The sequence below is a fragment of the Paenibacillus gallinarum genome, assembly GCF_014836635.1.
GTDB lineage: Bacteria > Bacillota > Bacilli > Paenibacillales > Paenibacillaceae > Paenibacillus > Paenibacillus gallinarum.
Genome location: NZ_JACSQL010000005.1, coordinates 57,672 through 285,083 on the forward strand (window position 1 = coordinate 57,672; position 227,412 = coordinate 285,083).

General features: G+C 43.3%; 197 protein-coding genes, 2 pseudogenes and 1 riboswitch (1 of these 200 cut by a window edge). Of the genes and pseudogenes, 49 read left to right on the forward strand and 150 right to left on the reverse strand.

What is annotated here, in order from left to right:
* Positions 1–124: the 5' portion of an N-acetyl-gamma-glutamyl-phosphate reductase gene (argC, locus tag H9647_RS12730; RefSeq protein ID WP_191800464.1), read on the reverse strand. The gene continues 926 nt to the left of window position 1, outside the view; 124 of the gene's 1,050 nt are visible here — the first part of the coding sequence; its start codon is at positions 122–124; its stop codon lies beyond the left edge, outside the window.
* Positions 125–417: 293 nt separating this feature from the next.
* Here argC and cls point away from each other — a divergent pair, with 293 nt between their 5' ends.
* A complete protein-coding gene (cls, locus tag H9647_RS12735) occupies positions 418–1,866 on the forward strand; it encodes a cardiolipin synthase (RefSeq protein WP_225229268.1) in 1,449 nt (482 codons plus the stop codon).
* Between the two features lie 121 nt (positions 1,867–1,987).
* Here the strand turns inward: cls and H9647_RS12740 are convergent, their stop codons facing one another.
* The 81 genes from H9647_RS12740 to H9647_RS13140 all read right to left on the reverse strand — a co-directional run bounded on the left by H9647_RS12740 (position 1,988) and on the right by H9647_RS13140 (position 92,963).
* Entirely contained in the window at positions 1,988–2,878 is an 891-nt protein-coding gene (locus H9647_RS12740; protein WP_191800466.1) for a YitT family protein, read from the reverse strand.
* A 167-nt stretch (positions 2,879–3,045) separates the two neighbouring features.
* Positions 3,046–4,159 (reverse strand): peptide chain release factor 2 gene (gene prfB / locus H9647_RS12745; RefSeq protein WP_191800468.1). Its coding sequence is split into 2 segments (ribosomal slippage): positions 3,046–4,086 and positions 4,088–4,159, totalling 1,113 coding nucleotides; the frame shifts between segments, so codons are not numbered across the junction.
* Positions 4,160–4,278: 119 nt separating this feature from the next.
* Positions 4,279–6,783 (reverse strand): preprotein translocase subunit SecA, encoded by a 2,505-nt coding sequence (secA, locus tag H9647_RS12750; protein WP_191800471.1) that lies wholly within the window; start codon positions 6,781–6,783, stop codon positions 4,279–4,281.
* 491 nt (positions 6,784–7,274) lie between these two features.
* A complete protein-coding gene (hpf, locus tag H9647_RS12755) occupies positions 7,275–7,841 on the reverse strand; it encodes a ribosome hibernation-promoting factor, HPF/YfiA family (protein ID WP_191800473.1) in 567 nt (188 codons plus the stop codon).
* A 270-nt stretch (positions 7,842–8,111) separates the two neighbouring features.
* Positions 8,112–8,309, reverse strand: a complete 198-nt coding sequence (locus tag H9647_RS12760; protein WP_191800476.1) for a cold shock domain-containing protein — start codon at positions 8,307–8,309, stop codon at positions 8,112–8,114.
* 278 nt (positions 8,310–8,587) lie between these two features.
* Positions 8,588–8,923 carry a hypothetical protein gene (locus H9647_RS12765; RefSeq protein WP_191800478.1) on the reverse strand — a complete coding sequence of 112 codons (336 nt, stop codon included), beginning with the start codon at positions 8,921–8,923 and terminating at the stop codon, positions 8,588–8,590.
* A complete protein-coding gene (gene fliS / locus H9647_RS12770) occupies positions 8,916–9,302 on the reverse strand; it encodes a flagellar export chaperone FliS (RefSeq protein ID WP_191800480.1) in 387 nt (128 codons plus the stop codon). Before fliS ends, H9647_RS12765 begins: the two co-directional genes overlap by 8 nt.
* Before the next feature lie 18 nt (positions 9,303–9,320).
* On the reverse strand, positions 9,321–10,781 hold the full coding sequence (fliD, locus tag H9647_RS12775; protein WP_191800482.1) for a flagellar filament capping protein FliD: 1,461 nt from the start codon (positions 10,779–10,781) through the stop codon (positions 9,321–9,323).
* Between the two features lie 11 nt (positions 10,782–10,792).
* The gene (locus tag H9647_RS12780) at positions 10,793–11,188 is read right to left on the reverse strand and encodes a flagellar protein FlaG (RefSeq protein ID WP_191800484.1); all 396 of its coding nucleotides are present in this window, start codon (positions 11,186–11,188) and stop codon (positions 10,793–10,795) included.
* 197 nt (positions 11,189–11,385) lie between these two features.
* The gene (locus H9647_RS12785; protein WP_191800486.1) at positions 11,386–13,032 is read right to left on the reverse strand and encodes a glycosyltransferase; all 1,647 of its coding nucleotides are present in this window, start codon (positions 13,030–13,032) and stop codon (positions 11,386–11,388) included.
* Positions 13,033–13,057: 25 nt separating this feature from the next.
* Complete coding sequence (locus tag H9647_RS12790; protein WP_191800488.1) at positions 13,058–13,888, reverse strand: glycosyltransferase family 2 protein; 831 nt, start codon at positions 13,886–13,888, stop codon at positions 13,058–13,060.
* Between the two features lie 29 nt (positions 13,889–13,917).
* Positions 13,918–15,774 (reverse strand): glycosyltransferase, encoded by a 1,857-nt coding sequence (locus tag H9647_RS12795; protein WP_191800490.1) that lies wholly within the window; start codon positions 15,772–15,774, stop codon positions 13,918–13,920.
* 152 nt (positions 15,775–15,926) lie between these two features.
* Positions 15,927–16,823 (reverse strand): flagellin Hag, encoded by an 897-nt coding sequence (gene hag, locus H9647_RS12800; protein WP_191800492.1) that lies wholly within the window; start codon positions 16,821–16,823, stop codon positions 15,927–15,929.
* Positions 16,824–16,971: 148 nt separating this feature from the next.
* Positions 16,972–17,217 carry a carbon storage regulator CsrA gene (gene csrA / locus H9647_RS12805; protein ID WP_191800494.1) on the reverse strand — a complete coding sequence of 82 codons (246 nt, stop codon included), beginning with the start codon at positions 17,215–17,217 and terminating at the stop codon, positions 16,972–16,974.
* A gap of 2 nt (positions 17,218–17,219) precedes the next feature.
* The gene (locus H9647_RS12810; protein WP_191800496.1) at positions 17,220–17,672 is read right to left on the reverse strand and encodes a flagellar assembly protein FliW; all 453 of its coding nucleotides are present in this window, start codon (positions 17,670–17,672) and stop codon (positions 17,220–17,222) included.
* 86 nt (positions 17,673–17,758) lie between these two features.
* Positions 17,759–18,328, reverse strand: a complete 570-nt coding sequence (locus H9647_RS12815; RefSeq protein WP_191800498.1) for a DUF6470 family protein — start codon at positions 18,326–18,328, stop codon at positions 17,759–17,761.
* Between the two features lie 24 nt (positions 18,329–18,352).
* On the reverse strand, positions 18,353–19,276 hold the full coding sequence (flgL, locus tag H9647_RS12820; RefSeq protein WP_191800500.1) for a flagellar hook-associated protein FlgL: 924 nt from the start codon (positions 19,274–19,276) through the stop codon (positions 18,353–18,355).
* A 21-nt stretch (positions 19,277–19,297) separates the two neighbouring features.
* Positions 19,298–20,881, reverse strand: a complete 1,584-nt coding sequence (gene flgK, locus H9647_RS12825; RefSeq protein ID WP_191800502.1) for a flagellar hook-associated protein FlgK — start codon at positions 20,879–20,881, stop codon at positions 19,298–19,300.
* A gap of 18 nt (positions 20,882–20,899) precedes the next feature.
* On the reverse strand, positions 20,900–21,400 hold the full coding sequence (locus H9647_RS12830) for a flagellar protein FlgN (RefSeq protein ID WP_191800504.1): 501 nt from the start codon (positions 21,398–21,400) through the stop codon (positions 20,900–20,902).
* A 9-nt stretch (positions 21,401–21,409) separates the two neighbouring features.
* Positions 21,410–21,694 carry a flagellar biosynthesis anti-sigma factor FlgM gene (gene flgM, locus H9647_RS12835; protein WP_191800506.1) on the reverse strand — a complete coding sequence of 95 codons (285 nt, stop codon included), beginning with the start codon at positions 21,692–21,694 and terminating at the stop codon, positions 21,410–21,412.
* A gap of 148 nt (positions 21,695–21,842) precedes the next feature.
* Positions 21,843–22,250, reverse strand: coding sequence for a flagellar protein (locus tag H9647_RS12840; protein ID WP_191800508.1), 408 nt, complete (start codon positions 22,248–22,250; stop codon positions 21,843–21,845).
* Positions 22,251–22,457: 207 nt separating this feature from the next.
* Positions 22,458–23,261 (reverse strand): ComF family protein, encoded by an 804-nt coding sequence (locus tag H9647_RS12845; protein ID WP_191800510.1) that lies wholly within the window; start codon positions 23,259–23,261, stop codon positions 22,458–22,460.
* A complete protein-coding gene (locus H9647_RS12850; RefSeq protein ID WP_404822624.1) occupies positions 23,248–25,167 on the reverse strand; it encodes a DEAD/DEAH box helicase in 1,920 nt (639 codons plus the stop codon). The genes H9647_RS12845 and H9647_RS12850 overlap by 14 nt, the downstream gene beginning before the upstream one ends.
* 167 nt (positions 25,168–25,334) lie before the next feature.
* Positions 25,335–25,751, reverse strand: a complete 417-nt coding sequence (locus tag H9647_RS12855; protein ID WP_191800514.1) for a hypothetical protein — start codon at positions 25,749–25,751, stop codon at positions 25,335–25,337.
* A 288-nt stretch (positions 25,752–26,039) separates the two neighbouring features.
* Entirely contained in the window at positions 26,040–26,762 is a 723-nt protein-coding gene (locus tag H9647_RS12860) for a response regulator transcription factor (RefSeq protein WP_191800516.1), read from the reverse strand.
* 4 nt (positions 26,763–26,766) lie between these two features.
* Positions 26,767–27,927 (reverse strand): sensor histidine kinase, encoded by a 1,161-nt coding sequence (locus tag H9647_RS12865; RefSeq protein WP_191800518.1) that lies wholly within the window; start codon positions 27,925–27,927, stop codon positions 26,767–26,769.
* A 47-nt stretch (positions 27,928–27,974) separates the two neighbouring features.
* A complete protein-coding gene (locus H9647_RS12870; RefSeq protein ID WP_191800520.1) occupies positions 27,975–30,686 on the reverse strand; it encodes a stalk domain-containing protein in 2,712 nt (903 codons plus the stop codon).
* Between the two features lie 306 nt (positions 30,687–30,992).
* Complete coding sequence (gene metK / locus H9647_RS12875; RefSeq protein ID WP_191800522.1) at positions 30,993–32,195, reverse strand: methionine adenosyltransferase; 1,203 nt, start codon at positions 32,193–32,195, stop codon at positions 30,993–30,995.
* A gap of 237 nt (positions 32,196–32,432) precedes the next feature.
* Entirely contained in the window at positions 32,433–32,708 is a 276-nt protein-coding gene (locus H9647_RS12880) for an alpha/beta-type small acid-soluble spore protein (protein WP_191800525.1), read from the reverse strand.
* A gap of 323 nt (positions 32,709–33,031) precedes the next feature.
* Entirely contained in the window at positions 33,032–33,559 is a 528-nt protein-coding gene (locus tag H9647_RS12885; RefSeq protein ID WP_191800527.1) for a hypothetical protein, read from the reverse strand.
* 144 nt (positions 33,560–33,703) lie between these two features.
* Positions 33,704–36,538, reverse strand: a complete 2,835-nt coding sequence (locus H9647_RS12890; protein ID WP_191800529.1) for a hypothetical protein — start codon at positions 36,536–36,538, stop codon at positions 33,704–33,706.
* A gap of 132 nt (positions 36,539–36,670) precedes the next feature.
* Positions 36,671–39,700, reverse strand: coding sequence for an S-layer homology domain-containing protein (locus tag H9647_RS12895; RefSeq protein ID WP_191800531.1), 3,030 nt, complete (start codon positions 39,698–39,700; stop codon positions 36,671–36,673).
* A gap of 493 nt (positions 39,701–40,193) precedes the next feature.
* Complete coding sequence (locus H9647_RS12900) at positions 40,194–40,535, reverse strand: hypothetical protein (protein ID WP_160032731.1); 342 nt, start codon at positions 40,533–40,535, stop codon at positions 40,194–40,196.
* Positions 40,536–40,681: 146 nt separating this feature from the next.
* The gene (locus H9647_RS12905; protein ID WP_191800533.1) at positions 40,682–44,656 is read right to left on the reverse strand and encodes an S-layer homology domain-containing protein; all 3,975 of its coding nucleotides are present in this window, start codon (positions 44,654–44,656) and stop codon (positions 40,682–40,684) included.
* A 161-nt stretch (positions 44,657–44,817) separates the two neighbouring features.
* A complete protein-coding gene (locus H9647_RS12910) occupies positions 44,818–45,942 on the reverse strand; it encodes a glycosyltransferase family 4 protein (protein WP_160032807.1) in 1,125 nt (374 codons plus the stop codon).
* Between the two features lie 118 nt (positions 45,943–46,060).
* On the reverse strand, positions 46,061–46,837 hold the full coding sequence (locus H9647_RS12915) for a WecB/TagA/CpsF family glycosyltransferase (RefSeq protein ID WP_404822625.1): 777 nt from the start codon (positions 46,835–46,837) through the stop codon (positions 46,061–46,063).
* A 7-nt stretch (positions 46,838–46,844) separates the two neighbouring features.
* Positions 46,845–48,014 (reverse strand): polysaccharide pyruvyl transferase CsaB, encoded by a 1,170-nt coding sequence (gene csaB / locus H9647_RS12920; protein WP_191800535.1) that lies wholly within the window; start codon positions 48,012–48,014, stop codon positions 46,845–46,847.
* Positions 47,990–50,005, reverse strand: a complete 2,016-nt coding sequence (locus H9647_RS12925; protein WP_191800537.1) for a DUF5693 family protein — start codon at positions 50,003–50,005, stop codon at positions 47,990–47,992. The genes csaB and H9647_RS12925 overlap by 25 nt, the downstream gene beginning before the upstream one ends.
* A 213-nt stretch (positions 50,006–50,218) precedes the next feature.
* On the reverse strand, positions 50,219–51,928 hold the full coding sequence (locus tag H9647_RS12930) for a phospho-sugar mutase (protein ID WP_191800539.1): 1,710 nt from the start codon (positions 51,926–51,928) through the stop codon (positions 50,219–50,221).
* A gap of 101 nt (positions 51,929–52,029) precedes the next feature.
* Positions 52,030–52,461: a 3-hydroxyacyl-ACP dehydratase FabZ gene (fabZ, locus tag H9647_RS12935; RefSeq protein WP_160032726.1), complete on the reverse strand. Its 432-nt coding sequence runs from the start codon at positions 52,459–52,461 to the stop codon at positions 52,030–52,032.
* A gap of 283 nt (positions 52,462–52,744) precedes the next feature.
* Positions 52,745–52,945 (reverse strand): DNA-directed RNA polymerase subunit beta, encoded by a 201-nt coding sequence (locus tag H9647_RS12940; RefSeq protein ID WP_191800819.1) that lies wholly within the window; start codon positions 52,943–52,945, stop codon positions 52,745–52,747.
* Between the two features lie 9 nt (positions 52,946–52,954).
* Positions 52,955–53,791, reverse strand: a complete 837-nt coding sequence (locus H9647_RS12945; protein ID WP_191800541.1) for a flagellar hook-basal body protein — start codon at positions 53,789–53,791, stop codon at positions 52,955–52,957.
* Between the two features lie 34 nt (positions 53,792–53,825).
* The gene (locus H9647_RS12950) at positions 53,826–54,707 is read right to left on the reverse strand and encodes a flagellar hook-basal body protein (protein ID WP_191800543.1); all 882 of its coding nucleotides are present in this window, start codon (positions 54,705–54,707) and stop codon (positions 53,826–53,828) included.
* Between the two features lie 45 nt (positions 54,708–54,752).
* Positions 54,753–55,751, reverse strand: a complete 999-nt coding sequence (gene mreB / locus H9647_RS12955) for a rod shape-determining protein (protein WP_191800545.1) — start codon at positions 55,749–55,751, stop codon at positions 54,753–54,755.
* Positions 55,752–55,967: 216 nt separating this feature from the next.
* Positions 55,968–56,255, reverse strand: a complete 288-nt coding sequence (spoIIID, locus tag H9647_RS12960) for a sporulation transcriptional regulator SpoIIID (RefSeq protein WP_160032722.1) — start codon at positions 56,253–56,255, stop codon at positions 55,968–55,970.
* A 205-nt stretch (positions 56,256–56,460) separates the two neighbouring features.
* The gene (locus H9647_RS12965; protein WP_191800547.1) at positions 56,461–57,195 is read right to left on the reverse strand and encodes a M23 family metallopeptidase; all 735 of its coding nucleotides are present in this window, start codon (positions 57,193–57,195) and stop codon (positions 56,461–56,463) included.
* An 87-nt stretch (positions 57,196–57,282) separates the two neighbouring features.
* On the reverse strand, positions 57,283–58,797 hold the full coding sequence (gene spoIID / locus H9647_RS12970; RefSeq protein ID WP_225229270.1) for a stage II sporulation protein D: 1,515 nt from the start codon (positions 58,795–58,797) through the stop codon (positions 57,283–57,285).
* 380 nt (positions 58,798–59,177) lie between these two features.
* The gene (murA, locus tag H9647_RS12975; protein ID WP_191800549.1) at positions 59,178–60,524 is read right to left on the reverse strand and encodes a UDP-N-acetylglucosamine 1-carboxyvinyltransferase; all 1,347 of its coding nucleotides are present in this window, start codon (positions 60,522–60,524) and stop codon (positions 59,178–59,180) included.
* 500 nt (positions 60,525–61,024) lie between these two features.
* Complete coding sequence (locus H9647_RS12980) at positions 61,025–61,282, reverse strand: DUF1146 family protein (RefSeq protein WP_318245303.1); 258 nt, start codon at positions 61,280–61,282, stop codon at positions 61,025–61,027.
* Positions 61,283–61,512: 230 nt separating this feature from the next.
* Positions 61,513–61,920 carry a F0F1 ATP synthase subunit epsilon gene (locus tag H9647_RS12985; protein WP_191800551.1) on the reverse strand — a complete coding sequence of 136 codons (408 nt, stop codon included), beginning with the start codon at positions 61,918–61,920 and terminating at the stop codon, positions 61,513–61,515.
* Between the two features lie 74 nt (positions 61,921–61,994).
* Positions 61,995–63,398, reverse strand: coding sequence for a F0F1 ATP synthase subunit beta (gene atpD, locus H9647_RS12990; RefSeq protein WP_191800553.1), 1,404 nt, complete (start codon positions 63,396–63,398; stop codon positions 61,995–61,997).
* 111 nt (positions 63,399–63,509) lie between these two features.
* Positions 63,510–64,376, reverse strand: a complete 867-nt coding sequence (atpG, locus tag H9647_RS12995; RefSeq protein WP_191800555.1) for an ATP synthase F1 subunit gamma — start codon at positions 64,374–64,376, stop codon at positions 63,510–63,512.
* Between the two features lie 263 nt (positions 64,377–64,639).
* A complete protein-coding gene (gene atpA / locus H9647_RS13000) occupies positions 64,640–66,157 on the reverse strand; it encodes a F0F1 ATP synthase subunit alpha (RefSeq protein ID WP_191800557.1) in 1,518 nt (505 codons plus the stop codon).
* Between the two features lie 16 nt (positions 66,158–66,173).
* Complete coding sequence (locus H9647_RS13005; RefSeq protein WP_191800559.1) at positions 66,174–66,722, reverse strand: F0F1 ATP synthase subunit delta; 549 nt, start codon at positions 66,720–66,722, stop codon at positions 66,174–66,176.
* Positions 66,719–67,207: a F0F1 ATP synthase subunit B gene (atpF, locus tag H9647_RS13010; RefSeq protein WP_191800561.1), complete on the reverse strand. Its 489-nt coding sequence runs from the start codon at positions 67,205–67,207 to the stop codon at positions 66,719–66,721. Before atpF ends, H9647_RS13005 begins: the two co-directional genes overlap by 4 nt.
* A gap of 91 nt (positions 67,208–67,298) precedes the next feature.
* Positions 67,299–67,511 carry a F0F1 ATP synthase subunit C gene (gene atpE / locus H9647_RS13015; RefSeq protein WP_091160819.1) on the reverse strand — a complete coding sequence of 71 codons (213 nt, stop codon included), beginning with the start codon at positions 67,509–67,511 and terminating at the stop codon, positions 67,299–67,301.
* A gap of 113 nt (positions 67,512–67,624) precedes the next feature.
* Positions 67,625–68,386: a F0F1 ATP synthase subunit A gene (gene atpB / locus H9647_RS13020; RefSeq protein WP_191800563.1), complete on the reverse strand. Its 762-nt coding sequence runs from the start codon at positions 68,384–68,386 to the stop codon at positions 67,625–67,627.
* Between the two features lie 33 nt (positions 68,387–68,419).
* The gene (locus H9647_RS13025) at positions 68,420–68,797 is read right to left on the reverse strand and encodes an ATP synthase subunit I (protein WP_160032712.1); all 378 of its coding nucleotides are present in this window, start codon (positions 68,795–68,797) and stop codon (positions 68,420–68,422) included.
* Complete coding sequence (locus H9647_RS13030) at positions 68,790–69,011, reverse strand: ATPase F0F1 (protein ID WP_160032711.1); 222 nt, start codon at positions 69,009–69,011, stop codon at positions 68,790–68,792. The genes H9647_RS13025 and H9647_RS13030 overlap by 8 nt, the downstream gene beginning before the upstream one ends.
* A 283-nt stretch (positions 69,012–69,294) precedes the next feature.
* Entirely contained in the window at positions 69,295–70,449 is a 1,155-nt protein-coding gene (wecB, locus tag H9647_RS13035; RefSeq protein WP_191800565.1) for a non-hydrolyzing UDP-N-acetylglucosamine 2-epimerase, read from the reverse strand.
* 32 nt (positions 70,450–70,481) lie between these two features.
* Positions 70,482–71,111 (reverse strand): uracil phosphoribosyltransferase, encoded by a 630-nt coding sequence (gene upp, locus H9647_RS13040; RefSeq protein ID WP_160032709.1) that lies wholly within the window; start codon positions 71,109–71,111, stop codon positions 70,482–70,484.
* A 242-nt stretch (positions 71,112–71,353) separates the two neighbouring features.
* Entirely contained in the window at positions 71,354–72,604 is a 1,251-nt protein-coding gene (locus H9647_RS13045; RefSeq protein ID WP_318245308.1) for a serine hydroxymethyltransferase, read from the reverse strand.
* A 39-nt stretch (positions 72,605–72,643) separates the two neighbouring features.
* Positions 72,644–73,240 (reverse strand): TIGR01440 family protein, encoded by a 597-nt coding sequence (locus H9647_RS13050; protein WP_191800569.1) that lies wholly within the window; start codon positions 73,238–73,240, stop codon positions 72,644–72,646.
* 170 nt (positions 73,241–73,410) lie between these two features.
* Positions 73,411–73,493: riboswitch (ZMP/ZTP riboswitch) on the reverse strand.
* Between the two features lie 88 nt (positions 73,494–73,581).
* Positions 73,582–74,151 carry a low molecular weight protein arginine phosphatase gene (locus H9647_RS13055; protein WP_191800571.1) on the reverse strand — a complete coding sequence of 190 codons (570 nt, stop codon included), beginning with the start codon at positions 74,149–74,151 and terminating at the stop codon, positions 73,582–73,584.
* A gap of 121 nt (positions 74,152–74,272) precedes the next feature.
* The gene (locus H9647_RS13060) at positions 74,273–74,833 is read right to left on the reverse strand and encodes a manganese efflux pump MntP (RefSeq protein ID WP_191800574.1); all 561 of its coding nucleotides are present in this window, start codon (positions 74,831–74,833) and stop codon (positions 74,273–74,275) included.
* Between the two features lie 72 nt (positions 74,834–74,905).
* The gene (locus tag H9647_RS13065) at positions 74,906–76,075 is read right to left on the reverse strand and encodes an L-threonylcarbamoyladenylate synthase (protein ID WP_404822626.1); all 1,170 of its coding nucleotides are present in this window, start codon (positions 76,073–76,075) and stop codon (positions 74,906–74,908) included.
* 64 nt (positions 76,076–76,139) lie between these two features.
* On the reverse strand, positions 76,140–76,790 hold the full coding sequence (gene spoIIR / locus H9647_RS13070) for a stage II sporulation protein R (RefSeq protein ID WP_191800577.1): 651 nt from the start codon (positions 76,788–76,790) through the stop codon (positions 76,140–76,142).
* 237 nt (positions 76,791–77,027) lie between these two features.
* The gene (locus H9647_RS13075) at positions 77,028–78,236 is read right to left on the reverse strand and encodes an FtsW/RodA/SpoVE family cell cycle protein (RefSeq protein WP_191800579.1); all 1,209 of its coding nucleotides are present in this window, start codon (positions 78,234–78,236) and stop codon (positions 77,028–77,030) included.
* Between the two features lie 178 nt (positions 78,237–78,414).
* Positions 78,415–79,311 carry a peptide chain release factor N(5)-glutamine methyltransferase gene (prmC, locus tag H9647_RS13080; RefSeq protein WP_191800827.1) on the reverse strand — a complete coding sequence of 299 codons (897 nt, stop codon included), beginning with the start codon at positions 79,309–79,311 and terminating at the stop codon, positions 78,415–78,417.
* A gap of 6 nt (positions 79,312–79,317) precedes the next feature.
* Entirely contained in the window at positions 79,318–80,385 is a 1,068-nt protein-coding gene (prfA, locus tag H9647_RS13085) for a peptide chain release factor 1 (RefSeq protein ID WP_191800581.1), read from the reverse strand.
* A 310-nt stretch (positions 80,386–80,695) separates the two neighbouring features.
* Positions 80,696–81,796: a redox-regulated ATPase YchF gene (ychF, locus tag H9647_RS13090; protein WP_191800583.1), complete on the reverse strand. Its 1,101-nt coding sequence runs from the start codon at positions 81,794–81,796 to the stop codon at positions 80,696–80,698.
* Positions 81,797–81,993: 197 nt separating this feature from the next.
* Positions 81,994–82,476: a GNAT family N-acetyltransferase gene (locus tag H9647_RS13095; protein ID WP_191800585.1), complete on the reverse strand. Its 483-nt coding sequence runs from the start codon at positions 82,474–82,476 to the stop codon at positions 81,994–81,996.
* Positions 82,477–82,489: 13 nt separating this feature from the next.
* Positions 82,490–83,596, reverse strand: coding sequence for a type 2 isopentenyl-diphosphate Delta-isomerase (gene fni, locus H9647_RS13100; protein ID WP_191800587.1), 1,107 nt, complete (start codon positions 83,594–83,596; stop codon positions 82,490–82,492).
* Between the two features lie 124 nt (positions 83,597–83,720).
* Positions 83,721–85,205 carry a phytoene desaturase family protein gene (locus H9647_RS13105; RefSeq protein ID WP_225229271.1) on the reverse strand — a complete coding sequence of 495 codons (1,485 nt, stop codon included), beginning with the start codon at positions 85,203–85,205 and terminating at the stop codon, positions 83,721–83,723.
* A complete protein-coding gene (locus H9647_RS13110; RefSeq protein ID WP_191800591.1) occupies positions 85,202–86,386 on the reverse strand; it encodes a glycosyltransferase in 1,185 nt (394 codons plus the stop codon). The genes H9647_RS13105 and H9647_RS13110 overlap by 4 nt, the downstream gene beginning before the upstream one ends.
* A gap of 3 nt (positions 86,387–86,389) precedes the next feature.
* Positions 86,390–87,127, reverse strand: coding sequence for a lysophospholipid acyltransferase family protein (locus H9647_RS13115; RefSeq protein WP_191800593.1), 738 nt, complete (start codon positions 87,125–87,127; stop codon positions 86,390–86,392).
* Positions 87,096–87,866 (reverse strand): carotenoid biosynthesis protein, encoded by a 771-nt coding sequence (locus H9647_RS13120; RefSeq protein WP_191800595.1) that lies wholly within the window; start codon positions 87,864–87,866, stop codon positions 87,096–87,098. The genes H9647_RS13115 and H9647_RS13120 overlap by 32 nt, the downstream gene beginning before the upstream one ends.
* On the reverse strand, positions 87,866–88,738 hold the full coding sequence (locus H9647_RS13125; protein WP_191800597.1) for a phytoene/squalene synthase family protein: 873 nt from the start codon (positions 88,736–88,738) through the stop codon (positions 87,866–87,868). The genes H9647_RS13120 and H9647_RS13125 overlap by 1 nt, the downstream gene beginning before the upstream one ends.
* A complete protein-coding gene (locus tag H9647_RS13130; protein ID WP_225229272.1) occupies positions 88,735–90,204 on the reverse strand; it encodes a phytoene desaturase family protein in 1,470 nt (489 codons plus the stop codon). The genes H9647_RS13125 and H9647_RS13130 overlap by 4 nt, the downstream gene beginning before the upstream one ends.
* Positions 90,195–91,745, reverse strand: a complete 1,551-nt coding sequence (locus H9647_RS13135; RefSeq protein ID WP_191800599.1) for a phytoene desaturase family protein — start codon at positions 91,743–91,745, stop codon at positions 90,195–90,197. Before H9647_RS13135 ends, H9647_RS13130 begins: the two co-directional genes overlap by 10 nt.
* A gap of 276 nt (positions 91,746–92,021) precedes the next feature.
* Positions 92,022–92,963: a MerR family transcriptional regulator gene (locus H9647_RS13140; protein WP_191800601.1), complete on the reverse strand. Its 942-nt coding sequence runs from the start codon at positions 92,961–92,963 to the stop codon at positions 92,022–92,024.
* 264 nt (positions 92,964–93,227) lie between these two features.
* Here H9647_RS13140 and H9647_RS13145 point away from each other — a divergent pair, with 264 nt between their 5' ends.
* From H9647_RS13145 to H9647_RS13185, 9 genes are all read left to right on the forward strand, one after another.
* On the forward strand, positions 93,228–94,739 hold the full coding sequence (locus H9647_RS13145; protein ID WP_191800603.1) for a phospholipase D family protein: 1,512 nt from the start codon (positions 93,228–93,230) through the stop codon (positions 94,737–94,739).
* Positions 94,740–94,882: 143 nt separating this feature from the next.
* On the forward strand, positions 94,883–95,497 hold the full coding sequence (locus H9647_RS13150; RefSeq protein WP_191800606.1) for a TetR/AcrR family transcriptional regulator: 615 nt from the start codon (positions 94,883–94,885) through the stop codon (positions 95,495–95,497).
* Positions 95,494–95,853 (forward strand): DMT family transporter, encoded by a 360-nt coding sequence (locus tag H9647_RS13155; protein ID WP_191800607.1) that lies wholly within the window; start codon positions 95,494–95,496, stop codon positions 95,851–95,853. The genes H9647_RS13150 and H9647_RS13155 overlap by 4 nt, the downstream gene beginning before the upstream one ends.
* Entirely contained in the window at positions 95,854–96,168 is a 315-nt protein-coding gene (locus tag H9647_RS13160; RefSeq protein ID WP_191800609.1) for a DMT family transporter, read from the forward strand. It abuts the gene before it with no gap.
* Positions 96,169–96,388: 220 nt separating this feature from the next.
* Positions 96,389–97,306 (forward strand): TetR/AcrR family transcriptional regulator, encoded by a 918-nt coding sequence (locus tag H9647_RS13165; protein WP_191800611.1) that lies wholly within the window; start codon positions 96,389–96,391, stop codon positions 97,304–97,306.
* A gap of 60 nt (positions 97,307–97,366) precedes the next feature.
* On the forward strand, positions 97,367–100,546 hold the full coding sequence (locus H9647_RS13170; protein ID WP_191800613.1) for an efflux RND transporter permease subunit: 3,180 nt from the start codon (positions 97,367–97,369) through the stop codon (positions 100,544–100,546).
* 171 nt (positions 100,547–100,717) lie between these two features.
* Positions 100,718–101,653 carry a 1-phosphofructokinase family hexose kinase gene (locus H9647_RS13175; RefSeq protein ID WP_191800831.1) on the forward strand — a complete coding sequence of 312 codons (936 nt, stop codon included), beginning with the start codon at positions 100,718–100,720 and terminating at the stop codon, positions 101,651–101,653.
* Between the two features lie 106 nt (positions 101,654–101,759).
* Positions 101,760–102,857: a stalk domain-containing protein gene (locus tag H9647_RS13180; RefSeq protein ID WP_191800615.1), complete on the forward strand. Its 1,098-nt coding sequence runs from the start codon at positions 101,760–101,762 to the stop codon at positions 102,855–102,857.
* A 261-nt stretch (positions 102,858–103,118) separates the two neighbouring features.
* Positions 103,119–103,952, forward strand: a complete 834-nt coding sequence (locus tag H9647_RS13185; RefSeq protein WP_191800617.1) for an aldo/keto reductase — start codon at positions 103,119–103,121, stop codon at positions 103,950–103,952.
* Positions 103,953–104,098: 146 nt separating this feature from the next.
* On the opposite strand, the gene H9647_RS13190 is transcribed toward H9647_RS13185, so the two are convergent.
* Positions 104,099–104,713, reverse strand: a complete 615-nt coding sequence (locus H9647_RS13190; RefSeq protein WP_191800619.1) for a LysE/ArgO family amino acid transporter — start codon at positions 104,711–104,713, stop codon at positions 104,099–104,101.
* Positions 104,714–104,877: 164 nt separating this feature from the next.
* Between H9647_RS13190 and H9647_RS13195 the strand changes: the two genes are divergently transcribed.
* Positions 104,878–106,326, forward strand: coding sequence for an aminotransferase-like domain-containing protein (locus H9647_RS13195; RefSeq protein ID WP_191800621.1), 1,449 nt, complete (start codon positions 104,878–104,880; stop codon positions 106,324–106,326).
* Positions 106,327–106,429: 103 nt separating this feature from the next.
* Here H9647_RS13195 and mobA read toward each other — a convergent pair whose 3' ends face one another.
* Entirely contained in the window at positions 106,430–107,065 is a 636-nt protein-coding gene (mobA, locus tag H9647_RS13200; RefSeq protein WP_191800624.1) for a molybdenum cofactor guanylyltransferase, read from the reverse strand.
* Positions 107,066–107,284: 219 nt separating this feature from the next.
* Between mobA and H9647_RS13205 the strand changes: the two genes are divergently transcribed.
* Positions 107,285–108,487, forward strand: a complete 1,203-nt coding sequence (locus tag H9647_RS13205; protein WP_191800626.1) for an MFS transporter — start codon at positions 107,285–107,287, stop codon at positions 108,485–108,487.
* Between the two features lie 87 nt (positions 108,488–108,574).
* Here H9647_RS13205 and H9647_RS13210 read toward each other — a convergent pair whose 3' ends face one another.
* Entirely contained in the window at positions 108,575–109,396 is an 822-nt protein-coding gene (locus tag H9647_RS13210; protein ID WP_191800627.1) for an alpha/beta fold hydrolase, read from the reverse strand.
* A 102-nt stretch (positions 109,397–109,498) separates the two neighbouring features.
* On the opposite strand from H9647_RS13210, the gene H9647_RS13215 reads away from it, so the two are divergent.
* A complete protein-coding gene (locus H9647_RS13215) occupies positions 109,499–110,464 on the forward strand; it encodes a helix-turn-helix transcriptional regulator (RefSeq protein WP_191800629.1) in 966 nt (321 codons plus the stop codon).
* 53 nt (positions 110,465–110,517) lie between these two features.
* Here H9647_RS13215 and H9647_RS13220 read toward each other — a convergent pair whose 3' ends face one another.
* On the reverse strand, positions 110,518–112,221 hold the full coding sequence (locus H9647_RS13220) for a glutamine--tRNA ligase/YqeY domain fusion protein (protein ID WP_191800631.1): 1,704 nt from the start codon (positions 112,219–112,221) through the stop codon (positions 110,518–110,520).
* 340 nt (positions 112,222–112,561) lie between these two features.
* Here H9647_RS13220 and H9647_RS13225 point away from each other — a divergent pair, with 340 nt between their 5' ends.
* The 3 genes from H9647_RS13225 (at position 112,562) to H9647_RS13235 (ending at position 113,874) form a co-directional block, all read left to right on the forward strand.
* Positions 112,562–112,816 carry a DUF2164 domain-containing protein gene (locus tag H9647_RS13225; RefSeq protein ID WP_191800633.1) on the forward strand — a complete coding sequence of 85 codons (255 nt, stop codon included), beginning with the start codon at positions 112,562–112,564 and terminating at the stop codon, positions 112,814–112,816.
* A gap of 84 nt (positions 112,817–112,900) precedes the next feature.
* Positions 112,901–113,449 carry a GNAT family N-acetyltransferase gene (locus H9647_RS13230; protein WP_191800635.1) on the forward strand — a complete coding sequence of 183 codons (549 nt, stop codon included), beginning with the start codon at positions 112,901–112,903 and terminating at the stop codon, positions 113,447–113,449.
* Positions 113,450–113,637: 188 nt separating this feature from the next.
* Positions 113,638–113,874 carry a hypothetical protein gene (locus H9647_RS13235; RefSeq protein ID WP_191800637.1) on the forward strand — a complete coding sequence of 79 codons (237 nt, stop codon included), beginning with the start codon at positions 113,638–113,640 and terminating at the stop codon, positions 113,872–113,874.
* A gap of 96 nt (positions 113,875–113,970) precedes the next feature.
* On the opposite strand, the gene H9647_RS13240 is transcribed toward H9647_RS13235, so the two are convergent.
* The 5 genes from H9647_RS13240 to H9647_RS13260 form a co-directional block, all read right to left on the reverse strand.
* Positions 113,971–114,465, reverse strand: coding sequence for a GNAT family N-acetyltransferase (locus H9647_RS13240; protein ID WP_191800639.1), 495 nt, complete (start codon positions 114,463–114,465; stop codon positions 113,971–113,973).
* A gap of 133 nt (positions 114,466–114,598) precedes the next feature.
* Complete coding sequence (locus tag H9647_RS13245; RefSeq protein ID WP_191800641.1) at positions 114,599–115,840, reverse strand: MFS transporter; 1,242 nt, start codon at positions 115,838–115,840, stop codon at positions 114,599–114,601.
* Positions 115,841–115,877: 37 nt separating this feature from the next.
* Positions 115,878–117,959: a molybdopterin-containing oxidoreductase family protein gene (locus tag H9647_RS13250; RefSeq protein ID WP_191800643.1), complete on the reverse strand. Its 2,082-nt coding sequence runs from the start codon at positions 117,957–117,959 to the stop codon at positions 115,878–115,880.
* A 434-nt stretch (positions 117,960–118,393) separates the two neighbouring features.
* Positions 118,394–119,242 carry a formate/nitrite transporter family protein gene (locus H9647_RS13255; RefSeq protein ID WP_191800645.1) on the reverse strand — a complete coding sequence of 283 codons (849 nt, stop codon included), beginning with the start codon at positions 119,240–119,242 and terminating at the stop codon, positions 118,394–118,396.
* A gap of 169 nt (positions 119,243–119,411) precedes the next feature.
* The gene (locus tag H9647_RS13260) at positions 119,412–120,773 is read right to left on the reverse strand and encodes an FAD-dependent oxidoreductase (RefSeq protein WP_191800647.1); all 1,362 of its coding nucleotides are present in this window, start codon (positions 120,771–120,773) and stop codon (positions 119,412–119,414) included.
* A 402-nt stretch (positions 120,774–121,175) separates the two neighbouring features.
* Between H9647_RS13260 and H9647_RS13265 the strand changes: the two genes are divergently transcribed.
* Positions 121,176–122,426: an MFS transporter gene (locus tag H9647_RS13265; RefSeq protein WP_191800833.1), complete on the forward strand. Its 1,251-nt coding sequence runs from the start codon at positions 121,176–121,178 to the stop codon at positions 122,424–122,426.
* 89 nt (positions 122,427–122,515) lie between these two features.
* Here the strand turns inward: H9647_RS13265 and H9647_RS13270 are convergent, their stop codons facing one another.
* Both H9647_RS13270 and H9647_RS13275 read right to left on the reverse strand, forming a co-directional pair.
* The gene (locus tag H9647_RS13270) at positions 122,516–122,992 is read right to left on the reverse strand and encodes a glutathione peroxidase (protein WP_191800649.1); all 477 of its coding nucleotides are present in this window, start codon (positions 122,990–122,992) and stop codon (positions 122,516–122,518) included.
* A 162-nt stretch (positions 122,993–123,154) separates the two neighbouring features.
* Positions 123,155–124,825, reverse strand: coding sequence for an amidohydrolase (locus H9647_RS13275; protein ID WP_191800835.1), 1,671 nt, complete (start codon positions 124,823–124,825; stop codon positions 123,155–123,157).
* A gap of 208 nt (positions 124,826–125,033) precedes the next feature.
* Here H9647_RS13275 and H9647_RS13280 point away from each other — a divergent pair, with 208 nt between their 5' ends.
* Positions 125,034–125,582 (forward strand): GNAT family N-acetyltransferase, encoded by a 549-nt coding sequence (locus tag H9647_RS13280; RefSeq protein WP_191800651.1) that lies wholly within the window; start codon positions 125,034–125,036, stop codon positions 125,580–125,582.
* 87 nt (positions 125,583–125,669) lie between these two features.
* Here H9647_RS13280 and H9647_RS13285 read toward each other — a convergent pair whose 3' ends face one another.
* The 19 genes from H9647_RS13285 to H9647_RS13375 all read right to left on the reverse strand — a co-directional run bounded on the left by H9647_RS13285 (position 125,670) and on the right by H9647_RS13375 (position 146,703).
* The gene (locus H9647_RS13285; protein ID WP_191800653.1) at positions 125,670–126,479 is read right to left on the reverse strand and encodes a hypothetical protein; all 810 of its coding nucleotides are present in this window, start codon (positions 126,477–126,479) and stop codon (positions 125,670–125,672) included.
* 49 nt (positions 126,480–126,528) lie between these two features.
* Entirely contained in the window at positions 126,529–127,383 is an 855-nt protein-coding gene (locus H9647_RS13290; protein WP_191800655.1) for an ABC transporter ATP-binding protein, read from the reverse strand.
* Between the two features lie 261 nt (positions 127,384–127,644).
* The gene (locus tag H9647_RS13295) at positions 127,645–129,282 is read right to left on the reverse strand and encodes a DEAD/DEAH box helicase (RefSeq protein ID WP_191800837.1); all 1,638 of its coding nucleotides are present in this window, start codon (positions 129,280–129,282) and stop codon (positions 127,645–127,647) included.
* A gap of 75 nt (positions 129,283–129,357) precedes the next feature.
* Positions 129,358–130,722, reverse strand: a complete 1,365-nt coding sequence (locus H9647_RS13300; protein WP_191800657.1) for an aldehyde dehydrogenase — start codon at positions 130,720–130,722, stop codon at positions 129,358–129,360.
* A gap of 151 nt (positions 130,723–130,873) precedes the next feature.
* The gene (locus H9647_RS13305) at positions 130,874–132,538 is read right to left on the reverse strand and encodes an ABC1 kinase family protein (protein ID WP_191800659.1); all 1,665 of its coding nucleotides are present in this window, start codon (positions 132,536–132,538) and stop codon (positions 130,874–130,876) included.
* Positions 132,539–132,928: a phasin family protein gene (locus tag H9647_RS13310; protein WP_191800661.1), complete on the reverse strand. Its 390-nt coding sequence runs from the start codon at positions 132,926–132,928 to the stop codon at positions 132,539–132,541.
* Positions 132,929–133,012: 84 nt separating this feature from the next.
* Positions 133,013–133,663 carry a ThuA domain-containing protein gene (locus H9647_RS13315; RefSeq protein ID WP_191800663.1) on the reverse strand — a complete coding sequence of 217 codons (651 nt, stop codon included), beginning with the start codon at positions 133,661–133,663 and terminating at the stop codon, positions 133,013–133,015.
* Between the two features lie 367 nt (positions 133,664–134,030).
* On the reverse strand, positions 134,031–135,380 hold the full coding sequence (locus tag H9647_RS13320; protein ID WP_191800665.1) for a hemolysin family protein: 1,350 nt from the start codon (positions 135,378–135,380) through the stop codon (positions 134,031–134,033).
* A gap of 216 nt (positions 135,381–135,596) precedes the next feature.
* Positions 135,597–136,418, reverse strand: coding sequence for a uroporphyrinogen-III synthase (locus H9647_RS13325; RefSeq protein ID WP_191800667.1), 822 nt, complete (start codon positions 136,416–136,418; stop codon positions 135,597–135,599).
* Positions 136,419–136,473: 55 nt separating this feature from the next.
* Positions 136,474–136,884 carry a DoxX family protein gene (locus H9647_RS13330; RefSeq protein ID WP_191800669.1) on the reverse strand — a complete coding sequence of 137 codons (411 nt, stop codon included), beginning with the start codon at positions 136,882–136,884 and terminating at the stop codon, positions 136,474–136,476.
* A gap of 57 nt (positions 136,885–136,941) precedes the next feature.
* Positions 136,942–137,805, reverse strand: coding sequence for a M56 family metallopeptidase (locus H9647_RS13335; RefSeq protein ID WP_191800671.1), 864 nt, complete (start codon positions 137,803–137,805; stop codon positions 136,942–136,944).
* A complete protein-coding gene (locus H9647_RS13340) occupies positions 137,802–138,218 on the reverse strand; it encodes a BlaI/MecI/CopY family transcriptional regulator (protein WP_191800673.1) in 417 nt (138 codons plus the stop codon). Before H9647_RS13340 ends, H9647_RS13335 begins: the two co-directional genes overlap by 4 nt.
* Before the next feature lie 145 nt (positions 138,219–138,363).
* Complete coding sequence (locus H9647_RS13345) at positions 138,364–139,824, reverse strand: catalase (protein ID WP_191800675.1); 1,461 nt, start codon at positions 139,822–139,824, stop codon at positions 138,364–138,366.
* 220 nt (positions 139,825–140,044) lie between these two features.
* Entirely contained in the window at positions 140,045–140,860 is an 816-nt protein-coding gene (locus H9647_RS13350) for a winged helix-turn-helix transcriptional regulator (RefSeq protein ID WP_191800677.1), read from the reverse strand.
* On the reverse strand, positions 140,836–141,234 hold the full coding sequence (locus H9647_RS13355) for a Fur family transcriptional regulator (RefSeq protein ID WP_191800679.1): 399 nt from the start codon (positions 141,232–141,234) through the stop codon (positions 140,836–140,838). Before H9647_RS13355 ends, H9647_RS13350 begins: the two co-directional genes overlap by 25 nt.
* A gap of 391 nt (positions 141,235–141,625) precedes the next feature.
* Positions 141,626–142,726, reverse strand: coding sequence for a GerAB/ArcD/ProY family transporter (locus H9647_RS13360; protein WP_191800681.1), 1,101 nt, complete (start codon positions 142,724–142,726; stop codon positions 141,626–141,628).
* Position 142,727: 1 nt separating this feature from the next.
* Positions 142,728–144,008: a Ger(x)C family spore germination protein gene (locus H9647_RS13365; protein WP_191800683.1), complete on the reverse strand. Its 1,281-nt coding sequence runs from the start codon at positions 144,006–144,008 to the stop codon at positions 142,728–142,730.
* Positions 143,983–145,620, reverse strand: a complete 1,638-nt coding sequence (locus tag H9647_RS13370; protein WP_191800685.1) for a spore germination protein — start codon at positions 145,618–145,620, stop codon at positions 143,983–143,985. Before H9647_RS13370 ends, H9647_RS13365 begins: the two co-directional genes overlap by 26 nt.
* Positions 145,621–145,761: 141 nt before the next feature.
* Entirely contained in the window at positions 145,762–146,703 is a 942-nt protein-coding gene (locus H9647_RS13375) for an aldo/keto reductase family protein (protein WP_191800687.1), read from the reverse strand.
* A gap of 193 nt (positions 146,704–146,896) precedes the next feature.
* On the opposite strand from H9647_RS13375, the gene H9647_RS13380 reads away from it, so the two are divergent.
* Entirely contained in the window at positions 146,897–147,400 is a 504-nt protein-coding gene (locus tag H9647_RS13380; protein ID WP_191800689.1) for a helix-turn-helix transcriptional regulator, read from the forward strand.
* On the forward strand, positions 147,397–147,732 hold the full coding sequence (locus H9647_RS13385) for a hypothetical protein (protein ID WP_191800691.1): 336 nt from the start codon (positions 147,397–147,399) through the stop codon (positions 147,730–147,732). Before H9647_RS13380 ends, H9647_RS13385 begins: the two co-directional genes overlap by 4 nt.
* A 70-nt stretch (positions 147,733–147,802) precedes the next feature.
* On the opposite strand, the gene H9647_RS13390 is transcribed toward H9647_RS13385, so the two are convergent.
* Positions 147,803–149,095, reverse strand: a complete 1,293-nt coding sequence (locus H9647_RS13390; RefSeq protein WP_191800693.1) for an amidohydrolase — start codon at positions 149,093–149,095, stop codon at positions 147,803–147,805.
* Positions 149,096–149,160: 65 nt separating this feature from the next.
* Complete coding sequence (locus H9647_RS13395; RefSeq protein WP_191800695.1) at positions 149,161–150,234, reverse strand: MerR family transcriptional regulator; 1,074 nt, start codon at positions 150,232–150,234, stop codon at positions 149,161–149,163.
* Between the two features lie 346 nt (positions 150,235–150,580).
* Here H9647_RS13395 and H9647_RS13400 point away from each other — a divergent pair, with 346 nt between their 5' ends.
* On the forward strand, positions 150,581–151,837 hold the full coding sequence (locus H9647_RS13400) for a DUF438 domain-containing protein (RefSeq protein WP_191800696.1): 1,257 nt from the start codon (positions 150,581–150,583) through the stop codon (positions 151,835–151,837).
* 97 nt (positions 151,838–151,934) lie between these two features.
* On the opposite strand, the pseudogene H9647_RS26320 reads toward H9647_RS13400, so the two are convergent.
* The 3 genes and pseudogenes from H9647_RS26320 to H9647_RS13410 form a co-directional block, all read right to left on the reverse strand.
* Positions 151,935–152,036 (reverse strand): annotated as a pseudogene (locus H9647_RS26320) (DUF350 domain-containing protein); the annotation flags it as partial.
* A 42-nt stretch (positions 152,037–152,078) separates the two neighbouring features.
* Positions 152,079–154,511, reverse strand: coding sequence for a bifunctional diguanylate cyclase/phosphodiesterase (locus H9647_RS13405; RefSeq protein WP_225229273.1), 2,433 nt, complete (start codon positions 154,509–154,511; stop codon positions 152,079–152,081).
* A 216-nt stretch (positions 154,512–154,727) separates the two neighbouring features.
* Positions 154,728–157,547, reverse strand: coding sequence for a glycoside hydrolase family 3 protein (locus H9647_RS13410; protein ID WP_191800698.1), 2,820 nt, complete (start codon positions 157,545–157,547; stop codon positions 154,728–154,730).
* A gap of 279 nt (positions 157,548–157,826) precedes the next feature.
* Here H9647_RS13410 and H9647_RS13415 point away from each other — a divergent pair, with 279 nt between their 5' ends.
* Positions 157,827–159,380: an FAD-dependent oxidoreductase gene (locus H9647_RS13415; RefSeq protein WP_318245305.1), complete on the forward strand. Its 1,554-nt coding sequence runs from the start codon at positions 157,827–157,829 to the stop codon at positions 159,378–159,380.
* A gap of 125 nt (positions 159,381–159,505) precedes the next feature.
* Here the strand turns inward: H9647_RS13415 and H9647_RS13420 are convergent, their stop codons facing one another.
* Complete coding sequence (locus H9647_RS13420; RefSeq protein ID WP_191800700.1) at positions 159,506–159,904, reverse strand: YrhK family protein; 399 nt, start codon at positions 159,902–159,904, stop codon at positions 159,506–159,508.
* Between the two features lie 211 nt (positions 159,905–160,115).
* Here H9647_RS13420 and H9647_RS13425 point away from each other — a divergent pair, with 211 nt between their 5' ends.
* The 6 genes from H9647_RS13425 (at position 160,116) to H9647_RS13450 (ending at position 164,865) form a co-directional block, all read left to right on the forward strand.
* Positions 160,116–160,445 carry a PadR family transcriptional regulator gene (locus tag H9647_RS13425; protein WP_191800702.1) on the forward strand — a complete coding sequence of 110 codons (330 nt, stop codon included), beginning with the start codon at positions 160,116–160,118 and terminating at the stop codon, positions 160,443–160,445.
* Positions 160,446–160,455: 10 nt separating this feature from the next.
* Positions 160,456–161,070, forward strand: coding sequence for a DUF1700 domain-containing protein (locus H9647_RS13430; RefSeq protein WP_191800704.1), 615 nt, complete (start codon positions 160,456–160,458; stop codon positions 161,068–161,070).
* Between the two features lies 1 nt (position 161,071).
* Positions 161,072–162,031 carry a DUF4097 family beta strand repeat-containing protein gene (locus tag H9647_RS13435; RefSeq protein WP_191800706.1) on the forward strand — a complete coding sequence of 320 codons (960 nt, stop codon included), beginning with the start codon at positions 161,072–161,074 and terminating at the stop codon, positions 162,029–162,031.
* A gap of 91 nt (positions 162,032–162,122) precedes the next feature.
* Positions 162,123–163,343 (forward strand): NAD(P)/FAD-dependent oxidoreductase, encoded by a 1,221-nt coding sequence (locus H9647_RS13440; RefSeq protein WP_191800709.1) that lies wholly within the window; start codon positions 162,123–162,125, stop codon positions 163,341–163,343.
* Between the two features lie 108 nt (positions 163,344–163,451).
* On the forward strand, positions 163,452–164,381 hold the full coding sequence (locus H9647_RS13445) for an aldo/keto reductase (RefSeq protein WP_191800711.1): 930 nt from the start codon (positions 163,452–163,454) through the stop codon (positions 164,379–164,381).
* A gap of 205 nt (positions 164,382–164,586) precedes the next feature.
* A complete protein-coding gene (locus tag H9647_RS13450) occupies positions 164,587–164,865 on the forward strand; it encodes a hypothetical protein (protein ID WP_191800713.1) in 279 nt (92 codons plus the stop codon).
* A 151-nt stretch (positions 164,866–165,016) separates the two neighbouring features.
* Here H9647_RS13450 and H9647_RS13455 read toward each other — a convergent pair whose 3' ends face one another.
* The 10 genes from H9647_RS13455 to H9647_RS13500 form a co-directional block, all read right to left on the reverse strand.
* A complete protein-coding gene (locus H9647_RS13455; RefSeq protein WP_191800715.1) occupies positions 165,017–166,087 on the reverse strand; it encodes an ABC transporter substrate-binding protein in 1,071 nt (356 codons plus the stop codon).
* Entirely contained in the window at positions 166,084–166,887 is an 804-nt protein-coding gene (locus tag H9647_RS13460) for an ABC transporter permease (RefSeq protein ID WP_191800717.1), read from the reverse strand. Before H9647_RS13460 ends, H9647_RS13455 begins: the two co-directional genes overlap by 4 nt.
* Positions 166,874–167,695: an ABC transporter permease gene (locus H9647_RS13465; RefSeq protein WP_160032636.1), complete on the reverse strand. Its 822-nt coding sequence runs from the start codon at positions 167,693–167,695 to the stop codon at positions 166,874–166,876. Before H9647_RS13465 ends, H9647_RS13460 begins: the two co-directional genes overlap by 14 nt.
* The gene (locus tag H9647_RS13470; protein ID WP_225229276.1) at positions 167,685–168,839 is read right to left on the reverse strand and encodes an ABC transporter ATP-binding protein; all 1,155 of its coding nucleotides are present in this window, start codon (positions 168,837–168,839) and stop codon (positions 167,685–167,687) included. The genes H9647_RS13465 and H9647_RS13470 overlap by 11 nt, the downstream gene beginning before the upstream one ends.
* Before the next feature lie 390 nt (positions 168,840–169,229).
* Positions 169,230–170,411, reverse strand: coding sequence for a nitric oxide synthase oxygenase (locus tag H9647_RS13475; RefSeq protein ID WP_191800719.1), 1,182 nt, complete (start codon positions 170,409–170,411; stop codon positions 169,230–169,232).
* A gap of 156 nt (positions 170,412–170,567) precedes the next feature.
* On the reverse strand, positions 170,568–171,044 hold the full coding sequence (locus H9647_RS13480) for a Dps family protein (RefSeq protein WP_191800721.1): 477 nt from the start codon (positions 171,042–171,044) through the stop codon (positions 170,568–170,570).
* Between the two features lie 280 nt (positions 171,045–171,324).
* Complete coding sequence (locus tag H9647_RS13485) at positions 171,325–172,065, reverse strand: HAD family hydrolase (RefSeq protein ID WP_191800723.1); 741 nt, start codon at positions 172,063–172,065, stop codon at positions 171,325–171,327.
* 17 nt (positions 172,066–172,082) lie between these two features.
* Positions 172,083–172,802 (reverse strand): hypothetical protein, encoded by a 720-nt coding sequence (locus H9647_RS13490; protein WP_191800725.1) that lies wholly within the window; start codon positions 172,800–172,802, stop codon positions 172,083–172,085.
* Between the two features lie 146 nt (positions 172,803–172,948).
* The gene (locus H9647_RS13495) at positions 172,949–173,899 is read right to left on the reverse strand and encodes a nucleoside hydrolase (RefSeq protein ID WP_191800727.1); all 951 of its coding nucleotides are present in this window, start codon (positions 173,897–173,899) and stop codon (positions 172,949–172,951) included.
* Positions 173,900–174,090: 191 nt separating this feature from the next.
* Positions 174,091–176,322 (reverse strand): MMPL family transporter, encoded by a 2,232-nt coding sequence (locus H9647_RS13500; protein ID WP_191800729.1) that lies wholly within the window; start codon positions 176,320–176,322, stop codon positions 174,091–174,093.
* Positions 176,323–176,484: 162 nt separating this feature from the next.
* On the opposite strand from H9647_RS13500, the gene H9647_RS13505 reads away from it, so the two are divergent.
* Positions 176,485–177,096, forward strand: a complete 612-nt coding sequence (locus tag H9647_RS13505; RefSeq protein ID WP_191800731.1) for a TetR/AcrR family transcriptional regulator — start codon at positions 176,485–176,487, stop codon at positions 177,094–177,096.
* Positions 177,097–177,173: 77 nt separating this feature from the next.
* On the opposite strand, the gene H9647_RS13510 is transcribed toward H9647_RS13505, so the two are convergent.
* Complete coding sequence (locus tag H9647_RS13510) at positions 177,174–178,073, reverse strand: diacylglycerol/lipid kinase family protein (protein ID WP_191800733.1); 900 nt, start codon at positions 178,071–178,073, stop codon at positions 177,174–177,176.
* A 190-nt stretch (positions 178,074–178,263) separates the two neighbouring features.
* On the opposite strand from H9647_RS13510, the gene H9647_RS13515 reads away from it, so the two are divergent.
* Positions 178,264–178,851, forward strand: a complete 588-nt coding sequence (locus tag H9647_RS13515; protein WP_191800734.1) for a hypothetical protein — start codon at positions 178,264–178,266, stop codon at positions 178,849–178,851.
* A 92-nt stretch (positions 178,852–178,943) separates the two neighbouring features.
* Here the strand turns inward: H9647_RS13515 and H9647_RS13520 are convergent, their stop codons facing one another.
* From H9647_RS13520 to uxaC, 4 genes are all read right to left on the reverse strand, one after another.
* On the reverse strand, positions 178,944–180,797 hold the full coding sequence (locus tag H9647_RS13520; RefSeq protein WP_191800736.1) for an ABC transporter ATP-binding protein: 1,854 nt from the start codon (positions 180,795–180,797) through the stop codon (positions 178,944–178,946).
* On the reverse strand, positions 180,794–182,521 hold the full coding sequence (locus H9647_RS13525) for an ABC transporter ATP-binding protein (RefSeq protein ID WP_191800738.1): 1,728 nt from the start codon (positions 182,519–182,521) through the stop codon (positions 180,794–180,796). Before H9647_RS13525 ends, H9647_RS13520 begins: the two co-directional genes overlap by 4 nt.
* A complete protein-coding gene (locus H9647_RS13530; RefSeq protein ID WP_191800740.1) occupies positions 182,515–183,072 on the reverse strand; it encodes a MarR family winged helix-turn-helix transcriptional regulator in 558 nt (185 codons plus the stop codon). Before H9647_RS13530 ends, H9647_RS13525 begins: the two co-directional genes overlap by 7 nt.
* A 248-nt stretch (positions 183,073–183,320) precedes the next feature.
* A complete protein-coding gene (uxaC, locus tag H9647_RS13535; protein ID WP_191800742.1) occupies positions 183,321–184,754 on the reverse strand; it encodes a glucuronate isomerase in 1,434 nt (477 codons plus the stop codon).
* A gap of 247 nt (positions 184,755–185,001) precedes the next feature.
* Here uxaC and H9647_RS13540 point away from each other — a divergent pair, with 247 nt between their 5' ends.
* From H9647_RS13540 to H9647_RS13555, 4 genes are all read left to right on the forward strand, one after another.
* Positions 185,002–185,694, forward strand: a complete 693-nt coding sequence (locus H9647_RS13540; RefSeq protein WP_191800744.1) for a dihydroorotate dehydrogenase electron transfer subunit — start codon at positions 185,002–185,004, stop codon at positions 185,692–185,694.
* Complete coding sequence (locus tag H9647_RS13545) at positions 185,691–186,629, forward strand: dihydroorotate dehydrogenase (protein WP_191800746.1); 939 nt, start codon at positions 185,691–185,693, stop codon at positions 186,627–186,629. The genes H9647_RS13540 and H9647_RS13545 overlap by 4 nt, the downstream gene beginning before the upstream one ends.
* Before the next feature lie 123 nt (positions 186,630–186,752).
* Positions 186,753–187,493, forward strand: a complete 741-nt coding sequence (locus tag H9647_RS13550; RefSeq protein WP_191800748.1) for an MBL fold metallo-hydrolase — start codon at positions 186,753–186,755, stop codon at positions 187,491–187,493.
* Positions 187,490–187,819, forward strand: coding sequence for a hypothetical protein (locus tag H9647_RS13555; protein WP_191800750.1), 330 nt, complete (start codon positions 187,490–187,492; stop codon positions 187,817–187,819). Before H9647_RS13550 ends, H9647_RS13555 begins: the two co-directional genes overlap by 4 nt.
* Here the strand turns inward: H9647_RS13555 and H9647_RS13560 are convergent.
* A complete protein-coding gene (locus tag H9647_RS13560; RefSeq protein WP_191800752.1) occupies positions 187,800–190,121 on the reverse strand; it encodes an ATP-dependent DNA helicase in 2,322 nt (773 codons plus the stop codon). The two genes, H9647_RS13555 and H9647_RS13560, sit on opposite strands and share 20 nt — an antisense overlap.
* A 427-nt stretch (positions 190,122–190,548) precedes the next feature.
* On the opposite strand from H9647_RS13560, the gene H9647_RS13565 reads away from it, so the two are divergent.
* Entirely contained in the window at positions 190,549–191,037 is a 489-nt protein-coding gene (locus H9647_RS13565) for an antibiotic biosynthesis monooxygenase family protein (protein WP_191800754.1), read from the forward strand.
* Positions 191,038–191,797: 760 nt separating this feature from the next.
* On the forward strand, positions 191,798–193,678 hold the full coding sequence (locus H9647_RS13570; RefSeq protein ID WP_191800846.1) for an LTA synthase family protein: 1,881 nt from the start codon (positions 191,798–191,800) through the stop codon (positions 193,676–193,678).
* Between the two features lie 116 nt (positions 193,679–193,794).
* Here H9647_RS13570 and cidR read toward each other — a convergent pair whose 3' ends face one another.
* Positions 193,795–194,682, reverse strand: coding sequence for a cidABC operon transcriptional activator CidR (gene cidR / locus H9647_RS13575; RefSeq protein ID WP_191800755.1), 888 nt, complete (start codon positions 194,680–194,682; stop codon positions 193,795–193,797).
* 161 nt (positions 194,683–194,843) lie between these two features.
* On the opposite strand from cidR, the pseudogene H9647_RS13580 reads away from it, so the two are divergent.
* From H9647_RS13580 to H9647_RS13590, 3 genes and pseudogenes are all read left to right on the forward strand, one after another.
* Positions 194,844–195,212, forward strand: a pseudogene (locus H9647_RS13580) (CidA/LrgA family protein); the annotation flags it as partial.
* The gene (locus H9647_RS13585; protein ID WP_191800760.1) at positions 195,211–195,891 is read left to right on the forward strand and encodes a CidB/LrgB family autolysis modulator; all 681 of its coding nucleotides are present in this window, start codon (positions 195,211–195,213) and stop codon (positions 195,889–195,891) included. The pseudogene H9647_RS13580 and the gene H9647_RS13585, both read left to right, overlap by 2 nt.
* Before the next feature lie 105 nt (positions 195,892–195,996).
* The gene (locus H9647_RS13590) at positions 195,997–196,533 is read left to right on the forward strand and encodes an AbrB/MazE/SpoVT family DNA-binding domain-containing protein (RefSeq protein WP_191800762.1); all 537 of its coding nucleotides are present in this window, start codon (positions 195,997–195,999) and stop codon (positions 196,531–196,533) included.
* Between the two features lie 138 nt (positions 196,534–196,671).
* On the opposite strand, the gene H9647_RS13595 is transcribed toward H9647_RS13590, so the two are convergent.
* From H9647_RS13595 to glpK, 3 genes are all read right to left on the reverse strand, one after another.
* A complete protein-coding gene (locus H9647_RS13595) occupies positions 196,672–197,667 on the reverse strand; it encodes a Gfo/Idh/MocA family protein (RefSeq protein WP_191800764.1) in 996 nt (331 codons plus the stop codon).
* 24 nt (positions 197,668–197,691) lie between these two features.
* Complete coding sequence (locus tag H9647_RS13600; protein ID WP_191800766.1) at positions 197,692–199,353, reverse strand: glycerol-3-phosphate dehydrogenase/oxidase; 1,662 nt, start codon at positions 199,351–199,353, stop codon at positions 197,692–197,694.
* A 173-nt stretch (positions 199,354–199,526) separates the two neighbouring features.
* Positions 199,527–201,020, reverse strand: a complete 1,494-nt coding sequence (gene glpK / locus H9647_RS13605; protein ID WP_191800769.1) for a glycerol kinase GlpK — start codon at positions 201,018–201,020, stop codon at positions 199,527–199,529.
* A 295-nt stretch (positions 201,021–201,315) separates the two neighbouring features.
* Between glpK and nagE the strand changes: the two genes are divergently transcribed.
* The 5 genes from nagE to gntK all read left to right on the forward strand — a co-directional run bounded on the left by nagE (position 201,316) and on the right by gntK (position 207,790).
* Positions 201,316–202,785: an N-acetylglucosamine-specific PTS transporter subunit IIBC gene (gene nagE / locus H9647_RS13610; protein WP_191800772.1), complete on the forward strand. Its 1,470-nt coding sequence runs from the start codon at positions 201,316–201,318 to the stop codon at positions 202,783–202,785.
* A gap of 190 nt (positions 202,786–202,975) precedes the next feature.
* Positions 202,976–204,235 (forward strand): ABC transporter substrate-binding protein, encoded by a 1,260-nt coding sequence (locus H9647_RS13615; RefSeq protein ID WP_191800774.1) that lies wholly within the window; start codon positions 202,976–202,978, stop codon positions 204,233–204,235.
* 88 nt (positions 204,236–204,323) lie between these two features.
* Entirely contained in the window at positions 204,324–205,205 is an 882-nt protein-coding gene (locus H9647_RS13620) for a carbohydrate ABC transporter permease (RefSeq protein ID WP_318245309.1), read from the forward strand.
* Positions 205,206–205,220: 15 nt separating this feature from the next.
* Complete coding sequence (locus H9647_RS13625) at positions 205,221–206,048, forward strand: carbohydrate ABC transporter permease (protein WP_191800777.1); 828 nt, start codon at positions 205,221–205,223, stop codon at positions 206,046–206,048.
* A 170-nt stretch (positions 206,049–206,218) separates the two neighbouring features.
* Entirely contained in the window at positions 206,219–207,790 is a 1,572-nt protein-coding gene (gntK, locus tag H9647_RS13630) for a gluconokinase (RefSeq protein ID WP_191800778.1), read from the forward strand.
* Positions 207,791–207,850: 60 nt separating this feature from the next.
* Here the strand turns inward: gntK and H9647_RS13635 are convergent, their stop codons facing one another.
* The 7 genes from H9647_RS13635 to H9647_RS13665 all read right to left on the reverse strand — a co-directional run bounded on the left by H9647_RS13635 (position 207,851) and on the right by H9647_RS13665 (position 216,106).
* Complete coding sequence (locus H9647_RS13635) at positions 207,851–209,440, reverse strand: FAD-dependent oxidoreductase (RefSeq protein ID WP_191800781.1); 1,590 nt, start codon at positions 209,438–209,440, stop codon at positions 207,851–207,853.
* Between the two features lie 52 nt (positions 209,441–209,492).
* Complete coding sequence (locus tag H9647_RS13640; RefSeq protein ID WP_191800783.1) at positions 209,493–210,323, reverse strand: MurR/RpiR family transcriptional regulator; 831 nt, start codon at positions 210,321–210,323, stop codon at positions 209,493–209,495.
* Complete coding sequence (locus H9647_RS13645) at positions 210,310–211,041, reverse strand: N-acetylmannosamine-6-phosphate 2-epimerase (RefSeq protein ID WP_225229277.1); 732 nt, start codon at positions 211,039–211,041, stop codon at positions 210,310–210,312. Before H9647_RS13645 ends, H9647_RS13640 begins: the two co-directional genes overlap by 14 nt.
* Before the next feature lie 41 nt (positions 211,042–211,082).
* Positions 211,083–212,675 carry a DUF4127 family protein gene (locus H9647_RS13650; protein WP_191800785.1) on the reverse strand — a complete coding sequence of 531 codons (1,593 nt, stop codon included), beginning with the start codon at positions 212,673–212,675 and terminating at the stop codon, positions 211,083–211,085.
* 266 nt (positions 212,676–212,941) lie between these two features.
* On the reverse strand, positions 212,942–213,787 hold the full coding sequence (locus H9647_RS13655; RefSeq protein WP_191800787.1) for a carbohydrate ABC transporter permease: 846 nt from the start codon (positions 213,785–213,787) through the stop codon (positions 212,942–212,944).
* Positions 213,787–214,665: a carbohydrate ABC transporter permease gene (locus H9647_RS13660; RefSeq protein ID WP_318245306.1), complete on the reverse strand. Its 879-nt coding sequence runs from the start codon at positions 214,663–214,665 to the stop codon at positions 213,787–213,789. The genes H9647_RS13655 and H9647_RS13660 overlap by 1 nt, the downstream gene beginning before the upstream one ends.
* Before the next feature lie 130 nt (positions 214,666–214,795).
* Positions 214,796–216,106 carry an ABC transporter substrate-binding protein gene (locus tag H9647_RS13665; protein ID WP_191800789.1) on the reverse strand — a complete coding sequence of 437 codons (1,311 nt, stop codon included), beginning with the start codon at positions 216,104–216,106 and terminating at the stop codon, positions 214,796–214,798.
* 311 nt (positions 216,107–216,417) lie between these two features.
* Here H9647_RS13665 and H9647_RS13670 point away from each other — a divergent pair, with 311 nt between their 5' ends.
* From H9647_RS13670 to H9647_RS13680, 3 genes are all read left to right on the forward strand, one after another.
* Positions 216,418–218,610 carry a YhgE/Pip domain-containing protein gene (locus H9647_RS13670; protein WP_191800791.1) on the forward strand — a complete coding sequence of 731 codons (2,193 nt, stop codon included), beginning with the start codon at positions 216,418–216,420 and terminating at the stop codon, positions 218,608–218,610.
* Positions 218,611–218,696: 86 nt separating this feature from the next.
* Positions 218,697–219,128 carry a hypothetical protein gene (locus H9647_RS13675; protein ID WP_191800793.1) on the forward strand — a complete coding sequence of 144 codons (432 nt, stop codon included), beginning with the start codon at positions 218,697–218,699 and terminating at the stop codon, positions 219,126–219,128.
* A 158-nt stretch (positions 219,129–219,286) separates the two neighbouring features.
* Positions 219,287–220,246 (forward strand): MraY family glycosyltransferase, encoded by a 960-nt coding sequence (locus H9647_RS13680; protein WP_191800852.1) that lies wholly within the window; start codon positions 219,287–219,289, stop codon positions 220,244–220,246.
* 97 nt (positions 220,247–220,343) lie between these two features.
* On the opposite strand, the gene H9647_RS13685 is transcribed toward H9647_RS13680, so the two are convergent.
* A complete protein-coding gene (locus H9647_RS13685) occupies positions 220,344–220,760 on the reverse strand; it encodes a hypothetical protein (RefSeq protein WP_191800795.1) in 417 nt (138 codons plus the stop codon).
* 80 nt (positions 220,761–220,840) lie between these two features.
* On the opposite strand from H9647_RS13685, the gene H9647_RS13690 reads away from it, so the two are divergent.
* The gene (locus tag H9647_RS13690; protein WP_191800797.1) at positions 220,841–221,482 is read left to right on the forward strand and encodes a hypothetical protein; all 642 of its coding nucleotides are present in this window, start codon (positions 220,841–220,843) and stop codon (positions 221,480–221,482) included.
* Between the two features lie 62 nt (positions 221,483–221,544).
* On the opposite strand, the gene H9647_RS13695 is transcribed toward H9647_RS13690, so the two are convergent.
* The 4 genes from H9647_RS13695 to H9647_RS13710 form a co-directional block, all read right to left on the reverse strand.
* Complete coding sequence (locus tag H9647_RS13695) at positions 221,545–225,201, reverse strand: multicopper oxidase domain-containing protein (RefSeq protein WP_191800799.1); 3,657 nt, start codon at positions 225,199–225,201, stop codon at positions 221,545–221,547.
* A gap of 10 nt (positions 225,202–225,211) precedes the next feature.
* Positions 225,212–225,493 carry a hypothetical protein gene (locus tag H9647_RS13700; RefSeq protein ID WP_191800801.1) on the reverse strand — a complete coding sequence of 94 codons (282 nt, stop codon included), beginning with the start codon at positions 225,491–225,493 and terminating at the stop codon, positions 225,212–225,214.
* Positions 225,494–225,505: 12 nt separating this feature from the next.
* Positions 225,506–225,817, reverse strand: coding sequence for a hypothetical protein (locus tag H9647_RS13705; RefSeq protein WP_225229279.1), 312 nt, complete (start codon positions 225,815–225,817; stop codon positions 225,506–225,508).
* Positions 225,818–225,909: 92 nt separating this feature from the next.
* A complete protein-coding gene (locus H9647_RS13710) occupies positions 225,910–226,569 on the reverse strand; it encodes a hypothetical protein (RefSeq protein ID WP_191800803.1) in 660 nt (219 codons plus the stop codon).
* Between the two features lie 169 nt (positions 226,570–226,738).
* On the opposite strand from H9647_RS13710, the gene H9647_RS13715 reads away from it, so the two are divergent.
* Positions 226,739–227,296 carry a hypothetical protein gene (locus H9647_RS13715; RefSeq protein WP_191800805.1) on the forward strand — a complete coding sequence of 186 codons (558 nt, stop codon included), beginning with the start codon at positions 226,739–226,741 and terminating at the stop codon, positions 227,294–227,296.
* Positions 227,297–227,412: the final 116 nt, after the last annotated feature.

The following is a 227,412-nucleotide window of genomic DNA, read 5'->3' on the forward strand; positions in this document are numbered from 1 at the left end:
CGCTTGTCGAAGACGAAATTACAGAAGTAATCTCTACATGCGGATGAAGATATAAAAATCGAATGAGCTCCACACCGCCATATCCAGTGGAACCTACGATTGCGACTTTGCATTTCTGAGTCATTTGGGTTGCCTCCATCTCATGAATAGTCTAGTTTACTGTGTATGTAATCCATTTTATAGGATGATAACACTAAATTATACTTTTTTATTCATTGATGTGCATTATTATACATTGAAGTTTATATAAATACAACACTTTATACATTATTCTATACAAATGAAATCATTCATTATTATTTAGCACCCAGGGATTCGGCGAAAAATGAAATATCTATTTCCGATGTTTCCAACAGAGTGTTATGATGCATAATAGGGTAAATAAATCTCTATATCATATTTAAAGGAGCTATCGCTTTGGATATTAATCACATCAGCTCTATTATCATCCTGGTGATCAATATGCTGCTGGCGGCAGCTGTTGTTTTCCTGGAACGAAAGGACGCTACCTCGACGTGGGCTTGGCTGCTTGTGCTCACCTTCATTCCGATTCTCGGATTTGTTTTATACCTGCTACTTGGTCAGAACCTCACTCGCTATCGCCTCTTTCAATGGAAGGAACGCGCTAAACTTAATATCGACCAGATGGTCATTGATCAAATTCATCTTTTGCAGGAAAAAGATTTCCCGTTTCGTAAACCAGACACTTTAGAGTACAAAGACTTCATCTATATGCATCTTATACAAAATGGAGCTCTATTCACCGAAGATAACAAGGTTGATATCTTTGTAGACGGTCATCAGAAGTTTGATAAACTGCTTCAAGATATTAATAACGCGAAAGATCATATTCACATTCAGTACTACATCTATCGTTCTGATGGACTTGGGAAACAAATTCGGGATGCACTGATTAAGAAGGCTAAGGAAGGCGTTTATGTACGAGTTCTTTATGATGCGCTTGGTTCTAGAACGCTAAGAAAACGTTTCTTTAAGGAACTGACTGCGGCTGGAGGAAAAGTAGAAGTATTCTTCCCATCCAAACTAAGTCCCATTAACCTTCGACTGAACTACCGAAATCACCGAAAACTCGTCATTATTGATGGACAGATTGGATATACGGGTGGATTTAATGTAGGGGATGAATATCTCGGACTCGACAAAAAATTTGGTTACTGGCGCGACACGCATCTGAGAATTCAAGGAACCGCGGTTGCGACACTTCAAGCTCGCTTTATCATGGACTGGAACGAAGCATCTCGGTATCATGACATCACGTTTGTACCTGCACATTTTCCTGAACCAGAGAAAACAGGCCATGTAGGGATGCAGATCGTCACCAGCGGACCAGATGCAGAAATAGAACATATCAAGAACGGGTACATAAAAATGATTTCGGGTGCCAAAAAATCAATCCTGATTCAGACCCCGTATTTTATCCCGGATGCTAGTATGCTCGATGCTGTCCGTATCGCTTGTTTGTCGGGAATTGATGTGCGCATCATGATACCGAATAAGCCGGACCATATGTTTGTATACTGGGCAACCACTTCCTATGTTGGCGAACTGATTAAAGTGGGCGCAAAAATCTTTGTTTATGACAATGGCTTCCTTCATACTAAAATGATTGTCGTCGATAATAAAATAGCAACCATCGGTTCTGCTAATTTCGATGTGCGCAGCTCCCGTCTGAACTTTGAAATCAATGCTTTTATCTATGATGCCGATATTGCACAGCAGCTGACCGATGCTTTCGAAAAAGATTTACAGCTCTCAGCCGAGCTGACAGAGGAACATTACAAGCAGCGTTCCCTCTGGATTCGATTTAAGGAATCCATCTCCAGATTGCTTTCACCTATCTTGTAAGCTACTATTTAAAGATACAAATACAAAAATGGACAGACCGATGAAGGTCTGTCCATTTTTTATTTATTCTGAATATCTAGTTAGCCGTTTTCTACTGCTGATCTACAATATGCTCAGCAGTTTAAGCTCTAGTAAATCCTTCACCCAATACTTCATGTGCATTCGTAATCGTCACAAAGGCATTCGGGTCAACCGAACGCACGAGTGCTTTTAAACGGGTGATTTCATTTTGTGCAACCACGACCATGAGTACCGTCCGATCATCATCCGTATAACCGCCCTGTGCAGAGAGTTTCGTTAGACCGCGGTCCAGATCATCGAGAATTGCCTTAGATATTGATTCAGTTTGCTCAGAGATAATATAAGCAACTTTGGAGGTACCAAAGCCCATTTCAACCGAATCGATTACTTTTCCGGTGACATACAAGCTGATTAGAGCGAACAAAGAGTTCTCCAGTGACAGTACCCATCCCGCAAGAATAATGACGGTTCCATCAAGCAACATGACACACAAAGAAAGACGCAAACCGCTAAATTTCTGAATGATCTGAGCGAGAATTGTAAGACCACCCGTTGAACCGCGGCCCCGATATACAATCCCAATCCCTAGACCTACTCCAATCCCGCCGAAAATAGACGCCAAAAGCGGATTGCTTGTCGGGACTGCCCATGTATCCGTCAGATAAACAAAGAAGGGAAGCATAAAACTTCCGAGCAGCGAACGAACTCCATATTGTCTGCCTAGAATGAGATAGCCGGCAATAAATAGAGGGATATTCAGCGCCCACTGGGTATACGCAGGTTCAACGCCCCACGCTTCCTGCACAAGGATCGATATTCCCGATACACCACCTGAGGCAATCTGATTGGGAACAAGAAATAAATTAAAGGCAATCGCCATGACAAACGATCCAAATATAATCAGAAATGTATCTAGTGCAATCCTTTTTGGTCCATCGATCGGAATGATGGAGTTCCATCTTTTGTTTTTGGGTTGTTGTGCTTGCTGCATTACGTTCTAATCTCCCCTTAAAATAATATCGCTATATATTTATTTCATAATTCACACTACAAGGATGAAAATGATCTAAGCATGAAAGATGTATCAAATATTTCAACCAGCAAAAAAATTCCTACATGGTTATACTTCCCCTTTACCATGTAGGAATTCCCTATAAATTATTCAGACTCCACCTTAATTTGCTTGCGGAGATACCCGTCAATAAACGGATCAAGGTCGCCATCCATTACAGCACCTACGTTCCCTGACTCTACACTTGTACGGTGATCCTTTACCATACTATAGGGATGGAACACGTAGGAGCGAATCTGGCTGCCCCATGCAATTTCCGACTGTTCTCCTCGGATTTCATCCAGATGTTTTCTTTGTTCTTCTAATTTACGTTCATAGAGCTTAGAACGAAGCATCGTCATCGCACGCTCACGGTTCTTGATCTGAGAACGTTCATTCTGACACGTTACTACTACACCTGACGGTAGATGGGTAATACGAACAGCGGAATCCGTCGTATTGATATGTTGACCACCGGCGCCACTTGCCCGGTACGTATCAATCTTCAAATCTTCCGTCCTGATATCGACTTCTACATCATCCGTAATTTCCGGTACCACATCGCAAGATACAAAAGAAGTGTGTCTGCGACCAGAAGAGTCAAAAGGTGAGATCCGAACAAGTCGGTGTACTCCTTTTTCCGCTTTTAGATAACCGTAGGCATTATATCCTTTGATAGAGAGGGTTACACTTTTTATGCCCGCCTCATCTCCTGCTAGATAGTCGAGCACTTCGACTTTAAAGCCATGTTTCTCGGCCCAGCGTGTATACATACGAAGCAGCATCTCGCCCCAATCCTGGGATTCCGTTCCGCCTGCCCCTGGGTGAAGTTCAAGAATCGCATTCATTTTGTCATAAGGCTGATCCAAAAGTAACTGCAATTCGAACTCATCCAGCTTCTTCACAAGCAATTTGATGGTCTCTCCCACTTCAGCAGCGATATCTTCATCGCCCTCTTCATCTGCAAGTTCAATCATCATCGTGGCATCATCATATTCTCGTTGTAACTTCAAATAATCGTCCACGGAACCTTTTACCGCGTTCATCTCGGCAATAAGGGCCTGTGCTTTATCACTATCGTCCCAAAAATCAGGAGCTGACATTTTTTCTTCAAAGTTAGCGATCATTTCATTCTTCAGGTCTAAGTCAAAGAGACCCCCTAAGGTTCGTTAGTTTCTTGCTAATCTCACGTAAATCTTGTTTTATGGACGGATCAATCATACTGCAAATTCCTCTCTTTACTGTAGATAAAGCCCCATCAGAGCCTGCCATCTTTTCTTGGCAAGCTCCAAGGAGCTGTATAGGTTGTTACATGTTTATATTATTGTATGGCTGGATGATTAATTTTGTCCATGGCATTGTTTATACTTCTTACCACTGCCGCATGGACAAGGATCGTTACGTCCGATCTGGTCATCCACTTTCACAGGACGTTTCTCTGCAGGTTCACCGCTTGTGGATATTTGGTTCTCGTCCACAACAGCTTGACGTTCTTGGTTGCTCTCGATTTGAGCTCTCATCACATAGGTCGCAACTTCTTCCTGAATGGTGGAGATCATCTCATGGAACATCGCAAAACCTTCAAACTGATATTCGCGAAGCGGATCGGTACCGCCATATGCTCTAAGGTGAATCCCTTGACGGAGTTGATCCATCGCGTCGATGTGATCCATCCATTTACTGTCCACAGAACGAAGTACGATAACTTTCTCGAATTCACGAACCATATCTTCCCCGATTCGCTCTTCTCGCTCGTCATATTTCTTCTGAACTTTAGCGAAAATAAATTCGATAATCTCTCCGACTTCTTTGCCCCATAGATCATCACGAGTAATGGCGCCTTCTTCAAGCATTTTACTGTTGATATAGTCTGCCACTTCTTGCAGTTCCCAGTTCTCAGGAATGTCATCTACACAGTGCGCTTCCACATTACGCTGAATAGTTCCGCGAATCATTTCCATAACAATGGTTTTGATATTCTCGGATTCCAGCACTTCACGGCGCTGTTTATAAATAACTTCACGCTGCTGATTCATAACATCATCGTATTGGAGCACGACTTTACGCATATCAAAGTTATTGCCCTCTACCCGTTTTTGGGCAGATTCTACAGCGCGAGTAATCATTTTACTCTCAATTGGTTGATCTTCTTCAAATCCAAGGCGCTCCATCATGTTCAGTACATTATCTGCACCAAAACGCTTCATCAGCTCATCTCCAAGAGAGAGATAGAACTGTGTTGAACCTGGGTCACCTTGACGCCCTGCACGACCGCGCAGCTGGTTATCAATCCGGCGGGATTCGTGACGTTCCGTACCAATGATATGAAGGCCGCCTAGATCAGCTACACCATCACCCAAAATAATATCTGTACCCCGTCCAGCCATGTTCGTTGCAATCGTAACTGCACCCGCTTGGCCAGCGCCGGAGATAATCTGTGCTTCTTCTGCATGATACTTCGCATTCAGTACCTGGTGCTTCACGCCTTTGCGTTTGAGCATTTCGGAGAGAAGTTCAGAGTTCTCAATTGAAATCGTACCTACGAGTACAGGCTGGTTCTTCGCATGTCGCTCTACGATCTCATTCACAACTGCTTTAAACTTACCTTCCACACTCTTATACACAATATCCGCCATATCATCACGCTGATTTGGACGGTTGGTTGGTACTTGGAGTACTTCAAGTCCATAAATTTTCTTGAACTCTTCTTCCTCTGTCTTCGCCGTACCTGTCATACCTGCCAGCTTCTTGTACATCCGGAAATAGTTCTGGAATGTAATTGTAGCAAGCGTCATGCTCTCGTTCTGAACCTCAATTGCCTCTTTTGCTTCGATCGCTTGGTGAAGACCATCACTATAACGACGTCCGGCCATAAGGCGTCCGGTAAATTCATCAACGATAACAACTTCATCATCCGTTACTACATAATCCACGTCACGACGCATGATAACATTCGCTTTGAGGGCCTGTACGACATGGTGATTCAGTGTAACGTTCGCTTGGTCATACAAGTTCTCAATGCCAAAAGCACGTTCTGCTTTAGCAACCCCTGCTTCGGTAAGAGCCACGGATTTCACTTTAATATCTACGGTGTAATCTTCTTCTGCGACTAGTCGTTTTACAAAACGATCTGCTGCAAAATAAAGTTCTGTAGATTTTTGAGCCTGTCCTGAGATGATTAGCGGTGTACGAGCTTCATCGACCAAGATCGAATCGACTTCATCAATAATACAGTAGTAAAGCGGACGCTGTACCATTTGCTCTTTATAAAGGACCATGTTATCGCGAAGATAATCAAATCCGAATTCATTGTTCGTACCGTACGTAATATCGCAAGCATAAGCTGCCTGTTTTGCCGCATGATCCATACCGTTCATGTTAATTCCAACGCTCATGCCGAGGAATTCATAAATCTGTCCCATCTCCTGGCTGTCCCGCTGAGCAAGATAGTCGTTGACGGTAACCACATGGACCCCTTTACCTAATAGAGCATTCAGATAAACAGGAAGGGTTCCTACAAGGGTCTTACCTTCACCCGTCTTCATCTCTGCAATACGGCCTTCATGAAGGGCAATACCACCGATCAGCTGTACATCATAATGACGTTTGTTCAGGACACGTTTAGATGCTTCACGCACCGTAGCAAAAGCTTCAGGCAATAGATCGTCGAGCGTAGCTCCTTTTTCAATACGAGAACGGAATTCCTCCGTTTTACCTTGCAGCTGAGCGTCGGAAAGCGCGGTAAATTCCGGCTCCATTTTATTAATTACATCGACCGTCTTCATCAGACGTTTGACATCACGCTCATTGGTGTCGCCGAAGATCTTCTTCACTAGTCCTAGCATGGTTAACCCCTTTCGTGCAAACAGATAATATAATCAAGCTCGGCATCTAAGGGTAGTGTTAGAAAACTCCAATGTGAAATACATTAACAGTTCTTACATGCACAAGCTGACGTTTTTAATTTCATATATATATAGAAACATATCCATTATGAATTAAGCCCAAACTCGGGCTACAATTGAAAAATGGTTTTGCCTAAATTGTAACAGTTTGTAAAGACTGTCGCAACACGGAGAACCCTTTATTTTACTGGATTTGCCATCGATCTTATGGGATTTATAGCAAAAAGCTGGCTTAAACCCCGTGTATATATTAGACGCAGGTCCTACCTAATAAGTTTCGTTATATCTGTATGCAATTAATGGAAATCAAAAAGGACCTCCTTTCCGCAGAATGGAGGCCCCTCACTATCATCATATAATAATATTCTCAATCAACATATAAGTGATTCATAAGGAAAATATCAGATATCCTTCGTCCCAATGGAAGGGTCCTATTCTTTCTCAATTAATCCATATTTGCCATCTTTACGTTTGTAAACGACGTTCACTTCATTATTCTCAATGTTGGAGAATACGAAGAAATTATGGCCGATCATGTTCATTTGCAGGATCGCTTCTTCAACATCCATCGGTTTGAGTAAGAAACGTTTCGTACGCACAACTTCAAAATCATCATTTTCCATATCCAGTTCATCATCGGTTGTAGGAGATGCGCTAGCAGGCACATTTTCTACAAAGAAAGTCTTCAGATTGCCTTCTTGGCGGAATTTACGATTGATCTTTGTTTTGTGCTTGCGAATCTGACGTTCAAGCTTGTCTACTACTGCATCGATGGAGCCATACATATCATTGCTTTCATCTTCTGCGCGAAGTACAAGACCTTTCATTGGTATCGTTACCTCTACCGTGTGCAGGCCTCGATTGACGCTTAGTGTAACATTGCCATCAGAGGTAAGAGGTTCGTCGAAATACTTTTCCAGTTTATTCAGCTTCTTATCTACGTAATCTTTCAAAGCATCAGTAACCTCGATTTGTTGTCCTCGAATACTCAAATTCATAGGGCAGTCCTCCTTTTCCTTTACACCTCGATTATAACATGAATGATATGGTAAAGTAAAAAAATAAAGCGGTTTCTTTGTTCATATAAAAAGAGATGTGACAATTTTATTAAGTCCGTTTGAAAAGGATTACATTGGGTTAATACTAGAGTTAATTCTTCATAATAAAACATAAAAAAACCTCGAGACCGAAGTCTCAAGGTTTGACGCTAACTACTATACAATTGTTAACCATCTAACCGTATATGTAGGTCGGACTATGCCGGATGATTATAATTTGGTTACGTTAGCTGCTTGTGGTCCACGCGCGCCTTCAACGATCTCGAATTCTACGGATTGACCTTCTTCCAAAGTTTTGAATCCTTCGGATTGAATTGCGGAAAAGTGAACGAATACATCGCCGCCATCCTCAGTTTCGATAAAACCATAACCTTTTTCTGCGTTAAACCATTTAACTTTACCTTGCATGCACGAACATTCCCTTCGTCTTCAAATGAAGTGAGCCTAGCTCACAATTCAGACTATAACATCCAAACTTATCCATTGTCAATTGGAAAAGAAAATGATTACCTGCAAATATATAACATATGAATGTTAATAATTTAACTATGAATTAGTCCTTCTTTCACTTGTGTAAAGAAGGACTATAAGTATTATATGAAATTCAGTTATTAAGTCGAATATTATCGAGCTACCATTATGACTTAAGTATTATTGAATAACATTTCGTTATCTTTCCACGTCTTTTATTTTCTACGATCCATCAACAAGCTATCCGCACTATAAGGATTTTCATAAGCACTGCGCTGTGCTTTAATCTTATTACGTTGCTGAAGCCAATCCCATGCTTCATTTTTTAAATTTTCTAGCTTTTTCAAGATTTCTTCATCATAACTCAATAAGAGACTAAGCCTTTTTTTATTAATCTCTGTTAATTTGTTATGCTCTAATTGAGCTAATATAGAATCAATAATAGTATAACGTCTCTCTACAAAAACCATAGATTTTTCATAGTCTATTTCTTTAATATGACTAATGAAATTTAAGGTGATCAACTCTAATTCTTCTATTAAATTATCCATTAGAGTTATCACTTACAACAATTCTGCTTGCCTGTAACCATGATGCACGGAGATCAGTTAACATTTCCAAAACATCATGAGCAGGTTCTGGTTTTTTCTTAATGTTAGCCTGAATTAATGTGTAATTCATATATTCATAAAGTTGATATAAACCTTTAGAAATTTCATAATCATGATTCAAAGTAGACATTAATTCGCTTATTATTGTCTGAGCTTTGCCGAAATTAGTATTTACCTGTTCAAAGTTGTTAATCTCTAATCCCTGCATTGCAGATTTGATAAAACGAATTGCCCCATCATAGAGCATGATGACTAATTGTGCAGGGTTGGACGTTTGAACAGAAGTCTGTCGATACTTGTCATATACATTAGCAATCATTTGGCATCCTCCTTTTTATTACGACAAATAACCTGCTAAACTCGAAGATTGCGATTCATATTTACTCATTGCTGTTTCCATGGCAGTAAATTGCTTGTAATATCTCGCCTCTAAGTTACCAAGTTTAGTCTGCATGGCTGAAATTCTACTATTATAATCTTTTAAACGTCTTCCCATTGCGCTTTCTTCTTTAAAAATACTATTTACATCTGAAGAAAACTTAGAAGTACCAGCTTTTTCAAGCAATTTATTAAGTGCACTGTCAAAAGAGTTACCTAGCTTAGAAAAGATTCCTGCATTCGTCCCATCAGAAACTCCCTGAAATGCATTCATCACTTTCTCTGGGTCACTTTCTAAAGCAGCTTTTAGTTTACCTTCATCGATATACATCTTTCCGCCTTCATAGTACTGTCCGGTAGTAATTCCAATTGAACTAAGCGTCCCAAGATGTCCGCTAATTACGGAACGCATCGAGGTAACTAAACTTCTTAGGATATCATCATTTTTAAGAAGTCCACTCTTTGCCTTTTCTTCCCATTGTGTAATTTCATTTTCTTTCATTGCACTTTTCTGTTCATCGGAAAGAGGAGCATAGTCTCGATATCTCTCTTCCCCCATCTTTGTATTGGATAGACTTAGTAATTCATTATAACTTTCCACAAAACTTTTTATGGTATCCATAGCTTTCGTCGGATCGTTTTGAATTGTAATCGTTGATGTTGCATTACCTTCGCTAACAGCTAGTAAAGTTAGCTGAACACCATTTACAGTTAATGAGTTACTAGTTGGATAATAGGTTTTAGCGACTCCACTAGAAGTAATTTCTACTTCCCCAGTCTTACTTCCCACAACCGCATTCGAACCTATAAGATTTAAAAATGTTCCCCCGCCATCCTGAAGGGTAATTTCCTTACCGTATTCCTTCGCAGTAACGCTTAACTTCCCGCTCACTTCATCAAAGCTGGCTATTGCATTAATCTTCGGTGTAGAATTAATTTTTTTAATGGTATCTGAAAGTGTCATTTCTTTATTTATTGTGACTTTCTGTTCATTAATAGTTAGTGTATAGTTACCTTCTGCATTTGCACTCACAGTACTGCTATTCGGTAAATCTGATAATTTAGTACTCAATGCAACATTAGACATCGCGTTAGACTGAATATAGGATTTAGTAGCTAAACTTTTTACATTCACCGTCATACCCGTTTTAATCGCATCTGCTGAAGCTTCCGCCCTTATTGCATTAGTATTACCGGAGATAACTGCTTTATTTGTATTCATTGAAGGAGTTAGCTTAAAGTTTGCCAATTTAATGTTTTTAAAATCGACAATTTTACTATTCATCTCACGGTAACTATCTCTAGTCCAAGTCAGTAAAGTTTTTTGCTGGTTTAACTTATCAAGTGGAGCACGTTGTGATGTCATTAAAGATGTAACCATACTATCTATGTCCATTCCTGAAAAACCATTTATACGCATAATTCCCCTCCTTACACCTTTTCGTCTACGAGTATACCCGCAATCTCCATCATTTGAGCTACGAGATCCAAAGTCTTCTCTGGAGGTATCTCTCTAATCAACGAGCCGTCTTCTTTATTTATTACCTTGACCATTATTTCATGTGTTTTATCATGTATACTTACTTCCAGTGTTGTTGTTGGACCAGCTAGAATTTTGGCTGCTTTCTCAATAGCAAGGATCATTCTTTCCTCACCTATTGAAATCAGCATACCCGATTTCTCAAGCCTGATAATATCAGAAGCATTTCTGGCTGTACTAATCAAGATGGTGTCTTTGTTCGAAATAACTGAACCAACCTGATGATCTATATCTATTTTTTTACTAAACACCGCGTTCGTAGATAAAAAAGATGATTGTAGGTTCATTTCAAAACCTCCGATGACATATTTATTATATATATCGGTGAATTCTTAAGAGTTATGAAGGGGTAAAAACTATATAACAACATTGACAATTTCCTAACAGGAATGAAATAAGATCGCTAAAATCATTTCAACATAAAAAAGACACCTGATTAACAGGAGCCCTTAGTATTCATAATGGATACTACTATTTAAATAAGCTAAGATTTTATAGCCAACATCTGATTTACATTCATCATACTTTCGGGAGTATCAATTATATCAACACCTACAATTTTACATAAAGTCATTGTATCTAAAGAGTCATTATTAGTTGGTACAAATCCTTTAACTCTTAATAGTAGCAGTGCCGTCGCTTCATCTTCATTTTGATACAAGTCATTATTGATGATGATATTAGGTACTTTATTATTTTTTATTGCTATAAGTTTATTTAGTATATTTATTATTTCCATAGAAAAACTATTATACTTATTTTGAATTCTTATAATTATTGAAACTTTAGGGTGGTCTTCAAATAAATCGAAGATGTATTCTATTACTTCCAACCACTTATCTTTTGGATTATCAAAAAAAGGACTAATTAACATAAAGTATCCACTTTCATCATAGTCATTATTATCGTTCCTACTACTATTATTTATTAATAGTTGTTTGATCTTAAGATCCATTGAATAGTTAAAATCTTGATCCATCTTTTTTAATTTAATTTCCGGTTTGTTTCTACTTTTTGAAATCGCACTAATATATACCTTTTGATGCTCCACGGCAATCCTTTCAATAGAGAAAGAATTAATTAAATATTGATAGTTATCTTCTATCATTTCATTGTTGTTAGTTTCCATTAACTTCTCTACAATCTTTATATCCTCTATAAATTTTTCAATGGAAAGTGGAGTACTTGTATTTCGATCGGTAAAATTAACTTCAGAAATCCCTTTTAATTTCAAAGCATCTATAAGGCCAGGATAATTATTATTCCCAATACAAATTACAGACTTTTTATAAGAAACTCCCTCTAAGATAACTCTTCCGACACCAATTACTACATCGGATTCTTGCATAATCTCTTGAACATTAGTAGATCCTCCGATTACTTTAACAATTTCCTTATTCATATTTTTATTAAGTAAACCCACATAACTTTTTATAAAATCAAATTTATCTCCATCACCAACTAATGTAACTTCTATACCTTTTTTGATGGTTAAAGCCAATGTGGGCACAGCCATAAGTAAAAAAAGGACAGAGGCAAATTTATCTGAATCCATCCTGCTAATATACACTATTCTTATTTTTTCTGCTTTACTCTTTCTTTCTTGAAGAAGATTAACCTTAGGAATTAAAACTGAATTAGGAAGACAATTAATGTTTTCAACTTTGTACTCTTTATTCATATATTTAACAACTTCATTGCTTATCGCTATAAAAGAACTTATTTGTGATTTAAACGGTTCGTAAAGAACAGGAGTTTTATATGTACCGTGAATTGTAGTGATAACTGGCTTTTTTGTGATCCTACCAGCTAATACCCCTACAATCTGTGAATTATAAGGGTGAGTATGAATAACATCAATTTTATAATTAGTTATAATTTCGACTACTTTAGCAATGGCACTAATTTGTTCTTCTATAATATTTAAGGGACACTCTACAAAAGTAAGATTAGCTTTTCTTATTAAGTCAATACCCGTCCCCATAGCTGAAGCGATAACTACATTGTGTCCTAAATCTTTTAATCCTTTAGAAAGAGAAACAATATGTGTTTCAGCTCCGCCTAACATAAAATTGTCATATAACTGTAGAATGTTTAGTTTATCACCATTATTAGCTATTGTGATCTTCATATTTTCCTTTCTTGGCTTATGCCTGTTACATAGTTGCAACTATACTGAATTTTTCTTCCTTGTAATTTATAACCTTACTTAGATCACTTTCACGATAAATATGGTAGGCTGGATAATGTGTATCCACATATAGCCCAATCCCTAAAACAGCAGCTCTAATACAGAAATGTCTATCCTCGCCCCAAAAAGATAGGTTTTTAATTTCTTTAAAATTCACTCCTTTTTCAAGAGCTGATCTATGGATTAATGTACAAGCGCCGAGCCCACCTACTTCATAAACACCCGGTTGTCTTAGCATATTTAAAAACTCATCTTGACGCTTAGCATATTCTTCTTGTGACAATTGTTCATTACGCTTTTTGTACAACATAGTGTAATGATCTTCAACCCATACTTGAGGGAGTTCTGGAAATTCAGGTTGCCATCTCGTCCAAAAAATTTCAGATATGATTTCTTTATTAGTACTTATTAAGTGATCAAGCGTTTGAGGACGAAGTACAATATCTGAATCAATAAAAAACAAATAATCGTAGTTAAATTCTACTGCAATTTGGATAATCATATTTTTAAAGTGAGCTACTTTCCAAACTAGATTCTCATTCCATGAGTGAGTAATCTCGTTACGAACATAGCGATCAGTGTTATTATTATGTTTGTGTATCATCACATTAGGTAATACACGAGAGAAATCCTCAAGAATCCCACTAGAGGTTAGATCGTCATTATCATCTATAAAAAGGAAGCTTAACTCAATATTTTCTTGATTAAGTTCCTTTAAAGACTGTAAAAACTCACGAAGGATGTCAGGCGTCTGACAGATTGGACTCCCAACTAATACTCTTTTTTTTGACTCCATACACCATACCTCTTATTCTCATTTTTTTATTAACTAGCCCATTTTACATTCTTATATATGTTGTGTATCTTGTCTTTTATTTGTTGCGCTGAGTGTAAATCGCCAATCCTTTTATACAAATTATAGCATCGTTCCAGCGAATTATAATCCGGAGATAAATCGAGTAATTTATTGTATAATAATACAGATTCATCTAAATAATTGTTATTAAAACAAACGTCCCCTAGTAACTCAACTAATTTAATGTTGTTAGGTTTGCTATTGTATAAAGGAATTAATAAGTCTATCGCGACTTCAACAAAATTGTAATTGATCAATACTTCGCATAATTTTATTTTTGGCTTATCATTTCCCCTTAAGAGAATATCAGAGAGAGATTGAAAGATGTCATATTCTTGAAGAATAATTAAACTTGAGGAGAACCCAATAAGGATATTCTCTACTAAAGTTGTTAATACTGTATCAGTAGGAGCTTTCTCCTCTCGGTCAATTAACTGACTAAAGACTTTTTGTTCCCTTTGATTAAAATTCAATTCCGTTCTAACTCGTGCATACAGTACATTATCTCTCAAGATAATCGCTAGTAACAGAACATCAAGACGATTCTCTTCTGGAATGATATCCATGCTATTCCATAACATTCTTGCCTCATAATATTGCCTACTATATTGTTTGGCTGATGCTATTACATTAGATTGGACGTTAATTTTATACTTAGATATGTATGTTTCTAATAAAGGATGTCGCAGACCGTATAAGACATCAAGTAGAACTTGAATGTCATTAATACGAGATATATCATAAATATGTTCGAATTTATTTTGTACTTCTATTACGCTTGCATTTAATTTTGTTGCAATTTCAAAATATTTCTTAATGCCCGGTACATATTCCTTTTTTCTTTTTATAACTTCTACAATAGCATCAAAACTCTTCTGTATATTATTTTGTTTCTCATATAGCTCTGCTAGCCTATAGTATGCCAAATAACCACCAGAACCTTCGGTAACCGTCATTCCGCGATCTCCAAACTCCAGACATTTCTTAAAAGTTTCTTCGGCATCTTTGTTATAACCTGTATCCATAAATAGAACACCTTGTATATATCTCATTTCAGTATCGTTAGGGTAGATAATGACTGCATCATTAATTATATTTAATGCATCTCCGTATTTCTGTAATTGCCCTAAGCAATAAGCTAGTTTACACAACAATTCAGGCATAAAAACTTGATTTCCACTTAACGGGTAAGCCTTCTTTAAATATATTATGGCTTTCTCATATTCGCCCGCTAACATATATGTTTTGCCCATATTAAATGTGTTATAGGCATTAGGGTTTTCTTCAACTTCCTTAAGCATTAGAGAGAGATTTCTTTTTATTTTGTCTTTTTGATTCATGGTCTCATTGGTATAACCAGTATGATGAATAATAGTCTTACCCTCTCCACCAGTAAAGTTATACTGTTCATTTATAATATTGAGATGCTCATGTAAACGGTTTTCATATTTTAAATTTCTTGAATTAGTAAACAAACGTACGGCACCATGTGTAAATGCACCGCCATAGGATAGCGCATTTTTAATGTTTAGTAGATAATAATCTAATTCCGACTCAATATCAGCTTGTAAATCGGAGTCCACATCAAGAAACTCATCTGCATCAAGTACCAAAATATAATCACCGGTCGCTTTTTGTATTGAGTAATTTCTAGCAGCTGAGAAATCGCCAATCCACTTAAAATTATAGATATTGGACGTAAATTCACTTACAATCTTCAGTGTATTGTCAGTTGAGCCAGTATCAATTACAATGATCTCATCTACCTTTCTGAGTACACTTTCCAAGCAACGTCTAATATCCCCTTCCTCATTCTTCACAATCATACATAAAGATATCGTTTTCTTAGTCATTATCGGTCCTCGCATTTCTTTGCCTCTGTAAATATCCCTTGTACTATTTATCGGATAACGCATGCAACTTAGTAATAACAAATATAAAAAAGAACCCCGTAGGGTTCTTCAATAGAAAACAATGATTAACGAAGCAGTTGCAATACTCCTTGTGGCTGTTGGTTAGCTTGAGCTAACATAGCTTGTGCTGCTTGAGCAAGAATGTTATTTTTCGTTTGATTCATCATTTCTTTTGCCATATCAACGTCACGAATACGAGACTCTGCAGCCGAGAGATTCTCAGATGTCGTTCCTAAGTTGTTGATTGTGTGATCCAGACGATTTTGGTAAGCACCCAATTTGGAGCGCTCAGCTGAGACAGTTTGAATTGCACTATTAATAGTTTCAATCGCTGTATCTGCTTCCGTAGCCGTAGAGATACTGATACCATCGTTAGTTACAGCAGCATTCGCTGCAGTTGCAGCAGCATTAGTAGTAGCAGCACCACTTACCCCAAGTGTTGCCGCATCCATTGCTGTAATAGTAAGCGAAATATTCTGCCCTCCATTAGCACCAATGTGGAAAGAAAGGTTCGCTTTATCTGTTACACTTGATCCAGTATCTGCAGAGCCATCCAACAACTTTTTCGTGTTGAACTCAGTCGTGTTAGCGATACGAGTGATTTCTTTTGCCAGCTCGTCCACTTCTTTTTGAAGTTCTCCACGGTCCGAAGTTGTGTTAGTATCGTTTGAAGACTGAACAGCCAGCTCACGCATACGTTGTAAGATGCTATGAGTTTCGTTCAAAGCGCCTTCAGCTGTTTGGATCAAAGAAATACCATCTTGAGCATTCTTAGAAGCCATATCCAAACCACGGATTTGTCCACGCATTTTTTCGGAGATTGCTAGACCTGCTGCATCATCACCAGCACGGTTGATACGAAGACCAGAAGACAATTTCTCGATAGATTTGTTTGTATTAGCAGTGTTCGTACCCAGTTGACGATGTGTATTCATTGCCGCAATATTGTGATTGATAATCATGTTATAATTTCCTCCCTGAAATAAGTTGATATCCACGTCCTTGTGGAACACTAAAGGCGAAAGGTCGGCCGCCCTTGCCTTCAGCGCCTACAACATATATCGACCACAATCACTTCAATATTTATAGCAAACACAAAAAGTTTTTCTATTATTTTTCATTTTTTACTGACTGTTGATATTGCGCCATCAAGGCTTGGATATGATCCTTCGTTGAAGCGGCAGATTGTTTGTTCGCTTCCTGAATTGCAAGATGAACCTCTTTACGGAAAATATCAACTTCCGCAGGCGCGGAAATACCAATTCGGACCGTCTCCCCCTCAACGCCGAGCATTGTAATCACAATATGATCATCGATCACGATGGATTCTCCCTTTTTCCTGGATAGTACTAGCATCTCTATTCACCATCCTTTTCAAAAAGGGTTTTGGCTGCGGATAATAGCTTAATGACATGCCGTGTCTGGTAACCGGATTGTTGCAAGACGATCTGTTTCGCCTCAGTATTATCTGGATTCATGACAATCGGCGCTAATAAATTGATGCTTGATTCCTCGATCGATGCTTGAAGGGTTACAATACAGCGTACGAGCACCTTCCCTTTAATCCCCAGTTCCATTGTTTCATGCTCAGGTAATTCAAATTCATAACCGGGCTCAAATAAAAAGGGATCCGCTAATAAAAAGGATAGACTCCGCTCACTTAGCGACTGCATCATACTAAATGGACTATTCTCATAAGGAAGAATGGCAAACTTCTTCTCCTCTTCAAACCCAGGAATTCCTCTATTAAAATGAAATATTTGATCGTCCTCTACTTCCATACTGCCCCAAGAGGCGGTTTCAATGATCAATGTAATCTCTCCTTTATACTTGTGAGTCTACTATTCTATATAAAAAAAGCTACAGATTTGGCGATCGCCTCTCTATAGCTTCTATGTTACACCGTCTGATCTACTTCAGGGGGAATAAATTGGATGGACGGATACTGCATCATATAGATCTGCAGCTTACCCCGCTGATAGTCAATCTCCGGCTTGTTTACTTTCACATCGATATCTACTGAACCTTTTTCGATCTCGATATCCGTCTTTCGAACGTTAAAGTGTATATCTACATTATCTATGGAGGCTTCGCCTCTATGCTCCCCTAGGGTCGGAAGAGCCTGCTCTTTCCCATATACCTCAGCAATCGTGTTACCTGGCTTGAAGAACTCAGCCATACGATTCCCTTGCTCTACCCGCTTGGCAATTCCTTCAAGATAGATTTGTTTTACATTAGAGTATAACCTGCTTGTCATCTCCAGCAAGGGCCCTCCCGTAATTGCCGCATTCGCGCGCGACGAATCTACAACAAGCTCAGGCTGATGCTGATCAATGCGAATCATTGCTGGGTTACTCTTGATCTGAAGATCCACTTTCGGTTGTCTTATGGAATACTGTCCTAAATCTGCATCAATGCCAATACGTCCATTCTGTTGTCTGATCTGCAACATAGGGATCGCACTCATGATCAGAACCCCCTCTCGTCTTACTTATCTAAGAAAGTCCACTAAGGAAGAGGAGATAATTTTTGCACCAACAGATAACGTTGCGTTATAGATATTTTCTTGAATCTGCGAACGAACAGCTAGCTCTGCGTAATCCGCATCTTCTGTTTTAGCTTGCAGACTTGTTAAATTATATTCCATATCACCAAGTCTATTTTGCATTAGTTCAATCCTATTCATTTTCGCGCCAATACCAGCCTGCGCAGCCGTTAATTTCTCTACACGAGTATCCATCTGAGCTAGTTCAGCAGAGATCGCATCTAAATCTCCATCTTTCAGTGCTTCACTCAAACGATCCGCTATCGCAAATACATTATCCGTATCATCTGCGGAACCCATCACGTCATTACCGCTCACATTAATAGCGAGTTGTATTCCGCTGCCGACAGCATAATTTACATTTCCGGTATCAATCATGTCTTTTGTAAATCCAGCAGTATCGGATACGTTCTCAGCATTTTTTGCAAAATCATATGGCTTCTGATTATAACTCTCACCGTTAAATACATACTTTCCGTTAAGTTGACTATTGCCGATATCGATAAACTGTTCTTTCAGCTGATTCACTTCAAGACGAATACTGTCCAGGGCACTTTGTGGGTTGGTTCCGCTTGATGCAGTAACCGTTAGTTCCCGCATTCTCTGCAAAACTTCATTGGTCTGTGATACAACGGTATCTGAATAATCCAGCCAGGAAATAGCCGAATCCACATTGCTCTGATATTCCGCATTTGAATTGAGTTCTGTACGGTATCGTAATGCATATGTAATACCTACTGGGTCATCTGAAGGCTTGTTAATCTTCATTCCCGTGGACATTTGAAGCTGCGTATCATTTAACTGCTTCGCGTTACGGTTAATGTTCATCATGAGCTGGTTGCTCATCATATTCGAGGTTACTCGGATCATCGTATTACCCTCCTGCCTACCTTATCTTCCTACAGTCCCGGTTCCATTAATTAATTTCTCTAATAACTCATCAAACGTCGTCATAAATCTAGCAGCTGCGCTATAGGCATGCTGAAACTTAATCATGTTGCTCATCTCTTCATCCAGCGAAACTCCGCTGACGGATTGCCGAGAGTTCTCCACCTGGGTCACTAAAGAGGTAGAGTTCGTCATTTTACGATAAGCTTCCTGTGTCTGAACTCCAAGTTCTCCAACCATCGATTTATATAAATCATTAAGTGTTGTCTTATCTGTTCCACCTGGTGTAGTAAAAGAAGTGCCTTTTAGACTTCCCATAAGTGAGGCTAGGGTATTATTCCCTTTCACTGCATTACCCGAAGCATCAAGGCGTAAGGAGGAAGCGATCTTATTGGGATCGAGTTGAATCTCTTTATTAAGCGTAATGTTGCCTGCGGTAATCGTTCCGCCGTCTGCTCCTGTGAAAAAAGGAATGCCGGCACTTGCAGAGCCATTTAATGAAAAACCAAGCTCATGAAGTCCGTTGAGGCCCTTCACCGTTAAAGGCGTCTCATTCTTGAGAACCGCTCCCGCTGGAAATGCTTGTCCTGCTAAAACGGTAGACTCAGTACCATTAACCGTAATCACGGTATCTTGATCTGCTAGCGTACCTTCCCGCACAGAGGACCCGGCAGGTAAAGTAATGGTTACATCGCCATTCGCAATGGTATTTGCCAACTGATTCAGATCATTCTGAAAGCTCGTTACAAAGCTGTCTCTCGAAATGACCATTCCATAAACTTCGCCGCCCGTAAGATCCCCAGATGCATAAGCGTCCGTAAGAAGAGCACTCGTCACTTCTGTAACTGCCGTGCCATTCACCAGATTCGTTCCACCAATAGAAATATTGTATCCTTGTCCATTTTCCGTCACGGTTACGTTCGCAATTCTGGATAACTTATCAGTCAGGAGATCACGCTGATCGCGAAGATCATTTGCGTTATCGCCTAAAGATTCAATTCTTGAAATCGTATTATTCAAATCAGCAATAGACGTAAGATACGTTTGCATCTCTTGTGCCTTAACACCGATATTTGCGGTAAGGTCCTGATTTAATCCATCTAGCTGCTTGCTCATAAGATTCATCGCATCGGTCAGAGCAAGTGCGGATTCTTTTACTATATTACGGGCTGTGAGATTCTCCGGATCTTTACTTAGATCAGACCATGAGGACCAAAAATTATCTAATACGGTCTGTAGACCGGTATCGGAAGGTTCGGTCATGATCCCCTGAATTTTATCCAGCGTATCATATTGAATCTCCCAATTCCCGAGACTCGAATTCTCACTGCGGAACTGACTGTCGAGGAATCCTTGGCGGATTCGTTCAATGGCTGAGAACTCCACCCCCGAACCTAATTGGCCCGGGTTAGTAGATCTTAAGTAAGCAAGCGGATCCATGGGAGAAGAAGCGGTCATTTTTACCGTTTGTCTCGTGTAACCCTCTGTATTGGCATTAGATATGTTGTGACCTGTTGTATTGAGTGCTGCCGTTTGTGTAAACAAACTGCGTTTCGCAATCTCTATCGAATGAAAAGTGGAAACCATCGTGTTACTCCTCCTTACTTAAGCTCGTGAGTCGAAATATCCGAATTGACCTACCGCTCCCTGGCGTTGATCTGGATGTTTGTACACCGGCTCCATTGTTGGCTTATCGATCAGCACGTCCAATGAATAATCAATAAATGCGAGTGACTGTTCCAGCAATTTTTGATTGATTTCATTCATTTCTTTGAGCTGCAATAAGGTTGCGCTTAGCGCCATTTGAGCTTGTTGTAATCTTTCCTTATCCTCTACATCAAATACGAGACGAGAGATTTCCGTAATGGTCAGATTTAATTTGGACTTAATTCCACGCTCGAGTAAGAAGGAGACAATCGCTTCATTTTTCATGACTTCCTGACTTTGAATGCGCTTCAATATGACTGACTCTTGGTTTAACAAACGGATTAACGTATCCGTATCGTTATTAATAATGGATTCTTTTTTCACTTCTGCTGTACGAAGCATCTCACGATGCGTTGTCTCAAGTTCATACATGGCATCAATTAATTGATTTAGGGACATAACTCTCTCCTACTTCTCGGAACTTGATTTAAAATACGGCATCATCTTCTCGGCAAGCTTATCTGTATCGACTCTATAGGTCCCTGAAGCAACTTGTTGTTTCAGTTCCTGAATACGCTGTGTGCGTTCACTGTTATGGACTTGTTCTTGTTTTTGAAGCATTTCCATCGCCTCTGGTGAGATCGTAACCTCATCCTTGCGGTTTGTTTTCTTTCCTTCGGTCTGCTGAGCAGACTCTATGTTTTTGGAATAAGAATGAATTGCTCCAATGCGTCCAGATTCATTAATTTTCATATACGAAGCACCTGCCCTTTCCCTTATATCGGAATGATCTATTGTATCATCAAGTAATCTAAAATAAAAAAACCGATAATCTTTACTAAAGTTATCGGTAGAGGTTGAAACATTGTTTATAGTGTTACAGCGAATTAAGACCTGTCTCCTAGGAACGTCCTGTTTTGTCGATTGCACGATAGGCACCTGCTCCTAGAGAACGTCCTTCCCCCTGACTTACCTCCCGGGCTGCACTGCTCAAATCCTTGGTCAAACGCGAACGACAGCTTTCGCACAGATGTCCTTCTCGAATGAAAGTACCGCAAACTTCACAAGGCAACATAAGATTAGGCGCATCCACTACAGAGATTCGGCCTTCCTTAATAAAACGTGTAATCTGCTTAATCGAAACACCTGTCTCGTCGGACAGTTCTTGAACGTTGGCGCCCCTATGTTTACGTAAATATTCGACACAGTCAACATACTGCTGTTCGATCTCTCTGAGACAAGTTGGACAACAGCCCATTACGTTAAGCGCGTAAAGCTTGCCGCAGTGAGGACAGTTACCTACATTCATCCTCTTCAGCCTCCTTCAGGTAGATCATTTCCGAATGCTTTTCCTCATTATACCTACGATATTTAGCCTTGTCATCTTTGGTAGTTATGAGAAACAGTGGAAAGTGGTGCTTGCATAACTGTGAAAAATAGAGGACTAATCCACTTATTTTCACACGATGAATTGACTAGTTTATTTCTATATCGGAGAAACGCCGCTGAAATCTTACTAGGATCTGGCCCAAGTGAGCGTATAAATTTTAAAATGGATACCGCGCACTTCTCCCCAGCGCTTAATTGCCTGGCTGCAAGCTTCGAGTGTACTACCCGTTGTATAAACATCATCTACCAGAATTAGGTGAATTGGTCGATGCTCATCGGCTGGTGGTAAATTCATCAGTACCTTCTTCATATAAATAGGAGCATCCTCGTGAACAGCAAAAATGTTTCGCATTGATTCTACCCGTTCTTTACGAGACTTATAGCTTTGTTTCTCAGTGTGCTGTGTACGCATCAGCATGGGAATAACCGGAATACGCACCTCATGACAAAGTACTTCAGCGAGCCTTTCGGCTTGATTAAACCCCCGCTCTATATGTCGCTCCCTGCTCACCGGAACAAACGTAACCACCTGTGCCTGCCATATCATATGAGGAGAAAGCGTCATCTCTCGCTGCAAAGCACGGTAAGCTGTACCCAACATGGTCCCGAGAAGCGGAGCCATCCGCTCTTTGCCCCGATATTTATATACCGCCAGCCACTCTCGCATGAGAGGATCATATCTTACCGCACTACGGTTCATCTCAAAAGAACGGCGGAGGTTCTCAGCTCTTGCACAGTCTGGGCAGCCGATCGCTCTACCGCAGCGATTGCAGCGTATGCTTCGAATCCAAGGAATACTAGAAACGCAGCGTGGGCATAACCCCGAGAGCGTAGTAGACAGAGCGCCTCGATTACCACATGCAACGCAGATCTGTCCCGGCGGCGCAGCCAGCCCATGCAAAAAGGATCGTACCCAATCAAACCAAATCACCTGCAGACTCCTTTCCCACCAAATACCCTTGGCGCCTTGCGATCGTATTCATTCGTTTGATTTGCTTTACGGCTTCTTTCTGACTGAGACTGCGCTCGGGTGCTGCAAAAACGACGTTTCCGGCAGGATCATCTTTCGACCTTCCTGCTCGCCCTGCCATCTGCACAAGAGAAGCTGCATCGAACAGCCGGTTGTTCGCATCAAAAATATACACATCACTTTTGGGTACAGTGACCCCACGCTCGAGAATCGTGGTTGTGACGAGCAGACGAATGGTCCGATCCCGAAAAGCCATGCCCTTCTCTGCACGCAGCGGGTCCTCAGATGAAGTTCCTTCGACTCTTAGATCAGGCATTGTACGCCTTAGCAGATGTAATAAGGCATCAATCTGAGCGATCCGAGTGACAAACATAAAAATCTGCGCACCTCGCTCTATGGAAAACGTGAGTCTTCTGAGTAATTCCGCAGGCAGCTTATGTTGCTTCAATAGCTGCTGGACAGAAGGAACTTTCAGCAGCAGTGGTACGGGCAGAGGATGCCGATGAAAACGAACTGGCACTCTCGCATGGGCAAGCTTGCCGATGGCTGCTTGCTTCTGCAGTTCCCTAGGCGGGGTAGCAGATAAATAGATAAAACTGCCGCCCGGCTTACAACATGCTTCCGCTGCATAAGCGAGCATGGGATCGTTGTGGTATGGGAAGGCATCGAGCTCATCGATGATGACCAGGTCAAAAGCGTGGCGGAAGCGAAGCAGCTGGTGCGTTGTGGCGAGCGTAAGCTCTCCTCGCCGCCAGCGGTCGCTGCTTCCGCCATAGAGGGTGGCGCGCGTCACCTCAGGAAACGCGCGGGCCACCCGGGGAGCGAGCTCTAGCACCACATCGCGCCGCGGTGTGGCTACAAGCACGCTCCCTCCGCTGCTGAGGATGGCATCCAGCAGCGGAAAGGTCATCTCGGTCTTGCCGGCGCCGGTTACGGCCCATAGCAAGAACCGGCCTTTGGCCGCAGCGGAGCTGGCATGGCGCTGCTCCGCCAAGTACGCAAGCGCCGCGCCTGTGGCTGCGCTTTGCGCTGGGCTAAGTCCCCACCGGCTGTCTGCCACGGTGGGGAAACCCCCGGCCGCTCCATTTACGGCCGGGGGCGCTGCACCTCTCAGCAGCAGCGCGCAAGCCCGGCTGCGCCCGAGCGCGAGGCAAGCCTCGCAGTATGCGCATGCCGAACTACCACATGCCGCGCACGGACTTTGCTCGGCAGCAACACTACCACAGCGCCGGCAGTGCAGTTGCACGCCCCGACCAAGAAGCCAATGCCCCAAACCGCGACGCTTCTTATGAGGCACCTGTTCAGCTACAGCAGCTTCGTATGTAATCCGTCCCGCCAAATATCCAAGCTGAATTGCGGCTTTACATTCGGTTTGCATACTCGGAACGTTCTCTGCTAGCAGTGCTTCCGCTTCTAGGAGCAGCAGCTGCCTGCCCGCCAACTGCTCGGCGGCCTCTACTGCATCATCATAAAGTGAATGAATCACCTCCTCTGCTTGATTGGTTCCCCTAAGTGTCACGATTTTAATATCTAAACAATCACGAAGTAACTTCATGCCATCTTTCCCCGGTTCCTGCGATACCTTCTCTTGTAAAATAGACTCCGTCCATCTTCTCCACCCCTGAATCGATGTCTTCCCTCTAATCATTGCATTCTGCTTACGGAAATTCTCTCTCAGATGGCATGCCCAAGAAAAAGGCATTTGGGATGAAATCCAAATGATAGACCAAGGCTCCTTCGTCCTCTGCCTTCTAGCTTCCCACCATAACTGGTCGGCTTCTGGACAGACCGATATATATAAATTCAGCTCATCTGATTTTGTATGATCTCCTTCTTCTTCCCTTGCCAAATATACAGCTACTCTCAAACCCTTCCCTCCTAAATACGCAAAAAAGCACATACCTCGGTAAATCTACCGAAGTATGTGCTTCATACTCAATAATAATATAGAAAAAAATACCATATAAGTTCTATATATACAATATTAATGACAATACCGCAACTTTTTCGAAGCTCATTCGTTTTATAATATATCTACAGTTTGCTTACGAATGGAATTCCTTGAAGCGTGCCTTCTTGACGAAGATCGATATATTTCATATCTTCCCATTCCTGCATACCGCTTACGTTAACATAAGACAAGGATTCGTCGCCAGCAATGATATCTAGTTCGATCCCAGCAATGTCGAACAGCCGATTTAGCAAAAGCATCGTTTCATCGCTTGAGTCATAATCCACTACGGTAACTTGATGGGTTTTCCCTCGTAAAGATGCATCTAAAGACAGTGCTCGGATAATCCACTCCAGTATAAATCCATGGTTACTTGTAATCAAAACATAACGCGTTTGCTCGGCTTGTTCCTGATTTGATTGCAGCCTTCGATAAACAAAACGTACGGTTGCAGCAGATAGACCATAAACAAGCGCAATCCATAACAAATGTTCGATCATGGCGACTGCACCTCCCTTTACGACAATATATGCCGTAAATATGGACGTTGACACAACAATGAACGTTTATAAAAGTTTTATTTTTTAACTGCTGATCTGCATCAAAAAAACTCCGAATACCACAAAGCCTAGTCATATTTTATACTTCACTACAAGAAACCGACTTGGCCATATGTATGCCTATGGGGCGGCAAAAGGCTGCTTACGATAGCTTGTACGTTCTAACTTCAACATTTCCCCCGAAAAGTTACACCCACATTGCCTTCTCATGCTAAAGTTTATCCTACGTTATAGAGTGACCCAACCATATTTAATGGAATTGATTACAGCTTGTGTCCGGTCATCAACTTCCATCTTTTGTAAAATACTACTCACATGGTTCTTCACTGTTTTCTCACTGATGAACAAGAATTCACCAATCATTTTGTTGCTCTTACCTTCTGCCATTAAACGAAGTACTTCTGCTTCACGGCGAGTCAGTGGATTATTATCTCCAGCAACAAACTTCACGCCTGCTTCTTTTACGCCGCCTTCACTCATGGTACCTGTTTCATTCAGATAAGTCATACGACGAAGTTGCATAATCAGTTTCCCTGTAACTTTTGGATGAATAAATGCGTACCCTTCGTGCACGGAACGGATTGCATTGATCAGAGACTCTGCCTCCATATCCTTCAGCAAATATCCATTTGCTCCTTTACGAAGCGTTTCAAACACATAACTTTCATCATCATGAATAGACAGAATAATAACTTTCACATCTGGGAACATCTCTCTCAGTTTTTCTGTCGCTTCCACACCGTTTTCAATCGGCATGTTGATGTCCATAAGAACGATATCCGGCTTGATCTGATTACAGAATTCAAGTACCTGGATTCCATCGCCGCATTCGCCGATGACCTCAATATCGTCCTCCATGTTCAGTATGCGTTTCAATCCTTCACGAAACAGCTGATGGTCGTCAGCTAGTAATACTTTAATATCTGCCTTATTCATGTTCTGGTTTTCCATCCTGTTACTCCTTTCCCTTCTCCACGTTTGTCGGGATATGAATCACGATCTTAGTGCCTTGATTTTCTCCTGATTCAATCTCCATTCGGCCTTCGAGCAGTTCTACCCTTTCCCGCATACCTATGAGTCCAAAATGAGAATGATCCTTACTTCTCTCCTCTAATTTCTCTGGTTTAAATCCAAGGCCGTTATCCTGCACGACGATCTTGACCAGCTGAGCCTGAAAAGTAATCTCGACTACCACATAAGTTGGATAAGCATGCTTGGCTGCATTCGACAAACCTTCTTGCACTAATCGATAAATCGCTGCCTCCATAGCGGAAGACAAACGGTGTTCTTTCCCTCTAGTTTCAAACAGTGAACGAATTTTGGTTTTTTCCTCAAAATCCTGCACGTATTTACGAAGTGTGGGAATTAAGCCCAGGTCATCCAGGGCCATTGGACGCAAATTGAAAATAACTTTTCGCATTTCTCCAAGGCTAGAACGAACTTGTTTTTTCAAATCTACTATTTCGGCCTGTACCATCTTAAAATCCTGCTTAGCCAGCATTCTTTCTACAATTTCCGTCCTAAGCACTAGGTTAGCAAGCATTTGTGCGGGTCCATCGTGAATTTCACGAGCGATTCTTTTCCGCTCTTCCTCCTGGGCCAAGATGATCTTGAGACCAATCATCTGCCTGTTTTTAGCAGACTCAATAATCCGTGTTACCTGACCCAATTCACCAGACAGATATTCCATGACAACATTCATCTGAGAACCAATTGTCTCGGCTCTTTCTACAGATGCCTCGATACTGCGCGCACGTTTTTGCAAATCATCACGGCGAGCTTTGAGGTACATTTCTTTTTCTCTGTAAATCATCAAATCCAGCTGCAACTGCGTAGCCTTTTCATAGGCTTGCTTGATATCATGTTCAGAGAATCGGACAAAATCTCGGCTGACTTCGGTCAGCCGGATTCGAGACCTGCGGAAATTGAGTTCCAGTTGATCTACCTTTTCAATCGTTTCGGCCGTCTCTTTCAGTATGGATTGAACCTCCTGATTAAGTGCTTTAAGCTCGGTACGAGACGAATCCATGATTTCAAAAATTTGATATTTACTACTTTCCATGACCTGCATGGCGTTTTTTATAACGCGATCGAGAGCATCTGCTTGAAAGTCCACGTATTTTCGACTCCATTCCTAACGTTTCCAGGATATATCATACCATATCACGAGTCGATGGTGACGGTCTTCGTTTTCTGTTCCCATTTTACAGTCAGTCCAAGCTGTTCAGAAACAAGTCTTAGAGGGACTAAAGTCCTACCACCTGATATATAAGGTGCCACACTCGCGTTCTGACGTTGCCCATTGATTACAAATTCTTTCTGGCCAACCGTCAGATCTATTAATTTACCACCGCGCAGAATGGTCACTCGCTGGTTTTTACTATCCCAGGTTGCCTGTCCCCCAAACACATCAAGCACATGCTTAATAGGAATGTAGGTAGCATTATTTTTCAGTACGGGCGCTGCATCAATGGTTCTCTTTTGACCGTTAAATAACATCGATTTTTGTCCTAAAACAAGCTTGGCGACTCCCTCAGGCAGACCAGCCTCACTTGATAGAGATGGCATTGTAAATGCTATATTATCAAATGCAACGGTTCCTGTCATGGCTCGCTCGTCCTGTCCTTCATCCAAATTCACTACATAAACCCGTTTTAATTTGGCCGGATATGAGATATCCGAACTACTTAAGTCCACATTCAGCTTTTTCCATCCCGACCAATCTATATTTCTTGCCAAATCTACATACACCGTTTTCCCCTTCGCATCGGTAAGTTCTGCCCGTAGCCAGTTCAGGCTGTGATCTCCAAGAACATCTACCGATAAAGCAGTGGCTGCAGATTCAATCGTTTTGCCGGATGTCCCATTCAGCTGAGCGTAAGCATACATTTTACCACTTCCGCCGGTCATATCATAGCTGAGCTGAAGCACTTTGGATCCTGCCTTTTCCCCGGTTCCATTCACTACTCCCGCTGTTCCCGTTACCCCTGTAGCATTCGTAGTAAACTGGACTCCGTAACTTACATTCTCGAAGTCTTCCCATATACTTTCTCCTGCAGCGGACAGGACTACTACCGTACTAAATCCATCATAACGACCAATCGCGTAACCGACAGTTGCCCCTGTATTAATAGAAGAAACCGTTAATTTATCTCCCTTCACGCTGCCTTTAAAACCAATAAACTCCCATTTCAGTGCATCCGCGCTGAGAGAAACGGTTTGTCCATCTTTGGTTGTTGCAGTTACCGGAATATCGATGCTGGTTCCTGCTTGTAATGAGCCCGTACCCGAACCGGCTTTAAGTGCAGTCAGATTGCTTCCACCTACTACAGTCACATTAATCTTGCTATTAGCTGATCCACTTACCGCAGTAAGTGTAGCTGTGCCGCCGCCCACTGCTTTGATCTTTCCGCCACTTGTACTGATTACCTTGCCATTACTTGATTTCCAGGTAACAGAGGTTGTGCCCACATCGTAAGGGTTGTAGTACGTGTCATAACCTTTCAGGCTATACTCTGCCTCCTGTCCTACAAGAAGAGAAGAAGAACCGCTGATGGCAAGCCCCTTCAATTTTCCTGCGGGAGCGAGAGAATACACACCAAGGCCATTTACAACCGCACGCTGTTCAGTCCCATATTCTGTTGGAAAAGCAAGACCTGTAGCCGTCACTCCGAGCGGTCTCGTAATCATGGTAGTGGAACCCCCACCATCCAGGTTCATTCCTTTCCAGATCCCGATACTCGTCATAAAGGATTGCATTTCTTTTAAGGACATCCCGCTGCTTGCACTATTATCTTGTATAGCGATCAGATAAGCATACCGATTATCCTTCGAATAACCTACAGCCGTCCGTGCGCGGTAACCTCCAATGCTTGATGTATCACGGGAGAAAGAAGTTGCTTTCCCGCTGTTAACTAGAATCGTATGTCCGCCGATCATCATTTGCAGCGTATCTGGGTTTACCTTTTGACCCGTCGTCTTCGCTACTAACTTATAATCCGTATTTACTGCCTGTCCGACTGTGAGGTTTGCAACCAACCAATCCGCTGCTTTACCATGAGCACGCAAGATGTAACCGTCTGCCGGAATCGTTGTACTTAGTGCACTTTTGTCTGATATTTCTTTGACCACGCCATTCTGTACTAGCACTTCGGTCGGTGTTGTAGAAGGGTCGTTAGGGCGTTTAGGAGAAGTCCATGCCGAGGTATATATGTATATCGAATTGGCGTGGCTGTATTTAACACTTCCTGATTCGAGATAATAATCTTCCTTATTCATACCCCGTATAGGATGAGTAGCTCCACTGGATGCCTGGACAGAACCTTCAAAGCTGTATTCATCAATCATTGGCTTACCCTCATTGCTTACCGTCATCGCATACATCCCGGTTAGCTCAGACGGGGTAGACATCAGTGTGCCACTTGCAATCTGACCGCCGATCGGTGCAAGTTCACCGCTCACGTTAAAATAATCGCCGTTCACACCTGCAACGGCTCCTGTTTCTTTTACCATGCCACCTGTGCTTTGTTTACTATTAAATGTGCCACCCTTGCCTGTCATCACATCAAGCTTTACATATGGATTATTCAGATCTACCTCAATGACATTCGCAAGAATATTTGTTTTGACATTTGAGCGTGTTGTTGTGAATTGATAATTTATCATTTTGGCACCGGACGTAATCATCTCTTCGGATAGCTTTGTTGTACTCGCCGCTGCTTGCGCTATATTCGTTATAGGAAGGCTCATATTCCAGGCTCCACTCGATCCAAGAACCGGAGTGACCCACAGAACGCCTGCGATCGTAATAATAAACCATTTTTTCTTCCTGCTATCCTTCTGTTGTTTCCCCGTTTGCATTCGTTTTGCTCCCATAGAAAAGCGACTCTCCCATCTTGTTTTGCAGTATCTAATAGATTCAGCCCCGAAACTCTTAAGGAGAGTACGGAGCTGAAGACATTTTTATCCTCTACTTAATAGACTGTAAAAAATGGAAAAAGTTACGCTCTTTTTGAAGATTCCTTATTTCGAGTTACCCATTGTCAGCATCCTGCTTCTCCAGAAGAAGGATATTCAGCGCCTTTCTGGGGAAAATAAAGCGGAACATCAAAAAAACCTTCGATGATAACAATCATCGAAGGTTTAATGTGTAGAAACTTCATAAAATGAAGTTCTAATATATTAGATGCCTGCTTGGGATTGCAAAGCTTCCACTTTGTCAACGCGTTCCCAAGGTACATCCAAATCTGTACGGCCAAAATGTCCGTAAGCAGCTGTTTGTTTGTAAATCGGACGACGCAAGTCCAACATGCGAATGATGCCCGCTGGGCGAAGATCGAAGTTATTGCGAACGAGTTCTACAAGCTTCTCTTCACTAACTTTACCCGTGCCGTATGTATCGACATTGATCGATACTGGGTTTGCTACACCAATTGCGTAAGCAAGCTGAATTTCTACTTTGTCTGCAAGTCCAGCAGCTACGAGGTTTTTAGCCACATAACGTGCTGCATAAGCTGCAGAACGGTCCACTTTTGTAGGATCCTTACCGGAGAAAGCACCGCCGCCATGACGAGCATAACCGCCATACGTATCTACAATAATTTTACGTCCTGTAAGACCTGCATCACCTTGAGGTCCACCGATAACGAAACGACCTGTTGGGTTGATGAAGTACTTGGTTTCATCGTCAAGCAGATTAGCTGGAACTACAGGAAGGATAACCTTCTCTTTAATGTCAGCTTGAATTTGCTCAAGTGTGATTTCTTCCGCATGCTGTGTGGATACAACGATCGTATCAACACGAACAGGCTTGTCTCCATCATATTCAATGGTAACTTGTGTTTTACCGTCTGGACGAAGGTATTCAAGCGTACCATTCTTACGTACTTCTGCCAAACGACGAGCAATACGGTGAGACAAAGCAATCGGAAGCGGCATCAGTTCTTCAGTCTCGTTGGTTGCAAAACCAAACATGAGTCCTTGATCCCCTGCACCAATGTTTTCAGTCTCTTTATCCATTTGATCTGGATCACGGTTCTCAAGTGCTGCGTTAACGCCTTGAGCGATATCTTTCGATTGCTCATTCAGAGATGTTAGTACTGCAGACGTTTGATAGTCGAAACCATATTTTGCACGAGTATAACCGATTTCTTTGATGGTATTACGTACAATCGACGGAATGTCGATATAATCAGCAGAGGAGCTGATTTCTCCGATGACAAGTACGAGTCCAGTAGCTACAGATACTTCACACGCAACACGTGCATTGGGATCAGCTTCAAGAAACGCATCAAGAACGGCGTCGGAAATTTGGTCACAGATTTTATCTGGATGTCCTTCAGTTACGGACTCAGATGTGAATAAGTGGCGCCCTTTAACAGACATAGTAGTTTCAACCTCCCACGTATATGGATTTGTATGGTATAAGCCATCACTTTTATCCTATACAAAAAATGAACCTTTCCCGAAACGGAAAAGGTTGCAATACATCCTCATACGACATATTAACGTATTTGTCAATCGGTGTCAATCAATGCTGAAATCAAGTTATTTCCACAATTTTTTAAAGAATTTTTGAACTTTCTTGGTGATTTTATTTAATCTGCTCATTATTCATTCACCTCACAGTCTAAGTCCGGCTGCATGCAACTCTGCAGAACGAACCAATCGTTTTGTCATTTCTCCACCTATGGAGCCATTCTCGCGGGAAGTTAGATGTCCCCATCCGGAGTAAGTGTGGTTCCCACTCATTGAGCCCAGCTCATCACCGAATTCTGCATCCAGATCTTTTCCGGTGTATCCACCAACTTGGATGCCAAACTCTGCGGCAATCTCATATTTCATCTGGTCCAACATCTGGCGGCTCTCCGGTACAAGCTTGCGATTATTTCTTGGCATAGTATGATTGCACCTCCTGCATTATGATCTTGCAGGTATAGTGTCTGCAGTTGGGATGAATATAGACTGGTGAAGTATTGTTACTTTTGGGAAAATGAAGCGAATCGATCTTTGGAGTATAAATCTACAGTGGTTTACATCTGGCCATTGCGAAAAAAATTGCTTCCTATATATAAGGGGAAAATACGAGTCTTTTTTCTAATGAGGAAGAACCTTTTATGAAAACAAAAAAAATGTTTCGCTTCATATATAATATGAAGCGAAACATCGCATACTAATGATGATTAGGAAGAAAATATCCTTTTTATGAGTCCTGCTTGTTACTACTGGAGCTTATAAGATCCGCGAACCATTACGGTCAGGTTATACTTGTTCCCTTGCACGACTTCGATTCCACGACCTTCACGAGGGAAGGATAATAAGTGGTTATTCGTAATCGCTGTTCCATTACCAAGGTCTACACCTTGAGTTAAATCTGCCACACCGTTGCTGTCTGCGGAGTAAATGACAGCTTTACCGCTACGTACAATAAACTCGGTACCTGCACCGGCAATCAGACGCTGTCCTGGTTTCACAACAACGATCTTGAGTTCATCTCCAGCATTAGTACTTGGTGTACTTATACTTGGTTTAGAAGGTTCTGTAGGAGCCGTGCTTGTACTTCCTCCGCTGCCTTGTCCTGCATTTTTAATAGCTTGATCTACATAACTCTTCGTAACGACAGGGTCATCTGCTGTACCTGGCTGGGACGTAACAGATGCACCTTCAGCTGAGATATTCATGATCGAACCAATCCATATGCCACTGCCTACGGCGATGGTTGCCATACCTATTTTCCACATGCGTTTCATGATGTTCCTCCTTTAAATCTTTCAAACCTTGTTTCTATAACTCTAATGATAGAGGGTATCATGCTAGTAGACAAGAAAAAGTTACCAAATCAATATAATCATGATATAGATCTTTATCTACAGCTAAAGTTGTTATTTGCTATACTACTCATTTGTCGGCATATCCACCGGAATTCGATTTGGATTATAGTACATCGATTGACCTGCTATTTTGTACTTCTCTCCTTGGAAAAGATCATAGATCGAGATTTGATAGGTTCCTCCTCTACGATCTTCAAATACCCGATCATCAATAGCCCAAGAAAGCAGCTGATTCGTTCCAAGCTTGAGATCTGTAGCAGGTACCAGTTCCTTCGTGAACACTCGTCCGGTCACATCTGCAATTTCCACGACCAGTTTATGTTCACTTTCCGGCAAATCGTATGCATCATCTACTGTTAACGTATAATACCACTCAATCGCTACACTGCTGCCACCAGATAAGTAAGCATCAAATGTGTGTGTTTTGATCTGATAAGGGTATAGTTCCACTTGTTCAATCTTCGTGAGTGCAGTGAGCTGTTCTGGTGCAATTTCGAGTGATGCTGCATTCACATAACCCGTAGGCTCTTCCTTGATGGAAGTCAGTTTATCTTCCGTTACACCTTCACCGACAATTAGCCTCATATCTGAGACGGTGACACGTTTCGGGATTTTCGCCCACATGGTCACAATACTCTTATCTTCCGGACCTGCAGGATATTCAATCTGTTTCACGTTTGTTTTAAAATAAAGCCCGCTCGAAGACTGATAATATCCGCTGAGCTGCGATAACTCCGTCTGGCGGTTTTCTAAATTAGTCACTTCAAGCTCGGTATACACAAGGTCCGTACTTGTACCTGGGTATACTACCGTTTTTCTGGTTTTTACTTCCGCTTTTTTACCAAGTGTAGTAAGGGTGAATTCTTTATTTTTTTCAATCTTTGGAACGTCAGGGATGGCCCCAATATTCGTCAGCTTCAACCATTCAAAAGACTCTTCTCCTACCTTCTCTTCTAAAGATACTTGTAGCTGAGCAATATCTAAGGATGTCGGTACTTTTGTTAATAGATACAAGTCGATCGACTGACCTGGACCGAGCAAGGATGCAGCCTGGCTTTTTATCAGCTTCGTACTTGTTATGTCTTTTGCTGAATCCACCGTAAAGGCTCCCTGCAGTTCAGGAAGGCGCAGCGTTTTGACAGAAGTATTCTTCACAGTCAGCTTAGCAGACAAAAGATCTCCGTCTGTCCAAGGCAAACGCTGAATAGATGACCAGGTCACTCCATACGTGCCATCATCGCTTTTCACCGTTGTTTCCGATCCTAATGTATTCTGTAATGATGACGGCCTAGGTAAGATGTAGACCCCTGCTGGGTAGCTGAAAGAAGGTTCCTTTTTCTCCGGATCTTTAGGTACATTCATTTGCAGTTTAAGTGCACCTTGGGCAACAGCATAGGAAACTGAGATATCCAGCTTAATCGTCTTTTCTTCATCCGGTTTCAGCGTCACATTCTCAAGTGCCTTTGTAGTAATGGGATAAGATTTGCCCGTTCCACTTAGTAAAACAAACTCATACTTAGGTACAGTGATCGTCTGTTTCGCTGTATTTTTCAAATGAAATCGAATGGATAGATCGTTTTTGTCATAACTTTGGTTGACTGTTGCTCCTTCGAGCGTCGTTTGCAGTTTTTGACCATCTACATCGACTTCTCTTACCTTAAAAGGAGCCGTCGCAACGATCTTCGTTGTACTTGCTTTAGGCAGCTCTAATGTGGCTAGAGGCAGTACCGTCTTCGCCTCGCCTTCTTCCTCCACGAGTACTAACTCTGCTCCCGTCAGTTTTACAGCTTTAGGAATGGTTGTGAGCAACTTTATCGTCTTGTTCTCCTGTGGCTGAATATTAAATGGCGCAGCTTCAGTACTTACCGTTTCAGCTATAAGCGGATAATTACTTCCACCAGCCGTTCTCAGCACCCATTTCGCCGTTGGATTCTCTAGCATTTTATAACCGACATTATGCAGATCCACCGTCACTTCTGCATAGTTATATTCGTTCACCGGATGTACTGCTAGTTTGGTTACTTTGACTTTAACAGGGGTGTCTCCCAAACGAATGGATTTGGACTTATTTACAGGTGTAGATAGTGTATAGGATGCCGGTACATTGAAGTGTCCCAGGCTGCTCTCATAATTCGGCTTACTGAAATCCCACTTCACGATTTGAAACAAAAGATCGCTAACGTTCACGCTCTTTCCTACTTTTACGAGATACGTTACATCAAGAGTAGAGCCTGCGGCTACGCTCTTCTTGTCCTTGTCACGTGTAATTAGGCTCGGAGAATATAGCGTTCCGCCCTTTGTTTTTACCTTTGTCCAATAGTCGATGAGCATGAGATTCTTGCTGTCATTGTTCTGATAGGTGAGGGTATACGAGATGGTCTTACCATCTTCTTGTGTGAGTACATTGAGGTCGGTTAATTTCACTACACTTTTTGAGGTTAATTTAACTGATTTTAGGTTAGACAGAGTATGTAGGGTTTTGTTTGTTTTTGTTGTGGTGGAACTGGACTTTGCTTTTGCAGAGGTATTGGCTGACGTACTCTTTGATGTGCTGTTTCCCGTAGATGCTGTCTTTATTATGGAATTAGCAATAGTAGTTGAGGAACTCCCCAATAACTGTGGATGAGAATTAGACTCAGTGAATAATAGAGTGGAAGGATATAAGATATTTGTGCTTCTTGTATTTTCTTCTAATGAGTAGACTATACTGGGTGAACTTTCATACGAATCATTTCCAGTAGTCTGATTTTTCTCTATTAAAGTAGATGAAGAACCAGATGAGATATATTTCGCTTTTCCTAGTTCATTCGTACTTGCACTTACTAGAGTACCTTGTCCAATTACAATAGCTGCAGAAGCAATCCATAGTAACACTTTTTGGTTGTGCTTTCGATCCAAATCAGTAACCCCCATTTATTACCTTATTTTGAAGTTACTATATAGACGCATATAGTGGAGTAAAAGTTTCTTGAAAAAACAAAAAACAGTGAAGACCTCTTAGGTCTTCACTGTTTTTAGAAAAATTAATTATTATTTAAAAACTACAGATTTAGAGAATGATTTCGCTGCATTTCCTTTTCCATCTTTAACTACTTTAGAATCTGCATTGCTTGCGTTCAACTCAACTGTAACAACAGAGTCAGTTGTCAATGCTTTGTCAGTAGTGAAAGTTACAACGAGATCTTTACCATCAGCACGGTATTCAACATTACTTACAGTCACACCAGTAACAGCAGCACTAACAACGTTAGTACCTGATACAGCAGTAATTGCTTCATCAAATGTTACTCTAGCTGTGTAAGTAGTGCCTGATCCAGTAACTTTCAGTGGGTTTTCAGATACGATTGCTGGTGCAATTTTATCTGCTAAATTCTTAGTAAGACCAGAAGCAACTTTAACACCGAATTCTGTTGCTGAATTTGGTTCAGCTGCTGTAACTACAAATGCATAATTCGCAGCATCAGCCGGAAGCACTTTATCGCCTCTCAATACGAAGTTGTATGCACCAGAATTTACACCATCATAAGATACTGCATAAGTGTCGCCTGTCACAGTATTTTTGATTGCAAAGTCGTTTGCATCAATGCTTGACAATTTCGCATCGAATTTAACAGTTATTTTATTATTGGAAACTGCATTAGCTTCAGTAGCTTGAACTGCAGAGTTTGGCTTAGCAGTTACATAACCAACATAACCATTGTTTTTATAAGCAAAGTTTCCTGCTTTATCAGCAACAAGAGTTACACGAATTGCAGAACCTGTATCCGCTACTACCTTTTTAGTATTAGGTACAGTGATTTTCACTGTATCAGAAGTAATCAAGTCAACTGTAGTATCAGTTGGAAGTGCTTCGTAAGTATCAGAAGAAGCAGTCCATTTAACATTGTATTTCGTTTTTTCTAGCACACTACCGGAACCTTCAATAGCCATATCTTTGCTGTAAGTAAGATAGAAGCTCACATCACGTGCTCCATCAGTGTTTTTAGTACCTTCTTCAACCCATGCTGATTTCAGTTCTGGAGTAGTTGTATCACCTACTTCGAAAGTACCAGAATAAGGGAGAATTGTGTTTGGAACATAAGCGTTATCTTGTACACCAGCAACTGCTAATGTATAAGTTCCTTCTTTAAACGTACTAGACAATGTAATAGTAGCTTCTGTTTTATCACTGTTCAATGCGATGTCTCTTACTGGATGTCCAGCAGAATCCAAACCGTTACCAGAGACAACTTTTCCGTCTTTATCTTTAATAGTGTAGTTTTCTTTGCTTGTTGCAAAGTTTACGGACTCACTATATTTAACTTTGAGTGCAACTTCACCGTTGTCTTTAACACTTGTAGTCAAAGAAGCAACTTCTGGACGAATAGTATCCAAAGTAGGTGTGATTTTAACTTCACGAGTAGCACTGTTACCACTGTAATCAGTAGCTCCTTCAACTACGATTGTATTCTCACTTACAGAAAGAGCGTTCTCTCTAGCGAACTCTACTGTAATTTTATTTCCAGAACGAGTCACTTGACCTGTTTTAGAAGAAACACCATTGTATACTTTACCAACTGATTTCAGTGGCTCGTTAAATTCAATTTCAACTTTTGTCAAGTCCGTGGATTTAGAAGTAACAACCGTTGGAGCTTCAGTATCAACTGCTACAGTGAATTCATTTTCGACTGGAGTTACTACAAAGCCAGCGAAATCTCTAACACTGTTTACAGTTAATTTGTGTTCTCCTGTTGCAAGTTCAGTAGTAACTACTACCGTTGTTGGAGAAGTATATTCTACAGATCCAGCAATAGATTTACCATCAATTTTATAGTTCACAGTAGAAATTGCAGTTGCACGATCAACTGGCTCAGAGAACTCAACTTGGAATGCTTTTGTTCCAAGACCTTTAACTTCATTTACTTTAGGGATTGTAACATCTACAGGAGTAAATGTAATCTCTTCAGAGATAGTTTTGGATTTGTCAGAGTTTTTAACACCGTCAACTTTAATTTTCACTGCTTTTTGGTTATCCAATTTGTTAGAATCTGAGTAGTTTTCACCTTTCAGAGTAAGAACAACGGATTTTTTATCTGCAGAAAGCTCAGCAGTGTCAATTGTTTTGGAGAAGGAATAGTTTTTAGTGTTTTCTGCTGTCTCTTCATCCAAATCACCATCAAATGTAACAACTACTTGTTTCAGGTTGTTAGCAGTAACGCTTTGTACTTTAGTAGCTGCAGTTACTACATAAGTTACTTTATATTTATATTCTTTACCTTGGTAAGGGAATGTAACTTCAGTTTCAACGTTAGGCAAGAGTGCTTTAGCCAATTTTGCTGTTGCAACATCACCCGTATTCATTGTAAATTCTACAGCATTACCATTTTCGATAACTTTGTAGGATTCAACTTGAACACTAAGCTCTTGATCAACTGCGTATGCAGCGCCTACAAGAAGAGCACGATCAGCATTAGATTGGAAGTTAGCTTTTGCATCTACCAAACCAGCGTTGATTGCTGCTTGAACATAACCTTTAGCCCATGCAGTTGCAGAGTTGTTAGTTTCAGTTGGTACTTCAAGATCAAGCGCACGTACAAGTACAGTTGCCATTTCTTGAACTGTTACAGGACCGGAAAGGTCAAAGATTTTCTTAGTTGTGTTTTTACCTTCCATGATACCCGCAGCGGATACAGCTTCTACGAAAGGAGCTGCCCAGTGTTTAGCACCGTAGTTTTTGTCTTTGAAAGAGTAAACGCCATTGATTTCTTTCAGACCCAGTGTTTTCGTGATTACTTTCGCGAACTCAGCGCGAGTCATTTGTCTGTCAAGGTGAGCTTGACCGTCTGGGAATCCAGAGAAAATACCTTTTTCTTTCAAATAACTGTATTGTGCATTTACATCAGTAAGACCTGCTTGACCGAATGCTACAGATGCAAACATTGAGAATGCCATTGCTGTAGACAAAGCCACGGATAAAATTTTCTTCATAAACTTTTTTTCTCCTCCTGAAATCATCACATGATTAGTTTTTTTATTTTTATAATTGCTGTTGTTAGTGATCGGGTTGCTCGTGTTACTCATATTTGTTACACCCCCTTCCCAGAGTTAGAGCAAGTATTCCATATAAAATGATGTCTGTGAAATTTCACAGAAACTTGTAAATTAAGCCAAGTATAAATAAAAATAGAGTAGTTACCTAATCTTACCTTTCGTATTATACATTGTGGTAATTAAGCCGTAAAGGGAATTTTTCTAATTAACAGACAATTTTCTCCATTAATTTTAATTTTCTTCCTCTTTGTTTTTGGCTATACATACTAAACGCATTAGTTTCAAAAAAGTTGCGAGTTACACAAAAATTTTTTCTTTATTTTTAAAATAGTGGAAACCAACCTTTATATTTGAATATATACGACTCTTAACAAAGGTTTAGAGCATGTTTAGATTCACAAGATATATAACCATAATTTTCAAGTTTGTACAATGCGAAACAAACTTTCTTAAAAGTCTCTTCTTTTCTCAAAAAACAGAACAAAAAAAGAAGACACCTCGTGGGTATCTTCTTCGTTTCTTATTACTTAATCTTCATTGCCAAATCAATAATACGAGCTCGCATCTGAGGATCTGTATTTAGGTTCGCATACATTTGTTCGATGGGCTCCTTATTCTCTTTGTATGTTTTTTCGTGCTTAATCGTTACATGGGACCAATCAATAAGTTCATTCTCGGAAGCAACCAAATTATTATATGCATCGTGGAAACCTGTCTTCATAACAAGATCTTCCATAACTTCTTGCGTGATTTCTCTAGTTTTCTTGGTTTTCTCAATTTCCATTTCTAGAATAGCAGCTTGTTTTTCAAATTGTGTCTTCGTTTTCATGTAGCCAAGTTGTGCCTTTGAATAAATCGGTTTCATTATATTAATTCACCCTTTAGAAAAATGTGTATTTTCCGTTATTGTATCTTATAATCTATTAAATTACAAAATCTATTCTTTAAGCCTAGCATTGGAAAAGCCAGATAATGCATGTAACAACAGCATTATCTGGCTTTCTAGAATTACTAACTTAAGTTAGTAGGGAATACTTTCGCATATTTTTTCAGAAGCTCCACTGCAATTTTCGCTGCTTCTGCACGAGTAAGGTTCGCATCTGGATTAAACATATACTGTACTTTAGATTGACCGCTTATTGTTGTTGGTGCACCCACCATAATTTTAGCTTTAGATACAGCTAAAACTGCAGGTCTAGCATAATTATCAATTCGGCCTGAATCGATAAACGACTTGGCGAGAGTCTCAGCCAGTTTTGTGTCATTTGCAGCTAATTTTAAATTTGTGGCTCTCGCAATCATCATCGCTGCCTGTTCTCTAGTAAGAGGAGAGTTTGGAGAGAATATCCCGTCACTTACCCCTGTAATGATTCCGGCTCTTGCTGCTGTCTCAATATATTTATAATCCCACACTGCAGTTGAAGAATTTAAATATACATCAACAAAAGTCAGTTTACCCGAATAATTTAAAGGCAGATTCAATCCTTTGACAAGCAAAGTTGCAAATTCTCCTCGAGTAGTTTGATCCTGGGCTCCAAACTGTTCAAACGTTAGATTTTCCATGTATCCCTTGGCATACATTGCATTCAAGATATTCCGAGCCCATGAGTGATTCGTAATGTCTGAATAGCTTTTGCTGAGCTTCATTACTTTGTAGTAACCAAATTGATCAAATGGCACTGTAACTGTATGTTTCTTAGTATCTACGACTCCACCAATTCGTTCCCACTTAGGTCTTGAATCACCCGTCAGGCTTTTCTCTTCTTGAGTAATAGGTATATAACGATATACCGCAATGGTCGATCCAACCTCATCTACTACACTGGAATCATAACTTAGTGTAAGACTACCTCTTAAGCTAGGTGTAATTTTGCGCTCATTTTTAATGTTATTGAACATTCCAGCTACAGAATAAGGCGTAATTCCATTCGTCGACTGAATAGTTGCCCCTTCAACTTCTCCTAACCCTCCACTAATCCAGTAGACATTAGAAATCAGCGAAAAATTTCTAGACTTATCTGTTGATTGGAAATTCAAAAGATCTTCACTAGTTACATTGATAGCCGGATAGCTTGAAGAGTTTGTATCATTACTTGGACCTGGGAGTTTAACGATCTGACCATAGTCATTTCTTCGTTCTACAATCCCATTCTCCGGGTTAGCAATACCAAATAAGATTTTTGTTTCAGGATAAAATTTAGTAATCCCTAAATCTGTTTCTGATTTTAAGATGCTCCCTTTTGGAAAGGAGAGTTCTAAGGATTTATTAAACACACTGTACTTATTTGAGATTTTAGCTGGCATGTACTGTGAATCGACACCTACCGCACCAGCATAATAAATATTGATCGTCTCAGTATAACTTGTTCCACCAGTAGAAATTACTACTTTTATACTATTGTTCTTATCCTGTTTCAATCCTACATAATCCAGTAAATAACGGCTTTCCCCTAACTCAGGGTTTAATACAGCGGGTTCTTTATCTATAACCACCGAGGTAGCGCCTGGAGCATATATATCAAAATGAATAAAGTTTTTGTTTACTACATACTTACCATCTACTGTCGGTTTTGGAGCATAAATATCATAAGGCTTCACTTCACTAATAATAGTTAAATTCTCTGAACTATAAGAACCTGTATTTTTATACACGTTTAAATTGTAGCTATAAGTTCCGGGATTGGTTACATTAAACCCTTGAACTCGTATAACAAAATCTTCCTCATTGCCATAGATCTCATAGGTATATGACTGACCATTGTATGTGAAAGATTTCGGTTTATTATCCGTTGATGCTATTGTAGTCGGAGCAATAATCTGTTTGGTTCCTTCTAATAATTCAAACTTAGAAGCACCACTTCCTCGAAATATCAGGTTATACTGTTTAGCTACCGTTTTATACGTATTATCTCCTTGGTAGTCAAACTCAGGAGAAGCATCGAAGAAACTTTCCACTTCTGTTGGTTCTGCTGGGAATTTTGTATTTCCGACCTTTGCAGGAATGAAATTCTTAATATTCGGTTGATTTTCATCTATGATATAGATAATTAGCTCAGTAATATACGTATCACCATTACCTTTGAGTACGATACGGTTTTCACCATAAACAAGTACCTTAGCTAAATTGGAATCAGTGCTGCTGCTATCCTGCATTGATAAAGGAATTGAGAACTGCCCATCTGTTATGGAAACCCAATTTTTATCTGGTGATTTTACCAGAACACCATTAACATATAAACTTCCATCGATTTTTCCATCCACTATAGGGAAATTCATGTATTGACCCTTAAGGTAAACTTCTATTTTATCAGTATCTTTTGCGTTAACAGATACGATCTGTCCGTTCGTATGGCTGCTAACATGGATTCCTATTTTAGACACAGAATTGATTTTGACTTGTACATTTTTACTATTCGAGCCATAGCTAAAACTCACATTTTGAGCTCCGCTCTTAAATTCACTAACTTTATAGATATATTGATACTTATCAGTCACTTCTCCTACATAACTAACGTTAACTTTTCCTGTCGGGATGTAGTTTGCTGCTAATGTCGCTGTCTTAATATCATTTTTCGTCTCAACTAGAATGTAAAAAGAGCTGCCACTAACCTCTGAATTATTTAAAGTTTTTGCCCCTTCAACAGCGCTTGCTAAAAACTCTTTCTCTTTTACCAAATTCTCTTCAGGGTTAAAACTTGAAGGAAGCAACTGAAGGTTGTTGATATTAATTTGGCCTTTCGCATAAGTAAACTTTAGTGTTCGGCTTGATGTTGAACTGGAAGCGGAATCTTTAGGATATTTTACATCTACATCAAACTGAACTTGATCACTCTTGGAAAAACTAAACTGATTAACGACCAGAGTAATCATTCGATAACTTGGTACGACACCCGCTGTTCCCTGGAATACTTCCTCTGTACCAGGATTAGACCCGATACTCCCGTCTTCGTTCATATTTAAGAAGGTAACGTCACTATTAAGATTAATATCTTTAGTCTGACCATCGATTGTAATTGCAAGTGACCCATTATCTCTAAACGTTGTTCCATTCACATCCTCCAGCAAAAATTGCAAATAAAGCTTCCCTGAAGTAGAGTCTAGTGTCCAAGTTGGATCATCACCTAACAAATCAATTCGGTTATTACCAGATCCGTCGTCTAGATGAGCAGAAGTAATACTGTTACCCGCTTCATAATAATACAACTGATACGGCATATTAACTGTACTGGTACCATCTGTCACTTTAATAACCAAGTTATTTAATCCTGACTTAAGATTCATCTCCGCAGAGTAGAATGTACCATCTTGTAAGAGTGTAGACGGCAAATTCGAACTATTATTTAGAGTGAACTGTACTTTTGTTGCGTTTGCTACTTTACCTTCTACCGTTATTGTCTTATTGGGTACAACTACAGTTGCTCCCTCATTAAGGGTTATTGAATTATAACCCGTCAGTATATTCACATTTTTGATATACGTTGTTGGTTTAAAATACACATAGAAACTTTCATACTTCGAATTACTTCCCGTTACCCCGGAATTGTCACCTTGTATACCGCTAAAGGTGATCTTATTCATCCCTGTATATAACTGTACATTGGCGATGAACTTGTTGTCCGGTGACTCTGAGTCACGTTGGATTGTACCTGTAGTCACCTGATTGGCTACATCCATCCATCCCGAGTTTTCTTTTTCTTGTTTCATCCCTTGTACATCAACACGCATCGTTGAACCTACAATTCTTAGGTATGAACCTTTAATTTCAAAGTTAGACTCTGTTACTTGAAGTGCATCGCTAACTTTGAGTAAATCCGAATCACTTGTACCAAGTCCCTTACCATGAGTTCCTTTCAGTGTTGGATCATCTGGGAAGAAGTAGGTTGGTAACACTGCTGCCTCCGCCTTACTTACCAAACCTGGTGGAAACATAGAGATAACTAACGAGACTAACAGCAGCCATACCATCGGCCGTTTGATGCGCTGCATAAAATCGCTCCTTTATTTTTAATTACCTTCTATATCGGACAGCTATGTAGAAATATGAACCCAAGAACATAAAAAAACCTTATTCCCGTAAAAGAGAATAAGGTTTATGAAAGATTGAAAAATAAGATAATAGCAGTTTCATAGTATAACATGAGTATCTATTATGACTTTGTTTTTGCCTCTGCCGCTTTCATTCGAAGCTTGTGAAAGAAGTTAAGAACCGGACGTTTTGTCTTATCAATCAGACCAATGACTTCTGCCCCAATCTGCAGGAAGAACATCATTACACAGATCACCACAAAGGTTACCCAGTTGGCCTCATGAATCGCTGCAGCAGACTGGATGACAGCCAGCACTCCGAAAAATGCAGCAATTCCGTAAATAATCAGTACGGTTTGACGATGACTGAACCCAAGATCACGCAAGCGATGATGCAAGTGACCTTTATCCGGTGCAAAGATCGGTTTCTTATTAAGGAAACGACGAATGATGGCAAACAGTGTATCCGAGAGTGGAACCGCGATAATAATCAGCGGTGTAATCAAGGTTACCACTGCAATCTGCTTAAATCCAAGTAGAGATAACATGGCAAGACTGAATCCGAGGAACAGCGATCCTGTATCTCCCATGAAGATTTTCGCAGGGTGAAAGTTAAAGAATAAGAATCCAATGATGCTGCCCAAAAGAACCATGCAGACCATAGCCGTCACGATATTCCCCATAATGAAGGACATCACCGCAATCGTACCGATGGCAATCGCAGATACGCCTGCTGCAAGACCATCCAGTCCATCAATCAGGTTAATCGCATTTGTTACGCCCACAATCCAGAAGATTGTTACTGGAATTGAAATCCAGAGTTCTAGTGATGAATATGCATCAACAAATGGAATATTAACAAAATCTATTCGAATATCAAAGGCAAATACCACTACACACGCCGTAATAATCTGAGCTAAAAATTTAACTTTGGCCGATAACTGAAATTTATCATCCATAGCACCAATGAGGGCAATCATTGTTCCTCCAATGATGAAAGCATAGATGAAGCGGTTATCTCGAGCAGTAAAGTACTCCGAAACAAACGGAAGTAATGCCAGCAATGTGACCATAAAAGCAAGAAATATCCCGAGACCGCCAAGTCTTGGCATAATCTTGGTGTGGACCTTACGTGCATCAGGCACGTCAACGGCTCCCACCTTTATCGCAAACTTCTTTACAAGCGGAGTAAGTAGAACCGCTAGTCCAAGAGCTACGATAAATCCCAAGATATAGAACATTAACATGTGCTCATTCGACCCCCAATTTATCAAAACTAACTCCATGCATTATACTCCCTAGATTCTTGAATTACTATCCCTGTTTTCTAGCAAAAATCAAAGATTTTAGCAATTCTTCCTCCATTTACACCGATTTTGTCACGTTTTCTTTTTCACGCACGACTTTCGCAACAAACTGTGGTAGAGCCAGCATTCTTTTTGCCCGGGTCGGTTCACGCAGTAAACGATAGAGCCATTCCGCTCGCATTTTTTGAAAAGCTACGGGAGCTCTCTTTGATTTCCCTGAAATGACATCAAAACTGCCGCCGACGCCCATAACAAGTGGTACCCCTAATCTGTGTTTGTGTTCACCGATCCAGGGTTCTTGGTTATTAACCGCTCGCGCTACAAATAATAGATCCGGAGCAGCTTCCCTTATCTCGGCAATCACTTCATCATCTTGATCCGAACCAAAAAAGCCATCGCGATATCCACAGATCACGACACCAGGATACTGTTTTTGTAACCTGCTTGCTGTCTCTTGAATCACATCAGGTGTAGATCCCAAAAGAAATACTCTCCATCTATAGGTTTCACCAACCCGCATTAATTCATGTAATAGATCAAAACCGGCCACTCGTTCCGCAACAGGAGTACCGCAGTAGTTCGCTGCCCATACTACTCCTGTACCATCAGGAACAACCAGCTCAGCCGCTCTCATGACTTCCATATACTTTGGATCCTCCAGCGCTGTCATCACCATAATGGGATTACCCGTGATAACTTGGTGGATCTGCCCTGTACGGACGACTTCTTCAAGATAGGCTACCGTGTCTTTCATATCCATGCGTGAAAACGGAATTCCAAAGATGGGCACGGTCGGTACAGACAATGTCTGTACTTGCTCCATATGCTCATTCATGACTCATTCATCCTTTGCCGCTTAGAAATTTTAAAATATGGACCGCAGGTTCTCGTGCTTGTTCTTTAAGCGAAGTAATTGCTTCTTCCCTTGCATCAAGCCATTCCTTACGATTCGTTAGTATTTTCTCGAGTTCTTCTGCCAGCTTGTCTGCTTGCAGCGAAGCTGTTGTGCCGATCGCTTCTGAGTCCAGTCGATGAAGAAAAGCATCAATCTTCGGATCATACGAAACACCGATCACGGGTACACGCTGAGAAGCTGCATAAATCAAACTGTGCAATCTCATGCCGAGAACGAGTTCACAGCGGGATACTTCTAACAACATCATTTGCGGATCCGTTACGTTCGAACAAATACTTATTTTACTGCCTGTTTCATTTAGATGCCCTATTTTCTGCTTCACATACGTGGATGCTTCTTCATCAGAAGGCAAATGGAAAGGAAGCAGACGAATATGCACTTTATGTTTGGATGCAAATTGTTTGAGCCCTTCAGCAATCTGGTCTAGTTCAGTACGATCTTTCTCCCAGAAACGCACCGAAACTCCAATCTTCGGTAGCTCTTCTTCTTGTTCTGATTTTGGTGTGGTTCTTCTTGCGCTTCCTCCTCCGAAAGTTGCATTTTGCACCTTCGTTAGTTCAGGGAGCGGTAGTCCCATAACAGGGTCAGGAACGATGCGCACATCATTCCATCTTACCCCAAAATCCTGAATCAGCTTAGCTGATTCTTCATCACGAACAGAGATATATTCGCAGTGTTTAAATATACCGCGAATCATTGTTTTGAAAATACCACGTTTGACAGGCCCAATCCCCTGCGCATAAATAAATGTTGGTTTTTTCATGTTCTGTGCCAGTTTAATAACACCAAGGTAATAAGGGATGGATTTCCAGCCTGTTGCATCTTGCAGCAAGCTTCCTCCTCCGCTAATCAGTCCATCACTCTCTTTGAGAGCTTGGCGAATCTCGCCAAGCTTCATACGATGCACAGCACGAACACCATAGGTTTTCTGTGTCCACTCGGGATCGCCAGAGAGCACGATGGGTTCTACCTGTACTTTCGTTCGCTGACTTTCTGACTCAAGTGCAGTCAATATGGATTTAAGAACTGCTTCATCCCCGCTGTTATTAAAACCATAATATCCTGAGATAACTATTTTCTTAGTAGTGGTGACCATTTTTTCCAACATCCTTCCAAAACTTGCCACACCACAATTGCAATCAATCCAACGATGAGACCAAGTCCGAGACCTAATACCCCACGAATAAGGGAAAGATGCGCTGGTGTATGAATATGGGCGAACGTATCGACCATAGACAACTGAGCAATCGATGCAATAATCATTAAATAAATTCCATTACGATATTTAAGAGCAATAAACGCTCCTACGATAAACATCGGGTGCCCCAGTAAAAATTCCTTGTTACGAGGACGAACACCAAAGGTATCTTCCAAGAATGTCCGGAGTACCATTTCAATTGGAGTTACACTGCCCGAGTTCCCTGTACGGGTCAGATAATAATAGCCTACCATACCTATGATACCTGCTGCCAGTATCCACAAAAGAGTGATCGGCTGATTCAGCAGTTTGCGGACAAGAGCCATACTTAGAGCTTTCCGGTAGAACAGAACATAGAATGCCGTAAGTGCAATCGGAGCTAAGTGCAATAGACTTACGCCTCTAAATTGCTCAATCACAAGTGCATACGTAATGTTATTCAGCAGTGCAATCATGAACGGAACAGCAAGGAAGGACAACAGCGATGTTCGAGCAAATAAAACAAGCGCTTGTGTCACGCGATCCTTCACCGATAGATCAGAATTCCTCAGTTGCATTGCATTAATACGGCGTACCGCAAGTACCATCGCAATCGTCGGAGCGCTGATCGCAACGAGTAGAGCGATACCTTGCTCCATAAGAGACGGTCTAAGTATATATAATCCGCCGCTCCCGATAATCCCTAGCACAAAGGCTGGCAAAGTCAGGAATGGAATGAAGTAGGAAACCATTAATGCGATCATCGCAATGCTACCGACCACAGCAACTGCTTTGTAATATTTCTGACCTGGCGTTTCATGTACTTTAAATGGCTCTGCTTGTCCCATCGTAAAGCCATTCTCTTTCATTCGTTCTACTGCATTTCCTTCTTCCCCCAGTGCATCCAGCAAGTTATCCAAAGGATCTGTAACTGCTGCTTGCAGTGCACTACGTGAAGGTGATGCATTCAGGTAGATCATCCGTATATTACGATCTTTTGTACCCAGTGTAAATCGATCTGCAATCACTTTCGGAGAAAGATTAGCATCGTGTTCACTTAGGGAGATAAGACGAACTACATTGTAGTCTGTAAGATAAGCAAGGGTACTGAAACCATGCTGTGGTACTTTCAAATTCTCAATCGCAGCAAGTCCGATACCATGCTGATTCAGAAGCTCTGCAAAGGATGACAAGCTTCTCAGCTCTTCATTATCGTTATATCCCTTAACCTTGTCTCCTTCAAAGAGAATTCGTTTGACACCGAACTGCTCAAATAGATCCATTAACTGAGCTACGGACTGCTGATCATAAGGAAGTGAATCACCTAGCCGAGGCATAATACTGAAACCACGATCCACTAGATCACTCATCGTGATTGGATCCGGAGTCATTGGCTTAAGGTTGGCATTTTCTACAGGTGTTTCAATCACCAAACCTTCTTCACCCTCATGAGTCCATGTACGAACTGGAATTTCCAGTCTGCGGAATGTGTCCTCAATAACAGGAGATAAGACTTCTTTATTCTCTTCATTCGTAAACAGAATATAAGTATAGTTCTCATTCTCCGGTAAAATTTCACCTGACATATTCGCCACATCTAGACTGTTATAGATCATGATGCGACGAGATTTACGGAATTCATCCAGCGTACTCTCATACAATGCCATCGTTGTAACGCCTGCATTTTTAAGTTCCGTTAATTTTTCATCAATAAAGTCCTGCGGGTGAACCTGATATGCAGCGACATCCACAAGATCCCGATAATCGAATACCAATTCTACATTTTTGGAACTGGATTCTGTTGTGACACGGTCGTAGATGACAGGAATAGTAGCAATAAGTCCAATAATTACAATAATCCATAGCCACTTACGAGAAACCGTGTTCCAATATTGCCATTTTTGACGCACCGATGTGTACCTCCTAAATTTTATACCTTTTTCTAGCCATATCATGCCCAGCACGCAAATATTTAACAGCTCAGCATATAAACTATTCTGTAACTTCATTCCAACACAATTCCAACACAAAAGCCTTTCCGCCAAACAACCCGAAACGGTGCGGAAAGGCTCCTGAATTTAACTTAACATTTCTTATAAAAAGAAATCAAACAAGCTTCTTAACTAGCGATCAATATGGCCCATAACCGCATCCGTAAGACGCTGAATTCGTGTATGAGCATCTTCATTATTTTCGCCTTGAACGGCAAAGTATATTTTAATCTTCGGTTCCGTACCTGAAGGGCGCAAACAGAACCATGAACCATCTTCCAAAATAAATTTAAGCACATTCTCTTTAGGAAGATCATCAATACCTGTAGAATAATCCAGCACTTCTTGAACCTTAATGCCAGCAACCTCTTCTGGAGCAGAAGTACGCCACTCTGTCATAATGCCCTGAATTTGTGCCACGCCATCTTTCCCTTTTAAGGTGCGGGACTGCAGGTTCTCTAAGAAATAACCAAACTGTTCATACAGTTCTTGAAGAACATCATATAAAGTTTTGCCTACACTCTTATAATAAGCAGCCGCTTCACAAATCAGCATAGCAGCGAGTACTGCGTCTTTATCTCTTGCATAATTACCTGCGAGATAGCCGTAGCTTTCTTCGTATCCAAATAGATAGGTATGACTGCCTGTCTCTTCAAAAGCATTCATCTTCTCACCAATATATTTAAAGCCCGTTAGTGTATTAAACACTTCCGCTCCATAATGCTTGGCAATCACTGCACCCATTTCACTCGTTACAATGGTTTTTACCACTGCGCCGTTCGTAGGAAGCTGTCCGCGCTCTTTTAACTGGCTGAGAAGATAATTTGTCATAATCGCACCGGACTGGTTACCTGAGAGCACAAAATATTTGCCTTCTTTATCTTTTACAACTGCACCCATACGGTCCGCATCTGGATCTGTACCAATGATAATATCTGCATTCACTTCTTCACCGAGCTTCATGGCAAGTGTGAAAGCTTCACGTTCTTCTGGATTAGGTGACTTCACAGTAGTGAAATTTGCATCCGGCTCTGCTTGTTCAGGAACTACATGCAGATTAGTAAAACCAATCCGCTCCAGCACTTTTGTTACAGGCATGTTTCCTGTACCGTGCAGCGGTGTATAGACGATATTGAAATCTTTGCTATACTCAGCAGCAATCCGGTCCCGGTTCAAACTTTCTGCAGCAACGGTTTCAATGAATGCTTCATCTTCTGCATCACCAAGCCATACAAGCAGTCCTTGAGCTTCTGCGTCAGCCTGCGTAAGCTTCTTCACGTCAGCAAGGGAAGCCACATCCTGAATATACGAAATCACTCGTTCTGCTTCATCCGGCACAAGTTGTCCACCCGAAGCATTATATACTTTGTATCCATTATATTCTGGAGGGTTATGACTTGCCGTGATAACGATTCCACCTGTTGCCTGCAAATGACGTACACTAAAGGACAAGTGCGGTGTGGTACGCAGGGAGGTAAACAGTTTAGCCACAATACCGTTCGCAGCAAGTACTAAGGCTGCCTCAAGGGCAAACTCCGGTGAAAAATGGCGAGAATCATGAGCGATAACAACAGAAGGTTTACCTTCTCCTGTATGACTTTCATTAATGTAGCGCGCAAAACCTTGTGTTGCTTTTCCTACCGTATAACGGTTGATTCGGTTACTGCCTGCTCCAATGACTCCACGTAGACCTCCTGTACCGAACTCAAGCTCTCGGTAAAAACGATCCTCAAGTTCATTCGTATCTCCAGATAACCCAGTCAGTTCTTGTTTGGTTTCCTCATCAATAGATGGATCCTTAAGCCATTGTTCCAAAGTTTGCTTCGCAGTTTCACTTAACATGTCGTCACCATTCTCCTTTATCCCATATGTAGTTAGGGTTCTCTATGTGGTTATTTCATGATTGTAAGCTAATCGATTCATTTCGTTCCGTAACATTCGTCCTACTGCGGATCAGATAGAGCAAACATAATCTCGCCTTCTGCTACTACTTTATCGCCGACACGAGCGGTTGCTTTCCCTTTTCCAATGGAACCTTTCAGACGAGTGATCTCGACCTCAAGCTCCAGGGTATCACCTGGTACCACTTGTCCGCGGAAACGGAAATTATCAAGCCCCGCAAGGAAACCAATCTTACCTCGGTTACTTTCCACTTTAAGAATAGCGACCGCACCTACTTGAGCGAGTGCCTCTGTGATAAGTACGCCCGGCATTACCGGATAGCCTGGAAAATGACCTGTGAAGAAAGGTTCATTGATGGTTACATTCTTAATTCCAACTGCTCGTTTTCCTTCCTCGATCTCCACGATCTTATCGACCAATAAAAAGGGAGGTCTGTGAGGAATGATTTCCTGAATTTGATTAATATCTAACATATGTTTATAAACCCCTTCCTTACGATGCATAAACAACCTATTCTTTGTCCATACTGATTATATCCTTCATCATCTGCAGTAGTGAAGGTTAAGATAAGGGGCTTGTTCCTTTGTGCCGCACAGTTCGTACTGACGGTCTAAGGGAATCAGCCCTTTTTGTGTTTGCAGTTTACACCGCAAAGTCCCCCATCATTATACATTTTTCGGGAACAAAAAGAAAACTCCTGCTTCACAGGAGTTTCGTTTTTAAAACGATCCACATTACTACACTCTATCTATCCGATTAAGGTGCAAAAACAAGATCAAATATATGTTTCCATGTCCGATAGTCAAAGGCAGATCCGATATCTCGTCCACCAACGACAACATAACCGACTAACATACCTCCGATTAAAGCAATTAACAAAAGCAGCGGAATCAGAAGCCGGCGTAAGATCTTCCGTGAAGATCCCTTCTTCTTCTCTACTTTTTCTTCTTCATTCATAACCTTCACCTATGCCCTCATTGTATTCGCAAGATTCATCATCGTGTCACTTGAACTCAGTGCGCGGGCAGCCAGCTGGTAAGTGCGCTGTACTTCAAGCATCTTTGTCATTTCACTCGTTAGATCTACATTGGAATTCTCTACATACCCTGCCCGGATGGTTGCCTCAGGCACGGTAGTTGCCGCGTTTTCTCCAAAAACCATGTCTTCGCTGGCTCCGGAAATTAAGCTGAACATGTTATCTGAGCTAGCAGTGAGCCCTTCAGGGCGCATAGGTTCAACGAGTTGAAGTTGTCCTGCAATTCTTGCATCGGAAGAGTTGCTGTCACGCACTAATAAGTTACCGCTCGAATCAAATGCTACAGTAGCATTTGCTGGTGCAGTAATAGGCTGATTATCTCTTCCAAGCACAGCATAACCATCACTCGTTACGAGTCTCACCCGAGGTGCTGCATTTGGGTCCTGAACCGACTCATCCGGTACAAAACGGAAATCACCTGCTCTTGTCCATGCTTTTTGACCATTCACTTCTACAGCAAACAATGCATTTCCTTCAATAGCCAGATCTGTAGGATTCCCTGTCTCGTTCAGTTCCCCTTGTGCCATATCTTGAGTAATCGATGTCATCTTCACACCATAGCCTACATTAAAACCGAGCGGAGTTGCTCTGCCATCCCGCGACAATGAGGAAGCCTGCTGCTGCACACCTGTCAGTACATCTTCAAATGAAGCTTGTTTGCTCTTGTAACCTGCCGTATCTACATTCGCAACGTTATTTGCGATTACATCCAATCGTTGCTGCATGCTCGTCATGGATACGAGAGCACTGATCATTGAATTATTCATATAATCCCCCAAACTTCAAAAATATGTAGTACCTCTACACACGCCCGATTTCATTTACGGCTTTATCCAAGCTTTTATCGTAAAATTGAATTACTTTCTGATTGGCTTCATAAGCTCGAAGAGCTGCTGTTAAATCAACCATCGACTGAGCTGAATCCACTGTCGAACGTTCCAAGAACCCCTGCTTCACTTGAACCCGGTCGTCTGCACCAAGCAATCGCGCTGATCCCGCACTTTCCGAGTTTAGTACGTAATTTCCATTACCTTCTCTGACTAACTGATAAGGATCATCCACGATGGTAATTCCAAGTCTCTCACCTGTGATTTCTCCTGTAAGAGGATTCACTAGCTGTCCTTGCTCGTCCACTTTAAATTGATTCACGGCCCCTGTCAATCGAATAGGTTCACCATTATCTGACAATACCTCAAAGCCCGTTGAACTTAGCAGCCTGCCTTCCGCATCCACTTGAAAACTACCGTCTCGGGTATATTTTACGTTTCCTTCAGCATCTTGTACGGTAAAATAAGCCTGCGGTTTATATACTACATCACCATTATCGCTAATATACTTACCTGAAGCATCAAAAGGAATTGCCTCGCCTGTATTAGGGTTTGTAACGCTAAGATCTGAATATAGCGCAAAATCTGTTATTTTATCTGAGGGTGTAAGATCCCCCTGTACATTCATAGACATGCTTTCTTCTGCAAATACGCCTGTATTTAAGCTGCCAATTACCTTACTACCGGTGGCAGAGTCACCGCTTCTGCTAAGCTGCATTTCCGGAAAGGAACGAACCAGACTCTCTACCTGCTTGTAACCATTCGTATTAAGATTAGCAATATTCTGTGTTACCGTATCATGTTTACGCTGTTGAGCAACCATTCCAGCTGCTGCCGTATAAAGACCTCGAATCACACTAGGTCCCTCCTTATTATTACAACTACTACCTATATCGGTACCTTAGAACTTTTTCTTAAGGGAACGATCCAAATGATTAAGCATCAGTCCCGTTCCCTTGACAACACAGTGCATCGGATCATCCGCGACGAGTACAGGTACCCGAAGTTCTTCTGTTAAGAGCTCGTCCAGTCCTTTAAGCAAAGCGCCTCCGCCTGTTAAAATAACACCCCGATCAATAATATCAGCGGATAATTCCGGCGGTGTCTGTTCGAGGACAAACTTAGCCGAAGCTACAATGGAAGCTACCGAATCAGCGAGTGCCTCTTGCACTTCACTTGAAGTGACCGTCACGGTTTTAGGTAAGCCGCTTACCATATCACGTCCACGAATATCGAGCTCTTCCTGCTGACCTCCCGGTTTTACAGTTCCGATCGCAACTTTAATATTTTCCGAAGTCCGCTCCCCAATCAATAGCTTGTACTTATTTTTTATATATTTGAGAATAGCTTGGTCAAACTTATCCCCTGCCATTTTAATAGAAGAAGCGGTAACAATCTCGCCCATAGAAAGTACGGCTACATCCGTCGTTCCTCCGCCGATATCGATGACCATATTCCCACTTGGTTCATAAATGTCCATTCCCGCTCCAATTGCTGCGGCTTTGGGCTCTTCTTCAAGAAATACCTCTTTGGCACCACTGCGTTCCGCTGCTTCACGAATGGCTTTCTGCTCTACAGAGGTGATATTTGTCGGTGCACAAATTAAAATACGGGGACGGCTGTACCAACTTTTGCCGCCAACCCGGTTAATAAAATACTTCAGCATCACTTCTGTAATATCAAAGTCGGCAATGACGCCGTCCCGCAAAGGTCTAATTGCAACAATATTACCTGGCGTTCTGCCGACCATGCGGCGTGCATCTTCTCCCACAGCAAGAACTTTCTTCGATCCACTCTCAATTGCAACTACCGAAGGTTCGTCGAGAACGACGCCACTCCCTTTTACGTGAATCAACACGTTGGCCGTACCAAGATCAATACCGATGTCCTTGCTTAGCATATAAAGAGCCCCCAAAGAGATATTTTTGATCGTATAATGATTTCTTATTTCTTACCTATGTACTTCATACATTGCTCGCTATTAGCTACATTCTCTGTCGGATCTTGCAGATAAGAAGTCTTGTGCTTAAGCTTATACCATCTTTTAACATATCATACTTCAGGGGAGGTCTTCAACGTATTTGTATGCTTTTTGACCTACGTGAGCTTTATGGGATTATGACTTCCCGGAAGCGAGCACCTCTCGATTTTTTCCGTTCGTTTTTTTATATTTTATCTTGGTTGCCTCGCCTCCCCTTAAATGGCGAATTGATTTATGATACTCGAGAATGTGTTTTACTTGATCTGCAAGATCAGGGTTGATTTCCGGCAGTCGTTCGGTCAAATCCTTATGCACCGTGCTCTTTGAAACGCCAAATTCCTTGGCGATGGTACGGACCGTATTCCTCGTCTCAACGATACAGCGTCCGATTTTTATGGTCCGTTCTTTAATGTAATCGTGCACGCTCCCGCCTCCCTACTGTGGATAGTTTGGTACATTATATGAGAGGCATGCTTAGATATTCACGGTTTCGCGGGGTGACAAGCTTTGCAGCGATCAATTATTTTTGCTTTTGTTATCCACAGGTTTGTCCCAAAACGTATTCCTTCTATAAAACAAAAGAAACAGCGGGCATGTCCCACTGCTTCTTTGTTTTTGCCTAATTATTTTATTTTTTCAGGAATTGCTCTGGATTGACGGGTTTCCCTGCTTCGTACACTTCAAAATGTACGTGGTTGCCGAGATCCTTACCAAGTTCACTCTTGCCTGAGATCGCAATGGTGTCACCTTGTTTTACTTCATCGCTTTGTTTTACTTTTACATCAGCGACACTTTGGTATACCGTTTTGAGATCATTGTCATGAGTAATCTCGATCACCATTCCATTCAGCGGATGTTGTTCTACACGAGTCACTTTACCACTTAGTGCAGCTTTGACTTCAAAAGTTTGGTCATCGGCTCTTGCTAAATCAATTCCGGCATTGGCAATAAACGTTTGATCGTACTCTAGTAAAGCAAGTGCTTTTTCATCTGTCGTTGCTGCAGAGTCATAAAAAGGTTTCACTACATTTACCTCAGATGCTACAGCTACCGGCCATGCTAGATTTTCAGACTTGCCTTCTACTTCACTTGCAACAGGTCCTTCTTCCAAAACTCCAGTGGTAGGAACAGCCTCACCCGTCTCAGACACTTGCTTTGTTGTTTCTTTCACAGCAGACTGCATGCTAGCGTCCTGGTAGGCCCACACTAAAGTTAGTATAATAGCTGCTGCGGCGATGTAAGCTGCCGGGTATACCCACCGTTTAGACAACAGCTTTTTCCAGGATGAAGATTGTGATTCAGGTGCTCCATTACTTGTTTTTGGAGCATTTTCTTGGTTTTGATTTTTGTTTTGTTCATTCATTTTCTATCACCTCAGTAACAAGTGTTACCGAGTGCAACTCTTTTATACTCGTACTATTAAAATTATTTGAAAGATTTTCAGGGGAGACTATGAATTCCCTTTATATAATAACTTGGAAGCTTGGCCAAAAGCGACTCCATTATAGTAGTGTTTTAGAATCTGAGTTGCGGTATAACCTTCTTGTGCCATTCCATTGGCTCCCCACTGACTCATTCCTACTCCATGACCATATCCGTGCGTTGTAATCGTAATCTCATCCCCACTTGTTTCCCACGTAAATTCACTAGATCGCAGACCCAATTTCTCTCTTATCTCTTTTCCTGTAAATACTTTCTTCCCAACCTGAATCTCTTTTATCCGATTTCCTGCTGTTTTAGACAAGATCTGAATAAAAGGTTTTGCCGTCTTGCCACCAACAGATACCGGAATTGCATCGGATGTAACATTCAGTTTATTCAAAAAATCAACTCGGGACATCGTTACGCTTCCCTCATAGCCTGGAGCAATCTTGGCATCCCACGGACTTTCTACACTTCGTAAATACGGTACAGCCTGCTGCCATACATCTTCCGAGTTCTCGGTATATCCATTGCTAGTAGAGAAAAAGGCGGCGGTTATTGGCTCCCCTTTATAAGTCATTATCGTATCCTTGCTCTCCCTTACGGCTTGCTTAAGCTTGGCCCATTCTTTTTCTTTTCCTGCGTCTTTAAAATGAGCTTCGAGCTTATCGTAAGGAATGTATACCTGATGCTCGACCGTATCCTTCACATCCGCACCATCGACTGGTATGCCGCTGCGATCTCCCGCAGCCATCCGCTTCGTTACAAACGTGCGCGCGGCAATGGCCTGCGCCTTGAGAGCTTCGATGCCGAAGTCCGAAGGCATCTCGGCTGCGACAACCCCGGTGACGTATTGTTCCATCGTCACCGTATCAATGGTGCCTGTCTTCGATAGATAGACGCGCACCTCGGGCTCCGGATACACCACTGCCGGCTTTGGTGCCGGTGTGGTGTCAGGGACAAGGGCAGGCGGCTCTGCTGCGGCAGGATTCTGCGCAGCGGGAGCTGTCTGCCCTTGCACCGCCGGCGCAGGGCTCGGCGGTGCTTCCTCGCGGGGCCAGGCAAGCACTGCTGGAATCAGCAGTGCCGCAATGGCTAGTCCCGCGAGGGCGGCGGCAGGGCCGGGCCGCCGGGGGCGCCGCGGTGCGGAGCTGCGGCGCCAGGATCGGGCGGCTTTATAGGCGCCGCCCGCTGGGTTTTGTGCATGCAGCTGTGGTGCATGCACGGGCTGGCTGTGCCCGGTAAGAGGCACAGCGGATTCAGCAACGGGGGATAGCGAAACCTCCCCCCGCCCCCGTCTTTCTTTTTCATCGCCCAGCTGTTCTCGGCTGCCTACTCCATTTACTATAGAAAGAGACGTTTGTTTTGAGTTTCTAACTTTTAAGATTCCCTGTTCATCCCGCTCTATTAAAATCTCCGCTGGGCCGTAGGAAGTTTCAGTTACCTCATGCCAAGGAATGGTCACAATCTTCTTCCTTTTCATTCGGACTCTTCTATTATTAAGCTCTTCTTTAGGCTTGGAAGAACCTCGTGTTGCCTTCATTTATACTCCTCCCAACATCTCATTTGATAGCTGCTCTAGCTCGGTAGATCAGATAGACCTTATATGTCATACATATGGAGATCTCGCTTCTGATAGAACCAAATTAAGAGAATATAAATGAGAGGTTGCCTAGTATTAAGACCACACTATAGTAGTAACTAATGATGTATTTTCTCTATTTCATAAGAAAGATAGCAGTTGCCCTTCTACCATCTTCATTTAGATAGACCATACAATATAAGTCATTATTGTAAAATAAAAAAGACTGTAGACATACTAGTTATAAGGCTAGTTTGTCTACAGTCTGACCAAGCCTATAAAGGCTTGGTTTCTATTCTTTCTTACACAATGTTGCATTGGGTTCCATTCTATCCGTTAGCTTAAGCTAACGTAGGCTGAACCTTAAATCTTGCTGTTTCTGTTTCCGTTCCAACGGATTCTGTCGATTTCGCTTCACGCTTAGGCTCTTCTACCGATACACGATAGATGTCTGCTCCAAGACCGTTCAGCTTCTCTGCAAGGTGCACATAACCGCGGTCAATATGATGAACACCGCCTACTTCTGTTGTGCCGTCAGCGATCAAACCAGCAAGAATCAAAGCAGCACCTGCACGCAAGTCCGTCGCCGTTACTTTCGCTCCGGTAAGTTTAGCTCCACCAGTAATAATTGAGGAACGACCTTCTACTTTGATCTCTGCATTCATCAGGTTGAACTCATCCACATGCATAAATCGGTTCTCGAATACCGTTTCCGTTACAACACTTGTTCCTTGGGATTTAAGCAGCAATGCCATCATTTGCGATTGCATGTCTGTCGGGAATCCTGGGTATGGAAGCGTCTTGATATCCACAGCTTTCAGAGGACCGTCAGCAATGACACGTACTCCGTTTTCGTCTGGGATAATCTTTACTCCCATTTCTTCCATCTTGGAGATCACAGGGCCAAGGTGATCGGAAATTGCACCTTCGACATAAACGTCTCCACCTGTAATCGCTGCAGCAGCCATATACGTCCCTGCTTCAATTCGATCTGGAATTACAGCATGTTGTACACCGTGAAGTTTTTCAACTCCTTCAATGCGAATCACGCCTGTGCCAGCACCGCGTACTTTTGCACCCATCCCATTCAGGTAGTTTGCAAGATCCACAATTTCCGGTTCTTTTGCTGCATTCTCAAGAATCGTTGTTCCTTCTGCAAGTACAGCAGCCATCATAATATTTTCAGTTGCACCAACACTCGCAACATCCAAATAAATTTTGGCTCCGCGCAATTTTCCATTTGACCTTGCTTCTATATAACCATGTCCTAGGCTGATTTCAGCACCCATTGCTTCAAAACCTTTAAGGTGTTGATCAATCGGGCGTGTACCAATCGCACATCCGCCTGGAAGAGATATTTTTGTATAACCCATACGTGTTAGCAGAGGACCCATAACCAAGAAAGACGCCCGCATTTTTGTAACCCATTCGTAAGGGGCTTCGCACGAAGTAAGATTCGTTGCGTCTACGGTAATTACTTCATTTTGGTATGTAACTTCCGCTCCTAGCGATTCCAGTACCTTGTTAATTGTCATCACATCGTCTAAAGGAGGTGCATCTGTAATAATGCTTACTCCTTCTTCCCCTAAGAGAGAGGCGGCGATGATCGGAAGAACTGAATTTTTAGCGCCGCTGACTTTGACACTTCCGGTCAATCTCTTGCCTCCGCGGACGATAAATTTGCTCATCTTGTTTCCCTCCGCGCGTTATTTTTCTTTTTCTGCTTACGAGTGGAGATTCCTCTTTCACTTGTCGTCCGATCCCGTCGGAAAATTCGACATCATCATTCAACATTCGTCAAGATGTCGTATTTCAGAAAAAGAATAGTTTGCACTTTTCATTTTTTGAATTAGTTTGTGATTTAAACCATGATTTCCATCATATAAGACCATTTCTATTCGAAATCATTTGAAACTGTGATTAAAAACAATAAAAACAAAGAAATAGCAGTCATTCTGCTAATCCCCTAACTTCCATCATAACATTAAAAGTTCATGGGAGACAAGCAATTTTTCATTTTACATTGTTTTTTACAATTTCATACGGATCAACGTATAAACGTACGATATTACATTGTTATCAAATGAACATCTTTAATTCCATTGTTCACATAAAAACATAATGTTATTCGACAAAAGCTGTCTTAACCTGTTCGAGCCTAAGAGTGATATAACCAGCCTGGAAAGCTTTAAAACAAATATTTAAGCATTTGTGCCCAGGAGAGATATTCGATTACGAATTTAGACACAAAATGTCCCAGTACAATAGCCAAAAGTAGCTGTAACATTCTTGCTGGAGCACTTTTTGGGTGCTTTACAATCAAGTCGAGCTTCAAGTGCTGTAAGGACCACCAAGCGATAGCGATACAGGAAAGTGAGATAATCATAGCTACAAGACTATTTGTACTAATGGCCTGATTAACTTGATCATTCATCAGTTGATCCATGTCCAGCCTCCGTCTTTCATGTTAATGATATATTTCACATACTGTGAAATCATATTCGGATCGCTGTTTATTGTCAACCAATCTTACAACATTGGAACTCATAAACCTGAATTTAGCGCTGAATTGTTATATTTTAGACAAAAAATTATCGAATCCGTCTTTTTTCTGTCATTTCCTCGGAAATAATCTCAAAAACAAAAAGAACCTGACGAATGGTCAGGTTCTTCTTTCTATAGGTTGCCGGATACTTTAAGTCGGTTCATTGCTTTTTGTAATGCAATTTCAGCACGACGGTGATCGTATTGATCTCGGCTTCCGCTAGATGTTAGACGAGTCTCTGCACGCTCAAGAGCAGCTTTAGCACGAATTACATCAATCTCAGAAGCGAGTTCAGCACTCTCAGCCAAAATGACTACCTTCTCTTTGCGAACCTCTACAAAACCGCCTGCAACAGCGATTTTCAGTTCCTTTCCATCGGCTTTAATGGACACAGGTGCAATTTGCAAGGGAGTTACGAAGGGAACGTGACCAGGAAGAATTCCCAGTTCACCTTCCACTCCGCGTACAACCAGGCTATTAACCTGTTCAGAGAAGATGAGTCGCTCCGGAGTTACAATTTCCAATAAAAAGGTACTCATTGTCATCCCTCCTGAACTCTATCCGAAGGATAGTTCAACTCATCTTTGGGTCATTAATCCGTTGGATTAATTGACTATTCCATTGATTTTGCTTTTTCTACCGCTTCTTCAATTGTTCCTACGTACAGGAATGCTGCTTCTGGAAGATGGTCATACTTACCATCTAAGATTTCTCTGAAACTGCGAACTGTATCTTTAACAGGAACATATTTACCCGGGAATCCGTTAAATGCTTCTGCTACGTGGAACGGTTGGGATAAGAAACGTTGGATTTTACGAGCACGAGCTACGAGCATTTTATCTTCTTCGCTCAGCTCATCCATACCCAAGATCGCAATAATATCTTGAAGCTCATTGTAACGAGCAAGGATACGTTTAACCCCTTGAGCTACGTTATAATGCTCTTCCCCTACTACATCTGGAGTAAGGATACGGGAACTGGATGCAAGTGGATCTACCGCAGGGTAGATACCCATCTCAGAGATTTTACGCTCGAGGTTCGTTGTTGCATCCAAGTGAGCAAATGTAGTTGCCGGCGCAGGGTCAGTGTAGTCATCCGCAGGTACATAGATCGCCTGAATGGAAGTTACTGAACCTGTTTTCGTAGAAGTAATACGTTCTTGAAGTTGACCCATCTCCGTTGCAAGCGTAGGTTGGTAACCTACCGCTGATGGCATACGACCCATAAGGGCAGAAACCTCAGAACCTGCTTGAGTAAAGCGGAAGATGTTATCAATAAAGAGAAGAACGTCCTTACCTTCTTGATCACGGAAATACTCAGCCATAGTAAGACCCGTCAAGGCTACACGAAGACGTGCACCTGGAGGTTCATTCATTTGACCGAACACCATTGCTGTCTTTTGAATAACGCCAGAATCCGTCATCTCATGGTACAAGTCATTACCTTCACGAGTACGCTCACCAACACCGGCAAATACAGAGATACCACCATGTTCTTGAGCGATGTTGTTGATAAGTTCCTGAATTGTTACCGTTTTACCTACACCCGCACCACCGAAAAGACCGATTTTACCGCCTTTTGCGTATGGAGCAAGCAAATCAATAACTTTAATTCCTGTCTCCAGCATTTCTGCTTGTGTAGACAACTCATCGAAAGTAGGTGCCAAACGGTGAATCGGATTACGAACGGCCGTTTCAATTGCTCCGCCATTATCGATTGGATTACCAAGTACGTTAAATACCCGGCCCAAAGTAGCTTCCCCTACGGGTACAGAAATAGGTGCACCTGTATTGATTGCTTCAGCACCACGAACGAGACCATCTGTAGAAGACATCGCAATACAGCGTACACGGTTATCGCCTAGATGTTTCGCTGTTTCAAGCGTAAGGTTAATTTCTTTACCATCGCTTGTCTTTGTGTTGATTGTAACTGCATTATTAATATCGGGAAGTCCGTCACGGTCGAACTCAACGTCAACAACCGCACCCGTAATGCTGACAACGCGTCCTTTGTTCATCTTCAGTTCCCTCCTACAAGCTATAGCAGTAATAACCTCCTGTCACCATTCATATAAATGTGAGCGAGCATTATTCTGACTAGCTTCATTGTTTATCCGTACTTAATTAAATTAAGACTGCGCGCTTGCTCCAGCCACAATTTCTGTAATTTCCTGCGTAATCGCAGCTTGACGTGCTCTGTTATAAGTAAGTGACAATTCACCAATTAGCTTGGATGCATTTTTCGTTGCACTGCCCATTGCTGTCATTTTCGCTCCAAGTTCACTTGCTTTACCGTTCAGAAGTGCACCATAGATCAAAGTCTCGGCATAGCGAGGCAAAAGAGCTTCCAGTACTGCCTCTGCTGAAGGTTCGTACTCATATTGAGCAGAAGCTTCCGTCTTCTTATTCTCCGGTCTCTCCATCGGAAGAAGTTTCTCAACCGTAGGAATCTGGGTAATTGCATTTACAAATTGGCTGTAACAGATATAGATCTCATCATATTTTCCTGCTTCAAATCCAGAAACGGTTTCGTTCGCAATGGATTTAATATCAGCAAATGTTGGGGAGTCTGACAAATCTGTAACATCCATACCAATCGGTTGCTCACGGCGTCTGAAGAAATCGCGACCTTTCCGTCCAATTACAAACAGAACATATTCGTCTTTAGAGGTGTGGCGTTCCTTTAGAGTCAGAGTTACCTGACGAAGAACGTTGGCATTGTATCCACCTGCAAGACCACGATCTGAAGTAATTACGAGGTAAGCCGTCTTTTTGACAGGACGAGTCACCAGCATGGGATGGGTAACCTCTGAAGAAGAGGATGCAATGCTAGTTACCACTTCCTTCAACTTCTCGGAATATGGTTTAGCAGCTTCTGCTTTCTCCTGCGCTTTTCTAAGCTTAGAGGCAGCAACCATCTCCATTGCCTTGGTAATTTGCTTCGTGCTCTGAACACTTTTGATTTGACGCTTGATTTCGCGCATACCTTTTGCCATGTTTTCACCACCTTAAAGTTTTGACGAAGTCAAAACTAACTTCGAAAGCATTAACTTAAGTTTTGACGAAGTCAAAACTAACTTCGAAAGCATTAACTTAAGTTTTGACGAAGTCAAAACTAACTTCGAGAGCGTTACTTAAAGTTTTGACGAAGTCAAAACTATCTTTATATCCATTTACTTCATATAAGAAAGAGGGACTGCGGCGTACGTTGTGTTCGCGCAGCCCTTCTTTGGTTCTTTGATATGGAATACGATGCGGCTTAGTTCGATGATCTAGAGAAGCTGTTTCTGAATTTCTCAATAGAGTTTTTCAAAGCGGCTTCATTATCTGCAGTAAGCTCTTTCGTTGTACGGATGGATTCAAGAATCTCAGGGTGATTACTTTCCATGAATGAAAGATATTCTCTCTCAAAACGAGTTACATCACCTACTGGGATTTCATCCAGATATCCTTTAGTCGCTGTGTACAAGCTGACAACCTGTTGTTCAACAGGAAGTGGCTTATGCACATCTTGCTTCAGGATTTCCATCATCCGCGCACCACGGTTCAGACGAGCTTGTGTTGATTTATCAAGATCAGATCCGAATTGGGAGAACGCTTGAAGCTCACGATATTGAGCTAGATCCAGACGCAGGGAACCTGCTACCTTTTTCATTGCTTTAATCTGAGCGGAACCACCAACACGGGATACCGAGATACCTACGTTGATCGCTGGACGTTGACCTGAGTTAAACAAGTCTGCTTCCAAGAAGATCTGACCATCGGTAATCGAGATTACGTTCGTTGGGATATATGCAGAAACGTCAGATGCCTGCGTTTCAATAAATGGCAGAGCGGTTAATGAACCACCACCAAGTTCGTCATTCAGTTTAGCTGCACGCTCGAGCAAACGGGAATGCAGATAGAAAACGTCACCTGGGTAAGCTTCCCGGCCCGGAGGACGACGAAGCAGCAAGGAAAGTTCACGGTATGCAGATGCTTGTTTAGTCAAGTCATCATACACTACGAGCACATGCTCACCTTTGTACATAAAGTACTCACCCATTGCACAACCAGCATAAGGAGCTATGTAGAGAAGTGGTGAAGGCTCAGAAGCAGATGCAGTTACAACCGTTGTATACTCCATTGCACCATTACGGCGAAGTGTTTCAACTACTTGTGCAACGGTGGATTGTTTTTGTCCAATAGCAACGTAGATACATTTCATTCCGCTGCCTTTTTGGTTAAGGATCGCATCAATCGCAATCGCTGTTTTACCTGTTTGACGGTCACCGATGATAAGCTCACGTTGTCCGCGGCCGATCGGTACCATTGCGTCAATCGCTTTAATTCCTGTTTGCATTGGCTCATGTACCGATTTACGGGCCATAACGCCAGGTGCCTGGTTCTCTACCGGGCGGAATTCATCTGTTGCAAGCGGACCCTTGCCATCAACGGGTTGTCCCATTGCATTAACGACACGGCCGATCAAAGCTTCCCCTACCGGAACTTGCATGATTTGTCCTGTACGTTTTACTTGGTCTCCTTCACGAATGTCTGTGTAAGGTCCCATGATAACGATACCTACGTTGCTTTCTTCAACGTTGAGCGCTAGGCCCAATACGCCTGTAGAAAACTCTACGAGCTCACCGGACATTACGTTCTCGAGTCCATAAACACGGGCAATCCCGTCACCGACTTCGATAACAGAACCAACTTCGCTGACTTCGATGTCCGTTTTGTATTGTTCGATCTGATTTTTAATGATAGTACTAATTTCCTCAGGTCTGATACTCAAGCGTCCTCACCCCTCACTACTTTACTCGTCTTGTAAAAGACTGTTCTAGACGTTTCAGCTGGCCTGCCAGACTTCCGTCATAAATTGTATCGCCGATGGCAACTTTAAGTCCGCCAATCAAGCTTTTATCAATCACATTTTCAATGCGAATTTGTTTACCAATACGAGTGCTAAAATCTTTAGCTACTGTATCTTTCTCTTCCTGGCTAAGCTCATATGTCGAATACACACGCGCAGTAACCATTCCAAGTGAATCTGATTCGAATTTCATGTAACTTTCCACGACGGATTCCAGTGCATGGATTCGGTTACGTTCGATCAGCAGTTTAATTGTATTTAAGACCGGCTCAGATACTTTGCCTTGCAGACTGTTGTCTACAACACTCAGTTTCGAAGCAACACTGACGTTTGGAGAAGAGATAAATTTAACGATGTCGCGATCTCCTGTAATAGAGGTTGCAACCGCGTGAAGCTCGGCTTCGACTTCCAGTACGGATTGATTTTTGATCGCCACTTCAAACAACGCTTTTGCATATCTCTTGGCGATTACCGAATCCTTACTCATGGTCTGCCTCCTACTTCATTCAGATACTTTTCAACAAGCTCTTCCTGAACGTTGTCTTGCTTAACTTCTTTATCCAAAATTTTGGATGCGATTTGTACAGATACCGCTCCAAGTTCACTGCGGAGGGATTCAACCGCTTTATTTTTCTCGCTCTCAATCGCACGAACAGCTTCCAATTTCAGACGCTCTGCTTCTTGTTTTGCTTCATTCAGCATTTGCTCTGTTTGGTTTACACTTGTTTTGCGAGATTGTTCAATAATACTTTGAGCTTCATTACGCGCTTCTTGCAAAGCTGCTTTTTGCTCTTCTACATATTGGGTAGCCTGCTCACGAGTTTGTTTTGCTTCATTAAGCTGGGAAGCAACTAGCTCACGACGCTGCTCCATAATAGCGAACAACTTGTTAAATGCATATTTGGACAAAAGCCAATAAAGGATCAAGAACGAAACAATGGTAATAGCAATGTTTTCCCATAAAATGTGCACTCACGTCACTCCTTTCCGTTCATTCCTGTATCGTAACAAAAACGAAGGCGCGGATGGCATCGCCCTCCCCGCCAAACCGTTACTTCTGATATTATGAAAACATAATCAAGAACGCGATAACTGTAGCTGCCAAAGGTACTACCTCTACGATACCTACACCGATAAACATTGTTGTTTGCAATGGTCCACGAGCTTCCGGTTGACGAGCGATCGACTCAACTGTTCTACTTACGATCATACCGTTACCAAGACCTGCACCAAGTGCACCCAAACCTACTGCGATAGCTGCTGCTAACATTTCCATTTTTAAATTTCCTCCTCGAAATATATATACATTTTTTTGTTAACCTAACTTAATATAATAATCTCCTTCTACTTATAAACAGTTTTGGAGTTACTATTATTGTGGAAATGAATCTAATGTTCTTCGTGGATTGTTGTCTGAGCGATATACACCATCGACAAAATCGTGAAGATGAAGGCCTGCAAAGCACCTACGAAAATACTGAATCCTTGCCATGCCATCATGGCTGGAATACCAATCCATCCCATTTTGAGAATGGTTGAGATCAGAATCTCTCCCGCAAAAATATTGGCAAACAAACGAATCGCAAGGGCGATCGGCTTCGCCAAGTTCTCAATAATATTCAGCGGCAGAAACACTGGAAACGGTTCGATGTAGTGTCTCAGGTAATGCTTACGGTTGTATCTCAATCCAAGATAATTCATTAGAATGAAGATAATAATCGCAAGCCCTGCTGTAATCGAAATATCTGCGGTAGGAGATTTCCACCATAGAATTTCTGAATGTTCTCCATTACCAAGAGTTCTGGTCGCTTCAATTACGTGTCCGAATATACTTGCTGGCTCATGATGTTCCGAGATAATAGAGAACGGCAAACCAAGCATGTTGGATACGAAAATAAACAGAATCAGTGTCAATCCCAAAGTTATGTAAGGCTTACCTTTACTTAAAGGCATGGCACTTGCCACAATGTTCTGAACGAATTCAACGACCCACTCCATGAAATTTTGTACTTTAGAAGGATTCTCTACAGATAGATTCCGAACACACAAACGAACAAGTATGAACACGAATAGCACCGTCACTGTAAGCATTAAAACAGCGGAAAGGTCAATGTTCAATCCTCCGAGTTCGATAATCGGTGAGTCATGCATATTGATTTATTCACCCCTTTCCCCATAGTAATGTTATTTTCTTGATCTAGCGTTCACCAAGATACTAATTGGAATTGCCAAAATCTGTACCGTGAAAAGACCCATCACTGTAAAACCCACTGATATCTGGTCGAATCTCACAGCCAGCATGATAGCCAGAAGAGAGATACACATCCGTGACAAGAAACCAAAACTCACATATTTGCTTCCAGGAGTTACTACACTCTCTGAAACCTGATGAATTTTGATATACAGATATCTAAAGTTAAACAACCCTGCTGCAAGACCAATGATGAGGCCTAAAAACAAAGGACGTTGTTCAGGGAATATCACCCATACGAGAAGTGATCCCGATAAGAGGAAGAACGTCGCTCTTGTAACAGCATTTACAATGGAAGACAAATCATTCATTTTGTTCCCCCAAAAACTTCTTAATAAAAAGGGCTATATTTAGAACACCTAAAATGAGACCTGATAGACAGCCAATAGCAATCCAAAAACTTGGTCCATTCACAGCATTCATGAGCCACTTTCCTATAAAGTATCCGATCGTTATGTAAGCAGCCAGCAGGATGCCTGAACCACCGATACTCAAAGCAATCAACCACGGTTTATCCTGATTCATAATAAGACACAACCCATCCCTAGAAAGCGCTGTATATGGAAAATGAGTTAATATTCTCTTCCCTCTGAGATCAAGAGAAAAAGATGAAAAATGTGTCAAGTTTGTCCAATCCCAATTATCTTACTGAATGGTTTAAGCGTTTGTCAATCGGTAGAACAACCTGTTCTGGCTGTAAGAAACACTGAAAAATCTTGAAAGAAAATCAGAAAATCTTTCAAACCCTTATAAACCGTACAGTTTAACTGTACGCTCTACTGTCTATATTAAACGTTGAAGGCTTGAATTATTTTTTGAACTTTCTGTGAAAAGTCTCGGGACGTTCGCTTTTTTTACCGAAATAGTGCAAAATCGCACTGACAATACGCTCAGATGCATGTCCATCACCGTAAGGATTAGCCGCTTCGCTCATCGAAGCGTACAGTTCTGAATCCGTTAATAATGCTTTTGTTCTTGCATATACATTTTCCTCATCAGTACCAACCAGTTCCAGTGTTCCTGCCTCAATCCCTTCTGGCCTTTCCGTTGTATCACGAAGAACAAGAACAGGCACTCCGAATGAAGGAGCCTCTTCCTGCATTCCACCGGAATCTGTTAGGATCAGATGCGTGTGTGGATAAATGTTATGGAAATCTACCACATCAAGTGGATCAATCAGCTTAATACGCGGATGGTTTCCTAGCAGCTCATAAGCTGGTTCTTTAACGGCTGGGCTTGGATGTACGGGATAGACAATTGCAATATCCTCGAATTCATCGGCAATGCGTTTTACCGCCTTGAATATATTTCGATGTGGCTCACCTTGCGATTCTCTGCGATGCGCCGTCATCAAAATCAATCTTTTTCCTTTAGCAAACTCCAGCACAGGGTGGGTATAATCTTCGCGTACTGTATATTGAAACACATCTGTAACGGTGTTGCCTGTGACAAATACACTTGATTCCGATTTATTTTCACGCAGTAAATTGCCCCCGGACATATCTGTTGGAGCAAAGTGTAAATCTGCCAAAACCCCTGTTAGCTGTCTGTTCATTTCTTCTGGGTATGGAGAAAGTTTATTCCAGGTACGAAGTCCCGCTTCTACATGACCTACCTTGATCTGCTGTAAGAAAGCAGCATAACTCGCTAGGAACGTAGTCAGGGTATCTCCATGAACCAGAACGATGTCAGGCTTCGCTTCCCGCAGGACGGGTTCTAGTCCTTCCAGTACACGAACGGTAACTTCATTCAGAGTTTGGCGCTCTTTCATGACATCCAGATCGTAATCCGGTGTAATGTTAAAAACTTCAAGTACTTGGTCCAGCATCTGACGATGCTGGGCCGTTACACATACTATGGATTCGATATCTTCGGAGTGACGTTCCAGCTCCAAAATGAGTGGAGCCATCTTGATTGCTTCAGGGCGCACTCCGAATACCGTCATCACTTTAATTTTAGACATTGCTCAAGAGCCCCTTTTTATTCCGATTTTGTTTACTTGGTTCCGTACAGTCTGTCTCCCGCATCTCCAAGACCCGGAATGATGTAACCATGCTCATCGAGGCGCTCGTCCATTGCAGCAACATAGATATCTACATCAGGATGTGCCTCTTGAACTGCTTTCACACCTTCTGGCGCCGCAATCAGGTTCATCATCTTAATCTGAGTACAACCGCGTTTCTTAAGTACGTTGATCGCTTCAATAGCAGATCCGCCAGTTGCCAGCATCGGGTCAATCACGATGAGTTCACGCTCTGTTACGTCTGTTGGAAGCTTCGTATAGTATTCAACAGGCTGCAATGTTTCAGGATCGCGGAATAGTCCTACGTGTCCTACTTTTGCCGCCGGAATGAGTTTCACTACGCCATCAAGCATACCCAGTCCTGCACGAAGAATCGGAATAAGTCCGAGCATACGGCCCGAAATTACTTTCCCTTCTGTTTCTGCAACAGGGGTTTGTACAGTTATTGTTTCGAGTGGAATATCACGTGTAATTTCGTAAGCCATTAAAGTTGCTACTTCATCTACAAGTTCGCGAAAATCCTTTGTGTTCGTGCGCATGTCACGAATAATTGTCAATTTGTGTTGAATCAACGGGTGATCACATACCACCAATTTTCCCATTGTTTGTCCCTCCGGTAGTTTCATCTTCCATTATCAACTCCGGGCAGTTCCTGCTCACAGAAACAAAACCTGTCGATAAATCTTGTATATTATATCATTCCCTATCCTCAAATTACACTATAAACCGTGACAGCTTCCGGACATCAATCAAAAAAGACCGAAACTACATAAAGCAGCTTCGGTCTACATGAAATAAATAGCTTGCGAAAGCTATTTATTAGTATGGGTAATAATACTCAATTTTAGTACTTCAGATCAGGATAAAGAGGGAATTTATCTGTAAGCTCTGTAACTTGACGTTTTGCTTCTTCAAGAACAGCCGCATCTTTCGTGTTTTTCAGTGTCTTAGCGATGATCTTGCCAATCTCGACCATAGCCGCTTCATCCATACCGCGGGAAGTAGCCGCAGGTGTACCGATTCGGATACCGCTCGTTACAAAAGGACTGGTAGGATCAAATGGGATTGCATTTTTGTTCACTGTAATACCGATGGAATCAAGGACATGTTCTGCCTCTTTTCCCGTAATGTTTACACTGCGTGTATCAATAAGCATCAAGTGGTTGTCTGTTCCGCCAGATACGACATTGAGACCTTCAGCGATCAGGGTTTCTGCCAATACTTGAGCGTTCTTCACCACATTCTGAGCATACGTTTTAAATGATGGCTGTAATGCCTCACCCAAAGCTACTGCTTTTGCCGCGATTACATGCATCAAAGGTCCGCCTTGTGAACCAGGGAATACCGCTTTATCAATCGCTGCTGCCCATGCTTTGGTCGTCATAATCATACCACCGCGTGGTCCACGAAGTGTTTTGTGTGTTGTTGTAGTAACAAAGTGCGCATGCGGAACTGGACTTGGATGAAGGCCAGCTGCTACTAGACCAGCGATGTGAGCCATATCGACCATGAACAACGCACCAACATCGTGTGCAATTTTAGCAATAGCTTCAAAATCAATCGTACGCGGATAAGCACTCGCACCTGCTACAATCATTTTAGGGCGATGTTTAAATGCCGCTTTGCGGAGATCATCATAATCAATACGGAACGTATCTTCTTGTACACCGTAAGAAACAAAGTTGTACAAAAGACCGGAAGCATTCACCGGGCTGCCGTGCGTTAAATGACCGCCATGTGCCAGGTTCATACCAAGAACGGTATCGCCTGGTTTCAATGCTGCAAGATAAACCGCCATGTTTGCTTGTGCACCAGAGTGAGGCTGAACGTTCACATGCTCTGCTCCGAACAATTCTTTTGCACGATCACGAGCGATATCTTCTACGATATCCACATGTTCACAACCGCCATAATAGCGTTTGCCTGGGTATCCTTCTGCATACTTGTTCGTAAGAACAGAGCCCATTGCTTCGATAACTGCTTCAGATACGATATTCTCGGATGCAATTAATTCGATGTTATTTTGCTGACGTTTCAGTTCCAAATTCATAGCTTCCAGTACAGCAGGGTCACTTTTACGCAATTGTTCCATAATGATAATTCCTCCTAAGAAATAAAATAATATGAAAAAAAGTTAATCACATGTTGAGGTATTACTTGATGTTTCCATCTGATACACTGCGCGCTGACCCCCGATAAGTTTCGGTCTTGTTATCGCTGTTGTCACACGAGCCTCGCCAATATACCGTCTTTTCGTACGATAGGGTACGGCCACTCTGCGAAGATGCATCCCTATGAGTGTCTCTCCAATATCCATCCCTGCATGAGCTTCGATCGTCTCCGCGAGGCAAGGCTCTGTCAAAGAACGGTAAGCTGCTGCTGCCATAGAGCCGCCGGCTGTTGGAATCGGTATTGCAGAAACCTCGGTCAGACCTAAGCGTTCGAGTAATTGCCTTTCCATCACGAGTGCCCGATTGAGATGCTCACAACATTGAAATACAACTTCAAAACCAAAAGATTCCTTTACCTCGTTGATCCCACTAAGTAAGGACTGGGCAATTTCTAAAGCACCGCCTGTACCAATATGTTTGCCGGCTACTTCGCTTGTGCTCGTTCCAACCACAACGACTTTTCCAGGACCTAAATCCCCAGCTTCAGCGAGTTCCCTTAGAATCTCTGCGGTATGCTGGACAAGCTCATGCCATTCTGAATCAGACTTATGTTGTTCCATTGCCTTCCATCCTTCCCTTCTATGACGAGCATAACCAAAAGGTAAGGGCAAAACTCAAGTGAACAAACACCAATGATGTGTTCGCCTCGCCCTTTTTCATTTATTATAACGAAAAAAATGACGAAAGACGAAAAAAGAGCAGTCTGTACGTATAGATACGCACAGAAATGCTCTTTTGCCCAGGCGACCGGCCGATATTTCCAGTGCTCCATCGTGGTTTAATCCACACTTGTCGCCAGTTACACTGGAATCTATTTTTACATTCCATCTCATCATAGAACATCAGATGGCAGAAATCAACCATTTATGATTGCTTACTGTAAAATTTTTTATATTGTATATCACAGCTTATCCAGAAGTCGCTCTACTGCTAAGCGAATTTCTGCCGCTGTGACATCATAATCTTCCTTACTGCCGCCAAACGGATCAGATATATCAAAACTTGGGATACGCTGCTGGATCTCAATCATTCGCTGACGCTCGGCTGGTTCAATCTCATGACCAAGCGAAAGTTTCATTTCCAGCTCTGCATACAAACGATCTCTCTCTTTAAGATCCTCAAGGATTTGTACATCATCCTCCGTATATTCCTTCAGCGTGTAGATTCGGTCTGCTGCATTCGGGAAGAAGTGAAGCACATGCTGCTTATGAGAACCGGTTAATGTCAAAATAAGGTCTGCCCACTCTACGTGTTCCGATGTAAGTGAGGAAGATGTGATCGAGTCATGGATATCGTGATCCTGAAGTACCGCTTTTGCGTGACGAGAAATCATACTCCCATCTGTTGCTGCAACACCAGCAGATCGAACCTTTAGATCAACTCCACGTTCTGCTGCGGCTTTGCGAAGTAAACCTTCTGCCATCGGACTTCGGCATGTATTGCCTGTACAAACAAATAAAATATGTTTCATATTCTTCACCTCCATCAGGGCCTGTAAAGCCGATATCAATCTTTCCCCATCTGCAGGAGATCATTTCTATTGTAAATTGCTTTGACCTAATACGCAAAATTATACAGCAAGCTGCCTTATGTCAGAGAATAAACAAGAGACCAAAGGCAAGCAAAATCGCGCCTCCTACTGCCTCTCCATATTCACCCATATTGCGATTTACCCTTCTGCCAATTAGTAGTCCCACAACCGACATTAGAAATCCACACAGCCCAAAAGCAAATAACGTGAGCCATAAGTCAGTGCGGAACATGCCAAGAGTCACCCCAACAGAAAAGGAGTCAATACTCACACTAAAAGCAAACATCAATGTACCCGTAAACGTACGGTGATCCATGAAACTGGTCTCTCCAGAACGAAACGCATTAAAAATCATATGAGCTCCCAGCAGAAGTAACAGTCCCCCGGCTACATAAGAGGTAACTTGTCCAAGCAAGGAACTAAAATACTCACCTGCATAAAATCCCACGAGCGGCATGAGGACATGAAATATTGCAATTAAAATGCTCATACGAAGTACATGCAATAATCGAATACCCTTCATACCAATTCCTATTCCTAGAGAAAATGCATCCAAACCCAGTGCTACCGCCATTATCAGAATGGTAATAAGCTGGCCCCACTGCGCAGAAGCCTCCAGCATTGTTCATACCCCCATGTACAAAGCATTCTTGTACACCATATGCGGACAAGAATGGAAACATGACGAGTAAGTCTATTCAGCTACATGAATGATCTGATGGCCGGCTGCTTTCAGTAAGCGATTCATGATCGCATCTCCCAGGCCATCCCGGGGACACGCCTCGGCGTAAATTACCGAGGCGCCTATCTCGTCACAGCTGCGCAAAGCAGCGTATAGACGGTGAGCTGCTTCGGCAAGGCGCTCTAGGCTGCCGAGAGAATAGACAGCGTCCGCGCGGTACAGATGCAGGTGCTCGCTGAAGGCAAGCACCGCAGTACGTTCTCCGCGCGCAGCCGCTGCTGAGAGCGCACCATTCACATATGCGGCTACCGCATCGGGTGCGCCTTGCACTACACGAAGCTCTCCCTTAGGAGCGTAGTGCGTGTACTTCATCCCTGGCGAGCGAGGAGCAGGAGAGGAAGCATCTGTCTTGACTGGATCTACAGTGAGGCCAGGATCGAGGCGTACCTCGGCAGCTACCTCAGCAAGCTGCTCGGCTGTAATGCCGCCAGGTCTAAGAATCGTCACGGTCCCATCATCATGAGCCTCTACCACGGTAGATTCCACCCCTACTCCTGTAGGTCCGCCATCTACAATTCCGGCAATACGGCCCATAAGATCTTCTCGCACATGAGAAGCTGTCGTCGGACTTGGACGTCCCGAACGATTTGCGCTTGGTGCGGCAATCGGGCAATCAGCAGCGGCAATCAGTTCAAGTGCAACCGGATGATCCGGCATACGCACCCCAACCGTACCGAGCCCTGCTGAAACTTTCTCTGACAAGCTCTTTTGTTTTAGCGGAAGGATTAAAGTGAGCGGTCCTGGCCAAAATGTATCCATTAACCTGCTGGACAATTCATTAACCGGTTCCGTAAATCCGTCCAGCTGTGCTCTATTCGCGACATGAACAATAAGCGGATTATCAGAAGGTCTGCCTTTTGCAGCAAATACAGACTCTACAGCTGCCGTATTTCTCGCATCTGCACCCAGTCCATATACGGTTTCTGTAGGAAACGCAACAATGGAACCGTCTTGAAGCAAGGCTGCTGCTTCCTTCAAGTGTTCCATTGTCTCCTCTTTATTCATATCCCCTGTTACATCCCAGATGTGAGTCATCATATCTGATCTAATATCCGTATTAACGTCCGCTATATTCTCTATCGAATTCTTCTCATTACACATGTTGTTATCATCCAGTCTCATATATTAATTATCGTACATTATATCACAATTCATGCGCTCTTCGGGCTGAGAGGATATCCTTCAATTATGCCACTATACTCCCTACAAAATCCCAAGCTTTTACCAACATATCCCATAGGAAAAATCGGACTTCAGGCTCAGCAGCGCCCTCATTTTCTAATCCCTGCCCTGTTTGTTCATTACTCGCGGTCACATTCTTCTCCGCTACATCTCCATTGTTACCACCAACGAAACATAGAGGAGGAAATAACACGCACCACCAGTTCTGTCCTTCCCCTTTTCCAAGGGTAACTCGAACTGCTTCATAATCTCCTGCAGGATAGATCAGTTTGCCATACATTTTTGTTGGAAAAGGCACCGTCGCAAGCTCTACATTATATTCATAAGTCAGCCCGCGGTTTTTGAGTTCTTGTCCTACCAGTTCGTTCAGCTCTGGCAAATGTCCGCGAACCATGGTCCTAGCTTCTTCTAAATTATGTGGGTCAGCGAGTGCCGGCACCCACTCATTCATCTGCTCAACAACGGCATCCCGGATCTCTCTTTTGACCAATTGGTCGTGAGGCATATCCGAATTTGCCAGAATACGTAATCGGATCGAATCATGCGGAATGACAGCTTGATGTATGGCTGCATCCGATTTCTGACCTTCCCAGCTCATCATAACAATCATCATACACACCACAATCATGAAAAACTGTTTTATACTCTTCCGCATGTTTTTCTCCCCCTCGAACTCTTCATGTCTATCAGTATGTCCGCGAGTTGGTAGAGTTAAACCTATCAAACTTATTTTTATTAAAAAGAACTCATAGTTTCATAGAGTGAGCTTACCCTGTACAAAAAGAAGCATCCTCACGATCCTTCTTCAAAAAGAGGGTACCCGTGATGATGCTTCATTTTATCGATGTAACATTGGTTTTAATTATTGAATTTTCTAATTAAAGATTAAAATCTACGCCTTGGCTTGTTTACGACCAAACATGCGTTTCTTATTCTGACCGTTTGCCCCTGGAGCAAGAATATCATCATCGACTTCTTGTCCATGTACTTTGATACTCATAATGAGTCCGATACTCGCCATATTAATGAGCAATGACGTTCCCCCGTAACTGATAAACGGCAGTGTAATCCCGGTCAGCGGCATAATTCCAATAAATGCACCTATATTCTCAAATACCTGGTACAAATACATCGCGACAACCCCGACAATGATATATGGCCCTGATCGCTCCTTTGATTCCAGTGCAATCAGGATCATCCTATGGATTAATATAAAATATAACAGTAACACGACCGAAGAACCTACAAACCCAAACTCTTCTGCAATCAGTACAAAAATGGAGTCAGAGTAGGTGTATGGAACACGACCGGATTGAACGGAAGTTCCCTGCATAAATCCTTTGCCTGTAATCCCGCCTGAACCAATCGCAAGTTTCGCATTATCTGTATGCCAGGAAGCTTTGGCTGTTGCCTTTTCGGGCACGAGCCATGGATCAAGTCGTTCTACCCAGTGAGTACGTCCGAGCTTATCCAAATAATCATAGATATTATCATGATATACCGTATAAAGTTTAATCCCGCCGCCCACGAGTACGGCAATAACGACAAATCCGATTAAAGCGTGGGATGCTTTAATATTTCCGATCCAGAGCAGTCCAATTAAAATCACGACATAAGCCATTGCATTACCAAGGTCATTCTGAAGCATAACGAAGGCAAATGGAACAAAGGTCATGAGTCCGATCGGAACTACATCTCTCCAGAACTCTAGCTTCGCTTTCCCTTTTTTGATCAGCACGGAAGCGAGGAAAATAACCAGGATTAGCTTAAATAACTCGGCAGGTTGGACGGAGATCGGACCGATTTTAATCCAACCCGATGCATTATTAATATCTCCTCCAAAGAAATTAGCCGCTAATAGAATAAGCAACCCAAAGAAATAAATATAAAGCGCATATTTCACAAGCAATTTGTAGTCCACCAGTGTTATGGCGAACACGGCGCCAAATCCAAGTACATAAAAGGCAAGCATTCGCATGTGATGCCCTTCGAGCTTTGGATTACCATGGGTAGCGCTATACAGACATACTATACTGATAATCATCAGCATAAAGATGATCATCAGTATAGGCACATCCATCTTTTTAAACTTTTGCAGCATGAACCGTCCCCCTAAAGGCGAGACTGGGCATTAATCTAACCAGCCTTACATAATAATTAGCTTTGTGACACGAAAGGGAGGTTTATAACCCCTATGTTTCCTACGATCTATACCGACATGAAACGACACTATCCTCTATTGTAAAGGATGAAATCGTAAAAAGAAAATGTTCTGCAGCTTACAATTTCGTCACTTTTGTATGAATTCCAATGACATGTCTTTCAATGCCGGCTAGATCAGACACGATCTCGATTTGATCCCAGTGACCGGCCTGCCTTAACAGCTCTGCCACATCTTGCGCCTGCCCCTCTCCAAGCTCAAATCCTACCAAGGCAGGAGGCGCAGCAAGCAAGTCTAGCTGCGTCATCATAATCCGGTACGGAGCCAGCCCGTCCGGCCCTCCGTCAAGGGCTGTGCGCGGCTCATGCTCGCGCACTTCGCGCTGTAGTCCCGCGATATCTCCCGCCGGGATGTAAGGCGGGTTCGACACCAAGATGTCGAACCTCTCTCCCGCGAAGGGCACAAGCAAGTCGCCCTCGCGAAATGACACAGCTGCGCCGTTTGCCGCTGCGTTCTTCGCGGCAACTTCCAGCGCATCTGCGCTGATGTCGCTGGCTGCGACGTCCCAGCGCGGGCGCGCGGTTTTCAGCGTCACCGCAATAGCGCCGCTGCCTGTACCAATATCAATGACCCGCGGTGTTCCGCTTGGCCACAGCGCATCGCCGTGCTTCATAATCGCCTCGACCAATAGCTCGGTCTCGGGTCTTGGAATGAGCACAGCTGGGGTTACTTCAAACTGCAGTCCGTAAAACTCCTGCTGTCCAATAATATATTGGGCCGGTTCTCCGCGGCCTTTCCGATTCACAGCATCCGTGAAAGCTGTGATCCGCTGCGCCGGAAATGGTTCCGGCTGTGCCATATAATAAGCAGCTCCTTCGAGGCCAAGCACATGCATCAGCAGAAGCCGTGCATTGTTTTGCGGCTCCAGCACACCGCAATCCTCTAAAAAAGAGGAAGCCTTCACAAAGGCTTCCCGATTGCTGCTTCCCTGCGGTAAGTTAAATTCTTGCCGCATCAAGCATTATTCCCCTTTTTCCATTAGCTCTGCTTGTTGTGCAACAGTGAGAGCAGACAGAATGTCTTCAATATCACCGTTCATCACCTGATCGAGTTTATGCACGGTTAAACCGATGCGGTGATCTGTTACACGGCTTTGCGGGAAATTATACGTACGAATCCGCTCACTGCGGTCTCCTGTCCCCACTTTACTCTTCCGTTCGCCAGAAATTTTTGCTTCTTCTTCTTGACGCATCATATCAAAAATACGTGTACGAAGAACTTGCAATGCCTTTTCCTTATTCGAGTTCTGGGATTTTCCGTCCTGACAAGTTGCTACGATTCCCGTAGGAACGTGAGTTACACGAACCGCTGATTTGGTCGTATTAACCGACTGTCCACCAGCACCGCTGGAGCAGAACGTATCTACACGAATATCTTTATCATGAATGACGATGTCCAAGTCTTCTGCTTCCGGCATTACTGCTACTGTAGAAGTAGAGGTATGAATCCGTCCGCCGGATTCTGTTGCAGGAATACGCTGAACACGATGGGCACCACTCTCATATTTCATTTTGCTATATGCACCGCGTCCGTTAATCATGAAGATTACCTCTTTGAATCCGCCGAGGTCATTCTCATTTACGTCCATCAGTTCCACTTTCCAGCCCTGAGATTCCGCATAACGTGTATACATCCGGTACAAATCAGCTGCAAACAGAGCAGCTTCATCTCCGCCAGCAGCGCCGCGAATCTCGACAATTACGTTCTTATCATCATTCGGGTCTTTTGGCAGCAGAAGAATATGAATCTTATCTTCGAGTTCTTTCTGACGCGTGCTCAGTTCATCAATTTCCATTTTGACCATTTCACGCATCTCATCGTCCAGTTTCTCCGCTTGCATCTGCTTAGCCGCTTCCAGCTCTTCCATTACTGTCTTGTATTCCATGTAAGCTTCATAAGCAGGCTGCAGATCGGACTGCTCTTTAGAGTAGTCTCTCAGCTTCTTATTATCACTAACTACATCCGGGTCACACAAAAGTTCGCTCAGTTTCTCATATCGATCAACCAATGCTTGTAAACGATCTAGCATAAGTAAAATCACCTCTCCATATTCAATGTTTGTCTATATATGATAAAAGCTTCCAACTGTTAATATTAATATTGATTGTGCCGTGTTATTGATGATTTGTATCGCTACAATGTCATCCATCCTTTTAGTATAAAATAAACACCTGTTGCCGCGTACTCTGGCGACTCTTTATTATATCATACGGCAAAGCCCTTGAGAAGATACGGACTGGCGCCCAGAATCATACAGAGCATTCAATGTCCCATTCATAAAGAAAGCCCCAGGCTCATCCCATAGGAAGGAGTCTGGGGCTTTCTTGCCAAAAGCTATTTTATACATTAAAACGGAAGTGCATTACGTCGCCGTCTTGCACTAAGTATTCTTTACCTTCAAGTCGAAGTTGGCCGCGTTCTTTGGCACCATTCATTGAACCTGCAGCCACAAGGTCATCGTACGACACAACTTCTGCACGAATAAATCCACGTTCAAAGTCCGTATGGATCACGCCCGCAGCACCCGGTGCTTTTGTTCCTTTACGAATGGTCCAAGCACGAACTTCTTGAACACCTGCTGTGAAATAAGTGTACAGACCAAGTAAACGGTAAGCTGCTTTAATCAGACGGTTTAGACCAGACTCTGCAAGTCCGAGCTCTTCAAGGAACATTGCTTTATCTTCGCCTTCAAGCTCAGCAATCTCAGACTCTACCTTTGCACTGATTGGAACTACTTCTGCATTCTCATCGGCTGCAAATTCTTTCACTTTGAGTACATAAGGATTGCTGTCTGCAGAAGAAACTTCTTCTTCGCTTACGTTTGCTGCATAAAGAACTGGCTTCATCGTTAGCAAGTGAAGATCACGAACAATCAACTGCTCATCATCTGTCAGTTCTAAACTGCGAGCTGGCTTGTCATCATAAAGTACGGCTTTCACTTTTTCAAGAACTTCAACTTCTTGAGCAGTTTGCTTGTTGCCGCCCTTCATATTCTTACGCGCACGATCGATACGTTTCTCAACCGTTTCAATGTCGGCAAGAATCAGTTCCAGGTTAATCGTCTGGATGTCGGAGATTGGATCCACTTTGCCATCCACATGGGTAACGTTCTCATCTTCAAAACAACGAACCACATGTACAATGGCATCCACTTCACGAATATGAGCAAGGAATTTGTTACCTAGCCCTTCCCCTTTACTTGCACCACGCACGAGTCCTGCGATATCTACAAATTCAAAAGCAGTCGGTACTGTTTTTTTCGGTACAACGAGTTCTGTCAATTTATCAAGACGCTCATCCGGAACTTCAACGATCCCCACGTTCGGATCAATCGTACAGAATGGGTAGTTGGCACTTTCTGCGCCTGCTTGTGTTATTGCATTAAAAAGGGTTGATTTTCCTACGTTCGGTAACCCTACGATCCCTGCTTTCAAAGCCATTTATATAAACACTCCTCAAATGTATTTGGTGTATTTTACGATTTCCATCAAACAATCTTTCTAATTATATATGAGAACAAGAAGGGCTTCAAGGATATTACCTATGGCAGCTTTCCCCTCTTGCTACTTTTCTTAAGCTACAAATCCACTACGATGAATTTGTTATGTACCTTTTCCCCCTATTGATCAATAAGAAATCATGACAACTCTTTATAAAGCGTAATACTTCTAGCATCATATCCCATTTTCTGATACAAATGCAAAGCCCGTTCATTGTGTCCAAAAACATGCAACCCAATTAAATTTACCTCAAGTTTTCTAGCCTCTTCTTCCAGCAGGAACATTGTCTCTGTACCATATCCCTGGTCTTGGTATTCATCCAGAATGGTAATGTCGTATAGGAATAATTCATTCAAATTATTTCTTCTATATAGATTAAACCAAATAAATCCGATGACAGCAGGAGTGGGGAGCGCCATATCAATAACCCGGTAAAAATAAGCGTTTTCCGTGGAGTACCCTTTCGGAAGAATCCTGCTCATATCCTCTAGCGCTCGACTTTCTGCATGTTCTGGGATCCAGGTGCCTGCCTTTATCTTCTCTTTCACATAGGTCACAAGTGTAAACGCCATAAAGTCTTCATATTGTTCTTTATCCATAGATATCAATTCAAGCTGCATGGTGACACCGTCCTTACTTGATCGTTCTGATCAGCCGTTTCGTACCTTGCAATTCAATAGGACGTGGGGCGCCTACCCCGAACATCGCTGTTCGCAGTTCAAATTCTACTTGGTGAAGTCGATGATGAAGAGCTTCTTCCGATTGGACCGCTGCTCCAAGGAGGGATCTTCCGAAACCAGCCAGATCAGCACCCAGTGCAATCGCTTTGGCAGCATCTACACCGGAAGTCAGCCCACCGCTACCAATCACCGCTTTGCCCGGATTCATCTGCCGCACCTCTGTTATACATTCGGCTGTAGAAATGCCCCAATCTACAAACGCTTCTGCCGCCGCTTTTTTCATCTTGTCTTCATTTCTAAACTTCTCTACTTGAACCCAGCTTGTCCCGCCGGCCCCTGCAACGTCAACAAAAGAAACTCCCGCATCATAAAGTTTGGCTGCTGTCTCTCCATCAATTCCCCAGCCTACTTCTTTAACCCCAACAGGTACAGAGAGTTCCCCGCAGAGCTTTTCTATCTTCTTCAGCAGCCCGCTGAAGTTCGTGTTTCCTTCCGGCTGAAAAATTTCCTGTAGACCGTTTAAATGAAGCACAAGCATCGATGCACCTGCGATATCAACCGCCCGCTGACATGCTTCCCTGCCAAACCCATAGTTCAGCTGAACGGCTCCGAGGTTCGCAATAATGGGAATCGTGGGCGCAAACTTTCTCATAGAGAAAGAAGCTGCCAGTTCTTCTTTTTCGACCGCTGCCCTTACGGAACCAACGCCAAAAGCCCAGCCTCTTGCTTCAGCAACTGCTGCCAGACGTTCATTAATCTTACCTGTTGCTTTACTTCCGCCTGTCATAGAACTGATAAGAAACGGTGTGCGGAGCTCTTGTCCGAGAAACATCGTATTCAGCTGAACATCAGCGAAATCAAGTTCAGGCAGAGCTGCATGCCGAAACCGATAAGATTCAAATCCGGCTTTAATCCCCTGTGCATTCACGTCTTCATTAAGACAGAGCCGGACATGTTCTATTTTCCGTTCGCCGGTCGGCACTTCAGGCAACAAATGCTCGCTAACCCCCTGAAAATCTTGATCCTTTTGTAATTTATTATCTCGTCCCGCTTCCCGCATATCCCGTCTCCTTTACCCATTCCATTTCAAACTTATCGTTTTTTAGATAGAGCCATTATACCTTAAAAACCCGTATTACGCCTTGATTTACAGTACAGCTTTCTCTGCCTGTTCTTATGTTTACTTAAGTATGCTCTTGACGAGCAATCTCCTCCGCTACGAGCCTTCCCGAACGAGTGACAATAGGTGTTCCCCCTCCAGGGTGCGTTGTCCCTCCAACAAACCATAACCCTTCTATATCTTTGGAACGATTGGACGGTCTTGTGAAGGTTTGCTTCGGATTGTTGGAAGAAATCCCATAGATGCTGCCCCGGTAAGCAAGGGTATCACGCTGAATATCTTCTGGAGTGTAGTGGCTCATCACATCGGCTCGTTCCAAATCAGTAACACCCAACTCCGCAAGCCGGCGGATTAGTTTGTTCTGGTAAGCAGACGACTCAAGCTCCCAATTCCACTCCTTTGATACATAAGGTGCATTAGCAAGAATAAACAGGTTGCTGCCCCCCTCCGGTGCCATTCCCTGCTCTGAATATCCAGAGTAACAAAGATATAGTGTCGGATCTTCAGGAGCTCTTTTTTTATTGAAAATATCTGTGAATTCTGCTTGATAATTGTCTGGAAAAAAGACGGTATGATGAAGAAGTTTGTCGTACTTCTTTTGTATGCCAGCAAGTGTGACGAACCCTGATAAAGATGGCTCATACTGTTCAATCTTCCGATTGTCCATCGACGGGCGTTCCGATTCAGGAATCAGCAGCTGATGAATACTAAGTACATCCCCGTTAGCGATCACAACGTCTGCCGTATATTCGTCCCTGTCGGTCTCTACTCCAGTAACCTTGTTACGGTGTGTCCTAATTCTCTTCACTTCTTCTCCAGTGCGAAAGATAACCCCTTTCTCTCGCGCCAGCTTCTCCATTCCAGACACCAGCGAATACGTGCCTCCCTCTACGCCATACACCCCAAGCTCTGCTTCCACATGAGCAAGCATGGCAAAGATCGAAGGTGCTTCATAAGGCGAAGAACCAACATAAGTAGCGTATCTGCCGAACATTTGGAGCGTATTTGGATGGGTGAAATAACGCTGAAGCAGTGTATTCAGCTTCGTCACAGGTCTGACACGCAGTAAGCTTTTTAACATCGATACATTATATTTATCCTGAGGACGAATCATTAGCTGCCCGAGGAATTTTTGATTTGCTTCCCTGTACAGTGCTTTGGATTCATCCATAAAGGCATCGTAGTTTTGTGCATCTTTCCCGCTGTATGCAGCAATCTGTTCTTTCATAAATGCACGGTCGCTAGAGAGGTCTACCGTTGTCCCGTCCGCAAATACATTTCTTGTCCTTGGCTCGAGATCATACATTTTCACATAGTCTTCCATCTGTACACCAGCTAGTTCGAACACTTCCCGAAAGACATGGGGCATCGTAATAGTGCTCGGCCCCCGGTCAAAATGGTAATCGCCAAGCTGGATTCGCTGCAGTTTGCCACCCGCATGTTGCTGTCGCTCAATAATTGTTACTTCCCAACCTAGTGTGGCAAGACGTATAGCAGAAGACAATCCCCCGAATCCGGCTCCAATAATGACTGCTTTTTGATTGTTCAATGATAGCGCCTCCCTTTCCACACATAACCTTTACCGGTAACGGCTCCAAGCCAGGATGATATACCAATCGCTATCACAAAGAGAATGCTGACTGGGTGAAGTAAACTTAGCCAGAATGGATGGCTCCCTGTAAGATCGGCCACTCTTTTCACTAGCATTCCTAGTAAAGTCCCCACCGCTCCCAAAGCCATTGCTTTAAAGTCGCCAGTAAATAATCCAAACAGAAAACTGATTGGCGGGAGAAGATAGAGAGCAGCATACATCAAAAGAACCCCAGCTAAAAGAAAACCACTACGCCCGAGGCCCTCGTACATATTTTTCTTATATCCGTTCCAAACCTCGGCTGCATTCTGGTACATCCTTGTGCGAGTATGGCGATGAACATCAGCCAGAGTAACCGGATGACCTGCTTTTTTCACAGCACGGGCAAGCTGCATATCATCCAGCAAATCTGCCTTGATCGCTTCATGCCCTCCCGCTGCTTTATATGTATCTCGGTGAATAAACATAAAGGCACCGGTAGCCGCAACAAAACGGGGATTCTGTGAACCTCTCACTAGCACAATAGGCAGATGACTGATGATCGTAAATTTCATCATAGGTACGACCAGTTTCTCAAGCCATGTTGCTGTAATTTGGCGGGGGAAACCCGTAACCAGACCTTTTTGTTGAGCTAGCGCGGTGGTAAGCACCGCGGTCAGTGCCGCTTTTTCTAATCTCACGTCCGCATCCATATACAGCCACCACTCCCCGGTAGCCTGCTGAGCAAGCTCATGGCATGCGTATGATTTGCCCATCCACCCTGAGGGAAGTTCCTTGCCTTGCAGAATGCGCAGACGGTGATCTTTTCTTACTAGTTGTTCTAGAATCTCGCCGGTTTTATCTTCAGATCGGTCATTCAGAACAATAACCTCCAGCTGTATGCCCTCTGTATCCGCAGCCAGCACACTCTCTACACAATCCTTAATATGAATCTGTTCATTTCGGGCAGGGATCAGAACAGAGATGCGAGTGCCTTTCGTGCGATCTGCGGTGTGACTTGGGGTGTGATCTGCAGTGCAATCTTTGTTACTACCCTGTTCTCCAAGGAGTGGAAGCTTTGACCGGTTCCAGATGGAGAAGAGCAGCTGAACGGCAAGAATACCGCAGAGGATCAGCAGCAGAGTGTGATAAATATTCATGATTCATCCCCGCTTCCGTACAAATACATCATCAAAACGTTCGCTTGTGGAACGTCCTGATTTCGTTAGAGGTTGATATCGCTCGGGGCGATTATTTACAGCCTTCATCACCTCTAATTTTTGACTGTCTAGTTGTTCTTCCATTACCGTCTCAAGCCTGTTTGTAATCATTCTACTATCCATCATTCCCCAATGATCCAGCAGCGGTGGACCTGCCATCAGCAGTGCTTCCGGCTTGTCCTGACCATACATCCCGTGTACTAAAGTTACCGGTATTACAGCAACGTCCGGCAACCGTCTCAGCAGAACTCCGATCCCGCGCTGAAAAGAGAGTGGACGCAGATCTTGATGCATGATTCTTCCCTGGGGATACATCCATACGCGTTTTCCAGCACGTAATAACTGCGTTGTATATTCAAAAGACGCCCTCACATCAGAGGCAGACTCTTTGTTGATCGAAAAAGCGCCTAATTTGCGAAAAAAGGTGAACTTGTTCAGCTGTTTCTCTTCCATCATGACATAGTGATCATGGGACGTAAGTTTACGAAAAGCTTGATAAGCCAGCAGACCATCCCACCATGAACTGTGATTCATGATATATAACACAGGTCTGCCCTCTACGAGCGAAGGGTCTAGATCGCCGGTAAAACCGACATATCTAAACCGCCGCTCGAGCAAGTATTTTTGGTGATAATGAAAAAACATCTGATCAAAAAGCCGAGACTTGTTTGCGGACAACATACTGATGTCTCCCTTCAGCAAGCAGAATACCGAGTGCAGCAATCGAGGCACTTCCATAGAGTCCGGCTTGAAGAGCAAGTAATCCAAACAACAATATAAACATTTGGTATAGAACTTTTGCTTTTCGCTGAACGACAGGATTATTCGGGATCGGAGGAATAAAGAGTGACAACAGTCCTCCCATTACAAACCAGCTCATAAAATTCGTCCACGGAACCCCATAAAATCCACCAGCAGCTTCCCAGCTCCAAAATTCTCGGTGATGAGCTACCGGATCAAGTACCAAGTCCATCATAAGTGCCCATGCTCCTGTTTTTATTGCTCTTATTGCTTTGCTCTTCCAGCCAGCTCCTCCCCCGCTGAGAAGAGCTGAATTTCCAACCACGGCAATCCAGGCAAATCCGAGCGTAAATGGAACGGCAAACAAATGAGGTCCAAATAAATAAGAATAATGATAGGATCCAAACGGCCAACCCGTATGGACCCCTACCCATTCTACACTCATTCCCCCAGTCCAGATGACGACTGCCATCACCCAGAATTTTGGTTTCTTCCACCAACTGACTGACTGGTCGGACAGTTGGTTTTTCACGTTGTTACTAAAAATAAGATCAATCGCACACAGTGCATAGAAAATAAGAAATAGGCCATTAGAAAACGAAAGTGCATCGGGTACGCCGATCGTTAATAACAAAATCGCTCCGATGCTGTACCAAATCCAATAAATAAGCTGAACCATTAGGATACCGCCGCTTTCGATCCTTCTTCTAATAGAGCAGGATATCTCGAAGCTACTTCTAAAAATATTTTCATTTTCGTTTCATCATCAACATAAGCCCGCTTTGTGAATACATCATATTCATTACTCTCCACTGCCTGTAAGATCGAGGCATAATACGATGATGCAAGTTCAATTGCAAAGCCACTTACTTGAGGATAAGTCCCTATATCTGACAATCCTATTTCAAACCATCTTAGTGACATTCTCTTTAATTCGGTAAGCAAAGACACAAACCGTTCATCTATGATTCCGTTATGATAGTCTTCTTCTGTATAGCCATGGGCTTTCATCATCTCTAGCGGAAGATAGCGGCGACCTCTCCTTTGATCTTCCCCGACATCTCGAATGATGTTCACGATCTGCATTGCTTTGCCTAGTGCAATCCCTGATTCCATGACCTTTATTCCGCTGTCATCGCGAAGCACGGGAAGCAGCATCTCACCGACCGTCCCTGCAACCAGATAGCAGTAGTGCTCAAGCTCATCTACCGTAGAGTACTGAGTCAGGGTTAAGTCTGACAATTGCCCATCCATTTGTCTGAAAAAAGGAGCTTTAGACAACGTAGGAAAAGTATCAAATAACCAGCGCAATGCCGGCCATATAAAGTGACCCTCGGCCTTTTCAAGCTCATGCAATTGTTCTCGAAGCTCATGAATAGAATAAGGAGCCTCCTCCGGCTCATCTACACTGTCATCGATAATTCGGCAGAATGCATATATCACAAATACGGCTTCACGCCTGGGACTCGGTAAACCATAGAAAGCATGATAAAAAGAAGTCGAACCTTTCTTGATCATTTCCTCGCAACGTTCGAATATCATTTCGTTCATGTTCTCAACTCCTTTATTAGTTGATTAACTGCAAGCTTCGCGCCCTGCATCACGATTGGAACTCCCCCGCCTGGATGAATGGAAGCGCCTGCCGCATACAAACCTTGGATATTCGGATAAGGTTTCGGCTGAGGACGATAAACTCCGGATTGAGACAATACCGGCGCGATGCCAAAGCTTCCTCCTCCATACAATCCATCACGTTTGGCATCGTTTGGTGTACGTACTTTTTGCCAGCGGATATTTTCCCTTAGACCTGGGAATGCTTTTTTCTCTGCCTCTTCAAGCACTTTCTCTATCAGCTTACCCGTTTCCTCCCCATGAGAGAATCTTTCAGCATTTGGTACAGGAATTAGAAAATAGAGAACGCTATGGCCTTCTGGCGCTGCGGAAGCGTCGGCATGAACGGGATTAAAAACATAGAAGGAAGGATGTTCAGGAAGCCTATGCTTCTGGAATACCTCTTTCATGTTAGAAACAAAAGAACTTGGAAGGAAAAATTGATGCGTTGTTGCCTCCTCAAACCTTTTTTCTACGCCCAAATATACTAGCAAACAACCAGAGGATGCTTTGTAAGCACGTCTTTTTCGTTTGTTTTTTGGAGCCATAAGCTCTGTAATCTGCGGAAAATCCCCATTGTATAGGGTGGCATCATAGTGAGTTGTTCCTTGTGAAGTTACAATTCCTTTACAGCTTCCTTCTTCTATCACTAGCGACGTAACCTCTTCATCGAAATGAAAGATTACCCCTCGATTCTTTAGTTCCTCTTCCAGTATGGAAGCTAGCGAAGCGTATCCGCCTTTGAGGATCCATACCCCATACTCATGTTCTGCATAAGGTAACAAGGTATAAATACCTGGTGTCGACAGCGGTGATCCGCCGATGTATAAACTTTGCAAGGAATAGGCATCTCTCAGTTGATCACTGTGGAAATAACGGCTCATCGCAGAACGCAGACTCGTATATGCTCTCATCTGTTTAAGTAGGCCCGTCATCTCGCGAGTATAGAAATCTCTTTGCTTCGGGAAAGGCCTTTCAAGAATAGCACTTACCCCTCTTGGAAACAGCGGGTCCATATCTGCCATAAACTGCTCAAACCCTTTGCCTTCACCTGGAAATACACGGTTAATCTCGTCTACTTGCTCTTCGCGGCTTGACCACTTATTTAGTACTCTTCCATCTTCAAAATAAAAACGATGCATCGGATCGCAGCGAATCAGTTCCACTTTGGAACGATCCACGCCAGCTTCCTCCAGAATATTCAGGAGCATATCCGGCAAAAGAACAATCGTCGGACCCTGATCAATTCGATAAATCCCTTCTTCCTCGTAGGCAAGCCGGCCGCCTGTACGATGAGATTTTTCATAGATCGTCACTTGATATCCTTGTTTCGTTAATAGCAGAGCGGCTGTCAGCCCACCAATGCCGGAGCCTACAATAGCAATCTGTTTCTTGTTCATGTCCATTGCCCTGCTTCCTTCCCTTTTCTAAAGAGAGGACGTGCGGTTTGTTTTTTTGCGTCATCCTCTTGAATTAATCCCACAGATATTTGGGCAGATTCAAAAATGGTAGGCAGACCGCTACCTGGATGGGTTCCTCCACCGACAAGATAGACACCTTCCACTTCCTCGAATCGGTTATGCGGTCTTAAATACATCATCTGACCAAGCTTATGTGAGAGATTAAAGAGTGCTCCATTATAAATATCCAGCTCTTTCTCCCACTGAAGCGGGGTGAAAAACATCTCTTCTTCGATACATTCAGACAAACCTGCAAGTTCCGGAATTTGTTCCAGACGATCCATCATTCTCTGCCGGATCTCAGTTCGCTGCACATCCCAATCTATATCAGCTGTCGTATTCGGTGTAGGCATCAGCACATACAGGGATGACTTGCCTTCCGGTGCTAGAGTCGGGTCTAGCACCGACGGATTATGAACATAGATTGAAGGATCTTCTGATAAAATCTTATGTATCGTCATCTCATCGACATTTTTACGATAATCAAAGGCAAAATGAACGGAATGATGAGCAAGGTCTATTTTCTTATTCACACCGAGATAAAGCATGGCACCGGAGCAGGAATACTTCATATCCTTGATTCGCTCGGGCGTATATTTCTTCAGCACCCCAGGCTCAAACAATTTGTTCATTGATGCAGCGAAGTCTCCGTTTAGCACAACATGATCTGCCTTCATTTCTTCACCATTCTCTAGTAAAATCCCCTGCGCTCTACCTTGCTTCACCTGAATCTGTTGCACAGCCGTACTTGTATGAATGGTTCCTCCATACTCCCGAATGACGTCTGCCATAGCTTGGAAGATCCGATTCACTCCGCCTTTTGGATGATGTAATCCGAAATGATGTTCTATGTAGGAAAGAATCGTAAACGTTCCTGGGCAATCCCAGGCCGACATTCCTAAATATTTAGCCTGGAATGTAAATCCCCATCTCAGCCGTTCGTCCTGAAAATACCGAGAGAGTCTGCCATATACCGTATCTTGCAGATGAAGATAAGGCAGCGCCTTAATCGCATCTTGTTTTATGTAATCAGATAGCTTGCCAAAAGGTCTGCGTAGAAGCGGCTCTACCTTTTGGTATTTAACAGATTCATCCCGCATAAAATTTTTGTAGTTCTGTTCATCTCCGGGAAACACGCGTGCAATCTCTGCCACCGTTTTCTCTTCATCACTGGAGGGTCTGAATACGGTGTCTCCAAAATGGAGAGAATACAGTGGATCGAGCTGCTGCATGTCCACATAATCATATAAAGACCTGCCTACCTTTTGGAACATTTCTTCAAGCAGATGCGGCATCATCAAAAAGGTCGCCCCGCGATCAAAACGATAGTCTCCGAGCTCAAGTCTCGCAGATCGTCCTCCAATCACCGCTTGTTTTTCATATATATCAACTTTGTATCCCTGGCCGGCAAGCAGCATCCCTGCCGCCAACCCCCCAGGTCCAGCTCCAATGACAACAGCTCGTCTCTTGTTCTGATTTTGGTTCATTGTAGACTCACCTTTCTATAATTACGGTTAGGATCAGCGGATATGATAGACAATATTCACAATCTTCCCAATATATTCATCTCTAACGTTATACAAATATAATACAAATCATTGCGAGTAAAGTAAAGGTAAGACAAACATTATACAAACCTATTACACTAACTTCATATTTCGTTCACAAAAATACCCTTTAAAAAAACAAAAAGCACCCTCTTTTCAAAACAAAGAGCGTGCTAATATGCTATTTATCGTTGCTGTTTCAAAAGTATGCTAAGCCTATCTTTTCAAGAATAGATCTCCTGGATGAGATTTCGCCATATACGTTTCTGTAAACCAGTCTTGCCAATCATGAGCACTTCCTGTCATAATCCACTGCGGATACTTCGGTTTTTTTATTTTATTATACCCTTGACCGCCGAGCGCAAACTGCATACCTGGAGCATGTTTTAAGATCGTTGTTATCACATCATCTGCTGCTTTGGCCATTACTTCATTCGTCACCGAAATACATACCAGATCAATCTTTTGATCCTTGAGAATGGGAAGCACTCCCTCGGTAGGTGTATTTGCACCTAGATAAAGCACCTCTGCTCCATTCTTTCTTAAAAATAGACTAAACAGCATGAGCCCAACCTGATGATGTTCTCCTTCTGGACACATCGCCAGCACCTTTGGTAAATGCGGGTAAATCGGAAACAAGTGAAAGAACTGATAAAACCGCTGCGAGATCAGCTGAGTCATATAGTGTTCTTGAGCCACCGAAGCTCGTCCGTTTTCCCACGCATCTCCTACCCGAATCAGTATAGGCACCAGTACTTGATAAAACATCGCATCGTACCCATACATCGTAAATCCAAAATCAATCAATGCGTTTGCTCTTTCTCCCTGAAATTGAAACAGAGACTGGTAAATCTGATCTTCCATTTTCCGAAATGCATCTACATTTCCACTCTGTGGCATGGGCTCTGCAAGTATTGCATCCGATTTACTTTGTTCTTCCTTATGGGCTTTTAACAACCGTACCGCATGAGAAATGCTCATATGGTTTGAATTGACCTGCTCTTTGAGCCAGCGCAGATCCTCTACATTTTCTTCCGTATAGATTCGGTATCCGGAGTCAGTTCGCAGGGGTTCCACCGCATGATACCTGTTCTCCCATGCCCGCAGTGTTACCGCAGGAATACCCAACATTTCAGTAACCTGTTTAATTGAATACAAAAGGCATTCACTCACTCTCTTCTATCATCCGGTCCGAGCCTTAAGGAGAAGTCTCCTTAAACATTCTACAAAAATAGTACATTCATTATACACAAACCAAAATTCACTGTCGATAACCCCTGTTCTTCTACTCTTGTATATAGGATATGAGGACCATGCTTCAACAGGTGTAAGTTGGTGTTAATAGTGTTCAGGCTACCTACTTACCTCTACTTGCATAGGCCTGTATACATATCAACTATTTGAATTGAAGGGATGTTTCGTATGAACAAGCATTCTAATCACAATCCATTAATAGATCATTCCACTTCCTCTTCCCCTATACGACCAGCGACCAAAAGAAATAGGCCGGTGAAGAAATTCATTTTCTGGTTTTTACTTGTTAATATCGTTTGGCTTGCTGCCGTTGTGGTCTATCAAATGAACAAACCTCTGCCTGAGGGTGTCGCTTTTGAAGGTCAGGTCCATCAAGTACAGGATGTTGACTTCATAACAGACTTTACCTACCCCTCCTCTGATGGAAAGATGGAACATGAACAGCAGATTATTAAACGCATGGAGAGGATTGTGAACGAAGCGCAGCAGTTCCTAGTCATTGATCTATTTTTATTTAACAATTACCAGCATACCGATCAGAAATTTCCCGAAGCGAGTGAACGATTTACGAACCTACTTGTGAACAAAAAGGAAAAGAACCCGGAAATGGACATTGTCTTCATTACAGATGAAGTAAACACCAATTATAATTCTCATCCAAATGAGCTACTCGAGCGTATGAAGCAACATGGAATACGGGTTGTTATGACCGATGTGGATTCACTTCGCGATCCTACGCCGCTGTATTCAGCTGTATGGCGTACCTATTTTCAGTGGTTTGGACAGTCCGGTAACGGATGGCTACCCAATCTCATGGCAAGCGATGGTCCCGATGTTACACTACGTTCCTATCTTAAACTCATGAATGTAAAAGCCAATCACCGAAAACTGGTAGCAAGTGAGAAAAACGCGATTGTGGCCTCGGCTAATGTGCATGACCCTAGTATTTATCATTCCAATATTGCCTTTGAAGTCAGTGGGAATATTATAGGGGATATGCTCAAAGCCGAACAAGCGGTACTGGATATTTCAGGTGGAGGACAACTCCCGGCCTTTACTCCTTCTCGTGAAGACGAGCAAGGTCCCATCAGAGTTCGTTACCTGACCGAAGGAAAAGTTGCTGAATACGCAGTTAACGTCATCAATGAAGCGAAAAAAGGAGACACGCTCTGGATGGGTATGTTTTATCTGGCGGACCGCGATATTAAATCAGCACTGCTTGAGGCCGCTTCCCGTGGAGCTGAGGTAAAACTGATTCTAGACCCAAACGAAAATGCCTTTGGTCAGAAAAAAATAGGGATTCCAAATCGGCCCGTTGCCCAGGAACTCACAGACGAATCAGAGGGTAAGATTGAGATTCGATGGTACAATACCACCAAAGAGCAGTATCATACAAAACTTCTGTATCTATCGCGAAGCAGCGGACCTCAGCTTATTTTGGGAGGGTCAACTAATTTTACGCCGCGTAATCTGAATAATTATAATCTGGAGAATGATCTCTATATGGAGGCTCCCGAAGACAGTAAACTGGTAACCCAAATGAATCAATACTTTGAGCGTTTGTGGACGAATGAAGATGCAGAATTTACGCTCAATCTAGCTGAATATGAGGATGATATCCCATTTTTCAAAGATATGTTATATAAACTGCAATACTCTCTTGGCTTCACTACGTTCTAACTCATCTTAATAAGGACAGTTGAAAACCCGCTACATAAGCGGGTTTTTGTCATGAATTTTCAATGGTTATGAGATGAAAATAAGATTGACAACGAAATATTATTGTGAAAAAATACATTGGACTAACGATCGTTAGGTAGGTGATGGATGTGAGTTCAACCTCTATTAAACAAGTGGCTCTGACCCAATTTGCTCGTGAAGGTTATGAAGGAGCTTCGCTTCGTAAAATTGCCGAGGAAGTTGGGATCAAGAAGCCTTCCATTTATGCGCACTACAAAAACAAGGAGGATCTGTTCCTTCATGTCGTACGCTACGTATTTAAGCTGGAACGCAGGAGAATTCTCACCTTTTTTCAGGAACAAAAAAATCTTGGATCACCACTGGAGCTCAGGCTGCGAGGATTACTCGACTGGATTCAAGAAGAATTTGAATCTCAGGATGCCGCCAGATTCCTGATGCGAATGTCTTACTTCCCTCCTCAAGCTTTGTATAGAGAAGTTATGGATATTGTATATCCCTTCTTAGACGGGCTAGAGAGAACACTCGCCAAGTTTATTGCATCAGAAGCTTGGGACGGCAAGCTTTCTCAGGAAGAAGCCAAGAATTTCGCCATTGCCTATATGACACTGATTGACGGGGTATCCGTAGAGCTGCTCTATGGAGACTCTGCTCGTTATCAAAAAAGGCTTCAGGCAGCTTGGCCTATATTTTGGCAAGGAATTTTATATCAATTCGAGAAAAAGGAGTCTACATCATGAATCGCTACTGGTTATTTGTTGTGCTCGGAGGGGTTATTGAGATCTTATGGGTATCTGGTCTTAAGCACGCCTCCACCCCGCTGGAATGGATTGGAACGGTACTATCCATTGCGGCTAGCTTCTGGCTTATCATTGAAGCGTCTAGAAAACTTCCGGTCGGCACCGTATATGCCGTATTTACTGGACTCGGTACAGCAGGTACCGTTTTAACTGAAATGCTCTTGTTTGGGGAACCTTTCCGCATATCAAAGGTGTTGCTGATCGCGCTTCTGCTCGTAGGAGTCATCGGACTCAAACTGGTTACGGACGAGTCTTCCAAAGCAGACACTTCATCTCCTCAAGGAGGTGCTGTCTAGATGGCATGGTTAGCAGTCATTCTCGCAGGAATGAGTGAAATTATTGGAGTCATTGGAATTAAGGGACTCACGACAGGTAAAGGCAAAAAATATCTGCTGCTCATGGGACTTAGTTTCCTCCTCAGTTTCTCTCTTCTTTCTTATGCTATGCAATCCCTTTCTATGGGTACAGCTTACGCCGTATGGACAGGGATTGGTACCGTAGGAAGTACACTTGTCGGTATGTTCGTATTTGGTGAACCGAAAGAAGCGAAACGTTTATTATTTATTGCCATGATTCTCTGTTCCGCTGTCGGCCTGAAACTTATCGGCTGATCATTCGTATCATAATAAGGCTCGAAAGCCAAAGTGAAAAGGAAGCATATGCTGATTTTTCACTTCGGCTTTTTTTATATCCCCTTCCTGTTGCCCCCGTTATCGTTCCCCCTGCTTACATATAGCGTGAAGTTGTATCGCCCCCTTAATTAAGCTATAATTTTCCATGACTTCTTAGTCAAAATGAGAACCGTGGAGTTCTAGAGAGGGGTGATCATGGATGATGAACTCAATCACGGATAAAAAGAAGCATATCGTAGTGACTGCACTCGGATTATTTTCTACCAAAGGGACTGCTGCAACCTCCATGCAAGAAATCGCAGAAATCTGCGGCATCTCTAAAGGAAGTCTATACCTTCATTTTAAATCCAAAGAAGAATTGCAGCAGAGTGTGATTCATTACTGCATTCAGTCTATTTATGACAAAATAGTGCTTGTGGAGAGTGAACAGCACTTATCACCGAAAGAGATATTTCGCAGGCAAATTGAAATTTTACTAGAAAATTTTCTTGAACTTAAAGAATTCTTCCTCGCCCAGTTTCAAGATGCAATCAGTCAAGGTAACAGTGGTCTGACGCAGAAGAATTGCCCTGAAGATATGTTCAAACTCACCTTAAAACAATTCAATCAGAAAATGATTGATATGTATGGACCACAGATTCATCCTTATACTCTTGATATGGCGCTTCAAGCACAAAGTTTGATGGGTTCCTACATAAAAATTATGTTCTCGAAAATACTGCCCATATCCATTAAGCGAATGGCAGAATATCTCGTGGAAACGCTTGATGATCTAGCGGAAGCGAAACTACGTCTAGGACGAGAGCCGTTTATTTCACAGGAGCTATGGATCCCTTGGATTGAAGAAGGAATACCACAAGGCCCTTCTAAAAAACACCCATTACTATTGCTGAAAGAAATGCGCCAGAGCATTGAAGAAAATGGGGAGCTGTCTGAGCTCGTCCGCTTCGAGGCACTGGAGTCCATCCATGTATTAGAACATGAACTTACTGAAATGAAACCCCGCCGCGTGATCCTGTCGGGTATGCTCCGTAATTTAAGTTCAGTGCCTGATACGGAAGAACAAGTTATACAATTGGGGCATTTGTTTGATACGTATTTATCTTGGCGCAAATAAATAAGCGCTATTATATAAGATGAATATTTTTGTGAATGAGAGAGGAGAAGAAACCTACGGATGAAAGGGATAATTAATTTCTCACTGAGAAACAAGCTCGCGATCTGGATTCTGACCATAATCTTGACCTTTGGCGGACTGTACAGCGGTTTGACCATGAAGCAAGAAACGATTCCAAATATTAATATTCCGTTCCTAAACATCACTGCGGTATATCCAGGGGCAGCCCCGGAAGGTGTCGTTGAGGATGTAACCAAGCCCCTCGAAGAAACCCTGCGAAATGTAGATGGGATTAAAAGTATCACTTCTACATCAATGGAGAATGTTTCTTCCGTCATGATTGAATTTGATTATGGCACAAATTTGGACAATGCGACGGCTGCGGTCCGTGAAGTGCTAAACGATGTTCCACTTCCCGACGATGCTCAGAAGCCTACCATCTCCAAGTTCAGTATAAACTCTTTCCCGGTAGCTTCCATAAGCTTATCTGGTAAAGATGGTGAATCACTCGAAGACTTGACTCGTCTTGCAGAGAATGAGATCGCACCTGCCTTTGAAGATGTAGATGGTGTGGCATCCGTTCAGGTATCCGGTCAATACACTAGAGAAGTCACTCTTACATTCGACCAAAACAAAATGAATGAACTTGGATTAACCGAAGATACGGTACAAAAAATAGTCCAAGCCTCTTCTTTACGTGTTCCTCTAGGTCTGTTCACGATGGAAGATTCTGAGAAGGCTGTTGTTGTAGACGGCAATGTTATTAACGTAGATGATCTGAAGAACCTGGAGATCCCTGTCGTTCCTTCCGGTTCAAGTGAAGGCAATGCTGCGGGTAGTGCTGATGCGAGCAGCGCAGCTGGTGGAAACACATCTGGTCCCGAGCAAGGAAACGGCTCTGCAACGATGCCAGATGCTGGCGCTGCTGCAGCACAAATGACAGGCATACCTACGGTTAAACTTTCCGATATTGCTTCTATTGAAGTCATCGGTAAAGCAGAGTCGATCTCCCGCACAAACGGTGCAGAATCGATCGGATTCTCCATTGTAAAAGCAAATGATGCCAACACCGTTGACGTTGTAAACGGAGTAAAAGAAGCTTCCTCTGAACTGGAAGAACTATACGATCATATTAATGTCGATATTCTTCTTGATCAGGGACAGCCTATTGAAGACTCCGTCCATACGATGTTATCCAAAGCTTTATTTGGTGCCATCTTTGCGGTACTTATCATTCTACTCTTCCTGCGAGACTGGAGATCGACGATTATTTCCGTTATTTCGATCCCTCTTTCTCTATTGATTGCCTTAACCGTACTCTATCTAATGGATATTACGCTTAACGTAATGACGCTCGGGGCAATGACGGTTGCGATTGGCCGGGTAGTCGATGACTCTATTGTTGTTATTGAAAATATTTATCGACGTCTCTCTCTACCAGGAGAGAAACTGAAAGGCAGAGAATTGATCGGTGCTGCTACTCGTGAGATGTTTGTACCGATTATGTCCTCAACCATTGTTACCATTGCTGTATTCCTTCCGCTGGCACTAGTTAGCGGTATGGTCGGCGAACTCTTTATGCCGTTCGCACTTACAATGGTCTTTGCACTTCTCGCTTCACTCGTTGTAGCAATCACGATTGTACCTGCCATGGCTCACACCCTCTTTAGAGGCGGATTGAAAAACAAAAAGAACCATGTGCATAAGCCAAGCCGACTGGCAGGCGGTTATACTCGCATATTGAAATGGACACTGAATCATAAGCTCATCACGGTAGGGGCAGCAGTCCTCCTGCTGGTCGGAAGCTTGTTCCTTACTCGCTTTATCGGCACCAGCTTCTTGCCAGAGCAAGGGACCAATTACACTCTTGTAACTTACAGTCCTGAACCAGGAGCAACACAAGAAACCGTGGAAGAGCGTACGCAAAGCGTTGAGAAATTCATTCTTGATTCTAGCGGTGTTGAAAGTATGCAGTACTCTGTTGGCGGCGGTAATCCGATGAGCATGGGTTCCTCCAACTCGGGTCTGTTCTATGTCATCTTTAAAGATGGTGTCAACGTAAGTGAAGAAAGCGAAACGATTCTGACTGGACTCCAAGAACGTGTACCTGAAGGAGAATGGGCTACACTGGATATGGCGGCTGGAGCTATGGGCGGCAGCACGCTGACAGTCAGCGTCTTCGGTGACAGTCTTGATCAAATCAAACCCGTTGCCGATGATATTCTAAAAGTGGTACAAGAAGACACAGCAAACTTCGAAGATGCTGAATCTTCTCTAGCAGAAGGGTATGAGCAATATACCCTCGTAGCTGATCAAGAGAAACTCAGCTCTCTCGGGCTTACTGCGGGACAACTCGCAATGGCACTTAGTCCAGAAAGAGAACGTCCTGTACTAACCGAAGTAGAGGTGGACGGTAAGTCCTACAATGTCTACATTAAAACAGATAGTAAAGAATATGGAAGCATTGAAGCGATTGAAAAAGAAACCGTCACTTCTCCTCTCGGTATTGAGGTTCCGATTGGAGAAGTCGCTACCGTGGAAAAAGGAACGACTCCTGACTCCATTATGCGTATTGACAGTGAAATGGTCGTACAGGTAACTGCCAACATTCTCTCTTCCGATGTCGGCTCTGCTTCAACTACGATTGAAAAAGCAGTCGATGCTATGGAATTACCAGAAGGGGTTCACGTTGAATTTGGCGGTGTAACTGAACAGATCAACGAAACCTTCACTCAGCTAGGCCTTGCTATGCTGGCTGCGATCGCTATTGTGTATTTCGTACTTGTCGTAACGTTTGGCGGCGGACTTGCACCATTTGCAATCCTGTTCTCCTTGCCATTTACCGTGATTGGAGCATTAATCGGTTTGCTTATTACAGGCGAAACCTTAAACGTCTCCTCCTTGATGGGTGCGCTCATGCTGATCGGTATCGTTGTTACGAATGCGATCGTACTTATCGACCGCGTTATCCACAAGGAAAACGAAGGCATGTCGACAAGAGACGCCTTGCTTGAAGCAGGTTCAACTCGTCTGCGTCCGATTCTCATGACGGCTCTAGCTACCATTGGAGCTCTTCTCCCGCTTGTATTTGGATGGGAGAACAGTGCCGGTATTATTTCCAAAGGTCTGGGCGTTACGGTTATTGGCGGACTCATCAGTTCTACGCTGCTTACGCTCGTTATTGTACCGATCGTGTACGAATTCTTGATGAAATTTAAGAAAAAACGGATTGAAGATTAATTACCTTTCTTAAATAGTCTTGTTAATTGAATCGTTTGTAAAGTAAAAGAGCACCGAATACTTCGCGTATTCAGTGCTCTTTTTTACGTTTAAGAAGAAGCATAGCGGAATCTTTTCAAGCCTTCCTGTATGATGAAAGAATCCATATCCATTAAGGAGTTGTCTACACTAATGATTACCACCGTTACCTTAAATGCTGCACTAGACAAAGTGTACACCCTGCCGAATTTTCAGCTAGATCAGGTGCATCGCCTTGAACATGCGGTTACTGTCCCAGGCGGCAAAGGCATTAATGCCGCCCGGGTACTGCGCCTACTAGGAGCACCTGTAGGCGCTACGGGTATCGTGGCCGGACACACGGGCCGGCAAGTGCTGGATGGGCTGCGCAGCGAAGGCATCGCAGCCGACTTTGTAGAAGCCGCGCATGGAGAAACGCGGCTGGCCATTACGGTGCTGGGGTCATCGCCCAGCACCCAGACCGAGCTCATCGAGGCGGGGCCAGCCGTCACCCGCGATGAGCTTGCGGCGCTACGCCGCAAAGTAATGACCCTGGCGCGAAGCTCCGCCTGGGTCGTGTTCTCGGGCAGCCTGCCGCAAGGCTGCCCTGCTGGGCTGTACGCCGAGCTGATCGCTCTGGCGAAGGCGCAAGGTGCGCGCACCGCGCTCGATGCAAGCGGCGAGGCACTCGCACAAGGGATCCAAGGCGGGCCGGACCTGGTGAAGCCCAACGCAGAAGAGGCGGCCCGCTATGCCGGGGTTACCGCGCTCACCCCGGATACGGCTAAGATGGCTGCTGCACAGCTAGTAAAAGCTGGTGCAAAGCTTGCCGTTATCTCTCTCGGCGCGGATGGTGCTGTAGCTGCGACAGCAGATACTTTATACTGCGTAAAGGTTCCTGCCGTCTCCATCGTAAGTCCGCTCGGCAGTGGCGACGCTATGGTAGCAGGCATGGTGGCAGCTGCCCTGAAACACCCGGATGACATTCCATCGATTCTTCGGCAAGGTGCTGCATGCGGTACTTCAGCAGCGCTCCACCCCATGGCCGGTGTCCTATCAACAGAAGATGTAACCAAACTGGAGCAGCAAATATCTGTTCAACAGGAATAAACGGATATTCCTGTTTCGTTAACCTTTATTCTATCCGTAACCTTTCTAGCTTTGGTCTCGTTTATTAAAATGTAACGACGTCAATACACGAAAGGTAGTGATTTCATTGATTAATCGTAAAAAGGGGTTGCGTTCTCGGGCGCTAACCTTATCACTTGCCGTCATTATGGTCTTTCCCATCGCAGCCTATATACCCACAGACGAAGCTTCCGCAGCTGTTAAAAAATACCCGGTTATCTCGCAGCCCTTTAAGATCAAAGGGGAAAGCTCCCGCATTGGCACGATCAACAAGAATGGTTCAACGTACATTGCACTACGGAGTCTAAACACCTCGTTAGGATTAAAAACGAAGTACGTTCCTTCTACCCAGCTCGTTCAAGTGACGGGAAGAGAACGAACGATGGATATTAGTCTCCAAAATAGTTCTTACGTTCTGAATGGCCAGCCCGTTTTAGGCCCCGAGGTTATCCTGCAAGGCGGCACAACGTACCTTCCGCTTCGTTTCTTGTCAGAGAGCTTTGGTTACGAGGTGACATACGAAAATAAATCAAAGACCATCGGACTCAAAGCCATATCGGAAAATGCGCTCTCCATTACTGCGGAAACGATCGGAGCAGACGGTGAGGACAAATCTCTGCTTGTGTTCTACCCCGTTCTGTCCGGGTATAAAGATGCCGAGGTAGAGCAAAAGATCAACAAATTTCTAAAAAAAGAAGCCGACCGTTTCGTTTCAGCTGGATCAAAACAAATGGACCCCGTTGTCAAAGAAAATAACTCCCTGTTAGCTAAAGATCCGAATGCCTCGATCAGGCGACCGAGCTTCGACGGAAGATTTACCGTCACATATAACGAAAATGGACTGCTAAGCATCTATGCTGATTACTCCGTCTACTTAGGAGGAGCGCACAGTGATACCGTTCGCGAAGCATATACCTTCGACCTCTCGACAGGCGATCTCCTCACAATGAAAGAAGCCGCAGGCGGCGGGTCGGATTATGTTACGATCATCAATCAGCAAATAAAGAAACAAATTGCTGATCGCAAACTGCCTCTGATTGCTCCGTTCAAGACGATTGAACCAGATCGTGATTTCTTCCTAAGCCGTAATGGAATCGTTATCTACTTCACGCAATACGAGTACACTTCCTTTGCGGAAGGTATGCCTAAGTTTGTTATTCCCTATTCTGCCTTTACAAAACGCTGAGGGATTAGATTAAGAACCTTGATCTACCCGTAGTTTTCAAAACAGCAGCATTCAAATCCCTATACTTTCTAACACAAACAAAAGGCCTTTAGGGGCCTTTTGTTTGCGTATGAAGTGTGGACTAGCTTGCTTTTCACTTAACCTAAAGTTTAAAATAAACAAGAAACTATATGCATGCGCATGAAAGTATTGAGACACTTTGTGTTACTTGCTCCATATAGGTGTAATAATAGTAAGAATCTATTAACGGAGGGATTATCTATGACCATTACTCACTTACAAGATACAGTAACCCTTAACAACGGTGTGAAAATGCCTCAGCTCGGTCTTGGGGTATGGAAAGCGAAAGACGGAGAAGAAACTTACGCTGCCGTTAAACATGCAATTCAGCACGGATATCGTGCAATTGATACAGCTGCTGCATACAAGAATGAAGAAAGTGTCGGAAAAGCAATTAAAGATTCCGGTGTACCTCGCGAGGAACTTTTCATTACAACCAAAGTATGGAATGCAGACCATGGTTATGATGCTACCATTCGTGCTTTTGAAACCAGTTTAGAAAAGCTCGGTCTTGAATATCTCGATTTATATTTGATCCACTGGCCGGTAAAAGATAAATATAAAGATACGTGGAAAGCGCTCGAACGCCTATACAGTGACGGTAAAGTCCGTGCGATCGGAGTATGTAATTTCAATATTCATCATCTGGAAGATCTGCTGGGCGAAGCCAAAACGGTTCCTGCGGTCAATCAGTCCGAATTTCACCCGTATCTTACACAAGAACCACTCCGCGAATTCTGCAAATCCAAAGGAATTCATTTCGAAGGCTGGTCACCACTTGGTAATGGTAAACTATTAGACAATGCTTCGATTCAGGAGATTGCAAAAAAATATAACAAAACAGCAGCTCAAGTTATCCTTCGCTGGCATCTGCAGAATGATGCGATTACAATTCCTAAATCCGTTACACCAAGCCGTATCGAAGAAAATGTTGCGATTTTTGACTTCGAATTGACTGCCGAAGACATGAATACAATAAACAGCCTGAACAAAGATGAGCGTACAGGCCCAGATCCAGATAACTTTAATTTCTAAGTAACTGCATCTATTCATCAGATTCCATTTTTAGGACTGCAATAAAATAGGGAATCTAACATAGAAAATGCACTTCGATGGTTAGAATAATAAAAGAAGCTTCTCTCCTGCAAATTTTATATTTGCTAGAGAAAGCTTCTTTTTTACTACAAACTTTGTACAAAGGAATACATCATATATACAGCCAGCCCAGCCATCATAAGGGAAGAGCCTTTGCCAAGCCACTTGGAACCATTCCCCGTCTGGTCCCATTTCCCCATGCTTCTTCCTGCCGCAGCAAGCAGAACAAACCACACCCATGATACAAAAATAGTAACTGCTGTATAGGCGATAAGCTCCTTACTCTCATACTGCAAAGAGTTCGTTCCGATGACTCCTACAATATCTAGAATGGCATGCGGATTAAGCACCGACACAGATAGTGCAAAAAGAATCTGCTGACGACTTGTCAGTGGTTGCTGCTTTCCTTTTGCCCCATCCCCCGTTTGCCAAAGTGTCCAGGCCATATATAACAGGAAAATACAACCTGCCGCATATATCCCTTGGGTTACCACACTTTTGTCCGACAGAAAGAGAGACAGTCCCCCAACAGCAAGTACAATCAGGACTGTGTCACATAGAGCTGCCGTGATAACCGCTGGTAAAGTTCCTGTCCAGTGTTTGTGAGTCGCTCCCTGATTAAATATAAATACATTTTGTGCCCCGAGCGGCAAAATAAGACCTGTTGCCAAAATTAGTGCATGAATAACCGCTTCTAGCATTTCACGACCTATCCTTTCTATTCCCCAGATTGTACTGAATTTCTTCCTTGCTCCATCCTATCTCATATAGAACAACCTGTACCCAGCCATTTGGTTGTATAGCATCCCAACCAAATGGTATATTACAGTCCATATCACCCTTTTGGAAGGATGTTCCATATCCTATGAAATCTGTTGCAGAGATCCGTTTTACTCCAGACCCGCTGCTGCCTGAACCCCTCTATCACCAGATTAAAGAATACATCAAGCAAAAAATAATGCAGGGAGAATGGACCCCCGGGATGCGTCTTCCTTCTCAGCGTGCATTAGCAACCGCTTTTAAAGTCAATCGAAGTACAATCATTGCAGCACTAGACGGGCTTCATTCTGAAGGGCTCATCGAAACAAACTACGGCGGAGGAACCAAAGTATCTCGTGCGGGATGGAATACTATGTCCACTCCCCTTCTTAACTGGGAAGATTATGTGGAAAGCGGGAATCATTATCCGAATCTCCCAGAGGTTCAGATCATTAATCAGTCGGAGTACCGCTGTGACATCATTCGTCTCGGTACAGGTGAATTGGCACCCGATTTGCTCCCTCAATCCTATTTTCAGAAGATCTATGAAAAGTTAGCTCAGCATGCACCAAGTCTTGGCTATTTGGAACCTCTAGGGTCTTACAAACTCAGACAAGCTATATCTAGCTATTTGGCAGATCAGCAAATACAGGCTTCACCAGAATCTATTATTATCGTTTCAGGCTCATTACAAGCGATGCAATTGATAGCCATGGGGCTCTTACCTAGAAAATCGTCTGTACTAGTAGAAAAGCCATCCTATCTCTATTCAATTCACGCCTTTCAGTCTGCAGGAGTTCGAATGATCGGCATGCCTATGGACAAGGAGGGTCTCCTTACCGCTGAACTGGGACGCTATATCCGCGAAAACCGCCCATCCTTGCTTTACACGATACCCACGTTTCAGAATCCGAGCGGAGTAGTGATGAGTGACAAGAGAAGAACTGAACTCATTCAGACTGCTGAGGCTACCGGACTGGCTATTCTCGAAGATCACGCCTATGCAGATTTATGGCTTGACGAAAAACCTCCTCTATCACTGAAAGCTCGTGATCCAGGAAGTTATGTATTACATATGGGCACTCTGTCCAAAAGTGTGAGTCCAGGTCTTCGTATAGGCTGGGTTGCGGGACCAGAAACAGTCATACAGCGTCTTGCCGATATTAAGATGCAAACCGATTATGGTGCGAGCAGTCTTGCACAGGAGGCGGCTACCCTTTGGTTCACAGAAGGATACCACGATATTCACTTGGCTGAAGTTCGAGAAGCTTTAATCCGTAAAAGAAATCTGGTCCTGGATATACTAGCCCGAAATCTAGCAGGTGCAGCAGAGTGGAATGTGCCGCAAGGCGGGTTTTATATTTGGTTAAAGTTATTGAATGGGACTCGGCCAGAAACCTTGTTCAGGAGAGCTCTTGCCGAAGGAATTCTGCTGAACCCAGGATCTATCTATGACCGGTTTGATCAGAATCATATCCGCATATCTTTTGCATATGCCTCAGTCACAGAACTAGAAAAAGCAATCATCGTGCTGTCACAACTCATTTCATCCTGATCCCAACTTCCAAAATTCTTTACAGCGCATGTCCTTAAAGTATTGAATTCTTCCTTTTACCCAGGATATAATTTCATGTCTTTAAGGACATGTTTTTTTCTGCTTACTGATCCTGATCTCTGGAGCCATATATTTGTTTCACCCGCTCATAGTCTTCTTTCTCATTCATATTGATAAACATCTCTTCAATCCGAGCAGCAGGAATGCCCGTGATCGCTTCCAGCTCAGATTCGGTTACATAACGAACGGAAAGCTTAGAAAGTGTATCCCTTACCCTGCGATTATCTTCCCTAAGCTGGGTCTCAAGCGTATCTATCAAGCTATGATGATACACTGCTGCTAGGGGATGAATCTGGTCTCTAATCTGCGGTACCAGCGCCTGAATTCCAGTATCAAGACTGACCTCCATTACCTGAACCATCGCAGATAATAGTTCTGCACGAATCAATGGAATATCACAGGAAACAACCACATATAGATCGGCTTCACCCCGAAGCATTCCTGCTTGAATCCCTGCTAGCGGGCCACTTCCCGGATAGATATCCTTTACCTCTATATACTTAGAAGCCATTTCTTCTCTCCTTACGGATCCTGTTGCAATATAGACTTGGGTTGTAATGCTGGACAGCTCTCCCGCTATGATGTCTAAGACACTGCTACTTCCAAGCTCAAGTGCAGCCTTATCTGTTCCCATACGCCGGGATGCTCCGCCAGCCAAAACAATGCCTGCAATCTTCATCTGCCAAACCTCTCCGTTCTTAATAAAATATAAGTTCTACGATTCATCTTAAGAATACTATATAACGAATAGGGTCCATTTACTGTTCACCTATTATCCACATCATTAACATCTTAGAATAAAAATAAATTGTATCCCCTTACAATTACGTGCTAAAGTGTAAACAAAACATGAATTTACGCCAAAATATATGATTCCACCGAAAGGAATGGCTTACCTTTGCGTACGTCCTCTTTTTCGCAGCTGAAGCTGTACAATTTTTTTGTCTATGGAGCCATTGCGGTCTTTACCAGCTTCTTTCAAATCTATCTTCAAGATATCGGTCTGACGAAAATTGAGATCGGCAGCCTGATGGCAATTGGTCCTTTTGTTTCTCTGTTTGCTAACCCTTTCTGGGGATATATGAGTGACCGCACACAGAACATCCGTAAGACTGTACTTATTATGGTGGCGGGTACTCTGTTGTTTGTGCAAGCTGTATTTTTAGCGCAGAGTTACAGCCTTATTTTTACGGCAATGATCTTTTACTATTTCTTTCAGAGTCCTTTATTCGCACAGACAAACAGTATGATTCTGACCTATATTGATGGAACGGACTATAAATTTGGTTCCTTTCGTTTATGGGGATCTATGGGCTGGGCGTTCACTGCCATTGTAGCAGGACCGATTATGGACAGGCTCGGCGATTCCCAAATGTCTCTGGTCTTTAGCGTTTTGCTCATTATAGCCTTTGGGTTTGCGCTTCTTCTGCCTCGTCTACAACGATCATCCGATGCACCGATTGTTACGATGCGCGGATTTTCTCAGGTTATCATGAATCCCTATTTCATGACATTTGTGATCCTTGGAATTCTTGTGTCCATTCCAAATGCAATGAATAGTTCGTTTATTTCCTTGTACATTACCGAACTTGGCGGAAGCAAACAAATGGTAGGTCTTGCTGTATTTATGTCTTCTATTCTGGAGATTGTTGTCTTTCTATTATTTGACCGTTTTCTGAAACGGAAAATGACCATCATGCTTGCTTGTCTCACGGTTGTCAGTCTGCTCTTTGTGTTGCGATGGGAACTGATGGCACTGGCAACAACTCCGATGCAGATTGCCTTTATCCAGCTGCTACATGCGGTTACATTTGGCGGATATTTTTATGTAGGGACTCAGCTGACCATGCTCTTCATTCCCAAACCATACCGGTCCTCTGGACAAGCGCTCTACACGCTTTCCTGGAGTGGAATTTCAGGTGTGATCGCCGGCATATTTGGCGGTTTTATGTTCCAGAACTTTGGAGCGTCCGTTATGTACCAGGTTGGCGTATTCATGGCTGCCGTGGGAACCGTTGGTTTTGGTACAATGTACTATATTGTACGCAGATACGGTTACCAGCCTCCGCTTCCATCGAGCTACAATGTGAAATCTAGTTGATAACATAGGTTGTTTTCCAAATCATAAAAGGCAGGAGTGGGATGAAAATAATTCATCCCACTCCTGCCTTTTTATGAAATCACAACCTTATTTATGAGATAGTTCTTCTAGAAAAGAAACCACTGTCTCATAAAAACCTACTGGATCATCCAAATGAACCCCATGCCCGCACTCCTCAAAATGAGTAAACTTAGTATTAACCCTGCGTTCTGCCATAAGCACAGCCTGATCTTTATCTAGAACGAAGCTTTTGCCTCCATGAATTAATAATGCAGGGCAGACTGTGCTCATCCATTCTTCCCACCAATCTCCGTTCAATAGCTGTTGAGATATAGGTATTCCTTTCAGATCAGCTCGAAGCCCCCACCCTATTTCATTTTCATATATACTCTCCATAAAATATTCAATGTTGTTCATTCCATTCTTTTTCAGCAACTCTCGTAGTTCTTTCAGAGAACCTGATTGATTCGGGAGAGACTTCGTAAACGACATATCACTGTTTATGACTGCTCCAATGTCTTCTATAATTAAGGCTTTTACGAGTTCGGGGTATTGTGCTGCAAACTGGTATGCGTTGGCTCCACCAATTGAATGGCCAAGGATGGTAACTTGCTGCCCATGTAGTTCGCTCTGGATGAAACGATAGATATCCTGTATATAATCTTCTCTTGTATATCCTCCATCCGGTGGGTGATCACTCCATCCATGGCCACGTTGGTCGAGACATAGAACACGCCAACGTGCTAACCGGGGTGCCAACTCAGAGAATGTTTTAGCATCTCCCATATGTCCATGCAGCATAAGAAGATGGTGATCCCCATCACCGCCGTAATCTAGATATGATAGCCGTAATGGCCCTGAGTAAAAATACTTTCTACTGAGGGTCTGATTTTCACTCTTTTGATACATATCATGTTTCCTCCAATATGATAAGGATTCTGGTTCTTATCAACAAAATAACAGATAATAGTGACAGAAATAGTCATTATTAAAATAATAAAGGATGATTTCATGTCTAAATCCAAAAGGCTCCTGGAATTAATGCTGACTGTAAACCAGAAGCGAATCTTTACGGTAGGAGAACTTGCTGGTGAATTTGGAGTATCCAAACGTACCATACTTCGAGATCTTCAAGAGCTGAGTGAACTTGGAGTTCCTCTTTATTCAGAAGTTGGACCGCAAGGGGGCTACCGCATGTTGAAAGACCGGATACTTCCGCCCATTGCTTTTACCGTGGAGGAATCTGTGGCGATCTTTTTTGCCGTGCACGCCCTTCGTCATTATAATTCTCTTCCATTTGAGTCAGAAACCGTTTCAGCACTAGGGAAATTTTATAACTTTATGCCGCAGGATACACGAGATCACATTGATCAAATGAAAAACAGAGTCGATTTTATTACACCTAAACGGACAGCTCATGCCCCTTACCTCACTCTTATACTGGATGCAGCAATCTATCAAAAAATATTATGTGTAGAATATGACTCGCAAACCCAGTGCTCTATCCGCGAAATCCAGCCTCTACGAATCTATGCAAGAAGCGGACTTTGGTACTGCTTAGCCTATTGTTACGAAAAACAAAGTAATCGTGTATTTCGCTGTGACAAGATGAAGTCCGTTACTCTTTCTCCAGTTAAGCCAAAACAGCGGAGCGGAACCTTCCCCTCTATAAAGAGTGATAAAGATAACTCCACACCGAATGTAGATTCCGTCTCCATTCGTGCAGAACTGACTAGCAGAGGAATTGAACGATGCGAAGCCGAGCCTTGGTTAGAACCACAGCTTTATATCCGGGAAGACCAGACAGGCTGGCTCGAAGGAGTGATCCAGAAAAAAGACCTCCCTTATTTTGCTCAGTTTTTTATTGGTCTAGGCGAAGACGTCCGCATCATAGAATCTTCTGAACTTGAAAAGGTCATACGTCTCCGTCTAGCTGAACTTGTCATAAAGTACAACAAAGACATAAGTGCAGAGTAAAAACAAAAGCCCCTTCTCTGTCAGAAACAGAAAAGGGGCTTATTTTTATTTTCTTATGCTTTTGGAAGGTGGAAGGAACTCTTCAGAGATACCACCCGGTTAAATACCGGTTTACCTGGCTCTGAATATTTAGGATCCACATTAAAGTATCCATGACGGAAGAATTGGAACTTATCTTGTGGTTTCGCATCTTTCATGTTCGGCTCCACAAAACCTTGAACAATCGTAAGCGAATTCGGATTCAGCTCATCAAGGAATGATTTTTCCACAGGTTCCCCTGCTTCCTTCTCTTCCTCAAACTCATCATCGCTTTCCGGTTCTTCTTTGTTAATAAGTGGTTCGAACAAACGGAATTCCGCAGGAATTGCTTGAGTCGCTTCTACCCAGTGAATCGTTCCTTTTACTTTACGGCCGGTAAATCCAGAGCCGCTCTTCGTTTCAGGATCATAGGTACAGTGGATCTCCACAATGTTACCTTCTTCGTCTTTAATCACATCGTTGCACTTAATAAAGTAAGCATGTTTCAGGCGAACTTCGTTCCCTGGGAACAAGCGGAAGTATTTATTCGGCGGATTCTCCATGAAATCTTCACGCTCAATATAAATCTCGCGGGAGAAAGGAATCTCACGTTTACCCATCTCTTCATTCTCTTGATTATTCTCTGCTTCAAGCATTTCGACTTGTCCCTCTGGGTAGTTGGTAATCACCACTTTGATCGGATCAAGTACTGCCATCGTACGCGGTGCCTTCAGTTTCAAGTCTTCTCTAATAAAATGCTCCAGCATTCCCAGATCAACCAGTCCTTGGCTCTTCGAGATTCCTGTCTCATAGACAAACTCGCGCAGCGCTTCTGGTGTATAACCACGACGGCGCAGACCAGAAATCGTAGGCATACGCGGATCATCCCATCCGTCTACATGTTTCTCATCGACGAGAAGTTTCAGCTTCCGTTTGCTCGTTACGGTTTGAGCGAGATTCAAACGGCCAAACTCATATTGATGCGGCTTCGCTTCAAGTTCACAATGCTCAATCACCCAGTCATAAAATGGACGTTGGTCCTCAAATTCAAGGGAGCAAAGGGAATGAGTAATTCCTTCAATTGCATCTTCAATAGGATGAGCAAAGGTATACATCGGATAGATGCACCACTTATCCCCAGTGTTATGATGCGGGATGTGAGCGATACGGTAAATAATAGGATCGCGAAGATTGATATTCGGCGAAGCCATATTGATTTTGGCACGAAGCACACGCTCTCCGTCTTTAAACTCTCCGTTACGCATACGAGTGAACAGATCGAGGTTCTCTTCGACACTGCGCTCCCGGTAAGGGCTGTTTGTACCCGGTTCTTTCAAGGTTCCGCGCATTTCACGGATTTGATCTGGACTGGAATCATCCACATAAGCAAGTCCTTTTTTGATAAGGATTACGGCACGGTTGTACATTTCTTCAAAATAGTCGGATGCAAACGGATTCTCTTTCCATTCATAACCAAGCCATTTTACATCCTCACGGATTGAGTTTACATACTCCGTATCTTCTTTAGCTGGGTTTGTATCATCAAAACGCAAATTTGTCGTCCCGCCAAATTCCTCAGCGAGAGCAAAGTTAATCCAAATCGCTTTGGCATGTCCAATATGAAGGTAACCATTGGGTTCCGGAGGAAACCGGGTCACCACTTCTTTTACTTTTCCTGTACGAAGATCCTCAGAGATCACATTTTTTATGAAATTGGAGGGTGTTAACGGCTTCTCCATGATGATCAACCTTTCTTTACGTAATAAGTTCTGTAGTTCAAAAAATACCTTCTATTAAATATACCTTTTCAGGCGTTATTCAGCAATAATTTAGGATAACGAAGAACGACAAGGCGCGATCATATCCATTATAGATAAGACCCTTGCACAGCAGTATACCCCTTATGATCAGCATTCCCAAGTTATCTAGTACAGATAACCTGAATCATGCGAAATGTTCGTAAATCGATAGAACTTCTATCTCTTTAAAATTGGGATAACTACAGCATCTCTCGCCTTTTGACGACAGGCTTAATATAAGGTAGCATGAAGGAAATGAGGTGTTAAAGGAGTATTAGTGATGAAAGCGATGAAGCTGCCCAAAGAACAGAAGGATCAAATGATACGATTAATTCAAGCTTATTTTGAAACAGAACGCGGAGAAACCATTGGTGATTTGGCGGCAGATGGAGTTCTCGATTTTTTCATGACACAGCTCTCACCCTATGTTTACAATCAAGCTCTAAGCGACTGCCGAGTATTATTGAATCAGCGAATGATCTCCTTAGAAGAGGATGTTTATGCTCTAGAGAAAAACATCAAATTATCTCGTTGATTCTCGTTTGTTAAGTTAGCCTTTATCTCATATATGTTCTTTTACTTTGATTTCTATGATTTTAATTAGAAGGAAGGTTTGATCATGTTTGCGTACAAGTTAGATGATGATATTGAACTAAAGCCCCTGTCCATGGAGCATACCGGAGCCTTGTATAGTTTGACAGATAAATCTCGTGAGCGGCTTCGGGAATGGCTTCCCTGGGTGGATAATGTAACAGAAGAAACACATACCGTTCAGTTTATCAAAAATGCGATTCGCCAAGCGGCGGATAACGGCGGCTTTACTGCAGGAATCTGGGTAAAAGGCGAACTTGCCGGTGTCATCGGGTTTCATGAGATCGATTGGCATAATCGCACCGTAGGTATTGGTTATTGGCTTGGTAAAGTTCATGAGGGGCAAGGGATCATGAGCTCAGCTTGCCGCGCTCTGGTTGATTATGCATTGCTGGATCTTGATCTGAACCGAGTGGAGATTCGCTGTGCTACGAGCAACCATCGCAGCCGCGGGGTTCCAGAAAGACTCGGATTTGTTCTTGAAGGTATTATCCGTCAAGCAGAGAAATTACCGCTCGGCTATGTAAACCATGCTGTATACGGCATGCTCCAAAGTGAGTGGAAATTACTTCGTTAATCAGCATCGTTACGTTTCCTACATAAAAAAAGATGATTTATTTATGATGTACACAGGCATTTTGCTAACCCGCTCGGTTATGCAGAATGCTTTTATATTTAATCTAGTCTTAAGGCTGCGTTCATACCGCACTCATTCTAATCGGTTATCTTTAAATAGCCGCGACGAATGAAGGGAAGGTATTATTAATGAATGACAAAGTATCAAATTGGGTCATGTCAAGCTCGTTTGCCATGATGTTAACCATTGGGATGGCTGTCAGCACCAGTCCTTATGCCAGCAGCGGTCAACCCGCTTCAAACACAGAGAAATCACAGCACTCCACTATTGATAACCGAAGTTTAGCAGGACGACAACAAAACATGGCTGTAACTCGGCAGGAAACAGATCGTTTAGACCATTCAAATAAGCAAAATAACAAATAAGATGTTTCTGAGTGTCTCTTTCAACAAGCACAAGACTTCATACAAATGAGAAAGAGGCTGACCTTGGCAATTAGGTTAGCCTCTTTTGGGTAGCAGTTATAGCATATACCGCATTAAAATATCATCAACATATGTTCCTGCGATGTAGAACTCTGAGCTGAGCCTTCCCTCTTCCACGAACCCATACTGCTTATAGAACGCAAGTGCAACGAGGTTGCTGGATAAAACACGCAGACGAAGTTTACGGATCCCTTCACGTTTTGCATGTTCGATCATCGAGTCCATAAGTGACTTACCGATCCCCTGCCTCTGATAAGCCGGATGTACCGCAATATGAATCTCATATACATGATTGTTGCTGATCAAGGAGGTTGGCGGTCTGAAACCAATATATCCACAAATCTTGTTATCCTTCAGAGCAATGAACTGATTTCCTGGCGGAGATGCCAGTAAATATTCTTCTTTCGATTTCCAAAGAACGGGTGCAGGTGCATTATGCTCGTTCCATATTAGAGCATCCAGTTCCATCAGCTGCGCTACATCCTGTAGGCTCGATCTGCGCACCGTCAGAGCTTCTCTGGTTAATACCATCTGCGATCTACCTTTCTTCTTGCAAGTGAATCAATTTCATAACGATGATTCAATTAAATGTATTTTTCCTATTCTACCACATGCTATACATCACCAGACAATACAGCACAAAATCCGAGTTGGATTATAAAAACTAAAAAGTAGTATGCTGCTCTCCCTGCTCATAAGCAAGCACCCTGGCAGCATTAATACGAGCATGAATTATAAACATAATAATGCTGATTCCCGCAGTAATCGTTGCAAACCAAGCAACGGGAGCTAGCCCCCCGGCATCAAACATGATGCCCATTGCATAAGGACCAACGACTCTTCCTATCGCACCAATACCTCCGGAAACACCCAAGTAAAAAGGTGCAGCCTTCCCCGCATGATCGGAGATGAAAGCAGGTGTAGCAGGAGAGATCAGCATTTCACCAAGCGTTATGAGGATCATGGCCAGAATCATACCCGGATAATGTTGAAATAAAGCAATGACAGCAAAACCCGCAGTATAAAGCACGGCACTGACTGTCATTTGGGCTGTGGACGTTGAAGCAATCGTCTTTTTAAGGAAGGAAGTCACAGGTTGAGCAACAAATATAAGAATTCCATTTAATGTCCATAGCAAGCTGTAAGCTTTTTTCTCCATACCTTCGGAGATGATATACGGAGACACCCCTGTATTCCAGATCGAATTACCGAGCAGAATGAAAAGCGTACCCAAACTGAGAAACAGATACAGCCGCAAGTTAAGCAGCAAATGCCAGGTACTTTCTTTTTTTAACTGGGCAGAAATCTGTTTCTTTGGCACATAAACTTTGCCTTGTTGATGATCAACCTTACTAAGATAAGAAAAGAAATACAGGCCGAATCCGGCAGAAGTAATTCCGTTAGCGATAAAACTCAGATGATATGAGATGTCTGCCAAAAAACCGCTGAGTCCCGTTCCCAGCGCAACCCCGATATTCTGTGCCACATAAATAACGTTAAATAGTTCTCCGCGCCGCTCAGCAAATCGAAAACCGACAAATGCTTGTATCGCCGGCAGCGACATCGAGTTAAATAATCCAATCAGCCCCATCATGGTAATAAACAGCCACCAGGTTTGACTGATTACAGGCAGAGTAAAGAGCCCCAGCGCGTTAAATAGAAGTGCTCCTACAATCAGTTTCTTCACACCAACCCGGTGATACAGTGCCCCTCCAAGAAGCTGGCCGGCAATACCGCCAAGTGATTGAATCAGAATAACAAAACCAGCCTGTGTCATGCTCCGGCCCAGCTCATCGAAGACATACATCGTAGTCAGCGGCCACATTAGAGAGCTGCCTGTTGAATTAACCAGACTGGCAATCAAAAATACGTTTACTTCCTTTGGATAGGAATCAAGCCATCTCATGTTAGGTTCTCCTATGAAGTCTATTTGGCATATGAAATCAGATGGTTACATCCTCTTTTTTTCTTACTTGTACCGTAGCTGAAAAAAAAGTCGCTCCGTTCCCCATATCAGACAAACGATCAGGCGTTAATCGATTAGCACGTTGTTTTCGTCCTTCCCCTTCCCACCACAACCCTTGACTGATTACAGTCCCGGGCAGCATGGATTCGGTAACTTTCGCAATCAGTTCATAGGTACCTCGATCATTAAATACAATAACCGGCTCCCCATCCGTAATTTTACGATTTTCTGCATCACGTGGATGAATTTGCAGAACAGGCTGCTTCTCCAGTTTTTGATGCTTCGGTACATTCGCAAAAGTAGAATTTAAGAAATTATGGTTTGGCGGTGAAAGGAACATAAGTGGATACTGATCTCCTTGCCCTGCAGGACGTTCACCGTCATATCCCTCCAGTAAAGGTGCATAGACCGGCATCGGCGGAAGCCCTGCTTGTTCCATCGCTTTGGAATATAGCTCGATTTTTCCGGACGGGGTTGGCAAGTGATCCAGAAAAGAATCGTACGGCGTCATATCGAGCTTCACAAATCTATGTTCCTGAAGTGCCTCAAGCGTTACTCCTTGAAGATAAGGATTAACGGGGTTATTCAGCGCTCCACGAATCATTGAAAGCTCATCCTCACAAAATGTCTTTTCATCTAGACCCATTGCTTGTCCCAGCAGTGAAAACACTTCCACATTGCTCTTTGCTTCACCTTGAGGGGGAATCACAGGTTCTTGAATCTGCACGTATTGATGCCAATAAGAACTGTACAGATCAGTACTCTCAAAAGAAGAAGCGGCTGGAAGAACAATATCTGCATATTTCGCCGTGTCCGTCATGAAGAGGTCATGAACTACGGTAAAAAGATCTTCACGGGCAAATCCCTGTTCTACCCGCTCTGTATCAGGAGCAACTACCAACGGATTACTGCAATACACAAACATGGCTCTTATCTTGTTCTCTTCTTCAAGCAAAGCTGCACCGATTTGGTTCATATTTATCGTTCTCGCCTCAGGATTTGGACGCAGATCTGGACGCTCCAGTGCTTCACTATTAAAACTGGCATATCCTCCGTTTGATTTGGCTGCTCCGCCTCCGTGCGTGTGCCATGCACCGACAAGCGCAGGTAAACAAGCGATCGCGCGAACGTTCATGCCTCCGTTATCATGGTGCTGAAGTCCATTTCCAATATGGATATACGGAGCTTTGGCGCCGCCGTAGAGCCGGGCAAGCTTCAAAATATCCTCCTGCGGCACACCTGTGATCAGCGATACTCGCTCTGTTGTATACTCTTTCACATGTTCACTTAATTGTTCGTGACCTACGGTATATCGGGTTAGGAACGATTCGTTTATCATCCCTTCCTTAAATAGGACATGTATGATCCCAAGTGCAAGCGCTGCATCTGTTCCTGGATGCAGCGGAATAAACCAATCCGCCCACTGAGCAGTACGGTTACGATGAACATCAATAACGATGACCTTCGCTCCCTTTTTTCGAGCTTTCTCAGCAAGCACAACCTGATGCATACGTGTGCTGACAATATTCCCGCCCCAGATCACAATAAGATCCGCATGCTCTGTCTCCTCTGGAACCGTTCCGCGATTAGCTCCCATCGTATACTTCCAGCCAGCGTCACCTGCTGCACTGCAGATCGTCTGTTCCAGATAACTTGCTCCAATCGCATGAAAGAAACGTCGATCCATCCCGTCTACGCCAAGCACGCCCATATTCCCGTAAAAACTGTATGGCAATATGGCTTCCGATCCATGCTCCTGAATAATTTGCGTAAAACGCCCCGTGATTTCCTTTATCGCTTCCTCCCAGCTAATCCGCTCAAAACGTCCTTCTCCCTTAGTCCCTGTCCGGCGAAGAGGATACAATACTCTTTCCTCGTGGTAGATACGCTCTGTCATATGACGTACCTTGTTGCATATGGCTCCTTGGGTAATTGGATGAGCGGGGTTGCCAGACACCTTAACAATTTTTCCATCTTCTTTATGTAACAGTAATCCGCATGTATCAGGACAATCAAGCGGACAAACCGCAGGAAACACACCATTTAGCTGATTGATCATTAGGAAAATCGCTCCTTTGCCGTTAATACTATTTCTACATTTTTCTAATTTGTGCCAAGCATATCCTCTATGATAATTCTGCCATAGGCTTACGTAAAGCAAAGCTTTTACATACACAGGTATATACGAGGATAAAAAAGCTTAAAAAAGCAGCTGTGAACAGTTATTATATGTTCACAGCTGCTTTATGTTTTTAACAAAAAATATTTAACCACTAATGTTTCACCTTATGTAAGGGAGGGTAATGAAGATCAAGGCATTATGAGACAGGCAAAAGACCTCCTCCACATGCCATATCATGGACCACTCCCGAAAATCCGTCATGAACAGGTTTCGTTCCCCCGAACCTAGCCATGACGGATTTTTTTATATTCCTGAATCAATCTCATATTATAAAATTGATTTCCTACGTTTATTTTTCATAATGTAAGACATTATTCAGTAATGGACTGCATTGCTGCTGGACTTGAACTCACAGGGGTCTCTGCCTCTTCCTTCGTTACTGATGTACTAGCTGGTTTGTGGAGATAGACAGCATAATATGCTGCAGCTACAAAGATGGCGCCGCCTGTCAGATTTCCAAGCCAGACAGGAATAAAGTTCATAATATATTGTCCCCAAGTAAAATGCCCTTCAAAAATCGCGGCTGGTATAAGGAACATATTAGCTACAACGTGCTGAAATCCTAGAGCGACAAAAGCAGTTGTCGGAATCCAGATTCCAACAATTTTAGCACTCATTGAATCCGCAGCATAAGCAAGCCAAACTGCTAAAGCTACCAGCCAGTTACAGCCAATACCAGAAACAAAAGCTTGCAGAAAGGACTCATCAATTTTATGTCCTGCCAAATCCACCACTTTATCAAGGTATATACCTTGGCCTGTCAAACCCAGTACATGACCAAACAAGTACGCTACAAAAACAGCCCCTACAAAGTTCGAAAATGTAACCAGTGTTAAATTCCAAAATAGTTCCCGCGTTGTAATTTTACGCGCCAATCGAGCAAGTGATAATGCCATCATATTCCCGGTAAGCAACTCCCCGCCTGCAATCAAGACCAGCGTAAGTCCTATGGGGAAAACAAGAGCCCCGATGAGTCCATTCATACTCCCCCATGCTTCAGGAGCCGCAGCAATCACTCGTATATACAATAGATAACCTAAGGCAATGTACGCACCTGCCAAAAAACCTAATATCAGAACCACGTTAGCGGGATTATGTGCTTTATGTTCACCTGTATCCGCCGTTAACTCAGCAACTGTTGCCGGTTTTAATGCCCCCATAGTCGGAATAACTTCCTTTCACCTATAGATTAAGTATCCTAAGTTTATTGTAAATCTTCTTCCAACTCAAGTTTGTTAGTAAAATCACACAGTAAAATATTTTCACAATCTAATAATCTTACCAAGCAATAAAAAAACCACCCGTACAATGATGTACGGATGGTTCTTGTTATACAGATACTGCTTCTCTTGTTGTTACCGGCTCTAGTGCTGCTTGCCCTACTGTATTGAGGAAATTCCAAGGTTTATTGTAATGAGGCTGGAAGAAAAAGTCGATAAAGGCCAGCTGATCTACCGTCATTTCATTCTGAATGCATACGGAAATTGTATTGATTGACTGTGTTAGATCGGCTTCACTCATAATCTGAGCACCCACGATACGGCGGGATTCTGTCTCATAGATGACTTTTATAAGAACTTTCTCCGCAGTAGGCATAAACTCAGGACGATAACTATCTTCAATCGTAACCGCTTGGACCGTCATACCTGCCGCTTTTGCCGCAACTTCCGTTACTCCCGTTCCTGCAATATTCTGTTCATAAATTTTGATTCCTGATGTCCCTTGGGTTCCCATATAAGGCATCGTAGGGTTTACCAGATTTCGAGCTATAAGCATGCCCATGCGAACCGCATTCGTTGCTAGTGGAATATAGGCGCTTTGACGAGTTGGATTATAATAGATGGCTGCACTGTCGCCTGCTGCGAAAATATCAGGATTGCTTGTGCGCATATAACGATCTACAAGTATCGCTCCATTTGGCATCATATCTACTTTACCCTTGAGTAAGGCTGTATTCGGGCGGAATCCGATACAAAGGATAACTAGATCCGTTTGGTATTCTCCTTTATCGGTTACTACCGCAGTGACTTTTCCATCTTGCCCTTCAAATCGGCTTACTTTCTCACCGAGAACGAGTTCTATTCCTTTATCGGTAAGCGATTTTTGGATACGATCCGTAAATTCAGCGTCAAGATATTTACTTAAAATCCGATCTTCCGCATCGATTAAAGTAACTTCTTTCCCATTCATTTGGAATGCTTCGACGAGTTCAATACCGATGTATCCTGCACCAACGACAGTCACATGACGTACATCTTTTGATTTTTCGATAATTGTGTTGGAATGATTATAATTTTTGCACAGGAGTACGTTTTCTAGTCCAACGCCTTCAAAGTTTGGAATAATAGGCCAAGAACCTGTTGTCATAATCAGTTTATCGTAAGTGTCTATGATTTCTTCGCCTGTTTCTAGGTTGCGTGCCGTCAGCTTGCGACCTTCCGTATCAATATCTGTTACTTCGTGCAGCATTTTCGTTTCAACTCCAAGTTCTTTCAGCTGCTCGGGAGAAGAGTAAAACAAACCATCTGGGTCTTTCACTACCCCGCCAACATAAAGCGCAATACCGCAAGATAGAAAAGAAATATTATCATTACGCTCATATACCGTAATCTGAGCATCTGGATAAAGCTTAGCCGTATTCACGATAGCAGCCGTACCTGCGTGTGTACATCCAACAACAGCAATTTTCATAATAAAGTTCCTCCTAAGGATAAATGATATAAAATCACATCGAATTTAATTTGTGAAAACTTTCACTAAATAGGCTATAAAAAAGTTATGGATATGTGTTCGTTGTTCGCCTGACCATTCTTATATAAATTTTGCAGGCATTCGTTTGTCTTGTGATTTAATTCACTAATGTTTATATCCTGATTATAATGTGATATTTTTCACATTGCAAGCCCTTTTTTATCATTTTCCCAAGATTTTTTTGGCTGTTCTGCACTCACTGAGCTCTTTATGAGCAATATTTAAATTGTTTTTACAAATATTAGGAGTAGAATAGAGGCTAACTTATTGATTATACGACCTCACATTTTATTGTCATGCAAATTGGGCCGGGGGGTCGTTCATGCGAAAGGACGTGTCTCGATGGATTTCCCTTGGAAACGAAATCTCGCTGTACTCTGGATCGGTGTCTTTTTTTGCAGTACAGCCTATTCGATTTCTATCCCCTTCTTACCTATCTTCATGAATACAGAGCTCGGCATCGGAGAAAACAGGCTCGAATTATGGTCTGGCGTAGCCTTTGGGATTACCTTCCTTGCCAGTGCACTCATTTCTCCCTTTTGGGGCTCCTTAGCTGATAAATACGGGCGCAAACCGATGCTTATAAGGTCTGGTTTCGCCCTTTCCCTTCTTTACCTGATCAACTACTTCGTACATGACCCTTACCTGTTTATTATTGTACGAATCTTTCAAGGGTTACTGGCTGGATTTGTTCCCGCATCCATTGCTCTTGTCGCCACCAATACTCCAGAAGCAAAGACAGGATATGCGCTTGGGATTATGTCCACTGCTGGTGCGACAGGCAGCATCATTGGTCCACTCATTGGGGGTGTGGTCAGTCACTACTATGGCAATCGGAACGCCTTTTTATTTTCTGCGATTATAGTGCTTGTCTCCGCTCTGATTGCTACCTTTTTTGTGAAGGAGCATAATTTTGATCGTTCCGCACCCCGTTCCAGAGTAAGAGATGACATTAAGCAAGCGTCTGCCAACAAACCCTTTATGGCACTGCTTGGTGTTATGGCAGTAACTACGTTCTCTGTCATGATTTTAGAACCGCTGCTTACCGTGTACGTCATGGAGATGGGTGTCGACAAAAGCAGTGCTTCCCTGACTTCGGGCATCATCTTCTCTTCTGTTGGAATCGCTACAATTATCATGGCTCCTCGCTGGGGTAAAATCGGGAGAAAAATCGGCTACGCCAAAGTGCTTATGATTGGGCTAATCGGTGGTGGACTAGGAAACATCGCTCAATTCTTTGTGAGCGACTATATCGGTTTTGGAGCTCTTCGCTTCGGATATGGTTTGTTTTTTGCAGCTGTATATCCCACGATTAATGCACTTATTGTGGAAACTACAGACTCTTCTTTCCGAGGAAGGGCGTTTAGTTTGAATCAATCGGCCTCACAGCTGGCTACAATGGCAGGACCCATTGTAGGTGGATTACTCGGCATCTGGCTGCCAATCCGCTGGATCTTCATTTTAAATGGCTTGACACTGCTTGTAGCCGCATGGCTTATTATTCGCAATAGTAACCTCCATCTCATGATCAAATCTGCAAAACCGAAACGAATCACGGTGAGGCAGCAGACTCATCTCAAGCAGAGGTCGTAATTGTAAATTAAAAAGCATCATGGGCAAACCCATGATGCTTTCCTTATATCTATTTTTCAAGGGAATCATTGATGAAATCTAAGTAGCCGTTATAATAATTTTTCAATAAGTGCTGTCATCTCTTCCGGAGATTGCTTAGGTTCAAAACGCTCCACAACTTCCCCGTTTCGATCAATCACAAACTTTGTAAAGTTCCACTGAATATCGCTGCTCTCTCCGCTGCCAGGTTTTTGCTCTTTTAGGTATTGGAAGATTGGGTGTGTATTCTCTCCATTCACATCAACCTTAGCAAAGACGGGGAAACTTACACCATAGTTGATTTGGCAAAATTCTTCGGCTTCTTCACTCGAACCCGGTTCTTGTCCGCCAAACTGATTGCATGGGAACGCAAGAACGACCAGCCCTTGGTCTTTATAACGATCATATAACTTTTGTAATTCCCCATACTGCGGAGTCAGTCCACACTTACTGGCTGTATTAGCGATAACGACTACCTTGCCTGTATACTTCTCTAGTGAAACTTCCTGATTTGTCGTTGTCACTGCTTGAAACGAATAAATAGACATATTTTATTCCTCCTCTTTTCCTACTAACTGCTTCTAGTACTCTATACTATACCCTTTTTCCTTCCCTTCAAAAATTCTCTATGTAACCCCACTCTCCCTGCTATAACAAAAAAACAAAGACCAAGGATACTTCCCTGGCCTATATACTCCTCGAACCCCGGCTCACTTCACCCCATCGTCCTGCTGAACGCCTTTTTCATAAATGAATTTGCCGTCCATTAGTGTAGCGAAAATCGAAATGTCCTTAATTCGAATCGAATCCACTTCGGTCGGATCTTCCTCTAGAATGACGAAGTCTGCTCTTTTTCCGCTTTCAATCGTTCCTGTCACTGCTTCTTCAAAATTCAGTTCTGCACCATAACTCGTCATCGCTCGCAGAGCAGTCAGCGCATCAATTCTTTGCTCCGCACCTAATACTTTGCCACTGCTTGTTACCCGATTCACTGCGGCCCATACTAAGAATAAAGGAGAGATTGGAGTGACAGGGCAATCGGAATGAAGAGTGAACAGAACCTTAAGCTCCTTTGCTTCTGCAAGCGGACTAATTCTAGCCGCTCGATCCGGTCCAAGAAACAACTTCTCGTGCCGATCCCCCCAGTAATAAACATGATTGATAAAAAAGGAACCTGCTACCCCGAGTTTTTGCATACGCTCCAGATCCTCTGTGGTAGCTGTCTGAACATGCTCGATCCGGTGCCGATGATCACTGCGTGGATTTGATGTCAACGCATACTCAAATGCATCTAATATGGAACCAATAGCCCGATCTCCGTTCCCATGTATTGCAATACGGAATCCTTTATCATGCCATTCCTTCACTTCGCTATTTAATTGTTCCTGCGATTTAATGAGTTCACCATACCGCTCGGCATCACAGAAGTACGGCTCTCGAAGTGCACCTGTCAGTCCTTGAATGGACCCATCTTGAAACAGTTTCACGCTGTCGAGCGAAGCTCTCCCTCCAGATCGCTCACGGAGGTAAGCATCCACCTCCTCAGCTGTCATGGATTGCAGTTTTTTATCCTGATTTAGCTTATCGCTGGATACCATCAGCTTCATGCGAAATGGAATGGCTTCTTGTTCAATTGCCTTCATACATAAATCAATATCATCTATATCCATACTCACACCCATTTTGGCATCCGTAGAAGTTGTAATTCCCTGAGCAGCATAAGTATAGGCCTCTTCTCGAAGTAAGGAGAGGACTTCTTCCTCACTTGGTCCCGGCAGATGAGAGCCGACAAGCATTGTCGCCCCTTCATAGAGAATGCCATTTAATTGTCCGCTGGCATCCCTCCCGAGACGTCCTCCCTTTGGATCCTGCATTGAATCACTAATATCTGCTATAGATAAAGCAACTGAGTTCGCTACACACAAATGTCCTGAGATGTGATAAACCACAACAGGATGATCCGGGGCAGCTGCGTCGAGATCTGCTTTGGTCGGATGCCTCATATCGAGTAAAGATGTATCGTCATATCCGAAACCTACAATCCAGGTATCTTTTCCAACTTCCGCAGCCTTTTCAGAAATTCGCTTTTGAATATCAGCGATCGTTTGATTTAGCGGGCTTTTGCAATCAATGAATCGTTTCAGCATAATTGCACTGATTAAGTGATTGTGTGTTTCAATAAACCCGGGAAGCACCGTTTTCCCTTGGAGGTCAATAACCGCATTATCATCAGACAGTTTGATTTCTTCCCGTGCAGGATTCATTTCCTTCCACAAGGCGCTGATTTTGCCATCCTTCACACCAATCGCCCCTGCTTTATTGTTATCACCATCTAAGGTCAGCACATTCGCATTAATTAACAACAGATCAAGTTCTATCATTTTCAAAAAATCCTCCTGTCCTATAAGCTCGAGATTTCTGCAAAATCCAGTCCATTTAATATGCCCAAAATAAAACAACTAATGACTCTGCTTGTGTAAAGACTTTCTCGAGGATAAGAAGGAATTGGTCACGAGTTCAAAACAACCTCTTGAATCTTCCATATTTTGAGATATAATATAAAAAATCATGAGATGGGGAGCCGTGGATATGCAGCCTACATTCGTAACCGAAAGACTGATACTAAGACCTCTTCAATTAGCTGACGCACCATCAATACAGAACCTTGCTGGAGAGAAGGACGTAGCAAGTACTACTTTATCTATTCCTCATCCCTATCCGGATGGTGCAGCAGAATCTTTCATTGCAGCTACTCAAGAAAGGTACAGTAAGAATCTCGGGAGCACCTTTGCCTTAATCTCAAAGGAAACTAGTGAACTTGTCGGCTGTGCAGGAATGCATATCGTCAGCGACTATAACAGAGCGGAACTCGCTTACTGGATCGGCAAGCCTTATTGGGGACACGGCTATGCGACAGAGGCGGCACGGCGCATGCTTGAGTATGGATTTGATGAGCTGAAGCTAAACCGGATCTGGGCCGCTGCCTTGGATAGAAACCCTGCTTCCTCGATGGTTATGCAGAAAATTGGTATGAAGTATGAAGGAAAGCTCGTACAACATATCAAGAAGTGGGGAGAATACGAGGATCTCGTCTATTACGGTATAACGATAAGCGAATATGAAACAGCTCTAGGGTAAAAATAAAGAGGCAGATACCAATGTATCTGCCTCTTTTCTATATATGTTTCCTAAAAACTATTTGTTAGATCTATCATTAGTCCACCGCTAGATGGTTACTGTACCCCGCATTTCCTCCGCTCGTGCGTTCCGTTCCTCAGCTGTCATTCTAGGGCAGGTAAAACATTTGCGATTCTTCCCATCCGATACTCGGTAGAACTCGCAGCATGCATCCTTCATTCGATACGGCTCTGCGGCATTTAGCGGATTCTCTATGTATACAGGCTCCAGATCGAATGGATTCTTTTTGCCATTAAATACGTCAGAACTAAAACTTTGCACGGCCTCTAAGTCTGCTGTCAGATATTCCGCAAGATCCTGCTCCCCGCAGGACAGTCCTCCCTTAAATAGATCAACATAATAAATGAGGACACCCGGTAACTGCTTCCATAATGCTAAAACAGGTACTCTCCCTCCTGCTGCCAATCCCTCTATTATTGGACCAAGTGTTCTAACATAGAACTGCTCCAGCATCTGTCTGCGTTCAGCTGCATCCGCGTGGTCCACGAGTTCACGTTCTTCTGTCTTGTGAAGTACAAAAGATAACTGCGGCGCACCCGAATCATTGGGTAACATCTGTATACTTAGGTTCGTGAGGGAAAGATCCACATATGTACCGCACTTCGATATCATATAATGGGCTGCTGCAAGCAGACCGCGAACGGTATGCATTACATACACCGCAGCTACTCCTATGGTCTCTGCTTGAAGATGGCGCTGATAAATCTCAAGCCATGGTTTTCCATATTCCGGACGAAGCAGCTCAAGTAAACTAATGTCTCTTACCGATTCAGAGGAGGGCTTTGTGTGAATTCCTCCATATTGAGCAAGTACAGCATAATCTAGCGCCATCTTCATTTCCCCACTTTCCTTTTCAGATTATTGCGATTATTTCTATCTATAAGATCTACACACCAGCAACTTGGCGTACTTGGGTTTGTATTGAACTTTCAACACCGATAAGTCCTCTGTGCTCCTTACCTGCAAGTGCATATGGCAGACAGAGTGGAACTCCTGTCCGAGGATCTGTTACAATGTCCGCCTCTATTCCAAACACTTCTCTCAGCACATCTGGAGTCATCACTTCCACCGGTGATCCTGTTGCAGCGGCCTTTCCTTGTTTGATTGCAATCATATGGTGCGCATAACGAGATGCATGATTCAGATCATGAACAACCATGACAATCGTGCGTTTTGCTGTAACATTCAGTTCCTCGAGTAACTGCAGCACTTCAAGCTGATGGGCCATATCAAGGAACGTCGTTGGTTCATCTAGAAAAAGAATGTCTGTATCTTGTGCCAGTGCCATAGCAATCCAAGCTCGCTGACGTTGACCACCCGACAATTGATCAATAGGACGATCGTGGAATTCACTAAGACGAGTAGACTCAATGGCCCACTCAATCATTTTCTTATCCTCCGCTTGCAGTGAGCCAAAACCTTTCTGATAAGGAAAACGTCCATAAGATACCAGCTCTGTTACCGTCAGGCCTTCCGGCGCAGTTGGATTCTGTGGAAGAATTGCCAGTTGTTTCGCCACTTCCCGAGTGGACTGCTTATGAATAGATTTCCCGTCGAGCAATACTTGGCCTTTTTTCGGCTGCATCAAACGAGCCATTGTTTTAAGAATCGTAGACTTCCCAGAGCCGTTCGCACCCACTAGTGCTGTAATCTTGCCTTGAGGTATCTGTATATTCAGATCATCAACGATCAAACGGTCTTCATAAGCAATGCTTAGTCCTGCAGTTTCCAGGCGAAACATAAAATCATCTCCTCCACTTGATTGGCTAATCTACCTAAAAAGCTGACATCTCATGATGTATGTATGTGTAATATGAAGTTCAGACGAACAACAAATGAAAAATTCATGATGATTTTTATAATCTATTTAAAGATACTGATAATCATTATCATTTGTCAAGTCATGCTTCGTTAGTTTTTGCTGCCAATTCACTAAATAAACACAAAAAAACACGCCTTTTTTCAAAGGCGTGTTTTGAACTTTGAACCACTTATAATCGAATTAACGTCCTTTTCGTACACCAGAACGACTTCGGTCACTGCTGCTCGAGGAACGACGGTTATCTCTGCTTTGAGATGATGAACCGCTCCGACTGCTGCTTTGTGAGCTTCTTCCACTGCCATAGCCGCCGCTGCTTGAACGTGATTTACCGCTAGCACTAGCTGCTCCTTCTGAAGCACGCCATGGGCGATCGCTGTCCGCTCTCTTCTGGCCAGTACTGCCTCCAGAACGTCCGCTGCTGCGTGGTTTGTCCGAAACTTGGCGCACAGATTCACTGCTGCGCTTGCTTCCGCCGCGCTCTAGATCATAGAAAGCCCCCTGCTGTCCGCGGCTTCTGCCTCGGCCATTACCAGATGAATCCTCACTCTTGCGTGATCCGCTGCGACCGCCGCTTCTTCCACCGCCGGCACGGCTTGCATCTCGTTTAGCATCCGGACGAACTCTGCGTGTTTCTCCACCGCTGCCCCATGAGCTAGTACCAAGAGCGAGCTTCTCGATCGTTCCCGGCTCACCAGCAACACCGCTTTGCCATACTGCGCGGTCAAGACGCTGCTCTGTTCCTTCTTCAATCTTTGCGATCTCCGGCTTGTCTTTCTGAGCAGCAAATGTAATTGCCAGCCCTTTGCCTCCCGCACGGCCCGTTCTTCCGATTCGGTGAATATAGCTTTCCGCATCATGAGGAATATCGTAATTGAATACATGCGTTACGCCTTCCACATCAAGACCTCGGGCTGCTACATCAGTAGCCACAAGAAGTTGCAGCTTGGCATTACGGAATGCTTTCATTACTGTCTCGCGCTTCGCTTGAGAGAGGTCTCCATGAAGCTCGCCACTCGCATATCCAAGATCTTGCAAAGCTTCATTAAGAACAGATGCACGACGTTTCGTACGACAGAAAATAATGCCGAGGTATGGACGGTATTGCTCAATTGCCCCGATCAGTGCTTCTTGTTTCGTACGGTCCGTTACTTCTACTACTAACTGACGAATTTGTTTTACAGGAATTATATTACTGGACTGTACTTTAACATCAACAGGTTCTTTCATGTAAGCACGGGCCAGATTACGAATACCAGAAGGCATCGTTGCTGAGAAGAGCATCGTTTGACGCTTGTAAGGGAGAGCCTTCATGAGCATTTCCACGTCATTCAGGAATCCCATATGAAGCATTTGGTCTGCTTCATCCAGAACCAGCATCTTCACTTTATCAAGGACAAGGGTTCCGCGGCCTAAATGATCCAGCAGTCTTCCAGGCGTACCAATGATGATTTGTGCTCCGCCTTTAAGTTTGTGCAATTGTTTCTCAACATCTTGTCCACCGTAAACAGCGAGAACCCGGATATCTTCTCTTGATTCCGTCAGCTTCTTCGCTTCTGTTGTAATTTGTAGAGCAAGTTCTCTTGTAGGGGCTACAATCAGTGCTTGTGGAGAACGATCTTCCGCGTTAAGACGCTGCAAGATCGGCAGCATAAAGGCGAATGTCTTCCCTGTTCCTGTCTGTGCCTCAGCAATAATATCCGATCCTTGGAGCAAGATCGGAATTGATTTTTCTTGTACCGGTGTCGGTACCGCAATTCCCTGCAAACGCAGTGCTTCATTCCATTCGGGCAGAACGCCCAACTTATCAAAACCTACCAAATTTTTCACCTCATGGTTTTATTTCCAGCTATTTTTTATATTCGTCTACCTTAAGCAACATGACCAGCAATTATTCTACTTCATGAACCGGCGCATCATAACAGACCCGGTCTTGGAAGGATAACGAAATTTAATATCAAAAGCATTGGTTTGCTTCAGTACACTTTTCATATGTGAGAATGCAGTGAAGCTATACTCTCCGTGATAATTGCCCATGCCGCTTTCCCCTACGCCGCCAAATGGCAGATACGGTGTAGCTATATGCATAAGTGTATCATTAATAGACCCTCCACCAAAAGGTATTTGTTCAACAATTCGGTCTTGAACGGACTGATTGACCGTAAAGAGATACAAAGCGAGTGGTTTTGGCCTAGCATTTACCATATCTACGACTTCGTCCAGGTGCTTATAGGTCATCATCGGTAAAATCGGGCCGAATATTTCTTCCTGCATGACAGGACTTTCCCAAGACACTTCATCTAATAAGGTCGGTGCTATTTTCAGCGATTCAGGGTCTGTCTCTCCGCCAAGAACAATAGAGCCGTCCGTGAGAAAAGATTGTAATCGCTCAAAATGTCTAGGAGTAACAATTCTCCCGTAATAATCGCTTAACAGCGGATCCTTGCCGTAGAATTGTCTGATCGCTTTTTCATATTCCGTGACAAATGCGTCTCTTACACTCTCATGAACCAGTAAATAATCAGGAGCGATACATGTTTGCCCGCTGTTTGTCAGTTTCCCAAAAGCAATACGTTTTGCAGCAAGCTTCATATTGGCATCATGGTGAACGATACATGGACTTTTCCCGCCCAGCTCCAGCGTCACTGGAATAAGACGCTCAGACGCAGCTTTCATGACCACCTTACCAACGGCAACACTGCCTGTGAAAAATATTTTATCAAAAGGTTCAGCTAGCAGCATCTCGCTTGCCTCTACACCGCCTTCTACAGCTGTTACAAAAGCAGGATCAAATACTTCGCCGATCATCGAAGTGATGACAGCCGATACATGCGGCGTCAGCTCCGACGGCTTAATGACAGCCGTATTTCCGGCTGCAATTGCCCCGATCAGGGGAGAGATAGCGAGCTGAAATGGGTAATTCCAGGGTGCAATGATCAGTACACTGCCATAAGGTTCAGGGACAATATACCCCTTACTGCCAATATGCGTTTTTGCCGTTTTTACTTTTCGAGGCTTCATCCACCGCTTCAAACGTTTAGATACGAATGAAATCTCTTCAAACAAAATACCGATCTCGGTCATATATGCTTCTTGGTCACTTTTGCTTAGATCAATCTTTAGTGCTTCTAGGATTTCAGGTTCTCTGCGCCGAATGGCCTCTTTCAGTAAATCAAGCTGCTTTATTCTTGCTTCATAAGGCCGGGTTGCGCCCGTTCTATAGTAAAGTTTCTGTTTATGTACCATTTCGCTTACGTTCATTATGGACTTACCCCCTGTCATTACACTAATCATTACCAAACCAGGATTCTATATAAATTCGTTACTTGTTCCTGATTATACATGGATTCCCCTTAACTACAAAGCTCCCCGCCCTGATCTAGGGAAGAGGAGCTTTTTCTTTGTGCCTGTTTTATTGTTTTCTTGATCGAATAATAGAAATAATAAGCCATAACACCATTAAAGCAGCGATAATCATGCCAATTTCGAGCAGCGGTACATGCCAGACCTGCTCCATCTTTGAAGCTCCGATAAATAAACCTACCATGAGAATACTAAAAGAAAGCAATACGATGCTGAGTGATAATTTATTGGTGATTTGGTCTAGCTTATGTTCAAATTGTTCAATTTCGGGAATGCTGATTTCGACCTTCAGTTTACCTTTACTGATAATGGAAGACAGCAGTCGTGCTTGTCCCGGCAAATCGATCAATGTCTCAAACAGCTCCGTCATACCGCCCAGCACTTTCCCCTTAATCCGTCTTGAGCTGAACTTCTCACGCATCAGCTTCCGGCCAAAAGGCTCTGCCATATCAATAATACTAATGGTAGGATCTAGATTTTCAATAACCCCTTCGAGAGTCACCAGGGCTTTGCCTAGTAAGATTACATCAGAAGGCATGGTTACTTGGTGTCTTTGCGCCACGCCAAATAAATCATTCAGCGCTTGCCCAATACTGATACTGGAAAAAGGAAGATCGTAATAATCGTCCCGAATCCGGTCGAGGTCTCTGCGAAGGGAGGCCATCTTCGTCCCATCCGGAATCATGCCGAGACGCTGAATAGCACGCACCATTCCTTCCGTATTCTTTCGCATCAGCGATATGATCAGGGAAGATAGCTGTTCTTTCAATTCTTCGTTTAGGCGTCCGACCATTCCGAAATCCAAGTAAGCCAGCGATCCGTTCTTCATGACCATTAGATTGCCCGGATGGGGATCTGCATGGAAGAAGCCTTCAATAAAAATTTGGTGCAGCATGGAATCCACTAACCGCTGCGCTATATTTTTCAGATCGTACCCTTTCGCGATGAGTACATCCCGCTGATTCAGCATGATCCCGTCCATATACTCCATCGTCAGTACCCTTGCAGTCGTGTAGTCCCAATAAATAACAGGGACATGAACCTCTGGATTCTCTGCAAACTGTAGCCCGACCTTTTCTGTATTTCTACCTTCATAGCTGTAATCCAGCTCCGCAAGTAAAGAAACAGCGAATTCATTCACCATCTCCTGCAATTGATACCTGGTTACCCATTCCCATCTTCGCTCGGCAAGAGCAACAAAATCTTTGAGTATATTCAGGTCACGCTGAATTACAGGCGATATTCCAGGTCTCTGAATCTTGATCGCCACCTGCTCCCCGCTCCGCAGTCTGCCGATATGTACCTGACCTATACTCGCAGCGGCAAGAGGGGTATCATCAAATTCAGTGAGGAGCTCTTCAAGGGGACTGTTCAGCTCCTGTTCCAGTATGCCTCTTGCAATCTCTGGTGAAAAAGGAGGGACCTGATCTTGAAGTTTGGTCAGCTCCGATATAATTCCTGGAGGCAGCAAATCGGAACGAGTACTTGCAAGTTGTCCTAATTTAACAAAAGTCGGTCCAAGATCCTCCAAGACGTGTCTTATCCGCTCACCAAGGGTCTTGGCTTCCGGACCTGTCTCATGGGTAATCCACCTTCTGGGTAAAGATAACACCTGAAAAAAGCTGATTTCTTCCACAATATAGCCGAAGCCATGACGCATCAGCGCCATGGCAATTTCTCTATATCGTCCGGCATTTTTAATATGCACTACCATTTATTCAATCTCGTTTCCTTTAGGAGGCTGCTCTATTTCAGGCGTTGACGTAAGAATCGGTGTTTCTGGATGTTTCGCAGGCTGACTTGTTTCGAGTGCAGACAGTTTCTGTTCCAGTTCCTCAATTCGCATGTTTAGTCGGTTTACATCTGTTTTGGTGGGTACACCCAGATCAATTAGCACTTTCTCCACTTGACCTTCAATCATTTTCTTAAAGCCTGTTTGTTCTTCATTTCCACGTTCCATAAGCTTATCAACCAGTGCCTTGGATTCGGATGGTGCCAGTTCACCGCGCTTGACGAGGTCGCCTACAACACTCTCCACTTTCTCTTTACTAACCAGCGTAAGTCCCAATCCTAGAGAAACCGCCTTTTTAAACAAATCGCTCATGCCTTTCATCCTCCTTCTGAAAAAATCTGATTCTATACTAGTATATACCTATATTACCCAATCAAGCGAAAGTACGTCCGATCTCTAATTACGTTTTGGCTTCGTACGTGTTGCCCACATTGCTGATTGTAAAAGAAGTCGTCTGAATGATTCGTTATTGAAAGAAGGAACCGAATGTCCTGGCATAAGATAAACGACACGTCCCATGCCATAGTTATGAGCCCAAGCTGCAGGCCATGACTTCCCATCTTCATTCATATACTCAAGAAGAACCTTGATATCAGCGAAGTTATCAAATTCAATCTCATAAGGTTCCTCTTCCATTGAGAAGTTATCTATTCCGGACACAATGGGATGAAGCGGATCTGTGACTTGGAACCTGAGTTCACGCGGAGCAGGATGACCTGTGAATCTGCCACCTAATAATTGAGCTATTTCATAACGATTATGCATGGAAATACCGTTATGCAGCACTAGGAGAGCGCCTCCTCCGCTGACGTAACTAAGCAATCCTGCGGCCTGCTGCGGAGCAATCGCTCCTTTCCAATCATCCAGATAAGAAATAAGCAGGTCATAACCAGCTAAGTTTTCCATTAACATCAAATTGCGATTTTCACTGCACTGTACGGTCATTTCATCTTGCAAAATACGGCTGACTTCCGCGTCAACTCCTTGCAAGGGGTGATACATGGGATGTGTATAATCTCCCAATAGTAATACTTTTTTTCGACTCATTAACCATTTCTCCTTTGCTCTGCTTTTGTCTGATTCATTTCGTTTCATTTGCTTACGCAAAGCAAGAAAGTTCGCATGCCTTTACTCGCTTATATGATCATATCTATCCTTACCACCCTAAAGAGGTAAAATTAGAAACGAATTAACTTCATGGTCGTTGATTTGCCTAGTATAGCCGCAATCGTTCTTCTAAATCCATAAGTTACATAACAGACAAAAAGCTTTGTATTTACCACTACTTTTGAATTCGGCGCTATTCGAAAATACCCTTTATTCATTCTGTGAGTTTACCATATTCGTCATATAATTCCGTATAAAAACAAACAAATCACAGAAAAAAATCTCTGCGATTTGTTTTATAACAACTTTACTCTTCAGGAGATAATTCCTCACCATCTTGATGGAGTGATCTTTCCTCTTCGGGCAGCCTCGTCATTTGAATTCGGCGAATACGCTGTTTTCCAACTTCCAACACTTTATAACGGAAACCACGGAATTCAAACTCGGGGCGCTCTTGTTTTGTGGGAATACGGCCAATGGTACCCACCATAAATCCACTAAGGGTATCGTACTCTTCTTCCGGCAAACTTGCTTTTGTAATCTGGCTTACTTCATCCAAATGGGCGATCCCTGTAAAAATGTAGGTATCTTCATCCACTTGTTCAAAGATCGACTCTTCTTCATCATACTCATCATAAATAGAGCCTACAATCTCCTCGATTAAATCTTCGATCGTAATGAGACCTGCCGTACCTCCGTATTCATCGACCACAATCGCCATATGCACTCGGTTTTGTTGCAGTTCTTCGAGAAGGTCGTCCCCTTTTTTCGACTCAGATACAAAATAAGCAGGACGGATCATATCCATAATGCTCTTCGGCCTTGTGGTATCTTTTCTAAATTGAACAATCAAGTCTTTTACGTGCAGAATTCCAATGATATTATCGACTCGTTCTTCGAATACAGGAAACCGGGTATACTGCTCAGATTGCACAATTTCCAGCACGTCTTCTAGCGGAGTGTCCGCAGAAATTGCGATCATATCCGTACGATGAGTCATCATATCCGATACATCTTTATTATCAAAATCGAATATGTTATGGATGATCATCTTTTCGCTTTGCTGAATCGTTCCTCTCTCAAGCCCTGTATCTACAAGCATCCGAATTTCTTCTTCGGAAGCTTCCTCATCCTCCGCATTGGGATCAATACCAAACAAACGGACGGTAAGATTTGTCGATACCGTAAGCAGTTTTACAAAAGGATTGACGACCTTAGACAACACGCTTAGCGGACTTGATACCGCGAGTGCAATCGCTTCTGCCTTTTTCATCGCAATCCGTTTCGGAACAAGCTCACCAAATACCAGTGTAAAGTAAGAAAGAATCAATGTAATAACAATGACCGATACAGAAGAAAGCACAGATGGTGAGATATCAACACCAAGCGACAACACATAATCCACAAGCAGGGACGCAAATTTATCTGCTGCAAATGCACTGTTCAAAAATCCAGCAAGTGTGATTCCGATCTGGATCGTGGATAGAAAGCCTGTTGGTTCCTCCAGTAACTTCTCTAGCTTCTGTGCACGTTTATTTCCTTCGAGCGATAAAATGCGAATTCGGTTGTCATTAATGGAGATCAGTGCCATCTCAGAAGCTGCGAAGAAAGCATTAACGACAAGTAAGATGAGAATGACTAAAATATCAAACCCCAATGGTTGTTGCACCTCCTAATTCATCAGTCCACTCCAGGAAACTCCTGTGAGTGTCGAAATATGTACAATATAAATAATAAGTCTCTTACCTATCTAAACACAAATTTGAGTAACGACACGCTTAGTCATACACCTTCTAGTCTAAATAACGCAAAAACACCTCACCTCTCTTGGTCAGGTGTTCTTGCCCTATAGGTTGTAACAAGATTGTCCTTCTTATACTCGCTCTTTCTCAGCAAAATACTTACCTAATGAAACGATCATACTTCCCATGCGCTCCTCCTCTGGAATTACCTTAGGGGTAACCCCTTCCTCCATCATGGCTTGCGCAGTTACCCTACCAACCGCAGCGGCAACCACATCCTCTTCAAAGCGTTGTTTCATATCTGCTAGCTTCCCATGTTTCTCGGCATAAGCTGTAAGAAAACGAATCTGCGGAGCACTCGTAAAAGTAACTGCATCGATTCTTTGCTGAAGAATGTCTTCAAGCAGTTCTTCCAGATCCGTATCTTGAGGGGGCACATGGCGATAAGGCAGTACTTCCCTGATCTCCGATGTTCCTCTCTCTTTCAGCCATGCCATAAGGCGTGGAGCAGACTCTCCATGGAGCTGAACGAGAATACGCTTTCCTTGAAGGTCATAACTCATAAGTTCTCGAATGAGTCCTGAGGTACTTCCATCATCATCTCTAACGGCAGGTGTTAAATTCCGTTTACGAAGTGCATTTACTGTCTTATAACCACGTGCTGCAATATGTGAGTGCTGCAAAGCCTCAAGTAGCTCTTCCTGAAGTTCAAGTTGCTCGGCTGCCTGAAATATCGCATCTAGCCCCATACCTGTCGTAAGGATCGTCCAATCGGGTGGACTCTTCACCCAAGTTTCTATACTGCTTTTCAGATGTTCATCATCTACAAAAACGGTTCCTTGTGCAGGTCGCAGCAGCGGAGTACCGCCTAACTTTCTCACGATCATGGACATCTCTTCAGACTTCCGGGGTCCAGCGAGTGCAACTTTTTTTCCAAGTAAATTTTGTGCCATTTCTTATGAATCCCCCTCTATGCTTATGTTGTCCTGCGTTTAGATGAATCGTATGTTATCTGCGGTTTCTTCGGAAGAAACGATCTACTGCCACATATCTACTGCCTGCTACAGCAAGCGTGATTCCCATTCCAATTAGTGCAACATCGAGCTCATAGCCGCCAATAAACCCACTCTCTGCCTTCGCAGTAAAGATAGCTACGAATAGAACAGCAACAAATAGAAGACTCACAATTCGTGTAAATAAACCAATAATTAAAAACACCCCGCCAAAGAACTCTACCAAACCTACAATGGTTGCCATTGAGCCCGGTAGACCCAAACTAATAAAATAGCTTTGTGTATCCTCCATACCTTGGAATTTGGTAATGCCATGGATTAAAAAAATGATACCAAGTACTAATCTAGTAATTAGAAGTCCAAGCTCCATGTTTCGAGTCTGGCTTTGATTTCGGTTGCTATACATTTTCCCATTCCTCCTGCGAATTCATGTGTTTTTTATTTCCTTTTTTCCATTCATCTATCAATGAGGAACTACGTTAAATACAGCAAACAATGCAATCAGAATGAAGACTGAGCATAGCAAGCATGAGCCGGATATTCGTAAAGGCAACTCCTTATCCGGTTCCAAAATCCAAGCAATTCGGTCATTTACTGTACTTTCCGCAGCAAAAGAAGAAACCATACCACTATGAAAGCCAGAATTCACTGATGTACCCAATAGCTTAAGAAGGGCTCCACCCAAGCCGACAGGTGTACCTGCTTTGGTAATGGCATCATGGTCTGCCATAATCTCACGAACCATTTTGAAATTGAATAGTATCGATTTTAATATAGGTATATAACCAATGGTAGACACACCAAGTGTAAGAAGAAACGTCTTAAGCGGGTCATAATGCCGCAGATGATAGTGTTCATGATAGAGCACTGCTTCTATTTCTTGCTCATCTAACAGCTGAATCAGTCCCGAAGAGAGCACAATTCGCCTGCGGAACAATCCACAAGCAAAGGCAACGGGCTCATGGGTACGGATTACCACCAGATACTTGTGAAGTGTGAGATTCGGATAACGTTTCACATAATACGTTGTAAGATGAACATCAGTTAATTTGTATATGTATTTTAAAGCACGAGCCCCGCCAATGAGCTGGGTACATATATAGTAAAAAGTCAGTAGAAATGTTCCTGCAACGAATACGTTTAGTAAGTGAATAACAGACAACAACCCAAACTCTCTCATCCAGTGAGTACACCATGTAAATAGATTGAACGTCGTTTGAAAGCCCCAGATCATATGAACTACATATAATCCCATTTGAATATAAACAGCCCCGCAGATCAGAATTCCGCAGCAAAATAACATCCTCGAACGCAGCGCCCACTTCACGGTAAATCCTTCTTCCACTGCTTAATTCGGAGCTCAAGTTGTTTAATTAACTCGGGATCGGCAACTTCAACCGCATCGAGCATATGGGTAACTGCTATGGAACCAAACTGGTCCATCAGCTCATGAGTCAGTCCTTTCGACTGCGTATCCATGAACACCTCCCTTGATTGTACCGGGCGATACATTGAGGTCCTGCCTTGAAGTGTTTTAACGAGTATCCCTTTTTCAACAAGCCTGTTCATCACGGTCATGACCGTATTGAAACTTAGTGCTTTATCTTCTTCCAGTTTTAATTGAACTTCTTTAATGCTTACCTCTTCCTCATTCCAGAGGACGTCCATAATTTTTGCCTCTAGAGGACCAAAAAATCGGTTAAGACCTTGCTCTCCCACCTTAAAGTGACTAATCCTCATCAGCACCCCTCCACACTACCCATTGTATTGTCTCTCTTTCCTTTGTCAACATATGATTCCACTCGCATCCAGATTTTCATAAGAAAAAAACCGAGCAGACAGAAGGATTCTGACAGCTCGGTTTCTTGTGAAATTTAGAAATTAATTATTTGGTTGGTGGCATAAACTCACGAATATCTACACCAAGTCCTTCTGCAAGAAGCATTCCTAGTCTGTGATCTGCACGAATGAAGTTGCAAATCGCACGAAGCTGCGTTTGCTGTGGTGTCTGCTTCAGATCATTAATCAGATTTTTGTGAAGATTCTCCCGCTCCTGCTCGGTGAAGCTGCGATACGTATCTCCTGCTTGTTTGAAATCATCTTCTGTTTTCTCAATCGGTTCACGGGTAATATGCCCGCTGATCGCTACTTTAGAATCACGATATTTCGGATCTTCTTTCGGGCTGTCAGAAGAGCTGTTTGGCTCATAATTATATTCCGAAGGATTCTGGTTCATCTGCATAAGACCATCGCGCTGATAATTGTTCACTTTTGCATAAGGGCAGTTAATTGGAATCTGTGTATAATTCGCTCCCAGACGGTGACGCTGCGTATCTGGATAAGAGAACAAGCGACCTTGAAGCAGCTTATCTTCGGAAGCTTCAATTCCCGGTACAAGAACACTTGGTGAGAAAGCAACCTGCTCCGTTTCTGCGAAGAAATTCTCTGGGTTTCGGTTAAGTGTCATGCGTCCAACTGTTTGGTACGGATACTTATCCTCTGGCCAAATTTTGGTTGGATCAAGCGGATCAAACGTAAGTGCATCAATATCTTCTGGGTTCATAATTTGTACTTTAAGAACCCACTCCGGATATTCACCGCGTTCAATTGCATCATAGAGATCACGAGTAGCATGGTTAAAGTCTTTTCCTTGCGTCTCAGATGACTCTTCTGAACTGAAATTACGAACACCTTGCTGTGTTTCCCATTTATATTTAATGTATACCACTTCATCTTGATCATTGATCCATTTATAGGCATGAACACTGAATCCATCCATCTGACGGTAATTAGCTGGCGTACCGTAATCCGATAACAACCATGTCATCATGTGAGTAGACTCGGGTGTCAGTGTCATGAAATCCCAATATCTAGCCGGGTCTTGAATATTGGTTTTAGGTGATGGCTTTAAGGAGTGAACCATATCCGGGAATTTAATCGCATCACGGATAAAGAATACCGGCAAATGATTGCCAACTAAATCATAATTGCCTTCTTCCGTATAAAATTTAACTGCAAATCCGCGAGGATCACGAGCTGTTTCTGGAGATCCCTGTCCATGAATTACGGTAGAGAAACGTACAAAAACGGGTGTCTCTGTTCCTTCTTTCTGTAGAAAAGCAGCTTTTGTATACTTGGACATTGATTTTTCTACTTTAAAAACACCATGCGCTCCGGATCCACGTGCATGAACGACGCGCTCTGGAATCCGTTCACGGTCAAAGTGAGCGATCTTCTCAATCAAATGATAATCTTCAAGTAAGGTTGGACCTCTTCTTCCTGCGGTTCTAGAGTTTTGATTATCACCTACAGGTGTGCCTTGATTGGTAGTTAGACGTTCTGTCATATAGGGGTCACCCTTTCCATTCATTTATATTTATATGTGTAGTTAGATTTAATCTAAATTCATGTATTAATTGTAGCATGGGCCTCCGCTTTTTTTCATGAATATACTATGAATGATTTGTGATTAGAAAATGAAATCACTCTTACATATTATGAAGAAATGAAACTGTTTATGAACAAAACGAAAGCCCCTAAATGTTTAGACATTTAGGGGCTTTATTTTAGTCGGCCAGACGATAACCTACACCGCGGACTGTAATAATATATTTAGGGTCAGAAGCCTGATCTCCCAGCTTTTTACGAAGGCTTTTGATATGAACATCTACCACATTGCTCCCGCCGGTAAAATCAGTTTCCCATACTCGGCTGAGCATCTCTTCACGTGATATAACAGAGCCTTTCGCATTCATGAGAATGAGCAGAAGATCATATTCCGTTTTGGTAAGATGAACTTGTTCCTCCTGTTTAAGGACCAACATTCGCTCCAAATCCACTCTTAAATCCTTGAATATCAAGGAATCATTGCTGGTTGTTTGAACCGTTTGTTCTTGTCTTGGTACGGCACGGCTAATAATCCGCTGCACATGATACAGCGCTTCATGAGGTCTTCCCGGCCAAACCAGTAATTCTTCCTGAAGCATCTCGGGTGCTGCACCGCGAATAAATTTCTCACTCACAAGGAACAAGTTCTGTGAAGAAGTCGATTCTTTTAGCTTCATCTGAAGTTCAAGCGCATCCTGATCATCATAAGAAGTCACGTCATAAATCAGTAGATCATGCGGAATGTTATTATACAGTTCAGGCTCAAGCCTATGAAACATCATGACATCAAAGCATCGATCTGTCAGAACTTTAACCAAATCATGCACTTGATTCAGAGTAGGACTGATTAAGAGAATTCGCTTTGTCACCGCACAAAAAGGAACCGTGTCTTCTTCTGGTTTATTTAGCCATTGTGAAGACTTATCCTGTGAAATACGAACAGACGCATAAGGATATTGATTTTTATTCACTAATTCTTCCGCTTGCTTTGGCATTCTGGACATACACCCCCAAAAACTACATGCACATGGCCAATCTCATATTTTGTTTCTTTTGCAACAGATTCCGTCCAAGGTCCGGGTACTTCTGTCATGACCTCATCTACCTTACCGCAAACTTCACAAATGATGTGTTGATGGTCATCTGTTCTCGCGTCATATCTGCTGGCTGTCTCACCAAGCTTAAGTTCAACAATTAATTCTTTCTCTACCAGGTAACGCAATGAATTATACACTGTACCATAAGCTAAATTATATCCTTGTTGAGCAAGCATCGTCATCACTTCTGCTGCTGTTGGATGGTTGTGAGCGTTCTTGACTACATCATAAACCGCTTGACGCTGCGTTGTTAAATTTAATGTTCTAGGCATAAGATCATCAGATCTCCTTCTATTATAAAAATGATTCCGCATCATTAGTATTTATTTTTAGATTAAGTATAAATCTTAATTCATAACCAGTCAATCCCTGTATAAACGGTGTACCAATCACAGAAGATACGAGGATAGGAGTGTGATTACATTGATTAGAGCTATTTTTGCATTTATTATGATCGGGGTCACTGTCATTATATTTGACTGGACTACCGATATTTTATTCGGCAGAGGTTTTGCGGATTCTGGATTTAATATTAATAACTACGTTCTTCGAACTTCCGAAAAGTACATACTCAAGATCTTTGGGTGCTTCGTGCTGCTTTATTTTTTTCACAAACCAATAGGGAAAGTGTTATTGAACCTTTTTATGTTTCTCAAAAAACCGCTAAACTCGGGTCCTCCTCTTTCTTCGCTTATGAATCCAACCGGCCCCCATAAGAAGAAGGGGAAAGTAAAACACAAATAAGGGATGGATATAATAAAGTGCCAATCTGCCATACTCCAAGTGATAAATAAAATTTCTAGCCATGCCTGTCGTCCATACCAACATGATGAAGGCGATGGGTAAAATCAGCTTGCGATAAGTGACATTAAAAATATCGGATGCACCGATAAGCGCAGCACTAAAATATAAAGAAATCCGAAAAAATTCTCCAATAATAAGACTCATTACTACAAGAATATCTACCCGCTGCACAAACTCAGAAATCTCGACCAAACTGATGGTGGACAAAAGAGGGAATGCAGACCTTTTGGATATGTTAAGCCCCAGACAAGCAACATTTAGGAACATCGTTTGGCTAAGGATGAGTCCCCCAATAATGATGGAGATAACTCCGATATACCCTCCTTTTTCAGGACGCCGCATATAAGGAAGCAGCATCAAAAAACAAACCATTTCCCCAAAAGGAATAATTAAGTTTTCAGTAAAAATGCCTTTCAGTACCGGTTTAATTCCGTCCTCAAAAAGAGGTAGAATGAGATCCACTTGCACTGCATTTGAAGATATGAGCAAAATATTACTCAGTAGTCCTACAAACAACAAAAAAACAAGCAGAAGGACAGCTGTTCTTGCCAACACTTCAAATCCTAAGTAGACAACATAGGAGATGCATAACAGCATCAAGGTTGTTGTGACTACCAAAGGCGTTGTATTCAATGTGCTGATGTTAATTAAGTTTGCCCCATCACGTAAATTCCGACATCCAATATAAATAAAATACGCAATGTATAACATACCTACGATATTTCCCATAACCTTACCGAGTAGTATACGACTATAGGCTGTAAGCGGCATCTTAGGAAATTGTTTAGAAAGGCAGGAGTAAATCCAGAATAGTCCGGCCCCGAGTACCATGCATACTAAGATCGTTATCCATGTATCCTTACCCGATGTATATCCCATGTTAATCACAATGGCTGTCCCAATCTGAAACATCACCATGAGTGATAACATTTGACCGGAACTGATCTGATTTTTATCCACTCTAATCTTCTCCTCCCGTACTATAAGGGTTCGTTCTCGTCTGGGTATGAATAATGATGGATTGAACGTTAACTTCTACCTTACTTCGTGAGAAGAATTCACCCCAATCTTCCGCTTCCTTCCATTCTTTGTACTGTGCGGAGCGGTCTTTTTCTAGTACACGACCAAACTCAAGTACATCCGTGCCTGACTTTTGGGCCTTCTCAATTGTAGAAAGTATAATCTCCTTCGTCTTCTCGTTCCATGTCTTCTCATAGGTTTGAATGACATCTCCCGAATTCAGTATTACCGGGCAACTCGCTTCACTAATCACTCCTTTCTGCTTTATATCAATAGAAAAGCTTGGCCTGCCATCTTTAATTTTCCCTTTTACTTTGCTTTTGGAAAAGTTCATATTTATGGCTATAGTCCCTGTTCCATCCTCAGGACAAGTTATATTGATAGCCGAACCCTTCGCTTTGTTACGGATCATGGAAAGTCCAAGACCTTCATCCCCTTCCGTCCATCCTACAAGCTTATCTCCTTTAAACAAGGCCACTCCATCAATGGAAACAAAGGTTGGAACGAGGACTGTACTCACGTTTTCCTTCGAACTTCCGCTCTCTGCCATGTTTCCGTTATCTATCTCATTCTCCGCCGCTTTATTTGCTTTAATCACAGCTCCACTAATGGTTGGACCTCCTCCTGGAACAACCATACCCCGAATCACATCATCGATTTGACTGGGGAAATTATGTGAATAATCGCGATTCGTAAAGTTCATTTTTTGCACCAAGTTATTAGCTGTAAGTGAAGAAATAGGACTTGTTACCGTTAAAATATTTTTCGCTGAAGTCTCTCTTGCGATCAGCACTTGCATCGTTATCCGAGTTTTCGGATCCCGCTCAACAAAATCGATGAACTCTCCAATCCCTACTTGCTCAGCCAAAGCATCGCTAATAATGAGTACGGATACATGGGAAAGCGATATAATTTTGGGTACACCTTGGGACATTTTACTGAGTACTTCCTGTAAAGTTCTGCCCTCGCCTGAAAAAACGAATACAGGCGTTGCCCCTTGACCTCCTCCACCCGAAATCTCAGTTGAAACGGCCCCCTGAAAAGAGATGTGGTAAATGCCCTGCTCTTCTCCTGGGTCAAAAGCCAGACCCGTGATGATGAGACGTTCATTTAGTTCTATTGCATCCCAGCATCCAGAAAGCATAGACGTCAGGAATACTAGAATGAGTACCTTACTAATTTTATGCTTCATCTCTTTATGACCCTTTCTTGTTCTGGTCATTCTGGACCTCTTGCTTATTCTCCTTAGCTGCGTGGGACACCGTAGTATACTCACCGCTAACCGCCCTAGGGTGATGCTTCATTAATGAAAATGGGAAGCGTAGAATTGAATCTCTTTGTTGATCAAGCACAAAGGGGCTGAACGGTGTCATGTATGGAATACCAAATGAACGCAAACTGTTCATATGGGCCAAGAGTGCAATAAGGCCCAGTACGATTCCGTATAGACCAAAGGCAGCGGCCAGCAAAATAAATCCGAAGCGAAATAACCGTCCCGCAATCGCCATCGAGTACGTAGGGATCGCAAAACTTGCTGTACCTGAAATTGCTATGACAATCGTGAGCAAAGGGCTTACGATTCCAGCTTGGACAGCGGCCTGCCCAAGCACGAGTCCACCGACAATATTGGCAGCTTGTCCAACAACTCGCGGCATTCGGACCCCTGCTTCTCGTAGAAGCTCAAAGATTAGTTCCAGAATGATGGCTTCGACAACAGCAGGAAATGGAACATTCTCACGCTGAGATACGAGGTTATACAGCAGCGCACTTGGAATCAACTGATAATGATAGGTTGTCATCGCAATGTATAGAGAGGGTCCAAGAAGCAACACCAGGAAACTGACGTAGCGAAGCAAACGAAGAAAAATCGCGATATCAAACCGGTCTGAATAATCAGCTGCACTATGAAAAAAGTGGGCAAATATCGTAGGGACAATGAGTACAAAAGGGCTGCCGTCCACAATAATAATGACCCTTCCTTCCATCAATCTTACAGCTGAGGTATCGGGACGCTCCGTAGCATATACAGTTGGAAAGATCGTGAATGCCTCATCTTGAATCAGTTCTTCAATATAAGTGGAATCAAAGACAGCATCTATTTGAATCTGGTCAAGGCGTCTGTGGACCTCTTCTACTATTTCTTTCTCTGCTATACCGCTCATATAGATTACAGCGAGATTCGTTCGGGACTTGCTTCCCACTGTTCTTGTTTCCACACGTAATTCAGAACTATGAATTCGTCTGCGCAATAGCGACACGTTAACATTCATAGACTCTACAAAACCTTCTTTTGGTCCCCGCACAACGGACTCTGTCTGTGATTCAGTTATCGACCTGAACTCTCCGCCCGTCGTTACAATCTGAATGACCTTAGGACTGCCTTCGATCATAACGAGCGTACTTCCAAGCAGAAGTTTGTCTATCATGTCATCCCAGTCTTCGCAATATTTCACAGAGCCCAAACTAAACACCTTTTGAATGAATCTATCGTTAGGCAGAGAAGCGCCATTCTCCTCTTTAACCATGTCATCGATCTTAAATTCAATATCCAGTAACGAACGAATAATAAAGTTATTCACTAAATCTGCTTGAACAAGAGACTCTATATACACGACAGCGATGGGTACTCCAGGATTTCCGCCAATCATAAGTTCCCTTACCACAATATCGCTGCTGTTTCCGTTCTGAATACGTATTCCGTCAATCATCTGCTGGATAGAATCAGACATCTGAAATAGCGGAAGAGCAGATTGCTCCGCTTGTGGAGTATCTGCTGACTTAGCAGGTTTTTGAGTCAGGTTCTTCATGAACTGACCTCTGTGATGTCGCCTCATCCTTTTTTCCTCCATTTCCAAAATACGTATATGTTGATTCTAACCATCCGCTTGTTCCTTTATGTATGGAAATAAAAAGGAGCCAAGTGAAATCCGGGTGTAATCTGGATTTCACTTGGCTCTCTATCTTTATCTCATGTTTTATTCCGAAAGGATGGACTCAATCTTATCTTGCATTTCTTCGCTGAGCTCTATACCTGAAGCTCCTATATTTTCTTGTATCTGTTCGGGCCTGCTTGCACCCACAAGAGCACTGGAAACATTCTTTTGTCTTAAGATCCAAGCCAGTGCAAGTTGTCCCACCTTCACATCCAGTTCACTCGCAATGCCGGTAAGCTTACGCACCTTTTCAAGTTTTTCCTGACTTATTTTCTTATCATCCCATCCAAGCTTTGCCGCACGACTATCTTCTGGTATGCGAGAGACATCATTATATTTACCTGTCAGCAGGCCTTGTGCAAGCGGAGAATAAACGACTTGTCCGATCCCTTTTTGCTCCCCAAGCGGAATAATCTCGTCTTCAATATAACGTTCGAACATATTATATATAGGTTGGTTAACCACGATTCGGTCCAGTAGGTAACGATCTGCAATTCCTAGTGCTTCTTCCATCTGAGCTGCGGTCCACTGGCTTACACCAACATAGAGCACTTTCCCTTGACGCACGAGGTCGTCCAGTGCACGAAGTGTCTCCAGAAGAGGAGTACCCGTATGAAAACGATGGCAATAATAAATATCTACATAATCTGTGCCCAGTCGCTTCAGAGAAGCATCGCACTGTTCCATTATATGTTTACGAGATAAACCTTGGTCATTCGGACCATCGCCCATCTTACCGAATACTTTTGTAGCCAGCACGAAAGACTCACGTTTATAATTCTGAAGTGTTTTGCCTAGAAGCTCCTCTGCTGCTCCACGTTCATACACATTAGCTGTATCAAAGAAGTTAACACCTGCATCGTAAGCCGTCTCAATGGAACGTACAGCGTTCTCCTGCTCGACATACCCACCATAGGTCAGCCAGCTCCCAAGGCTAATTTCACTCACTTGCAAGCCGCTTCCGCCTAATCTTCGGTATTTCATCTTTTGGATAACCTCCCATTAAAAATATGTAATCATTTCCATTATATATTACCCTTCCAAGATAAGGATGAAAAGGAGGAGTCTTAACGAATCATTGACCGTTTATTTTTAAAAGTGTAAAATTACACTAATTAGAAATAACCAAATGTTACCTCTCATCTGAGTGGTACAGGCGGGAAGGAGCTTAATCATAATGACAAAAGAGCAGCTCATTCAGCTCTTATCCGGTAAAATCAAACTGGTACGTACGGAAATGGGATATACCCAAGAGCAAATGGCTGAAGTCTTGGGCATCTCTAAAAAAACACTCGTCCAAATTGAAAAAGGTCGTTCCAAAGCAAGTTGGACTGCTGTTGTTGCTCTCGTAGCTTTGCATCCTGACAGTCTAACAATTCAATCTATTTTAGGTGAAGAACCGATGGAAATTATCGAAATGGCAGCACATAGTATTCTGGAAAGACCGAAGGGCAGGACGCTTGGTGGAAAACTCTGGTGGAATGATATTGAAAGAGAAGGCGATTATATTTTGCAGCAAAATATGATCAGTATGCACTACCGGATTCTCGATACTGCTCATATTCGCTGGTACAGCACATTTGATCAGGATGAGGCGCACGCAAGACTTACGGATCTAGCTAATTCTGTAGACTGGGATCGCCGTGTAAATCATGACCCCAAGAAAAGCATTAGTTTATGAATACCTTGCGCTCCCTTCTGTCCCGCTGGACATGCTGGCTCACCTTTCTATCCATTGTTGATGACTATGTACAATGGGATACCAAACATCTTGGTCTCTTTTTGACGGGACCTATAAATATGAAACTTCATTTTAATTATGGTGATCCAGTGGATATCTACATCCATTATGTAGTTCACCTATTTACCTGGATTACAATCGGACTTATTTTGGATGGTCTTACGAATTACATTCGCAACTGGAGAAAACAGAACAGGAATGAAGCAACCTCACCTCAAAAAAAGCACAGTGGTAACAGCAAGTTTCCATCGTTACATAAAACGAACCGGTAAAGAAAAGTTTGGCCTTCGTGGCCTCTTCTTTACCGGTTTTTTATATACATTACAGAAAGAGTATTCTCCGCTATACGCTCTGGACGATGCGTTCAGCTCGGATCTGCACATCCCGAAGAAGAACTTTCTCATCTATCGTTAATAACTTCCGGTTTCGCATCAGTATCTTTCCATTTACAATGGTCGTGTCCACGTCTGCACCGCTCACGCCATAAGCCAGCAGTGACTCAAGCTGATGCAGCGGTGTCAGATGCGGTTTATTCAGGTTGATCAGGATAAGATCAGCTTTCTTACCTGGAGATAAGGTGCCAATCTCATGATCAAGCCGTAATAGCTTTGCACCATGAATCGTTGCCATCTTAAGCACCTCTTTTGCAGGCAGAATCGTGGGGTCGCCATATTGCAATTTCTGCATCCATGTGGCTGCCTTCATCTCTTCGAACATATCAAGTGTTGTTGCACTGCCCGCTCCATCCGTACCAAGTCCCACATTAACACCTTCTTGTTGCAGTTTATGAACAGGAGCGATCCCGCAGCCTAGCTTCAGATTACTAACCGGATTATGGGACACCCCGCCTTGCATCCCTTTGAGCAGCTGGATATCTGATTCGCTGAGATGCACACCATGAGCCAGCAGAACATGACACTGATCAAAAAGCCCAAGGGCATGCAAATATTCCGTAGGAGTCTGTCCATATTTCTGACGTATTGTTGATACTTCCTCCACCGTTTCCGCTAAATGAATATGAATGGGGATATCCCGCTCCTCAGCAAGTCTAATTACCTGACGTAAGGCGTCTGGCGGACAAGTGTAAGGGGCATGCGGGCCGAACATCGTCGTTATTCGTCCTTCTGCTTTTCCATGCCACTGATCGATCAGATCCAGCGCTTCTGCCATTCTTACTCCACCATCCGGTTCATGAAATACGAGTCCTCTCGTCAAGGAAGCCCTTATTCCCACTTCCTCTACTGTTTCTGCAATCGCATTCATATGAATGTACATATCTGCAAAAGTCGTTGTTCCCGATTTAATCATCTCTGCCATAGCGAGCCGTGCACCTGCCCGAATATCTTCTTCTGTCATATTCGCTTCGGCGGGCAGTATCTTCTGATCAAGCCAGTCCATCAGTTTCAGATCATCAGAATAAGCTCGCAGTAAGCTCATTGGACTATGCTGATGAGTGTTAATGAGTCCCGGCAGCACCGCAAATCCAGTCCCATCAATCACTTCATCTGCCTCATTTGCAGAGCAGTCTCCCCGTTTTATAATCCGATCTTGCTCAATAAGCAGATCTCCCTTATAAGGAGAGTCTTCTCCTTCCATCGTAACAAGCCAAGCATTCTCGATCTTTAGTCTCATCATCGTGACCTCCTTTGTAATACAAAGAAGCGTAAAGGATCACGCGGCGTGAAGGTCAACACCTAAACTTATAAATATCCTCTTACCGGGACCGCGTAGATAAAATGAAGTCTTTTCTGGATTTCTTCCGTCTTGGTCACGTATCCCTGTTCTTCTAAGAAGCCAGTTAACCGAGAACGATCGGCATAATAGGATTTTTCAATGTCTATGATGACATCGTCTCTCCCTTCTCCTCTGAGCATATGCAGATACTCTTCTCTCGCCTGACGGTTCTCAAACATAAAATCGACGATACCAATGCGTCCGTGGGGCTTCAGAATTCGCTTGATCTCAAGGAACGCAAGCAGTTTCTGATCTTCTGTAAGATGATGAAGAGCATAGCTCATTACCGCAAAATCAAATTGATAATCATCATAAGGAATCGCCAAAAAATTACCGAGCCTCACCTCATACCCCGGATGTTTGCGCTCTGCCTCTCTCAGCATGGCAATCGATTGATCCATCCCTTTCATCTCTGTTCCGTTCTCCATAAATAGTGCAGCTAAATTTCCTGTTCCTGTTCCGAGATCGACCCCTTTTTCCCCTTTCTGCGGATGAACTGCTTCAAGCACCCTTCGTAAGGCAGTACGGTAACTTGGATAGGCCCCATATTTCTGCTGAGTGCTCTCTACCCGTTCGTCATGATGTACGGCATGGGAGTCATAGTTCCAGTGGTCCCGCCAGTTCGTCCGCAGCTTTTTCGCATACCGCAGGCTGGCCGTCCATTCATAGATATCATCCCATTCCAGTTTCGCCTGCTCCTTCCCCTTTGCAATGATTCGGTCGGTCGTTTCGATGGAGTGCCGGATCTCTACCATCTGAGAAAACAAAACAGCTCTTTGCAGTTCCAGATGATGAAGAACATCCTCACTGTCCCCTGCCTCCATCTCAGCAAGTACACGTCCGATCTCTTCTAAAGACATTCCTACCTCTCTCAAGGAAACAATCGTTTGAAGTCTTGCTGCATCCTGTTCTGTAAACATCCGATATCCGCTGTTCTCCTGCTTTACAGGTGTGATTAGACCTTTTTCCTCATAATAACGAATTGCTCTTGCCGATATTTGAAGCCGTTCTGAAATATCCTTAATCAGCAACAGATCCATATCCTCACCCCTTCATAAAATCAGTATAAACGTTCACGTTACGTGAAGGTATAGAAGTAGAACTTAGCATGATTTTTTCCGCGAAGGCAGTTACCTTTCTTTGTTCAATGAAATTCCATTTTATCTGTGTTTGTAATCACAAGGCAGGCAGTAGGGAGATGGTAACTTTAAAGATGTAAACAAGAACAAAGGGAAGCTTTTATATATAGATTGAATCAATTTCATAATACCTTTAGTTGCTTTAATCAGGAGTATATATAGATCAAAATGGTTTTATTTGTCTATATATAGTTACAAATTTATCATTTTAATGAGTTATGAAATTGATTCAGACAGGGGTGAAATCATGAGTGAATTAATTAATAACCGTGAACATGGAGTTTCTGCTGATCGAGCGGCTCGGATAAATATACTCAAGGATATTATTAAAGAGCTGCACCATGGGAAAAGTGTGGAGGAAGTAAAAGAAAAATTCAATCAAGCGGTTGGGGAAATATCAGTTGATGAAATTTCGGAGCTCGAGCAAGTTCTCATGCAGGAGGAAGGAATACCGGTAACGGAAGTACAAAGGCTGTGCAGTGTGCATGCGGCGGTATTCAAAGGTTCCATCCAAGATATTCACAGACCTAACAAACCTGAAGAACAGCCCGGACATCCTGTGCATACCTTTAAAATGGAGAACAAGGAAATTGATCAACTTGCCAATTTCAAAATCGCCCTGCATCTGGATCGTTTTCTTAAGGACCAATGTGAAGCAAATCGCCTTCAACTACTGGAGGATTTCAGTCTCCTGTATGATGTAGACAAACACTACAGCCGCAAAGAAAATTTACTGTTTCCTTTCCTCGAAAAATACGGAATCTATGGACCAACGAAAGTAATGTGGGCGGTAGATGACGGTATTCGAATTGGAATAAAAGAAGTGAAACAGAAACTCACTACTTTTGATGGCAATGCCGAAGCATTAGTAGACCTGGCAAAACGTGTCTTAACCGAAGTCACAGAAATGATCTATAAAGAGGAACATATTTTATTACCTATGGCTCTCGATAAATTGACAGAAGATGAATGGCTTCAGATCGCTGCCCAAAGTGAAGAAGTCGGGTATTGCCTGACTGCACCCGATCAAGTGTGGATTCCCGAAAGAGCAGCGGAACCTGGCACTGATACGGGAGTAGAATCTTCTCCGCTGCAAGAAGGATTTGTCCGAATGAGCACAGGCATTTTATCAGTTAAACAGCTCGAGACGATTCTCAACCATTTACCGGTCGACCTCACTTTTATCGATGAGAATGACATCGTACGATATTTTTCACAGGGGCCAGAAAGAATCTTCGTTCGGACCAAGGCGGTCATCGGCAGAAGTGTTCAGAACTGCCATCCTCCGCAAAGTGTTCATGTCGTAAATCAGCTGCTTGCTGATTTCAAAGCAGGTGTCAAAGATTCAGAAGATTTCTGGATTCCTTTTAAAGATAAATTTGTCTATATCCGCTATTTCGCCGTAAGAGATGAAGAAGGAACCTATTTAGGTACACTAGAATTCACTCAAAATATTAAACCGATTCAGGAACTAACAGGTCAAAAACGGATACTCTCTGAGTAAGTAAGGGGGAAACCCGACCAATTGAACATTTCCTGGACCGCAGATAAAAATAAGCCCAGAACTCCTGATCAGGAGTTCTGGGCTTATTTCGTCTTCATTACATCAGGAACGTTCCTATCACGAAGGATACCCCGATAATGATGGAGCGCAGTAATTGGGCCACCGCCATATTCCCCTTTTCAATCTCTTCACACACTTTAATAGTTTGGGATTAGACTATGATCTTTCTAGGAAATTTCTATTACTTATGGAGCAGGGCTAAAAAGTTAGAAGCCAGTTCTCCCGCAGGCAGCGGCCGGCTGTAATAGTAACCTTGGATTTCACTGCAATTACTCGCAACTAATATATCAAGTTGATCCTTTGTTTCAATTCCTTCTGCAATAACGTCCATCTTTAAATGCTGAGCCATGGAAATAATGGATGCTACAATGGCCTTGTCATTGTCACTCACAGCGATGTCCTGGATAAAAGAACGATCAATTTTCAGTTTGTTAATCGGGAACATTTTCAAGTAACTAAGAGAGCTGTATCCTGTCCCAAAATCATCGAGACTGATCCGTATTCCAAGACTTGATAACTCCTTAAGAATTTCACTCGATGTTTCCGCATCCATCATCATACTTTCCGTAATCTCGAGTTCCAAATACGCCGGATGAAGTCCCGTCTCTTCTAATATTTTCTTAATATCTCTCGCAAGATTCGGCTGATAGAATTGTTGTGATGATAGGTTTACAGATACCGGAATTAAAGGTCCTCCTTCTTCATGCCATTTATGCATCTGACGGCAAGCTTCACGAAGCACCCAAGTTCCAAGGTTGGTAATGAGACCAATCTCTTCTGCAACAGGAATAAATAAAGCAGGCGACAGTATTCCCTTCTCTGGATGATTCCATCTCACCAACGCTTCTACCCCGATCAGCTTTGTATCCTCTGCGTGGAACTGAGGCTGATAATAAAGCTCAAACTCTTCTCTCTCAATCGACTTCCGGAGTTCCCCCTCAAGTTCGACTCGTTCCGTGATTTGAGCATTAAGCTCATTAGAGAAAAAATGAAAACTGTTTTTCCCCTGTTTTTTCACTTCATACATGGCCATATCTGCATTTCGCTGCAGCTGTACGGCATTGATTCCATGCTGCGGATAGATCGCAATTCCAATGCTGGCCGTAACATAATATTCGTTATCCTTAAGCTGATAAGGCAAACCCATTTCCTTAATAATCTGTTCAGCCAAAATAGCTGCTTCTCCTTCGTTCATATCGTCTTTTAGCAAAATAGCAAACTCATCTCCACCCATACGTGAGACGACGGCATTCTCTCCAGCTAAGCTTTGTTTAATACGCTTACTCATCTGCTGTAAGAACAAATCACCATATGCGTGTCCAAGAGAGTCATTAATGACTTTGAACCGATCCATATCCATGACCATTACGACAAAGGAATTGCCGCTGTCCTGTTGCTCTATAATCATTTCCGATAAATCCTGATTGAACATCCTCCGATTTGGGAGTCCGGTGAGCTCATCATGAAAGGCAAGAAAATGGTTTCTTTCCTTCGTTCTTTTTTCCTCCGTTACGTCTCTTGCAATGATGTAGTTTCCCATCACGTTTCCATCTACAAGAACAGGGGCATTCACCATACTCAGGTCTATTTGATCTCCGCTTTGATGGTAGATAGCTGATTCATAGCCGAGAATTTCTCCTTTGGATGAGCGTAGATACACTTCTCTTAAATATTCATGCTGATCTAACACAAAAATAGAAAGAATCGAGCTGATGGGTTTACTTTTATAATTTTCTTCTTTAATTCCCATGATTCTTTCGGCAGCTGGGTTGAATCCAATGATCATATGTTCTGAATTAATAGAGATAATGCCGTCCTGATTACTTTCATATAAGGACTTATACCATTTCTCGCTTTCTTGTATCGCCATCTCCTGACGAACAAACCGTCTTGATATATACAGCCCTAGAAGAGAGAGCGCAAGTGTAAGTAATGAGCCTATGGAAATAAAATAGGCGAGCCATTCTTGCTGAATCATCATTGCTGCGGATTCATGATTATGACTTTCTTCATAGCGGGCTCCTGCCATCCCCGTGTAGTGCATTCCAGCAATACCAACCCCCATTAACAAAGCACTTCCAAACTTCTTTCCTCGTTCTCTATACTTTTTATCACCAAGGAAATAGAAAGTGAGTCCTAGAGCAGTAATTGACGCAGCAAAGGCGATTACAATGGACAAAATGAAAAATAGCGGATCATACGTTATCTTAAGTTCGACCGCCTCCATCCCAATGTAATGCATCGCTGAGATACCTAACGCAAAAAGTGAAGCTCCCGCCAGCAATCTTCTTTTGGATAACTTCTTATGGACAACAATATAGAGAGCAATAAATGAAGCAACAATAGCAACGATGACAGACGTGATAATAATCTCAAGATTATAGGAAACGGGAACCGTAAAGTTGCTAGCAAGCATGCCGACAAAGTGCATCGACCAGATACCCATCCCCATAACAACAGCACCATATAGTAGCCAAAGTCCGTAACTCTTCCCTCTGGAGCTACTAATGGTCTTGGCTAGATTCAGAACATTATACGAAGCGAATACAGCAATAACAAAAGAGAAAAAAACAAAAATGTGATCATAAGAATTATGTATATGTTCTATTTCCATGGACAACCTCTTCCGCAAGTGGCAATCGCCACTCAAAAATTACGTACATGGATAATATATCGACCTTGTGAACGTAAAATGTAACCTTTGATACCGTGGGATGACCAATTTATACGAGAGTATTCGTTTATGTAAAAAAAGAGCATTATCTGCCTGGCGTTCATACCAGACAAAACAATGCTCTCCTTCTCTCACAACAGAAAAAACAGATTCTTACTAGGCTATCGTAAATCGACTCATCCGAACGCCTTTTGGAAGAATAATATAAACATCCTGCACTCCTGCTACTTCAGTAAGTGTAGTAAATGCCGTCTGCCAGCCCTGTACTCCTTTGGCTGCAACTTCTACCGTACCTGCAAGAGTTCCGTTTGGCGCGCCAAGACGAATCTCAATCTCAGCATCTGTAAATTCGCTGGATAAACGTCCGGTAAAGCCAACACTTCCCTCTCCAAAATCAGCCCCTTGGTAAAGTACCCAGCTGATTTCTTCTAAAGATCGTACACAACTTCCGCTTTCTTTACACTCATCCAGATCTACCCCGCTGTAGTCATCGTAATTCTCAGCGCGTGTTTCGAGTGCTAAATTCCGGGCAGGGATGACTTCACCCTCCACCTGAATGTCAGCAGAAACCTGAATATCTGCAGATGATTTACCAATAAGAATACGATAGTTGCCTGTCTCTACACAGTATTTGCTTCGTGTTACATCCCAGAATGCAAGCTCAGAAGCCGGCAGTTCGAAGGTAACGGTCTGGGTCTCCCCTGGTGCCAAGTGGATACGTCGGAATCCTTTCAGTGTCTTGAGCGGACGCTTCACACGGGACTCATTCGCACGAATGTAGAATTGAACGACTTCATCACTTGGAACCTGACTTTCATTCGTAATATCTACACTTACCGTAATAAGATCTTCTTCACTGAACTCACTAGCACTCAGTTTAAGATTGTCGTACTTGAAAGAAGCATACGTTAACCCATGCCCAAATGGATACAGCACATCACCTTTGAAATACTGATACGTTCTTTCCGATTTGATAATGTCATAATCTTTGATATGAGTCAGTTGATCTTCCGATTTGTACCAAGTCATATTCAGTCTGCCTGCCGGAGCATAATCACCGAATAAGACATCAGCAATGGCATTTCCGATTTCCTGTCCTGCATGAGATGTATATACGATCGCAGGAATGTTCTCCTCTACCCAGTTCATCGTAAATGGATAGGCTCCAACGACAACAACGACTGTATTTGGATTCACTGCATAAACGGCTTCTAACAGACGTTGCTGCGATTCAGGAAGCTCCAGACTTGGACGGTCAATCTCTTCTTTTCCGTTAATCAGCGGGTTATTCCCTACAAAAACGATGGCTGTATCGGCCGATTTAGCTGCTTCAACTGCCTCAGCAATGCCATCAGATATCAATTCAAGTTTAAATTTCTCTTCCGTTCCGAATTCACTAATTGATTCGTTCACAGCGAGAGCTGCAATATCGCCACTTGGAGCTGTCACTTTTTTGTCGTTCCAAGTACTCATTCCTACCGTTCCATCTTCTTGCGGTAACAGATGAAGAATTTCTTTTACGAACCAGCCGTATGCTTCATCCGCGGATGCAGTTAACTGCTCTTCGTCAGATGTAAGTAGTTTGCCGCTCGATTCCGCACGCAGAGTTACACTCCCGAATCCCCAATCCGATAAAATAAACGTCTCTGCTGCTCCATTTGCTACTACAGAAGCTTTCTCCCCATCTAGTACACCCAGCGCTTTGCCACTCGCAACAGAAGTAAGGGTTATGCGATCATTCGCATCACAGTATTGTACTTGTTTACCTGCAAGCTTCTTCTGAATGGCCTCAAGTGGCGTCACTTTATACGGAAGGGTACCTGCATACCAATCCCGAAGGACCACACCGCCAAGTTCACCAATAACGGCTACATTTTGCAGCTTCTCCTTGTTCAGCGGCAACGTGTTCCTTTCATTTTTCAAAAGAACCATTTGTTTCCTCGCAGCCTTCAATGATAATGCTTTTGCTTCTTCTGTCATTAATGCTTCCTCACCAATAGAGGCATATGGATTCAACTCATCTGGATCAAATTCCCCTAGGCGGAAGCGCACACGGAATGTATTAAACAGTGCTTGATCAAGATCTGATTCTGTCAGTGCCTCCATCAGGAGTCCTTCTCTTATTGCTTTTTTAGATAATTCCGCATCATCTGTAATACTGTCAATGCCGGCATGGATTGATTCTACTACTCCCGGTGTATGAGAATCATAATACTTGTGGTCGTTGAGAATGCCCATCACATCACCTGCATCGCTGACAATAAAGCCGTCCATTCCCCATTCACCTTTAACTACTTCTTTGACAAAAGGGTGCAGCAGTGCCGGCGTTCCATTAATGGAATTGTAAGCTGTCATCATAGACTGGGCTCCGCCTTTTAGGAAAGGCTTCTCAAAAGCTTTCAAATAATATTCACGCATATTTCTAGGATCAATACTTGAAGACCCGCTGCCGCGATCTACTTCATTATTGTTAGCTAGGAAATGCTTCAATGTCGCTATCGATTTATAATATTTAGGGTGATCTCCTTGCATACCTTTGATTAGGCTCGTTGTCAGTTCACCTGTAAGCTCAGGATCTTCTCCGTATGCTTCTTCATTACGTCCCCATCTTGGGTCTCGCTCCATATCCACCGTAGGTGCCCACAAGGTCAGCCCGTTCACTTCTGGATTCCGTTTGTAGAACACCCTTGCTTCATCACCAATAACAGAACCGATCTCTTCCATTAGTTCCGTATCCCACGTATGAGCGAGACCTACCGGCTGTGGAAAGCTCGTCGCTTCACCCAGCCAAGCGAGACCATGAGCCGCTTCGGTCCCATGTTTGTAAGCGCCTACACCAAGCCGCTCAATAGCAGGCTGGTATTGCAGCATCGATTCTATTTTTTCATCAAGAGTAAATCTTGATATTAGGTCTTTTACACGCAGATCTACATCAAGCTCTATATCTTGAAAAGGAAATTGCACCGCTTTTGTCATGTTTTATTCTCCTTTGATTATCAAATTGGTCACTTGTCTGCCTACCAATATCAACAAAATTGAACCGCTTACAATACCATGGAATGAAATCCACTAAAACGTTTTAGATTAGCCTCTATTATAAAGGTTCTTCTGTAAAAATAATAGGCAAAAAAGCACACAGTGGATTTATTTCTAAAATATATTCATACGCAGAGTTTCTATTTATATGCTGGTGGTAATAATTGAAAAATAGACTCGTATGTACCCTGAACGAATATAAATAGGAGGTTTTTTGCTGTGAATAACCATATCGAACCTTGGTCCGCTACCGAGCTGCCCAAAACTCCAGAATCCTTGTGGCGCGATACCACTCCTCTGCCTACCTTTCCTAAACTGCAAGAAAATCTAGTAACGGATGTTACGATCGTCGGAGCTGGCATCACCGGTATAACTACCGCTTATCTTCTCGCTAAAGAAGGATACAAAGTGACCTTGATCGAGGCAGGCATGGTCCTTAATGGAACAACAGGACACACCACCGCTAAGATTACTTCCCAGCACGGTCTGATCTATAACGAACTTTTGCAACATTTTGGCTTTGAAAAAGCACGGCTGTATTATGAAGCGAATGAAGAAGCCCTGCGTTTTATCCGCAGTGTCGTCACAGAAATGGAGATTGACTGCCAATTAAGTGAAGAGAATGCGTATATCTATCTTCAAGCAGAAGATGAGAAAGAGCAAAAGAAAATAGAGGATGAATATGAGGCTTACAAACAGCTCAGTATTCCGGGTGTATGGCATGACCGCCTAACGATTCCTGTCCCAGCGGTATGCGGCATCAGTCTGCCAAATCAGGCGCGATTCCATCCACTACAGTATCTTAAGCGATTAACGGAGGAGCTTGTCAGCCTCGGCGTTCAAATCTATGAAAAAACGACGGCAGCGAACCTCGAAGAAAACGAAGATCATGTAAAAGTCTTTTTAGAAAATGGAGACCATCATATCACAAGTAAATATGTAGTGTCCGCAAGCCACTTCCCTTTTCATGATCCAAGACTATATTTTGCCCGTATGCATGCTGAACGCTCTTATGCGATTGCCATCGAACCGGAAACCTCCTATGAAGGGGATATGTATATTAGCATCGATACACCGGAACGATCCCTGCGCTCTGTGCAGTATGGTGATAAAAACCTGCTTATTGTTGGCGGCGAGAATCACAAAACAGGACAAGGCATCAGCACACATGAGCATTATGAGGAACTTCTCAAATTTGCCGGCGAGCATTTTGGTGTCAAAAAAGTATATTTCCGCTGGTCAGCACAAGACCTGATTACGATAGATAAGGTACCTTTCATCGGTCCCATTGGAGGAGCTTACAACCGAGTATTTGTGGGAACTGGATATGCCAAATGGGGCATGACAACGGGGACCGTTGCAGGAAGACTTCTTACCGATCTTATCATGAAGAGAAGCAATCCTTATGCAGAGTTATATGATCCTGGCCGGTTTAAAGCAGATCCATCGATCAAAAATGTGCTCAAAGAAAACTTGAATGTGGTAAAAGAATTGATTACAGGAAAAGTAGATCTTTCTCATCCTAAATTAGGTGATCTGGGGACAGACGAAGGCTCCGTTGTGTGGCATGAAGGAAAGCGGGCAGGTGCTTATAAAGATCCCGAAGGCAAAGTACATCTTGTAGACCGTACATGTACTCATCTTGGATGTGAAGTCGAATGGAATTCGGGGGAACGTTCCTGGGATTGTCCATGCCATGGCTCCCGTTATTCCTATGATGGAACGGTCATGGAAGGTCCTGCTTCCGAACCTCTAAAAAAACTGGACGCTTAGCGTCTTCATGAGCTGAGCTGAATAACCATTCACCTTTAAGAAACGCATACAAAAAGGTCGCAACTTAAGTTCGAAAGAAATACCGAACTTAGGTTATGACCTTTTTTCTACTGGATAATTAATATTTATTTGAGTTCTGAATTAAGATAGGCCTCTTCATCTGTTTGTTCTTGTCCCTCCACCGAAGAATGCCGATCCCTATAATCCCACTTTTTTAGCTTTACCAAGTAGGACATGCGGATTAAAGATCGCACGAGCATTTGAATACTCCCTAGTATAAACATAATAGAACCGATCACTTTTAAATCTGGATAGAAGAGAAAAAAACTACCGACCAAATACAAAATGGCCGTTACGATCTCACTCGCCATATGTGCCGTTTCGTATCGATTTCTTATTTCAATTCTTTTTTTAACAAGTGAATTTTTCTTTCGATGTAAATGTACACGAAACCCTCTTTTTTTCCCTGAAGGGTTGCGTGAAGTTTCCTCTTTATGAATATCCGTATGAATTTTACCTTTCACGTTCCATCCCTCCTTCTGCAAATTTACCCGAATGGCACAGGATCAAACGATATTCACGATGTTTTCACACTTAAAAAGTCATGGGCAAAAGATTGTATTTTCTAAATTTTGTATTTATAGGTAGTAAATGATGTGCAGTAGTGTATAATAAACAGTACATAGTATAGAACATTAGTTTACGTTATTTCATAACATGAAAGGAACTCATAGGATGAATGTGAATACTCAGTTTAAAAAGGGCGTACTCGAGCTGTGTGTCCTCGTCCTAATCCATCGCAGAGACCGTTATGGATATGAACTGGCTCAAGCTGTATCTAAGCATATTGAAATTGCAGAAGGTGCCTTATATCCCCTCCTCAGACGGCTTGTATCCGATGGATACTGTACAACTTATCTTCAAGAATCTACCGAAGGACCTCCAAGAAAATATTACAGACTTACAGAGACGGGCTTACGCTATATGCATGTACTACAGTCTGAATGGAATGACTTTGTAGACAGCGTCAGCTCCCTGCTGAAGGAAGGAGAAGCAAATGAATAGGCTTCAGTTTATGAACAGAATGAAAGAAGGACTGTACCCACTTGAGGCTCAGGAACGAGCAGAACTACTCAGTGACTACGAGCAGCATTTTGATATGGGATTGTCCGAAGGTAAAAGCGAAAAAGAGATTGCCGTTGAACTAGGGAATCCAGAGGATTTAATAAAGGAGGCACTGGGTGACCGTTATTTTCAAGATAGAAAACTTTTCCCGCAGGGCCGAGTTCACGATGAAGAGCTGATCTCATACAATAAGTCACCACAAGGATCTCCTTCTATTCCGAAAGGAACATCTAGCCATAGAACGACTCCGCGCTTCTTTAGAGCAACCGGATTGGTATTCTTGAATCTCCTTCTTGCCTTGCCGATCATTGCAACCATTTGGGCTCTGTGGATCTCATTTGCTGGAATATCGGTATCCGGAATTCTCGCTCCCGGGCTTGCCATTCTTGATTTTATTATCGTTCATAAGCAAGTGGTGCTCCCCGAACTTTTTGTCAGCCTTGTTTTTTTTGGAATCGGTATTTTGGTTGGGATCTTCGCTCTTCGGCTTATGAAAAGACTAGGAAGATGGACTGCAGGATATTTCAAGTGGAACCAAACAGTACTGAAAAGAAAGGATAATTGATATGAAAAATGCCATACGGCTTGCCATTCTTTGCATTGTGGTCGGTCTCGTCGGAGTTACCTTCTTCGGATATGATTTCGGTGACAAACGTGAAGACTATGACCAAAAGCTAAGCTTCGATGCTGCGAACGTTAATTCCCTGCTAGTCCAAACAGAAGATAGCACTAACATCGTATTTACTTCAACAAACGACGATCAGGTTTCCGTTCATTTTAAAGGAAAATGGAACCCAGATACCATAGAGCAGCTAAACCAACTTCAGCCAGAAAACGAACTTCTAACGATTAATACCCGCTCAAAAAATTCTTTCTCCTTTTTTAGCTTTTCCACCGATTTCAGTAGAAATGTAATGGAGATTTCCGTTCCCAAACAAAAAAGACTTACGGAATTCACTCTTGAAATTGTCTCAAGCGATCAGGATATCACCGGTCTTAATGCAGAGCGAATTACGCTTACGTCTACCTCAGGTAATCTGAATTTGAACAATATCAACGCCAATGAGTTGTCTGCAAAGCTCACTTCTGGCGAGGTGAAAGCAAATCAGGTGAAGGTTGCTGAAGCTGCCAGCTTAGAACTCACTTCTGGAAACGTAAACCTTAGCTCCATAGAGGCTGATGAAATTACGATGAAGCTGCAGTCAGGCGATGTTAAGATCGAAGATATGCATGCTGATGTGAAGGCAAACCTTACTTCGGGCAATTTTAAGGTTAACGGTCTATCTGGCGAGGCAACCATTCGTGTGAAATCAGGGGATATTCATCTTGTCCAAGACACTGCAGATAACTTAGACATTGAAACGATCTCAGGAAATATCAATGTCGTCGCTGCTAGTGACTTTGCTGGATTTTTTGATGCGCAAGCCGTATCAGGTAATGTGCGTACCCCAGACTCTTTGCGAACAGGAACGGAACTCATAAAGATACGTGCCACTTCAGGCAATATCAACATTACACAGCCCTAATATCCCCCTACTCTACCATCTTTGTATGCATAAGCCCTTATTCATCCATACTAAAGCCAATCTGAGCTAAAGAAGGAGGCTTTACGTTCTAATGGATTTACTAAGCGGCAAACTGTACTGGCCGACTACCGTAACTAATCCTAAATCTTACCCGCCACTGACCGAGGATATCGTATGTGATGTACTCGTAATTGGCGGGGGGAGTTCGGGAGCACAAGCTGCCTATCTTCTTGCCAAAGAAGGTTTACAAGTTGTGGTGGTAGACCAGCGGCGAATTGGTGAGGGAAGTTCCAGCACGAACACAGCGCTGATCCAATATGCAGGCGATAAAAGTTTCGTTTCCCTTGCCAATACGTTCGGCGAAGAAATAGCGGCCAGGCATCTAAAGCTATGTGAGCAGGCTATTCATGATATTGAAATGACGTGCAGTCAACTGCCGGTAGATGCTGATTTTGTTCGCAGGGACAGCCTGTATTATGCAAGTTACGAGGAAGATATCCCCGCTCTCGAACAAGAGCATAAACTGCTTAGCAAATACGGGTTTCATGTGGATCGCTGGGATGAAGAGAAAATTAGCAGTCACTTTCCTTTTCGTAAACAAGCAGCACTTTACTACTATGACGATGCAGAGATGAATCCACTAAAATTCATTTATGGGCTCCTTGAAGCAGTAGAAAAGGTGGGCGGTAAAGTATGGGCCGAGACTCAGGTTACCGGACACCGTTTTGAAGAAGATTCAGCTATCTTTTATACGAAGAATCGGCATCAGATCAAAGCAAAGCATGTGATTATTGCTGCTGGATATGAGAATCAAGAATTTAAAGTAGAAAAAAATGCAGTTATAAACAGCTCCTATGCTGTTATTACAACGCCTGTACCGGATTTATCTAGTTGGTATAAACGGACGCTTATATGGGAGACAGCCCGCCCGTATATATACCTGCGAACCACACCAGACGATCGGGTTATTATTGGCGGAATGGATAAGGATACTGCATATGCCTCCACTCGAGACTCGAAGATTCTTCACACCCGCGATAAGCTGATGAAAGAACTTTTCAAGCTCTTCCCTGATCTTCAGGCTGAACCTGAATTTTATCTGGGCGCATTTTATGGCGGAACTCATGACGGACTGCCGATCATAGGACAATACGAGGAGTATCCTCACTGTTATGTCGTTATGGGTTATGGAGATAACGGAACGGTGTACAATGCCGTGCTGTCCCGTATTTTGCGTGATGTAATTGTCAAAGGTTCTAATCCGGATCTTGGAATCTATCTTCAAAATAGACCCCGTGTAAATTCACCTTGATTTACTTAGGCTTTTACCTCCCTCTGGCTATTTAGTCAGAGGTTCTTCTGATTTCCACAGATTTATTTTGTATAATTTGTCTTATATATAACTATAGGAGGCGAAAAAATGACGAATCACACAAAACTCGGTAAATCAGATCTTTTAGTAAACCCAATCGGACTTGGAGCAAACGCAGTGGGAGGGCATAACTTATACCCTAACCTGAATGAGGAACAGGGCAAGGACGTCGTTCGCACAGCGATTCAGAATGGGGTTAATCTCCTGGATACCGCATTTATTTATGGCCCTGGACGTTCCGAAGAGCTAACTGGTCAGGTTATCAAGGAGCTCAAAGCTCGCGATCAGGTCGTGATTGCCACAAAAGGTGCCCATGATGAAAATAATGATTATAAACCAAACAACAAACCAGAATTTCTAAAAAAACAAGTCGAAGACAGCCTCAAACGCTTACAGACCGATTACATAGACCTCTACTATATTCATTTTCCAGATGAACATACACCCAAAGATGAAGCCGTAGGTATGTTACAACGTCTAAAAGACGAGGGAAAAATTCGTGCTATTGGGGTATCTAACTTCTCGATCGATCAGCTCAAAGAAGCGAATAAGGACGGTTATGTTGATGTACTTCAATCCGAATATAATCTATTAAATCGGGAAGTAGAGAAAGAAATTCTCCCTTATACAGCAGCAAACCAAATTACCTTTATTCCTTATTTCCCACTGGTATCTGGACTTCTGGCAGGTAAATATAATAAAGACACAACATTTGATGATCTCAGAAAAAACAATCCACAGTTCCAAGGTGAACAGTTTGTGAGAAACTTGGACAAAGTCGAGCAACTTCGTACAATTGCAGATGCTAAACAGGTAGAAGTGGCTCATCTTGTTCTCGCCTGGTATCTTACTCAGCCGTCTGTAGATGCGCTCATTCCAGGCGCGAAACGTCCAGAACAAGTGGTTAATAATTTAAAAGCCCTTGATGTGAAACTATCCCAGGCAGAAATCACGGAGATTGGTCGTATCTTTTCCTAATGATTCTCTTTCTTTCTCTTCTTTTAGCGAATTAATATTGAAAACAGTGCGGTGCAGTGCATCGCGCTGTTTTTTTATGTGTCATAAAGGGATAGAGAAGCAATAAAATATAATGTACAATAGAAAATATTTACATTTTTGTTTATGAGATGTTTATAATGACTCCCTTCCTCACCCAACAACAAATGTAAAAGGAGTGTTATCTATGTCCCAGCGGATCGGTACCGCCGATAATCTTTTCACCCTTGCCTACAGAAAGTTATTCTCGCGCTACAAAATCCAGCTTTATGCCTCTCATAATGAAGAGGATTTCCATAAGAAGCTCTTAAATCTCAATGCCCACTATATCGATTACAAGACTAATATTGTGGGCACGGGCAAACAGAAGTCCCCTTCCGAAGCCAATACCGTATACGAAATTTATGTCAAAAAAAATGATTATTCACTTGCAGAGCTCGCCATGAATACAGCAGCACACCGGTAACAAATAAAAGGGATAAATCTGTAGTTCTACAAAGAAACTACGTCGGTTCATCCCTCTCTACTTTAAAAACAAAGAATAAAAACAAAAAACCTTATCCACATGTGGATAAGGTTTTTTGACTATCTATATATACACAGGTTATCCCCACTATTCACTTCGGGTGCATTTTGAAGATAAGGAACAGATCATTGTAATGAGCGAGCATTCGTTTGCCAAGGTTATCATAAACCTCGAGCTTTTCCGTCAATTCCTCATTCGGATAGAAACGTTCATCACTTGAAATTTCTTCGGGAAGAAGTTTCAGCGCCTCAGCATTAGGTGTCGAGTAACCAACATACTCTGCATTGCGCGCAGCATGCTCTGGATCTAACATGAAATTGATAAATTGATGTGCACCTTCTATATTGCTCGCTGTCTTAGGAATGACCATGTTATCAAACCACAGATTCGAGCCTTCTTCCGGTACCACAAAATCGAGCTTCTCATTCTCATCCATAATCTCCGAAGCATCACCCGACCAAACTAGACCAACCGCACCTTCTTCGCCTGCTAGCAGCATCTTAATCTCATCTCCGACGATCGCTTTTACGTTAGGTGTCAGCTTAGACAACTTCGTGAGTGCTTCTTGTAGATGCTCTTCGTTCGTATCATTTAGAGAGTAATGAAGACTGTTCAGGCCCATCCCGATGACTTCACGAGCTCCGTCCACAAGCAGAATTTGATTCTTCAGACTCGGGTCCCACAGATCGTCCCAACTCTCAAATGTAAGATCAGTTAATTCTGGATTATATACAATCCCTACTGTTCCCCAGAAATAAGGAATCGAATACTTGTTACCTTCATCGAAAGAAAGGTTCATGAACCTGCTATCGATATTTTTAAGGTTCGGGAGCTTCGAATGATCGAGAGGAATCAGCAGATCCTCCTCTTTCATTTTGCTAATTGCATATTCCGAAGGGATCACGACATCATAAGTCGTTCCTCCTTGCTGAATTTTGGTCATCATCGCCTCGTTGGAGTCAAACGTCTGATAAACAACCTTCATCCCACTTTCTTCTTCAAACTCGGCGATCAGCTCCGGATCAATGTAATCTCCCCAGTTATAAATGGTAAGTGTGTTACCGCCAGAATATCCTGCACTAGAGTTCAGTACCGAGGTAAAATACATGAGGCCAAAAGCCACGATCAGCACAAGACTAAATGTCTGTACCAGTTGCTTCATGGTCTCAGCCCCTTTCCTTGAAGCTTATTATTGCGTGTATTAATGAAGTAGTATCCTACTACCAAGATAATGGTCAGTAAGAACAACAGCGTCGATAACGCATTAATGGACAGTGATACCCCTTGTCTTGCTCTCGAGTAGATCTCTATCGATAGCGTTGAGAATCCATTCCCGGTAACAAAGAAAGTAACCGCGAAATCATCCAGTGAATAGGTCAGGGCCATAAAGAAACCAGCAAAAATACCAGGCTTCACAAAAGGTAAAATAACTTTGGTAAGCACCTGCCAACTCGATGCCCCCAGGTCACGTGCAGCATCAATAAGTGTAGGACTCATCTCTTGCAGCTTAGGCAGTACCATGATCACGACAATCGGTACACTAAACGCAATATGTGATAAGAGCACCGAGCTAAATCCTAACTGGATCCCCAGCATCGTGAAGAAGATGAGGAATGAAGCACCGATAACTACATCAGGACTTACAATGAGTACATTATTTAGAGACAACAGCGTATTTTTAGTGCGCTTCCGGCGTACTTGATGAATAGCTAGTGCACCTGCCACCCCCAAGATCGTGGAAGCTACCGCAGATAAAAGCGCGATAACAAAGGTATTGAGCACAATGATCAGCAGCCGCGTATCCGCGAATACTTCCTCGTACCACTCCAGGGTAAAGCCTTCAAAGTTCTGCATCGTTCCGCCACTGTTGAATGAATAGTAGATCAAATAAAAGATCGGCATGTACAGGATGGCAAAAACAATAAACAGATATACATTTGACAGCTTACTATTTCTTCCCATGAGGTACACCCCGCTTTCCACGTCCGCTAATAAACATGATGGCAATCATTATGATGATGAGGAAGACGGCGATCGTTGCTCCCATTCCCCAATCTTGTGTTACTAAGAAATGCTGTTCAATTGCGGTACCGAGGGTGATTACCCGGTTTCCGGCAATAAGTCTTGTAATCATAAACAGCGATAAAGCTGGAATAAATACAGCCTGTATCCCTGAACGTACTCCGCTTAATGTCAGCGGAAAAATAACACGCCGGAATGTTGTCCATGAAGAAGCCCCCAGATCTCGAGCTGCATAGATAAGGGAAGGATTCAGCTCTTCAAGCGCATTAAAGATCGGCAGAATCATAAATGGTATAAAGATATATACGGATACGAAAACAAAGCTAAAATCCGTAAATAGAATCTGCTGCGTACCGATTCCAATCGTTTCGAGTATTGCGTTGGCAAATCCGTACGTGCCAAACAGACCAATAAATGCATATGCCTTGAGCAAGAGATTAATCCAACTCGGCAAAATAACGAGTAACAACCATAACTGTTTATGTTTCGTTTTCGTAAGTAAATAAGCTGTTGGATACGAAATGAGCAATGCAAACACAGTAATCAACAGCGCATACCAGAATGAGCTGAGTGTCATTTTCAGATATACAGGTGTAAAGAATTTTACGTAATTCTCAAACGTAAATTGACCTTCTACATTGAAGAAGGAGTAATACACAATTAACAGAATCGGAGCAACGACGAAGAAAATGATCCAAAACATGTAGGGGATCAGGTAGAAGTTGCGGTTTTTTAAACTACGATTCATGATTTACCCCTTGAACCTTAGCCTCCGAAATCTTCTCCGCATCCTCAAGGTTAGATTCATATGATTCCAGTCGCTTATCAAATTCTTCTTCCGTCTCACCAAAGCGCATAACATGAATAGCTTCTGGATCAAAATAAAGACCGATTCTTTCACCTACTGTAGCGCGCTTTGTAGAATGTACAAGCCATTCGTTGCCCATATCATCATAACTTGAGATTTCATAGTGCACGCCGCGGAATAGCTGGGAGTCTACTCTCACCTGAAGTTTTCCTCGCTCAGGTGTTGTGATCTCCAAATCCTCTGGGCGAATTACAATCTCAATCGGTTCGTCAGGTCTAAGCCCTTGGTCAACACACTCATATGTCTTCCCTGCAAACTCAACTAAGAAATCTTGTTTCATCTTGCCTGCAACAATGTTGGATTCTCCGATAAAATCAGCTACAAATCGGTTAATCGGTTCATCGTAAATATCAAGCGGTGTTCCACTTTGCTGAATGACGCCTTCATTAAGTACGAAGATTTCATCTGACATAGCAAGTGCTTCTTCCTGGTCATGAGTTACAAAAATAAAGGTAATGCCCAGACGTTGCTGAAGTTCACGAAGCTCATATTGCATTTCTGTACGCAATTTGAGGTCAAGCGCAGACAAAGGCTCGTCCAGCAGAATGATCTCTGGTTCATTAACGATCGCTCTAGCAATCGCTACCCGCTGACGTTGACCGCCAGACATTTCAGTAATCTCCCGGTTCCCATACCCAGCCAGGTTGACGAAACGAAGAGCGTTTTCCACCTTTTCCTTGACCTCTGCATTTTTCATCTTCTTGATTCGCAGACCAAATGCCACGTTCTCAAATACATTCAGATGTGGAAATAATGCATAGTCCTGAAATACGGTGTTTACCTGACGTTCATGTGCAGGAACACGGTTAATAATTTTGCCATTAAAATAAATATTTCCTTCGGAAGGCTCCGTAAAGCCTGCAATCAGCCGAAGGATCGTAGTTTTGCCACATCCAGATGGACCCAGCAGCGTATAAAATTTACCGCGTTCGATTTCAAAGCTGACCGATTTAAGGATGGGATCATCCTCATCATATCGTTTCGTCACGCTTTCGAACCGGATAATGGAGTCTTGGTTTATCATATGATAGAAAAACCTCCTTTTTCAGGGGATTACCTTGCGCCTTCTAGTTCATTTAAGCATATTAATGCATATCCGTTCGGGCACATGTCGCAACTTATTATATAGAAATCATCTAATTGCGCAACCCATTTTTTCATCATTCTATGAAGTTTACTTCTTTCTTCGATATTTTATCCCAAGCTTATTGCTAAAATTGAGACGGCTATCCAAAAAACGGAATAAAAAGCGGGTTTATAAACTTCAAAATTTGTCTTTACTCCTGCAAAAAAGCATCTCCTAAGGTTTATTGAACCTCCGAGATGCCCTCGTCCCTGCTCTATATATTATTGTACCATTTCATATTCACTTAGCCTACGATTCTATGAATTTACCAAAAAACAATAAAATATTCTATCCATGAAATGGACATTTAGCAATTACGGGATTCTTTTCTTTCTTCTGACCGAGCATTTCTTCCAAAACTTTTTCATCCCCATTGTTCGTATAAGGTGCTGGTTGATGAAAGAAATTTGGCTTCTTCACTTGATTAGAATATGACTTATGAAAAATATGTGTTGTTGCCGGTGACATCGGCGGAATAAGCCAGGTCCAGTTGCCAGTCACTTCTCTTCCGGCCTCTGCTTCCTTCTCTTCGAACTTTGCCAATTGATTCGCTGCTGTGTGATGGTCCACCATACTTACGCCATTCTTTCGATAAGAATGAAGTACCGCTACATTCAGCTCCACGAGTGCCTTATCCCGCCACAAACTTGCTTCACTCGTGGTTTCAAGCCCCATAACCTTTGCCACAGCAGGAAGCTGATTATACCGAAAAGGGTCCGCTAGATTTCTAGCTCCGATCTCCGTTCCCATATACCATCCATTAAAAGGAGCTGCCGGATACTGAATTCCCCCGATCTCTAGTCTCATATCCGAAATCATAGGCACCGCATACCATCTCAGGCCAAGCAATTCCATCTCAGGATAATCAGGATGCTCTATCTTCACTTCCATAACAAGATCTTCCGGAATCGGTACATACACAGGCTTATGGCCTGCTATTTCTATGACGAGCGGAAGCACATCATAATTGGTCCCTTTCCCTTTCCAGCCAAGCTTCATCACTTGTTTGGTGAAGGCGACGGAAGCCGGGTCTCCCACCATGCCGCTGCTCGTTTCATACCCGGCATAACGAATGAGCTGATGGTTCCAAATGCGGACTGGATCGACTCCTTCTGGCGTTCTTGGGGCAAAAAGAGTAAGCAGAGGAATGACTTTTCCGTGATTGGTAGCTGTACGGATATGCTGAAATAAACACTCCGCAACTTCCTCTGCGTTCCTTACATCTCTCGCATCTACAAGCCGTATGGATTGCCACGATAGTCGCCCTATACAACGGTTACTGTTGCGCCAAGCCAGCTTGATCCCGTACTCCAGCTCCTGCAGGGTATGTCTATACGTCCCTGAATCTTCAATTTCCCGCTGAATGTCAAGAAGCCGGGCTTCTGCCGCTTCACGGCGAAGACCCAGCTCCTCATAACAAGTGTATATAAATGTGCTTGCTTCTTCCCAAATATAGTTTGTATTTGTCATACCGATAATCTCCTCATGTCTACACGTCATACCAGAGAATTCGTCCCAATCTCAGCAGGACTAATGGAATAGTCTCATTATACGGTTCCAGTTCATACAAAACCATCTTTTGGGTCATATGTTCACTTTATATTCACCTAATCGCAAGAAAGGTAATTATTTGCCAAGGAAAGCATTAAGCATCCAAATATGTTTTTGCAGAGTTTCTTGGTTGCCAATCATAATATCAGCCGTGCTGTCATCGCCAATTTCTTCTGCTGCTTCTTTACCTTCTTCAAGTACTTCAACCATAGTAGTGAAGTCTTCAACCAAAGCTTGAACCATTTGTTCTGCTGTTTTGCTGTCAGTTGCTTCTTGAATTGGAGAAAGACTCAGATGTTCTTTCAGTGTAGCAACCGGAGAACCGCCAATAGCAAGCAAGCGTTCTGCTACAACATCCATATGTCCCGTTACTTCATTATAGAATTCTTCGAATTTCTCGTGCAGGGTGAAGAAGTGAGTTCCTTTTACATACCAGTGGAAGTTATGAAGTTTCGTGTATAGTACAGACCACCCAGCAATTTGTCGATTTAATGCATCATGCAGTTTTTGTACACCTTGTGATTGGTTTGTTTGATTGGTTTGAGTTGTCATCGTTAGATCTCCTTTTATTTTAAATGTAAGTGAAAAACAATTCTGGTATTGTGATACTTGTCATAGACTTTTAATTTAGACTTAATCTAAATCCTAATATTATTATAGCATGGTTTTTTGAAAAGGGAAGCTAACTCCTCACATTTACTTAATGAAGATTTGATGAACAGTAACAACAGCGAATTTCTTTCACTGACAAGGATAGAATGCCCCAACTAGATATAAAAAAACATGGAAGAGATATCAGGGAATCACCTGATATCTCTTCCATGTCTTAAATTCACACCTTTTGTAGTGCAGCTACGGAAAGCAAGGTATCTGCAATTTCTTGATAATTATGAACTGTAAAATGCGGGCGATGGTCAGATTCGGCTACAGCGTTCCGGTGATTGAACCAAAGTACGGTCCAGCCTGCTTTTATCGCTCCAACCACATCATTCCGCCATGAGTCGCCTATATAGTAACTGTGCTCAGGAGAAGTTTTTGTGATGGTATTTACATGCTCAAACAGTCTGACATCAGGTTTGGCATAACCAACTCCGCCGGATACAAAGATCATATTCTCCGGAATGTGACGTTCCACTTGGAGTGCCTTCAGCTTCTTCTGTTGGTGTTCCGCTGGTCCATTCGTAATTAGACCTACCCTTATTCCTGAATGGGTCAGTGTCTCGATCAGTTCCATAGCACCAGGGAAGGGCTGGATCTGAAACTGTCTATTTACATAAGCCGTCTGGGCAGCTTCTGCTTCTATTTCATCGAGGAAAATCCCGAATTCTGCCAAAGCCAGCATAAAGCGGCGTCTGCGCATATCAGCTAACGCCTCTTCTTCAGGTACAGCAGATAAATTCTTTTCTTCCGATAACAAATCGCTATAATAACGGAAACGGTTATAAATATCTTCATAAGGCATATCGTCCGCTAAACCTAGAGCTTCCTGCAAGGCTTCACGAAGTGGTGTTAAATGATCATAGAGTGTGTCATCGACATCAAAAAACACTGCTTTTTGTACGTTCTCAGCCAAAAGGTTTCCTCCTCTTACTACATCTCAGTTAACACATAAATGCCGTGTGGATTGTTTATATAAGAGCTCTCTTCTTGAAAAAAACCTTTCTGATGATGATATTGATACGTGGTCCCATACAATTTGAACTCACTTAACTTATCTTCCGTTCCTTCACTTGCATTCATCATAAGGTACAGAAACTGGGACATTACCTGCAAGGAGGCATCCGGATCTGTTTCTTTGCTTAGAGCAACATCAGGCAAACCAAACATTTGCATCCCGCAAGAGTAAAAATAATATTCATCCTGCATATAACTGATCATCGTATTCAGCAATTGATCAAGCCGCGCTTCTTCACCAATCATACTCCACTCTTCCGGAGTAAATGCTTTATCAGAATTCTCGATTTTGACAGCAACTCCCCCGGATGCCAGCAGCATCTGTACAGGAGCAATCATACGCTGGACCGCTTCGGCAGAACCCATATAGCCAGACAGATAAACGACCTTTGTATGCTTTTCTACCTTCTGCATCGTCTTGTCCGAGAAATCACCTTTAGAGGATAAATAAAAAGCTTCCGCGAGTGTTGGATCCTGCTCTTCAATCCTTATTTCAAAAGCACGGTTCCGCTTCGTATCCAGCAAAAGCCCACTGGTAAGAGAATATTCGCCGCGACTCTTTTTTGTTAACTTTCGTATCAATTTTTCTTCATCTTTCCACTGTCCTGGAATACATAGGACGAGCTTATCATTCATCTGTAAATCCCTTCTTCCTCGCCTAACCTTACTATATAAACAAACCACTGCCCTTCTTCTAAGCGCTCAGCAGCAACTTGAATGAACGGCAGTGGTTGATATTGCAAAGGTTTTTCTTTATAATCCCTTGCTTCTATAGATGGAGCTTAATATCTTTTTGGCGCTGCTTTTTTGGCTAACTCTGTGAGATAAGAGAAAAATGCATCCGGGTCGGTATCATAGACAAGATTAACTGGCTTTCCAGCTGGATCTAAAATGGTGCGCCCCTGGCTTGGTCCATCTGGAATCACGCTGCACTGCACAACTTTGCGCTTCACAAGCTCTTCCCGTCCTAGCGCTGCTGTGGTGAGGACATCCCACAAATAATAGGTTGAATTAGTCTCGCTGTATACAAGCGGAGGTACTCCCGAATAACAGTTACCAAGGAAGTCTACGCCTTCATAGCAGCGTTCTTTGGCCCACCGATTACGAACTGCTGGCGTGAGCGGTACTTTGTTCGTACTTTCAAGCGCAACAAGGTCAATCTCAATCCCTGTCTGCCAAACTTGGTAAGCTGCTTCAGGATCCCAATATACATTCCATTCTGCCGTTCCATCGTGCTCTGGTTCCTGGACGTTCCCTTTTTCAAAGGTTCCTCCCATCCATACCAGCTTCTCAATCTTCTCTTCAATCTCTGGTGCTTCTTCCAGAGCTCGGGACAGGTCTGTGAGTGGTCCGGTGAATACGAGAATTGTTTTTTCTTCCGTTTTGCGTATGGTCTCAATAAGATGCTTATGTGCAGGTAATTCAGACAATGGAGCTTCCATCGTTCCGGATTCATTCAATATAGGAAGTGCATCAACATAAAAAGAATGGATGCGCCAATCGCTAGGAAACGGATTTTTACCACGAGAATTAGATTTCGATACTTCGACCTGATAAGTGCTGAAACGATCGATAATTTTACGACTTGCATCCGTGGCTGGTTCCAGATAACCATCTGCCGGAATAATAGACACCCCTGTCACTTCCACGTCATCCATCTGCAGAAGCATAAACAGTGATACGAGATCATCTACCCCGCCGTCATGATTAAAATATACTTTTCTCTTTGTCATGTGTGAAAAATCCCCCTGCTAGTCTTATCTATTTGGTGTGAAACCTTACCTCATATGTTCTCATCTTAAGTCTTAACAAAGTGCAAATGCAACCATTCCTCCTCTGAAAATCAACAGGAAATAGAAAAAAGAGGTATGTCAGCAAATTCAATATCTGCTAACACACCCCTTCATATCGTTATTATCCAATATTAATGGAAGGTTTGAACTTGTTCTTCTTTAGCGGCAACTTTTCTTTTACCTGGCCAAAAAGCAACTTCTCCAAGCACCATGGTAATTGAAGGTACAAGGAAAGGTCTCACAATAAACGTATCAAGTAAAACTCCAATCGCTGTAATAATACCAAACTGAACAAGTACTTGAATCGGTAAAGTAGCAAGTACGGCAAAGGTACCGGCAAGGATGAGTCCAGCGGAGGTAATGACAGAACTGGTCTCTCCTACCCCTTCTTTAATCGCTTGTTTCAGCGGCATCGTTTTACTCTTCTGCCAAATGCTCGAGATCATAAAGATATTATAATCTTCACCTAATGCTACTAGGAACACAAAGGAGTATAGCGGAATTGCTCCTTGAATTGCATCTGCACCGAGTCCGTAATGAATAATGAGCCAACCAAGACCGAGTGCCGAGAAATACGACAAGATTACGGTAGCAACCAAATATACCATCGCCACCAAAGAACGCAGGTAAAGCAGCAACAGCAAGCTGATCAGACCCACAACGACCGGAATAATGAGTCTTGAATCATGTTTTCCGGCAAGTTCCGTATCATACTGTGTAGCTGTTTGACCGCTAATCCACACTTTATCACCGGAAGCATCCACACCTGCACTCTCAAGAGCAGTCTCTGCTTCAGAACGAAGATCTGGAATATGGTGCATTGCTTCGATGGAATATGGATTCATGGCAAGTTCCACCTGATAAGCAAGAATATCGCTATTTACAGATCCTTCTTCAGGCTCCGAAACGATACTTACATAATCTAGTGCTTCCAGACGCGATTTCACATCCGTATCTTTACCTTCCGTGTCCAGCATAAGCTGTACAGGGGCAAGCTCTCCTTCGGAGAATTGTTCCCCAATGACCGTAAATCCTTCTCTGGATGGAACATCTTCAGGGAAAGAAGATAATAGATCATACGTGTATTTAATTTGAGGTGAAAAGGAAGCTAAAATTCCGAGCACCACAATCGTGGATACGATGACAGTCCAAGGACGCTTCGTCACCACATTACCGATCCAGCTTTCTTTTTTCTTACGTGGAGCCGGTACCGGCTTCCCTTTTTTACGGGCACGCTCTGCCTGCATCTCCGCTGTTCTTGGTACAAACGGATAGAAGGATGCACGGCCGAAGATGGCCAGAAATGCAGGAACCAACGTAAGGCTCGCAATAAACATTATAAGAATGGATAAACTAAATGGAACAGCAAAGCGCTCATAAGCTCCATATTCAGCAAGCAGAAGGGCGAAAAGTGAAATAACCACGGTAAATCCACTCATCGCGATTGCGCCCGAAGAACTTGTAATCGCCTGGAATAATGCTTTGCGTTTATCTTCTTCATTCCATAAAATCTGACGGAATTTAGAAATCATAAATAGACAATAATCAGTACCTGCTCCAAAAAGCAGAACCGTCATAATTGAAATGGACTGTGAATCAACGGTAATGACTCCTTGTTTTGCTAGAAATCCTAAGATGGGACTTGTCACAATGTACGCAAATCCAACGGCTACAATAGGAATAACAGCAAGCAGTGGTGAGCGATAAATAAGAAGCAAGAAGATAAGTACAAGCAGCACAGTGCCGATGAGAAGCGATACGTCCGCATTCTCAAACAATCCGGTCGCATCTACCGAGATACCGGCAGGACCTGTTACACGAGCACTAAGCTCATCTCCACTATCTATTTCAGCATCAAATGGATTCGTTCCAAATATAGAAGTCATACTGGACTTGATTCCATCAAGGCCTTGCCCTAGTTCTTCGGCATCCGCCTCGTCTTCAAAAAACACAGGCAGCACTAGTGTGCTTCCATCTTCAGACAACTGTGCAGACAGCGCCGGCGGCGGTAATTTATGTAGAGGGATAACAGCTGTTTGATGAGGAACAGGGTTCTCCTCCAGCTGAAGAGTTAGTTCTTGCAGCTTCGTCAGATCTTCTGTACCAAGTCCTGACTCTTTATGAATAACGATCAAAGCAGGTATTCCTGAATCATTCGGAAACTCCCGATCTGCTACCATTTGCGCAATTACGGAAGGTTCATTCTCTTTCAGATTGGCTGCATTGTTATTTTCCTGTTCACCAACAGCAGGCCAAATGAGGTTTAAAACAACGGCCAAGATGACCCACACCAGAACGGTGATCCATTTCGTCTTTTTACCAGCAACCCATTTTCCATATCCACCGGGTTCTTTTTCTTGCATTGTTCCAGTCACATCCTTCATTTTTTTAATGTTTTTATTGAAATGAACCGCAGGTCATAATACAATCTAGAAGTAATTATATATACCGGTAGGTTAATTATCAACAACTATTTTTGAAATTGGCGATGGATTCACTTATACTGCTCATCAGGAGGAATCATGATGACTAAACAACCACCTCGTTCACCCGGACGTCCTAAACAAACTTCGGATGAAACGTCCACCTATGATGTGATTCTAGGAACAGCCTCAAGGCTGTTTATGGAGAACGGTTATGAACCCGTGTCTCTGCAGCAGATTGCGAAGCTATGTAATGTTACAAAAGCCTCCATATACTATCACTTCACCAGTAAGCCAGAACTGTTCAAGATTGCTGTCACCAGTATGCTACGGCGCGGTTACGAACAAACACACAACTGTTTGATGAAAGCAGATTCTTTGAAAGAAGGCCTTCTCTTTATTGCGGAAGCCAAAATTGCTACACCTCATGCGGAAATGGAAACGATCCTTCGCGAAGCAGAAACTTTTCTCAGCCATGAACAGATCCAAGAGATTAGAGATGGCGAGCGTGCCATTCATCAGCTTTTAGCGGATCATTTTGAGCGTGAATTCCAATCAGGAGTTATTAGACAGAAGAATCCCCTCCTACTTGCTCAGGCTTTTTCCGCCCTGCTCATGCTAGGTAATCGTGAGGATATTACGAGTAAATATGCCGGTCCGAGAGAGCTTGCAGAAGAACTAGTTGAATTATTCTGGCAAGGTGCAGGTTCTTAAAAGTATCTAGACTTTTTTCAAGTTTCATTTAAAAAGGCCCGTAAGGGCTTTTTTTTATATATAAGATCACTACATCTCTATATGGCATCCGGACCGCCCACTAAAAAAGTCAGCTTATGATCAAGAACGGAGATTTGCACAGGGGTACTAAGATACACCTCTCCATCTGTATCTGCCTGTTTCTCTTCATCGGTTCGAAGCTTGATATTCCGGGCTTTGTAGTAGAGTATACTGTCATTCTTCGGCTGCCACTCTCCTTCTGGTTTACGTGCTAACAATTCCTTTAGAAGCGGCAATCCCGTCTGGCGAATAATTAGAACATCAAACTGGCCATCCATCAGTGCATCTTGGGCAAAAGGAAGTGCACTCGATCCAAGCGATCGGCCGTTTGCGATATAAATCATCACTGCTTCATCTTGAATCAGCTTGCCATCAGCCTCCATCTCAAAAGCAAAGGGTACTGCTGAGCGGATCGTTTGCAGTGTACTAATAAAGTAACTTAGCTTGCCCAGTGAATTTTTTAAGTTTGAATCGATATTTACAGATGTATCCGTAATGAGACCTACCCCAAAAAAGTTAGTGAATACTCGCCCGTTAGCAAACCCCAGATCAATATCGATGATTCTTCCTTCAAGCATCATACGAGCAGACTGCGTAACGTCCACCGGCATTCCAAGTGATCTCACAAAGTCATTACATGTTCCGCCTGGCAGCACTCCTACAACCGGCGGATGATCCAGCTGTGTTAACCCGTTGATGCATTCGTGGACCGTGCCGTCCCCGCCTAAAATAAATACCACATCTACCTCACCTCCCCGTTCGAGACATATCTTCTCACCGTCTCCAGGGCCAGAAGTCTGAATGATATCTAGCTCCTTGATGGCAGGTGCGAGCACAGCTACAGCAGAACTGACCAAACTTCCTGCAGCAGATCCTGCTGCATCATTATGTATAAGCAGCGCTTTTGTGATCTTCATGACTCAACCCTCCTACTTCTCTTATCGTACTTACTCTTTCTTTACCCGCTGTACACAGGCCGTTAACAATTGCATGACATCATTCTAGAACCAAATTATCCCAAAATTTATTGATGAGAGGTGTTATCTATCACCTTCGTTCAGGGTAATAACATAAAAAACTACATCTTTAACCAAGGAGGCAATCTCTATGATTCCTGCAACACATAAAGAACTGGAAGAAATCAGGACACAATGTCGGTCCATGGTAAAGACGCGGGCATTCGCCTCTGGAAGCACTTCACTCATTCCGATCCCGGGAACCGATGTCGTTGCCGACGTAGGGATTTTAATGCAGCTGCTTCCTGCTATTAATGAAAAATTCGGATTAGCTAAAGAAGATGTAGAGGGGATGGATGCAGAGACCAAAGCGGCCTTTTATGGACTCGTTCTATCTATGGGTAGTGCGGTGATCGGAAGACTCGTTACCCGAGAAGTGGTCATTAAATTGCTCCAAAAAGTTGGGGTCCGAATGGCAGCGAAACAAGCGACACGATTTGTTCCTTTTGCAGGTCAAGCTTTGTCTGCCGTACTTAGTTTCTCAGCAATGCGCTATATCGGTAACAAACATGTAGAAGACTGTTACCAAGTTGCATTGAAGCTTCTGGAAGAACGCCGAGCGAAAGCACATGAACTACCGAAAGATTCTGAAATTCTCAGCAGAATAACGGAATCCGTCCCTATCGACAGTAAAGCTCATTCTGAGAATGAATCAGCAGATACGACACCTAAGGAATAACCGAGTTCATCATGAAAAGATAAAAAAACACCAATCTCTTCTTTCAGAGACAGGCATCTTCTGTCAGAAAGAGATTGGTGTTTTTTTGGTTTTTAGCCAGCTTCAGAGAACTGACTGTTGTACAGATCAGCGTAGAATCCGCCTTGCGCAAGCAATTCAACATGTGTTCCTTTTTCAATCACATCTCCATGATTCATGACCAGAATCACATCCGCATCACGAATGGTCGACAACCGGTGAGCAATAACAAAGCTAGTCCGGTCTTTCATCAGTTCGTTCATTGCTTGCTGGATCGCAATCTCGGTTCTCGTATCCACTGAACTTGTTGCTTCATCCAGGATCAGAATCGATGGATCCGCCAAGATCGCACGAGCGATGGTAAGAAGCTGCTTCTGACCTTGCGAAATATTCGATGCTTCCTCATTCAGCACGGTGTCATAACCATCCGGTAGCGTACGAATGAAATGATCGGCCCGGGCAGCAATGGCAGCCTGCCGAATCTCAGCTTCCGTTGCTCCTTCTCTGCCGTAGGCAATATTGTCGCGGATTGTACCATTAAACAGCCAGGTATCCTGCAGTACCATACCGAACATTTCACGGAGAGTACCACGCGGCATGTCTGTAATATTAACCCCGTCAATTCGGATTTCTCCGTCCTGAATCTCATAGAAGCGCATCAGAAGATTGATCAGCGTCGTTTTACCAGCACCCGTAGGTCCGACAATGGCTACGGTTTGTCCAGGCAACACATCCAGGTTCATATCTGAAATGAGTGTCTGTCCGTCTTCATATCCAAACTTCACATGATCAAAGGTAACTGCGCCTTGAACCTCTTCCTGTGCCACGTTACTTCCTGCTTCTTTCACTTCTTCTTCTTCATCGAGCAGTTCAAATACACGCTCGGCTGAAGCTACAGTAGATTGAATAACGTTGGCGATATTGGCCAGCTGCGTAATCGGCTGAGTGAACTGACGAGAATACTGGATAAAAGCAAGAATGTCTCCCACTAATATTCTCTCTTTGGTGACTAAAACCCCGCCTACGATACAAATTAATACATATCCTAGATTTCCAATAAACTGCATCAGCGGCATAATGAGTCCAGAGATAAACTGAGCCTTCCAGCCCGTATGGTACAGCTTCTCATTAATCTCGTCAAAATCATGAATGGATCTTTCTTCGCGTCCAAAAGCTTTGACTACATTATGACCTGTGTACATCTCTTCCACATGCCCATTCAGTTCGCCAAGTTTTTTCTGCTGACCGACAAAATATCCTTGAGAACGTTTAGCAATCATCGTTACGACAATGACACTAAGCGGTAACGTCAGAAACGTAATAAGTGTCATCAAAGGACTGATCGTCAGCATCATTACGATAACCCCGATAACGGTCACAAGCGAGGTGATGAACTGCGTTATGCTTTGCTGCAAGGTGTTACTAATGTTATCCACATCATTTGTAGCACGGCTAAGTGTTTCTCCATGGGTGCGTCCATCAAAATATTTAAGCGGCAAACGCGACAACTTTACGTTGATCTGTTCTCTCATTTGGAATACGATACGCTGTGCTACACCAGACATTAAATATTGCTGAGCATAGCTGAATAAAGAACTTAGCAGATAGAGTCCGCCCAGCAGCATCAAGATACGGTAGATAGCCGTAAAGTCAATTGGCATAGCAGACTGTCCAGACATCTTCGCAAGGGCCGGTTCCGCTAAAATGTTTGTAGCACGCGCCATGATCTTCGGTGCAACAATGGTAAATACGGTGCTCAGAATCGCCATAATAAAGACGAGTACAAGCATTTTATTCTCTGGCTTCAGATATCTCACGAGCCGTTTCATGGTTCCTTTAAAATCTTTTGCCTTCTCTACAGGACCTCGGCCTGGATGTCCGCCGGGATGCCCCGGTCCTGCAGGCGGCGGTGTACGTTTCTCACTCATGCGATCTCCTCCTCTGATAACTGTGAGGATACAATTTCACGGTAGACTTCGTTATTAGCTAACAGTTCTCTGTGGGTACCGCTGCCCACAATTTTTCCTTCATCCATAACAAGGATCCGGTCTGCATCTCGAACTGTACTCACGCGCTGGGCGACAAGAATGACAGTTGAGTTGGAAGTTTCATCTTTCAAAGCAGCTCTCAAACGGCTGTCCGTTTTAAAATCGAGTGCCGAGAAACTGTCATCAAACACATAAATTTCAGGTCTGCGCACCAAGGCTCTTGCGATGGACAAGCGCTGCTTCTGGCCGCCAGAAACGTTATTCCCGCCTTGAGCGATTACGCTATCGTATCCATTTTCCATTTCGCTGATAAAATCAGAAGCCTGTGCTACAGAAGCCGCATGCTCGATCTCTTCTTGGGTCGCATCTTCCTTACCATATCGAAGATTATCCGCAATGGTTCCCGTAAACAGGATTGCCTTCTGAGGTACATAACCAATTTTTGAACGTAGATCATCCTGCGTCATTTCCCTGACATCTACTCCATTTACCTTCACACTGCCCTCCGTCACTTCATAGAAGCGAGGAATGAGACTGAGCAGCGTTGTTTTACCTGAACCGGTACCGCCAATAATGGCGGTTGTCTCGCCTGGTTTGGCTGTAAAACTGATCCCTTCAAGCGCATATTCTTCAGCACCTGGATATTTGAAAGAGACGTTATCAAACTCCAATGTTCCATAAAGCTTGTTCGGTTTTGCAGGTGTATCTGGATTTTTTAGTTCTGGTTTCATCTCCAGCACTTCGTTAATTCTGACAGCAGAAGCCGATGCTCTTGGAAGCATAACGAAGATCACGGAGACCATAATCAATGAAAACATAATCTGCATTGCATATTGGATAAATGCCATCATATTACCGACTTGCATATCTCCGGTATCAATACGAAGGCCGCCAAATCCGATGATCGCAATAACGGTGAAGTTCATGATCAGCATCATGGACGGCATCATAAAAGCCATAATTTTATTCACTCGAATCGCCGTTTGAGTTAAATCCTGATTGGCTTCTTTAAAACGTTCTTTTTCAAAATGTCCTCGGTTAAAAGAACGGATAACCCGAATTCCAGTAAGCTGTTCACGCAGCACCAGATTCAATCGGTCTAGTTTTTTCTGAATCGCCTTAAATAAAGGCAGCCCTTTAAATGCAATAAGCGCTACTGTTCCTGCCAAGATCGGCAGAGATATAACAAGAACCAGTGAAAGCTTGGCATCCTGCGAGATTGCCATGATGAGTCCTCCGATAAACATTAGGGGAGCACTAATCATCATTCGCATCATCATGAGCAGCACATTTTGTACTTGGGTAATATCATTCGTTGTACGGGTGATGAGTGAAGCTGTTCCAATTTGGTCAAATTCCTGCAGCGAGAAATTTTCGACATGTCTAAACACTCGGCTGCGTAAATCCCGTGCAAACTTCCCAGATACTTGAGAGGCGAGAAAGCTGACCAGGATCGAACATAGTGCTCCAAGTAGAGCAATAAACAGCATCGTTCTCCCTACACTCCAGATATAAGGAACGTCGTTATTCTGTATCCCTATATTCACTATCTTTGACATCAATGTAGGTAAGTATAGATCAGACATCGACTGTAAAAATACAAAGATAATGACAAGGATCACTGGAAGTTTGTAAACATTCAGCATCCTTAAAAGTTTCAGCATGGTTTTTCACTTCCTTCTTTTCTCTTTCGTTCTTCCTTTTCTTCTCGGACCATGTCATGGTACTCATGAACCCGATTCAGGAGCAAGGTAAGCTGCTTCGTATCCTCTTCTCCAAGGTACTCCACAAGTCCGTGCATGGTAGTCATCATTTCTTTGTGAACTTCTCTGACTACTTGTTGTCCCGCCTCTGTAATCTTGATGCGGACTACCCTCCGATCATCCGGATCCACTTTCCGCTCCACTAGACCTGCTTCTTCCAGGGTCCTGATTACTGGTGTAATTGTAGGAGATTTCACACGAAGAAGATTGCTGATTTCAGATGCCTTCATCCCCTCGATCTGCTCCTTCGTCGTGGGTCCCTTCTCCATATATTCGCTGATTTTACATACAACGGAGGCAGGATCTCGCTCTGTCTCCGTACCTCTAATCAACGCTGTTAAAAGCATAATTTCGCTGGGGTTACGTCCTTCCGTCTTTCGTTGTTTCCATATCCCCCGATTAAACTTCATAAACGTATAGAGCAAACTTTGTACCGTTGTATCTTCATTCATTTTTGTAAACCCCTCCTTTACAACCGAATACCCTTATATCCTTCTGAAATTAATCATAACCCTAAATTGTTAGGTATCCTAATTAACTTCAAGCAAGCAAATTATATTCCCCGTTATCAGGAATGTCAACTCGTCTCTATTACAGAATAAAATCCCCCTTACTGCTTATTTTTATGAAGCTCTTCTAAGCCCCTTAGATACAAAAGAAAAGCGATGGCATAGTCGCCATCGCTTCCCTCATATCCCTACTATTCCCTAGCTGTAGACACCTGGGAACTGAACTCAAAATACTGCCTTGCATTTCGATATGAAATATCCTTTACAATATTTCCGAGCAGCTCCATATCGTGGGGAACTTCTCCTTGCTCTACCCATTCTCCAAGCAGATTACACACTAACCTGCGGAAATATTCATGTCTTGGATACGAAAGGAAACTCCTTGAATCCGTGAGCATCCCAACAAATCGGCTAATGAGTCCCGCATTCGCGAGTGCTTTCATCTGAGCAAGCATTCCGTCTTTGGTATCATTAAACCACCATGCAGATCCGAGCTGGATCTTGCCTGGAATACCGTCCCCTTGAAAACTTCCCGTAATCGCAGCCAGCACCTCATTATCCCTCGAATTAAGTGAATAGAGGATGGTTCTTGGCAGTGCGTCTTCGATTGCAAGAGAATCCAAGAGCTTTACAAGCGGACCTGCGACCAGGCTGTCATTGATCGAGTCATATCCCGTATCCGGTCCAAGCAGATGGTACATTCTTGTATTGTTATTCCGCGCTGCATTGATATGGAATTGCATGGTCCAGCCCCGAGCTGCATACAACTTCCCTAGGAAAACAAGCGTATAGGTTTTGTATTTCTGCTCATCGTTCAAGCTGACCTTTGCGCCCGTCCGAGCTTGTGCAAAGATAGCAGCTGCCTCTTCTTTCGTTGTATCTGCATAAGGAACATAATCAAGCGCATGATCGGAGACCCGTCCTCCTACAGAGTGAAAGAAATCCACCCTCTCTTCCATTACTTGAAGGAAGGTATCATAGTCTTCTATCTTTCGCTTGGCAACCTGCTCGAGCTGAGTTAACCAGGGACGGAAGCCATCACGATTGATCTCGAGTCCTTTATCGGGACGGAAAGAGGGTAACACTTCGGTATCGAAGCCCGGAATCTCTTTAATTAAAAGGTGATACTCCAGCGTATCTGCCGGATCATCTGTTGTACAAATCACGGTAACATTTGATTTGGTTATGAGATCACGTGCACCAAAACCTTCACCATTCAGTTTGGCATTTACTTTTTCCCAAATCACAGGTGCATTCTTTTCATTAATTAGTTCATATACACCAAAGTATCTTTGCAGCTCTAGATGTGACCATGCATAGACCGGGTTCCCAATCGCCAGTGGTACGGTTCTAGCCCAGGCCATAAACCGGTCGTAGTCGCTGACACTTTCATCGCCGGTTATGTATTTCTCTTCTACTCCATTCGCACGAAGCAGCCGCCATTTATAATGGTCTCCATATAGCCAAGCCTCCGTCAGATTACGGAAGGTTTTATTCTCGTAAATTTCCTTAGGACTTAAGTGACAGTGATAATCGATGATTGGCATATCCTTAGCATAGTTCTCAAACAACGTAATCGCTGTGTCGTTCGTCAACAAAAACTGCTCATCCAGAAAAGACTTCATCTACCCTTTCACGCTCCCTATAAGTTCCTTTTAGTTCATTTTGGTTTACTTACTACCTAAAACTACACTGTTTTCCCAAAAAATTCAATATAAATTGACAGCGCTAACAAAACCTTTTTTTCTATGTAACATCTTTATCCAACTTACATGGATTTTTGGCAAGGTAATTGCTTAGTGATTTAACTCATTGAAGAAGTTCTGTTTTTCATGCAAAGTTTATCGAAATGTACCAAAGGGGCGAACTCTAATGGCAAAAGTGATTTCCAATATGCACCTGAATGAAAAAGTGGGTCTGCTTGAGGTGGAATGTGACCGCGGCGGAAAACCAGGACAGTTCTACATGCTTCGAGCCTGGGATACCTATCCGCTACTCCCAAGACCCATTAGTATCTTTGATTGTACGGATCACAGCATCCGTTTTCTATACCTGGTTGTTGGCGAGGGAACCCGCCGTTTATATCAGCTCCGCGCAGGTGACAACCTGATGCTGGAAGGACCTTTTGGCAATGGATTTCCTGAACTGAGCGGGAAAATTGCGCTGATTGGCGGCGGAATTGGAATTGCACCTTTTTATTACGCAGCAAAACAGTATGAGAATGCAGATGTCTATCTCGGGTTTAGCGACCAGCCCTATCTCGTAGAAGAATTCAAACAAGTCTCTTCCTCCGTTACCGTTGATGTTGGCGGTACGATTCTGGACACCATATCGTTTTCTGATTATGACCATGTCATCGCATGTGGTCCTGAAGGAATGCTAAAAGCAGTTCAAGCGAAACAAGCAGCAGAACAGACCGATGCAAATGTCTATGTTTCTCTAGAGAATAAAATGGCTTGCGGTGTTGGTGCTTGCCTTGCTTGCAGTACGAAACATAAAACAGGGCGCAAAAAAACATGTACGGACGGCCCTGTTTTTCGAGCAGAGGAGGTTTCTTTTGTATGATTGATCTTTCATGTAATATTGCAGGTATTTCATTTAAGAATCCCATCGTCATGGCTTCCGGAACCTTTGGTTTTGGACGGGAATACAGCGGGTTCTATGATATCAATAAATTGGGCGGATTTGTGGGTAAAGGCCTTACCTTGCAACCCAAAGAAGGTAATAATGGCACACGTATGGCGGAAACGGCTGCAGGAATGATGAATAGTATCGGCCTTGAGAATCCAGGAATCCATGCTTTTCTTACACAAGAAAGTGCCTACTGGCAGTCACTAGATACCGTTCGAATTGTGAACCTCGGCGGCGGAACACTTGAGGATTATAGAGCCGGCGCAGAACTCATTCAAGAACATGAGCAGAGAATCCGCAAAGATACTGGCCGTTCATCCATCGATATGATTGAACTGAATATCTCCTGCCCGAACGTAAAAGAAGGCGGAATGGCATTTGGGATTCAGACCGATGCAGCCCGTCATGTCGTACGTGCAGTGCGAAACAAGACGAGCCTGCCTCTTATAGTAAAGTTATCGCCGGGTGCTGAGAATTTGGCGGAAATGGCAATCATGTGCGAGCACGAAGGAGCAGACGCCCTCTCCCTTATCAATACCATCTCTGCTATGAAAATAGATATACGCAAGCGCAAAAGTGTATTCGAGCATGGTTATGCCGGATTATCAGGTCCTGCTATCAAACCGATTGCCCTTCGTATGGTTCATCAAGTTGCCCACGCGGTTACCCTTCCCATTATCGGTATGGGCGGAATTACAACGGCTGACGATGTTATTGAGTTTATTATGGCAGGCGCTGATGCCGTACAGGTAGGTACGGCTAATTTTATTAATCTCCGTACAGGTCCAGATCTAATAGAAGGGGTTACAGCCTGGATGGAACAAGAAGGCGTCCAGTCACTTGATGAGATTCGCGGCATTATTTCATAGATTACATTGGAATCATCTGACCTAGAAACATAAGTTTTATTTTGATATACAACCTCTCTTTCGTTTAAAGCGTCCTTTCTAGCAAAGAGCGTTATAATAAACATGAAAGAGAGGTGTTTTTTAATGCAGATTAAATTTCTTGGAACCGGCGACATGTTCAGCTTCGAACAGGATCATAACAGTGCCATGATCGAGCATGAAGGTACAAGGCTCATTATTGATTTTCCCGAGTCTAATAGCAAAGCACTTCACAAACTAGGAATTCCCCTCAGCGATGTACGGGATGTGTTCATTACTCATCTACATGACGATCACATCAATGGCTTACAGCAGCTTGGCTACTACGCACAAGTATTTGGTGATCATAAACCGACCTTGTATATTCACGAACAATTGGTTGACCCGCTATGGCGCACGCTAGAGCCCGGAATGAAATACACCGTCGGTGGCGAAAAATCACTTGAGGATTATTTTCATATCGTACCGTTGCAAGAAGGAACTCCCTTCACTATTGGCGGCATAACGTATGAGATGACTAGAACCCAGCATGTACCTGGCATGATAAGCTGCGGTCTACTCGCAAGAGGGTATTTCTATTACAGCGGAGACGCTACCATGGACCAGAATCTACTGCTAGACATCGATCAAGATGTGAAAATCATTTTTTATGAGTGTCATATGCAGGACGTAACGATCGGCTCGCACACTTCACTCGGTGATATTCAGGCCCTGCCTGAGTCCATTCAGCGGAAAACGCTGCTGATGCATTACCATGACGGGTACGCAAATAGTGACGTGAGAGAACGGTTTAACCAACAATCGCTGGCGAAGCTTGCCCATCCTCTAGAAGTGATTGAACTATGACGGATCATCAACCGAATAACAAAAACACCCCTCCTCAGGAGGGGCCTTCTGATGATGTCGATATGGACGAGCTGGAACGAAATCAATCAACATCATCTTCTCAACCCTACTACACCTATTTCAAGCAAATGCTATACATTGGCGTAGCGATCATTATTGCTTTTGTGCTGGTGAGTTTACTTAGTGCAATAGGCTTTAATGTATTCGTGATAACCCTGAATCTTTCTACAGCTATTCAATGGACTACTTCATATATCTTGCCTTGGATTTTTCTATACTATTTCATTCAATTCGTCCGGGCTTTTGTTAAAGGGAAGCAAGGTTAACGAGCTGGTATTCTCTCCACTCTTCAGGCAGTAAGGAGCGATAAGGTTCCTGGGTAAAGCGATCATCAATCAGCACGAGCACGCCTTCATCTTCTTCGGTTCGAATGAGCCGCCCGCCTGCCTGAAGTACTTTATTCATGCCTGGAAAAACATATGCATAGTTAAATCCATTACGCCCTGTTTTATTAAAATAATCCTTCAACATGTTGTTCTCCATGCCAATCTGCGGTAACCCCGTTCCCACCACTATGACACCGTTCAGTCGATCCCCTGGCAAATCCACACCTTCTGAGAACACACCCCCAAGTACGGCAAAAGCAAGCCGGGTTTGCTCTGGATGTGGCTGAAAAGCTTGCAAGAAGGCATCGCGTTCCTCTTCGCTCATGAATGTTTGCTGAATCACCGTATCGATCCCCTGGCCTTGCTCCTGAGTAAAGGTATCATATACTTCCTGCATGTACGTATAAGAAGGAAAAAAGACAAGTAGATTCGTACGCGGCCGCTCTTCTGCGACTTGCTGAATCAACTTTGCTATGACCTGCTTCGAGCGCTCGCGGTCATTATAACGAACCGAGACAGGGACAAGCCTTACATCCAGCTGATCCTTGTTGAATGGAGAAGGAATGCTCAGCGTATAATCCTCTTCACCCGCACCCAGCATATCCCGGTAATAATTCATCGGCGACAGAGTGGCTGAGAAATGAATAATGGAGCGATACCCTTTTCCTGCTTGCCGAAGCAGTTCGGAAGGATCCAGACAGAAGATTTTGATTTTGAAATCACTGCGAATAATCTCCGCATAGGTTAGATAACGTTCGTCATAGAACTTGGCCATCCGAATAAAGTTTTGTGCTGCAAAGTAGGTACTGAGCAGTTCTTCCTGTGCTTCTACACTCACCCTGGATGTTGCAGTCCCGGTTACCAGCTCAATTTCTGCTGTCTCCACAAACTTCTCCAGCTTTTGAATCAGCGCTTCAGGCAGTTCGGATTGGATGATTCGGCCGTCTGCATTGCAATTATTTTTAACGGCAAGCAAGAAGGAATTCACCTCTCCTGCTGCGCGAGATACACCTTCATTCGCTGTCTTATACTCGCTCTTGATTCCTAGGAACACAGATTTAACCAGCTCTGCTGAGAACATGTTTCTGCCTCGGTCCACCAGGTTATGTGCCTCATCGACTAGGACAGCTGTCTTTTTCTTCTGGTCTTCCATCAGCCGCTTCAGAGATACTCTCGGATCAAAAATATAGTTATAATCACAAACCACTGCATCTGCCGCATAGGCGATATCAAGAGAGTATTCAAACGGACAAACCCGGTGTTTGCGTGCATACTGTTCGATCACGGGTCTTGTCATGATCGTCTCATTTGTCATAATATCGAGGACAGCCCCGTTAATCCGATCGTAGTATCCTTCGCATAACGAGCACTTTCCTGCATCGCAAGCTTCCTCATCTTTAAAACAAATCTTATCTTTTGCTGTAATCGTTACGCTGCTTACATGAAGACCCTGTGCCTGCATTCTAGCAAAAGCCTCTTCTGCCGTCGCTCTTGTCGTCGTCCGCGCAGTAAGGTAGAAAATTTTGCTGATATGTTTTGCTCCCATCGCTTTCACTGCCGGAAACAAGGTGGACATCGTTTTCCCGATTCCTGTAGGTGCCTTTGCCATGAGTCCCGCACCTTCTTGAATCGTTTTGAACACGGCACCTGCAAATTTACGCTGACCCGCCCGGTAGTTCGGGAAAGGAAATGGCAGAGCCTCAATCGAATTATTCCGCTCTTCCTCATGGATACGGAGCATGTCCGCATAGGGAGCATAAGCTGCTACGATCTCGTGTGCGTAAGCTTCCAGCTCTTCGAAGGTATAAGCTTCGAACAATTTTCGCTGTTCTCCACTGCCCGTACGTACATAGGTAAGCTGAACCTGCATGCGGGGCAAGTTCTGTGCTTTGGCATGCATATAAGCATACATTTTCCCCTGCGCCCAGTGGACTTGCAGTCCTTCTCCCAGGTCCGCTAGCGGTGCTGCTGTTGATTTGATCTCATCAATCGTCCACTCTCCGTTTAGCTGGATGAGCCCATCACAGCGCCCTTCGATATGGAATAACAGCTCCTCATGCTGAATATCGGTGGAAAGAAATACTTCCTTCTGATCTGTTTCCGCATAGGATTTCTGAATGCTCTGATGAATCCGGGTTCCTTCATGCATCGTAGCATTCGTCCTGAAACCGCTCGTAATGCTGCCGCTGCGATAGACGTACTCTACCAGCGGTCTTACCGATATGGAAATATCATAACTCATATAATCACCCGCTCCTGGTCTTATTCATCTCTTCACTGTAACAGAACAGCATGCCAGAAACCAGTGAACAGCAAGTTAGAAACCCTGTTTTAAAAATCTCGCACATCCCATTATTTGTAATATAATAGATGAAATGAACACAAAGGAGACCCTATATGCTTTTTATAATTATATTGATAGGGATCGTTATCCTTATCCTTTTAGATATTAGAAGTAAATTACCTAAGAAACGAAACATAGTAAAAGATGAAATTGATAAATCCAGACAAATACGAAAGAAACTCCGGGATGAACAAACACGATATAGTAAAAGAGACGGCGATAAATAGCTAATCTATCTCTCATGTTTAGAAAGCAACCTGTTTATATGCTATATTTTGATGGTAATACATGTTATCTCATTATTAGTGCACAGGAGGTTGTTATTATGTATCTTTATATTTTCTCATCACCGATCACAGATGCACGCGAGGAACATCACTACGTCACGATTCAAGGCGAAGAAGGTACACGTTACATTGTCGAAATGGATAATCCTATCGAGGGAGAAGCAGCGGTTCCCGGATATGAAGTCATTGATGCAAACGGTACGATCGCAGGCAGCAACTTCATCGTTATGAATAACATCCCTGTTACCGAAGAGGGACGAGAAGCGTTTGAAGCCCGATTCATGAACCGGGCACGTAAAGTGGACGGCGAATCTGGCTTTTCCGGTATCCGTGTACTTCGTCCACTGAACAGTGACACCTATGTCATTCTGACCGCCTGGGTATCCAAAGAAAGTTTTGAAGCATGGCAGAAGTCTCAAGCCTATTCCCAAGCACATGCTAAACGCGATACAAGCGAAGGTATTGCTGCACAAGCACCGTCAATCTTCGCCCGCCCATCCTTTGTAACGATGTACACCGCAGAGTAATATAAAATAATGCAGCCCGTCCACTTCCCCGTTCTAGCCTGAACAGGAGTGGACGGTTTTTTGTGTATTCTTTTTTGTATTCTTTTTTGTACTCTTTTTTGCACTTTTTTTGTGCACTCTTATTTTGCGTGCTTTTTTTGTTTAATCCCTTTTTATGTATTCATACTTTACGTATTTATATTTTACCTATCCACATTTGCTCTAATTTCACTTCGCCTGAATCCTTTTTTCTTATTCCTTAATTCATTTCCCTTGGACTCGTTGCTCATCTCAAGGAGCAACGATGTCCCTTACCGCCCCCCATCTGGGGGAAGGATTGATCTTGTCCTGCACTTTCGGAACTGCGCTAGCGTAACTCCAGGGAATAAGATGATTACGAGATCGGCGCGACTTTGGCTTTGGCTGGACCTTTTCACCTTGAATCCACCCTGTCCAGACAAAACAAGCGGAGCAAAGAGCACGTAATCACCGTTTCCCTTCTCCCCAACTTCCGCACAATACCGTCTCCCTTTACCGCTAACCTCTGCAATAATGGGTATATTACTTTGAAATGATGAATAGATTGTCTTTTGACATCCCCCAGCGCGCATAGGATAATATTTTCTAGTGATAAGGATGTAACTTATATTCTAAAATAAGATATAATAAAACCATTATTTTACATTATGGCTTGTCACATGGAAGTATAGGAGGGAACCTGTTGGAACGCCAAATCTGGAGCAGATTTATTACGAAGCCATTTGTATTCTTCACCTTAATTATGATTATAAAAAGCTACCTGACTTGGTATGCCATCTTTGACAACATTCCTTTCTGGCAACCTTTACTCACCGAGGTTCCTTTTGTATGGCTTATTTTTTGTTTTATTGAGCGCTTTTCTCATAAACGTAAAATCGGCTATTACATGATTGCCAATCTTGTCATTACCATCGTTTTCTTTGCTGCCATTATGTACTACAAATATTATGGAGTCATCGTTACATATCATGCACTAGCTCAAGTGAATCAAGTTACTTCCGTCAACAGCAGTGTTTTCTCTCTGCTTGCACCCTATTATCTGCTTATCTTTGTTGATGTTATTGTGCTTAGTGTTTATTACATTCAGCGCAAGATTAGGCAAAAGAAACAGGGTTCTAGATCAACCATAACCTTGCCTCGTATAGGTAAGCGGACGGCTGTCATTATCTTTGCTTTTTCTGCGCTGCTGACCCTCTATAACATTTGGCCGAATCGTGCCAGTATGAACGAGCTGAATCAAGCGGAATCGATGGGGATACTTAATTACGAGGCTTATATGATTGCCGCAGATAAACCAAGTGATCCCGTACCTGCTGATCAGATTACACAGGATAAAATTAATGAACTAAAAGGTTTCTCCGCCGACCAGCCTGCGATTTCTACTTATTGGGACGCGGCCAAAGGACGGAATGTCATCATTATTCAAATGGAGTCTTTTCAGAATTTTCTGATCGGGCTTCATATCGACGGTAAAGAAATTACACCTAATCTAAATGAACTTGCTAAAGAAAGCCTGTATTTCCCTCACTTCTATCAGCAAGTAGGTCAGGGAAATACATCGGATGCAGAGTTTGTCGTGAATTCTTCCTATTACATTCCAGCAAGAGGGGCTTCTTCCCAGGTATACACCGATTATGAAGTGCCTAGTTTAGCCAAACTGCTGGATCAATACGGTTATAATACAACCACTTTTCATACCAACAAGGTAGAGTTCTGGAACCGTAAAGAGATGTATGCAGCGCTCGGCTTCGGAAAATATTACGATATGGACTTTTTCGGTAATGAAGACGCGGTTGCCTTTGCTGCTTCCGATGAAGTGCTGTATAAGAAGACATCTGAAGAGCTAGAGGCACTTCAGGACACAGGTAACCCTTTCTATTCTCAGGTCATTTCCATGTCCGCACATCATCCATATCATCTGCCCGAAAGTAAATATAAAATGGAGCTTCCAGCGCGTTATGAGAATACGCTCGTAGGTGATTATATAAGAGCACAGAACTACGCTGACTATGAACTTGGTATTTTCATCCAGCATCTAAAAGATAACGAGGTGTGGGATAACAGCCTCATTGTTCTGTATGGAGACCATCTCGGACTCCCGCTCTACTCACTTGAGGAAGATGATCATACCTTGATGAAAGAAATTTTTGGACGTGATTATACTCGCGCGGATATGATGAACATCCCGCTGATTATTACTGCACCGGGTGCTACTCACGGGGCTCGTATTGATCAGCTTGGAGGTCAATCCGATATTGTGCCTACTGTCGCAAGCTTGCTTGGTATATCCATGGATGACTATATTCATTTCGGTCAGGATCTGCTGACCGGGCATTCTAATCTTCTTCCAGAGCGATATTACCTTCCTTCTGGATCGCTGATTACCGAAGAAGGCATGTTTATTCCAGGCAGTGGTTATGAAGATGGTACACGGTATCCGCTTCCCTTAATTGAAGAGACAGCCGATCCTTCGTTTGTATCTTCTCTGAATCCACCGCCGGATGCGCTGAAGGAAGCGGGCAAGAACATAAACAAGGGAACGGTCAGCAAAGAAAAATACGATCGCGCGCTTGAGCTGCTTCACCTTTCAGACAGCTATGTAACCCAGTTACCGAAGCGATAAATCATCATCTTCTTTGCAAAATAGAAAATACGAAAAACCCTCTGTACTTGTATAGAGGGTTTTTCGTATTTATAACCTTTGTTTACCACTAGTGTATCTAGCAAAGGTTATCATCGTTAGCTTTTTTGTTTCAGCATAGGCTCGGTGAACGCGATCCATTCTCTTACTGCGAAGGATTGATAACGATCTTTACGCCAAACCATACCAAGTTCCCAAGGAATACGTTCGTGAAGCGGTAAAATACACACTTCCTCCACATCCAGTTCCCTGCAAATCGTCTCCGGCATAAGCGCTACACCAAGCCCTGCTGCTACCATATTGCTGATCAGATCCCACTGGGCACTTTCATAGATAATCCGAGGCTGGTAGCCTGCTTTTTGACAAGCACCAATAATGCGGTCATGCAAAGTAAAGTCTTCACGGAACAGAATAAATGCATCTTCCCGAAGTGCTGATAAACGAATCTCCTGCTCACCAGCAAGCGGATGCGTAGGATGAAGCACTACCTTAAGTGATTCTGTAACAAATACATACCCCTCTAGTAGAGAGTCATCGGCCGGCAAGACAGTAACACCAATATCAAGCGCACCGGATACCACGTCTTTCTCTACTTTTTTCCCGCCATCCTCAAACAGCTGAATGGTGATATTCGGATACTGTTTGTAGAACTCCCCAATGACCCTAGGGAAAAAGCTTGCACCGATCATTGGCGGAAGCCCAATACGGATATGCCCCTTTTTGAGATTCATTAAATCATCCAGCTCCGAGGACAAGTTATGAAAAGAGTTCACAATCTCTTGAGCCTGTCTTGCAAAAACCTCTCCTGCATCTGTAAGCTCGACTTTCTTCCCGTACCGATCAAGAAGAGTCACCCCTAATTCTTCTTCCAAATTCTTAACCGTCTTGCTGATCGAAGGCTGGGTTATATACAGGGCCTGAGCTGCTTTGGTAAAGCTCTTTTGCCGCGCTACTTCCAAAAAATAATTCAGATGCCTAATGTCCATAAGTGAACTCCTTCCCTACTATAGAAAAAAGGAATAGTAGAAATGCTTAATATGCATTTTACTCATGAAAGAATTTAATGTAAAATTTTCAGTAACAAAACATTCCAATTTCAAAGTGATTTCTTATCTATATTTCTTTGTTTTTTAAGGAGGTCCATCTCATGAAACAAACAGGAAAGATCGTATTTCAGGTCCTGATCCTGCTCTTGTTCGCTCTGCTTATGAACGGGATGACGAATCTCCTGCACCTGCCTATTCCTGGATCGATTCTTGGTATGGTGGTTCTGTTTATCCTTCTGCAGACCCGCATCATTAAACTCAGTTGGATTGATGCCGGTGCAAGCTGGCTGCTCGCAGAGCTTCTATTGTTTTTTATCCCCTCCGCTGTTGGGGTTATGAATTATTTCGAAATGATGAAGCAAGATGGTTTAAGTATTCTGCTCGTCATTCTGATCAGTACATTTCTTGTTATGGCTGTATCGGGGCTTGTTGCTTCGATCATGACAAAAAGAAAGGAGAAAAAACAAAATGACCGCATTGCTCTGTCTCGTCTTCACGCTAGCCATCTACCTGCTAGCCAAAAAAATGTATAAGAAGATGCCTAAAGTGTACTTATCTCCACTCATTATTGTGCCTGTGGTCATTATTGTTGCTCTTCTGACGACGGATACATCTTATACCTCATACAACAAAGGCGGGAGTATACTGACTCTGCTCTTGCAGCCTGCAACCGTTGCATTTGCAATCCCGCTTTATAAATATTTGAAAGAACTTAAGCAATATTGGCGTGAAATTGTGACCGGTGTATCGCTCGGTTCTGTAGTCGCTATCTCTTCTTCTGTTCTTGTTGCCAAGGGACTACATCTTGATCCAGGCCTTGAATCAAGCCTGCTCCCGCACTCGATTACGACACCGATTGCGATGAACGTAGCTACCATGATTGGAGGCGTGCCTCAGATCACCGCTGTCTTCGTCGTTATGACGGGACTCATGGGACTTTTAATTGGACCTTATACCCTGAAATTGTTGAAAATTGACGGGGAAATCGCCCGTGGAATTCTTTATGGTACAAGTGCGCATGGTACCGGGACTTCCAAAGCATTCGAATTCAGTCCGCTTACCGGGACGATATCCAGCATATCCATGGTGCTCTCCGCTATCATCACTCTGGCATTATCCCCTGTCATATCGATGTTTTTGTTCTCTTAATACACCCTCTATCCCTTTTTTTTCAAAAAAGTTATTGTATTGCAGGACACTCTTACCTTAAAATGAAAGAACGATAACATCGCTGATTAGCGGGGGAGATTACCCATGAAGAGAACCGGTATGAAAAGAGCGCTCGACCGCCTTGGCCGCATTGTTCTACCAAAAGAGATGCGTGATACCATGGAGATAGATATCGGCGACCCGCTTGAGTTCTTTATTGAAGGTAAGGAGTTAATCCTTCGTAAATACAAATCTACGTTATGCATTTTTTGCGGAAATGTAGATACTGAAATGTATTTCAAGGAGCAGTTTATCTGCAAAAGTTGTGCCAAAGAGCTAAAAATCGCGGAAAATTTAATCGATATTACAGCAGGCGAACGACAAGAAAAGACACTTTCTGAGCATGAACGACGTGCTACCTACTTTATTAAGCCAGAATTGTCAGCAAAAACTAACGTACATAGACATCCGTTCGCCACCAACTCCGATGAATTTGCCCGTGATGTTAGACCGAAGACAGCGCAAATGCTGCGTAAGATGAAAGAAATACTAGATACGCATCCCGGTATCTCTCAGAATCAAATCGCTGAGAAACTAGGGATCAGCCAAGGGCGTGTATCTCAGCTCAAGAAACTTCTTTAGTAAACGGTATCATTTAGGAACATCAGATTTTAAAGTAGCAGTTACATTACAAAAGGTACACAAAGTGGACAAGCCCCTCTTCATCAAGAAGAGGGGCTTGTTTATTGTAATTATCTTTGAAGCAGAACCGAGAATCACCTATACCGATTCATTTGACGGCTCTGAAATAAACAGCCGATCTCCATACCTAGCAGACTGTAATGCAGCTACAGTAACTGCCTGTGTGCGGAGGGCATCCTGGTAATCTGACCGAATGAGGCTTCGATCTCCTGTCCGAAGAGCATGCAGGAAGGCTTCATTTTCACTCTTATAAGGATTATTCTCACCCGCTATGGTTTGCTTTCCTTCCGCCGTAGAAATGGCCAGCTGTTCAGGATTCCAATCCCATATACCTTCCGCTGTATAGAAAGTAAGTCCGGATCGTCCCGCTACTCCATCAGGTAGAATACAGGTATTCATAATATTAGCTACTGCCCCATTTTGCATCTTTAAGTTTACAGTCCCTACATCTGGAACCGTAACTCCTTCATGGAGCTTGTGCATGCTGCGCCCCGCATACATCGCCTGTACCTCTGACACTTCGCCGGCTACATAACGGAGTAAGTCGACAATATGCGTGGTCTGTTCAATAAATTGCCCGCCAGAGCCTTCTAGATCACGCCACCAAGCTACGCCGGGCATTCCTCCATTCCAGCAACCACTGGCCATCCCGATCATTTGTCCCGCTAATGCCTGTTTGAGCTTTTCTGCATGCTCCTGATAGCGAAAATGATACCCTACAGCTGTCAGCAGTCCCTTCTCACGAATCGCAGCTTCAATTTGCATCGGCAGCTCAAGATCAACCGACAGCGGCTTCTCCACAAAGAAAGGGATGCCCCGTTCGATTAATGCAAACTCTATCTCTCCATGCGCCATCGGCGGAACACAGATATAAACCGCATCCAGCTTTTCCTGTTCAAGCATCGTATGAAGATCTTCATAAGGATTTGCCTCATATTTTACAGCCATCGTCTGCGCCTTTTCGAGACTCGTACCGAGAATCGCTTGTATCTTCACATCTTCTGTCTCATGAAGCAGATCGGCATGCACTTTACTAAACCACCCCGTACCAATGATTCCGATGTGTAACATCATTCCATCATCTCCTTCATATCTAATCTAGATCCGCTGCAGCTTTGCTTCTTGGATCAGCTGTTCAAGCTCCTGGTTATACATCTCTTGTTCCATATCCGTCCAATTATTTGCCTCAGACATATAGGCAATGACGGCGGATTTATACTGCTCCACTTGCTGAATTCGAAAAAACAAGCTGCCCGTACGCCGTACGAAAAAGTCTGCCGGTGTTACCGCCATCTCTTCTTCCATCGCATACTGAAGCTGCGTGAGTAATGGAGCAGGCAGATCATAATCCTGCACTTCTTGCTCTGACCGCTCTGCTATCTGATACAGCCGCTCCGTATTGGAACCATACATCGTAACAAGAGAGGATGCTTCTTCCCGTGTAAATCCATACCGCTGTCCCTCATTTGTCATTCGTTCCACAAATGCAGGATATCCACTGCTTCCACCGACATGGCCTCCTGAAATCGGCATTTGTTTTGTCTGACAAGAACGAAACACGTGCCCACTCGTCTCATGGAGTAACTTTGAAGCTAAATCTACGACCGTCTCAGCCATCTTTCGATAACCGGTTAATTTGCCGCCAGCAATCGTGACCAGTCCCGTTTCCGACTGCCAGATTTCATCTTTTCGTGAAATTTCAGAGGCGTTTTTTCCTTCTTCATAAATAAGAGGACGGATCCCTGCCCAGCTCGATTCCACATCATCGCAAGTGATCTCAGCACTTGGGAACATGAGCTGGATCGCCTTCATGACATAATCCAAATCTTCGTGTTCTACCTGTGGGTGAGCCAGATCTTCCTCATAGACCGTGTCGGTTGTACCCACATACGCTTTGCCCTCTCGTGGAATCGCAAAAAGCATACGGCCATCCGGCGTATCAAAATAAACAGCCTGCTTTAGTGGAAAGCGGCTCTGATCAATGACCAGGTGCACACCCTTTGTGTGCTGCAGCACTTTTCCTTTTTTGGAATGATCCAGCTCACGAAGTTCATCTACCCATGGACCGGCTGCATTCACCACTTTCGCTGCTCGAACCGTGAATTCCTTTCCTGATACCAGATCTCGCACGATTGCACCTTTGATTTGCTGATTTTCATAGAAAAACTGAGTTGCTTTTACGTAATTCACTGCATGGGCTCCCTGCTTAACTGCTTCTTTCATCACTTCAATGGTAAGTCTTGCATCATCCGTCCGGTACTCCACATAGTAACCTCCGCCTGACAGGTCCTGATCATTCAGCAGGGGTTCTTTTTGCAGCGTCTGTTCTTTACTCAGCATCACTCTGCGTTCATTCTTCTTCACTCCAGCCAGGAAATCATACACTCGAAGTCCGACCCCGGTCATGAATTTGCCATACGTTCCTCCCTTATAAAACGGAAGCAGCATCCACTCGGGTGTCGTAACGTGCGGGCCATTCTCATATACAATCGCTCGTTCTTTACCGACCTCGGCTACAACATCAACCTGAAATTGTTTGAGATACCGAAGACCGCCATGCACAAGCTTCGTAGAGCGGCTGGACGTCCCGGCGGCGTAATCCTGCATTTCCACTAGAGCCACTTTCATACCACGGGATGAAGCATCGAGAGCAATCCCTGCGCCTGTAATTCCTCCGCCGATAATGAGCAAATCATATGTATTCTTCTCCATCATTTGGGTCATTTCGAGTCTTGATACCCCTGCAAAACCTGTTGTCATAAGAGAAAACCTCCGCCCCCATCATTTCTTTAACCTATGTAAAAAAGACTGCAAAATAGCACACGGGATATTCCCCAAGTGGATTTGCAGTCTCTCCTTCTCTTCCAGACCTTTATTTACTTTTACCTGTATCTTACCACGCAGCCGTATGATTGACACAGATTCTTCCATTTTTATATTTTAAACGCCATGGCAGCATGTACTGCTCTTTGCCAGCCGCCATATAATTGTTCTCGCTCTTCTTCCTTCATAACCGGTTCGAAAATTCGCTCTGAAGCCCATTGTTCACTAATTTCTTCACAGCTGCTCCAAAAACCAACAGCAAGACCCGCTAAGTAAGCTGCTCCGAGGGCAGTCGTCTCACCAATGATCGGTCTTTCTACCGGACATCCTAAAATGTCACTCTGAAATTGCATCAGCAGGTTGTTTCTTACCGCACCGCCATCAACTCGCATCCTTGCCAGCCCATTGCCTGAATCCTGCTGCATCGCTGTTAGTACATCCCTGGTCTGATAAGCAAGCGACTCCAAGGTAGCACGAATGAAATGCTCTTTGGTTGTTCCACGGGTCAAGCCAAACATCGCTCCCCGCACATCACTGTCCCAATAGGGGCTTCCGAGGCCTACAAACGCAGGAACAAGATATACGCCATCCGTAGAATCTACCCGGGAGGCATACAGTTCACTGTCTTTAGAATCTCGGATCATACGCAGTCCATCCCGCAGCCACTGTACAGCAGATCCGGCGATAAAAATACTGCCTTCCAGTGCATATTCCACCTTACCGCCAACGCCCCAAGCAATGGTAGTAATCAGACCATGTTTTGAACGGATCGCAGTCTCGCCGGTATTCATCAGCATAAAACAGCCTGTACCGTATGTATTCTTAATATCTCCCTCTCGGTAACAAGCTTGACCGAATAAAGCAGCTTGCTGGTCGCCTGCCGCTCCTGCGATAGGAATCTCAGCACCGAAGAAATGATAAGGCACGGTATGCGCATAGATTTCAGATGAACCTTTGACCTCAGGCAGCATCGCAGCAGGAATTTGTAATAGATCCAAAATCTCTTGATCCCATTTCAGTTCATGAATGTTGTACATCATCGTACGGGAAGCATTCGAATAATCCGTGACATGCGCTTTTCCGCCTGACAAATTCCAGATCAGCCAGCTGTCAATCGTTCCAAAGAGCAACTCGCCTTTTTCCGCCCTTTCCCGCGCTCCCTCTACATGATCTAGAATCCACTTCACTTTTGTAGCTGAAAAATAAGGATCGATAAGAAGCCCTGTTTTCTCACGGATGAGATCCTCTAATCCATCCTCTTTCATCTTGGAGCAAATATCTGCCGTCTGTCTGGACTGCCAAACAATCGCATGATAAATGGGATGTCCCGTATCCTTCTCCCATACCACCGTAGTCTCCCGCTGGTTCGTAATACCGATGCCGGTAATCTGTGCAGCGTTTACCCCTGACTCAGCTAAACAATTTGCAATGACAGCCAGAATAGAGCTCCAAATTTCACTCGCGTTATGTTCCACCCACCCTGGTTTCGGAAAATACTGCGTAAATTCACGCTGAGCACTATACACAATATCTCCTTTTTTATTGAATAAAATAGCTCTTGAACTTGTTGTCCCCTGATCCAAAGACATGATATATTGCTCCATTGTTTACCTCCTTACGGTTTACTTACGGTGTACTCTTTTCTATTACTCTCAATGATTGAAGGCATCATACCTGGTAATACTTCAATATAGTCAGATGTTTTTTTGATAACGCTGTAATTCTTATCTGACCCAAGCAATATATTCTTATCAGGCTGCTCGCCAGAAGCTAAATGCAAGCACCTTATTTTATGTATAGTTAATCTATATGCTGGCTTTACGGAAGTCAACCATGGGTCAACAAGAGGAAGCTGCGGAACCTAGTCTTTTCATTACATGTAAGGAGTGACTGTTATTTATGCTGAAAGCTCTACAAAGACTCGGCAAATCGTTAATGTTGCCGGTTGCTACGCTTCCCGCTGCTGGGATTTTACAAGGCTTCGCACTCATTGACTATCAGAAAGATATTCCGCTCGGAGCTGTCGGCGGATTTATCAACCAGTACATCACTCCTTTTCTGAGTGCGGGTGCCGGAACGATCTTTAGCAATCTTGCGATTATCTTTGCTGTCGGTGTTGCCATTGGTTTGGCTGGAGATGCGGTCGCTGCCCTGTCTGCAGTAATCTCCTACTTGATTCTTGTGAAGGTTATGGAACAGGTCCCCCTTGTTTTTGACTATATACCGGACGATGTAAAGCTGGATACCGGAGTGCTTGGCGGTTTTATTACAGGGATTCTTTCTGCCTACCTCTATAGGCGTTTCCATGACATGAAACTACCCGAGTGGCTCGGCTTTTTCTCCGGGAAGCGTTTTGTGCCCATCATTACATCGATTACAACGATTATTCTGGCTGCTTTGCTTGGTATGATCTGGAGTCCTATACAAGACGCCATTGCTATCTTTGGTAATTGGGTCGTCGGTCTCGGGGGAACAGGTGCCTTTATTTTCGGTGTAGCAAACCGCCTGCTTGTTCCTGTCGGACTTCATCATGTACTGAATTCCATTGCTTGGTTCCAGATTGGTGACTTTACTAATGCAGCTGGTGAAGTGGTTCACGGCGACCTAACGCGTTATTTTGCAGGAGACAAGACAGCTGGCGTTTTCATGTCTGGATTTTTCCCGATTATGATGTTTGCCATGCCGGCGGCTGCACTTGCGCTTATACATACCGCCAAACCTGAGAAACGTAAAATGGTTAGTGCCATCTTTATTGGTTCAGCGCTGGCCTCTTTCTTTACCGGCATTACAGAGCCGCTAGAGTTCTCTTTTATGTTCCTTGCACCTGTTCTTTATGTCATTCATGCGCTGCTTACCGGCCTGTCCGGACTCGTTATGTACTTGCTTGATGTAAAGCTAGGGTTTGCTTTCTCGGCGGGTCTTATTGACTACCTGCTGAATATCAAGTTATCGACTAACCCTTTCCTGCTCCTTCCCGTTGGTCTCGCATTTGGCGTCGTTTATTACTTCCTGTTCCGCTATGTTATCGTCAAATTCAATCTAAAAACACCAGGTCGCGAAGATGATGATGAGCTGGCCTTAGAACCAGCAAAAGAAGAACCCGAAGCTCCTGCCGTGAAATCAACTATAGAGGAAATCAAAGCAGAAAGAGTACTGCGAGCCATTGGCGGCACGGATAATATTGAAAGTATTGATGCTTGTATTACCCGTCTGCGTCTCGTGGTACGGGATGAGAATATCGTTAATGATGCTGAACTAAAAAGAGTAGGTGCTGCCGGCGTTATGCGCCTCGGTCATGGTGCCGTTCAGATTATTTTTGGTACTTCTTCTGAAGCACTAAAAGATGAAATCAAGAAAAAAATGGAGTAGTACGATCGAGTAAGCAAGCCTGTCGCTGTAAGCGGCAGGCTTTTTTTGATGAATTTTTATTGCTTTCTTATTGTCTTTTACTGTTTCAAATAGTAACAAATTAGGCATGCAGGAGGATACATATCATTTCATTTAAAGCATAAAATGGAATTAAATCTAGTCTATTACCACCAAAGGGGGCATCTTCAAGATGAAACAAAGAACCTGGTCACTCGTTATCCTAATTTTGGTTCTTGTTGTCAGCGGCTGTAGTTCTTCACCTACTGCAGATCCATCTTCATCCAACAAAAAGATAACGCTTACATTGTGGTATTGGAACCGTAGTATTGATGATCAGCTGCTTCAAAAAGCCAAAGAACAGTTTCCCAATATTCATCTGGTGACCCAAAAGATTGGCGGTGACTTCAAGTCCAAATTAAAGACGACGATGGCTGCCAAGTCCGGTGAACCGGATATCGTTGCTTTGAATGACTGGATCATGGAGCTGTTTCCAAGCCAGGATCGTTTCTACGATCTCTATGAGTTTGGAGCCGCTGAAGTGGAGGATCAGTATCTGGACTGGAAATGGCAACAAGGCGTTACACCGGATGGCCAGATGATCGGCTTCCCGATGGATACCGGACCAACAGCTCTATTTTATCGAGAAGACTTATTTGAAGAAGCCGGGCTGCCAACCGATCCCAAAGAAGTCCATGAGCAGATGAGCACATGGGACGATTATAGGAAAGCGGGTCTTACCCTGAAGGAAGCATTCAATGGAAAGGTCTTTATGTACGACAATATTGAAAACGTATACAACGAGATAATTTCACAAAGTGATAAGAAATATTTCACTCCGGAAGGAGATTTTATAGGGGATTCAAATGAGGCCATTCGCGAGGCTTGGGACATGTCGCTTTCTTTTCATCAAGACGGATTGATTGCTAATGCAGACCACTGGACATCCGAATGGAACGCTGGTGTGAACAAAGGAACGATCGCTTCTTTTGTAGGCGCAGTGTGGATGAAGCAACCTCTCCAAGAAGCAGCACCAGATACGGCAGGAAAATGGCGTGTAACAAGGGCTCCAGGAGGAGACGGAAATGTAGGCGGCTCGTTCATGGCAATTCCTAAATCAAGCGAGCATCCTAAGGAAGCATTCGAAGTCATTAAATGGCTCCAGAACCCTGAGAACCAGCTGACGATGCTCAAAACAACCAATCTATTTCCATCCACTCCTAGCGCTTATGACAGTGCCACTATCCGAGAAGGAGAACCTTTCTTTGGAGGACAAGCGACAGGTGAAGTTTTTGCAGAGTCGGCACAGAATGTCAAAATCTCCTTCTTCGGAGAACGATATCCTGCCGTCCACGGTGTAATGACACGATGGCTGAATAATATTACGAGTCTTAATCCGGATACTGCCTTCGATGAAGCGATGCAGCGGGTAGAACGGGAACTGAAGCGATAAGCCCAAATGAAAAGGAGGTACCTTTATGCAGCAGCCTGTAAAGCATAAACCTACACAAACTTATTTGCCGGTCCCGCCAAAACGTAAGCTGGCTAAAGAAATCTGGAAGAATCGGGCCGTGTATACTGCCATCTCCCCTTTCTATCTCTTGTTCGCTGTCTTCGGTTTGTTTCCGATCGGATTCTCTCTCTATCTTGCCTTTCATAAATGGGACGGCATAGGCGAGATGACGTATAACGGATTCAATAATTTCAGTTATATGCTGACCGATCCTGAGTTCTGGCAAGCTGTAGGCAATACCTTCATGATCTGGATTTACTCTACGATCCCAATGCTCTTCTTTGCTTTAATTATCGCCTTCTTACTTCATGCACCCTTTGTCAGGTTTAAAACCTTTTTCCGAATTGGTTTCTTTCTTCCCAATGTTACATCGATTGTAGCTGTATCGATTATTTTCGCTGCCTTATTCGCTAACAACTACGGGATTTTGAATTATGTAATGGGTGTATTCAATCTTCCTCTTGTTGCTTGGCTCGATGTACCTTGGGGGATCAAGGCCGCTCTTTCCTCTATGGTGATCTGGAGATGGACCGGATATAATGCTGTCATTTATCTCGCTGGACTTCAGAGCATACCAACTACCTTGTATGAAGCTGCCAAAATCGATGGGGCTACCGGAATTCAGTCTTTTTTCCGTATTACGATTCCGCTCCTTCGTCCCGTTATTCTCTTCACCGTCATCACTTCCACAATCGGGGGGATGCAGCTCTTTACCGAGCCGCAGATTTTGCTTGGTAATAATGGGGGAACGGGCGGAGCAGGGATGACGATTGTCCTCTATCTGTACCGTGAATCATTTATCAACAATTATTTTGGTTACGGCGCAACGGTAGGCTGGGGAATGTTCCTGATTATTGCGCTGTTCTCATTCATCAACTGGAAAATTGTCCAAGGTCCATCATCCAAATAGAAGGAGTGAGATTCCATGAAGCAGTCAAAGTTTACATCGTTCATTCTCTATCTTGGCTTAACCATCGGACTTATGATCTCTATGTTTCCCTTCTATTGGCTCGTCGTAATGTCGACACGAACGACATCGGATATTTATCAATTCCCTCCGAAACTTTGGTTTGGCGGGGAACTGTGGAATAATATCTCCCGAGTCATGACGCAGATTGACTTCTTGGGTGCTTTTCTAAACACCTTATTCGTAGCAACTGCGGTTACGGTACTCGTGCTTTTCTTCGATTCACTGGCTGGATTTGCCTTTGCTAAATATGAATTTCCGGGAAAGAAGATCCTGTTCGTTGTCCTGCTTACGACGATGATGGTTCCTTCACAGCTCTCCCTTGTTCCCTCCTTTGTCATTATGGCGGAGCTCGGATGGGTCGGGTCGTTTAAAGCCCTGATTATCCCTGGAATGGTCAATGCCTTCGGTATATTTTGGATCAGGCAGTATGCCGAGGGCTCCATTCCAAGTGAGCTGCTCGACGCAGGCCGGATGGATGGTGCAGGTTTCTTTCGAATCTATTTTAGTGTAGCCCTGCCCATCTTGCGCCCTGCCTTCGCTTTTCTAGGAGCGTTCACTTTTATCGGAGTATGGAATGATTACCTGTGGCCGCTCATTGTCCTTACGGACGAGAAAAAATACACGCTTCAGATTGCCTTGTCTCAGCTAAACGGGCTTTACAATACGGATTATTCCATGATTATTGCCGGTACACTGCTCGCCATTATTCCTCTTATCATCATGTTCTTATTTGTAAGCAAGCAGTTTATATCCGACATTGCAGCGGGTGCTATTAAAGACTAGGCTGGCTTGTATCCATTATTTCCCCATCATCTAAAAAGGGAAGATTAATGGGTAATAATAGAGGTTAATGCATGAGTATAGTTGTTAGGCGTACATTCATATAAAAGAATGCGGAAAGGGCCGCTACAGCTGCGGTCTTTTCCTATTTTCCAAGGAAGAAGGTGTATTCAATGCGTGCAAGCCAAGAGGTTTCCTATATGATTGGAGTCGATATTGGAACCACCAGCACCAAAGCTGTCTTGTTCCAGGAAGACGGAACGATTATTGCTGAGGCGAGTCAAGGCTATCCCTTACATACCGAAGGAGCGATAAAAGCGGAGCAAGACCCCGATCTTATCGTGGAGGCCGTTATCTACTCGATTCAGCAGGTAATGACGAGCAGTGAAACAACCGCTGATAAAATACAGTTTGTCTCCTTCAGCTCTGCCATGCACAGTGTAATTGCCATGGATCACTCCGGTAATAGACTTACACCAGCTCTGACCTGGGCAGATAATCGCAGCGCAGCGTATGCAAAGCAGCTTAACAAGGATAAGACTGGGCATGATCTGTACACAAGAACAGGTACACCGATTCATCCAATGTCGCCACTCACCAAAATCATGTGGTTTACTCGAGAACAGCAAGATCTGATGCCTCAGATTCATAAATTTATATCTATTAAAGAATATGTATTTTATCAGCTCTTTGGGGTTTATATCGTTGACCACTCCATCGCTTCCGCCACAGGGCTCCTCCGCATGGATACCCTGGACTGGGATGAAGAAGCACTGCGTGTTGCAGGGATTTCGGCTGATCATTTATCTGAGCTGGTTCCTACAACGCATGTTATACAAGATCTCCATCCCTCCTATGCTGAGCAGATGCAGCTCGCCCCTTCGACTCCTTTTGTGGTAGGTGCGAGTGACGGTGTTTTATCTAATCTGGGCGTAGGGGCAATCGACCCCGGCGTAGTTGCCATTACCATCGGTACAAGCGGGGCTATACGTACCGTGGTTGATCGTCCCATTGCTGATCCGAAAGGCCGTTATTTCTGCTACGCGCTAACGGAGCAGAAATGGGTAATCGGCGGCCCGGTGAATAATGGAGGTGTGATTTTTCGCTGGATCCGTGACGAACTTGCTTCTTCCGAAGTGGAGACAGCAAAACGGCTTGGCGTAAATCCATATGAAGTTCTTGCTGATATTGCTGAGAAGGTTCCTGCCGGTTCGGATGGACTTCTGTTCCATCCTTATATGATGGGAGAAAGGGCTCCTCTATGGAACCCCGATGCCCGCGGTTCTTTTTTTGGCCTGACGTTACAGCACAAGAAAGAACATATGGTACGTGCAGCTCTCGAAGGGGTCCTGTTTAATCTATACACCGTCATGCTCGCCATTGAGGAACAGATCGGAAGACCGAAAACCATTCACGCGACCGGAGGTTTTGCTCGTACAGAATTATGGCGGCAGATGATGGCTAATATTTTTGATCAAAAAGTTATTTTTCCAGATAGCATTGAAAGTTCTTGCCTCGGTGCAGTGATTCTCGGGATGTACGCAACAGGGAAAATCGACTCTCTTGACGTAACAAAGGACATGATCGGCTCTACCTATCATCATGATCCTGAAGCAGAAGCGGTTTCCGTCTATCGTGAGTTGTTGCCTATCTTTATTCGGATTTCTCGCAAGTTTGAAGAAGAATATGCGGCAATCACTGCTTTTCAGATCAAAATGGATGAGCGGCTTCCTAAAAACATATAACGCATAAAAAAGCATCCAATTCTCCCCGTTCTGAGTGGGAACATCGGATGCTTTTTTTATCTAATATAAAGAATCATATACTTCATCAGGCCAGTGAAGTTCGACGCCCTGCTCCTGCAGCTGTTGCTGAAAGGAAGCTAGATGCTCTGCTGATTCGTACACCTGTTTTGGACGAATACCATGGGTCACGCTATAAGCAGCAAGATACCCTGCTGCCTCGCCTATATTCCATTCCGTTGGGTGCAGGCGATAACATCCATTAGCAATCTGCGTCATTCCGATATTTTTACAGGCAGGAAGATAGTTAGACATCCGTATGGGAATGAAGGATCCCAGTGGAATTTCATAAGGATAGTTTGGTATGTAGAACGATCGCTGAGACTTTGTCGTAGGATGCAGATCCAGATGATAACTTCCTACGCCCACACTATCTGAATAACGCTTAATCCCCTGGTCGCCGCGCAGCTCTTTACTCACATCGTGCTCACTAATGGTATACAGGGCCTTAAGTCTCCTCGATTCCCTGATATAAGCAGTCTTAGCCAGACCATCTTCTGTTCCAAGTACATCTCCTCGAAGCCTTACTCCCGGATAGCCTTTGCCTCCATCTAATCTCAGTGCCTCTGTCTGCAGCCAGTATACGAGCGACCGTGTCAATTCTTTTGCTTGCTCTGCATGTGCCTTCTTCTGTTCCGCTGTTACACCAATGACAGGAGCTAAGTAATAATCATTCTGCGCCCAGTTGAGTAAAGTAACTTCGCCGGACGGCAGTGGTTCACGCCATATGGATGGATCAACAATACGGCGGTATGTCCACAGCGAAGGAATCCCCTGATCATTAGGGAACATGGTGTACTGTTTCAGTTTAGCAATATCCTTCACATCTGCGGTAAACCAGCTGAGGATAGGAATATCCCCGAAGAGTGGCGTATAGCTTCTCCAGAATTCGTAATTCGCTGGGCGGGGGATCGTAAAGTTACCACCTTCTACATACTCTACTGCTGCCACATGTGTAATGGACTGAATATCTTCCGGATCGGCTTCATCCAGCGCATGAGGTTCACCGGTCTGCTGGGCTGATTCACTGCCAATCAAATATTCCGTTCCTGTCATCGGCAATAGATCGCCATTATCGGTGCCATCCAAAAAGTATTGCCCTGTCAGCTGATATTCTTTGCCGCTTTTCTCATTTCTTGCCCTCACCGAAATAATCTCTGAACCTTGCGTTTCTGCGGAAATAGCTGCCGTATCAAATAGAATTTGAATCTGTCCGGTATTGACATAAGGAGCCAGCATATCCTCCAGCACACGAAGTGCAACTTTCGGTTCATGTGCGATACGGCTTACCCACCCGTTCCCCGGGTTTAGTACGCTATTAGCCATCGCTTCTTCGGTGAGTGGATAATTAATCTTGTAATAAGCTCTGACTCGGTCCCGAAATTCCCGATAACTTGCCGTACAGCCAAAAGATTCGATCCACCTGTGTTCATCCGGCGGCACAGCCTGTGAAGTAAGCTGTCCTCCAATCCAGTCCGTTTCTTCCGTCATTACTACACGTTTTCCTGCTTTGGCTGCCGCCCTGGCTGCAGCCACTCCCCCAAGACTTGCTCCGATGATGACGATATCTGCTTCCATGAACGTAGTCTGCATCTTGCTTCCTCCATTCGAATGAAGTTAGTTACTCGGCTAAGCAATAAGCTATTTAATAGCTGCGATCTATGACAGCTCTTGCCGTCTTTTCTTTCATCTGTTTTGTTAGCACAACATTACGGCGGGCCAAGCCTTCACAGATGAGATCAATAATGAATAATTGCGAAATTTTAGCCCCGATCGAACCGCCTTCGAGCGGCATCTCTTTACCAGCGGTAAGGAGCACAATATCTGCTATCGCTGTAATAGGTGATTTGGCATAATTCGTGATGGCTATCACTTTAGCTCCATTTTCTTTGGCTTTCATCAGCATATTATTGGTATCTATCGTACTTCCCGAAACACTGATCCCAAAAGCTACATCTCCTTCTGACATACTGACCGCCATCATCGCCTGAATATGACTATCCACTACAGCTTCCGATCTTCTACCTATGCGAAGCAGTCGATTTTTCGCATCCAGTGCGGTAATTCCCGAAGCTCCAACTCCAAAAAATTGCACATGTCTCGCTTCATCTATCCATTCAATGGCCTGCATTAGACTCTCTTTTGCAAGCAGACTCATGCTCGATTTCAGAATATTCACATTTGTCTCAAAGATCATTTTTACAAAATCGCCTTGATCCTCATCTTCATCCTGATCATCTGTCTTTCTCACCCCAACATTCTGGGCAAGTGATAATTTAAAATCTTGGTAGCCATTAAATCCAATCTTTCTGCAAAAGCGCATAACGGTGGTCTCCCCAACACTCGCAAAATCAGCAAGTTCAGTGACCGAGTAATACATCAGATCATCGGTATTCGCCAGAACGCTTTCTGCTACTTTTTGCTCTGACTTGGTGAGGGAAGGAAAATACGTATGAATCCGATCATTCATTTCCATCGGCTTTGATCACTGCCTTCCGTGCGGCATCAGCAAACCGTTTGGTAATCAGCTGTGGTCTAGAGATGGCCGAACCGACCACCACGGCATATGCTCCAAGCCGAAGGACCTCTTCTACCTGTGAAGGTTCTTGAATCCTGCCTTCAGCAATGACAGGTATAGTTAGTTTTTGGACAGCTTCTTTTACAAGTTCCAGATCCGGTCCTTGTAGATTCGGAGAGTACGGTGTATATCCGGAGAGTGTGGTCGACACGCAGGTAACCCCGAGAGAAGCTGCATACTCGCCCTCCTCCAGTGTCGATATGTCTGCCATGATCGGTATATTCAGCGAACGCATATAATCTACCATAGCCTCTAGTGTGATCCCGCCAGGTCTTTTGCGCCGAGTCGCATCAATGGCAATCATATCTGCTCCTGCTTCGACCAGTTCATCGACTTCTCTGGGAGTAGGAGTGATATATACTTCTGAATCAGAATAATCTCGTTTCACAATCCCAATTACAGGTAGCTTACCAACTTGTTTAATCGCTTTCACATCTTCGGCGCTGTTCGCACGAATGGCAATAGCTCCTCCTTCCTCGGCTGCTTTTGCCATCTTCGCCATCGTATCTGAACCGAACAGAGGCTCACCGGGCAAAGCTTGGCACGAGGCAATGAGTCCCTTACGAATCTGCTTCATAATGAGTTCCATCGTTTTGATGCACCTTCTTTCCTTCATCCTTCTCCTAAGTACGAAAGCTATCTATCTGTATCATTTATCTATTCCTGCGTATATTTCACTTTCAAACCGACTTCAAATGTACGATTCCATGGCATATAGCAATCCGTAATCGTCACCTTTCCATCTGATCCATTTATCTTCTCTTCTATTACTTCTGTTAATCTCGCTCTTACATATTTCGCGACTTCACCGCGAGGTCCATCTAGCAAAAACTTGTTATATCCCATCTGATCTACGAGACCTGCATTCAGCTCTTTCCGCACGATGGCGCAGTAACCCGCATCCTCAGCATATCGAAGTGAGAGAAAATCGAGATGTTCCTGCGTACGTCCATAATGGGTGTATAGGAGGGCCTGGGATATTACGGTCCCGAGTGAATTTGAACTTGTGTTCCAAGCGGCGTATCCTGCCAGCTGGAACAACATTTCTTTTTGACGCAGCATCTTTACAAGCTTTAGATCCGCCCCGTTGGCATATCCTACATCTGCAACGGCTACAGCCTTCCCCTGCTTCAGCATATAGTTCCCGTACTCCACCAGCTCCATCAAATTACGGTACACGTCATAACTGAAAAAAGGATGTTCCTGCGAAACAGCTTCCATCATAGTTTCTCCAGGTGTGCTTGCCAGTAAGATGAGGTCAGCTTCGGCTGCACTCGAAGCAATCAGTGCTCCTGCAGCGGTAATCTGGTATTTCAGTGTTTCATAGAAAAAGCGGTCTTCATAAACCGGGGTCACAAAAGCCCCTTGAATGGAAGAAAGCCTTGGATATACAAGCGGCTGTACCCCTTTCCACTCGTTAATCAGCCTCGCCATCAGCGTGCATCCCACTTCATCGGCTCCCGAATACATATAAGCTTTTAGTTCCAGATCCAGTTCTCCAATTCGCTGTCTTGCTACCTGCTGATCCTTTGCTGTATAACCATACGGAGCGGAGTCGTCCTGAGGAAAGATCAGAAAATCAATCGTTCCGTCCTTCACAAGTTCCAGTACGGCTTTGTTCGCTTCCATATTGATTTTTCTTCGGCCTAGATAATCATTCAGCACGTCATCCGGTAAGCGACTGTTTATATCGCTCAGTTCCTCCAGTTCTTCTGCCGTTGCGATATTCAACTCTTTCCGGTGATCAATGTATCCTTTTCGAAAAATTTCACGGCCCCAATCGGCATAATAGTCCGGTTCTTCATCCGAGATCGAATACTGCGGACAACGCATGATGAGCTGGAAAGCCAACAGTTTTAGTTCAGGACGCTTCTCTTTTATTTTTCGCAATCGGTTTAGCCGTTCGAGTAATACGGTTTCACTAAAATAATGCAGCCGAGAAGGGATGATTCCTCCGTACAATAATGTATCGAGCGCAATAACGGCTCCATCTGCGGTTTCTATTTTCTCTTCTAGCCATGTCCACAGCTGTTCCCAGTCTCCCGGTGTTTTCTTCTGTCCCATCATGGACAGCGGAGGCCGGTCGACCATATGCTCGGTTCCTTGGACAAGCATGTATGGGAATTCGTAGTTACATGGTCTTTCGTCTAATGGGATAAAGGTGATTTGCAAATGATCACTCCTGTTCTGGCCTCTTCGCTCCGACTTGTTTTGAATGCGAAGGGTTTCTAGGTAGAGGAATCTCTGCATTCAAAGCCAAAAGTCGCTCAGAATCCAGAACACTCGCTCTGCAAGGGGGACTGGGTGGCGGGTCGTTTCACTCCACCCTTACCTCGATATTAGTTAGTTTGATGCCTTTGGCATAAGTCAGCCTAATATCCACTTGGCTGACTGGTTTGTTAGGTGTTTTTAGCCTTCGGCGTTTGTCTGCCGTTTCTACATAAGGCAGACGAGGTAGAGCAAAAAAACTGTAGCCTTCGGCGTGTCTCTTGCCGCTTCCATCGGCAAGAGAAAACTTATCCTTTTACGGCTCCGGCGATGCCTTCCATGTAGTACCGCTGTGTGAAGAGGAAAACCAGGATGATAGGGATAACAGAAATCATCGTTCCGGCGGCAATCCAGCCGAAATTATAAGAGAACTGTCCATTTAGGTAGGTGAGTGCAGAAGACAGCGGATATTTATCCGTATCTTCAAGAACAACAATCGGCCACAGGAAGCTATTCCAGAATGACATCACCTCAAGCAGCGCAATAACGGCAATCCCCGGTTTTACCAGGGGTAAAATGAGTTGCCACCAAATTCGGAATTCGGACGCGCCGTCCATCTTCCCTGAATCTCTCACATCAATCGGGATCCCAATGAAAGTCTGACGCATCAGGAAGATATTAAATACGGAAACGGCTGCGGGCAGCACCACACCCAAATACGTATTCATTAAATGCAATTCTTGTATCGTCAAATAGTGCACGATCATTGCGGTGGATGAAGGAATAATCATCGTGGCAATCATCGTCACAAACACGAAGTTTCTGCCCTTAAATCGGAACACCGCGAGCGGATATCCGGTCATACAGGCTAGTACAATATTAAATACCACGCCAAGCACGGTAATCATTACGGTATTCAGGATGTATCTCGGAAAGTTAAGGAACGCCCATACCTGTACGTAGTTATCAAAATCAATAAACGTTGGGAAGATTGCAGGTGGTGTAGCAAACACATTTCTGCCCGGCATCAGCGAAACGCTGAGCAGCCACAGAAAAGGTCCCATCATAAAGATAGCCAGCAGAATCAAAAAGAAATAGGTGACCGCCATATTAGTAATCTTGCGCACGTTTTTTGCTCTTCTCGTCGTTTCCATCAGTAAGGATTGACACCGCCTTTCTGATTGAACTTAAATACGAGGACGCTCAGTCCGCCGATCAGCACACTGACGATTAGTCCAAGCGCAGATGCATATCCGAAGTTAAATTGGTTAATCCCTTTTTCAAAAATATACACACTCGATACGAGCGTAGACGTCCCGGGTCCGCCTTTTGTCAGAATATATACTTCGTCAAAGACCCGCACAGCACCCATTACGGAAATCAGGGAACAGAAGAAAATATGAGGACGCAGCAGCGGAAGTGTAATACTCCAAATCAGCTGAAGTCGGTTTGCTCCATCCACCCTTGCTGCCTCGTACAGATCATTCGGAATCCCCTGCAGACCTGCTAAATAAAGCATCATATAATACCCAAGTGCCTTCCACATCGTGATGAACATCAGTGTTGCTAGTGCTGTTTCACTTGATGATAACCAAGAGATTTGCTCACTAATGATTCCTACTTTCATAAGCAGGTAGTTCACTACCCCGTTATTACTCAGCAGCCAGCTCCAGATCAGCGCCACAGCTACCATAGAAGTAACGACAGGAATATAGAATGCGGCACGAAACAGCTTGATTCCGGGAATACGACTATTCACCAGAATAGCCATTAGGATGGAGAAAATCTGGATGAACGGCACTACGATAACATACAGCAGTGAGTTCCATAGAGAGATTGTGAAGTTCTTATCTAGAAAAGCATTTTTAAAATTATTCAGCCCGACATATTTGGTCTCTGCGATGACAGAATAGTTCGTTAGTGACAACGGAATTCCGTAAAGGATCGGCCAAAATACGAACACGGCGATAATGATCAGCCCCGGGGTCATGAAAGCCCAGGCTGCAAAAGACTCGGAGCGAATCCATCTCACTTTACATTCCTCCTCATAAACAGCAGGAGGCAAGAACAAGTCCTGCCTCACTTTTTTGGTTTATCTGTTAGAGCTGAATCAATTTCATATTGCGTTTACTGAGTTATGAAATTGAGATTCAAGCTAATCACTATTGCTTCAGAATATTATTTACTTCGGTTTCCATGGCTTTAAGGGTTGCTTGAATCTCTTTGCCATTCAGCAACATATCTTGTAATCCGCGGGCTAGAGCTGAGTTGATGTCCGATGCATTCGGCACACCTACCATGTGATCCGTAGCTTTATCGAGACTTTGACTCGAAGCGAGTTTTGCTTCTGCTTCAAGCGAACCGTCGGATTCCGTAAAGAATGGGTCTTCTACTGATTTTTTGGTCGATGGCAGTGTATTTGCCTCTTTAGAGAAAGCGATTTGGTTCTCTGCATTTGTAATGAATTTTGCAAACTCTGCCGCTTCTTTTGGATGCTTGGATTTACTAGGTACAACAAGGTCCATAGAATTCGATAAACGAAGCCCTGCCTTTCCGGTTGGAAGAGATACGGCTACCGTGTTCTCGTAAATTTCGGGAGCTGATGTCTTAATAAAATTGATAAACGTTGGTCCTGCGAGTACAAAAGCAGTCTGCTCTGCAGAATAGAACTGAACCTGTTTACCAAGATCCGAGTCTTCTTTAACGATGAGTCCTTCATCCATCAGTTTCTTGAGGTTCTCAACGGTAGCTGCCATCTCCGGCGTGTTAAAAGCAGCAGCGGATTTATCCTCATTTAGAATCGGAATACCATCAATGGTCAGCAGTTTCGTAACCAGATTTAAGGCATATCCCATTTTGCCTGTCTTTTCTTTTACCGTACGAGCCCAGTCTGCGAGCTCTTCTCTGGTTTGAGGAGGATTTGCAGGATCAAGTCCGGCAGCTTCCACTATTTTTTTGTTCATAAAAAGAACTTCGGTGCCTGTGTACCACGGCAATGCATATGCTTTATCTCCAAGAACGGTTGAATTAAAAATTCCATCAAAATATTCGGCTTTTTCTTCAGCAGTGAGGTGTTCATTTAGATCAACCAGAGCTCCTTTGGTGCCCATCTGGTTGGCAAATTCCGTATTGAGGTTTACAACATCGGGGCTTGTGTCACTCGCACTGCTCGTGAGCAGCTTCTGTGTAATTGCATCATAGGGGTAATCCTGCCATTCGATTGTGACATTCTCATGGGCAGCTTCGTACTCGGTAATGAGCTTGTTGAAATAATCATTAAACTTTGGCTGCAGTGCAATCGTCCAGAACTTAAGTGTGACGGGTTCACTGCTCACTTCCGTTTTTCCCGGATCGGCAGGTTTCGGATCAGCTGGTTCCGCTGTCCCTCCTCCACCTGAACAAGCACTAATAAACATAGCTAACAATAAAATGGTAAGACAGGTCAGCTTAACACCTTTTCTGTTTCTTCTCATTCCTTTTCCCCCTTTAGCTTTGGAAAATGTCATTTTTGAAGAGAACAATCTGATGCGAGAATCCTGGAAGATTTTTACTTCTAATTCTCTTTGTGGGAGATTATAGCAAAACAATTCTAATAAAAAAAGGTTTTTTCTATACTTTTATAAAAAGCGGAATATTTTTTCTTTTTAGACTAATACCCCTGTTTTACTTGGTTTATCTTTCATATGAGCCGCTCCTCTCTTCCGTTCATAAGCCTTCTGCATAATCTAATAGAACAATTGGAAGAATAGATTTTATCTTAGATTTCCGGAGGAAACCGCTGAACATGAAGAAAATATTTTCTATATACACTCAAGATTTGAACCGCATTCTTCACAATTGGCCTGCCCTGGTCATTATCTTAGGTCTCGTTATCCTCCCTTCTCTCTATGCTTGGTTTAACATTGAGTCTTCTTGGGACCCCTACAGCAATACCAGCGGAATTAAAGTGGCCGTCGTAAGTAAGGATGAAGGAACAATAGTCCTTGGCAAATCCATAAATGCAGGGCAAGAAATCATAGATACACTCCATACAAATAACAAGATTGGCTGGGTGTTTACCAGTGAAGCAGACGCTTTATCCGGGGTTAAAAAAGGGCGCTATTATGCCAGTATTATCATTCCTGCAAACTTTTCTGCCGGGCTTGCTACTGCACTTTCCGATCATCCCTCCCAGCCGGAACTAGAGTATTATGTAAACGAAAAAATAAATGCCGTTGCACCCAAAATTACTTCTTCGGGTGCTACGAGTATTGTGAGTGAGATTGGGGCCAATTTTGTTAAAACGGCAAACGGCGTTATCTTCAAAGCATTTAACGAAATAGGAATTAAACTAGAACAGGAACTTCCTTCCCTTGAAAAGTTAAAAGCTCTTGTTTTTCGTTTCGAAGATATGGTACCTGATCTAGTTAAAGCAGCAGATACGGCAACTCAAGATGTGGCAGATCTTAAGAATATGGTGGAACAGGTTAAAGCAATTCTGCCATCCATGGAGCAAACTGCAAATCAGGCTTCTGAATTTTCGGCTAAACTTGCGGAAGTGCTGCCCAAGGTACAAGATACCCTAGAAGCTGTATCACCGATCATCAAACAAGATATTACTCTGATTAACCAGGCGGCCAGTTCTACCCTCACAGCGCTTGAAGCCATTCAAAATGCTGCGCTCACTCCAGAAGAGATTACCCAGCGCATTGATGATCTTGAGCCGAAGCTTACCTCGCTTCTCCAGCTGACTGAAGATGCAAAAGGATGGATTCAAGCGATTCAGAACTTTTTGCCAGATCAGGTTTATACAAACTTTATCTCAAAGCTAGAGTCATTATCTGACAGATTAACAGCGCAGCTGAATGCTATAAACAGCATCCGCAGCGCACTCGAAGAGGGACAAGATCCATCGGAACTGCTGAACAATCTATACAACGTAGCGCAAGAAACAGCTTCCATCAGTCAAAACATACTCCTTCGGTATGACAGTGAAATCGCTCCTGCTGTGAAGACGGCGGTGGAGAAAGCAGCGGATACTGCACAAAAAGCAAATCAAGCGCTGCAGACAGCGGTAACAGCTTTACCTCGTATCAAGGAAATCATAGCGGACGCTGAAGAGGGCCTGACTGCAGGGGGAGAGGCTTTGACGAAGGTGAAGTCTGAACTGCCTGAGGTCCAGAAAAAAATAACAGAAATTGCAGGCAGTATTCGCGAGTTTGACCGTACCGGCAATCTGCAAGAAATTATTGATTTATTGCAGATTGATTTTCAGAAAGAGAGCAACTTTTTTGCCTCTCCCGTGTCTTTAAAAGAACATAAGCTGTATCCCATTCCGAATTACGGCTCAGCAATGTCTCCCTTTTTCACTACCTTATCCCTATGGGTGGGAGCACTGCTGCTTGTCTCTCTGCTGTCCGTTGAAGTACATGAACATTCCCACTCGGAAAAAGAGGAGGATCTCTCTGGTAATCACCGGGTAAAATCCTCCTATCGACCTTATCAAGTGTACTTTGGCCGGTACCTGACTTTTATGACACTGGCACTGCTGCAGTCGCTGGTAGTTACACTTGGCGATTTATTTTTACTGCATGCCTATGTACATGACCCTGTGTATTTTGTATGGTTCGGAATGCTGATCAGCAGCGTATTCATGATCATTGTATACACACTCATCTCCGTCTTTGGCAATGTAGGGAAGGCAATGGCTATTGTCCTCCTTGTCTTGCAGCTTGGCGGAGCAGGCGGTACATTTCCTATTGAAGTGACCCCTTTCTTTTTTCAGCTCATTCATCCGTTCCTTCCTTTCACGTATGGCATCAGCCTCATGAGAGAAGCGACCGGGGGCATTTTAAGGGAAGTGATCACGAGAGATATTTTTGTTCTTCTGCTAATGGCTGGACTCTTTATGCTGCTCGGCTTGTTACTCAAGAAACCGATCAACCAATTGTCAGAACCACTAGTTAAAAAAGCGAGAAAAAGCAACATAATCCATTGATATTTGTTAATCATTTCAATTCACAATTCCGCAACATTCTCCCTCTGTTCTGCGCTATAATGAGGAATAAGAACGGAGGTAAATTTATGAAAAAACCTATACTCACTACCTTGATTTTATTTCTTGTCCTCGCCGCTGGCGGCATAGCAAGCGTGATCGTCAATGACCATGCCATCATTACTCCGGCTCAGGTCGTAAGCGCTTTAGAGAATAAAAACATTCAATTGCTGCCGGCAAATGAGAGTGCTGACAAACCGACTCTAAATCATGTCCCTGCAGTCCAATATATTGTTCAGCCTGAACAAGCTACAGGTCAACCTGAAGCTTTGTCCATCTTCACTTATGCATCCGCAGATGCTTTGCAAGATGCACTAGCAGAGCTGGAACAACAAATCAGTTATTTAGATGATGCTCCTGCTGCATATGAACATAAAAATGCACTGATTTTGTACTGGAAAGGTGATTCTTCCTCTGATTCTCTAAATAAGATTCTAGAAGAAGCTCTTCTAGATCTGTAATTTTGACGTAAGTAAAACAAAGACTTATGTCATTCTCGTACATAAACTGCAATTCCTTTCCGGAATTTGCAGTTTTTTTGTTATAAAAAGATCGACAAAATACAAACCTATATTTAATATAAATGTATATTATAGAAGAAAGTGGTGAATTCCTCGTTATGCTTTATGCAGGAGCCCTTATACTATCCATAGCTATCGTTGTTTTTCTAATTCCCCCACTCGGACGTCTGGCCCTTAGAATCGATTTTGTAGACAAGCCCCGGGAGGATGAAGAACGTAAATTACATAAAAAACCGATTCCTTTAACGGCAAGTTACGCGATCTTTATCGGTTTTTTCATTACATACCTCCTGTTTTCAGGAGAATATACTTGGCAGACAGGTGCTTTGTTTTTAGGCGGATTGCTGCTTCTGATCATTGGCACTGTGGATGACTGGTTCAAGACTAAAGGGAAAGATTTCCCTGCTCTACCCAAAATGGTAGTCCAAATGTCTGCTGCCGTCATCGCCTATTTGGCTGGAATTCGCTTCAGCGGCTTTTATAACCCATTTAGTGAAGAATATATTTCTCTTCCTGTCTGGCTGCAGTTTACCCTCACGATTCTCTGGATCTTCGGCGTAACGACCGTGATTAACTTCTCGGATGGAATGGACGGTCTAGCGGGAGGGTTATCGGCTATTTCCGGAACGACCTTGTTTATTGTGGCATTGACCATGGGACAAGGGAATTCTGCCATGCTGGCGATTGTACTCGTGGGTGTAACGATCGGATATTTGAAATTCAACAAACCGCCTGCAAGGGTCTTTATGGGAGATGCGGGAGCCACGTTTCTCGGTTTCATCCTGGCGGTCATCGCTCTGGATGGTGCTTTCAAGCAGGCGACGGTATTATCCATTCTCATCCCCATCCTGGCGCTGGGTGTACCTATTTTCGACAATCTGTTTGTTGTGGTCAAAAGATTTCTCGATGGCAAAGCCATCTATCAGGCAGATGCCAGCCAAGCACACTATAGACTGCTGCGTGCAGGGCTTTCTCATAAACAGGTAGTTGCCGTTCTATGCCTCGTCAGCGTCTGCTTATGTTTGTCTTCCATCATTCTTATGCTCGTTCAAATGTAGTCTTCTATCTTACTGAAGCAGGACCTTATGGTCCTGCTTTTTTGCTATAAGAGCTAGTGTAAACAAAAGAAACCGCGATGGACGCGGCCTCTTTCATTTACACCTTAACGGAGGTGCATAACATAATGAGCGAAAAGAAAAACAAAATAATGCAAAAAGATAATAAAAGATAGGGATCAGGACTGTGCAATACAATCATAGGAGCCATAAGGCCTGCCATCATTCCCGTCGATATACCGGTTACGATCGTCTGATAATCCACGAGTGTACCAAAAATCATTCCAATCAGCATAGCCACTATAGTCGCTATAATTGTTACCCAACCCGCATGCTGCGGAAATTGGACTCCCCATAATGCCCCTAAAGACAGTGCACTCACCGTACTCAGTGTCATCGATATATTCATGCCCATGTGGTAACTAATTAAGTTTTTTAATTTTCTTAAATAAAGATAGGTTCCCACCATTCCACAAGCGATTAATGCGTTAATCAAAATGAATAAGGCAATATTCATCTGTTACCCTCCTAGTCATCGCATATCCATAATGTGAAGCACATAAGATGGTCTATAACTTTGTTTTTAGGGGGATGTTCATGATTACTTCAGATTTATCCAAGTTCTCTTCGCCTGCCAGCCCTTTGCCGGTACATGAATTGAAAGTTCTTCAGGAATACATTCACCAACAGAACCTTCAGATTATCGGAAATGTAAATCCCAATCGACGAAAAGTAATTATGCTGTCTCAGTTTTTTAAATCTCACAAGACCCAAACGGTAAAAGTCGTAAGGAAGTCCATCGATGGAACGAAGGAATGGTTAGCAAAAACCGATGCTGTAGGAAGGGACTTTGTCATCTTAACCAACCTATTTACAAAATACTGGATACCCTTTCATGCCATTGAATCAGCAGAGCAGCCTTTTGAACAAGTGAATTTACCGCACCAGCAGCATCAGCAGGTTGTATATGACAGTGAGTTAAAACAAAAATTACTGCTCAGGTTTGGCAAAACCGTCGCACAGAAAGAATTTCTAAAGCAGCAGTTTTTTGATCAGACCTTGGCCGGGCACGTAAAACTTTTGCTAAAAAACCGGGTAACGATTGAAACGAACTCCGTGCGCCAGAAAGGAATACTCGTAAGTGTCAGTTCCCAAGGGATCGAGTGGACGCATAATGGATCAACTTCATCTGCCCTGTGGAAAGATGTTCAAAGTATCGAAAAACAAAGATTTTTATAATTCCGGCTGAACTGGAAGACACCTCGAATTAACGAGGTGTCTTTATTTGATCATGAAGCTCGTTATGGGATCATGTCATCATCCAGAGGAGCTAATTCGGGTACCTGATCTTTCAGAACTCTAAAAATACCCCATACGCCAAGCTCAATATCCCATCTTATATTCCCCGAGCGATATAAATAATCGCCAGGTCTGCCTAAAAATCCACCCGCACCGTATAACAGCTGGAAGTCATCCGTGTGTCCTACCGTAATGTGTCCTTGGAAAGATACCGGTTCCGAGTTTACATCATCATCACTTCTCAGCCACTGATGGCCGTGAAGAAGAAACGTGTGCGCCCTAGCTCGATCTGAACTGAATATAAAACGAATCGTAACAGGATCACCCGCGTAGGCTAAGAACAAAGGCGTTGCCGGATCTCCATGAACCTTTGAACTAAAAACAAGTGAAATGTCAGGATTTTGAATCAGCCGATTCCTGAATCGTTCAGCCCTGTAATTAAACCCACGTGAACCCTGATCTTCAAAGTCCTCTGTTTCTTCTTCCGCTTCTGCATCAATGTTAATTACCGGTTCAGGATCAATAATGAGTCTGCCCTCTTTATTATAAAGACGGACTCCATCATGCATAATAATGCAAAATTCTCTTGACCTAAACCCGCCGGCGTTAATGATAACCTGACTGCCTGTCGTAACAGGTTCCCCTGTAACATGATGATGATAGGTAGCACCTCTAGGCTCGGTTACAAGCATTCCAAAAGCCCCGTGATGTCTATGATTTCGAATATCGGCCATATCTACCAGCCCAACGGCACCTACTTGCTGATCAATATACCAGTGATACGTAATCTCTTCTCCCGGAGCTATCGTTTGATCCGGGTTAAAGCCAACCGTTGCTCCATCTGAAAAACGAACATCATAAGCAAGTAACTGGGCATGAAGTGAAATTCGTTTGGAAGGTTTATGAATGACATTGACCGGAACTCCCGGGTAGAGCTGATCATCAGGAGGAAACTTCAGGTCATCGAGTTCATTTCTGAGCGTCACCTGTACGACTTCCCCTACATTCCCCCGAATAATCAGTGGTTCCGGGTTAAGAATTCCATTTCGGATATCCTCAGCATCTTCCTGTAAAGCGAAAATTACACTGAACGGATCCTGATCACCAAATTTATTGTAGATAACAGGGGTTTGCAAAGCGACGACTTCATAGCTTCGAATAGGAGCTCCCGGTGGACCAGGTATAACCTCTTCTCCTCTTGGTTTTGGAGGTTTTCTTCCTGTACATTCAGGCAAAGGTTTCGTTCTAGTCTTTGGTATTCTGCGATCAGGTAACGGAATGAGATCAGGAACCCGCTCCTCAAATGTTCGAAGAAGCCCCCAGTTCCCAACCCAGATATCGTCAATCGAACCAAAGTGGTACAGCATATCGAAATCCCCTACTCCTTCAATATCAAACTCAAAGGTAAAGGACTCAGATATCCCAATATGCTGCTGATCGGTAAGATCCGAATCAAGGTCACCGCGTTCTCTTCTCCAGCGCTGTCGATGCAGGTTGAAAGAATGGGATTCCTCATGGGCCCCTTGAAGGAGCCTGATTCGAACTGGATCTCCATTGTAGGTTCGAAGAATGGGTGTTACCGGATCTCCATGTACCCACGAACTAAAAATATAAGCCGGATCCATATCTGGATTGGTCAGCCGGAATTGCAGCGGCTCATTCTTATAATTGATGCCCATGACACCCGGATCGTCGTGAGAACTTGGGAAAGGAGGTGGATTTAAAGGATTACCGTCTTTATCAAATAATAGTGCAAAATCATGAACAATCAGCGTCATTTCTCTAAAGTCAGGAATAAAAGGATTCACAATGGTTGCCTGTGTACCTGAATTCACCTCTTCTCCTGTTTTGGAAGAAAGGAATTTCGAGCCTCTTGCCTGTATATTAATGCCTCCAAATACACCATGAAGCTGATGCTGATTAGCAAATAAATGATCATGAAAGAAGGTAGACTTCAGCTCTACATCAGCAAACCACTGATAGATAATGGTCTGACCCGGCAGTACACCTGAGTCATAATTCCAGCCCACATTTGCTCCATCCGATACGAGAGGATCGAACTTAACAAAGTGAACATGCAGACCGGCCTCATACGTCCGATTGACAAGTTGGAATGCATTGCCGCCAATTACTTCAGGGAATTTGTTCGTGAACTTTAACCTGATACAGTCGCCGGCATTTGCCCTGATTGTTAAAGGTTCCGGTTCTTTACGACCTGAGCATATGTCGTCTTCATCTTCTGCCAAAACAAATATTCGTGCCTGCGGATCATGCCAGCCGTTGTTGTTGTACTGGATCGGAAGCTGAATTCCGACAATATCGAACTCGCGCATCGGATTGATCTCTGGGTCGCAAGGATTCACAAATACAGCTCCTGGGACAGCATTAGGTGCAAATTGATTGATCTCAAGCGGGGTAGATGGGCGCCCTCCAACAATGCCAAGCGGTGGACGAGGTGCTTTTTTACCGATAATGCCCGGAATGAAATTAGGGAATCCTGGTTTATCTTTTGTTGGTTTAGGCGGCACAGGTCTGTCCGGCAATGGCACAAGAGCATCAATCGGTTTACCATTTGGATATTTTTCAGTTCCATCTTGCAGTGTATTAAAAATACGCTGCATCCCCCACATTCCTTCATCAAAGTGAGGATATAAATGACAGTGAATAATGATGTCTCCAAACGCGCCTTGCAGACTTCCTGCTCCGTATAAAGGAGAAATTGTATAAGATGTCTGCGGAGATATGGCCTGAGAATCCTTAATTTCCGATTCTAAATCGGTAATTTCAAATAGCCACTGATGAACATGGTAGTGGAATATGTGCGTTTCTTTCACTCCGCCATGCACCAATCTTATCTTTAAAGGATCGCCGACATACGCTCGTAAAATGGGGGTTGTTGGATCTCCAAACATCCATGAATCATGATGAACCTCTTCCCCTTCCGTTTCCGGAGAAACCACACCTTCCATAATAAGCCGCTGCCGATTTCTCATCGGTTCTGCCCTATAGTTAACGGCATGCGTAGCTTCAGGCTGCAGTGTATGTGGACTGAAAGGGGTATCCCCTGTCAGGTCCTTTACTTCCATCTCATCATGGAACACCCAGGCGTACTCTCTAAAAGAGGGCAGGAAAGGATTATGTACATCCGCATAAACGCCCGATTCAATCGGTTGACCCGTAATCGGATCCGTCCATGTTGATCCCTTGGGTTCTACAATGAGTGCACCGAAGAGCCCATGTACCTGCGTTCCAAGTTCACTAGAAAGGGTATTTCCAAGATCAGTGAAGTAACTAATGCCCTCACGAGACGTATGCCACCCATAAACGATAGAGTCACCCGGCTTCACTGTCGTATTCTTATTAAAGCCGACAGCTGCTCCATCTGAGGTCATGACGTCATAATCTACGTCTTGAATGTGTAACGAAGCTGGGAAATCCAGCTTATTTTCAAACAACACTTCAATTTCATCCCCTGCATTGGCCCGAATAATCAGTGGCTGCACTAAATCAACCGTAGTAAAAGGATTCTTCGCGATCTGCTTACGGACCTTGTCTTCATTTTGTTTCAAGACATACATTTTCCCCTCGGGATCATGATCTCCAAAGTCGTTGATGACGATCCGAACCGAAATCGCTACAATATGAAATCGTCTTTTCACGTTTCACCTCTTATAATCGTATTTCAGGAATCGGGTGTTGCGGAGTTTCGATAAAATAAACCTGTATATTATCGATGTGTGTACGTAGAACGATGTTATCCAGTTCAGGGACATTGGAGAGCTCTACTTTTATAAATACCGTATCTGATTCCACTTCTGTAATCCTGCCTACATAAAAAAAGGGATACGCTTCTGTCATGACAAGTATGCGATTACCGATATACTCACGAAATTCAGCAATGAGCGCTTCTTGTCTCCTTCTATTTACACTATGTTGTTGAGTTAGTGCCATTTTCGTACCTCCTTAGGAAAGTGTAAGCCTAGCATCCAGATCAAATGGAGCAAAAATTGCGATATTTTCAATTGGAAAACATAGAGGTGTAGGAAATACGAAATTAGGAGCATTGGGCATTTTAATAATGGCCGGATCTAATCGAATAGAACCTCCTCTGACTTCTACAAGCGTTCCTGTGAAGATCGGTCTGAACGTTTGGCCCAAAATGTTAAGCTGTGCGACATCGAGTATGACGATAATATCTTGACCAAGCAAATCCTCGAATATCGAATTAATATCTGAATTATCGATATAATCTTTGGCTGATTTAGATGGATTCAAATGAAATTTCCCCTCCTTGGCATCATTGGATTTGTAAAAAGAATCATCCAATTATATTTATGTCGCCAAAGAGGGGAAATATTACCCTTTATTTAATTTTGTATACGAATAACCTCGATTTCATCAAAAGGGATGGTCTCTAATGTCTCCCCATGCTCTTGCTTCGCTGTCTGAATAATGATCGCTTGGTCCGTCGTATTTATTAAAATACCGGAGTGGATGATCTCTGAATCGGCCTGTTTAATCCTGATTTTCTTTCCTACATCCTGGAGGAGTGCAACACTTAGAGGAATACCATAAAAGCGGTTAAGCAGCTTGACACTGCCCGAGACGACATCCGTGAAATTATACAAGATCTCACAGTTTAGCTTCTCGTTGAAATAAGGATTTTTCTGATGCTGAGGATAATGGTCATCTTGAGCATTCATGGCTACAGATATTAGATGATCAAACATGACATATCGCTTAACGTTTTTCGTTCCGAGCTGAATATAATTCTTTCCTACTTCTCTCAGGATACCGGTTATCGTCTTGAACTTCCCTTGAAAGGAAATTTCCGCTTTCACCTGTTTTCCAATTAAAGAAGCAAGTTTCAGTTGCAGCTGTCTGGGATTTTCAGGCGTACGTGGATTGCCCAAGGTTTGCAGAATGTGATTTGCTTCCTCTATGCATGCACGCAGCTCAATAAATTCATTTCTCGGTAAGGATGTCGTTGGGGAGCTGATACCAATTCTCTTTTTTACGTTTTTCACGAATTTTATGCCTCCTACTATGGTTTATCGTCAATATATGGGTGTTCGCCTGAAAGGGGATGGTTGAATGCCTATATAAACTTTATTTTTTTATATGGGCTATTGCCTCATACACACTTACCCATACGGACATATAAATGGGGTAAGTCAACAGTCAATGGAGGTAATCATGAAACAGAGCCCAGTTATTCTAAACAAGAAAGTAACCGTTCCACGTAAAACGAAGTTCAAAAGTAGTTCTCATGTACATGTAAAAAAGAAATGTCATTTGGAAGTCATTAAACATGCGGACGATTGCGCTTGTCACAAGCCAGTGACAAAACATAAATTTCATCGTGATCGGTGCTTTCAGATCATCGACGGTGTAAAACCGCTGATTCAGCTTCGTTTAGCAGGGCTAAACCATGGCCTTAACTTTGAATTATTTCGCCACATCGGCAATGTCGTTGTAATTGAAGTCGTGTCTGGAGAAAAGGTAGAAAAAATTCGCGGTGTATTAAGTCAAGTCGGTACGGACTATGTAGATATTAAAAAGGCAGATGGGAAAGTCGTTACGATTCTTCAGCAGCATATTCATAAAATCGAGTGGTTTGGACGTAAGAAGAATCCTCATCACACGGGTCATCACGCCGGCCATCATGCGGATTATATAGATGAATACGGTGATGAGAATTATGACGAGAATTATAATGAGATGTATGATGAAACGTATGATGTAGAGGAGTAGAAGGCTGCAGGACCGACAGGTCCTGCTTTTTTTTGCGTTGACGGATTGTCAATCCAAGTGCGACACTTCTTCTTCAAATGATTCGTGAGCTGTTTTCCAACCTAAACATTTCCTTG

What these genes read in the sequence shown, in the direction of transcription:
- H9647_RS12740 (WP_191800466.1), bottom strand. Translation starts at nt 2,878, where the DNA reads ATGCAGCAAGCACAACAACCCAAAAACAAAAGATGGAACTCCATCATT.
- secA (WP_191800471.1), bottom strand. Translation starts at nt 6,783, where the DNA reads ATGCTAGGACTAGTGAAGAAGATCTTCGGCGACACCAATGAGCGTGAT.
- hpf (WP_191800473.1), bottom strand. Translation starts at nt 7,841, where the DNA reads ATGAATTTGAGTATTCGAGGACAACAAATCGAGGTTACTGATGCTTTG.
- H9647_RS12760 (WP_191800476.1), bottom strand. Translation starts at nt 8,309, where the DNA reads ATGCAAGGTAAAGTTAAATGGTTTAACGCAGAAAAAGGTTATGGTTTT.
- H9647_RS12765 (WP_191800478.1), bottom strand. Translation starts at nt 8,923, where the DNA reads ATGGATAATTTAATAGAAGAATTAGAGTTGATCACCTTAAATTTCATT.
- fliS (WP_191800480.1), bottom strand. Translation starts at nt 9,302, where the DNA reads ATGATTGCTAATGTATATGACAAGTATCGACAGACTTCTGTTCAAACG.
- fliD (WP_191800482.1), bottom strand. Translation starts at nt 10,781, where the DNA reads ATGCGTATAAATGGTTTTTCAGGAATGGACATAGATAGTATGGTTACA.
- H9647_RS12780 (WP_191800484.1), bottom strand. Translation starts at nt 11,188, where the DNA reads ATGAACCTACAATCATCTTTTTTATCTACGAACGCGGTGTTTAGTAAA.
- H9647_RS12785 (WP_191800486.1), bottom strand. Translation starts at nt 13,032, where the DNA reads ATGAAGATCACAATAGCTAATAATGGTGATAAACTAAACATTCTACAG.
- H9647_RS12790 (WP_191800488.1), bottom strand. Translation starts at nt 13,888, where the DNA reads ATGGAGTCAAAAAAAAGAGTATTAGTTGGGAGTCCAATCTGTCAGACG.
- H9647_RS12795 (WP_191800490.1), bottom strand. Translation starts at nt 15,774, where the DNA reads ATGATTGTGAAGAATGAGGAAGGGGATATTAGACGTTGCTTGGAAAGT.
- hag (WP_191800492.1), bottom strand. Translation starts at nt 16,823, where the DNA reads ATGATTATCAATCACAATATTGCGGCAATGAATACACATCGTCAACTG.
- csrA (WP_191800494.1), bottom strand. Translation starts at nt 17,217, where the DNA reads ATGCTAGTACTATCCAGGAAAAAGGGAGAATCCATCGTGATCGATGAT.
- H9647_RS12815 (WP_191800498.1), bottom strand. Translation starts at nt 18,328, where the DNA reads ATGAGTGCGATCCCTATGTTGCAGATCAGACAACAGAATGGACGTATT.
- flgL (WP_191800500.1), bottom strand. Translation starts at nt 19,276, where the DNA reads ATGATCCGAGTAACCTCGAATATGATGAGCAACCAGCTCATGATGAAC.
- flgK (WP_191800502.1), bottom strand. Translation starts at nt 20,881, where the DNA reads ATGGTTTCCACTTTTCATTCGATAGAGATTGCGAAACGCAGTTTGTTT.
- H9647_RS12830 (WP_191800504.1), bottom strand. Translation starts at nt 21,400, where the DNA reads ATGTCCCTAAATCAATTAATTGATGCCATGTATGAACTTGAGACAACG.
- flgM (WP_191800506.1), bottom strand. Translation starts at nt 21,694, where the DNA reads ATGAAAATTAATGAATCTGGACGCATTGGAGCAATTCATTCTTATTCC.
- H9647_RS12840 (WP_191800508.1), bottom strand. Translation starts at nt 22,250, where the DNA reads ATGAATGTAGGTAACTGTCCTCACTGCGGCAAGCTTTACGCGCTTAAC.
- H9647_RS12855 (WP_191800514.1), bottom strand. Translation starts at nt 25,751, where the DNA reads ATGATCGAACATTTGTTATGGATTGCGCTTGTTTATGGTCTATCTGCT.
- H9647_RS12860 (WP_191800516.1), bottom strand. Translation starts at nt 26,762, where the DNA reads ATGGAAAACCAGAACATGAATAAGGCAGATATTAAAGTATTACTAGCT.
- H9647_RS12870 (WP_191800520.1), bottom strand. Translation starts at nt 30,686, where the DNA reads ATGGGAGCAAAACGAATGCAAACGGGGAAACAACAGAAGGATAGCAGG.
- metK (WP_191800522.1), bottom strand. Translation starts at nt 32,195, where the DNA reads ATGTCTGTTAAAGGGCGCCACTTATTCACATCTGAGTCCGTAACTGAA.
- H9647_RS12880 (WP_191800525.1), bottom strand. Translation starts at nt 32,708, where the DNA reads ATGCCAAGAAATAATCGCAAGCTTGTACCGGAGAGCCGCCAGATGTTG.
- H9647_RS12885 (WP_191800527.1), bottom strand. Translation starts at nt 33,559, where the DNA reads ATGAAACGCATGTGGAAAATAGGTATGGCAACCATCGCCGTAGGCAGT.
- H9647_RS12895 (WP_191800531.1), bottom strand. Translation starts at nt 39,700, where the DNA reads ATGAGTAACACGAGCAACCCGATCACTAACAACAGCAATTATAAAAAT.
- H9647_RS12900 (WP_160032731.1), bottom strand. Translation starts at nt 40,535, where the DNA reads ATGAAACCGATTTATTCAAAGGCACAACTTGGCTACATGAAAACGAAG.
- H9647_RS12905 (WP_191800533.1), bottom strand. Translation starts at nt 44,656, where the DNA reads ATGCAGCGCATCAAACGGCCGATGGTATGGCTGCTGTTAGTCTCGTTA.
- H9647_RS12910 (WP_160032807.1), bottom strand. Translation starts at nt 45,942, where the DNA reads ATGTTAATGTTCTATATCTTGGGATTTATCGTAGCTCTTGGACTAGCG.
- H9647_RS12915 (WP_404822625.1), bottom strand. Translation starts at nt 46,837, where the DNA reads ATGAATGAGCATATGGAGCAAGTACAGACATTGTCTGTACCGACCGTG.
- csaB (WP_191800535.1), bottom strand. Translation starts at nt 48,014, where the DNA reads ATGGTCACCACTACTAAGAAAATAGTTATCTCAGGATATTATGGTTTT.
- H9647_RS12930 (WP_191800539.1), bottom strand. Translation starts at nt 51,928, where the DNA reads ATGTTAAGTGAAACTGCGAAGCAAACTTTGGAACAATGGCTTAAGGAT.
- fabZ (WP_160032726.1), bottom strand. Translation starts at nt 52,461, where the DNA reads ATGTTAGATATTAATCAAATTCAGGAAATCATTCCTCACAGACCTCCC.
- H9647_RS12940 (WP_191800819.1), bottom strand. Translation starts at nt 52,945, where the DNA reads ATGAATGAAGAAGAAAAAGTAGAGAAGAAGAAGGGATCTTCACGGAAG.
- H9647_RS12945 (WP_191800541.1), bottom strand. Translation starts at nt 53,791, where the DNA reads ATGAATAATTCAATGATCAGTGCTCTCGTATCCATGACGAGCATGCAG.
- mreB (WP_191800545.1), bottom strand. Translation starts at nt 55,751, where the DNA reads ATGCTAAGCAAGGACATCGGTATTGATCTTGGTACGGCCAACGTGTTG.
- H9647_RS12965 (WP_191800547.1), bottom strand. Translation starts at nt 57,195, where the DNA reads ATGAATGAACAAAACAAAAATCAAAACCAAGAAAATGCTCCAAAAACA.
- spoIID (WP_225229270.1), bottom strand. Translation starts at nt 58,797, where the DNA reads ATGAAGGCAACACGAGGTTCTTCCAAGCCTAAAGAAGAGCTTAATAAT.
- murA (WP_191800549.1), bottom strand. Translation starts at nt 60,524, where the DNA reads ATGAGCAAATTTATCGTCCGCGGAGGCAAGAGATTGACCGGAAGTGTC.
- H9647_RS12980 (WP_318245303.1), bottom strand. Translation starts at nt 61,282, where the DNA reads ATGGATCAACTGATGAATGATCAAGTTAATCAGGCCATTAGTACAAAT.
- H9647_RS12985 (WP_191800551.1), bottom strand. Translation starts at nt 61,920, where the DNA reads ATGAGTACCTTTTTATTGGAAATTGTAACTCCGGAGCGACTCATCTTC.
- atpD (WP_191800553.1), bottom strand. Translation starts at nt 63,398, where the DNA reads ATGAACAAAGGACGCGTTGTCAGCATTACGGGTGCGGTTGTTGACGTT.
- atpG (WP_191800555.1), bottom strand. Translation starts at nt 64,376, where the DNA reads ATGGCAAAAGGTATGCGCGAAATCAAGCGTCAAATCAAAAGTGTTCAG.
- H9647_RS13005 (WP_191800559.1), bottom strand. Translation starts at nt 66,722, where the DNA reads ATGAGTAAGGATTCGGTAATCGCCAAGAGATATGCAAAAGCGTTGTTT.
- atpE (WP_091160819.1), bottom strand. Translation starts at nt 67,511, where the DNA reads ATGGAAATGTTAGCAGCAGCTATCGCAGTAGGTTTGGGTGCACTTGGT.
- atpB (WP_191800563.1), bottom strand. Translation starts at nt 68,386, where the DNA reads ATGCATGACTCACCGATTATCGAACTCGGAGGATTGAACATTGACCTT.
- H9647_RS13025 (WP_160032712.1), bottom strand. Translation starts at nt 68,797, where the DNA reads ATGAATGATTTGTCTTCCATTGTAAATGCTGTTACAAGAGCGACGTTC.
- H9647_RS13030 (WP_160032711.1), bottom strand. Translation starts at nt 69,011, where the DNA reads ATGAATCAGGATAAACCGTGGTTGATTGCTTTGAGTATCGGTGGTTCA.
- wecB (WP_191800565.1), bottom strand. Translation starts at nt 70,449, where the DNA reads ATGTCTAAAATTAAAGTGATGACGGTATTCGGAGTGCGCCCTGAAGCA.
- upp (WP_160032709.1), bottom strand. Translation starts at nt 71,111, where the DNA reads ATGGGAAAATTGGTGGTATGTGATCACCCGTTGATTCAACACAAATTG.
- H9647_RS13050 (WP_191800569.1), bottom strand. Translation starts at nt 73,240, where the DNA reads ATGGAACAACATAAGTCTGATTCAGAATGGCATGAGCTTGTCCAGCAT.
- H9647_RS13055 (WP_191800571.1), bottom strand. Translation starts at nt 74,151, where the DNA reads ATGAAACATATTTTATTTGTTTGTACAGGCAATACATGCCGAAGTCCG.
- H9647_RS13060 (WP_191800574.1), bottom strand. Translation starts at nt 74,833, where the DNA reads ATGCTGGAGGCTTCTGCGCAGTGGGGCCAGCTTATTACCATTCTGATA.
- H9647_RS13065 (WP_404822626.1), bottom strand. Translation starts at nt 76,075, where the DNA reads ATGAGACTGGATGATAACAACATGTGTAATGAGAAGAATTCGATAGAG.
- spoIIR (WP_191800577.1), bottom strand. Translation starts at nt 76,790, where the DNA reads ATGCGGAAGAGTATAAAACAGTTTTTCATGATTGTGGTGTGTATGATG.
- H9647_RS13075 (WP_191800579.1), bottom strand. Translation starts at nt 78,236, where the DNA reads ATGCTGCAAAAGTTTAAAAAGATGGATGTGCCTATACTGATGATCATC.
- prmC (WP_191800827.1), bottom strand. Translation starts at nt 79,311, where the DNA reads ATGCGGCAAGAATTTAACTTACCGCAGGGAAGCAGCAATCGGGAAGCC.
- prfA (WP_191800581.1), bottom strand. Translation starts at nt 80,385, where the DNA reads ATGCTAGATCGTTTACAAGCATTGGTTGATCGATATGAGAAACTGAGC.
- ychF (WP_191800583.1), bottom strand. Translation starts at nt 81,796, where the DNA reads ATGGCTTTGAAAGCAGGGATCGTAGGGTTACCGAACGTAGGAAAATCA.
- H9647_RS13095 (WP_191800585.1), bottom strand. Translation starts at nt 82,476, where the DNA reads ATGCAGCTTGAATTGATATCTATGGATAAAGAACAATATGAAGACTTT.
- fni (WP_191800587.1), bottom strand. Translation starts at nt 83,596, where the DNA reads ATGCGGGAAGCGGGACGAGATAATAAATTACAAAAGGATCAAGATTTT.
- H9647_RS13110 (WP_191800591.1), bottom strand. Translation starts at nt 86,386, where the DNA reads ATGAATATTTATCACACTCTGCTGCTGATCCTCTGCGGTATTCTTGCC.
- H9647_RS13115 (WP_191800593.1), bottom strand. Translation starts at nt 87,127, where the DNA reads ATGTTGTCCGCAAACAAGTCTCGGCTTTTTGATCAGATGTTTTTTCAT.
- H9647_RS13120 (WP_191800595.1), bottom strand. Translation starts at nt 87,866, where the DNA reads ATGGTTCAGCTTATTTATTGGATTTGGTACAGCATCGGAGCGATTTTG.
- H9647_RS13125 (WP_191800597.1), bottom strand. Translation starts at nt 88,738, where the DNA reads ATGAACGAAATGATATTCGAACGTTGCGAGGAAATGATCAAGAAAGGT.
- H9647_RS13130 (WP_225229272.1), bottom strand. Translation starts at nt 90,204, where the DNA reads ATGGACATGAACAAGAAACAGATTGCTATTGTAGGCTCCGGCATTGGT.
- H9647_RS13135 (WP_191800599.1), bottom strand. Translation starts at nt 91,745, where the DNA reads ATGAACCAAAATCAGAACAAGAGACGAGCTGTTGTCATTGGAGCTGGA.
- H9647_RS13145 (WP_191800603.1), top strand. Translation starts at nt 93,228, where the DNA reads ATGAACAAGCATTCTAATCACAATCCATTAATAGATCATTCCACTTCC.
- H9647_RS13150 (WP_191800606.1), top strand. Translation starts at nt 94,883, where the DNA reads ATGGATGTGAGTTCAACCTCTATTAAACAAGTGGCTCTGACCCAATTT.
- H9647_RS13155 (WP_191800607.1), top strand. Translation starts at nt 95,494, where the DNA reads ATGAATCGCTACTGGTTATTTGTTGTGCTCGGAGGGGTTATTGAGATC.
- H9647_RS13160 (WP_191800609.1), top strand. Translation starts at nt 95,854, where the DNA reads ATGGCATGGTTAGCAGTCATTCTCGCAGGAATGAGTGAAATTATTGGA.
- H9647_RS13165 (WP_191800611.1), top strand. Translation starts at nt 96,389, where the DNA reads ATGATGAACTCAATCACGGATAAAAAGAAGCATATCGTAGTGACTGCA.
- H9647_RS13170 (WP_191800613.1), top strand. Translation starts at nt 97,367, where the DNA reads ATGAAAGGGATAATTAATTTCTCACTGAGAAACAAGCTCGCGATCTGG.
- H9647_RS13175 (WP_191800831.1), top strand. Translation starts at nt 100,718, where the DNA reads ATGATTACCACCGTTACCTTAAATGCTGCACTAGACAAAGTGTACACC.
- H9647_RS13185 (WP_191800617.1), top strand. Translation starts at nt 103,119, where the DNA reads ATGACCATTACTCACTTACAAGATACAGTAACCCTTAACAACGGTGTG.
- H9647_RS13190 (WP_191800619.1), bottom strand. Translation starts at nt 104,713, where the DNA reads ATGCTAGAAGCGGTTATTCATGCACTAATTTTGGCAACAGGTCTTATT.
- H9647_RS13195 (WP_191800621.1), top strand. Translation starts at nt 104,878, where the DNA reads ATGAAATCTGTTGCAGAGATCCGTTTTACTCCAGACCCGCTGCTGCCT.
- mobA (WP_191800624.1), bottom strand. Translation starts at nt 107,065, where the DNA reads ATGAAGATTGCAGGCATTGTTTTGGCTGGCGGAGCATCCCGGCGTATG.
- H9647_RS13210 (WP_191800627.1), bottom strand. Translation starts at nt 109,396, where the DNA reads ATGTATCAAAAGAGTGAAAATCAGACCCTCAGTAGAAAGTATTTTTAC.
- H9647_RS13215 (WP_191800629.1), top strand. Translation starts at nt 109,499, where the DNA reads ATGTCTAAATCCAAAAGGCTCCTGGAATTAATGCTGACTGTAAACCAG.
- H9647_RS13220 (WP_191800631.1), bottom strand. Translation starts at nt 112,221, where the DNA reads ATGGAGAAGCCGTTAACACCCTCCAATTTCATAAAAAATGTGATCTCT.
- H9647_RS13225 (WP_191800633.1), top strand. Translation starts at nt 112,562, where the DNA reads ATGAAAGCGATGAAGCTGCCCAAAGAACAGAAGGATCAAATGATACGA.
- H9647_RS13230 (WP_191800635.1), top strand. Translation starts at nt 112,901, where the DNA reads ATGTTTGCGTACAAGTTAGATGATGATATTGAACTAAAGCCCCTGTCC.
- H9647_RS13235 (WP_191800637.1), top strand. Translation starts at nt 113,638, where the DNA reads ATGAATGACAAAGTATCAAATTGGGTCATGTCAAGCTCGTTTGCCATG.
- H9647_RS13240 (WP_191800639.1), bottom strand. Translation starts at nt 114,465, where the DNA reads ATGGTATTAACCAGAGAAGCTCTGACGGTGCGCAGATCGAGCCTACAG.
- H9647_RS13245 (WP_191800641.1), bottom strand. Translation starts at nt 115,840, where the DNA reads ATGAGATGGCTTGATTCCTATCCAAAGGAAGTAAACGTATTTTTGATT.
- H9647_RS13250 (WP_191800643.1), bottom strand. Translation starts at nt 117,959, where the DNA reads ATGATCAATCAGCTAAATGGTGTGTTTCCTGCGGTTTGTCCGCTTGAT.
- H9647_RS13255 (WP_191800645.1), bottom strand. Translation starts at nt 119,242, where the DNA reads ATGGGGGCATTAAAACCGGCAACAGTTGCTGAGTTAACGGCGGATACA.
- H9647_RS13260 (WP_191800647.1), bottom strand. Translation starts at nt 120,773, where the DNA reads ATGAAAATTGCTGTTGTTGGATGTACACACGCAGGTACGGCTGCTATC.
- H9647_RS13265 (WP_191800833.1), top strand. Translation starts at nt 121,176, where the DNA reads ATGGATTTCCCTTGGAAACGAAATCTCGCTGTACTCTGGATCGGTGTC.
- H9647_RS13270 (WP_191800649.1), bottom strand. Translation starts at nt 122,992, where the DNA reads ATGTCTATTTATTCGTTTCAAGCAGTGACAACGACAAATCAGGAAGTT.
- H9647_RS13275 (WP_191800835.1), bottom strand. Translation starts at nt 124,825, where the DNA reads ATGATAGAACTTGATCTGTTGTTAATTAATGCGAATGTGCTGACCTTA.
- H9647_RS13280 (WP_191800651.1), top strand. Translation starts at nt 125,034, where the DNA reads ATGCAGCCTACATTCGTAACCGAAAGACTGATACTAAGACCTCTTCAA.
- H9647_RS13285 (WP_191800653.1), bottom strand. Translation starts at nt 126,479, where the DNA reads ATGAAGATGGCGCTAGATTATGCTGTACTTGCTCAATATGGAGGAATT.
- H9647_RS13290 (WP_191800655.1), bottom strand. Translation starts at nt 127,383, where the DNA reads ATGTTTCGCCTGGAAACTGCAGGACTAAGCATTGCTTATGAAGACCGT.
- H9647_RS13300 (WP_191800657.1), bottom strand. Translation starts at nt 130,722, where the DNA reads ATGAACGTAAGCGAAATGGTACATAAACAGAAACTTTACTATAGAACG.
- H9647_RS13305 (WP_191800659.1), bottom strand. Translation starts at nt 132,538, where the DNA reads ATGGTAGTGCATATTAAAAATGCCGGACGATATAGAGAAATTGCCATG.
- H9647_RS13310 (WP_191800661.1), bottom strand. Translation starts at nt 132,928, where the DNA reads ATGAGCGATTTGTTTAAAAAGGCGGTTTCTCTAGGATTGGGACTTACG.
- H9647_RS13315 (WP_191800663.1), bottom strand. Translation starts at nt 133,663, where the DNA reads ATGAGTCGAAAAAAAGTATTACTATTGGGAGATTATACACATCCCATG.
- H9647_RS13325 (WP_191800667.1), bottom strand. Translation starts at nt 136,418, where the DNA reads ATGGCACAAAATTTACTTGGAAAAAAAGTTGCACTCGCTGGACCCCGG.
- H9647_RS13330 (WP_191800669.1), bottom strand. Translation starts at nt 136,884, where the DNA reads ATGTATAGCAACCGAAATCAAAGCCAGACTCGAAACATGGAGCTTGGA.
- H9647_RS13340 (WP_191800673.1), bottom strand. Translation starts at nt 138,218, where the DNA reads ATGAGGATTAGTCACTTTAAGGTGGGAGAGCAAGGTCTTAACCGATTT.
- H9647_RS13345 (WP_191800675.1), bottom strand. Translation starts at nt 139,824, where the DNA reads ATGACAGAACGTCTAACTACCAATCAAGGCACACCTGTAGGTGATAAT.
- H9647_RS13350 (WP_191800677.1), bottom strand. Translation starts at nt 140,860, where the DNA reads ATGCCAAAGCAAGCGGAAGAATTAGTGAATAAAAATCAATATCCTTAT.
- H9647_RS13355 (WP_191800679.1), bottom strand. Translation starts at nt 141,234, where the DNA reads ATGCCTAGAACATTAAATTTAACAACGCAGCGTCAAGCGGTTTATGAT.
- H9647_RS13365 (WP_191800683.1), bottom strand. Translation starts at nt 144,008, where the DNA reads ATGACCAGAACAAGAAAGGGTCATAAAGAGATGAAGCATAAAATTAGT.
- H9647_RS13370 (WP_191800685.1), bottom strand. Translation starts at nt 145,620, where the DNA reads ATGAGGCGACATCACAGAGGTCAGTTCATGAAGAACCTGACTCAAAAA.
- H9647_RS13375 (WP_191800687.1), bottom strand. Translation starts at nt 146,703, where the DNA reads ATGAAATACCGAAGATTAGGCGGAAGCGGCTTGCAAGTGAGTGAAATT.
- H9647_RS13380 (WP_191800689.1), top strand. Translation starts at nt 146,897, where the DNA reads ATGACAAAAGAGCAGCTCATTCAGCTCTTATCCGGTAAAATCAAACTG.
- H9647_RS13385 (WP_191800691.1), top strand. Translation starts at nt 147,397, where the DNA reads ATGAATACCTTGCGCTCCCTTCTGTCCCGCTGGACATGCTGGCTCACC.
- H9647_RS13390 (WP_191800693.1), bottom strand. Translation starts at nt 149,095, where the DNA reads ATGATGAGACTAAAGATCGAGAATGCTTGGCTTGTTACGATGGAAGGA.
- H9647_RS13395 (WP_191800695.1), bottom strand. Translation starts at nt 150,234, where the DNA reads ATGGATCTGTTGCTGATTAAGGATATTTCAGAACGGCTTCAAATATCG.
- H9647_RS13400 (WP_191800696.1), top strand. Translation starts at nt 150,581, where the DNA reads ATGAGTGAATTAATTAATAACCGTGAACATGGAGTTTCTGCTGATCGA.
- H9647_RS13405 (WP_225229273.1), bottom strand. Translation starts at nt 154,511, where the DNA reads ATGGAAATAGAACATATACATAATTCTTATGATCACATTTTTGTTTTT.
- H9647_RS13410 (WP_191800698.1), bottom strand. Translation starts at nt 157,547, where the DNA reads ATGACAAAAGCGGTGCAATTTCCTTTTCAAGATATAGAGCTTGATGTA.
- H9647_RS13425 (WP_191800702.1), top strand. Translation starts at nt 160,116, where the DNA reads ATGAATGTGAATACTCAGTTTAAAAAGGGCGTACTCGAGCTGTGTGTC.
- H9647_RS13430 (WP_191800704.1), top strand. Translation starts at nt 160,456, where the DNA reads ATGAACAGAATGAAAGAAGGACTGTACCCACTTGAGGCTCAGGAACGA.
- H9647_RS13435 (WP_191800706.1), top strand. Translation starts at nt 161,072, where the DNA reads ATGAAAAATGCCATACGGCTTGCCATTCTTTGCATTGTGGTCGGTCTC.
- H9647_RS13440 (WP_191800709.1), top strand. Translation starts at nt 162,123, where the DNA reads ATGGATTTACTAAGCGGCAAACTGTACTGGCCGACTACCGTAACTAAT.
- H9647_RS13445 (WP_191800711.1), top strand. Translation starts at nt 163,452, where the DNA reads ATGACGAATCACACAAAACTCGGTAAATCAGATCTTTTAGTAAACCCA.
- H9647_RS13450 (WP_191800713.1), top strand. Translation starts at nt 164,587, where the DNA reads ATGTCCCAGCGGATCGGTACCGCCGATAATCTTTTCACCCTTGCCTAC.
- H9647_RS13455 (WP_191800715.1), bottom strand. Translation starts at nt 166,087, where the DNA reads ATGAAGCAACTGGTACAGACATTTAGTCTTGTGCTGATCGTGGCTTTT.
- H9647_RS13460 (WP_191800717.1), bottom strand. Translation starts at nt 166,887, where the DNA reads ATGGGAAGAAATAGTAAGCTGTCAAATGTATATCTGTTTATTGTTTTT.
- H9647_RS13465 (WP_160032636.1), bottom strand. Translation starts at nt 167,695, where the DNA reads ATGAATCGTAGTTTAAAAAACCGCAACTTCTACCTGATCCCCTACATG.
- H9647_RS13470 (WP_225229276.1), bottom strand. Translation starts at nt 168,839, where the DNA reads ATGATAAACCAAGACTCCATTATCCGGTTCGAAAGCGTGACGAAACGA.
- H9647_RS13475 (WP_191800719.1), bottom strand. Translation starts at nt 170,411, where the DNA reads ATGACAAATACAAACTATATTTGGGAAGAAGCAAGCACATTTATATAC.
- H9647_RS13480 (WP_191800721.1), bottom strand. Translation starts at nt 171,044, where the DNA reads ATGACAACTCAAACCAATCAAACAAACCAATCACAAGGTGTACAAAAA.
- H9647_RS13490 (WP_191800725.1), bottom strand. Translation starts at nt 172,802, where the DNA reads ATGAATGATAAGCTCGTCCTATGTATTCCAGGACAGTGGAAAGATGAA.
- H9647_RS13495 (WP_191800727.1), bottom strand. Translation starts at nt 173,899, where the DNA reads ATGACAAAGAGAAAAGTATATTTTAATCATGACGGCGGGGTAGATGAT.
- H9647_RS13500 (WP_191800729.1), bottom strand. Translation starts at nt 176,322, where the DNA reads ATGCAAGAAAAAGAACCCGGTGGATATGGAAAATGGGTTGCTGGTAAA.
- H9647_RS13505 (WP_191800731.1), top strand. Translation starts at nt 176,485, where the DNA reads ATGACTAAACAACCACCTCGTTCACCCGGACGTCCTAAACAAACTTCG.
- H9647_RS13510 (WP_191800733.1), bottom strand. Translation starts at nt 178,073, where the DNA reads ATGAAGATCACAAAAGCGCTGCTTATACATAATGATGCAGCAGGATCT.
- H9647_RS13515 (WP_191800734.1), top strand. Translation starts at nt 178,264, where the DNA reads ATGATTCCTGCAACACATAAAGAACTGGAAGAAATCAGGACACAATGT.
- H9647_RS13520 (WP_191800736.1), bottom strand. Translation starts at nt 180,797, where the DNA reads ATGAGTGAGAAACGTACACCGCCGCCTGCAGGACCGGGGCATCCCGGC.
- H9647_RS13525 (WP_191800738.1), bottom strand. Translation starts at nt 182,521, where the DNA reads ATGCTGAAACTTTTAAGGATGCTGAATGTTTACAAACTTCCAGTGATC.
- H9647_RS13530 (WP_191800740.1), bottom strand. Translation starts at nt 183,072, where the DNA reads ATGAATGAAGATACAACGGTACAAAGTTTGCTCTATACGTTTATGAAG.
- uxaC (WP_191800742.1), bottom strand. Translation starts at nt 184,754, where the DNA reads ATGAAGTCTTTTCTGGATGAGCAGTTTTTGTTGACGAACGACACAGCG.
- H9647_RS13540 (WP_191800744.1), top strand. Translation starts at nt 185,002, where the DNA reads ATGGCAAAAGTGATTTCCAATATGCACCTGAATGAAAAAGTGGGTCTG.
- H9647_RS13545 (WP_191800746.1), top strand. Translation starts at nt 185,691, where the DNA reads ATGATTGATCTTTCATGTAATATTGCAGGTATTTCATTTAAGAATCCC.
- H9647_RS13550 (WP_191800748.1), top strand. Translation starts at nt 186,753, where the DNA reads ATGCAGATTAAATTTCTTGGAACCGGCGACATGTTCAGCTTCGAACAG.
- H9647_RS13555 (WP_191800750.1), top strand. Translation starts at nt 187,490, where the DNA reads ATGACGGATCATCAACCGAATAACAAAAACACCCCTCCTCAGGAGGGG.
- H9647_RS13560 (WP_191800752.1), bottom strand. Translation starts at nt 190,121, where the DNA reads ATGAGTTATGATATTTCCATATCGGTAAGACCGCTGGTAGAGTACGTC.
- H9647_RS13565 (WP_191800754.1), top strand. Translation starts at nt 190,549, where the DNA reads ATGTATCTTTATATTTTCTCATCACCGATCACAGATGCACGCGAGGAA.
- H9647_RS13570 (WP_191800846.1), top strand. Translation starts at nt 191,798, where the DNA reads ATGATTATAAAAAGCTACCTGACTTGGTATGCCATCTTTGACAACATT.
- cidR (WP_191800755.1), bottom strand. Translation starts at nt 194,682, where the DNA reads ATGGACATTAGGCATCTGAATTATTTTTTGGAAGTAGCGCGGCAAAAG.
- H9647_RS13585 (WP_191800760.1), top strand. Translation starts at nt 195,211, where the DNA reads ATGACCGCATTGCTCTGTCTCGTCTTCACGCTAGCCATCTACCTGCTA.
- H9647_RS13590 (WP_191800762.1), top strand. Translation starts at nt 195,997, where the DNA reads ATGAAGAGAACCGGTATGAAAAGAGCGCTCGACCGCCTTGGCCGCATT.
- H9647_RS13595 (WP_191800764.1), bottom strand. Translation starts at nt 197,667, where the DNA reads ATGATGTTACACATCGGAATCATTGGTACGGGGTGGTTTAGTAAAGTG.
- H9647_RS13600 (WP_191800766.1), bottom strand. Translation starts at nt 199,353, where the DNA reads ATGACAACAGGTTTTGCAGGGGTATCAAGACTCGAAATGACCCAAATG.
- glpK (WP_191800769.1), bottom strand. Translation starts at nt 201,020, where the DNA reads ATGGAGCAATATATCATGTCTTTGGATCAGGGGACAACAAGTTCAAGA.
- nagE (WP_191800772.1), top strand. Translation starts at nt 201,316, where the DNA reads ATGCTGAAAGCTCTACAAAGACTCGGCAAATCGTTAATGTTGCCGGTT.
- H9647_RS13615 (WP_191800774.1), top strand. Translation starts at nt 202,976, where the DNA reads ATGAAACAAAGAACCTGGTCACTCGTTATCCTAATTTTGGTTCTTGTT.
- H9647_RS13625 (WP_191800777.1), top strand. Translation starts at nt 205,221, where the DNA reads ATGAAGCAGTCAAAGTTTACATCGTTCATTCTCTATCTTGGCTTAACC.
- gntK (WP_191800778.1), top strand. Translation starts at nt 206,219, where the DNA reads ATGCGTGCAAGCCAAGAGGTTTCCTATATGATTGGAGTCGATATTGGA.
- H9647_RS13635 (WP_191800781.1), bottom strand. Translation starts at nt 209,440, where the DNA reads ATGCAGACTACGTTCATGGAAGCAGATATCGTCATCATCGGAGCAAGT.
- H9647_RS13640 (WP_191800783.1), bottom strand. Translation starts at nt 210,323, where the DNA reads ATGGAAATGAATGATCGGATTCATACGTATTTTCCTTCCCTCACCAAG.
- H9647_RS13645 (WP_225229277.1), bottom strand. Translation starts at nt 211,041, where the DNA reads ATGAAGGAAAGAAGGTGCATCAAAACGATGGAACTCATTATGAAGCAG.
- H9647_RS13650 (WP_191800785.1), bottom strand. Translation starts at nt 212,675, where the DNA reads ATGCAGAGATTCCTCTACCTAGAAACCCTTCGCATTCAAAACAAGTCG.
- H9647_RS13655 (WP_191800787.1), bottom strand. Translation starts at nt 213,787, where the DNA reads ATGGAAACGACGAGAAGAGCAAAAAACGTGCGCAAGATTACTAATATG.
- H9647_RS13665 (WP_191800789.1), bottom strand. Translation starts at nt 216,106, where the DNA reads ATGAGAAGAAACAGAAAAGGTGTTAAGCTGACCTGTCTTACCATTTTA.
- H9647_RS13670 (WP_191800791.1), top strand. Translation starts at nt 216,418, where the DNA reads ATGAAGAAAATATTTTCTATATACACTCAAGATTTGAACCGCATTCTT.
- H9647_RS13675 (WP_191800793.1), top strand. Translation starts at nt 218,697, where the DNA reads ATGAAAAAACCTATACTCACTACCTTGATTTTATTTCTTGTCCTCGCC.
- H9647_RS13680 (WP_191800852.1), top strand. Translation starts at nt 219,287, where the DNA reads ATGCTTTATGCAGGAGCCCTTATACTATCCATAGCTATCGTTGTTTTT.
- H9647_RS13685 (WP_191800795.1), bottom strand. Translation starts at nt 220,760, where the DNA reads ATGAATATTGCCTTATTCATTTTGATTAACGCATTAATCGCTTGTGGA.
- H9647_RS13690 (WP_191800797.1), top strand. Translation starts at nt 220,841, where the DNA reads ATGATTACTTCAGATTTATCCAAGTTCTCTTCGCCTGCCAGCCCTTTG.
- H9647_RS13700 (WP_191800801.1), bottom strand. Translation starts at nt 225,493, where the DNA reads ATGGCACTAACTCAACAACATAGTGTAAATAGAAGGAGACAAGAAGCG.
- H9647_RS13715 (WP_191800805.1), top strand. Translation starts at nt 226,739, where the DNA reads ATGAAACAGAGCCCAGTTATTCTAAACAAGAAAGTAACCGTTCCACGT.